Annotated in this window: 226 protein-coding genes, 5 tRNA genes, 3 rRNA genes, 1 other RNA gene and 1 pseudogene (2 of these 236 cut by a window edge); 132 read left to right on the forward strand and 104 right to left on the reverse strand. The window is 53.2% G+C overall.

Annotated elements, in window-relative coordinates:
- The 4 genes from AAEY27_RS02310 to rrf (AAEY27_RS02325) form a co-directional block, all read left to right on the forward strand.
- A 23S ribosomal RNA gene (locus AAEY27_RS02310) occupies window positions 1-2,035 on the forward strand; it begins 871 nt to the left of the window's first position.
- Window positions 2,036-2,137: 102 nt separating this feature from the next.
- Window positions 2,138-2,253 (forward strand): 5S ribosomal RNA (rrf, locus tag AAEY27_RS02315).
- 14 nt (window positions 2,254-2,267) lie between these two features.
- Window positions 2,268-2,343, forward strand: a tRNA-Thr gene (locus AAEY27_RS02320).
- A gap of 39 nt (window positions 2,344-2,382) precedes the next feature.
- A 5S ribosomal RNA gene (gene rrf / locus AAEY27_RS02325) occupies window positions 2,383-2,498 on the forward strand.
- A gap of 148 nt (window positions 2,499-2,646) precedes the next feature.
- Here the strand turns inward: rrf (AAEY27_RS02325) and AAEY27_RS02330 are convergent.
- The 18 genes from AAEY27_RS02330 to msrP form a co-directional block, all read right to left on the reverse strand.
- On the reverse strand, window positions 2,647-3,405 hold the full coding sequence (locus AAEY27_RS02330; RefSeq protein WP_342323325.1) for an amino acid ABC transporter ATP-binding protein: 759 nt from the start codon (window positions 3,403-3,405) through the stop codon (window positions 2,647-2,649).
- Window positions 3,406-3,413: 8 nt separating this feature from the next.
- Window positions 3,414-4,517, reverse strand: a complete 1,104-nt coding sequence (locus AAEY27_RS02335; protein WP_342323326.1) for an amino acid ABC transporter permease — start codon at window positions 4,515-4,517, stop codon at window positions 3,414-3,416.
- A gap of 9 nt (window positions 4,518-4,526) precedes the next feature.
- Window positions 4,527-5,708 (reverse strand): amino acid ABC transporter permease, encoded by a 1,182-nt coding sequence (locus AAEY27_RS02340; protein ID WP_342323327.1) that lies wholly within the window; start codon window positions 5,706-5,708, stop codon window positions 4,527-4,529.
- A gap of 73 nt (window positions 5,709-5,781) precedes the next feature.
- Window positions 5,782-6,807 (reverse strand): amino acid ABC transporter substrate-binding protein, encoded by a 1,026-nt coding sequence (locus AAEY27_RS02345; RefSeq protein WP_342323328.1) that lies wholly within the window; start codon window positions 6,805-6,807, stop codon window positions 5,782-5,784.
- Between the two features lie 473 nt (window positions 6,808-7,280).
- The gene (locus AAEY27_RS02350) at window positions 7,281-7,502 is read right to left on the reverse strand and encodes a lipoprotein (protein ID WP_342323329.1); all 222 of its coding nucleotides are present in this window, start codon (window positions 7,500-7,502) and stop codon (window positions 7,281-7,283) included.
- 342 nt (window positions 7,503-7,844) lie between these two features.
- Complete coding sequence (locus AAEY27_RS02355; protein ID WP_342323330.1) at window positions 7,845-9,926, reverse strand: putative bifunctional diguanylate cyclase/phosphodiesterase; 2,082 nt, start codon at window positions 9,924-9,926, stop codon at window positions 7,845-7,847.
- A 180-nt stretch (window positions 9,927-10,106) separates the two neighbouring features.
- Window positions 10,107-10,268, reverse strand: a complete 162-nt coding sequence (locus AAEY27_RS02360) for a DUF2556 family protein (protein WP_342323331.1) — start codon at window positions 10,266-10,268, stop codon at window positions 10,107-10,109.
- Between the two features lie 163 nt (window positions 10,269-10,431).
- On the reverse strand, window positions 10,432-10,728 hold the full coding sequence (gene fis / locus AAEY27_RS02365) for a DNA-binding transcriptional regulator Fis (protein WP_000462905.1): 297 nt from the start codon (window positions 10,726-10,728) through the stop codon (window positions 10,432-10,434).
- Between the two features lie 25 nt (window positions 10,729-10,753).
- The gene (gene dusB, locus AAEY27_RS02370; RefSeq protein ID WP_342323332.1) at window positions 10,754-11,719 is read right to left on the reverse strand and encodes a tRNA dihydrouridine synthase DusB; all 966 of its coding nucleotides are present in this window, start codon (window positions 11,717-11,719) and stop codon (window positions 10,754-10,756) included.
- A gap of 310 nt (window positions 11,720-12,029) precedes the next feature.
- On the reverse strand, window positions 12,030-12,767 hold the full coding sequence (locus tag AAEY27_RS02375) for a carbonic anhydrase (protein ID WP_342323333.1): 738 nt from the start codon (window positions 12,765-12,767) through the stop codon (window positions 12,030-12,032).
- A gap of 138 nt (window positions 12,768-12,905) precedes the next feature.
- Window positions 12,906-13,787, reverse strand: coding sequence for a 50S ribosomal protein L11 methyltransferase (prmA, locus tag AAEY27_RS02380; protein WP_342323334.1), 882 nt, complete (start codon window positions 13,785-13,787; stop codon window positions 12,906-12,908).
- Window positions 13,788-13,798: 11 nt separating this feature from the next.
- Complete coding sequence (panF, locus tag AAEY27_RS02385; protein WP_342323335.1) at window positions 13,799-15,250, reverse strand: sodium/pantothenate symporter; 1,452 nt, start codon at window positions 15,248-15,250, stop codon at window positions 13,799-13,801.
- Window positions 15,240-15,482 carry a YhdT family protein gene (locus AAEY27_RS02390; RefSeq protein ID WP_342323336.1) on the reverse strand — a complete coding sequence of 81 codons (243 nt, stop codon included), beginning with the start codon at window positions 15,480-15,482 and terminating at the stop codon, window positions 15,240-15,242. The genes panF and AAEY27_RS02390 overlap by 11 nt, the downstream gene beginning before the upstream one ends.
- Window positions 15,483-15,590: 108 nt before the next feature.
- Entirely contained in the window at window positions 15,591-16,940 is a 1,350-nt protein-coding gene (gene accC, locus AAEY27_RS02395) for an acetyl-CoA carboxylase biotin carboxylase subunit (RefSeq protein ID WP_342323337.1), read from the reverse strand.
- Between the two features lie 10 nt (window positions 16,941-16,950).
- Window positions 16,951-17,418: an acetyl-CoA carboxylase biotin carboxyl carrier protein gene (gene accB, locus AAEY27_RS02400; protein WP_342323338.1), complete on the reverse strand. Its 468-nt coding sequence runs from the start codon at window positions 17,416-17,418 to the stop codon at window positions 16,951-16,953.
- Window positions 17,419-17,439: 21 nt separating this feature from the next.
- Window positions 17,440-17,892 carry a type II 3-dehydroquinate dehydratase gene (gene aroQ / locus AAEY27_RS02405; protein WP_342323339.1) on the reverse strand — a complete coding sequence of 151 codons (453 nt, stop codon included), beginning with the start codon at window positions 17,890-17,892 and terminating at the stop codon, window positions 17,440-17,442.
- A gap of 235 nt (window positions 17,893-18,127) precedes the next feature.
- Window positions 18,128-18,727 carry a protein-methionine-sulfoxide reductase heme-binding subunit MsrQ gene (msrQ, locus tag AAEY27_RS02410; RefSeq protein ID WP_342323340.1) on the reverse strand — a complete coding sequence of 200 codons (600 nt, stop codon included), beginning with the start codon at window positions 18,725-18,727 and terminating at the stop codon, window positions 18,128-18,130.
- A complete protein-coding gene (gene msrP / locus AAEY27_RS02415) occupies window positions 18,728-19,726 on the reverse strand; it encodes a protein-methionine-sulfoxide reductase catalytic subunit MsrP (protein ID WP_342323341.1) in 999 nt (332 codons plus the stop codon).
- Window positions 19,727-20,019: 293 nt separating this feature from the next.
- Here msrP and csrD point away from each other — a divergent pair, with 293 nt between their 5' ends.
- The 8 genes from csrD to tldD all read left to right on the forward strand — a co-directional run bounded on the left by csrD (window position 20,020) and on the right by tldD (window position 32,298).
- A complete protein-coding gene (gene csrD / locus AAEY27_RS02420) occupies window positions 20,020-21,951 on the forward strand; it encodes an RNase E specificity factor CsrD (RefSeq protein WP_342323342.1) in 1,932 nt (643 codons plus the stop codon).
- 306 nt (window positions 21,952-22,257) lie between these two features.
- Complete coding sequence (gene mreB, locus AAEY27_RS02425; RefSeq protein WP_006818047.1) at window positions 22,258-23,301, forward strand: rod shape-determining protein MreB; 1,044 nt, start codon at window positions 22,258-22,260, stop codon at window positions 23,299-23,301.
- A gap of 63 nt (window positions 23,302-23,364) precedes the next feature.
- Window positions 23,365-24,363, forward strand: a complete 999-nt coding sequence (mreC, locus tag AAEY27_RS02430; protein WP_342323343.1) for a rod shape-determining protein MreC — start codon at window positions 23,365-23,367, stop codon at window positions 24,361-24,363.
- Complete coding sequence (gene mreD / locus AAEY27_RS02435; RefSeq protein WP_187800282.1) at window positions 24,363-24,851, forward strand: rod shape-determining protein MreD; 489 nt, start codon at window positions 24,363-24,365, stop codon at window positions 24,849-24,851. Before mreC ends, mreD begins: the two co-directional genes overlap by 1 nt.
- 7 nt (window positions 24,852-24,858) lie before the next feature.
- A complete protein-coding gene (locus AAEY27_RS02440; protein WP_342323344.1) occupies window positions 24,859-25,452 on the forward strand; it encodes a Maf family protein in 594 nt (197 codons plus the stop codon).
- The gene (gene rng / locus AAEY27_RS02445; RefSeq protein ID WP_342323345.1) at window positions 25,442-26,911 is read left to right on the forward strand and encodes a ribonuclease G; all 1,470 of its coding nucleotides are present in this window, start codon (window positions 25,442-25,444) and stop codon (window positions 26,909-26,911) included. Before AAEY27_RS02440 ends, rng begins: the two co-directional genes overlap by 11 nt.
- Before the next feature lie 47 nt (window positions 26,912-26,958).
- Window positions 26,959-30,768 (forward strand): AsmA2 domain-containing protein YhdP, encoded by a 3,810-nt coding sequence (gene yhdP / locus AAEY27_RS02450; protein ID WP_342323346.1) that lies wholly within the window; start codon window positions 26,959-26,961, stop codon window positions 30,766-30,768.
- 84 nt (window positions 30,769-30,852) lie between these two features.
- The gene (gene tldD / locus AAEY27_RS02455) at window positions 30,853-32,298 is read left to right on the forward strand and encodes a metalloprotease TldD (protein ID WP_342325441.1); all 1,446 of its coding nucleotides are present in this window, start codon (window positions 30,853-30,855) and stop codon (window positions 32,296-32,298) included.
- A gap of 41 nt (window positions 32,299-32,339) precedes the next feature.
- On the opposite strand, the gene aaeR is transcribed toward tldD, so the two are convergent.
- Complete coding sequence (gene aaeR, locus AAEY27_RS02460; RefSeq protein WP_342323347.1) at window positions 32,340-33,263, reverse strand: HTH-type transcriptional activator AaeR; 924 nt, start codon at window positions 33,261-33,263, stop codon at window positions 32,340-32,342.
- A 173-nt stretch (window positions 33,264-33,436) separates the two neighbouring features.
- On the opposite strand from aaeR, the gene aaeX reads away from it, so the two are divergent.
- From aaeX to AAEY27_RS02495, 7 genes are all read left to right on the forward strand, one after another.
- Complete coding sequence (gene aaeX, locus AAEY27_RS02465; protein ID WP_206163214.1) at window positions 33,437-33,640, forward strand: p-hydroxybenzoic acid efflux pump operon protein AaeX; 204 nt, start codon at window positions 33,437-33,439, stop codon at window positions 33,638-33,640.
- Between the two features lie 7 nt (window positions 33,641-33,647).
- Entirely contained in the window at window positions 33,648-34,580 is a 933-nt protein-coding gene (gene aaeA, locus AAEY27_RS02470; RefSeq protein WP_342323348.1) for a p-hydroxybenzoic acid efflux pump subunit AaeA, read from the forward strand.
- Window positions 34,581-34,585: 5 nt separating this feature from the next.
- Window positions 34,586-36,553, forward strand: a complete 1,968-nt coding sequence (gene aaeB, locus AAEY27_RS02475) for a p-hydroxybenzoic acid efflux pump subunit AaeB (protein WP_342323349.1) — start codon at window positions 34,586-34,588, stop codon at window positions 36,551-36,553.
- 82 nt (window positions 36,554-36,635) lie between these two features.
- On the forward strand, window positions 36,636-38,090 hold the full coding sequence (locus AAEY27_RS02480) for an NAD-dependent succinate-semialdehyde dehydrogenase (protein WP_342323350.1): 1,455 nt from the start codon (window positions 36,636-36,638) through the stop codon (window positions 38,088-38,090).
- 45 nt (window positions 38,091-38,135) lie between these two features.
- Window positions 38,136-38,405, forward strand: a complete 270-nt coding sequence (locus tag AAEY27_RS02485; RefSeq protein ID WP_342323351.1) for a barstar family protein — start codon at window positions 38,136-38,138, stop codon at window positions 38,403-38,405.
- Window positions 38,406-38,559: 154 nt separating this feature from the next.
- Window positions 38,560-42,411: a S6 family peptidase gene (locus AAEY27_RS02490; RefSeq protein WP_342323352.1), complete on the forward strand. Its 3,852-nt coding sequence runs from the start codon at window positions 38,560-38,562 to the stop codon at window positions 42,409-42,411.
- Window positions 42,412-42,645: 234 nt separating this feature from the next.
- The gene (locus tag AAEY27_RS02495; protein ID WP_342323353.1) at window positions 42,646-46,719 is read left to right on the forward strand and encodes a S6 family peptidase; all 4,074 of its coding nucleotides are present in this window, start codon (window positions 42,646-42,648) and stop codon (window positions 46,717-46,719) included.
- Between the two features lie 69 nt (window positions 46,720-46,788).
- Here AAEY27_RS02495 and yhcN (AAEY27_RS02500) read toward each other — a convergent pair whose 3' ends face one another.
- The 3 genes from yhcN (AAEY27_RS02500) to argR form a co-directional block, all read right to left on the reverse strand.
- A complete protein-coding gene (yhcN, locus tag AAEY27_RS02500) occupies window positions 46,789-47,052 on the reverse strand; it encodes a peroxide/acid stress response protein YhcN (protein ID WP_342323354.1) in 264 nt (87 codons plus the stop codon).
- Window positions 47,053-47,152: 100 nt separating this feature from the next.
- Window positions 47,153-47,416, reverse strand: a complete 264-nt coding sequence (gene yhcN, locus AAEY27_RS02505) for a peroxide/acid stress response protein YhcN (protein WP_342323355.1) — start codon at window positions 47,414-47,416, stop codon at window positions 47,153-47,155.
- Window positions 47,417-47,796: 380 nt separating this feature from the next.
- Window positions 47,797-48,267, reverse strand: coding sequence for a transcriptional regulator ArgR (gene argR / locus AAEY27_RS02510; RefSeq protein WP_342323356.1), 471 nt, complete (start codon window positions 48,265-48,267; stop codon window positions 47,797-47,799).
- A 409-nt stretch (window positions 48,268-48,676) separates the two neighbouring features.
- Here argR and mdh point away from each other — a divergent pair, with 409 nt between their 5' ends.
- Window positions 48,677-49,615 (forward strand): malate dehydrogenase, encoded by a 939-nt coding sequence (gene mdh / locus AAEY27_RS02515; protein WP_342323357.1) that lies wholly within the window; start codon window positions 48,677-48,679, stop codon window positions 49,613-49,615.
- A gap of 55 nt (window positions 49,616-49,670) precedes the next feature.
- On the opposite strand, the gene degS is transcribed toward mdh, so the two are convergent.
- From degS to zapG, 3 genes are all read right to left on the reverse strand, one after another.
- Window positions 49,671-50,741 (reverse strand): outer membrane-stress sensor serine endopeptidase DegS, encoded by a 1,071-nt coding sequence (degS, locus tag AAEY27_RS02520; RefSeq protein ID WP_342325443.1) that lies wholly within the window; start codon window positions 50,739-50,741, stop codon window positions 49,671-49,673.
- A 91-nt stretch (window positions 50,742-50,832) separates the two neighbouring features.
- Entirely contained in the window at window positions 50,833-52,206 is a 1,374-nt protein-coding gene (gene degQ, locus AAEY27_RS02525) for a serine endoprotease DegQ (RefSeq protein WP_342323358.1), read from the reverse strand.
- Window positions 52,207-52,377: 171 nt separating this feature from the next.
- Window positions 52,378-52,776 (reverse strand): Z-ring associated protein ZapG, encoded by a 399-nt coding sequence (zapG, locus tag AAEY27_RS02530; RefSeq protein WP_342323359.1) that lies wholly within the window; start codon window positions 52,774-52,776, stop codon window positions 52,378-52,380.
- A gap of 189 nt (window positions 52,777-52,965) precedes the next feature.
- Here zapG and zapE point away from each other — a divergent pair, with 189 nt between their 5' ends.
- From zapE to AAEY27_RS02570, 8 genes are all read left to right on the forward strand, one after another.
- Window positions 52,966-54,093 (forward strand): cell division protein ZapE, encoded by a 1,128-nt coding sequence (gene zapE / locus AAEY27_RS02535; RefSeq protein ID WP_342323360.1) that lies wholly within the window; start codon window positions 52,966-52,968, stop codon window positions 54,091-54,093.
- 239 nt (window positions 54,094-54,332) lie between these two features.
- Window positions 54,333-54,761, forward strand: coding sequence for a 50S ribosomal protein L13 (gene rplM, locus AAEY27_RS02540; RefSeq protein ID WP_342323361.1), 429 nt, complete (start codon window positions 54,333-54,335; stop codon window positions 54,759-54,761).
- Between the two features lie 15 nt (window positions 54,762-54,776).
- Entirely contained in the window at window positions 54,777-55,169 is a 393-nt protein-coding gene (gene rpsI / locus AAEY27_RS02545) for a 30S ribosomal protein S9 (protein WP_000829818.1), read from the forward strand.
- A 311-nt stretch (window positions 55,170-55,480) separates the two neighbouring features.
- Complete coding sequence (sspA, locus tag AAEY27_RS02550) at window positions 55,481-56,119, forward strand: stringent starvation protein SspA (RefSeq protein ID WP_007369885.1); 639 nt, start codon at window positions 55,481-55,483, stop codon at window positions 56,117-56,119.
- 4 nt (window positions 56,120-56,123) lie between these two features.
- Entirely contained in the window at window positions 56,124-56,627 is a 504-nt protein-coding gene (gene sspB / locus AAEY27_RS02555) for a ClpXP protease specificity-enhancing factor (protein WP_342323362.1), read from the forward strand.
- Window positions 56,628-56,725: 98 nt separating this feature from the next.
- On the forward strand, window positions 56,726-57,508 hold the full coding sequence (gene nanR / locus AAEY27_RS02560; protein ID WP_342323363.1) for a transcriptional regulator NanR: 783 nt from the start codon (window positions 56,726-56,728) through the stop codon (window positions 57,506-57,508).
- Window positions 57,509-57,643: 135 nt separating this feature from the next.
- Window positions 57,644-58,549, forward strand: a complete 906-nt coding sequence (nanA, locus tag AAEY27_RS02565; protein ID WP_342323364.1) for an N-acetylneuraminate lyase — start codon at window positions 57,644-57,646, stop codon at window positions 58,547-58,549.
- A 79-nt stretch (window positions 58,550-58,628) separates the two neighbouring features.
- Window positions 58,629-60,119, forward strand: a complete 1,491-nt coding sequence (locus AAEY27_RS02570; RefSeq protein ID WP_342323365.1) for an MFS transporter — start codon at window positions 58,629-58,631, stop codon at window positions 60,117-60,119.
- 49 nt (window positions 60,120-60,168) lie between these two features.
- On the opposite strand, the gene AAEY27_RS02575 is transcribed toward AAEY27_RS02570, so the two are convergent.
- Entirely contained in the window at window positions 60,169-61,587 is a 1,419-nt protein-coding gene (locus AAEY27_RS02575; RefSeq protein ID WP_342323366.1) for a glutamate synthase small subunit, read from the reverse strand.
- Window positions 61,588-61,596: 9 nt separating this feature from the next.
- Entirely contained in the window at window positions 61,597-66,057 is a 4,461-nt protein-coding gene (gltB, locus tag AAEY27_RS02580) for a glutamate synthase large subunit (RefSeq protein ID WP_342323367.1), read from the reverse strand.
- 670 nt (window positions 66,058-66,727) lie between these two features.
- On the opposite strand from gltB, the gene AAEY27_RS02585 reads away from it, so the two are divergent.
- The 4 genes from AAEY27_RS02585 (at window position 66,728) to mtgA (ending at window position 71,707) form a co-directional block, all read left to right on the forward strand.
- Window positions 66,728-67,654 carry a TIGR01212 family radical SAM protein gene (locus tag AAEY27_RS02585; RefSeq protein WP_342323368.1) on the forward strand — a complete coding sequence of 309 codons (927 nt, stop codon included), beginning with the start codon at window positions 66,728-66,730 and terminating at the stop codon, window positions 67,652-67,654.
- A 101-nt stretch (window positions 67,655-67,755) separates the two neighbouring features.
- Complete coding sequence (arcB, locus tag AAEY27_RS02590) at window positions 67,756-70,095, forward strand: aerobic respiration two-component sensor histidine kinase ArcB (RefSeq protein WP_342323369.1); 2,340 nt, start codon at window positions 67,756-67,758, stop codon at window positions 70,093-70,095.
- 230 nt (window positions 70,096-70,325) lie between these two features.
- Window positions 70,326-70,979, forward strand: coding sequence for an isoprenoid biosynthesis glyoxalase ElbB (elbB, locus tag AAEY27_RS02595; RefSeq protein ID WP_342323370.1), 654 nt, complete (start codon window positions 70,326-70,328; stop codon window positions 70,977-70,979).
- A complete protein-coding gene (gene mtgA, locus AAEY27_RS02600) occupies window positions 70,976-71,707 on the forward strand; it encodes a monofunctional biosynthetic peptidoglycan transglycosylase (RefSeq protein WP_342323371.1) in 732 nt (243 codons plus the stop codon). Before elbB ends, mtgA begins: the two co-directional genes overlap by 4 nt.
- Here mtgA and npr read toward each other — a convergent pair whose 3' ends face one another.
- The 11 genes from npr to AAEY27_RS02655 form a co-directional block, all read right to left on the reverse strand.
- Window positions 71,708-71,980, reverse strand: a complete 273-nt coding sequence (gene npr, locus AAEY27_RS02605) for a PTS phosphocarrier protein NPr (RefSeq protein ID WP_342323372.1) — start codon at window positions 71,978-71,980, stop codon at window positions 71,708-71,710.
- Entirely contained in the window at window positions 71,977-72,831 is an 855-nt protein-coding gene (gene rapZ / locus AAEY27_RS02610) for an RNase adapter RapZ (RefSeq protein ID WP_342323373.1), read from the reverse strand. Before rapZ ends, npr begins: the two co-directional genes overlap by 4 nt.
- 45 nt (window positions 72,832-72,876) lie before the next feature.
- Complete coding sequence (gene ptsN, locus AAEY27_RS02615) at window positions 72,877-73,368, reverse strand: PTS IIA-like nitrogen regulatory protein PtsN (protein WP_342323374.1); 492 nt, start codon at window positions 73,366-73,368, stop codon at window positions 72,877-72,879.
- An 80-nt stretch (window positions 73,369-73,448) separates the two neighbouring features.
- On the reverse strand, window positions 73,449-73,736 hold the full coding sequence (hpf, locus tag AAEY27_RS02620) for a ribosome hibernation promoting factor (protein ID WP_342323375.1): 288 nt from the start codon (window positions 73,734-73,736) through the stop codon (window positions 73,449-73,451).
- 22 nt (window positions 73,737-73,758) lie between these two features.
- Window positions 73,759-75,192 (reverse strand): RNA polymerase factor sigma-54, encoded by a 1,434-nt coding sequence (rpoN, locus tag AAEY27_RS02625; RefSeq protein ID WP_342323376.1) that lies wholly within the window; start codon window positions 75,190-75,192, stop codon window positions 73,759-73,761.
- A 48-nt stretch (window positions 75,193-75,240) separates the two neighbouring features.
- A complete protein-coding gene (lptB, locus tag AAEY27_RS02630) occupies window positions 75,241-75,966 on the reverse strand; it encodes an LPS export ABC transporter ATP-binding protein (protein ID WP_342323377.1) in 726 nt (241 codons plus the stop codon).
- A gap of 6 nt (window positions 75,967-75,972) precedes the next feature.
- Window positions 75,973-76,533: a lipopolysaccharide ABC transporter substrate-binding protein LptA gene (lptA, locus tag AAEY27_RS02635; protein WP_342323378.1), complete on the reverse strand. Its 561-nt coding sequence runs from the start codon at window positions 76,531-76,533 to the stop codon at window positions 75,973-75,975.
- Window positions 76,502-77,077 (reverse strand): LPS export ABC transporter periplasmic protein LptC, encoded by a 576-nt coding sequence (gene lptC / locus AAEY27_RS02640; protein ID WP_342323379.1) that lies wholly within the window; start codon window positions 77,075-77,077, stop codon window positions 76,502-76,504. Before lptC ends, lptA begins: the two co-directional genes overlap by 32 nt.
- Entirely contained in the window at window positions 77,074-77,640 is a 567-nt protein-coding gene (gene kdsC, locus AAEY27_RS02645) for a 3-deoxy-manno-octulosonate-8-phosphatase KdsC (RefSeq protein WP_342323380.1), read from the reverse strand. Before kdsC ends, lptC begins: the two co-directional genes overlap by 4 nt.
- Window positions 77,641-77,654: 14 nt before the next feature.
- Window positions 77,655-78,641, reverse strand: coding sequence for an arabinose-5-phosphate isomerase KdsD (kdsD, locus tag AAEY27_RS02650; RefSeq protein ID WP_342323381.1), 987 nt, complete (start codon window positions 78,639-78,641; stop codon window positions 77,655-77,657).
- A 13-nt stretch (window positions 78,642-78,654) separates the two neighbouring features.
- Complete coding sequence (locus tag AAEY27_RS02655) at window positions 78,655-79,629, reverse strand: calcium/sodium antiporter (protein WP_342323382.1); 975 nt, start codon at window positions 79,627-79,629, stop codon at window positions 78,655-78,657.
- 230 nt (window positions 79,630-79,859) lie between these two features.
- Here AAEY27_RS02655 and mlaF point away from each other — a divergent pair, with 230 nt between their 5' ends.
- The 7 genes from mlaF to murA all read left to right on the forward strand — a co-directional run bounded on the left by mlaF (window position 79,860) and on the right by murA (window position 84,659).
- Complete coding sequence (gene mlaF / locus AAEY27_RS02660) at window positions 79,860-80,672, forward strand: phospholipid ABC transporter ATP-binding protein MlaF (RefSeq protein WP_342323383.1); 813 nt, start codon at window positions 79,860-79,862, stop codon at window positions 80,670-80,672.
- Between the two features lie 7 nt (window positions 80,673-80,679).
- Window positions 80,680-81,462 (forward strand): lipid asymmetry maintenance ABC transporter permease subunit MlaE, encoded by a 783-nt coding sequence (mlaE, locus tag AAEY27_RS02665; RefSeq protein ID WP_342323384.1) that lies wholly within the window; start codon window positions 80,680-80,682, stop codon window positions 81,460-81,462.
- A gap of 4 nt (window positions 81,463-81,466) precedes the next feature.
- On the forward strand, window positions 81,467-82,018 hold the full coding sequence (gene mlaD, locus AAEY27_RS02670; protein ID WP_342323385.1) for an outer membrane lipid asymmetry maintenance protein MlaD: 552 nt from the start codon (window positions 81,467-81,469) through the stop codon (window positions 82,016-82,018).
- A gap of 16 nt (window positions 82,019-82,034) precedes the next feature.
- A complete protein-coding gene (gene mlaC, locus AAEY27_RS02675) occupies window positions 82,035-82,673 on the forward strand; it encodes a phospholipid-binding protein MlaC (RefSeq protein ID WP_342323386.1) in 639 nt (212 codons plus the stop codon).
- Window positions 82,670-82,963, forward strand: a complete 294-nt coding sequence (gene mlaB, locus AAEY27_RS02680) for a lipid asymmetry maintenance protein MlaB (RefSeq protein ID WP_342323387.1) — start codon at window positions 82,670-82,672, stop codon at window positions 82,961-82,963. Before mlaC ends, mlaB begins: the two co-directional genes overlap by 4 nt.
- A gap of 126 nt (window positions 82,964-83,089) precedes the next feature.
- Window positions 83,090-83,344 carry a BolA family iron metabolism protein IbaG gene (gene ibaG, locus AAEY27_RS02685; protein ID WP_342323388.1) on the forward strand — a complete coding sequence of 85 codons (255 nt, stop codon included), beginning with the start codon at window positions 83,090-83,092 and terminating at the stop codon, window positions 83,342-83,344.
- A 55-nt stretch (window positions 83,345-83,399) separates the two neighbouring features.
- Entirely contained in the window at window positions 83,400-84,659 is a 1,260-nt protein-coding gene (gene murA / locus AAEY27_RS02690) for a UDP-N-acetylglucosamine 1-carboxyvinyltransferase (protein ID WP_342323389.1), read from the forward strand.
- A gap of 55 nt (window positions 84,660-84,714) precedes the next feature.
- Here murA and sfsB read toward each other — a convergent pair whose 3' ends face one another.
- Complete coding sequence (gene sfsB / locus AAEY27_RS02695; protein WP_342323390.1) at window positions 84,715-84,990, reverse strand: DNA-binding transcriptional regulator SfsB; 276 nt, start codon at window positions 84,988-84,990, stop codon at window positions 84,715-84,717.
- Window positions 84,991-85,213: 223 nt separating this feature from the next.
- Window positions 85,214-86,185, reverse strand: a complete 972-nt coding sequence (gene ispB, locus AAEY27_RS02700) for an octaprenyl diphosphate synthase (RefSeq protein WP_342323391.1) — start codon at window positions 86,183-86,185, stop codon at window positions 85,214-85,216.
- A gap of 259 nt (window positions 86,186-86,444) precedes the next feature.
- Between ispB and rplU the strand changes: the two genes are divergently transcribed.
- The 4 genes from rplU (at window position 86,445) to cgtA (ending at window position 89,288) form a co-directional block, all read left to right on the forward strand.
- Window positions 86,445-86,756 (forward strand): 50S ribosomal protein L21, encoded by a 312-nt coding sequence (gene rplU, locus AAEY27_RS02705; protein WP_003025032.1) that lies wholly within the window; start codon window positions 86,445-86,447, stop codon window positions 86,754-86,756.
- A 19-nt stretch (window positions 86,757-86,775) separates the two neighbouring features.
- The gene (gene rpmA / locus AAEY27_RS02710) at window positions 86,776-87,033 is read left to right on the forward strand and encodes a 50S ribosomal protein L27 (protein WP_017457338.1); all 258 of its coding nucleotides are present in this window, start codon (window positions 86,776-86,778) and stop codon (window positions 87,031-87,033) included.
- 95 nt (window positions 87,034-87,128) lie between these two features.
- Complete coding sequence (locus tag AAEY27_RS02715; protein ID WP_342323392.1) at window positions 87,129-88,094, forward strand: DMT family transporter; 966 nt, start codon at window positions 87,129-87,131, stop codon at window positions 88,092-88,094.
- 15 nt (window positions 88,095-88,109) lie between these two features.
- Window positions 88,110-89,288, forward strand: coding sequence for an Obg family GTPase CgtA (gene cgtA, locus AAEY27_RS02720; RefSeq protein ID WP_342323394.1), 1,179 nt, complete (start codon window positions 88,110-88,112; stop codon window positions 89,286-89,288).
- 76 nt (window positions 89,289-89,364) lie between these two features.
- On the opposite strand, the gene dacB is transcribed toward cgtA, so the two are convergent.
- Entirely contained in the window at window positions 89,365-90,798 is a 1,434-nt protein-coding gene (gene dacB / locus AAEY27_RS02725; protein ID WP_342323396.1) for a serine-type D-Ala-D-Ala carboxypeptidase, read from the reverse strand.
- A gap of 248 nt (window positions 90,799-91,046) precedes the next feature.
- On the opposite strand from dacB, the gene greA reads away from it, so the two are divergent.
- Complete coding sequence (gene greA, locus AAEY27_RS02730; protein ID WP_342323397.1) at window positions 91,047-91,523, forward strand: transcription elongation factor GreA; 477 nt, start codon at window positions 91,047-91,049, stop codon at window positions 91,521-91,523.
- 152 nt (window positions 91,524-91,675) lie between these two features.
- Here greA and yhbY read toward each other — a convergent pair whose 3' ends face one another.
- Complete coding sequence (gene yhbY / locus AAEY27_RS02735) at window positions 91,676-91,969, reverse strand: ribosome assembly RNA-binding protein YhbY (RefSeq protein WP_342323398.1); 294 nt, start codon at window positions 91,967-91,969, stop codon at window positions 91,676-91,678.
- Between the two features lie 118 nt (window positions 91,970-92,087).
- On the opposite strand from yhbY, the gene rlmE reads away from it, so the two are divergent.
- From rlmE to AAEY27_RS02765, 6 genes are all read left to right on the forward strand, one after another.
- Window positions 92,088-92,714, forward strand: a complete 627-nt coding sequence (rlmE, locus tag AAEY27_RS02740) for a 23S rRNA (uridine(2552)-2'-O)-methyltransferase RlmE (protein WP_342323399.1) — start codon at window positions 92,088-92,090, stop codon at window positions 92,712-92,714.
- A 102-nt stretch (window positions 92,715-92,816) separates the two neighbouring features.
- A complete protein-coding gene (gene ftsH, locus AAEY27_RS02745; RefSeq protein WP_342323400.1) occupies window positions 92,817-94,748 on the forward strand; it encodes an ATP-dependent zinc metalloprotease FtsH in 1,932 nt (643 codons plus the stop codon).
- 97 nt (window positions 94,749-94,845) lie between these two features.
- Window positions 94,846-95,694: a dihydropteroate synthase gene (folP, locus tag AAEY27_RS02750; protein WP_342323401.1), complete on the forward strand. Its 849-nt coding sequence runs from the start codon at window positions 94,846-94,848 to the stop codon at window positions 95,692-95,694.
- Window positions 95,687-97,024 (forward strand): phosphoglucosamine mutase, encoded by a 1,338-nt coding sequence (gene glmM / locus AAEY27_RS02755; RefSeq protein WP_342323402.1) that lies wholly within the window; start codon window positions 95,687-95,689, stop codon window positions 97,022-97,024. The genes folP and glmM overlap by 8 nt, the downstream gene beginning before the upstream one ends.
- A 227-nt stretch (window positions 97,025-97,251) precedes the next feature.
- On the forward strand, window positions 97,252-97,581 hold the full coding sequence (gene secG / locus AAEY27_RS02760; protein ID WP_342323403.1) for a preprotein translocase subunit SecG: 330 nt from the start codon (window positions 97,252-97,254) through the stop codon (window positions 97,579-97,581).
- A gap of 9 nt (window positions 97,582-97,590) precedes the next feature.
- Window positions 97,591-97,677: transfer RNA gene (locus AAEY27_RS02765), tRNA-Leu, on the forward strand.
- 128 nt (window positions 97,678-97,805) lie between these two features.
- Here the strand turns inward: AAEY27_RS02765 and argG are convergent.
- Window positions 97,806-99,152, reverse strand: a complete 1,347-nt coding sequence (argG, locus tag AAEY27_RS02770; RefSeq protein ID WP_342323404.1) for an argininosuccinate synthase — start codon at window positions 99,150-99,152, stop codon at window positions 97,806-97,808.
- Window positions 99,153-99,526: 374 nt separating this feature from the next.
- On the opposite strand from argG, the gene AAEY27_RS02775 reads away from it, so the two are divergent.
- From AAEY27_RS02775 to mtr, 12 genes are all read left to right on the forward strand, one after another.
- A tRNA-Met gene (locus AAEY27_RS02775) sits at window positions 99,527-99,603 on the forward strand.
- A gap of 208 nt (window positions 99,604-99,811) precedes the next feature.
- Complete coding sequence (rimP, locus tag AAEY27_RS02780; protein WP_017457352.1) at window positions 99,812-100,264, forward strand: ribosome maturation factor RimP; 453 nt, start codon at window positions 99,812-99,814, stop codon at window positions 100,262-100,264.
- 28 nt (window positions 100,265-100,292) lie between these two features.
- On the forward strand, window positions 100,293-101,780 hold the full coding sequence (gene nusA, locus AAEY27_RS02785) for a transcription termination factor NusA (RefSeq protein WP_342323405.1): 1,488 nt from the start codon (window positions 100,293-100,295) through the stop codon (window positions 101,778-101,780).
- 24 nt (window positions 101,781-101,804) lie between these two features.
- A complete protein-coding gene (infB, locus tag AAEY27_RS02790; protein ID WP_342323406.1) occupies window positions 101,805-104,519 on the forward strand; it encodes a translation initiation factor IF-2 in 2,715 nt (904 codons plus the stop codon).
- Between the two features lie 97 nt (window positions 104,520-104,616).
- Window positions 104,617-105,018 (forward strand): 30S ribosome-binding factor RbfA, encoded by a 402-nt coding sequence (gene rbfA, locus AAEY27_RS02795; protein WP_342323407.1) that lies wholly within the window; start codon window positions 104,617-104,619, stop codon window positions 105,016-105,018.
- The gene (gene truB / locus AAEY27_RS02800; protein ID WP_342323408.1) at window positions 105,018-105,965 is read left to right on the forward strand and encodes a tRNA pseudouridine(55) synthase TruB; all 948 of its coding nucleotides are present in this window, start codon (window positions 105,018-105,020) and stop codon (window positions 105,963-105,965) included. Before rbfA ends, truB begins: the two co-directional genes overlap by 1 nt.
- A 146-nt stretch (window positions 105,966-106,111) precedes the next feature.
- Window positions 106,112-106,381 carry a 30S ribosomal protein S15 gene (gene rpsO, locus AAEY27_RS02805; RefSeq protein ID WP_017457357.1) on the forward strand — a complete coding sequence of 90 codons (270 nt, stop codon included), beginning with the start codon at window positions 106,112-106,114 and terminating at the stop codon, window positions 106,379-106,381.
- 244 nt (window positions 106,382-106,625) lie between these two features.
- The gene (pnp, locus tag AAEY27_RS02810) at window positions 106,626-108,761 is read left to right on the forward strand and encodes a polyribonucleotide nucleotidyltransferase (protein ID WP_342323409.1); all 2,136 of its coding nucleotides are present in this window, start codon (window positions 106,626-106,628) and stop codon (window positions 108,759-108,761) included.
- A gap of 108 nt (window positions 108,762-108,869) precedes the next feature.
- The gene (nlpI, locus tag AAEY27_RS02815; protein ID WP_342323410.1) at window positions 108,870-109,754 is read left to right on the forward strand and encodes a lipoprotein NlpI; all 885 of its coding nucleotides are present in this window, start codon (window positions 108,870-108,872) and stop codon (window positions 109,752-109,754) included.
- Between the two features lie 108 nt (window positions 109,755-109,862).
- Complete coding sequence (gene yrbN / locus AAEY27_RS22375) at window positions 109,863-109,943, forward strand: protein YrbN (protein WP_425294667.1); 81 nt, start codon at window positions 109,863-109,865, stop codon at window positions 109,941-109,943.
- Window positions 109,936-111,846 carry a DEAD/DEAH family ATP-dependent RNA helicase gene (locus AAEY27_RS02820; protein WP_342323411.1) on the forward strand — a complete coding sequence of 637 codons (1,911 nt, stop codon included), beginning with the start codon at window positions 109,936-109,938 and terminating at the stop codon, window positions 111,844-111,846. The genes yrbN and AAEY27_RS02820 overlap by 8 nt, the downstream gene beginning before the upstream one ends.
- 155 nt (window positions 111,847-112,001) lie before the next feature.
- Complete coding sequence (gene mtr / locus AAEY27_RS02825; protein ID WP_342323412.1) at window positions 112,002-113,246, forward strand: tryptophan permease; 1,245 nt, start codon at window positions 112,002-112,004, stop codon at window positions 113,244-113,246.
- Window positions 113,247-113,314: 68 nt separating this feature from the next.
- Here the strand turns inward: mtr and AAEY27_RS02830 are convergent, their stop codons facing one another.
- From AAEY27_RS02830 to ubiU, 3 genes are all read right to left on the reverse strand, one after another.
- Window positions 113,315-114,322 (reverse strand): luciferase-like monooxygenase, encoded by a 1,008-nt coding sequence (locus AAEY27_RS02830; RefSeq protein WP_342323413.1) that lies wholly within the window; start codon window positions 114,320-114,322, stop codon window positions 113,315-113,317.
- 141 nt (window positions 114,323-114,463) lie between these two features.
- Window positions 114,464-115,342: a U32 family peptidase gene (locus tag AAEY27_RS02835; protein ID WP_342323414.1), complete on the reverse strand. Its 879-nt coding sequence runs from the start codon at window positions 115,340-115,342 to the stop codon at window positions 114,464-114,466.
- Window positions 115,343-115,349: 7 nt separating this feature from the next.
- The gene (ubiU, locus tag AAEY27_RS02840) at window positions 115,350-116,345 is read right to left on the reverse strand and encodes a ubiquinone anaerobic biosynthesis protein UbiU (RefSeq protein ID WP_342323415.1); all 996 of its coding nucleotides are present in this window, start codon (window positions 116,343-116,345) and stop codon (window positions 115,350-115,352) included.
- Window positions 116,346-116,585: 240 nt separating this feature from the next.
- Here ubiU and ubiT point away from each other — a divergent pair, with 240 nt between their 5' ends.
- Window positions 116,586-117,110 carry a ubiquinone anaerobic biosynthesis accessory factor UbiT gene (gene ubiT, locus AAEY27_RS02845; protein WP_342323416.1) on the forward strand — a complete coding sequence of 175 codons (525 nt, stop codon included), beginning with the start codon at window positions 116,586-116,588 and terminating at the stop codon, window positions 117,108-117,110.
- Complete coding sequence (locus AAEY27_RS02850; RefSeq protein WP_342323417.1) at window positions 117,104-117,607, forward strand: GNAT family N-acetyltransferase; 504 nt, start codon at window positions 117,104-117,106, stop codon at window positions 117,605-117,607. The genes ubiT and AAEY27_RS02850 overlap by 7 nt, the downstream gene beginning before the upstream one ends.
- Here the strand turns inward: AAEY27_RS02850 and AAEY27_RS02855 are convergent.
- Entirely contained in the window at window positions 117,594-117,935 is a 342-nt protein-coding gene (locus tag AAEY27_RS02855) for a GIY-YIG nuclease family protein (protein WP_342323418.1), read from the reverse strand. The genes AAEY27_RS02850 and AAEY27_RS02855 overlap by 14 nt on opposite strands.
- Before the next feature lie 14 nt (window positions 117,936-117,949).
- Between AAEY27_RS02855 and AAEY27_RS02860 the strand changes: the two genes are divergently transcribed.
- Entirely contained in the window at window positions 117,950-118,387 is a 438-nt protein-coding gene (locus AAEY27_RS02860; RefSeq protein WP_342323419.1) for a YhbP family protein, read from the forward strand.
- On the opposite strand, the gene AAEY27_RS02865 is transcribed toward AAEY27_RS02860, so the two are convergent.
- Window positions 118,373-118,891 carry a type 1 glutamine amidotransferase domain-containing protein gene (locus AAEY27_RS02865; protein WP_342323420.1) on the reverse strand — a complete coding sequence of 173 codons (519 nt, stop codon included), beginning with the start codon at window positions 118,889-118,891 and terminating at the stop codon, window positions 118,373-118,375. The two genes, AAEY27_RS02860 and AAEY27_RS02865, sit on opposite strands and share 15 nt — an antisense overlap.
- Window positions 118,892-119,009: 118 nt before the next feature.
- On the opposite strand from AAEY27_RS02865, the gene AAEY27_RS02870 reads away from it, so the two are divergent.
- Window positions 119,010-119,663 carry an NAD(P)H-binding protein gene (locus AAEY27_RS02870; RefSeq protein ID WP_342323421.1) on the forward strand — a complete coding sequence of 218 codons (654 nt, stop codon included), beginning with the start codon at window positions 119,010-119,012 and terminating at the stop codon, window positions 119,661-119,663.
- 54 nt (window positions 119,664-119,717) lie between these two features.
- Window positions 119,718-120,755 (forward strand): permease, encoded by a 1,038-nt coding sequence (locus AAEY27_RS02875; RefSeq protein ID WP_342323422.1) that lies wholly within the window; start codon window positions 119,718-119,720, stop codon window positions 120,753-120,755.
- A 57-nt stretch (window positions 120,756-120,812) separates the two neighbouring features.
- On the opposite strand, the gene dolP is transcribed toward AAEY27_RS02875, so the two are convergent.
- The 4 genes from dolP to AAEY27_RS02895 are packed head-to-tail and all read right to left on the reverse strand — an operon-like array spanning window position 120,813 to window position 124,511.
- The gene (gene dolP, locus AAEY27_RS02880) at window positions 120,813-121,388 is read right to left on the reverse strand and encodes a division/outer membrane stress-associated lipid-binding lipoprotein (RefSeq protein WP_342323423.1); all 576 of its coding nucleotides are present in this window, start codon (window positions 121,386-121,388) and stop codon (window positions 120,813-120,815) included.
- 9 nt (window positions 121,389-121,397) lie between these two features.
- Window positions 121,398-121,988 (reverse strand): DnaA initiator-associating protein DiaA, encoded by a 591-nt coding sequence (gene diaA / locus AAEY27_RS02885; protein ID WP_040016590.1) that lies wholly within the window; start codon window positions 121,986-121,988, stop codon window positions 121,398-121,400.
- 22 nt (window positions 121,989-122,010) lie between these two features.
- Entirely contained in the window at window positions 122,011-122,406 is a 396-nt protein-coding gene (locus AAEY27_RS02890) for a YraN family protein (RefSeq protein ID WP_342323424.1), read from the reverse strand.
- Window positions 122,364-124,511 carry a penicillin-binding protein activator gene (locus AAEY27_RS02895; protein WP_342323425.1) on the reverse strand — a complete coding sequence of 716 codons (2,148 nt, stop codon included), beginning with the start codon at window positions 124,509-124,511 and terminating at the stop codon, window positions 122,364-122,366. The genes AAEY27_RS02890 and AAEY27_RS02895 overlap by 43 nt, the downstream gene beginning before the upstream one ends.
- A gap of 62 nt (window positions 124,512-124,573) precedes the next feature.
- Here AAEY27_RS02895 and rsmI point away from each other — a divergent pair, with 62 nt between their 5' ends.
- Entirely contained in the window at window positions 124,574-125,434 is an 861-nt protein-coding gene (gene rsmI / locus AAEY27_RS02900) for a 16S rRNA (cytidine(1402)-2'-O)-methyltransferase (protein WP_342323426.1), read from the forward strand.
- Window positions 125,435-125,478: 44 nt separating this feature from the next.
- On the opposite strand, the gene agaD is transcribed toward rsmI, so the two are convergent.
- From agaD to kbaZ, 10 genes are all read right to left on the reverse strand, one after another.
- Window positions 125,479-126,270 (reverse strand): PTS galactosamine transporter subunit IID, encoded by a 792-nt coding sequence (agaD, locus tag AAEY27_RS02905; RefSeq protein WP_342323427.1) that lies wholly within the window; start codon window positions 126,268-126,270, stop codon window positions 125,479-125,481.
- Entirely contained in the window at window positions 126,260-127,063 is an 804-nt protein-coding gene (gene agaC, locus AAEY27_RS02910; protein ID WP_342323428.1) for a PTS galactosamine transporter subunit IIC, read from the reverse strand. The genes agaD and agaC overlap by 11 nt, the downstream gene beginning before the upstream one ends.
- Window positions 127,064-127,115: 52 nt before the next feature.
- Entirely contained in the window at window positions 127,116-127,592 is a 477-nt protein-coding gene (gene agaB, locus AAEY27_RS02915) for a PTS galactosamine transporter subunit IIB (protein WP_342323429.1), read from the reverse strand.
- 107 nt (window positions 127,593-127,699) lie between these two features.
- On the reverse strand, window positions 127,700-128,560 hold the full coding sequence (kbaY, locus tag AAEY27_RS02920; RefSeq protein WP_342323430.1) for a tagatose-bisphosphate aldolase subunit KbaY: 861 nt from the start codon (window positions 128,558-128,560) through the stop codon (window positions 127,700-127,702).
- Window positions 128,560-129,714, reverse strand: a complete 1,155-nt coding sequence (locus tag AAEY27_RS02925) for an SIS domain-containing protein (RefSeq protein ID WP_342323431.1) — start codon at window positions 129,712-129,714, stop codon at window positions 128,560-128,562. The genes kbaY and AAEY27_RS02925 overlap by 1 nt, the downstream gene beginning before the upstream one ends.
- 308 nt (window positions 129,715-130,022) lie before the next feature.
- Entirely contained in the window at window positions 130,023-130,457 is a 435-nt protein-coding gene (gene agaF / locus AAEY27_RS02930) for a PTS galactosamine/N-acetylgalactosamine transporter subunit IIA (protein WP_342323432.1), read from the reverse strand.
- A gap of 14 nt (window positions 130,458-130,471) precedes the next feature.
- Window positions 130,472-131,350: a PTS N-acetylgalactosamine transporter subunit IID gene (agaE, locus tag AAEY27_RS02935; protein WP_342323433.1), complete on the reverse strand. Its 879-nt coding sequence runs from the start codon at window positions 131,348-131,350 to the stop codon at window positions 130,472-130,474.
- Window positions 131,340-132,119 carry a PTS N-acetylgalactosamine transporter subunit IIC gene (agaW, locus tag AAEY27_RS02940; protein WP_342323434.1) on the reverse strand — a complete coding sequence of 260 codons (780 nt, stop codon included), beginning with the start codon at window positions 132,117-132,119 and terminating at the stop codon, window positions 131,340-131,342. The genes agaE and agaW overlap by 11 nt, the downstream gene beginning before the upstream one ends.
- Before the next feature lie 9 nt (window positions 132,120-132,128).
- Window positions 132,129-132,602 (reverse strand): PTS N-acetylgalactosamine transporter subunit IIB, encoded by a 474-nt coding sequence (gene agaV, locus AAEY27_RS02945; RefSeq protein ID WP_342323435.1) that lies wholly within the window; start codon window positions 132,600-132,602, stop codon window positions 132,129-132,131.
- Window positions 132,603-132,624: 22 nt separating this feature from the next.
- Window positions 132,625-133,908, reverse strand: a complete 1,284-nt coding sequence (gene kbaZ / locus AAEY27_RS02950; protein ID WP_342323436.1) for a tagatose-bisphosphate aldolase subunit KbaZ — start codon at window positions 133,906-133,908, stop codon at window positions 132,625-132,627.
- A gap of 247 nt (window positions 133,909-134,155) precedes the next feature.
- Here kbaZ and AAEY27_RS02955 point away from each other — a divergent pair, with 247 nt between their 5' ends.
- Window positions 134,156-134,965, forward strand: coding sequence for a DeoR family transcriptional regulator (locus tag AAEY27_RS02955; RefSeq protein WP_342323437.1), 810 nt, complete (start codon window positions 134,156-134,158; stop codon window positions 134,963-134,965).
- Between the two features lie 55 nt (window positions 134,966-135,020).
- On the opposite strand, the gene garD is transcribed toward AAEY27_RS02955, so the two are convergent.
- The gene (garD, locus tag AAEY27_RS02960) at window positions 135,021-136,592 is read right to left on the reverse strand and encodes a galactarate dehydratase (protein WP_342323438.1); all 1,572 of its coding nucleotides are present in this window, start codon (window positions 136,590-136,592) and stop codon (window positions 135,021-135,023) included.
- A gap of 422 nt (window positions 136,593-137,014) precedes the next feature.
- Here garD and AAEY27_RS02965 point away from each other — a divergent pair, with 422 nt between their 5' ends.
- The 6 genes from AAEY27_RS02965 (at window position 137,015) to AAEY27_RS02990 (ending at window position 143,008) form a co-directional block, all read left to right on the forward strand.
- Window positions 137,015-138,349, forward strand: coding sequence for an MFS transporter (locus AAEY27_RS02965; protein ID WP_342323439.1), 1,335 nt, complete (start codon window positions 137,015-137,017; stop codon window positions 138,347-138,349).
- A gap of 25 nt (window positions 138,350-138,374) precedes the next feature.
- The gene (gene garL, locus AAEY27_RS02970; RefSeq protein ID WP_322554768.1) at window positions 138,375-139,145 is read left to right on the forward strand and encodes a 2-dehydro-3-deoxyglucarate aldolase; all 771 of its coding nucleotides are present in this window, start codon (window positions 138,375-138,377) and stop codon (window positions 139,143-139,145) included.
- 31 nt (window positions 139,146-139,176) lie between these two features.
- A complete protein-coding gene (gene garR, locus AAEY27_RS02975; protein ID WP_342323440.1) occupies window positions 139,177-140,067 on the forward strand; it encodes a 2-hydroxy-3-oxopropionate reductase in 891 nt (296 codons plus the stop codon).
- A gap of 99 nt (window positions 140,068-140,166) precedes the next feature.
- Window positions 140,167-141,312, forward strand: coding sequence for a glycerate 2-kinase (gene garK, locus AAEY27_RS02980; protein ID WP_342323441.1), 1,146 nt, complete (start codon window positions 140,167-140,169; stop codon window positions 141,310-141,312).
- A gap of 32 nt (window positions 141,313-141,344) precedes the next feature.
- Window positions 141,345-141,723, forward strand: an RNA gene (rnpB, locus tag AAEY27_RS02985) — RNase P RNA component class A.
- A 532-nt stretch (window positions 141,724-142,255) separates the two neighbouring features.
- Window positions 142,256-143,008 carry a glutamine amidotransferase gene (locus tag AAEY27_RS02990; RefSeq protein WP_342323442.1) on the forward strand — a complete coding sequence of 251 codons (753 nt, stop codon included), beginning with the start codon at window positions 142,256-142,258 and terminating at the stop codon, window positions 143,006-143,008.
- Here the strand turns inward: AAEY27_RS02990 and AAEY27_RS02995 are convergent.
- Window positions 142,991-143,383, reverse strand: coding sequence for a nuclear transport factor 2 family protein (locus tag AAEY27_RS02995; protein WP_342323443.1), 393 nt, complete (start codon window positions 143,381-143,383; stop codon window positions 142,991-142,993). The genes AAEY27_RS02990 and AAEY27_RS02995 overlap by 18 nt on opposite strands.
- A 92-nt stretch (window positions 143,384-143,475) precedes the next feature.
- On the opposite strand from AAEY27_RS02995, the gene AAEY27_RS03000 reads away from it, so the two are divergent.
- Window positions 143,476-144,216 carry an AraC family transcriptional regulator gene (locus AAEY27_RS03000; protein WP_342323444.1) on the forward strand — a complete coding sequence of 247 codons (741 nt, stop codon included), beginning with the start codon at window positions 143,476-143,478 and terminating at the stop codon, window positions 144,214-144,216.
- A gap of 27 nt (window positions 144,217-144,243) precedes the next feature.
- On the opposite strand, the gene AAEY27_RS22380 is transcribed toward AAEY27_RS03000, so the two are convergent.
- Window positions 144,244-144,408, reverse strand: a complete 165-nt coding sequence (locus tag AAEY27_RS22380) for a hypothetical protein (RefSeq protein WP_425294653.1) — start codon at window positions 144,406-144,408, stop codon at window positions 144,244-144,246.
- Between the two features lie 25 nt (window positions 144,409-144,433).
- Complete coding sequence (locus tag AAEY27_RS03010; RefSeq protein ID WP_342323445.1) at window positions 144,434-145,135, reverse strand: pirin family protein; 702 nt, start codon at window positions 145,133-145,135, stop codon at window positions 144,434-144,436.
- 105 nt (window positions 145,136-145,240) lie between these two features.
- On the opposite strand from AAEY27_RS03010, the gene AAEY27_RS03015 reads away from it, so the two are divergent.
- Window positions 145,241-146,137 carry a LysR family transcriptional regulator gene (locus AAEY27_RS03015; protein WP_342323446.1) on the forward strand — a complete coding sequence of 299 codons (897 nt, stop codon included), beginning with the start codon at window positions 145,241-145,243 and terminating at the stop codon, window positions 146,135-146,137.
- A gap of 14 nt (window positions 146,138-146,151) precedes the next feature.
- On the opposite strand, the gene AAEY27_RS03020 is transcribed toward AAEY27_RS03015, so the two are convergent.
- The 11 genes from AAEY27_RS03020 to AAEY27_RS03070 form a co-directional block, all read right to left on the reverse strand.
- Entirely contained in the window at window positions 146,152-146,499 is a 348-nt protein-coding gene (locus tag AAEY27_RS03020) for a DUF805 domain-containing protein (RefSeq protein WP_342323447.1), read from the reverse strand.
- Between the two features lie 124 nt (window positions 146,500-146,623).
- Window positions 146,624-147,610: a glutathione S-transferase family protein gene (locus AAEY27_RS03025; RefSeq protein WP_342323448.1), complete on the reverse strand. Its 987-nt coding sequence runs from the start codon at window positions 147,608-147,610 to the stop codon at window positions 146,624-146,626.
- Between the two features lie 75 nt (window positions 147,611-147,685).
- A complete protein-coding gene (locus AAEY27_RS03030; RefSeq protein ID WP_342323449.1) occupies window positions 147,686-148,078 on the reverse strand; it encodes a DoxX family protein in 393 nt (130 codons plus the stop codon).
- A gap of 214 nt (window positions 148,079-148,292) precedes the next feature.
- Complete coding sequence (locus tag AAEY27_RS03035; protein ID WP_342323450.1) at window positions 148,293-148,583, reverse strand: YqjK-like family protein; 291 nt, start codon at window positions 148,581-148,583, stop codon at window positions 148,293-148,295.
- Complete coding sequence (locus tag AAEY27_RS03040) at window positions 148,580-148,978, reverse strand: phage holin family protein (protein WP_342323451.1); 399 nt, start codon at window positions 148,976-148,978, stop codon at window positions 148,580-148,582. Before AAEY27_RS03040 ends, AAEY27_RS03035 begins: the two co-directional genes overlap by 4 nt.
- 1 nt (window position 148,979) lies before the next feature.
- Window positions 148,980-149,282, reverse strand: a complete 303-nt coding sequence (locus tag AAEY27_RS03045; protein WP_342323452.1) for a DUF883 family protein — start codon at window positions 149,280-149,282, stop codon at window positions 148,980-148,982.
- Window positions 149,283-149,319: 37 nt separating this feature from the next.
- On the reverse strand, window positions 149,320-149,688 hold the full coding sequence (locus tag AAEY27_RS03050) for a DUF1090 domain-containing protein (protein WP_342325445.1): 369 nt from the start codon (window positions 149,686-149,688) through the stop codon (window positions 149,320-149,322).
- 148 nt (window positions 149,689-149,836) lie between these two features.
- Window positions 149,837-150,172, reverse strand: coding sequence for an EnvZ/OmpR regulon moderator MzrA (gene mzrA, locus AAEY27_RS03055; RefSeq protein ID WP_342325447.1), 336 nt, complete (start codon window positions 150,170-150,172; stop codon window positions 149,837-149,839).
- 55 nt (window positions 150,173-150,227) lie between these two features.
- On the reverse strand, window positions 150,228-150,890 hold the full coding sequence (yqjA, locus tag AAEY27_RS03060) for a DedA family general envelope maintenance protein YqjA (protein ID WP_342323453.1): 663 nt from the start codon (window positions 150,888-150,890) through the stop codon (window positions 150,228-150,230).
- 336 nt (window positions 150,891-151,226) lie between these two features.
- Complete coding sequence (exuR, locus tag AAEY27_RS03065) at window positions 151,227-152,003, reverse strand: transcriptional regulator ExuR (protein ID WP_342323454.1); 777 nt, start codon at window positions 152,001-152,003, stop codon at window positions 151,227-151,229.
- A gap of 123 nt (window positions 152,004-152,126) precedes the next feature.
- Window positions 152,127-153,425, reverse strand: coding sequence for an MFS transporter (locus tag AAEY27_RS03070; RefSeq protein ID WP_342323455.1), 1,299 nt, complete (start codon window positions 153,423-153,425; stop codon window positions 152,127-152,129).
- 465 nt (window positions 153,426-153,890) lie between these two features.
- Between AAEY27_RS03070 and uxaC the strand changes: the two genes are divergently transcribed.
- The 3 genes from uxaC (at window position 153,891) to AAEY27_RS03085 (ending at window position 157,546) form a co-directional block, all read left to right on the forward strand.
- Window positions 153,891-155,303, forward strand: coding sequence for a glucuronate isomerase (gene uxaC / locus AAEY27_RS03075; protein WP_342323456.1), 1,413 nt, complete (start codon window positions 153,891-153,893; stop codon window positions 155,301-155,303).
- Window positions 155,304-155,320: 17 nt separating this feature from the next.
- Window positions 155,321-156,808, forward strand: a complete 1,488-nt coding sequence (locus tag AAEY27_RS03080; protein WP_342323457.1) for a UxaA family hydrolase — start codon at window positions 155,321-155,323, stop codon at window positions 156,806-156,808.
- A gap of 183 nt (window positions 156,809-156,991) precedes the next feature.
- Window positions 156,992-157,546, forward strand: coding sequence for a YgjV family protein (locus AAEY27_RS03085; protein WP_342323458.1), 555 nt, complete (start codon window positions 156,992-156,994; stop codon window positions 157,544-157,546).
- 14 nt (window positions 157,547-157,560) lie between these two features.
- Here the strand turns inward: AAEY27_RS03085 and AAEY27_RS03090 are convergent, their stop codons facing one another.
- From AAEY27_RS03090 to AAEY27_RS03100, 3 genes are all read right to left on the reverse strand, one after another.
- The gene (locus tag AAEY27_RS03090) at window positions 157,561-158,529 is read right to left on the reverse strand and encodes a TerC family protein (RefSeq protein WP_342323459.1); all 969 of its coding nucleotides are present in this window, start codon (window positions 158,527-158,529) and stop codon (window positions 157,561-157,563) included.
- Between the two features lie 244 nt (window positions 158,530-158,773).
- The gene (locus AAEY27_RS03095; protein ID WP_342323460.1) at window positions 158,774-159,772 is read right to left on the reverse strand and encodes a Gfo/Idh/MocA family protein; all 999 of its coding nucleotides are present in this window, start codon (window positions 159,770-159,772) and stop codon (window positions 158,774-158,776) included.
- A gap of 194 nt (window positions 159,773-159,966) precedes the next feature.
- Complete coding sequence (locus tag AAEY27_RS03100) at window positions 159,967-160,458, reverse strand: M48 family metallopeptidase (RefSeq protein WP_342323461.1); 492 nt, start codon at window positions 160,456-160,458, stop codon at window positions 159,967-159,969.
- A 70-nt stretch (window positions 160,459-160,528) separates the two neighbouring features.
- Here AAEY27_RS03100 and rlmG point away from each other — a divergent pair, with 70 nt between their 5' ends.
- Window positions 160,529-161,659, forward strand: a complete 1,131-nt coding sequence (gene rlmG, locus AAEY27_RS03105; protein WP_342323462.1) for a 23S rRNA (guanine(1835)-N(2))-methyltransferase RlmG — start codon at window positions 160,529-160,531, stop codon at window positions 161,657-161,659.
- 116 nt (window positions 161,660-161,775) lie between these two features.
- Here the strand turns inward: rlmG and AAEY27_RS03110 are convergent, their stop codons facing one another.
- On the reverse strand, window positions 161,776-163,797 hold the full coding sequence (locus AAEY27_RS03110) for an NADPH-dependent 2,4-dienoyl-CoA reductase (protein ID WP_342323463.1): 2,022 nt from the start codon (window positions 163,795-163,797) through the stop codon (window positions 161,776-161,778).
- A gap of 141 nt (window positions 163,798-163,938) precedes the next feature.
- A complete protein-coding gene (gene lsrK, locus AAEY27_RS03115) occupies window positions 163,939-165,513 on the reverse strand; it encodes an autoinducer-2 kinase (RefSeq protein ID WP_342323464.1) in 1,575 nt (524 codons plus the stop codon).
- A gap of 138 nt (window positions 165,514-165,651) precedes the next feature.
- Here lsrK and lsrF point away from each other — a divergent pair, with 138 nt between their 5' ends.
- Entirely contained in the window at window positions 165,652-166,539 is an 888-nt protein-coding gene (lsrF, locus tag AAEY27_RS03120) for a 3-hydroxy-5-phosphonooxypentane-2,4-dione thiolase (RefSeq protein WP_342323465.1), read from the forward strand.
- Complete coding sequence (gene lsrG / locus AAEY27_RS03125) at window positions 166,536-166,832, forward strand: (4S)-4-hydroxy-5-phosphonooxypentane-2,3-dione isomerase (RefSeq protein ID WP_342323466.1); 297 nt, start codon at window positions 166,536-166,538, stop codon at window positions 166,830-166,832. The genes lsrF and lsrG overlap by 4 nt, the downstream gene beginning before the upstream one ends.
- Window positions 166,833-166,911: 79 nt before the next feature.
- Here the strand turns inward: lsrG and ygjG are convergent, their stop codons facing one another.
- Window positions 166,912-168,291 (reverse strand): putrescine aminotransferase, encoded by a 1,380-nt coding sequence (gene ygjG, locus AAEY27_RS03130; protein ID WP_342323467.1) that lies wholly within the window; start codon window positions 168,289-168,291, stop codon window positions 166,912-166,914.
- 433 nt (window positions 168,292-168,724) lie between these two features.
- Here ygjG and AAEY27_RS03135 point away from each other — a divergent pair, with 433 nt between their 5' ends.
- Window positions 168,725-170,245 (forward strand): methyl-accepting chemotaxis protein, encoded by a 1,521-nt coding sequence (locus tag AAEY27_RS03135; protein WP_342323468.1) that lies wholly within the window; start codon window positions 168,725-168,727, stop codon window positions 170,243-170,245.
- A 443-nt stretch (window positions 170,246-170,688) separates the two neighbouring features.
- Window positions 170,689-172,251, forward strand: coding sequence for a methyl-accepting chemotaxis protein (locus AAEY27_RS03140; protein WP_342323469.1), 1,563 nt, complete (start codon window positions 170,689-170,691; stop codon window positions 172,249-172,251).
- Here the strand turns inward: AAEY27_RS03140 and AAEY27_RS03145 are convergent.
- On the reverse strand, window positions 172,248-172,766 hold the full coding sequence (locus AAEY27_RS03145; RefSeq protein ID WP_342323470.1) for a PadR family transcriptional regulator: 519 nt from the start codon (window positions 172,764-172,766) through the stop codon (window positions 172,248-172,250). The genes AAEY27_RS03140 and AAEY27_RS03145 overlap by 4 nt on opposite strands.
- 239 nt (window positions 172,767-173,005) lie before the next feature.
- Here AAEY27_RS03145 and AAEY27_RS03150 point away from each other — a divergent pair, with 239 nt between their 5' ends.
- Window positions 173,006-173,776 carry a siderophore-interacting protein gene (locus AAEY27_RS03150; protein ID WP_342323471.1) on the forward strand — a complete coding sequence of 257 codons (771 nt, stop codon included), beginning with the start codon at window positions 173,006-173,008 and terminating at the stop codon, window positions 173,774-173,776.
- A 36-nt stretch (window positions 173,777-173,812) separates the two neighbouring features.
- On the opposite strand, the gene AAEY27_RS03155 is transcribed toward AAEY27_RS03150, so the two are convergent.
- From AAEY27_RS03155 to hisD, 3 genes and pseudogenes are all read right to left on the reverse strand, one after another.
- Window positions 173,813-174,982, reverse strand: a complete 1,170-nt coding sequence (locus tag AAEY27_RS03155) for a DNA repair protein (protein WP_342323472.1) — start codon at window positions 174,980-174,982, stop codon at window positions 173,813-173,815.
- A 1,270-nt stretch (window positions 174,983-176,252) separates the two neighbouring features.
- Window positions 176,253-176,618, reverse strand: a pseudogene (locus AAEY27_RS22385) (GntP family permease); the annotation flags it as partial.
- A gap of 100 nt (window positions 176,619-176,718) precedes the next feature.
- Complete coding sequence (gene hisD, locus AAEY27_RS03165; RefSeq protein WP_342323473.1) at window positions 176,719-178,026, reverse strand: histidinol dehydrogenase; 1,308 nt, start codon at window positions 178,024-178,026, stop codon at window positions 176,719-176,721.
- A 180-nt stretch (window positions 178,027-178,206) separates the two neighbouring features.
- Here hisD and AAEY27_RS03170 point away from each other — a divergent pair, with 180 nt between their 5' ends.
- Window positions 178,207-179,226, forward strand: coding sequence for a LacI family DNA-binding transcriptional regulator (locus AAEY27_RS03170; RefSeq protein ID WP_342323474.1), 1,020 nt, complete (start codon window positions 178,207-178,209; stop codon window positions 179,224-179,226).
- Window positions 179,227-179,252: 26 nt separating this feature from the next.
- Here the strand turns inward: AAEY27_RS03170 and AAEY27_RS03175 are convergent, their stop codons facing one another.
- The 5 genes from AAEY27_RS03175 to AAEY27_RS03195 all read right to left on the reverse strand — a co-directional run bounded on the left by AAEY27_RS03175 (window position 179,253) and on the right by AAEY27_RS03195 (window position 182,752).
- Window positions 179,253-179,798, reverse strand: coding sequence for a serine acetyltransferase (locus AAEY27_RS03175; RefSeq protein WP_342323475.1), 546 nt, complete (start codon window positions 179,796-179,798; stop codon window positions 179,253-179,255).
- A gap of 322 nt (window positions 179,799-180,120) precedes the next feature.
- Window positions 180,121-180,268: transfer RNA gene (locus AAEY27_RS03180), tRNA-OTHER, on the reverse strand.
- A gap of 53 nt (window positions 180,269-180,321) precedes the next feature.
- Complete coding sequence (locus AAEY27_RS03185) at window positions 180,322-181,128, reverse strand: HNH endonuclease signature motif containing protein (protein ID WP_342323476.1); 807 nt, start codon at window positions 181,126-181,128, stop codon at window positions 180,322-180,324.
- A gap of 35 nt (window positions 181,129-181,163) precedes the next feature.
- Window positions 181,164-182,165, reverse strand: coding sequence for a phage integrase (locus AAEY27_RS03190; RefSeq protein WP_342323477.1), 1,002 nt, complete (start codon window positions 182,163-182,165; stop codon window positions 181,164-181,166).
- Window positions 182,165-182,752, reverse strand: a complete 588-nt coding sequence (locus AAEY27_RS03195; RefSeq protein ID WP_342323478.1) for a phage repressor protein CI — start codon at window positions 182,750-182,752, stop codon at window positions 182,165-182,167. The genes AAEY27_RS03190 and AAEY27_RS03195 overlap by 1 nt, the downstream gene beginning before the upstream one ends.
- 115 nt (window positions 182,753-182,867) lie before the next feature.
- Here AAEY27_RS03195 and AAEY27_RS03200 point away from each other — a divergent pair, with 115 nt between their 5' ends.
- The 9 genes from AAEY27_RS03200 to AAEY27_RS03240 all read left to right on the forward strand — a co-directional run bounded on the left by AAEY27_RS03200 (window position 182,868) and on the right by AAEY27_RS03240 (window position 187,704).
- On the forward strand, window positions 182,868-183,131 hold the full coding sequence (locus tag AAEY27_RS03200; RefSeq protein WP_342323479.1) for a hypothetical protein: 264 nt from the start codon (window positions 182,868-182,870) through the stop codon (window positions 183,129-183,131).
- Between the two features lie 30 nt (window positions 183,132-183,161).
- The gene (locus tag AAEY27_RS03205; RefSeq protein WP_342323480.1) at window positions 183,162-183,671 is read left to right on the forward strand and encodes a phage regulatory CII family protein; all 510 of its coding nucleotides are present in this window, start codon (window positions 183,162-183,164) and stop codon (window positions 183,669-183,671) included.
- A 4-nt stretch (window positions 183,672-183,675) separates the two neighbouring features.
- A complete protein-coding gene (locus AAEY27_RS03210; RefSeq protein ID WP_342323481.1) occupies window positions 183,676-183,879 on the forward strand; it encodes a phage filamentation protein Fil family protein in 204 nt (67 codons plus the stop codon).
- Window positions 183,876-184,250, forward strand: coding sequence for a hypothetical protein (locus AAEY27_RS03215; RefSeq protein ID WP_342323482.1), 375 nt, complete (start codon window positions 183,876-183,878; stop codon window positions 184,248-184,250). The genes AAEY27_RS03210 and AAEY27_RS03215 overlap by 4 nt, the downstream gene beginning before the upstream one ends.
- 87 nt (window positions 184,251-184,337) lie before the next feature.
- A complete protein-coding gene (locus tag AAEY27_RS03220; protein WP_425294668.1) occupies window positions 184,338-184,544 on the forward strand; it encodes a DUF2732 family protein in 207 nt (68 codons plus the stop codon).
- A complete protein-coding gene (locus tag AAEY27_RS03225; protein ID WP_342323484.1) occupies window positions 184,544-184,765 on the forward strand; it encodes a TraR/DksA family transcriptional regulator in 222 nt (73 codons plus the stop codon). The genes AAEY27_RS03220 and AAEY27_RS03225 overlap by 1 nt, the downstream gene beginning before the upstream one ends.
- Window positions 184,766-186,982 (forward strand): replication endonuclease, encoded by a 2,217-nt coding sequence (locus AAEY27_RS03230; protein WP_342323485.1) that lies wholly within the window; start codon window positions 184,766-184,768, stop codon window positions 186,980-186,982.
- A 120-nt stretch (window positions 186,983-187,102) separates the two neighbouring features.
- A complete protein-coding gene (locus AAEY27_RS03235) occupies window positions 187,103-187,297 on the forward strand; it encodes a hypothetical protein (protein ID WP_342323486.1) in 195 nt (64 codons plus the stop codon).
- Between the two features lie 134 nt (window positions 187,298-187,431).
- Window positions 187,432-187,704 (forward strand): hypothetical protein, encoded by a 273-nt coding sequence (locus AAEY27_RS03240; RefSeq protein ID WP_342323487.1) that lies wholly within the window; start codon window positions 187,432-187,434, stop codon window positions 187,702-187,704.
- Between the two features lie 217 nt (window positions 187,705-187,921).
- On the opposite strand, the gene AAEY27_RS03245 is transcribed toward AAEY27_RS03240, so the two are convergent.
- Window positions 187,922-188,632, reverse strand: a complete 711-nt coding sequence (locus AAEY27_RS03245) for a hypothetical protein (protein WP_342323488.1) — start codon at window positions 188,630-188,632, stop codon at window positions 187,922-187,924.
- Between the two features lie 70 nt (window positions 188,633-188,702).
- On the opposite strand from AAEY27_RS03245, the gene AAEY27_RS03250 reads away from it, so the two are divergent.
- The 3 genes from AAEY27_RS03250 (at window position 188,703) to AAEY27_RS03260 (ending at window position 191,374) form a co-directional block, all read left to right on the forward strand.
- On the forward strand, window positions 188,703-188,960 hold the full coding sequence (locus tag AAEY27_RS03250; RefSeq protein WP_342323489.1) for a hypothetical protein: 258 nt from the start codon (window positions 188,703-188,705) through the stop codon (window positions 188,958-188,960).
- An 84-nt stretch (window positions 188,961-189,044) separates the two neighbouring features.
- Complete coding sequence (locus tag AAEY27_RS03255) at window positions 189,045-189,689, forward strand: hypothetical protein (protein ID WP_342323490.1); 645 nt, start codon at window positions 189,045-189,047, stop codon at window positions 189,687-189,689.
- Between the two features lie 299 nt (window positions 189,690-189,988).
- Entirely contained in the window at window positions 189,989-191,374 is a 1,386-nt protein-coding gene (locus tag AAEY27_RS03260; RefSeq protein ID WP_342323491.1) for a HEPN domain-containing protein, read from the forward strand.
- A 44-nt stretch (window positions 191,375-191,418) separates the two neighbouring features.
- Here AAEY27_RS03260 and AAEY27_RS03265 read toward each other — a convergent pair whose 3' ends face one another.
- Both AAEY27_RS03265 and AAEY27_RS03270 read right to left on the reverse strand, forming a co-directional pair.
- Entirely contained in the window at window positions 191,419-192,444 is a 1,026-nt protein-coding gene (locus AAEY27_RS03265) for a phage portal protein (RefSeq protein WP_342323492.1), read from the reverse strand.
- The gene (locus AAEY27_RS03270) at window positions 192,444-194,213 is read right to left on the reverse strand and encodes a terminase ATPase subunit family protein (protein WP_342323493.1); all 1,770 of its coding nucleotides are present in this window, start codon (window positions 194,211-194,213) and stop codon (window positions 192,444-192,446) included. The genes AAEY27_RS03265 and AAEY27_RS03270 overlap by 1 nt, the downstream gene beginning before the upstream one ends.
- A 176-nt stretch (window positions 194,214-194,389) precedes the next feature.
- Here AAEY27_RS03270 and AAEY27_RS03275 point away from each other — a divergent pair, with 176 nt between their 5' ends.
- The 18 genes from AAEY27_RS03275 to AAEY27_RS03360 all read left to right on the forward strand — a co-directional run bounded on the left by AAEY27_RS03275 (window position 194,390) and on the right by AAEY27_RS03360 (window position 205,667).
- Window positions 194,390-195,247, forward strand: a complete 858-nt coding sequence (locus tag AAEY27_RS03275) for a GPO family capsid scaffolding protein (RefSeq protein WP_342323494.1) — start codon at window positions 194,390-194,392, stop codon at window positions 195,245-195,247.
- Window positions 195,248-195,281: 34 nt separating this feature from the next.
- Window positions 195,282-196,424, forward strand: a complete 1,143-nt coding sequence (locus AAEY27_RS03280) for a phage major capsid protein, P2 family (protein WP_342323495.1) — start codon at window positions 195,282-195,284, stop codon at window positions 196,422-196,424.
- Window positions 196,425-196,427: 3 nt separating this feature from the next.
- Window positions 196,428-197,174, forward strand: a complete 747-nt coding sequence (locus AAEY27_RS03285) for a terminase endonuclease subunit (RefSeq protein ID WP_342323496.1) — start codon at window positions 196,428-196,430, stop codon at window positions 197,172-197,174.
- 97 nt (window positions 197,175-197,271) lie between these two features.
- Window positions 197,272-197,778, forward strand: coding sequence for a head completion/stabilization protein (locus AAEY27_RS03290; RefSeq protein ID WP_342323497.1), 507 nt, complete (start codon window positions 197,272-197,274; stop codon window positions 197,776-197,778).
- Window positions 197,778-197,981: a tail protein X gene (locus AAEY27_RS03295; protein WP_342323498.1), complete on the forward strand. Its 204-nt coding sequence runs from the start codon at window positions 197,778-197,780 to the stop codon at window positions 197,979-197,981. The genes AAEY27_RS03290 and AAEY27_RS03295 overlap by 1 nt, the downstream gene beginning before the upstream one ends.
- Complete coding sequence (locus AAEY27_RS03300) at window positions 197,972-198,208, forward strand: HP1 family phage holin (RefSeq protein ID WP_342323499.1); 237 nt, start codon at window positions 197,972-197,974, stop codon at window positions 198,206-198,208. Before AAEY27_RS03295 ends, AAEY27_RS03300 begins: the two co-directional genes overlap by 10 nt.
- Entirely contained in the window at window positions 198,192-198,701 is a 510-nt protein-coding gene (locus AAEY27_RS03305; RefSeq protein WP_342323500.1) for a lysozyme, read from the forward strand. The genes AAEY27_RS03300 and AAEY27_RS03305 overlap by 17 nt, the downstream gene beginning before the upstream one ends.
- The gene (lysB, locus tag AAEY27_RS03310; protein WP_342323501.1) at window positions 198,698-199,111 is read left to right on the forward strand and encodes an Rz-like lysis system protein LysB; all 414 of its coding nucleotides are present in this window, start codon (window positions 198,698-198,700) and stop codon (window positions 199,109-199,111) included. Before AAEY27_RS03305 ends, lysB begins: the two co-directional genes overlap by 4 nt.
- A complete protein-coding gene (gene lysC, locus AAEY27_RS03315) occupies window positions 199,011-199,256 on the forward strand; it encodes an Rz1-like lysis system protein LysC (protein WP_342323502.1) in 246 nt (81 codons plus the stop codon). Before lysB ends, lysC begins: the two co-directional genes overlap by 101 nt.
- Window positions 199,219-199,686: a phage tail protein gene (locus AAEY27_RS03320; RefSeq protein WP_342323503.1), complete on the forward strand. Its 468-nt coding sequence runs from the start codon at window positions 199,219-199,221 to the stop codon at window positions 199,684-199,686. Before lysC ends, AAEY27_RS03320 begins: the two co-directional genes overlap by 38 nt.
- The gene (locus tag AAEY27_RS03325; RefSeq protein WP_342323504.1) at window positions 199,679-200,137 is read left to right on the forward strand and encodes a phage virion morphogenesis protein; all 459 of its coding nucleotides are present in this window, start codon (window positions 199,679-199,681) and stop codon (window positions 200,135-200,137) included. The genes AAEY27_RS03320 and AAEY27_RS03325 overlap by 8 nt, the downstream gene beginning before the upstream one ends.
- 11 nt (window positions 200,138-200,148) lie before the next feature.
- Window positions 200,149-200,904, forward strand: coding sequence for a hypothetical protein (locus AAEY27_RS03330; protein ID WP_342323505.1), 756 nt, complete (start codon window positions 200,149-200,151; stop codon window positions 200,902-200,904).
- A gap of 68 nt (window positions 200,905-200,972) precedes the next feature.
- A complete protein-coding gene (locus AAEY27_RS03335; protein WP_342323506.1) occupies window positions 200,973-201,608 on the forward strand; it encodes a phage baseplate assembly protein V in 636 nt (211 codons plus the stop codon).
- Complete coding sequence (locus tag AAEY27_RS03340; protein WP_342323507.1) at window positions 201,605-201,952, forward strand: GPW/gp25 family protein; 348 nt, start codon at window positions 201,605-201,607, stop codon at window positions 201,950-201,952. The genes AAEY27_RS03335 and AAEY27_RS03340 overlap by 4 nt, the downstream gene beginning before the upstream one ends.
- A gap of 4 nt (window positions 201,953-201,956) precedes the next feature.
- Window positions 201,957-202,865, forward strand: a complete 909-nt coding sequence (locus AAEY27_RS03345) for a baseplate assembly protein (protein ID WP_342323508.1) — start codon at window positions 201,957-201,959, stop codon at window positions 202,863-202,865.
- On the forward strand, window positions 202,858-203,388 hold the full coding sequence (locus tag AAEY27_RS03350; RefSeq protein ID WP_342323509.1) for a phage tail protein I: 531 nt from the start codon (window positions 202,858-202,860) through the stop codon (window positions 203,386-203,388). Before AAEY27_RS03345 ends, AAEY27_RS03350 begins: the two co-directional genes overlap by 8 nt.
- An 11-nt stretch (window positions 203,389-203,399) precedes the next feature.
- Entirely contained in the window at window positions 203,400-205,148 is a 1,749-nt protein-coding gene (locus AAEY27_RS03355) for a phage tail protein (protein WP_342323510.1), read from the forward strand.
- Window positions 205,149-205,157: 9 nt separating this feature from the next.
- Window positions 205,158-205,667, forward strand: a complete 510-nt coding sequence (locus tag AAEY27_RS03360; RefSeq protein ID WP_342323511.1) for a tail fiber assembly protein — start codon at window positions 205,158-205,160, stop codon at window positions 205,665-205,667.
- Between the two features lie 13 nt (window positions 205,668-205,680).
- Here AAEY27_RS03360 and AAEY27_RS03365 read toward each other — a convergent pair whose 3' ends face one another.
- Window positions 205,681-206,235: a serine acetyltransferase gene (locus tag AAEY27_RS03365; protein ID WP_342323512.1), complete on the reverse strand. Its 555-nt coding sequence runs from the start codon at window positions 206,233-206,235 to the stop codon at window positions 205,681-205,683.
- A gap of 329 nt (window positions 206,236-206,564) precedes the next feature.
- Between AAEY27_RS03365 and AAEY27_RS03370 the strand changes: the two genes are divergently transcribed.
- The 7 genes from AAEY27_RS03370 to AAEY27_RS03400 all read left to right on the forward strand — a co-directional run bounded on the left by AAEY27_RS03370 (window position 206,565) and on the right by AAEY27_RS03400 (window position 212,877).
- Window positions 206,565-207,755 carry a phage tail sheath protein gene (locus AAEY27_RS03370; RefSeq protein WP_342323513.1) on the forward strand — a complete coding sequence of 397 codons (1,191 nt, stop codon included), beginning with the start codon at window positions 206,565-206,567 and terminating at the stop codon, window positions 207,753-207,755.
- Window positions 207,756-207,768: 13 nt separating this feature from the next.
- A complete protein-coding gene (locus tag AAEY27_RS03375; protein WP_342323514.1) occupies window positions 207,769-208,287 on the forward strand; it encodes a phage major tail tube protein in 519 nt (172 codons plus the stop codon).
- Between the two features lie 61 nt (window positions 208,288-208,348).
- Window positions 208,349-208,624, forward strand: a complete 276-nt coding sequence (locus AAEY27_RS03380) for a phage tail assembly protein (protein ID WP_342323515.1) — start codon at window positions 208,349-208,351, stop codon at window positions 208,622-208,624.
- 32 nt (window positions 208,625-208,656) lie between these two features.
- Window positions 208,657-208,776, forward strand: a complete 120-nt coding sequence (locus AAEY27_RS03385; protein WP_071845836.1) for a GpE family phage tail protein — start codon at window positions 208,657-208,659, stop codon at window positions 208,774-208,776.
- A complete protein-coding gene (locus AAEY27_RS03390; protein WP_342323516.1) occupies window positions 208,769-211,237 on the forward strand; it encodes a phage tail tape measure protein in 2,469 nt (822 codons plus the stop codon). The genes AAEY27_RS03385 and AAEY27_RS03390 overlap by 8 nt, the downstream gene beginning before the upstream one ends.
- Window positions 211,238-211,252: 15 nt before the next feature.
- Window positions 211,253-211,729, forward strand: a complete 477-nt coding sequence (locus AAEY27_RS03395) for a phage tail protein (RefSeq protein WP_342323517.1) — start codon at window positions 211,253-211,255, stop codon at window positions 211,727-211,729.
- A complete protein-coding gene (locus AAEY27_RS03400) occupies window positions 211,729-212,877 on the forward strand; it encodes a phage late control D family protein (protein WP_342323518.1) in 1,149 nt (382 codons plus the stop codon). Before AAEY27_RS03395 ends, AAEY27_RS03400 begins: the two co-directional genes overlap by 1 nt.
- Window positions 212,878-213,169: 292 nt before the next feature.
- Here AAEY27_RS03400 and AAEY27_RS03405 read toward each other — a convergent pair whose 3' ends face one another.
- Window positions 213,170-214,111, reverse strand: coding sequence for a hypothetical protein (locus AAEY27_RS03405; RefSeq protein ID WP_342323519.1), 942 nt, complete (start codon window positions 214,109-214,111; stop codon window positions 213,170-213,172).
- Window positions 214,112-214,986: 875 nt separating this feature from the next.
- Here AAEY27_RS03405 and AAEY27_RS03410 point away from each other — a divergent pair.
- Together AAEY27_RS03410 and AAEY27_RS03415 are read left to right on the forward strand one after the other, a co-directional pair.
- Window positions 214,987-215,439 carry a toll/interleukin-1 receptor domain-containing protein gene (locus tag AAEY27_RS03410; protein WP_342325451.1) on the forward strand — a complete coding sequence of 151 codons (453 nt, stop codon included), beginning with the start codon at window positions 214,987-214,989 and terminating at the stop codon, window positions 215,437-215,439.
- Between the two features lie 297 nt (window positions 215,440-215,736).
- Window positions 215,737-215,955, forward strand: coding sequence for a DNA-binding transcriptional regulator (locus tag AAEY27_RS03415; RefSeq protein ID WP_342323520.1), 219 nt, complete (start codon window positions 215,737-215,739; stop codon window positions 215,953-215,955).
- Between the two features lie 143 nt (window positions 215,956-216,098).
- On the opposite strand, the gene AAEY27_RS03420 is transcribed toward AAEY27_RS03415, so the two are convergent.
- Window positions 216,099-216,174, reverse strand: a tRNA-Ile gene (locus AAEY27_RS03420).
- A gap of 126 nt (window positions 216,175-216,300) precedes the next feature.
- On the opposite strand from AAEY27_RS03420, the gene mug reads away from it, so the two are divergent.
- On the forward strand, window positions 216,301-216,807 hold the full coding sequence (gene mug / locus AAEY27_RS03425; protein ID WP_342323521.1) for a G/U mismatch-specific DNA glycosylase: 507 nt from the start codon (window positions 216,301-216,303) through the stop codon (window positions 216,805-216,807).
- Between the two features lie 60 nt (window positions 216,808-216,867).
- On the opposite strand, the gene rpoD is transcribed toward mug, so the two are convergent.
- The 3 genes from rpoD to rpsU all read right to left on the reverse strand — a co-directional run bounded on the left by rpoD (window position 216,868) and on the right by rpsU (window position 221,002).
- Complete coding sequence (gene rpoD, locus AAEY27_RS03430; protein WP_342323522.1) at window positions 216,868-218,712, reverse strand: RNA polymerase sigma factor RpoD; 1,845 nt, start codon at window positions 218,710-218,712, stop codon at window positions 216,868-216,870.
- Window positions 218,713-218,869: 157 nt separating this feature from the next.
- Entirely contained in the window at window positions 218,870-220,615 is a 1,746-nt protein-coding gene (dnaG, locus tag AAEY27_RS03435) for a DNA primase (RefSeq protein ID WP_342323523.1), read from the reverse strand.
- Between the two features lie 171 nt (window positions 220,616-220,786).
- A complete protein-coding gene (rpsU, locus tag AAEY27_RS03440; RefSeq protein ID WP_001144069.1) occupies window positions 220,787-221,002 on the reverse strand; it encodes a 30S ribosomal protein S21 in 216 nt (71 codons plus the stop codon).
- Between the two features lie 238 nt (window positions 221,003-221,240).
- On the opposite strand from rpsU, the gene tsaD reads away from it, so the two are divergent.
- A complete protein-coding gene (gene tsaD / locus AAEY27_RS03445) occupies window positions 221,241-222,254 on the forward strand; it encodes a tRNA (adenosine(37)-N6)-threonylcarbamoyltransferase complex transferase subunit TsaD (protein ID WP_342323524.1) in 1,014 nt (337 codons plus the stop codon).
- Window positions 222,255-222,294: 40 nt separating this feature from the next.
- On the opposite strand, the gene plsY is transcribed toward tsaD, so the two are convergent.
- Window positions 222,295-222,912 (reverse strand): glycerol-3-phosphate 1-O-acyltransferase PlsY, encoded by a 618-nt coding sequence (gene plsY, locus AAEY27_RS03450; protein ID WP_342323525.1) that lies wholly within the window; start codon window positions 222,910-222,912, stop codon window positions 222,295-222,297.
- 163 nt (window positions 222,913-223,075) lie between these two features.
- Between plsY and folB the strand changes: the two genes are divergently transcribed.
- Together folB and bacA are read left to right on the forward strand one after the other, a co-directional pair.
- The gene (gene folB / locus AAEY27_RS03455; protein ID WP_342323526.1) at window positions 223,076-223,444 is read left to right on the forward strand and encodes a bifunctional dihydroneopterin aldolase/7,8-dihydroneopterin epimerase; all 369 of its coding nucleotides are present in this window, start codon (window positions 223,076-223,078) and stop codon (window positions 223,442-223,444) included.
- Window positions 223,445-223,554: 110 nt separating this feature from the next.
- Window positions 223,555-224,373, forward strand: coding sequence for an undecaprenyl-diphosphate phosphatase (bacA, locus tag AAEY27_RS03460; protein ID WP_342323527.1), 819 nt, complete (start codon window positions 223,555-223,557; stop codon window positions 224,371-224,373).
- 11 nt (window positions 224,374-224,384) lie between these two features.
- Here bacA and AAEY27_RS03465 read toward each other — a convergent pair whose 3' ends face one another.
- Window positions 224,385-225,626, reverse strand: a complete 1,242-nt coding sequence (locus AAEY27_RS03465) for a multifunctional CCA addition/repair protein (RefSeq protein WP_342323528.1) — start codon at window positions 225,624-225,626, stop codon at window positions 224,385-224,387.
- A 67-nt stretch (window positions 225,627-225,693) separates the two neighbouring features.
- Window positions 225,694-226,308, reverse strand: coding sequence for a TIGR04211 family SH3 domain-containing protein (locus AAEY27_RS03470; protein WP_342323529.1), 615 nt, complete (start codon window positions 226,306-226,308; stop codon window positions 225,694-225,696).
- Window positions 226,309-226,547: 239 nt separating this feature from the next.
- Between AAEY27_RS03470 and AAEY27_RS03475 the strand changes: the two genes are divergently transcribed.
- Both AAEY27_RS03475 and glnE read left to right on the forward strand, forming a co-directional pair.
- Entirely contained in the window at window positions 226,548-227,849 is a 1,302-nt protein-coding gene (locus AAEY27_RS03475) for an inorganic triphosphatase (protein WP_342323530.1), read from the forward strand.
- A 15-nt stretch (window positions 227,850-227,864) separates the two neighbouring features.
- On the forward strand, window positions 227,865-229,058 hold the beginning of the coding sequence (gene glnE, locus AAEY27_RS03480) for a bifunctional [glutamate--ammonia ligase]-adenylyl-L-tyrosine phosphorylase/[glutamate--ammonia-ligase] adenylyltransferase (protein WP_342323531.1). The gene runs 1,656 nt beyond the window's last position; the window shows 1,194 of its 2,850 coding nt (coding positions 1-1,194); the start codon lies at window positions 227,865-227,867; its stop codon lies beyond the right edge, outside the window.

A 229,058-nucleotide genomic window follows, 5' to 3' on the forward strand; every position in this document is an offset into this window, starting at 1 on the left:
TCGGCTAGGGGGCCATCCCGGCTTACCAACCCGATGCAAACTACGAATACCGGAGAATGTTATCACGGGAGACACACGGCGGGTGCTAACGTCCGTCGTGAAGAGGGAAACAACCCAGACCGCCAGCTAAGGTCCCAAAGTCATGGTTAAGTGGGAAACGATGTGGGAAGGCCCAGACAGCCAGGATGTTGGCTTAGAAGCAGCCATCATTTAAAGAAAGCGTAATAGCTCACTGGTCGAGTCGGCCTGCGCGGAAGATGTAACGGGGCTAAACCATGCACCGAAGCTGCGGCAGCGACGCTTATGCGTTGTTGGGTAGGGGAGCGTTCTGTAAGCCGTTGAAGGTGTGCTGTGAGGCATGCTGGAGGTATCAGAAGTGCGAATGCTGACATAAGTAACGATAAAGCGGGTGAAAAGCCCGCTCGCCGGAAGACCAAGGGTTCCTGTCCAACGTTAATCGGGGCAGGGTGAGTCGACCCCTAAGGCGAGGCCGAAAGGCGTAGTCGATGGGAAACAGGTTAATATTCCTGTACTTGGTGTTACTGCGAAGGGGGGACGGAGAAGGCTATGTCGGCCGGGCGACGGTTGTCCCGGTTTAAGCGTGCAGGTGGAACGACCAGGCAAATCCGGTTGTTTTTAACACTGAGGCGTGATGACGAGGCACCACGGTGCTGAAGTGACAAATGCCCTGCTTCCAGGAAAAGCCTCTAAGCATCAGGTAACACGAAATCGTACCCCAAACCGACACAGGTGGTCAGGTAGAGAATACCAAGGCGCTTGAGAGAACTCGGGTGAAGGAACTAGGCAAAATGGTGCCGTAACTTCGGGAGAAGGCACGCTGGTGCGTAGGTGAAGTGACTTGCTCACGGAGCTGAAACCAGTCGAAGATACCAGCTGGCTGCAACTGTTTATTAAAAACACAGCACTGTGCAAACACGAAAGTGGACGTATACGGTGTGACGCCTGCCCGGTGCCGGAAGGTTAATTGATGGGGTCAGCGCAAGCGAAGCTCCTGATCGAAGCCCCGGTAAACGGCGGCCGTAACTATAACGGTCCTAAGGTAGCGAAATTCCTTGTCGGGTAAGTTCCGACCTGCACGAATGGCGTAATGATGGCCAGGCTGTCTCCACCCGAGACTCAGTGAAATTGAACTCGCTGTGAAGATGCAGTGTACCCGCGGCAAGACGGAAAGACCCCGTGAACCTTTACTATAGCTTGACACTGAACACTGAGCCTTGATGTGTAGGATAGGTGGGAGGCTTTGAAGCGTGGACGCCAGTCTGCGTGGAGCCGACCTTGAAATACCACCCTTTAATGTTTGATGTTCTAACGTGGACCCGTGAACCGGGTTGCGGACAGTGTCTGGTGGGTAGTTTGACTGGGGCGGTCTCCTCCTAAAGCGTAACGGAGGAGCACGAAGGTCAGCTAATCCTGGTCGGACATCAGGAGGTTAGTGCAATGGCATAAGCTGGCTTGACTGCGAGCGTGACGGCGCGAGCAGGTGCGAAAGCAGGTCATAGTGATCCGGTGGTTCTGAATGGAAGGGCCATCGCTCAACGGATAAAAGGTACTCCGGGGATAACAGGCTGATACCGCCCAAGAGTTCATATCGACGGCGGTGTTTGGCACCTCGATGTCGGCTCATCACATCCTGGGGCTGAAGTAGGTCCCAAGGGTATGGCTGTTCGCCATTTAAAGTGGTACGCGAGCTGGGTTTAGAACGTCGTGAGACAGTTCGGTCCCTATCTGCCGTGGGCGCTGGAGAACTGAGGGGGGCTGCTCCTAGTACGAGAGGACCGGAGTGGACGCATCACTGGTGTTCGGGTTGTCATGCCAATGGCACTGCCCGGTAGCTAAATGCGGAAGAGATAAGTGCTGAAAGCATCTAAGCACGAAACTTGCCCCGAGATGAGTTCTCCCTGAGACTTAAAGTCTCCTGAAGGAACGTTGAAGACGACGACGTTGATAGGCCGGGTGTGTAAGCGCAGCGATGCGTTGAGCTAACCGGTACTAATGAACCGTGAGGCTTAACCTTACAACGCCGAAGATGTTTTGGTGTGAGAGAGAGAAGATTTTCAGCCTGATACAGATAAAGCCGGGTGCGGAGGAGAAGTCTGCATGCGGTAAACAGAATTTGCCTGGCGGCACTAGCGCGGTGGTCCCACCTGACCCCATGCCGAACTCAGAAGTGAAACGCCGTAGCGCCGATGGTAGTGTGGGGTCTCCCCATGCGAGAGTAGGGAACTGCCAGGCATCAAATTTAGTGTGCTGATATGGCTCAGTTGGTAGAGCGCACCCTTGGTAAGGGTGAGGTCCCCAGTTCGACTCTGGGTATCAGCACCAGTTATAGCGGTTAAAGTTCGGCACTTAGAAAAGAATTTGCCTGGCGGCAGTAGCGCGGTGGTCCCACCTGACCCCATGCCGAACTCAGAAGTGAAACGCCGTAGCGCCGATGGTAGTGTGGGGTCTCCCCATGCGAGAGTAGGGAACTGCCAGGCATCAAATAAAGCAGAAGGCCTTGTCGAAAGACGAGGCCTTTTGTCATTTCAGCGCATCATAAACTTTCCACTACGCAATAAATAAACCTCCCGCTACGCAACAAAAAGGCCACCCTGCAGGATGGCCTGTATGACAACGCCGTAACGATTAATGGATAACTTGTGACAGGAACGCGCGGGTACGTTCTGATTTCGGATTCGCGAAGAACTCATCCGGTGGAGCCTGCTCAACGATTTCACCGCGATCCATAAAGATCACACGATCAGCAACGGTGCGGGCAAATCCCATTTCATGCGTTACACACAACATGGTCATCCCTGATTCGGCAAGACCAATCATCGTATCCAGCACCTCTTTCACCATCTCCGGATCCAGCGCCGACGTGGGTTCGTCGAAGAGCATAATCTTCGGCTTCATACACAGTGAACGCGCAATTGCCACGCGCTGCTGCTGTCCACCGGAAATCTGCCCCGGAAACTTATGCGCATGCTCCGCAATCCTCACTCGCTCCAGGTAATGCATCGCCAATGCCTCCGCTTCTTTCTTCGGCATCTTGCGCACCCAAATCGGCGCCAGCGTGCAATTCTGCAATACAGTCAAATGCGGGAAGAGATTGAAGTGCTGAAACACCATGCCGACTTCCTGACGAATCTTTTCGATATTACGAATATCTTCGTTCAACTCGATACCATCAACCACAATACGGCCCTGCTGATGTTCTTCCAGATGATTGATGCAGCGAATCGTCGTCGATTTCCCCGAGCCAGAAGGGCCGCAGAGTACGATCCGCTCCCCCTGTTTCACATCCAGATTGATGTCTTTTAAAACATGAAACTGCCCGTACCATTTATTCACGTTCTCGAGCGTAATCATCGCGTCGCCAGATTGCATAGTTATATTACTCATTGTGATCCTCAGTGCGGTGTACGCCCGGTGTTAAAGCGCTTCTCCAGGTGCTGGCTATAGCGCGACATGCTAAAACAGAAAATCCAGTAAACTAACGCAGCAAAAACATAACCTTCGGTCGACATTCCCAACCAGGCGGGATCGACGGTCGCCTGCTGCACACTGCTAAACAGATCAAACAGACCGATGATGATCACCAAACTGGTGTCCTTAAACAGCGCGATAATGGTGTTCACCAGCCCCGGGATCACCAGCTTCAATGCCTGCGGCAGAATAACCAGCCCCTGTGTTTTCCAGTAACCGAGCGCCAAAGATTCAGCTGCTTCGTACTGGCCTTTCGGCAGCGCCTGCAAACCACCGCGTACCACTTCCGCAACATAGGCGGACTGGAACAAGACCACGCCAACCAGCGCGCGGATCAGCTTGTCGATACTGGTGCCTTCCGACATAAACAACGGCAGCATCACCGAGGACATAAACAGCACCGTAATCAGCGGAACGCCGCGCCAGAACTCGATAAACACCACCGATAGGATGCGAACCACCGGCATCTTCGAGCGGCGGCCCAGCGCCAGTAAAATCCCCAGCGGCAGCGCACCGGCGATACCGACAGAAGCGATAATCAGCGTCAGGGTTAAGCCACCCCACTGGCGGGTTTCGACACGTTCCAGCCCAAGGAAACCGCCAAACATCAGCCACCAAACAACAATCGGGTAGATTACCGCCCAGCAGGCAATGTAGCGGCCACGCCGCGGCAGTGATTTCCAGAACATCGGGGCAATAGAGAGCAGGCCAACTACCAAAGCCAGGTTAATGCGCCAACGCTGATCGTGCGGATAAAGACCATACATAAACTGGCCAAAACGTTCATGGATAAAAACCCAACAGGCACCCGCTTTGGTGCAATCGGCGCGGGTCGAGCCAATCCAATTCGCCTGAAACAATACCCAGTCCAGCAGCGGTGGGATCAGTTCCCACATCAGCCACAGGCTGAGCAGTGTCAGCAGCGAGTTCGACCAGCTAGAAAACAGATTTTTTCGTACCCACAACATCGCGCCATTGCTTCCTGCCGGAATCTGGCGCGTAGAGGGCGACACAATTGCTTTTGTCATCTTCGTTCCTCAGCGCTCAATCAAGGCAATACGGCGGTTATAGATATTCATCAGCAGCGAAATCGTCAGGCTGATAAGCAGATAAACCGACATCGTAATGGCGATGGTTTCAATGGCCTGGCCCGTCTGGTTCAGCACGGTACCGGCGAATAACGACACCATATCTGGGTAACCGATTGCCGCGGCCAGCGACGAGTTTTTCGCGATATTGAGATACTGGCTGGTTAACGGCGGAATAATGACGCGCAGCGCTTGTGGAATAATCACCTGGCGCAATGTCACCGGATGCGGGAGACCAAGCGAGCGGGCCGCTTCATGTTGCCCATGAGGAACCGACTGAATACCCGAGCGGATAATTTCGGCGATAAACGCGGAGGTATATACCGACAGCGCAATAGTCAGCGCCGCCAGTTCCGGGATCAGCACCATTCCACCCTGGAAGTTAAATCCGCGCAGATGCGGAACTTGCCAATGTAATGCCGCGCCAAACAGCCAGTGCGCCAGCAGCGGCAACATAATGATCAGCGCCAGCGCGATGGGCCACGTGCGACGCAGTTGCCCGGTCTTAATCTGATGGGCTTTATTAAAGCGAAACAGGCTGATGGTAATCATCACGGCGATCGCGATCGCGCCGACAAAAGCCAGCATCCCTTCGCCCATTTGCGGCGAAGGAATATAAAGGCCGCGATTACTCAGAAACACCAGTTCCATCGTGTTGACCGCTTGGCGCGGGCCGGGCAGGTTACGCAGTACCGCGAAGTACCAGAAGAAGATCTGCAATAGCGGCGGGATATTACGGAAAGTCTCGATATAAATCGTCGACAGTTTACGCAGCAGCCAGTTTTCCGACAGGCGCGCAAGACCAAGGAAAAAGCCGAGGAATGAGGCGAAAACAATGCATAACGCGGAGACCAGCAGCGTGTTCAGCAAGCCAACAAGGAACACCCGGCCATATGTATCGCCCTGCTCATAATCAATCAGGTGCTGAACAATCCCGAAACCGGCGGCGCGATCTAAAAATGCAAAGCCGGAGGTGATCCCGCGATTATTCAGGTTAGTAACAGTGTTATGTATCAAATAGATTGCGACAACGACCACGGCGACAATCGCAAGGATTTGAAACAGCCAGGCGCGAACCGCAGGGTTAGAAAGGGAAAGGGAACCTTTCACGGTTGGGCGGCGATGGGACATAGAGAAAACCTCAGTAACCATGACTCTGGGCTGGGCGTCACGCAGGGGTGACGCCCGTTACAGCACTTGCGAATTAGCGCACTGGCGGAGCGTACTGAATACCGCCGTTGTTCCAGAGGTTGTTCTGGCCACGTTTAATTTTCAGCGGGCTTTCTGAACCCACGTTACGTTCAAAGACTTCAGCGTAGTTCCCGACTTTCTTGATGATGTTGTAAGCCCACTTGTTATCCAGCTTCAGGTCTTTACCGAAGTCGCCTTCTTTACCCAGCAAGTGAGCCATATCCGGCGTTGCCGGGTTTGCCGCTTTCTCGTCGACGTTCTTCGAGTTCACACCCATCTCTTCCGCATTCAGCATAGCGAACAGCGTCCAGCGTACGATAGAGAACCAGTCATCATCACCACGGCGAACCACCGGACCCAGCGGTTCTTTGGAGATCACTTCCGGCAGAACGATCCACTCGCCCGGGGTGCTCAGTTTAATACGCAGCGCATACAACTGAGACTGGTCAGAAGCCAGCGTATCGCAACGGCCGGACTCCAGCGCTTTCGCGGATTCATCAGAGCGGTCGAATGTCACCGGGGTATATTGCATTTTGTTGGATTTGAAATAATCCGCCACGTTCAGCTCGGTGTCAGTACCTGCCTGAATACAAACGGTTGCGCCATCAAGCTCTTTCGCACTTTTCAGGCCCGCTTTGTTATGCGTGAGGAAGCCGATGCCATCGTAATACGTTACACCAGTGAAGGAGAGACCCATGCCGCCGTCGCGAGACGAAGTCCAGGTGGTATTGCGTGAGAGCATATCCACTTCGCCGGATTGCAGCGCGGTGAAACGCTCTTTAGCGGTCAGCGGCGTGTATTTTACTTTAGTGTCATCGCCGAACACGGCAGCAGCAACGCCACGGCAAACATCCACGTCGATACCGGTGAATTTACCGCTCGCATCCGCATAAGAGAAGCCGGGCAGGCCGTCACTGATACCGCATTGTACAAAGCCTTTCTTTTTTACGGCATCCAGCGTTGCGCCTGCGTGAGCCTGGTTTGCGACAGCAAACAGTGCACCGGCAGCGACCAGGCTGGCTATCATCATCTTTTTCATAATGCATCCTGTGTGGCTAAATTTATCGTTATATGAGGCGTCCGGGAAACGCCTGAACCTGTCTGTGGCGATGGCCATTTTTGGTAAAGCAAAGGTAATGCCAGTTTTTGCGGGCGGCGTAATTTGGGCACCAAGCCCGCAATATTGAGAGTGTAGACAGGAAAAAACAGAACGATTGCCCTGTGATGGTGCAAAAATACAACGCGCTCCACAAAATGGAGCAAAAAAGGGTCATTTTTTACGTTGTATTAACAGACAAGTTTCGCAGGTGAATATTAGCAATGAATAGGATGGCATTAATTTGTGAATTGAATCACGCAAGCGGGTGGAATATAACGCGTTGCAGACGAAGCGGGAGAGAATAACGGCAGAATTTGTTTCGCACTGCTCGTTTTTGAGGCCAAAAATTTACGACTAAAAAAGGGATTGCACCGTTATAAAGCAAAAGCGCGGCAAGCCGCGCTTTTGGACATTTATCGGGTGAGCGCCACGATGCCGAGCGTAAGGCCAGCAATCGCCGCCGCGCCGCCAGCAATCGCACCGGCGGTTTCCCAGTTATCCTGTGTCGTCCCTTTCATGCAGGTATTGGTATGTACCAGCCGACCCTGATCGTCGTAAACCGGTACGCAAGGAGAATCGTGGGCACAACCCGCAAGGAAGGTTGCCAGCAGTGCTACGGAAATGAATTTTTTCATCATGTTACCTCTAAATAATCACGATTCCCGACATCAATAACCGCGATATCTCTTCAGAATCGATACAGTGATTTTATCATTCGATAAAATAGATTCTCCAGCGTAATAATCTCAAAGTATGTGCATTGTAAACTTTATGAAGGTAACACCGGCTGTTAAGTGAAATAATGCAGAAAAGATGGAGCGCCGACGAAAATATATCGTTGCCCAACGTAAGGTATTGATTAATGACGAGCGCTACGAATTGTCAGGCTTATATTAGGGGCATAAGAATAATCTAAATCGCTCCCGACGTAAAATAAAAGTGCCCGCCGACGCTTTTATTTAAAAGCTTCTTTGTATTCAGATAACGGAATCCGACAGGGAAAATTTATTTCCCTGCGCGGTAATAGATTCAGCGCTTACCGGTTTACCCAATAAATAACCTTGTAAGGTGTTACAACCCAACTCGGTAAGAAATGCCTGCTGCGCTTCCGTTTCTACGCCTTCCGCGACCACCTTCAGGTTCAGTGTCTTGGCGAGCGCCACAATCGCCGAGACGATCGTCGCATCATCGCCTTCATTGCTCAGCTCACGCACAAACGCGCGATCGATTTTCAACTCACACGCCGGAAGGCGCTTCAAATACAACAAGCTGGAATAACCGGTACCGAAATCATCAATGGACGCCTTCACGCCTGACGCCGTCAATTCTGTCAGTACCCGTACGCTCTCATCCGGGTTACTCATTGCGGTGGTCTCGGTAACTTCCAGAATCAGCTTATCTGGCGGAACATCATGCTTTTTCAGCGTATCCATAATGGTTTGCACCAGCGCGCTCTGCTCAAACTGTAACGTGGAGAGATTGACGGCGATGGACCATTCCGTATGGCCTTGCTTGTGCCATTCGCTGAGCTGCCGGCAGGCTTCATCTACAACCCAGTTGCCAAGCGGAACAATCAGGCCGGTTTTCTCCGCCAGCGGCAGAAACACATCCGGGGAGAGAACGCCTTGATAAGGATGCTGCCAGCGCAGTAGCGCTTCGAAGCCAATCACCGGGCCGGAAGGGGCTTTGAATTTGGGCTGATAAACCAGGCGAAACTCTTCGCGCTCCAGCGCCATCCATAAATCATTCAGCAATTGCAGCTGCGTTTGCGCCAGCGTATTCATCGAAGGCTGGAAGAAATGGTATCCGTTACGCCCCACATGCTTGGTGTGATACATCGCCGCATCGGCGTTGAACATCAATTCACGTTCGTTTTTACCGTCGTGCGGATAAAGGGCGATACCGACGCTCAATGTCACCATCACATCATAAGGATCGATATTGAACGGTTTATCGATCACGCGCACCAGCGAGCTGGCCATAGCGGCCGCATCATCCGGCGCATCGACTTCCGCCAGCAACACAAATTCATCGCCGCCAATGCGCGCCAGCGTATATTGCCCTTTTAATTGCTGCGTCAGCCGATCGGTAACCGCGACCAGTAATTTATCGCCGACATCGTGGCCCCACGCATCATTGACGGTTTTGAAACCATCAAGATCCATAAACATCAGCGCGAAGAAAGAGCCTTCACGTTTGGCTTTATTCACCGCCTGTTCAAGGCGGTCTGCCAACAACACGCGGTTGGGCAAGCGCGTTAAGGTATCGTGAAGCGCCAGGCGTGCCAGTTCGCGGTTGGCGGCGGCCAGCGAGGTGGCCAGCAAAGAAGTTCTCGCCTGCAAACGGGCATCAAACATTGATACCAATAAGGTAATGCCCAGTACCGAGAAGGCCATCATGCTGACCAGGATCGCCAGCCAGTTGCTATTGAAACCATGATGACCAGCCATGCTGTGCTGCAGGGGAATTTGCGCCGCCGCCATGCCGGTGTAATGCATCCCGGCAATGGCAACGCCCATCAAAATGGCGGCACCAAAACGCATGAGCGCGACCTGCGCGCCTTCATGACGCAGGCGGAAAGTGAGCCACAGCGCGGCAAAGGAGGCGACTAAGGCAATGATCACCGACACGGCGACCCAGCCCATGCGCCAGATAATCGCCGGGGAAACCTGTAACGCCGCCATGCCGGTGTAATGCATCGCCGCAATGCCCAAACCCATAACGATGGAGCCAGGGAGCAGACGACGTAAATGCAGTTCGGGAACGCTGACAAGCCACAGCGCGAACAACGACGAACCGATGGCAATCACCATTGAGAGCACGGTCAGCAGCGGTTCATAGTGCATATTCATCGACATATTCATGGCCAGCATGCCGATAAAGTGCATGGCCCAGACGCCGATCCCCATTGCAACGCCGCCGCCACTTAACCAGACCCATGATGACGTACCGGTGCTGGTGGAGACGCGTCCGGCCATGTTCAGGGCGGTATAGGAGGCCAAAATGGCTACAACAAAAGAAACAACAACAAGGATATAGTCGTATTGGCTAACCAGCATGATGTCATCAACTCATTCACTAAGGGCGTTACGCATAACTACTGTCGTACAGGTGAAAATAGTACAGGCGAAAAGGGCTGAGACATTATCATCGTATGGTGATGACTCAAAACGATTTAAATCCCTGCGTAAACCAAGGCAATTGCTGCATTTTCACGAAATTTCGCTACAAGCAATTACTTACAGATTATCGCAGTTCACCAGTTTGAGCGGATTGACGGAATTCATATTGCGGCATTTATCGATGTCGGTGGTCATATACTCCACCCAGTGCATGATTAAGCCATCCAGCGCGAGGATCGAGAGAGCAAAAGCAATCAGCCACCCATATTTGCGAATCATTCCGTCTCTCCCTTTCTTGCAACCATTTTCAGGAAATATACCTTAATCCGCAGCCGCGAAACGCGCGGGAAAGCAGTGTTTTAGATGTCATTTCGAGCAATAAAAAAGGCGCATACCCATGCCGGTCAGCGCCTTTTTATCAATGCAACTCACTGATGATTAATCAGTTCATTCCATATTTTTTCAGTTTTTTACGCAGCGTGCCGCGGTTGATGCCCATCATCAGCGCCGCGCGGGTCTGATTACCACGGGTGTATTGCATCACCATGTCCAACAGTGGCTGTTCTACTTCAGCCAGTACCAGCTCATACAGATCATTAACATCTTGACCATTCAGTTGAGCAAAATAGTTCTTCAGTGCCTGTTTTACCGAGTCACGGAGCGGTTTTTGGGTTACCTGATCCTGAGAGTTAACGGTAGAAACGGTCAGTACGTCAGAATTTACGCGTTGTTCGAACATAGTTCTGTCAGCTCTTTATTTCTGTTTACGCAAAATTTTCGAAGTATGCCTCCAACGCCTCCAGCTGTTCGCTGGCGTCTTCAATGGCGTTGAATGTGCGCCGAAACTGGTCATTCGGAGCGTGCTCCTGGAGATACCAGGAGACGTGTTTACGTGCGATTCGGTAACCTTTTGCCTGACCATAAAAGTCATGCAGTTCCCGAACATGCGCGCAAAGCAAGCGCTTAACCTCTGCCAAAGGCAGTGGGGCCAGCAGCTCCCCAGTGTCCAGATAATGCTGGATTTCCCGAAAGATCCAGGGTCTTCCCTGAGCTGCGCGGCCTATCATCAGGGCATCTGCCCCCGTATAGTCGAGCACAGCTCTGGCTTTAAGCGGGTCAGTAATGTCGCCATTCGCGATAACCGGAATGGAAACTTTCTGCTTAACTGCCCGAATACTGTCGTACTCAGCATCTCCATTGAACAAACAGGCGCGGGTGCGTCCATGAATGGTCAGAGCCTGAATGCCACACTCTTCGGCCAGTTGGGCAATCTCTACGCAGTTACGGTGCTCCGGAGCCCAGCCCGTGCGAATCTTCAGCGTAACAGGGACATCCACTGCGCCAACTACCGCGGTCAGGATCGATTTCACCAAATCCGGGTACTGCAACAGGGCGGAACCTGCAAGCTTGCGATTCACCTTTTTAGCCGGACAGCCCATATTGATATCAATAATCTGAGCGCCACTTTCCACGTTGATACGTGCGGCTTCCGCCATCTCTTCCGGGTCGCTTCCCGCAATTTGCACGGTGCGAATACCGGGTTCATCAATGTGCACCATCCGTAGTCGGGATTTTTCGCTTTCCCACACTTGCGGGTTAGACGACATCATCTCGGATACGGTTAAACCGGCTCCCATCTCGTAGCACAACGTCCGGAATGGTCTGTCAGTAATGCCAGCCATTGGCGCTGCGATCAGGCGATTTCTGAGCTGGTGGTGTCCGATGCGCATGAGTTAAGAAATGACCATACTGTGACTGCAAGGCGGCGTATATTACGCATTTTTTGCATGAGATGAAAGGCCAAACTTTGAGCAATCCTCTGTTGTAGATCAAGGAATAGACAGTCCGCAATGATGTGGCAAGCATTAAATCATAGATTTCATTAGGTTATGCGAAAGGTAAAATTTTCATGTAACTGATAAATTCGCGCAGATTATAGGTTTTTACTGACTCATAAGCGGCGTAACTGCTGTTTTTTTGCACTAAAAAAAGCGGGTTTTGCGAACCCGCTCTCGTTTTTTATATGAACTTTTCAGCCTGTTACTCGACGACCAGCCGACCATGCAGCGGCTGTAATGGGCGATTATTATTGTGATGTATCACCGATGTGAACTGCGCAAGCTGTTCGGAAGAAATTGTCAGTGGATGTTTCATCACCAACCAGGTAACACCTTCGGAGCACGGCGGTGTAGTCAGTGAACCGCTGAAGCGCCAGTAGCTTTTATCGACCGGCAACAGCGCTGCCAAATCGATACGATGCTGTATCGGTTCAGAACTCTCCACTTTTATCGGCAACTTCTGCCACAACTCTGCCAGCTCTTGGTTCGCTGCACCGAGCTCAAACATCACGGCGATCACCGCGATGTCGCCGTTCGCAAAGGTATGCACCAGATGCATCTCCAGTGGGTAATGCTGACTGTGGATGGTATTTTCACTGGGCGCGTGGAAGTGGAATTGCTGTAGATGACTGGTTTCACCATCCAGTATCAGGGTGTTGGTGTTGTGAAGAAAGCTGGCCTGAATCGTATGGCCGTTATTGAGTAATAACGCAGGGCTTTCGCGGTAATGGTATTCAAAAGAGGTCAGGTGGGCGGTGAGGGTTTTGTCGATATTGATGGGGGATTGGTTTTTACCATTCTGGCAGGTTATGAATTCGCTACTCAGTTCACCCCAGTGTTCCGGGGACCCTTTACCTTCATAACCCCAGTGCGCAGACCATGCTAGCAAGGGAACCAGGCTTGCCATGGCAATCGCCGTTTTCGCTATGTGCAGTTTCATTTTATTCGTCCGATGAATGATTTTAAAATCAACGTGTTACCACAAGATCTTATGTGGCGACAGATTATAATCCCCCGCAAAAACAAATAGCAAAAAACAGGACATACAAAAACGTGGCCCGTAGGCCACGTTGTAAGATTACTTTTTCTGGCCGGTGATCCGACACCACTCTTCTTTCTCAACCACCGGGTCGAGCGCGAACAGATCGGCGTAGGCTTCGCAGACGCTTTCCGCCTGGCTGGCAAGGATCCCCGACAGCCCCAACAAGCCGCCTGAAACAGGCAGCACGCTGATAAGCGGCGCCAGCTCGCGTAACGGGCCTGCGAGGATGTTGGCCACCACAACATCGGCTTTCATCGCCTCTGGCTGGTCTTGCGGCAGATACAATTCAAGGCGCTCCGAGACGCCATTGCGCTCGGCATTATCGCGGCTTGCCTGAATCGCCTGCGGATCGATATCGATACCAATCGCTTTTGCTGCACCCAGTTTCAGCGCGGCGATTGCCAGAATGCCGGAACCGCAGCCAAAATCGATCACCGTTTTACCCGCCAGATCCAAACCGTCCAGCCATTGCAGGCACAGCGACGTGGTTGGATGCGTACCGGTGCCGAACGCCAGGCCCGGATCGAGCATCACATTTACCGCATTTTCATCCGGCACATCGCGCCAGCTCGGGCAAATCCACAGACGCTCGCCAAAACGCATTGGATGGAAGTTATCCATCCATTCACGTTCCCAGTCTTTATCCTCGAGCTGCTCGATTTTATGGTCAAAGCCTTCACCCAACAGCGGGTGGTAAGCGAGTTGAGCAACCACGTCTGCCATTTCAGTTTCGGCGTCGAACAGACCGATAACATCGGTATCGCCCCACAGGCGGGTTTCACCCGGCAATGGCTCAAAAACCGGCGTGTCGTGCGTGTCCTGAAAAGTGACGGACACGGCCCCCGCTTCCATCAGAGCATCGCTCAGATCTTCAGCATGTGCGCCGGTGGTGTTCAGTTTCAATTGGATCCATGGCATGGCTTAACTCTTTATTCATTAACAGAAATAGTCGGAGCCTGCGGCGCGGGTTGACCAAAACGGTTCCCGACGACGAAGGCCAGCAAACTTAACAGCAGCGAGGGCACAATCGGATGGAAGCCCAGGTACTGAATATTAAAAGTGGCGAGCACGGCATACAGCACGCCACCGACGATCATGGCGCTTAGCGCACCCGCCGCGTTGGCGCGTTCCCAATAAAGCCCCAACACCAGCGGCCACAGGAACACGGCTTCCAGCCCGCCGAATGCCAGCAGGTTCAACCAAATGATCATTTCAGGCGGACGCCAGGCCGCCAGCATCATCAACACGCCGAGGATTAATGTCGTCGCGGTCGAAATGCGTTTCAAACGCTGCTCATGACGAATTTTAGTCGGCTGCGCGCTCAGCCACAGATCTTTGACGATCGTTGCGGAGGCCTGCAACAGATGGGCGTTAACATTCGACATGATCGCCGCCATTGGCGCGGCCAAAAACAGACCGGCTGCCCACGGTGGCAGTACTTCGACCATCAATGTCGGGATCACCTGATCCGGCACCGACAAATGCGGCAACACGGCGCGGCCTAAGGCACCCGCCAGATGCATACCGAGCATTAACAGCGCGATGACGATGGTGCCGATAATAATGCCGCGATGTACGGATTTACTGTCTTTGTAGGAGATACAACGCACAGCGGTATGCGGTAGGCCGATCACGCCAAAACACACCAGCACCCAGAAAGAGGTCATAAACGCCGGGGAAAGAATATCGCTCGCGCCGTGCGGGCTCACCAGTTTCGGATCGATTTGCTGGAGCGTGTCGACCGCGTGATGCAAACCGCCCGCCGCGTGGATCACGCCAGCCAGCAGCACCAGCGTACCGATCAGCATCACCATGCCCTGCATGGTGTCGTTGAGCACGCTGGCACGAAAACCGCCGAACGCGGTATAGAGTGCAATGGTGATGCCGAAAATCAGCAGGCCGGATTCATATTTGATACCCGCAGCGGTTTCCAGCAAACGTGCGCCGCCGATAAATTGCACGGCAATCGCGCCGACAAACGCAACGAGCAAACTGATGCTGGCAAGCCAGACGACAGCGCGGCTCTGATAGCGCGCCATCAGCATGTCATTGAGGGTGATCGCGTTGTAGCGGCGGGCGAGAATGGCGAATTTTTTGCCGAGAATGCCAAGCGAAAGCCAGATGGTCGGCACCTGGATCATCGCCAGCAGTACCCAACCCAGCCCGAACTTATAGGCTGCGCCCGGCCCGCCAATAAAGGAACTGGCGCTGACATAGGTTGCGGTCAGCGTCATCGCCAGCACAAACCCGCCCATCGAACGGCTACCGAGGAAATACTCGCTCAGAAACGTGCCGCTGCTGCGTTGACGCATGGCATAAAAGGAGAGGCCAAAGACCACAATCAGGTAGATAACCAGAACGGCAATAATTTCAGTTTGCATCGTCATCCTCCAGCGGGATATCACGGAAGATAAAACGCACCATCGCCCAGCAAAGCAAAACAAATACCAGCGGCGTTAACAGGCAGGCCATTTCAAACCAGCGCGGTAAGCCAGTGAAACTCTGCTCCGAACCCGGTAGGTAAGCGCACACTAACCACGCTGCAAGATAAAGAAGGGTCAGCCACAGTGCCCAGCGGGCTTCTTTGTGGGCCTGAACAAAACGGTTGTCCATTTTTTTCCCTTGGAAATGAAGAAAGCGGGGATTGTACCCTAAGGAAAAGATGAGGGGAGAGAAAAAGAAAAAAGGCCGGAAGATCCGGCCTTTTGCGCGCAATGCAGATTATTTTTCCTGCAAACCGAGTTTTTTCTCCAGGTAGTGGATGTTAGTGCCACCATGCTGGAAATTCTCGTCGCTCATAATACGCATCTGCAAATCAACGTTGGTTTTAATACCGTCGATGATCAGCTCTTGCAGCGCATTCTTCATACGTGCAATCGCCACATCTCGGCTCTCGCCGTAGCAGATAAGCTTGCCGATCATGGAATCGTAATACGGTGGGACGGTGTAACCAGCGTAAATATGCGATTCCCAACGCACGCCAAACCCGCCAGGCGCATGGAAGCGCGTGATTTTTCCCGGGCTCGGCAGGAAGGTGTTCGGGTCTTCGGCGTTGATGCGGCATTCCACCGCATGGCCTTTTACCGTCACTTCTTCTTGCTTGATGGACAGCGGCTGACCGGCTGCAATGCGCAGCTGCTCTTTGATCAGGTCAACGCCGGTGATCATTTCGGTCACCGGGTGTTCAACCTGAATACGGGTGTTCATCTCAATAAAGTAGAACTCGCCGTTTTCGAACAGGAACTCAAAAGTACCCGCCCCGCGATAACCGATATCCACACAGGCTTTGGCGCAGCGTTCGCCGATGTAGCGACGCAGTTCCGGAGTAATGCCCGGTGCCGGCGCTTCTTCGACCACTTTCTGGTGGCGGCGCTGCATGGAGCAGTCGCGCTCTGCCAGATAGATAGCGTTGCCCTGACCGTCGGCCAGCACCTGGATCTCGATGTGACGAGGATTTTCCAGGTATTTTTCCATGTACACCATGTCGTTACTGAAAGCGGCTTTCGCTTCCGCACGGGTCATGCTGATGGACTGTGCCAGGTCGGCGTCTTTGCGCACAACGCGCATACCACGACCACCGCCGCCGCCGGACGCTTTGATGATGACCGGGTAACCGATGCGTTTAGCATGGGCGCGGTTTACATCCATATCGTCGCCCAGCGGGCCGTCGGAACCGGGTACGGTTGGTACGCCTGCTTTCTTCATAGCGGTAATCGCGGACACTTTATCGCCCATCAGGCGAATGGTATCGGCTTTCGGGCCAATGAAGATAAAGCCGGAACGCTCAACCTGTTCGGCGAAGTTGGCGTTCTCAGAAAGGAAGCCATAGCCCGGGTGAATCGCCACTGCGCCAGTGATCTCAGCCGCAGAAATGATTGCCGGGATGTTCAGGTAACTTTTAACGGACGGTGCCGGACCGATACAGACCGTTTCGTCCGCCAGTAATACGTGTTTTAAATCGCGATCCGCCGTCGAGTGCACAGCGACCGTCTTGATGCCCAGCTCTTTACAGGCACGAAGAATACGCAGTGCGATCTCGCCGCGGTTGGCGATAACAATTTTATCCAGCATGTGCGCCTCGTTACTCGATGACGACCAGCGGCTCGTCAAATTCAACCGGTTGGCCACTTTCAACCAGAATGGCTTTCACCACGCCTGCTTTATCGGCTTCGATCTGGTTCATCATTTTCATCGCTTCAACGATGCAGAGGGTGTCGCCCACGTTAACTTTCTGGCCGATTTCGATGAACGCTTTAGCGTCCGGGCTCGGGGTGCGATAGAAGGTTCCGACCATCGGGGAACGTACGATGTGACCACTGATTTCTGCTGCTGCAGGGGCTTCCTGCGCTGCGGCAGGCGCGACAGCGGTAGCCAGTGCAGGCTGTTGTTGCATCATCGGCGCGGCATAAGCCTGCTGCATAACCGGGAAACCTGCATTAGGCGCGCTGCGGCTGATGCGAACAGACTCTTCGCCTTCAGAAATTTCCAGTTCAGAGATGCCTGATTCTTCAACCAGCTCGATCAGTTTCTTAATCTTACGAATATCCATGAGTGGGTTCCGTACTCTTGTTTAGTGTGATTGTGACAGGCGTTTAACCGCCGTCTGTAAAGCGTATGAATAACCGTCCGCACCCAACCCGCAGATAATGCCTGCGGCAATATCCGAAAGATAGGAGTGGTGGCGAAACGGCTCCCGCGCATGCACATTGCTCAGGTGGATCTCAATAAACGGGATGCTCACCGCCAGCAATGCGTCGCGGATAGCAACACTGGTGTGCGTAAACGCGGCCGGATTGATCAGGATGAAGTCCACATTGTCTTTAGCCTGATGAATACGGTCGATGATTGCGTACTCCGCGTTTGACTGAAAATGCGCCAGTTCCACATCAAGCGACGCTGCTTCCGTGCTCAAACGGTTAACAATCTCATCGAGCGTGAGCGTGCCATACTTCTCAGGTTCACGGGTGCCGAGCATGTTAAGGTTCGGTCCGTTTAACACTAAAATGTGAAACTTATCAGCCATTATGCCGCTATCTCCTGCGATTCTCCGGTAAAAAACAAAATATACCTTCGATCCACGATTGTCACCTTTCCAGGGTGGAAAAAAACCTGAAAATGAAAACCGAAGTCGCGCATTATAACGATTTCGTAGCAATTGGCAGCTAAATACTGGTCTTATCAGGGAAGATTATCAACCACGCCACCGGATATGGCGAAGAATGATAGCCTTTCTGCGGGGAACTGCACAGAATGAAAAGCTAATGCCACCATTGGCGGAACTTCTTGTAACGCCACGCTAACAGGGCGATAGCAGCGGCTGCGTAAAGGATTGGTTGCGGGGAAAGCACCTTCACCGACCAGAGATAGTGAATCGGCGCGAGGATCGCCACCAGATAGACAAAGTTGTGCAGTTTTTGCCAGCGCTTGCCTAATTTTCGCTGCGCCCACTGCGTTGACGTGGCGGCCAGTGCCAACAAGATCAGCCAACTGATCGCCCCAAGCATCAAATAAGGACGCGTGGTCAGTTCCTGCCCCAGCAACACCAGGTTGTTAATACCCAATTCCAGCAGCGCGTAGCTGGTGAGATGCAAGGTCGCCCAGGCGAAACACCACAGTCCGAGCAGGCGTCTGGTGCGAATCAATAAAGGTTGTTTTGCATAACGCGCGAGCGGGGCGACCAACAGGCCCGCCAGCAGGAATTTCAGCGCCATCCTGCCGGTAAAATGCTGAATATCTTTCGCCGGATCGGCACTGAAATAGCCCTGGTTAGCCGCCCAGAACAGCCAGATAAACGGCAGCAGACCGGCCAAATGCAGCGCAACTTTCAGCCAGGTTACCTGTTTTGCTGTTAAACGCACTTAGAAGTTCTCCTTAAGATCCAGCCCGTGATAGAGCGACGCCACTTCATCCGCGTAACCGTTAAACAATAATGTCGGCTGACGTTTTACATCCAATGCCCCGCCCGCGCCAATAAACCGCTCGGTGGCCTGCGACCAACGCGGGTGATCGACATGCGGGTTCACATTGGCATAAAAACCATACTCTTGCGGCGAGGAGAGGTTCCACGTCGTTGGCGGTCGTTTGCTGGTCAGCTTAATGCTGACAATGGATTTAATATTCTTAAACCCGTATTTCCACGGCACTGTCAGGCGAATGGGCGCGCCATTTTGCGGCGGCAGCGCTTTGCCGTACACCCCAACGGTCAGCAATGTGAGGGGGTGCATCGCTTCATCTATCCGTAACGCTTCTACATAGGGATAGGCCAGCCCGCCGCCGATAAAACGGTCTTTCTGCCCAGGCATCTCATCGGGCGAATAGCGCGTCTGGAAAGCGACATACTTTGCGTTGCTGGTGGGTTCAACCAGCGCCAGCAGTTTATGCAGTGGAAAACCAATCCACGGCACTACCATCGACCAAGCCTCCACACAGCGCAGGCGGTAAATTCGCTCTTCCAACGGGAAGCGCGAGGTGAGCTCCGCATGATCGAGCGTGAGCGGCTTCGCCACTTCGCCATCAATCGTTAATGTCCAGGGATCGGTTTTCATCCCGCCCGCATTGGCGGCAGGGTCGGCTTTATCCAGCCCAAACTCATAAAAGTTGTTGTAGCCGGTGACTTTTTCTTCCGGGGTCAGCGGAAGCGGATTTTGCCATTGCGCGGGTTTGCTAAAATCGAGCGGTTTGCCGGCCGGGGCTTTCGGCCGATCGTGGCCTTTAAACCAATCCAACAGATCGGCATGGGCTGCCGACGAGAGCGTGGCGGCCGTTGCGCCAATACCCAACATTTTCAGTACTTGGCGGCGCTGCATCATAAAGACGGATTCAGCAGTCACATCAGCTTCGGTCAGTTTTTTCTTCATTACATCCTCCGTCAGTGTGGCACCTAAGCATGGTGCAAGAGACGCACAAGCGCGAGCGGCAGTGTGTTACCAAACATTGAATATTGCCCGTAAAATCCATTCTTTAGGCCTATTGATTATTGGCAAATAATTTCTGAAGACTATACTCGCAGGTGTGAAAAACGGTGCCTCACTATTCTTAAAGCCTGCGGGCCCTTTCTGGACACGATTACGCATAAAAGTTAGTACTTACTATTTTTGCTTTAACCGGGTCGGTACCGTTTCGTTCTTTATATAACGGAGTTAACACAAGGATGCGATTAACGACGAAATTTTCTGCTTTTGTGACCCTGCTAACGGGGCTGGCGATTTTTGTCACCCTCATTGGCTGTTCACTCAGCTTTTATACCGCCATTCAGAGCAAAGTGGCCAACCGCGTGCAAGCCGTGGCCGCCGTCGTCGACACCCGTTTGATTTCAACGCCGGTTGCCAGACTTGCGACACAACTTGATGAGTTGATGGTGCCGGTCGATATTACCGCCATCGAAATCAAACAAGGCAGGCGCACGGTGCTGAGCTATACGCGTAACGAAAGTTACCGCCCGGCGGGCAGTAACTACCAAACCCGTGAATTGCACATCCCTTCGCTCAAAAATCCCGGTTTAACGTTTACGCTGGTCTATCAGGATCCGATGGCGAACTACTTTCGTTCGCTGTTGACCACCGCGCCGTTGACGGTGGCGATCGGTTTTATGCTGGTCATTGTTTCTCTCGCCGTGCGCTGGCTGCGCCGCCAGCTTTCTGGCCAGGAGTTGCTGGAGACGCGGGCGACGCGGATCCTCAATGGCGAGCGCGGCCCGCAGGTGCGCGGCAGCATTTATGAGTGGCCATCACGCACTAGTAGCGCGCTGGACGTGCTGCTGACCGACATCCAGTTTGCCAGCGATCAACGCAGCCGCATGGACACGCTGATCCGCTCTTACGCGGCGCAAGACACGCGCACCGGCCTGAATAACCGCCTGTTTTTTGATAACCAACTGGCGACGCTGTTGGAAGATCAGGAAAAAGTTGGTTCGCACGGCGTGGTGATGATGATTCGTCTGCCGGATTTTGACCTCATGCGCGAGGCGACAGCGGCGGAAGAGTATCTCTTTACGCTCATCAATCTGCTTTCCACCTTTATTATGCGTTACCCTGGTGCGCTGCTGGCGCGCTATCACCGCAGCGATTTCGCCGTACTGTTGCCGCACCGCACATTAAAGGAAGCGGAAAGCATCGCCGGGCAGATCCTCAAAGCGGTTGATGGCTTGCCGCCAACCAAAATGTTGACCCGCGAAGACATTATGCATATTGGTATCTGCGGCTGGCGCGGCGGGCAGCCCACCGAACAGGTAATGGAACACGCGGAAGCCGCGGCGCGCAACGCGATGCTGCAAGGCGCGAATAGCTGGTCGGTCTATGACGACACCTTGCCAGAGCAAGGGCGCGGCAATGTCCGCTGGCGAACGCTTATCGAACAGATGCTGAGCCGTGGCGGGCCGCGTGTTTATCAAAAACCGGCGGTTAACCGCGACGGGCAAGTGCATCACCGGGAGTTGATGTGCCGCATTTTCGACAGCGAGCAAGAGGTGATTGCCGAAGAATATATGCCGATGGTGTTGCAGTTTGGTCTCTCCGAAGAGTACGACCGTTTGCAGGTGACGCGCTTGATGCCGTTCCTCGGTTTCTGGCCGGAAGAAAACCTGGCGATGCAGGTCACCGTTGAGTCATTGATTCGCCCGCGTTTTCAGCGCTGGCTGCGCGATACATTGATGCAATGCGAAAAATCGCAACGCAAACGGATTATTTTTGAACTTGCGGAGGCTGATGTCTGTCAACACATCAGCCGGTTACAGTCGGTTGTGCGTTTAATCAACGCGTTGGGCGCGCGCGTCGCCGTGATTCAGGCGGGCCTGACGTTGGTGAGCACCAGTTGGATTAAAGCGTTGGATGTTGAGTTATTAAAGCTGCATCCGGGGTTGGTCAGGAACATTGAAAAACGCACCGAAAATCAGCTGCTGGTGCAAAGCCTTGTGGAGGCGTGTAAAGGCACGCGAACGCGAGTTTTTGCAACCGGTGTTCGTTCGCGCGGCGAATGGCAGATGCTGGTGGAACGGGGTATTGCGGGTGGACAAGGCGATTTCTTCGCGTCTTCCCAACCGCTCGATACCAATGTGAAAAAATATTCGCAAAGATATTCGGTTTGAACTGCTGTTTGAATCGTTTTCACGTAGAATAATGTGCGCTGTCGTATTTGGGGGCGTGCGTGCCTGCCCGCCGGATTATCGCAGTACAAAAAAGCCGGTTTGACCTTTGACAGGTTGTAAATGCAACGTGCTGGAACAGGTGGTTTTTTTCGCTTCCGGACGAAGTCATGTCGTTTTGCAACAAAGGAAACAAACTGCACTAATTTTCACCGTAGCAGATACTTCTTACGCCTTGTCGCTGCTGCGTGTGGTTGGTAAAGTAAGCGGATTTTGTTTCCGCCCCAGCTTTCAGGATTATCCCTTAGTATGTTGAAAAAATTTCGTGGCATGTTTTCTAATGACCTGTCCATTGACCTGGGTACCGCGAATACCCTGATTTATGTAAAAGGACAAGGCATCGTACTGAATGAGCCTTCCGTGGTAGCCATTCGCCAGGATCGTGCAGGTTCACCGAAAAGTGTGGCCGCGGTCGGTCATGAAGCGAAGCAGATGCTTGGGCGTACTCCGGGCAATATCGCGGCTATCCGCCCGATGAAAGATGGCGTTATCGCCGACTTCTTCGTCACCGAAAAAATGTTGCAGCACTTCATCAAGCAAGTGCACAGCAACAGTTTTATGCGTCCAAGCCCGCGTGTTCTGGTTTGTGTCCCGGTTGGCGCAACCCAGGTTGAACGCCGCGCTATCCGTGAATCCGCACAGGGTGCTGGCGCTCGTGAAGTCTTTCTGATTGAAGAACCGATGGCCGCGGCAATTGGCGCAGGCTTACCGGTTTCTGAAGCAACCGGTTCTATGGTTGTTGATATCGGTGGTGGTACCACCGAAGTCGCCGTTATCTCCCTGAACGGCGTTGTTTACTCTTCCTCTGTGCGCATTGGTGGTGACCGTTTCGATGAAGCGATCATTAATTATGTGCGTCGTAACTACGGTTCCCTGATCGGTGAAGCCACCGCAGAACGTATCAAACACGAAATCGGCTCCGCTTATCCGGGCGACGAAGTGCGTGAAATCGAAGTCCGTGGTCGTAACCTGGCTGAAGGTGTGCCGCGCGGTTTCACCCTGAACTCTAACGAGATCCTCGAAGCGTTGCAGGAACCGCTGACCGGTATTGTGAGCGCAGTAATGGTTGCTCTGGAACAGTGCCCGCCAGAACTGGCTTCTGATATCTCCGAGCGCGGTATGGTGCTGACCGGTGGTGGCGCGCTGCTGCGTAACCTTGATCGCCTGTTAATGGAAGAGACGGGCATTCCCGTTGTAGTTGCAGAAGATCCACTGACTTGCGTAGCGCGTGGCGGTGGCAAGGCGCTGGAAATGATCGATATGCACGGCGGCGACTTGTTCAGCGAAGAGTAGTCCGCGCCAGATACGGAGCAACTGTTGCTCCGTATCTGTCTGGCCTGAGAATACGCAAAGCCTATGAAGCCAATTTTTAGCCGTGGCCCGTCACTGCAGATTCGCCTTTTTCTGGCGGTTTTGGTGGCGCTTGGAGTCATTATTGCCGACAGCCGCCTCGGTACGTTCAGCCAAATCCGAACGTACATGGATACTGCCGTCAGCCCTTTCTATTTTATTTCCAATGGTCCCCGCGAATTATTAGACAGCGTGTCGCAAACGCTGGCTTCGCGCGATCAGCTTGAGCTTGAAAACCGGGCGTTGCGTCAGGAATTGCTGCTGAAAAACAGCGAACTGTTGATGTTAGGACAGTACAAGCAAGAGAACGCGCGCCTGCGTGAACTGCTCGGTTCGCCGCTGCGTCAGGACGAGCAAAAAATGGTCACCCAGGTGATCTCCACGGTGAACGATCCCTACAGCGATCAAGTCGTTATCGATAAAGGCAGCGTCAACGGCGTTTACGAAGGCCAACCGGTCATTAGCGACAAAGGCGTGGTCGGTCAGGTTATCGCGGTTGCGAAGATGACCAGCCGGGTGCTGCTGATTTGCGATGCCACCCACGCGCTGCCGATTCAGGTGCTGCGTAATGATATCCGCGTGATTGCCGCCGGTAACGGCTGTACCGATGATTTGCAACTGGAACATCTGCCCGCGAATACCGATATTCGCGTCGGCGATGTGCTGGTGACATCGGGTCTTGGTGGGCGCTTCCCGGAAGGTTACCCGGTTGCGGTGGTCTCGTCCGTTAAGCTGGATACGCAGCGCGCGTACACGGTGATTCAGGCTCGACCGACTGCCGGCCTGCAACGTTTGCGTTATCTGCTGCTGCTGTGGGGCGCCGATCGTAACGGTTTGAACCCGCGAACGCCGGAAGATGTGCACCGTGTTGCCAATGAACGTCTGCTACAGATGATGCCGCAGGTTTTACCGTCCCCGGATACCATGGGGCCGCCTGCGCCAATGCCAGCTCCGGCGACCGGTATTACACAACCGCCGCCGCAAGTCTCTCCGGGAGGGCAATAGTGGCAAGCTATCGTAGCCAGGGGCGCTGGGTCATCTGGCTCTCGTTTTTCATTGCGCTATTGCTTCAAATCATGCCCTGGCCGGATGACATCATCGTCTACCGGCCAAACTGGGTACTGCTGATTTTACTCTATTGGATCCTCGCCTTACCGCATCGCGTAAATGTTGGCACGGGTTTCGCGATGGGTGCCATACTGGATCTGATTAGCGGGTCCACCCTTGGCGTACGTGCGTTGTCCCTGAGCATCGTCGCCTACCTGGTCGCATTGAAATTTCAGTTATTCCGTAATCTGGCGCTCTGGCAACAAGCGCTGGTGGTGATGTTGTTGTCGCTGGCAACAGAAGTGATTGTCTTCTGGGCCGAATTTTTGGTGATTAACGTTTCGTTCAAGCCAGAAATTTTCTGGAGCAGCCTGGTGAATGGCGTGCTCTGGCCGTGGATCTTCTTACTCATGCGCAAGATTCGCCAGCAGTTTGCAGTGCAATAAGGTTGATATGACAGATATTTGGCTTGCTTCTGGTTCTCCCCGCCGTCAGGAACTGCTCACGCAGCTTGGGGTTTCATTCGAGCGCATTGTTCCGGGCATTGAGGAGCAGCGCCAGGCGCAGGAAAGCCCCCGACAGTATGTGCAGCGCCTCGCCCGTGAAAAGGCGCAGGCGGGTGTGGCGATGGTGTCTGGCGATCTGCCGGTGTTGGGCGCGGATACCATCGTTGTATTAAATGGCGAAGTGCTTGAAAAACCGAAAGACGCCTCGCATGCTGCCAGTATGTTGCGCCAACTTTCCGGGCAAACCCATCAGGTGATGACCGCAGTCGCGCTGGCGGATCGCCAGCAGGTGCTGGATTGTCTGGTGACAACCGAAGTGACCTTCAAAGTGTTATCGGAAAAGGAAATCGCCGACTACGTTGCCAGTGGTGAACCGCTGGATAAAGCCGGCGCGTATGGTATTCAGGGGCTGGGTGGCTGTTTCGTCAGAAAAATTAACGGTAGTTATCATGCCGTTGTGGGGTTACCGCTGGTGGAAACCTGTGAATTGCTGAGCAATTTTAACGCACTGCGTGAAGGAAGAGATAATCATGACGGCTGAATTACTGGTCAACGTTACACCCTCGGAAACACGTGTCGCTTATATCGATGGCGGCATCCTTCAGGAAATTCACATCGAGCGCGAAGCACGGCGCGGGATAGTAGGCAATATCTACAAAGGTCGGGTCAGCCGGGTACTGCCGGGCATGCAGGCGGCTTTTGTAGATATTGGTCTGGAAAAGGCGGCGTTCCTTCACGCCTCCGACATTATGCCGCATACCGAATGCGTCGCCGGGGAAGAGCAGAAAAACTTCACCGTTCGCGACATCTCCGAACTCGTCCGTCAGGGGCAGGATCTGATGGTACAAGTGGTGAAAGATCCGCTTGGCACCAAAGGCGCGCGCCTGACGACCGATATCACGCTGCCTTCCCGTTATCTGGTGTTTATGCCTGGTGCCGCGCATGTCGGGGTTTCTCAGCGTATCGAAAGCGAAGCCGAGCGTGATCGCCTCAAACACGTGGTCGCCAACTATTGCGACGAGCAGGGCGGCTTTATTATTCGTACTGCCGCTGAAGGGGTATGTGAAGAGGATCTCGCGTCCGACGCCGCTTACCTTAAGCGCGTGTGGACGAAGGTGATGGAGCGCAAAAAACGCCAGCAGACCCGCTATAAACTGTATGGCGAGCTGGCTTTGGCGCAGCGTGTTTTGCGTGATTTCGCCGATGCGCATCTGGATCGCATCCGCGTTGACTCACGCCTGACGTTTGAAGCGCTACTGGAGTTCACCGCCGAATACATCCCGGAGATGACCAGCAAGCTGGAGCACTACAGCGGGCGCCAGCCGATTTTCGACCTTTTCGATGTCGAGAACGAAATCCAGCGTGCGTTGGAGCGCAAAGTTGAACTGAAATCTGGCGGTTATCTGATAATTGATCAGACCGAAGCGATGACCACCGTCGACATCAATACCGGCGCCTTCGTGGGCCACCGCAATCTCGACGACACCATTTTCAACACCAACATCGAAGCCACGCAGGCCATTGCTCGCCAGCTACGATTGCGTAATCTTGGCGGCATTATCATTATTGATTTCATTGATATGAATAATGAAGATCACCGCCGCCGCGTACTGCACTCGCTGGAGCAGGCGCTGAGCAAAGATCGGGTGAAAACCAGCATCAATGGTTTCTCGCAGCTTGGCCTGGTGGAGATGACCCGCAAACGTACACGGGAAAGCGTGGAGCACGTGTTGTGTAACGAATGCCCCACCTGTCATGGCCGCGGCACGGTGAAAACGGTTGAAACCGTGTGCTATGAGATCATGCGCGAAATCGTTCGCGTGCATCATGCTTACGATTCGGATCGCTTCCTGGTCTATGCTTCCCCGGCGGTGGCGGAAGCGTTAAAAAGCGAAGAGTCGCACGCGCTGGCGGAAGTGGAAATCTTTGTCGGCAAGCAGGTCAAAGTGCAAATCGAGCCGCTCTATAATCAGGAGCAGTTTGACGTAGTCATGATGTAATTGCGAAGCTGTGCTGCGGATCGGGTTTAGTTGACAAGGAGAGAGGCGTGAGGCGACTGCCGGGGATATTGCTGCTTACAGGAGCGACGCTGATCGTTATCGCGGCGTTGCTGGTAAGTGGGCTGCGCCTTGTTTTACCGCATCTGGATAAGTGGCGTGCGCCGATCCTCGCGCAAATCACGGCGCAAACCGGTGTTCCGGTCAGCGCCAGCCAGCTACAGGCACGCTGGCAAACCTTCGGCCCTGAACTGGACGTGCGCGACATTAAAGCGACGCTCAATGACGGCGGCGATCTCTCCGTCAAACGCGTGACGCTGGCGCTGGATGTCTGGCAAAGCCTGATCCATCTGCGCTGGCAGTTCCGCAATCTCACCTTCTACCAGCTTGAAATGCACAGCAATACGCCGTTGCAACGAAACGACAACGGCGAAACCCTTGCGTCAGACCGCATCAGCGATCTGTTTTTACGGCAATTCGATCACTTCGATCTACGCGACAGCCACATCAGTTTCCTGACACTCTCCGGCCAGCGCGCCGAACTGGCGATCCCGCAATTAACCTGGCTTAACGGCAACGATCGCCACCGAGCGGAAGGGCAGGTAAGCCTCTCCAGTTTGACCGGGCAGCACGGCATTATGCAGGTACGTATGGATCTGCGTGATGATAACGGTCTGTTGAATAATGGGCGTGTCTGGTTGCAGGCCGACGATATCGACGTTAAACCCTGGCTTGGCAAATGGATGCAAGACAATGTCGCGCTGGATTCCGCGCGCTTTAGCCTTGAAGGCTGGCTGACGCTGAATAAAGGCGAGGTCGCAAGCGGTGACGTGTGGCTGAAAAAGGGCGGTGCCAGCTGGCAGGGCGATAACACGTTGCACCGCATGACGGTGGATAACCTCACCGCGCACGTTTCCCGCCAGCAACAAGGCTGGCAGTTTGACGTGCCGGTCACGCGAATCGCCATTGATGACAAACCCTGGCCGCAGGGCGCGCTGAGTTTTGCCTGGGTTCCGGCGCAGGAAGTGGGCGGCGCCAACAGCCAGCGCAGCGATGAACTTCGCGTTCGCGCCAACAATCTTGAGTTGGGCAGCCTGGAAGGGCTGCTGCCGATCGCGCAGAAAATTTCACCAGAGTTATTTAACATCTGGAACACCATGCAGCCCGGCGGCAAGCTGGAACAACTGGCGCTCGATATTCCCCTGCAAGCCACCGAGAAAACCCGTTTCCAGGCGCAGTGGAACGACATTAGCTGGAAGCAGTGGAAGCTGTTGCCAGGCGTTGAGCATCTGGCCGGTAAGCTGGAAGGCAGCGTCGAAGACGGGCGTCTAACCGCCGATATCACGCAGGCGAAAATGCCGTATCAGACCGTCTTTCGTGCGCCGCTGGAGATTGAAAAAGGCGTCGCCACGCTGAACTGGCAGAAGAACGCGCACGGTTTCCAGTTGGACGGTCGCCATATTGATGTGCAGGCCACTGGCCTTCACGCGCGCGGTGATTTCCGTTACCTCAAGCCGCAGGGCGATGAGCCCTGGCTTGGTATTCTGGCGGGGATCAACGTTTCCGATGCCGGTCAGGCGTGGCGCTACTTCCCGGAAAACCTGATGGGCAAAGCGCTGGTGGATTATCTGAGCGCGGCAATCAAAGGCGGGCAAACGCAAAACGCGACGCTGGTCTACGGCGGCAACCCGCATCTGTTCCCCTATAAACACAACGAAGGTCAGTTTGAAGTGCGTGTGCCGCTGCACAATGCGACGTTTGCCTTCCAGCCTGATTGGCCTGCGCTGCAAAACCTCGATATCGAACTGGACTTCCTTAACGACGGCCTGTGGATGAAAAGCGACAAGGTGGCGCTCGGCGGCGTGACGGCCAGCAACCTGACCGCGACCATACCGGATTACATCAAAGAGAAGCTGCTGATCGATGCCGATATCAACGGGCCGGGCAAAGCCGTTGGGCCATACTTCAAAGAGACGCCGCTGCACGACACGCTCGGCAGCGCGTTAGATGAACTGCAAATTGACGGCGATGTGAGCGCTCGCTTACATCTCGATATTCCGCTCGACGGCGAAATGACCCTCGCCAAAGGCGACGTGGCGCTCAACAACAACTCGCTGTTTATTAAGCCGCTCAACAGCACCCTGAAAAACCTCAGCGGTAAATTCAGTTTTGAGAACGGCAACCTGCAGAGTGAGCCGTTACAGGCCACCTGGTTTAACCAACCGCTGAACGTTGATTTCTCCACCACCGAGGGTGAAAAAGCCTACCAGGTGGCGGTGAATCTGAACGGTAACTGGCAACCCGCGCGTACCGGCGTGTTGCCCACGCGACTGAACGATGCGCTGAAAGGCAGCGTGGCGTGGAAGGGCAATGTGGGCATTGAGTTGCCCCATCGCGGCGGCACAACTTACAAGGTCAATATTGACGGTGATTTGAATAATCTCGCCAGTACGTTGCCGCCGCCGCTGGATAAACCCGCAGGCAAAGCGCTGCCGGTAAAAGTGAATGTCGAAGGGAACCTGCGCAGCTTCAACCTGACGGGCAACGCTGGGGGAAACCACCATTTCAACAGCCGTTGGTTGCTCAATAACAAACTGACGCTTGACCGCGGGATCTGGGCGTCGGACAGCCGCACCCTTCCGCCGCTGCCGGAACAAGCCGGGCTGGAGTTGAATTTACCGGCGATGAATGGCGCGCAATGGCTGGCGCTGTTTAAACAAGGCGTGGCGAATAACGTCAGCAGTTCGACGACCTTCCCGGAAAGCGTGACGCTGCGAACGCCTGCGCTGACGCTGGCCGGTCAACAGTGGAACAACCTGAGTATTGTCTCGCAGCCGCAAATTTCTGGTTCGACCATTGAAGTGCAGGCGCGCGAAATCAGCGGGGCGCTCACGGTACGTGATAATGCGCCGTGGCAGGCCGCCATTCGCTATCTCTATTACAATCCGACGAGCACGGCGCCAAATGATAATGACATTTCGTCGCCGTCCACGCTGCTGCGCGGGCAGACACGGGTGGATTTCACCGGCTGGCCGGATCTGCAACTTCGCTGCAAAGAGTGTTGGTTGTGGGGGCAGAAATATGGTCGCATCGACGGTGATTTCGCCATTAACGGCGACACACTCACACTGGCGAATGGCCTGATTGATAGCGGCACCGCGCGTTTAACCGCCGATGGCGAATGGGTTAACCGCGACGGCGCGGAACGTACATCGATCAAAGGCGCGTTGCGCGGTGAGAAGATCGATTCGGCGATGGGCTTCTTCGGTGTGCCGACACCGGTGCGCGATTCGTCGTTCAATATTAATTACGATCTGCACTGGCGCAGCCCGCCGTGGCAGCCGCAGGAAGAGTCGCTGAACGGCATCCTACGCACGCGCCTGGGTAAAGGACAAATCACCGATATCAGCACCGGGCATGCCGGGCAGTTGTTGCGTCTGTTTAGCGTCGATTCGCTGCTGCGCAAGCTGCGTTTTGATTTCAGCGATACCTTCAGCAGTGAAGGTTTCTGGTTCGATTCGATTCGCAGCACGGCGTGGATCAAAGATGGCGTCCTGCACAGCGACGATACGTTGGTCGATGGCCTGGAAGCCGATATCGCGATGAAAGGTTCTGTGAATCTGGTGCGCCGCGAGTTGGATGTGGAAGCCGTGGTCGCGCCGGAAATCTCCGCGACAGTCGGTGTGGCGGCGGCGTTTGCGGTTAACCCGATTGTTGGTGCGGCGGTGTTTGCGGCCAGTAAAGTGCTGGGTCCACTGTGGAATAAAGTCTCCATTTTGCGCTACCACATTACCGGTCCGGTGGACCAGCCGCAGATCAACGAAGTCCTGCGCCAGCCTCGCACCGACAAAAAGCAATGATTTGACGGCATCGGCGAATTGCCTCAAGCTCCTTGTATCACACTTTTTTATTGCCCGATGTGGCGGCAACGACGAGAAAAAATGATGAGTCTTAATCTGGTGAGTGAACAACTACTGGCAGCGAACGGCCTGAGTCATCAGGATCTGTTTGCCATTCTCGGTCAACTGACCGCACGTCGTCTTGACTACGGCGACCTCTATTTCCAGTCGAGCTATCACGAATCCTGGGTTTTAGAAGACAGCATCATCAAAGATGGTTCTTACAATATCGACCAGGGCGTGGGCGTGCGCGCCGTGAGCGGCGAGAAAACCGGTTTTGCCTATGCAGACCAAATCAGCCTGCTGGCGTTGGAACAAAGCGCCCAGGCCGCGCGCACTATCGTGCGTGAAGACGGCGACGGGAAAGTGAAAACGCTGGGCGCGGTTGAGCACCACAGCCTGTACACCAGCCTTGATCCGCTGCAAAGCATGAGTCGCGAAGAGAAGCTCGACATTCTGCGTCGCGTGGACAAAACCGCCCGCGCGGCGGATAAACGTGTACAGGAAGTGACCGCCAGCCTGACCGGTGTTTATGAGCTGATTCTGGTGGCGGCGACCGACGGTACGCTGGCGGCGGATGTGCGCCCGCTGGTGCGCCTGTCGGTCAGCGTTCAGGTTGAAGACGATGGCAAACGCGAGCGCGGCTCCAGCGGCGGTGGTGGACGTTTCGGGTATGACTGGTTCCTGCAAGATGTTGATGGCGATGTGCGTGCTGACGCCTGGGCGCGCGAAGCGGTGCGTATGGCGCTGGTGAATCTCTCTGCTGTTGCCGCGCCTGCGGGCACGTTGCCGGTGGTTTTGGGCGCGGGCTGGCCGGGCGTGCTGCTGCACGAAGCGGTTGGCCACGGCCTGGAAGGGGATTTCAACCGTCGCGGAACCTCAGTGTTCAGCGGCCAGATGGGCAAGCTGGTGGCATCGGAACTCTGTACGGTGGTGGATGACGGCACCATTGCCGATCGTCGCGGTTCGGTCTCGATTGATGATGAAGGCACGCCTGGGCAGTACAACGTGCTTATCGAAAACGGTGTGCTGAAAGGCTATATGCAGGACAAAATGAATGCGCGCCTGATGGGGATGAACCCAACGGGTAACGGGCGCCGTGAGTCTTACGCGCATCTGCCGATGCCGCGCATGACCAACACCTACATGCTGGCCGGTAAATCCACGCCGCAGGAAATTATCGAATCGGTCGATTACGGGATTTTCGCGCCGAACTTCGGCGGCGGCCAGGTCGATATCACCTCCGGTAAGTTCGTCTTCTCAACGTCTGAGGCCTACCTGATCGAAAAAGGGAAAGTCACCAAAGCGGTGAAAGGCGCGACCTTGATTGGCTCCGGCATCGAAGCAATGCAGCAGATTTCGATGGTTGGTAACGATCTGAAACTCGATAACGGCGTCGGCGTGTGCGGCAAAGAAGGCCAAAGCCTGCCGGTGGGCGTTGGTCAGCCGACGTTGAAAGTGGATAACCTGACCGTTGGCGGTACTGCGTAATCACCTTGCTTCACCCTCTTCCTGCGAAGAGGGTGAATGTTTCAAACGCTGCGTCCCTGCATGCTCTGATAGACCTTCGCCACTTCAATAAAGTAGTCCGTCAGGTAGTTAATACAGACCTGCACTTTGAGCGGCAGCTTATCTTTTTCGGTATAGAGCGCGTAAACCGGACGCGGATCCGACTGGTAGCGCGGCAGCAGGATCTCCAATTGCCCGCTGTTGATCTCCTCGATCACCCACATCAACGGCACAAACGCGATGCCCGCCCCGGCGGTGAGCCAGCGCGTTAAGGTCATTGGATCGTTGGTGACAAAGCGACCCTGCGGAATTAACCGCGTGGCGATCCCTTCCGGCGCGACCAGTTCGAACTCATTGTCCGGGCGCACGCTGTATTCCAGCCATGAATGATTCACCATATCGGCGGGCTTTTCCGGCGTACCGTATTGCGCGAGATAGCTTTTCGCCGCGCAAACCACCATTGGCATGGTGCCGAGGCGGCGCGAGAAGAGGCTCGAATCCTGCAACGCGCCCACGCGGATCACCACGTCCAGCCCGTCGGCAATCAAGTCCGGCGCGGGAATACCCGTCACCAGGTTAACCGACAAACCAGGATGCTCTTTCAGCATTTCGGCGGTCATTTTTGCCAGCACATTTTGCGCCATGGTTGAAGAACTGCCGATGCGCAGCGTGCCGATAGGCGTGTTGTTAAAAGCGTAGAGTTGTTCATGGACGTCCTGCACTTCGTGCAGCATCCGTCGGCAGCCCTGATAGTAAATTTTGCCCGCTTCGGTCAGCCCCAGGCTGCGCGTACTGCGGTTCAGCAGCTTGACCTGTAACTCATCTTCGAGTTTCGCCACCGTCTGGCTGATGGACGAAACGCTCATTTGTAACTGTCGGGCGGCGGCGGTAAACGAACCCAATTCCACCACTTTGGCGAACACCGACATGCGTTTTAGTCGTTCCATTATTCACTCTGACTTAAAAGTGATTTAGATCACATAATATAGATAACAGCATAACAGTTACGTTAATATACTATCTATCAATAATATTCACGTCACTCTCGCCTGGCTCTCCTTGCCCTTTCCTGCGGTGACGTAAGAACGTTTTTACCTGCACGTTTCTAACCAAGGTCAACATGAGTCTGTTTCCCGTCATCGTGGTGTTCGGTTTGTCGTTCCCACCGATTTTTTTCGAATTACTTTTGTCACTGGCGATCTTCTGGCTGGTGCGCCGGGTGTTGGTCCCCACCGGGATCTACGACTTCGTCTGGCACCCTGCGTTGTTTAATACCGCGCTCTATTGCTGCCTGTTTTACCTGCTGTCGCGCTTATTTGTTTGAGGTAGAAGTGAAAACACTTACAAGAAATATCTCCCGTACCGCAATCACGGTGGTGCTGGTTATCCTGGCGTTTATCGCGATTTTCCGCGCCTGGGTCTATTACACTGAATCACCGTGGACACGCGACGCGCGCTTTAGCGCTGACGTTGTGGCCATCGCCCCGGATGTCACCGGGCTTGTCACTACCGTCAATGTGCATGACAACCAACTGGTGAAACAGGGCCAGGTGCTGTTCACCATTGACCAGCCACGCTACCAAAAAGCGCTGGAACAAGACGAAGCGGATGTCGCTTACTACCAGGCATTGGTCAATGAGAAACGCCGTGAAGCGGGCCGCCGTAACCAGTTAGGCGTGCAGGCGATGTCGCGAGAGGAAATCGATCAGGCCAACAACACGCTGCAAACCGAGCTGCATCAGTTAGCCAAAGCGCAAGCGACGCGCGACCTGGCGAAACTGGATCTTGAGCGCACGATTATTCGCGCCCCGGCTGATGGCTGGGTCACCAACCTGAATGTTTACGCCGGTGAGTTTATTACCCGCGGCTCCACCGCCGTGGCGCTGGTGAAGCAGAATAGCTTCTACATTCTGGCCTATATGGAAGAGACCAAACTGGAAGGCGTTCGCGCCGGTTACCGCGCGGAAGTGACGCCGTTAGGCAGCAATCAGGTGCTGAAAGGCACAGTAGATAGCGTGGCGGCCGGGGTGACCAACGCCAGCAGCAGCAATGACAGCAAAGGCATGGCGACCATTGACTCGAACCTCGAATGGGTGCGCCTGGCGCAGCGCGTTCCGGTACGTATCCGTCTTGACCAGCAACAGGGGAACCTGTGGCCGGCCGGCACCACTGCCACTGTCGTGGTCACCGGAAAGGCCGATCGCGATGCCAGCCACGACTCTTTCTTTCGCAAAATGGCGCATCGCCTGCGTGAGTTGGGGTAATCGCTATGGGGCTGTTCTCGATTGCCAGCCAGCATCTGCGCTTTGCCTGCAAGCTGGCCTTCGCCATTGTTCTGGCGCTGTTTGTCGGTTTCCACTTTCAGCTTGAAACCCCGCGCTGGGCGGTGCTGACCGCCGCGATTGTCGCCGCTGGCCCGGCGTTTGCCGCCGGTGGTGAACCCTATTCCGGGGCGATTCGTTATCGTGGCATGTTGCGTATCGTCGGGACCTTTATCGGCTGTATCGCCGGTCTTACCATCATCATTATGTTGATCCGCGCACCGCTGCTGATGCTGGTAGTGTGCTGCCTGTGGGCGGGGTTTTGTACCTGGATCTCCTCGCTGGTGCGCGTCGAAAACTCCTATGCCTGGGGGCTGGCGGGGTATACGGCCTTAATCATCGTCATCACCATCCAGACGGAACCGCTGTTGGCACCGCAATATGCCGTGGAACGGTGCAGCGAGATTGTGATTGGCATTCTCTGCGCGATTGTCGCCGACTTGCTGTTTTCGCCGCGCTCGGTCAAACAAGAGATTGACCGCGAGTTGGACGGTTTGCTGGTGGCGCATTACCAGCTTATGCAGTTGTGCATCAAACATGGCGACGGCGAAGAAGTTGATAAAGCCTGGGCGGCACTGGTACGCCGCACCGCCGCGCTGGAGGGTATGCGCAGCAATTTGAAGATTGAGTCGTCGCGCTGGGGGCGTGCCAACCGCCGCCTGAAAGCAATCAACACGTTATCTCTGACGTTGATTACCCAGGCCTGCGAAACCTACCTTATTCAAAACACGCGCCCGGAGCTTATTACCAATACTTTCCGTGAACTGTTCGATGAACCGGTTGAAACGGTGCAGGATGCGCACAAGCAACTGAAAAGAATGCGTCGGGTGATTGCCTGGACCGGTGAGCGGGATACGCCCGTGTCCCTGTCCGGCTGGATTGGTTCGGCGACCCGTTACCTGTTGCTAAAACGCGGGGTGATTGGCAATACCAAAATTAGCGCCGTGGAAGAAGAGGTGTTGCAGGGCGAAGTGGTGGTGAAACCGGAATCCGCCGAGCGCCATCACGCGATGATTAACTTCTGGCGTACTACGCTTTCGTGCATTCTCGGCACGCTGTTTTGGCTGTGGACCGGCTGGACTTCCGGCAGCGGCGCGATGGTGATGATTGCGGTGGTGACATCGCTGGCGATGCGCCTGCCTAACCCAATCATGGTGGCGAAAGATTTTATCTACGGCATGTTGTGGGCCCTGCCCATTGGCGCGCTCTATTTCCTCGTTATCCTGCCATCGACGCAACAAAGTATGCTGCTGTTGTGCATCAGCCTGGCGGTGTTAGCCTTTTTCATCGGTATCGAAGTACAAAAACGGCGGCTCGGTTCGCTGGGTACGCTGGCGGGGACGATCAACATCCTGGTGCTCGATAACCCGATGACCTTCAAATTCAGCCAATTCCTGGATAACGCGCTGGGGCAGTTGGTTGGCGTGGTGCTGGCGATGGTCGTTATCCTGCTGGTGCGCGATAACTCGCAGGCGCGCACCGGGCGTGTGCTGCTGAACCAGTTTGTCTCTGCAGCGGTGTCAGCGATGACCACCAACACGGCGCGTCGCAAAGAGAATCACCTGCCGGCGCTCTATCAACAGTTGTTTTTACTGTTGAATAAATTCCCCGGCGATGTGGCGAAGTTCCGCCTGGCGTTAACGCTGATTATTGCGCACCAGCGTCTGCGCGATGCGCCGGTACCGATTAACGACGACTTGTCGGCCTTCCATCGCCAGTTGCGGCGCACCGCATCGCAGGTGATCTCGGCAAGCTCCGACACGAAACGGCGGCGCTATTTCACGCAGCTACTGGAGGAACTGGATGTCTACCAGGAGAAACTGCGCTACTGGCAAGCCCCGCCGCAGGTAACCGAACCGGTGCACAGGTTGACGGGCATGTTGCACAAATACCAACATGCGTTAACTCGCAGTTAATGACAAACCGACGCCATAAGCGTCGGTTTTTTTATGACTATACTTTGTGGGAGATTCGATAAACCCCAGATCAGGAGGACAAATGACCACGCAGGCACTGCAGGACAATGCGCTTTTCCAGACCGGCTATCTTGTCGATGGCGTCTGGAAATCGCTGGATACCACATTTGACGTTCTGAATCCGGCCACCGGTGAGACCATCGCTAAGGTCGCGAAAGCGGGCAAAAAAGAGACTGAAGAAGCCATCGCTGCCGCGACCCGTGCCTTTCCCGGCTGGCGGTCGAAAACCGCGAAAGAGCGTTCCACCATTCTCTATCGCTGGTATGAATTGATTATTGAGAACAAAAGCTGGCTGGGTAGGTTGATGACCACAGAGCAGGGCAAACCGTTGAAAGAAGCCGAGGGCGAAGTGGAATACGCCGCCAGCTTTATTCAGTGGTTTGCCGAGCAGGCCAAACGCGCCAACGGTGAAATCATTCCGCCGATCAAACCGGGTTCGCGCATTCTTGCCACCCGCGAACCGGTCGGGGTTGTCGCAGCCATCACGCCGTGGAACTTCCCGATGGCGATGCTCACCCGCAAGCTGGGGCCAGCGCTAGCCGCGGGCTGTACGGGGGTTATCAAACCGGCGAATAACACGCCGCTCAGCGCGTTTGCTCTGTTAGCTCTGGCGAAAAAAGCCGGCGTGCCGGATGGCGTGCTCAATGCTGTGGCCGGGAATACGCCGGAAATTAGCGATGCGATTATGGCGAGCCATGATGTGCGCAAAATTTCGTTTACCGGTTCGACAGCGGTGGGTAAAACGCTGGTGCGTAACGCCGCAGAAACCATGAAAAAAGTGTCCATGGAGTTGGGCGGCAATGCACCTTACATCGTGTTTGACGATGCCGACATTGATGCCGCAGTACAGGGTGCGATCGCCAATAAATTCCGTAACGCCGGGCAGGTGTGCGTCAGCGTTAACCGTTTCTATATTCAGGAGTCGGTGTATGACGCGTTTACGCAAAAACTCACCGATGCCGTCAATGCGCTGAAAGTGGGGAATGGCCTGGAAGACGGCGTGGTGGTTGGTCCGCTGATTGAATCGGCGGCCGTTGATAAAGTGCGTGAGCATGTTGAAGACGCCGTTGCCAAAGGCGCGAAAGTGCTGGCCGGTGGCAAAGCGCACAGCCTGGGCGGTAACTTCTGGCAGCCGACCGTGCTGGGCGATTGCAGCGACGGCATGAAACTCGCCCAGGAAGAGACGTTCGGCCCGGTTGCGGCTTGCTTCCGCTTCACCAGTGAAGAGGAGGTGGTGAAACGCGCCAATGCGACACCGTTTGGTCTGGCGGCCTATTTCTATACGCAAAATCTACAACGGGTATTCCGCGTTTCGCAGGCCATCGAAAGCGGCATGATCGGCATTAATGAGTGCGCGGTATCCACAGAATTGGGGCCGTTCGGCGGCGTGAAAGAGTCGGGGTTGGGCCGTGAAGGCTCGGTACTGGGGCTGGAAGAGTTCCTCGAAGTGAAAACCCTGCATCTGGGCGGATTGTAAACATTTAGGCGGCAGATGCCGCCTCTTCAGGCAGGTGACGGAACCATGAATACCTACACATTCGATTTTAATAACATTGCCGATCAAAGCGCTTTCTACCGTGAATTTACCCGCCAGTTCGCGCTTGAGCGTGAGAAAGTTCACGATCTGGATTCGCTGTGGGACACGGTTACCGATGGGGCGTTGCCTTTGCCGCTGGAGATTGAGTTTATTCATTTGCCGGAGATCCAGCGTCGCCGTTTTGGGGCGCTGATCCTGCTGTTCGATGAAGCCGAAGAGGAGCTGGAAGGGGAACTGCGTTTTAACGTGCGCTAAGTCTCCATTTTCAGAAAAGAGAGAATTAAAGCTGTGCTAAGTTTATTCGCAACAGGCTATAAAGCCTGAGGAAAGTCAATATTAGTTAGTTTTTATTACGCGTAGCAATGATGAGCAATCAGTAAATTCATCACTAAGCCATAGGATGGTTAGTATGAAAAAATCATATGCTCTCCAGTTAAATGTGTCCTTTTTTATTTTTACTGTATTAATTTCTTTTTATTCTTCTGCAAATCCGCGGCTGGCGCGTTCATTAGCCAGTGATGACATTCCCTATGTAACCTATCGTGATTTCGCGCTCAATAAAGGTGCTTTTTATCCAGGGGCGCGCGATGTGAATATTTATAATAAACGCGATGAGTTGGTTGGTGTGCTTAATAAAGCACCGATGCCTGATTTTAGTAGCGTTGATTGTTTGAGTGGTGTCGCCACCCTTATTCATCCTCAATATGCGGCGACCGTAACCCCTAATTCCTCATCGCTGTTATCTACGCTTAATTTTGGTCATCACACTTATCAGATGGTCGAAAGGGAGAGTGTTCCCGAAAAAGACTTCAATATCCTTCGGTTAAACAAGCTGGTGACGGATGTTGCCCCGGCTGAAACTTTATCAGCTGAGATGAATTTTGCCTCCCTCGATAATGAAGAGAGGTTTCCTGTTTTTTACCGCATTGGTTCAGGCCGGCAAAAAATCATGGATGAAACGGGGCAGGTAACGGATATTCAGTCTGCTTACCGATTTTTAACCGGCGGCACAATAGGGCGTCCTGTTTTTTCTTCACCTGATGAGTTGGTGACGAATTCCGGCAATGTATTTGACCCGGTAAATGGTCCTCTTGCCAACCATGGGGCGCAGGGCGACAGTGGTTCGCCGCTATTTACATGGGACTCGCATCGTAATCATTGGGTTATCGCCGGAGCATTGAATTTTATTTATGTAGATAAGCCAGAAAAAAGTGTTTATTCCATTGTGGCACCTGAATTAATCGAGGTCGCTATTCAGAAATACACCAGCGCTATTATTGGTAATACCAACAAAAACGATCTGTTTTTCTGGCGATATGATAAATCGTCGGGCATGGGGAATTTAATTCAGGGGGCATCGGGTTATTTGATGCAAGGCCTGGGAAATGCGCTTTCGCAGACGGGTAAAGACCTGGTTTTTAATGGCGCAGGGGGCGTTATTCTGCTTCAGGATAGCGTTAATCAGGGCGCGGGAAGTCTGACGTTTAATAATGACTATACGGTGTCATCACCGCTCGAGCATTACTGGGTTGGGGGGGGAGTAAATGTTGCGCCCGGTGCGACAGTGACCTGGCAAGTGAATGGCATCGCGGGCGATAACTTGCACAAAGTGGGTAAAGGTACGCTGAAAATTAATGGAACAGGTATTAATCCGGGGGGATTAAACGCGGGAGACGGAACGGTTTACCTGGCCCAGACGCCGGATAATCAAGGCAGGGTGCAGGCATTTAAATCGGTGCATCTTGCCAGCGGCAGGCCGTTGGTCGTTCTTTACGATGGTCAGCAAGTCGATCCGGATTCCATTTCGTGGGGATTTCGCGGTGGAAAGCTGGATGTTAATGGCAATAGCCTGACCTTTCACCGCCTCAATGCCGCAGATTACGGCGCTGAGCTTATCAATCGTGACGAAAAGAGGGCGGATATTACCTTGAGCGATCAGCGTTCAACTGACGGATTTATTTTCCATGGTCAATTGCAGGGAAATTTGAATTTTCACAACGAGGTGGCGATCGCCACCGAGGGCGCGCTGGTGCTGGACGGCGCGGTGAATATCGCGGGTGACGTTACACAGAAAAATGGGCGGCTGGTTTTCCAGGGGCATCCGGTGGTTCACGCCTTCAATCTTCCTGAAACGGTAGACAAATTAAAATCACTCAAAGACAACTCGTTAAGGACTGATCCGGTTTCTTTCGATCAAACGGATTGGCAGAAGCGTACCTTTCGGCTCAACAATCTGATACTCGAAAATACAGCATTCGACCTCGCCAGAAATGCCTCTCTCGTCGGGAATATCAATGCTAAAGGCGCGGTAATTACGTTGGGCAGCCCGTCACTGTATATTGATCTCAAGGAGGGTAATGGGGTTGAGAGTGCGCTACGGCAAGGGACGTCGATAGCCAGCCGTTATGATGAACTGAGTTGGTATCACGGGAATACTCGCCTGACGGCTGGCTCAGAACTGACAATCCGGGAAATATTTACCGGTCGCATTACCGGGCATGACAGCAAGGTCACGGTCGCGTCGCGTTATGCCACATTTAATGGTTATAGCGTCTTTAATAACACGCCATTGACCCTTGAATTAAACGCAAAACTTAAGGCATACGGAGGGTGGACCACCAATGCACCAGTGACAGTAGGGCCTACTGCGTCCCTTTTTCTCGCCGGGACGCCGGCAGAAGGCAATCAGTTCAGACCGGCAATTTACGCTATGAATAAAAAAGCCCGGTTTGAGTTGAAAGAAGGCAGCGATATCCACGTGTTACCGTTTGTTTTTCTCAAAAGCAATATTCATTCCGTGAATCCGGCAATGATTCGCTTTGGTGATGATGATAACAGCCGCCTGGCTGATGACCTCTCTCCTGCGCAGAAGCGATTGGCGGGTGAGCTTGCCGGGTTTAAGAATGCCTGGCGCGGGAGTATTCATGCTCCGCACGCACGGCTGAGCCTGAAGTCCACACGCTGGGAAGTGCGCGGGGATTCTCAGGTGAACAAAATGCGCGTTTCACGCTCGCTGGTGGGAATGTCCGGCGGCAAGTTCCATACCTTGACGGTGAGGAATTTACAGGCGGATAAGACCGGGTTTGTATTGCGCGCCGATCGTGAAAATAGCGATAAAATTGTGGTGCGCGACAGCGCGACTGGCCAGAACAATAGGCTATTTATCGACATCATTAAAAACCCCGTCGACGGGAAAATGGCTATCCCGCTCATTATTGCTCCCGCGAATACCAACGTCTCACTGTTCAAAATCAATGGCTCCGTAAGCGGTTTTAGCCAACTGCATCCAATCGTGAACGTTGTGCAAACCGCCGACAAAACCCAATGGATCCTCGAAGGGTTTAAATTTACCCCTAATGCTGCGGCAGTGGCGACCGCGAAACGGTTCCTGGACATGGGGTACAGGCAGCTCATTACCGAAGTCAACAACCTTGATAAAAGGCTGGAGGATTTGCGAGATATGCAAGCTCAGGACGGTGCCTGGGGTCACACAGAAAACGGTAGCGGGGCAGGAAGAGCCGGTTACGCAGACCGCTATACTGCTTTGCAGACAGGGTTTGATAAAAAACGCCGTTGGTCAGGTACAGATTTGTTTACCGGCGTATTGATGAGCCACACCCGTACCGACGCGAGCGGTGTGGGATTGCGTGGCAATACCCGCTCATTTGGCGCAGGGCTTTACGCTGAAGCTAAAATGGATTCCGGCGCGTATATCAATGCGATCGGAAAAGTCATTCACTCTTTCGATGTTTATCAAACGAGTCTAACCGGGCCAGCGCCGAGGAATCACACCTCACGTACCGTGATTGGAAGTGTGGGGAGTGGGTATCGCTATCATCTGAATGAAAATTTCTATATCGAACCGCAGGCCGGACTCGTCTTTAGCACGCTCTCTGCAACCCGTCTGAAATGGAACGATAATGGCATCACGGTTTCTCTGCGTCACCAGAACGCGACCCCGTTGATTGGCCGGACTGGTGTGACAACGGGAAAGCATTTCACTGGTCGAAGCTGGACTATTACGGCGCGAGCTGGCCTGAATTACCAGTTCGATCTGCTGCGCAAGGGCGAAACCGCGCTGCGAGATATTTCAGGAGAACACCGCTTTGCTGGAAAGCGGGATCAAAGAGTGCTCTACCATGCGGCTCTTGACGGGCAACTGAGCGAGAATTTGCGTTTCGGGCTTGAAATGGAGCGTTCTGTATTCGGCAATGACGGCGTGAACCATGCCATCAATGCGAATATGCACTACAGGTTTTGAGATTAAACTGACCAGCGTCCCGTTTCGGGACGCTGATCCTGCTGTCCGATGAGCCGAAGGGGCGCTGCGTTTTAATATGCGGTAAAAACCTGACTTTTTCAGAAAATAGAGAATTGAAGTTGTGCTAAGTTTATTCTCAACAGGCAGTGAAGTCTGAAAGCGTTAGATCCTGGTTTTATATTTGGCAATGCTGAGCGAAAAATTATTCCATCACTAAACCACAGGACGGTTGGTATGAATAAGATGTTTTCTCTTGTCTTAAAGTTGATGCTTTGTTTTCTTAATTTGTTCCATCCTTATTATTGCGCCGCAAATACGCGGTTGGTTCAGCGATCAATAGCGAATTATGAAATTCCTTATCAAACTTATCGTGATTTCGCGACAAATAAAGGGCAGTTTTATCCTGGCGCGAGAGATGTTCAAGTTTATAACAAATATGGCTACTTGGCCGGGATCCTTAATAAAGCACCGATGCCAGATTTTAGTAGTGTCGATAATATGAGTGGTATCTCCACGATGATCCTTCCACAATATGCTGTGAGCGTATACCACAATCCGGCCACGCATTTTGCTAATCTCAGTTTTGGTGACGAGATTTATCATATGGTAAGTAGAGGGAATATTAATGATAAGGATTTCAGTATCATTAGGTTAAATAAGCTGGTGACGAATGTGGTTCCCGCCGATATTGTCCCGGCTGATATGAATTCCGAGTCGTTTGCTGATGAAGACCGATTCCCTGTTTATTATCGATTAGGATCGGGAACGCAAAAAATTGCTGATATATGGGAAAGGGGGATCGATATTCAATCTGCCTACCGATATTTAACCGGCGGTACAATGGGACGGCCTTTTGTCGATTTCTCAGGACTATTGGTGATAACGTCCGGGGATGTTTTAAATCATAAGAATGGTCCTGTAAATAATCATCCAACCATGGGTGATAGTGGTTCCCCTTTATTCGCCTGGGACGCTTTTCTTAATAAATGGGTTGTTGCCGGGACACTAAGCTTGCTCCTTTTAGATAGGCCAGAGAAAAGTGCTTATACCGTTATACCGCATGATTTTGTTGATGAAACGGTTCGAAAGTACAGTAGTGATCCTATTCAAAATAGAAATGGCAACGTTCTTTTTTTATGGCGATACAGTAATGCGACAGGCGATGGGCATTTATTTGAGGGACGCAATGCTTTTGCAATGCAAGGGCAGAAACAGGGCGATGCGCATAATGGTAGAGATCTTCGTTTTATTGGCGCCGGGGGCGTCATTATGTTGCAGGATAATGTCAATCAGGGCGCGGGTAGCCTGACATTCAATAACAACTATGTCGTGGCACCCATACAGGCCCAGACTTGGGTGGGGGGCGGGGTGAATGTTGGCCCCGGTGTGACCGTGACCTGGAAGGTGAATGGTATACAGTCTGATAACTTGCATAAAATTGGTAAAGGCACATTGAAAGTGAACGGGACGGGGATTAATCCAGGCGGGTTAAAAGCCGGAGACGGAACCGTTTACCTGTCTCAGATACCGGATGACCAAGGCAGGGTGCAGGCCTTTAAGTCGGTGAATTTGGCCAGTGGCAGGCCGTTGGTCATGTTGCATGATAGTCGGCAGATCGATCCCGATGAGATTTCATGGGGGTTTCGTGGCGGCAGGCTGGACGTTAATGGCAACAACCTGACCTTTCACCGGCTCAATGCGCGAGATTATGGCGCTGCATTGGTCAATCGCGCCAAAAGACCTGCGGATATTACCCTGAGTTTTCAAAAAAAGCCTGGTGATGTTGTTGTTCAGCAGTGGTCAAATTCCCGGGTTGGGCAGGTTGGCGAATTGTATGGTTACCCTAATTCTAACGCCAGGACGATGGATTACTTCATCCTTAAAACGGTGCCCTACACGTGGTTTCCGGACAATCACCACAGCAGCCAGGAATGGGAATTCATCGGACACGATCGTGAGCAGGCTATTCGCACGTGGTATGAGCGACACAAAGCGTCGGTATATATTTTTCATGGCCAACTGAGGGGGAACCTCAATGTCAATAATCGTTTTGAGGCCGGAACCACAGGCGCGCTCATGTTGGACGGTTCTGTTGATATTGCTGGTAATTTCACGCAGAAAAATGGCCGCCTGGTTTTCCAGGGGCATCCGGTTATTCATGCTTACAATCTTCCCGAAACGGTAGAGAAAGTAAGACGTCTGGGGGATAACTCTTTACGGACCGAACCGGTCTCAATCTACCAAACAGATTGGCAAAAGCGAACATTCAAACTCAACACGCTGATACTCGATAAAGCCGCTTTAGACCTCGCCAGAAATGCTTCGTTGTACGCCAATATCAGCGCCAAAAATTCGGTGATTACCTTAGGAAGCCCGTCACTTTACATTGATGCCAGTGATGGTAAAGGCGTTATGAGTGACCCACGCCAGGGGGTCTCGATAGCCAGCCGCCAGGATGAGCTCAGCCGATATCAGGGGCAGGTTACGCTGATGGCGAGGTCAGAATTGCATATTCGGGAAGTCTTTACCGGGGTCGTTAGCGGGCATAACAGTAAGGTTAGTGTCGCTTCGCGTCATGCCATTTTTAATGGTTATAGTCAGTTCAACAACACGCCGTTGACACTAGAACCCAACGCACAACTGACGGCAAATGGGGGATGGACCACTAACTCAACCGTGACCGTCGGGCCTGCTGCAACACTCTCTTTCACCGGCGCACCCATGCGAGCAAAGCAGGTGGGCCCAATGATCTACACACTGAAAGACGCGGCAAAGTATGAACTGAAAGAGGGCAGCCTGGTCCGCGTTTTACCGTTTGTCTCTATACAGGGAGATATGCAATCTCAGGATCGTGCAGTGGTTCGCTTCAACGTTGATGACGACGCGCGCCTGGCGGATAACCTCTCTCCTGAACAGCGGCGGATGGCGGCAACGCTTGCCGGGTATGAAAACGCCTGGCAAGGCACTTTTACAGCGCCACGTGCGCAGATGAGCATGAAATTCACGCGTTGGGATATGCGCGGGGATTCCGAACTGGGCAATTTAAGCATTTCGCAATCGCTGGTGGGGATGTCCGGCGGCAAGTTCCGCATATTGAAGGTCATGGAGTTACGCGCGGATGATACCAGTTTTGTGCTGCGCACCAACCTTAAAGACAGTGACAAAATCGTGGTGCGCGACAGAGCGACCGGTCAGAACAACAAGCTGTTTCTCAATGTCGTTAAAAATCCGGGCTCTGAGCGAATAAATATCCCCCTGGTCATCGCGCCCAGGAGTGCCAACGCCGCGCTGTTCAATGTGAGCGGGCCTGTTACGGGTTTCAGCCAATTGCACCCATTGGTGCGTGTTGTGCGAGGCGTGGACAGAACACAGTGGATCCTTGAAGGGCTTAAATATGTTCCGAACCCTGAAGCGTTGGCTTCAGCCAGGCGGTTTATGGGAATGGGCTATAAGACGCTCATCACCGAAATAAACAATCTTAATAAAAGGACAGGTGAGTTACGGGACACTCGGGGGAAGAGCGGCATCTGGGCGCGTACTTATCGCGGCAACGGGGCGGGAAACGCCGGTTATGCCGATCGCTACACGACGACTGAGTCGGGTTTTGATACTCAACAGCGCCGTTCCAATGCTGACTTGTTCACCGGCGTGCTGATGAGCCACACTCAGCGCCAGGCCAGCGGGGAGCATTTGCAGGGCAATACTCGCGCATTCGGCGGTGGGATTTACGCCTCTTTGTTAGCGGATTCCGGTGCGTATATCGACGTGATCGGTAAGTACGTTCACTCTTTCAATCATTATCAAGTGGGCTTAAGCGGCCTGGGGGCGCGGGATTACCTCACGCGCACCTGGATTGGCGGCGTGCAAAGTGGTTATCGCTATCGTCTGGCAGAGGATCTTTACGTCGAGCCGCAGGCCGACGTTGTCTACAGCGCGCTCTCCGCGACCCGTTTCAAATGGAATGATAATGGCGTGAATGTATCGATGCGCCATCAAAACGCGACGCCATTGATTGGTCGCACAGGTGTGGCGGTAGGGAAAACATTTAGTGGTAAAAGCTGGACGATAAATACGCGCGCCGGCCTTGGGCATCAGTTTGATTTGATAGCCAATGGCGAAACGGTATTGCGCGATGCGTCAGGGGAAAAACGCCTGACCAGCAAGCGAGATAAAAGGATGTTGTACCACGCCACTGTGGATGGGCGGATCAGTAAAAATCTGCGTTTCGGGCTTGCAATGGAGCGCTCTGCGTTCGGCAACTACAATGTAAACCATGCCATCAATGCGAACGTTAGCTATCGGTTTTAAGGCTGTTTGACATAAAAAAAAGCCCCTGCCAAACAGGCAGGGGCAAGTCGTCGGACAGACGACGAGGGTTTATTTGTAAAGTTCCGCCGTGACGTGGGTCTGATCGCCCGTACGTGCTTCAACAATGCGGTAGCTGCTTGCGCCCGCTTTATCGGCTTTCGCGGAGAGTTCCTGGCGAATATCCATCGGTACACCGGCAACCTGTGAAACAGAGATGCTGCCCATTGGTTGCAAGTTGCTGGCTTGATCGTTGTTAACCAGCGTGGCGGCGCCTGCGCCGAAAGAGATCAGGGATGCAAGGCCAAGGGATGCGATGATGATATTACGTTTCATAGTCTTTTCTCCTTAAGAGAGACTCAACGGCGAGAAGGGTTGAACAGCTATTTTTATGCCTGGTGCCGTTGAGCGATCGATTTATAGGGTTTGGTAAAACTTATTTGTACAGTTCTGCAGTTGCATGCCAGCTGTCGCCGCTACGTGCTTCGATAACGCGATACGCGGAAGCACCTTGTTCTTCGGCTTTTTTGCTCAGTTGTTCATGCATATCCATTGGAGAGGACGCCGCCGCGCCAACGGAGATGGTACCCATTGACTGGCGCGATTGCGCCTGGTCTGCGCTGATGGAATCCGCCGCGAACGCGCCGAATGACAGTGCTGAAAGGATACCCATTGTTACTACTGTTGATTTGATATTCATGATTTCTACCTCGTCGTATTCTTGTCTTTTCAATTCTTACGGGGTCTTGTTTCGTGACCCTCATCACAAAATCAAGTATACACTAATCACGCGAATAATTAATAACAGGCTAATTATAACTATGGATTATAGGAATAATCTTTGCGTGTTCTTATCGCGGAAAAGCATAAGAATTTACCTTAGGGTGCAGAATTAACTAACGATAGTTAAGAAAATCATAAAGATATAGGTCTTTGATTTTTCGTGCGGTGGTATCGGCTGGCGGGGTGATATGAAACGGGAAATCGCACTAACTGTTAAATAAAATGAGGTGGAAAGTCGTACTTGAGAGGGAAATTACCGAACATTCCCCCTCAGCAAATGCCGAGGGGAATGCGCAATTACAGCTCTTGCTCGAACAGAACAAGGATCGCTTCGTAGAGATCTTTTACCGTGAAGCCTCTGGCTGGCGTAGTGAAAATCGTATCGTCACCGGCAATGGTACCGAGGATGCCTTCCGCTTTACCCAGGGAATCAAGCAGGCGGGCAATCAACTGCGCGGCGCCAGGGCTGGTATGAATAACCACGACGGCATCGTTGTAGTCGATATCCAGTACGAGGTTCTTCAGCGGGCTGGAGGTGGTTGGCACGCCCAGTTCAATCGGCAGGCAGTAAACCATCTCCATTTTCGCGTTACGCGTGCGTACTGCGCCAAATTTGGTCAGCATGCGTGAGACTTTGGACTGGTTGATATTGTCGAAGCCTTCATCTTGCAAGGCCTGTACAATTTCACCCTGAGAACTGAATTTCTCTTCTTTCAGTAGCGCTTTGAACGCTTTGATTAATTCTTCTTGTTTAGCCGAGCTTCGCATAAGTCACCCGTGATTTGGCTGTGAAAACACATGATTATGCATATATGTGAATTTTTATGCAAATAATCCGGAGCAGGAAATTCTGAAAAGTTGCTATGAAAAGCGCGGAGTTTAGCAAATCCTGTCGTGAAGCACAGCCACATGTGTCTTACGTCGCAAATAACATTAAAAAGTAAATTAAATGTTATAAAGTTGATGTTATTTTGGTGAATCCTGCAGCTATATTATAAACTCTCTGTGTTAGTTGCTTAGTTTGCCGATCTGACGGTCGTATCATCCTCATATAAAATCTTAACAGTGGGTTGTGCCGCACTATTTTGGCGCGCTTATTGTCATAATTACCAGGGTGAATTAAGGTCGCCGCAACGGAGTAACAAGATATTTAGCTAACCATAATAAGGAGTTTAGGATGAAAGTCGCAGTCCTCGGCGCGGCCGGCGGTATCGGCCAGGCGCTTGCCCTACTACTGAAAACGCAACTGCCTTCTGGTTCAGAACTCTCTCTCTATGACATTGCACCTGTCACGCCTGGGGTTGCCGTTGACCTCAGCCATATTCCTACCGATGTGAACATTAAAGGCTTCGCCGGCGAAGATGCGACTCCCGCGCTGGAAGGGGCCGATGTCGTGCTGATCTCCGCAGGTGTGGCGCGTAAACCGGGTATGGATCGCTCCGACCTGTTCAACGTCAACGCCGGTATTGTGAAAAACCTGGTGGCGCAAGTTGCGAAAACGGCACCGAAAGCGTGTATCGGTGTGATCACCAACCCAGTTAACACCACGGTCGCCATCGCGGCTGAAGTGTTGAAAAAAGCGGGTGTTTACGACAAGAACAAACTGTTTGGCGTAACGACGCTGGACATTATTCGCTCCAATACGTTTGTTGCTGAGCTGAAAGGCAAAAAGCCAGCCGATATTGAAGTGCCGGTGATTGGCGGGCACTCCGGCGTTACCATCCTGCCGCTGCTGTCGCAGGTGCCGGGTGTAACCTTTACCGAGCAAGAAGTTGCCGACCTGACGAAACGCATTCAAAACGCGGGCACCGAAGTGGTGGAAGCGAAAGCGGGTGGCGGGTCAGCGACGTTGTCGATGGGCCAGGCCGCTGCGCGCTTTGGTTTGTCGCTGGTACGTGCGCTGCAAGGCGAGAAAGGCGTGGTTGAATGCGCCTATGTTGAAGGTGACGGCGAGTTTGCCCGTTTCTTCTCGCAGCCGCTGTTGCTGGGGCCTAACGGTATTGAAGAGCGTCACGCGATTGGCAAGCTCAGCGCATTTGAGCAGCAATCGCTGGAAGGCATGCTGGACACGCTGAAAAAAGATATCCAGCTTGGCGTGGATTTCGTAAACCGCTAAGCACGGATCGAGAGAAAGCAAAACCGGAGCCTTGGCTCCGGTTTTTTTATGGCGGTTAGTTGGTCGCCGGGTATTCCTGAATGGTGACCTGCAAGGTGAGTTTCTTGTCATCGCGCATGACCTCGACCGGAATTTCTGAACCTGGGCGAATCTCTGCCACCTGGTCCATCGTTTCGAGCGCGGAAACGGCGGGCTTACCGTTTACTGAGGTGATCACATCATTCACATGAATGCCTGCGCGCGCAGCCGGGCCGTCCGGTGACACTTCGTTAACCACAATTCCCTGAATCGGATCGATACCGCCACCGCCCTGCGCGTGCAGTGGCGCAATTTCCCGACCGCCAATGCCAATGTAACCACGGATCACGCGGCCATCGCGGATAAGCTTATCCATAATCTTGGTGGCAAGCTGGAAAGGAATGGCAAAACCAATGCCTTCCGGCGTTTCCCCATCGTTGCTCTTATCAAAGGAAAGGGTGTTGATGCCCATTAATTCGCCCAGCGAGTTCACCAGCGCACCGCCGGAGTTACCGTGGTTGATGGACGCATCGGTCTGTAAAAAGTTTTGTCGACCGCTGGGGTTCAAACCAATACGCCCGGTGGCGCTGATGATCCCTTGCGTGATGGTTTGCCCGAGGTTGTAAGGGTTACCGATGGCCAGCACCACATCGCCAATGTGCGGCGTGCGTTTCGCGTTGATCGGAATCACCGGTAAGCCGCCTGTGGCGTTAACTTTAAGCACGGCCAAATCCGTCAGCGTATCTGACCCGACCAGCAACGCTTCAAACACCCGGCCATCTTGCAGCGCGACAATAATCTGGTCCGCATCGTTGATCACGTGCTTGTTGGTAATAATGTACCCGCGCTGGTCCATAATGACGCCGGAACCCAGTGTACGAATTTCAAGGCGATCATGGGTGGAGCTGTTCAGGCTACGGTTATAAACGTTCACCACTGCTGGCGCAGCGCGGCGCACCGCCTGGTTATAGCTGGTGGGCGTTTCATCGGCGCTGTCGAACTGATGCGTCGTAAGTGGGTTATTTTGGCGTAACGAAGGCATGGCGGCGATTATCAGGCCACCGACCACAACACCGATTGCAACCGAGCGTAAAAGCTTCACATACATGATGGGATAGTCGTTAAAAGAAGGTCGGCTGAAGCATAACATGAGTTATCCGGACATCACACGCAGCGGTGATGCCCGGAAGTGGAAATGCTTAACGCAGCAGGAGATAGATGCTGTCGTTACCTCGAACAATATGCAGCGCCATGACGGATGGTTTCGCTTCCAGCACTTTGCGCATTTCGGCAATCGACTGCACACGCTCGCGGTTGACGCCGATGATCACATCATCTTTGTGCAAACCCGCCTGCGCCGCCGCGCTGCCTTTTTCGACGTCGCCAACCGTGATGCCTTTGGTGCCATCTTTCAACTGACCATCGCTCAGCTCTGCGCCTTGCAACGACGGTGAAATCAGTTCAGCGCTGGCAGAAGACGAGGTGCTTTTATCCAGTGTCACTTCCACGTCGAGCGGTTTGCCGTCACGCAGCAGGCCCAGCTTCACTTTGGCTCCCGGTTCGGTGGTGGCAATCCGCGAACGCAATTCCGCAAAGCTGTTCAGCGATTTACCGTTCAGGCTGACGATCACGTCACCGGGTTTGATCCCGGCTTTTGCCGAGCCTGAATTCGGCAGAACTTCACTGACGAAAGCACCGCGTTGCACATTGAGGTTAAAGGCTTTTGCGATATCGGCACTCATTTCCGTGCCCTTAATGCCCAGCAGGCCGCGCTTAATCTCGCCGAACTGAATCAACTGCCTGGAGAGCGTTTGCGCCATATTGCTTGGGATGGCAAAACCAATCCCGACGCTGCCGCCGCCCGGTGCGAGGATCGCGGTGTTAATGCCGATAAGCTCGCCGTTAAGATTGAGCAGTGCGCCGCCGGAGTTACCGCGGTTGATTGAGGCGTCGGTCTGGATAAAGTTTTCCAGCCCTTCCAGATTCAGACCACTGCGCCCGAGCGCGGAAACAATCCCCGAAGTGGCGGTTTGCCCGAGGCCGAAGGGGTTGCCCACCGCGACGACAAAATCGCCAACGCGCAGTTTATCGGAGTCGGCAACGGCGATTTGTGTCAGGTTAGACGCGTTTTGCAGTTGCAGCAGCGCGATGTCGCTTTGATCATCGCCGCCGATCAGTTTGGCGTCGAATTCTCGTCCGTCGTTCAACTGCACGCTGATTTTTTGTGCCTGATTAATGACATGATTGTTGGTCAGCACATAGCCTTTGGCGGCATCAATAATCACCCCGGAGCCCAGGCCTTCAAAAGGCTGCGCTTGTTGCTGCTGGTCAGGCAACTCTTCGCCAAAGTACTTCTTCAACTCTTCCGGGACTTTCGGACCTTGCACTGCCGTCCCTTCAACTTGCACGCTCACCACCGCGGGCAGAACCTTTTCCAGAACCGGCGCAAGACTGGGTAACGCCCCCTGGCCAGGTATCTGCGACGGCATGGCCGCCATCGCCTGGAATGGTGCCGAGAGAGTTAACCCGACACTTAACGCGAATGCACTCAACAGCTGGGTTTGTTTCTTCATCGATGCTGGCTCTCGTAACCTGAAGTAAAAGGAATGACGCCCAAAAAACAATTTGATGTTATTGAAATTTCAACCGGCTAACAATGCGGTGAATGACTAAATAATAGCTGCGATGAACAAGAAGGGACGGACGCGAGAGGCGCGCCCGTAAAATGAGGAAGGTTTAACGCCTTATTTACGATCTGCGCGACCGCGCAGCAGACCGGATGCGCCATCCGAATAATCGCGCGGGATCTGCACCGGCGCCTGATCATTACTGGCTTCGGATTCTGCCAGACGGTTACGGAACGGGTTCTCTTCCGCAGACATTTCCGGCAGCAGGCTGGTTGAGCTTTTTGCCATATGTTGATAAAGCTGACGGTAATCGTCCGCCATGTTATCGAGAAGCTCTGCGCTGCGGGCAAAGTGGCTTACCAGCTCTTCGCGGTACTCTTCCAGTTCTGCTTTGTTTTTTTCCAGTTCGTACTGCAAGGCCTGCTGTTGGCGCAATTTGCGGTTTCCAAAACGCATACCCACGGCACCAATAATAATGCCGACAACCAACCCAATTAGCGCATATTCCCAGGTCATGAACTTCTCCCGTTGTTTTCTGTTTCCGTAGGGTGTGGGCGGCAAGCTCCTGCCTGCGCCTGTTAATGCCACTATAACCGCTAATTGTGCAGAAGTGGAATCCTGACGCAGCATCGCGTAGTGTAGAACGGCCTTTTTTTCGTTAACCCTGTGGGGGCGGAATGATTTTCAAGGAACAACAATAACATCATGCAAAGCCTTTCCCCGACATCGCGATATCGCAATGCCCTGAACGAGGGTAGCCATCAGCCGGATGATGTGCAAAAAGAAGCCGTCAACCGACTGGATTCGATTTACCAACAACTTATTGCCGAACGTGAAACCGCCGCGCCGCAGAGCGGTGGTTTGATGGCGAAGTTCAGCAAGTTACTGGGTAAACGCGAAACGCAGGAGCGTGCGCCCGTACGCGGCCTTTATATGTGGGGCGGCGTGGGACGTGGTAAAACCTGGCTGATGGACATGTTCTATCAAAGCCTGCCCGGCGAGCGTAAACAGCGCCTGCACTTTCACCGCTTTATGCTGCGCGTGCATGAAGAATTGACCACGCTGCAAGGGCAAAGCGACCCGCTGGAGATCGTGGCCGACCGTTTTAAAGCCGAAACCGATGTACTGTGTTTTGATGAATTTTTCGTTTCGGATATTACCGATGCGATGTTGCTCGGCGGTCTAATGAAAGCGCTGTTCGCGCGCGGTATCACGCTGGTTGCGACGTCGAACATTCCGCCGGATGAGCTTTATCGTAACGGGCTGCAACGCGCGCGTTTTCTGCCCGCTATCGACGCGATTAAGCAGTTTTGCGACATCATGAATGTCGACGCGGGGATTGATTACCGTTTGCGCACGTTGACGCAGGCGCATTTGTGGTTAACGCCACTTAATGCTGATACCGCCCAGCAGATGGATAAACTGTGGCTGGCACTGGCCGGTACCGCGCGGCAAAACGCGCCGGAACTGGAAATCAACCACCGTGCGCTACCGACATTGGGTGTTGAAAACCAAACGCTGGCGGTGTCGTTTGCCACATTATGTGTTGATGCACGCAGCCAGCATGATTACATCGCGCTTTCACGGCTGTTCCATACCGTAATGCTGTTTGATGTCCCGGTGCTGACGCCGCTAATGGAGAGCGAAGCCCGGCGGTTTATCGCGCTGGTGGATGAGTTTTACGAGCGCCACGTGAAGCTGGTGATCAGCGCGGCGGCAGCGTTGCATGAGATCTATCAAGGTGAACGGTTGAAGTTTGAGTTTCAGCGCTGCTTGTCTCGTTTACAGGAGATGCAAAGCGAGGAGTACCTGAAGTGCGTGCACATGCCGTGATGCAGTTAACAGGCCGCACAATTCCTTATTCAAATCACTAAAAGGGGTCGATCTTTGACCCCAACTTCTCTATAATCCTGCGACCCCACGTTACGGGAAAGTTTTTTTCCCAAAACTTTCTATGCGCCGGCATTGGCTATTCGAAGGGGTAGGTTTGCCGGACTTTGTCGTGTGAACCTCAACTGACTAAACGTTTGGGTGTTCACCAACGTGAAACTAATTATTTGGGTAAGCTTTTAATGAAAACTTTTACAGCTAAACCAGAAACCGTAAAACGCGACTGGTATGTTGTTGACGCGACCGGTAAAACTCTGGGCCGTCTGGCTTCCGAACTGGCTCGTCGCCTGCGCGGTAAGCACAAAGCGGAATACACTCCGCACGTTGATACCGGTGATTACATCATCGTTCTGAATGCAGAAAAAGTTGCTGTAACCGGCAACAAGCGTGAAGACAAAGTGTATTACCACCACACCGGCCACATCGGTGGTATCAAACAAGCGACCTTTGAAGAGATGATTGCCCGCCGTCCTGAGCGTGTGATTGAAATCGCGGTTAAAGGCATGCTGCCAAAAGGCCCGCTGGGTCGTGCTATGTACCGTAAACTGAAAGTTTACGCGGGTAACGAGCACAACCACGCGGCACAGCAACCGCAAGTTCTTGACATCTAACCGGGATTATAGGCAATGGCTGAAAATCAATACTACGGCACTGGTCGCCGCAAAAGTTCCGCCGCTCGTGTGTTTATCAAACCGGGCAACGGTAAAATCGTAATCAATCAGCGTTCGCTGGAACAGTACTTCGGTCGTGAAACTGCCCGCATGGTAGTTCGTCAGCCGCTGGAACTGGTCGACATGGTTGAGAAATTGGACCTGTACATCACTGTTAAAGGTGGTGGTATCTCCGGTCAGGCTGGTGCGATCCGTCACGGTATCACCCGCGCTCTGATGGAGTACGATGAGTCTCTGCGTTCCGAACTGCGTAAAGCTGGCTTCGTCACTCGTGACGCGCGTCAGGTTGAACGTAAAAAAGTCGGTCTGCGCAAAGCACGTCGTCGTCCGCAGTTCTCCAAACGTTAATTGTTTTCTGCTTCGGCAGAGCGATTGGCGAAAAACCCGGTGCAAGCCGGGTTTTTTTATGGATAAAAATCGTGTTATCCACAGCAATCAATCGATTATCTCTTCTTTTTCAGCATTTCCGGAATCCCCTCACCACAAAGCCTGCAAAATCTGGTAAACTATCATCCAATTTTCTGCCCAAATGGCTGGGATTGCTCATTTTTTGTTTGCTTTTTAAACGAGAATGACAGTACGCGCGGGTAGGTAACTAAACATCTGACCGGTCGAGTTTGTCCGGTAGCAGTAAAATCTGAATACACCTGGAGGTTTTCATGGCTGTCGCTGCCAACAAACGTTCGGTAATGACGCTGTTTTCTGGTCCTGTGGACATCTATAGCCATCAGGTCCGAATCGTGCTGGCCGAAAAAGGTGTCAGCTTCGAAATTGAGCACGTGGAAAAGGATAATCCTCCTCAGGATCTGATTGACCTCAACCCGAATCAAAGCGTACCGACACTTGTAGATCGTGAACTCACCCTGTGGGAATCGCGCATCATTATGGAATATCTGGATGAGCGTTTCCCGCATCCGCCGTTAATGCCGGTTTACCCGGTGGCGCGCGGCGAGAGCCGTCTGTACATGCACCGCATTGAGAAAGACTGGTATTCGCTGATGAATATCATCCAGAACAACAGCGGCGCGCAGGCTGACGCAGCGCGTAAGCAACTGCGTGAAGAACTGTTGGCGATTGGCCCATTGTTCACCCAGAAGCCATACTTCCTGAATGACGAGTTCAGCCTGGTTGATTGCTACCTTGCACCGCTGCTGTGGCGTCTGCCGGTATTGGGCATCGAACTGAGTGGCGCAGGTGCCAAAGAGCTGAAAGGGTATATGACGCGCGTCTTCGAACGCGATTCTTTCCTTGCCTCTCTGACAGAAGCCGAGCGCGAAATGCGCCTTGGCCGGGGTTAATTGAATGGATTTGTCGCAACTGTCTCCACGCCGCCCGTACTTGTTACGGGCATTTTACGAATGGCTGCTGGATAACCAGCTCACGCCGCATCTGGTTGTTGATGTGACGTTGCCGGGCGTACGCGTGCCGATGGAATATGCGCGTGACGGGCAAATCGTGTTGAACATCGCACCGCGTGCGGTTGGCAATCTGGAACTGGCCAATGACGAAGTGCGTTTTAACGCGCGTTTCGGCGGTGTGCCGCGCCAGGTCGCTGTACCGATGGCCGCTGTCCTGGCGGTTTATGCCCGTGAAAACGGTGCAGGTACCATGTTCGAACCGGAAGCCGCGTACGATGAAGAGGTCGTCAGTCAGAACGATGATGGCGATACTTCCGTGCAGGAAAGCGAGACGGTAATGTCGGTTATCGACGGTGATAAACCCGACCACGCAGAGGATCAAGATAACGATCCTGATGACGATCCGCCGCCGCGCGGTGGGCGTCCGTCGCTGCGAGTAGTGAAGTAATAGGATTAAGCAGGGCCAGTAGGCCCTGCTTTGTCATTTGAACACCCCGGCGACACTCTGCCGGATGACTTTACTTGCAACCAGCCAACCCAACATTTATGAGCGCATTTGATCCTCACGCTGAGCAACAACCGGAAACCATAGGTCGCGCACTGCGTCGCCGTCCTCTGGCGCGTAAAAAGCTGTCGGATATGGTGGAAGAAGAGTTGGAACAGATGATCCGCCGCCGCGAGTTCGCCGAAGGTGAACAGCTGCCGTCGGAGCGCGAATTGATGTCCTTTTTCAATGTGGGACGCCCCTCGGTGCGTGAAGCGCTGGCGGCGCTGAAACGCAAAGGGCTGGTACAAATCAATAACGGTGAGCGCGCCCGCGTTTCCCGTCCCTCCGCCGATACCATCATCAACGGGCTTTCCGGCATGGCGAAAGACTTTCTTTCCCGTCCCGGCGGCATCGCCCATTTTGAGCAGCTGCGCCTGTTTTTTGAATCCAGCCTCGTACGTCATGCAGCGGAGCACGCCACCGACGCGCAAGTTGAACGGCTGGCAACCGCGCTTGAGTTGAACAGCCAGTCGCTGGATGACAACGCGTCGTTTATCCGCTCTGATGTCGAGTTCCACCGTGTGTTGGCGGAAATTCCCGGCAACCCTATCTTTTTGACCATCCATGTCGCATTGCTCGACTGGCTGATTGCGGCTCGCCCGACGGTGCCGGAGCAGGAACTGCACGAGCATAACAATGTGAGCTATCAGCAACATATCGCCATTGTCGACGCCATTCGCCGTCGCGATCCAGATGCCGCCGAACGTGCGTTGAATACGCATCTCAACAGCGTTTTCGCTACCTGGCACGCTTTCGAGCAAAGCAAGAAAAAGCGCAAGTAACCTTCGCGATCCGCCCGATCGTTTAGTGAAGCCGATCCCATTCTGATCTTTCTCTTACCCATTCACATCGTCCCATTGTGGTATAACAGGTATAAAGGTATATAGTTAATTCAGTGCTCAAAACAGGAGATCGGTATGTCGACGAATTTACGCGGGGTGATGGCGGCGCTACTGACGCCCTTTGATGCCAAACAGAATCTGGATGTTGAAAGCCTGCGCCAACTGGTGCGCTTTAACATCAACCAGGGGCTCGATGGGCTGTATGTGGGCGGCTCAACTGGCGAAGCCTTTGTGCAAAGCCGCGCGGAGCGTGAACAGGTGCTGGAAATTGTGGCAGAAGAAGCGCGTGGCAAAATCACGTTAATCGCCCATGTTGGCGCTGTCAGCACCATGGAAAGTCAGCAATTGGCGCAGGCTGCCAGCCGTTATGGTTACGACGCTATTTCCGCCGTAACGCCATTTTATTACCCCTTTAGTTTTGATGAGCACTGCGCGCATTACCGCGCCGTTACCGATGCCGCCGATGGTCTGCCGATGGTGGTGTACAACATTCCGGCGCTGAGTGGCGTGAAGCTGACGCTTGAGCAGGTCGACACACTGGTGACATTACCGGGCGTCGGCGCGCTTAAACAAACCTCCGGCGATCTCTATCAAATGGAGCAAATCCGCCGCGCGCATCCGGATCTGGTGCTGTACAACGGCTATGACGAGATCTTCGCCGCCGGGTTACTGGCAGGTGCAAACGGCGGTATCGGTAGCACTTACAACATCATGGGTTGGCGTTATCTCGGCATCGCCAAAGCCTTGCAGGAAGGGGATGTGAAAACGGCGCAGGCGCTACAAAGCGAATGTAATCGCGTCATCGACTTACTGGTGAACGTGGGCGTTTTCCGCGGATTGAAAACCGTTTTGCATTATATGGACGTGCTTTCCGTGCCGCTGTGCCGTAAACCCTTCGCGCCCGTGGACGAGCAATATCTCCCGGCGCTGAAAGCACTGGCGGAAAAATTACAGCAAGAAAAAGAACAACGCTGCCCATAAAACAGGCGCCGGTTTTTCGGCCTTGCCTGACTGTACCCGACAAAAAGCGAATGGGCGCCGCCCGTCGCGGGAGACTCTTATGAGTACAACGCTGCAAAACGTCCCGTGGTACCGCCATCTTAATCGTGCGCAGTGGCGCGCTTTCTTCGCCGCCTGGTTGGGGTATCTGCTTGATGGCTTTGATTTTGTTTTGATCGCGCTGGTATTAACGGAAATCCAGAGCGAGTTTGGTTTAACCACCGTGCAGGCCGCCACTCTGATTTCCGCCGCGTTTATCTCGCGCTGGTTCGGTGGCCTGATGCTCGGCGCCATGGGCGATCGCTACGGCCGCCGCCTTTCCATGGTCACCAGTATTGTGCTGTTCTCGATGGGAACGCTGGCGTGCGGTTTCGCGCCGGGCTATACCACCATGTTTATCGCCCGTCTGGTGATCGGCATGGGGATGGCCGGGGAATATGGCTCCAGCGCAACCTATGTCATTGAAAGCTGGCCAAAACAGCTACGCAACAAAGCGAGCGGCTTTTTAATTTCCGGCTTCTCCGTTGGCGCAGTGGCGGCGGCTCAGGTTTACAGCCTTGTTGTGCCAACCTGGGGCTGGCGAGCGCTGTTTTTTATCGGCATCTTGCCGATTGTCTTCGCGCTGTGGTTGCGCAAAAACATCCCGGAAGCGGAAGACTGGCAACAAAGGCAGGCCGATAAAGCACCGGTGCGCACGATGGTCGATATTCTTTATCGCGGGCCGTATCGCATTCTGAACATTCTGCTGACTGCTGCTGCCGCGGTTGCGCTGTGGTTCTGCTTTGCCGGGCAACTGAATAACGCGGGCATCGTGACGCTGCTCGGCCTGCTGTGCGCCGGGATCTTTATCAGTTTTATGGTGCAAAGCAGCGGCAAACGTTGGCCGACCGGCGTGATGCTGATGGTGGTGGTGCTGTTTGCCTTCCTCTATTCGTGGCCGATTCAAGCATTATTGCCAACCTGGTTGAAGACCGAGCTGGCATACGATCCGGCGACGGTGGCGAAAGTGCTGTTCTTTAGCGGTTTCGGGGCGGCGGTGGGTTGCTGCGTCGGCGGTTTTCTCGGCGATTGGGTTGGCACCCGCAAAGCCTATGTCTACAGCCTGCTCGCGTCGCAACTGTTGATCATTCCGGTGTTTGCCATTGGTGGATCCAGCGTTTGGGTGCTGGGGATCCTGCTCTTTTTTCAGCAAATGATGGGGCAGGGGATCTCCGGTTTACTCCCAAAATTGATCGGCGGTTACTTCGATACCGATCAGCGTGCGGCGGGACTGGGTTTTACCTATAACGTCGGCGCGCTCGGCGGAGCGTTAGCGCCGATCCTCGGTGCGCTGATTGCGCAGCGTCTGGATCTGGGCAGCGCGCTGGGATCGCTCTCTTTCGGCCTGACCTTTGTCGTTATCTTGCTGATCGGCCTGGATATGCCGTCGCGGGTGCAACGCTGGCTGCGCCCGGAAGCCTTGCGAACGCATGACACGGTTGATGGCAAGCCCTTTAGCGGCGCGGTGGGCGCGGTTTCCGGTAAAAGCGGTTTGCTGAAAACCCGGCAATGAACCAATAAAAAAGGAGGCCGAAGCCTCCTTTTTGGTCGCTACAGGGATATTACGCTTCGAGGTAATTCATGATGCCATCCGCCGCTTTGCGGCCTTCGGCAATTGCGGTAACCACCAAATCGGAGCCACGGACGATATCGCCACCGGCAAAGATTTTTGGATTGCTGGTCTGGAACGCGTTTTCGCTGCCTTCCGGGGCGATAACGCGGCCCTGCGAATCCAGCTCAACGCTGTGCTTCGCCAGCCACTCCATGCTGTGCGGACGGAAACCAAACGCCATCACCACCGCATCAGCCGGAACCACATGTTCAGAACCGGCGACGATTTCCGCGCGACGGCGGCCTTTATCATCCGGCGCACCCATTTCGGTGCGCGCCATCTTCACGCCGCACACTTTACCGTTGGCATTCACTTCTACGCCCAGCGGCTGCACATTGAACTGAAACTCCACACCCTCTTCACGCGCGTTTTTCACTTCGCGTCTGGAGCCTGGCATGTTCTCTTCATCACGACGATAAGCACAGACAACGTGCGTCGCGCCCTGGCGTACTGAAGTCCGCACGCAGTCCATCGCGGTATCGCCACCGCCAAGCACCACCACGCGTTTACCTTCCATGCTGATATAAGGTTCGGACGGCGTTTCGCCGTAACCCATAATCTGCTTGGTATTGGCGATGAGGAACGGCAGCGCGTCGAACACGCCCTGCGCATCTTCATTCTCCAGGCCGCCACGCATCGACTGATAGGTCCCGACGCCGAGGAACACGGCATCGTAATCTTTCAGCAGATCCTCAACCTGAATATCACGGCCCACTTCGGTATTGAGTTTGAATTCAATACCCATGTCGGTGAAGATTTCACGGCGGCGGGTCATCACCTCTTTCTCCAGCTTGAAGGCCGGAATACCAAAGGTCAGCAGGCCGCCAATCTCCGGGTGACGATCGAAAACGACCGCTTTCACGCCGTTACGGGTCAGCACGTCGGCACACGCCAGGCCAGCCGGCCCAGCACCGATGATCGCCACGCGTTTGTCGGTCTGCACCACGCCCGTCAAATCCGGGCGCCAGCCCATCTCAAACGCTTTATCGTTGATATAGCGCTCAATATTACCGATGGTCACCGCGCCGAACTCGTCGTTTAAGGTACAGGAACCTTCACACAGACGGTCTTGCGGGCAGACGCGCCCGCACACTTCCGGCAGGGTGTTGGTTTGATGCGACAGCTCCGCCGCTTCAAAAATACGCCCTTCGTTGGCCAGCTTCAGCCAGTTCGGAATGTAGTTATGTACCGGACATTTCCACTCGCAGTAAGGGTTGCCGCAAGAGATGCAACGGTCGGCCTGCGCTTTGGCCTGCCCTTCAGAGAAGGGCTCATAGATTTCAACAAATTCAATTTTACGCAACTTCAGCGGTTTCTTGGCCGGATCAACGCGCTGTAAGTCGATAAACTGGTAAACATTTTGACTCATCTGAATTCCTTACTGCGCCTGCACACGCAACTCTGCGGCGCTACGACTACGGTGACCCAACAGCGCTTTCACATCGCTGGACTTCGGCTTAACCAGAGCGAACTTCGAGGAGAACGCCGGCCAGTTCGCCAGCATCTCTTCGCCGCGATGAGAACCGGTATGCTGCACATGCTCGGTGATCAAACCACGCAGATGCTCTTCATGGATGGCGAGGTCATCGACGCTCAGCACTTCCACCAGCTCCGGGTTCACGCGTTTACGGAACTCGCCGTCTTCATCCAGCACGTAAGCAAAGCCACCGGTCATCCCCGCGCCAAAGTTGACGCCGGTTTTACCCAGCACGCAGACAATGCCGCCGGTCATGTATTCACAGCCGTTATCGCCGATGCCTTCCACCACGGTGATGGCTCCGGAGTTACGCACGGCGAAACGTTCGCCAGCGCGGCCTGCGGCATACAGACGACCGCCGGTTGCGCCATACAGACAGGTGTTACCGATAATGCTCGCTTCGTGGCTGCGGAAAGCCGAACCGACCGGCGGGCGAACGGCCAACAGACCGCCAGCCATGCCTTTACCGACATAGTCGTTGGCATCGCCGGTCAGATACAGCTCGACACCGCCGGCGTTCCACACGCCGAAGCTCTGGCCTGCGGTGCCGCTGAAGTGGGCTTTAATCGGATCCGCTGCCAGACCCTGGTCGCCGTTAGATTGGGCGATATAGCCAGACAGCAGCGCCCCCACGGAACGGTCAGTGTTGCGGATATCGAACCAAAACGTTTTACTCTGTTTCGCATCAACAAACGGTTTCGCCTGTTGCAGCAACTGCGCGTTCAGCACGCCGTTATCAAACGGAGGGTTGTTTTCTGTGCAGTACAGTGCCTTACCGGCATGCGGTTCCGCGGTTTCCAGCAGTTTTGCCAGATCCAGTTTTTGCTGCTTGGCGGTGAAGCCTTCCAGCTCGGTGAGCAGGTCGGTGCGGCCAATCAGATCCACCAGGCGTTTCACGCCCAGCTGTGCCATCAGCTCGCGGGTTTCACGGGCGATAAATTCAAAGTAGTTGGTCACTTTGAACGGCAGGCCGTGATAGTGGTTCTTACGCAGTTTTTCATCTTGCGTTGCCACGCCGGTCGCGCAGTTATTCAGGTGACAAATTCGCAGGTATTTACAACCCAGCGCCACCATCGGGCCGGTGCCGAAGCCAAAGCTTTCCGCACCCAGAATCGCGGCTTTGATGATGTCCTGGCCGGTTTTCAGGCCGCCATCCACCTGCAAACGGATTTTGTGACGCAAGCCGTTCGCGACCAGCGCCTGCTGGGTTTCCACCAGGCCCAGTTCCCACGGGCAACCGGCATATTTCACCGAGGAGAGCGGGCTGGCGCCAGTACCGCCGTCGTAACCGGCGATGGTGATCAAGTCGGCATAGGCTTTCGCCACACCGGTCGCAATAGTGCCGACGCCGGGTTCGGAAACCAATTTCACGGAGATCATCGCTTTCGGGTTGACCTGTTTCAGGTCGAAAATCAGCTGCGCCAGATCCTCAATAGAGTAAATATCGTGGTGCGGCGGCGGGGAAATCAGCGTGACACCCGGCACGGAATAACGCAGTTTGGCGATGTACGGCGTGACTTTATCACCCGGTAACTGACCGCCTTCACCCGGCTTCGCGCCCTGCGCGACTTTAATCTGGATAACATCCGCATTCACCAGGTACGCCGGAGTGACGCCGAAGCGACCGGAAGCAACCTGTTTAATGCGCGAGACTTTGTTAGTGCCATAACGTGCCGGATCTTCGCCGCCTTCGCCGGAGTTAGAGAAACCGCCGAGGCTGTTCATCGCTTCTGCCAGCGCTTCGTGCGCTTCCGGGCTAAGTGCGCCGATGGACATGGCTGCGGTATCGAAGCGTTTGAACAGCTCCGCTGCCGGTTCCACATCTTTCAGGCTCACGGCATCGCCGTTCGGCGTGATAGCCAGCAGATCGCGCAGCGTTGCCGCCGGGCGCTCGTTCACCAGCTTCGCGTATTGCTGATAATCGCTGTACTCGCCGCTCTGCACCGCTTGTTGCAGCGTGCGCACAACGTCCGGGTTGTAAGCGTGATATTCGCCGCCGTGGACATATTTCAGCAGGCCGCCTTGCTCCAGCGGTTTACGTGCCAGCCACGCGCGTTTCGACAGGTTCAGCAAATCTTGCTGGAAGTCGGAGAAGCCCGCGCCGCCGATACGGCTAATCACGCCCTGGAAGCACAGTTCGGCGACATCATCATGCAGGCCGACCGCTTCAAACAATTTCGAGCAACGGTAAGAGGCGACAGTCGAGATGCCCATTTTGGACATGATCTTGTACAGCCCTTTGTTGATGCCGTTACGGTAGTTCAGCATCACCGCGCGGTAATTTTTCTCGATGGCTTTGCTGTCTACCAATTTCGCCAGCGTTTCATACGCCAGGTACGGGTAGATAGCCGTCGCGCCGAAGCCCAGCAGCACGGCGAAGTGGTGCGGGTCACGCGCGCTTGCTGTTTCAACAATAATGTTGGCGTCGCAGCGCAGGCTCTTATCGACCAGACGGGTTTGAATGGCACCCACCGCCATCGGCGCCGGAACCGGCAGACGATTTTTCGCGATATTACGATCCGACAGCACCAGCAGAACCGTGCCATCACGCACCATCTGTTCTGCTTTGTCGCACAGCGCTTTGACGGTCTCTTCCAGCGTGGTTTGCGTCACGTCGATCGTGATATCCAGCGTGTCGGCGCGGTAGTGCTCTTCTTTAATTGTCGTCAGTTGTTTGAAATCGGAATACAGCAGGATCGGCGATTTGAAACTCAAGCGGTGCGCCTGGCCTTCCGCTTCGCAGAAGACGTTCATTTCACGCCCGATGCTGGTAGCCAGCGACATAACGTGCGCTTCACGCAGCGGATCGATTGGCGGGTTGGTCACCTGCGCAAACTGCTGGCGGAAGTAGTCATAAATAATGCGTGGCTGGCTGGAGAGTACGGCGAACGGCGTGTCATCGCCCATCGACCCGACGGCTTCCTGGCCGTTTTCGCCCAACACGCGGATAACGGAATCCAGCTCTTCAAAGCTGTAGTTAAACTGTTTCTGGTAGCTCGCCAACAGGTCGTCATCCATTTCGCGGATGCCGACTTCTTCGTCCGGTAGATCTTCAAACGGCACCAGGCGGCGGACGTTTTTCTCCATCCACTCTTTATACGGGTGGCGGCTTTTCAGATCGTCATCGGTTTCCGCAGAGTGCAGAATGCGCCCTTCGCGTGTGTCGATCACCATCAGTTCGCCTGGGCCAACGCGGCCTTTTTCCATCACTTCATCCGGCTGATAATCCCAGATACCCACTTCGGAAGCGCAGGTGATCAGCTTGTCTTTCGTGATGACGTAGCGCGCCGGGCGCAAACCGTTACGGTCGAGGTTACAGGCGGCGAAACGACCATCGGACATGACGATGCCCGCCGGGCCGTCCCACGGCTCCATATGCATGGAGTTAAAGTCGAAGAAGCTGCGCAGATCGGGATCCATCTGCGGGTTTTGCTGCCAGGCTGGCGGCACCAGTAAACGCATGGCGCGCACAATATCCATCCCGCCTGCCAACAGCAGTTCCAGCATGTTATCGAGCGAGCTGGAATCAGAACCGGTTTCGTTGACGAACGGCGCGGCATCTTGCAGATCCGGGATCAGCGGGGTTTTGAATTTATAGGTACGCGCGCGCGCCCACTGGCGGTTACCGGTAATGGTGTTGATTTCACCGTTGTGCGCCAGATAGCGGAACGGCTGCGCCAGCGGCCAGCGCGGCACGGTATTGGTGGAGAAGCGCTGGTGGAACAGGCAAATGGCCGATTCCAGACGCAGATCCGCAAGATCCAGGTAGAAGCGCGGCAGATCAGCCGGCATACACAGACCTTTATAGATGTTCACCAGGTTAGAGAGGCTACAAACGTAGAACTCTTTATCTTCTTGCAAACGCTTTTCAATGCGGCGACGGGCGATAAACAGACGGCGCTCCATATCGCGCGGACGCCAGCCAGCCGGGGCGTTAACAAAAATTTGCTCAATACGAGGCAGAGAGGAGAGGGCGATTTCACCGAGCACCCCTTCGTTGGTTGGCACGTCGCGCCAGCCGACAAGAGAGAGGGTTTCTTGCTGAAGCTCTTCTTCAACAACACGGCGCGCCGCGCTGGCTTTTTCCGGATCCTGGTTCAGGAACAGCATGCCGACGGCGTAATTTTTGGCTAAACGCCAGCCGCGCTCTTCGGCAACAATACGGAAAAAGCGGTCAGGTTTTTGCAACAGCAGGCCACAACCGTCACCGGTTTTACCATCGGCGAGGATCGCGCCGCGGTGCTGCATTCGGGCCAGTGCGTGAATAGCGGTACGCACTACCTTGTGGCTAGGTTCGCCTTCTATGTGGGCGATCAGGCCGAAACCACAGTTATCTCTCTCAAGAGATTTATCGTACAACATATCAGTGAACCTCCCCAGGCTCTACGTGAGCCCTCCCGATCGTTACGCACAGGCGCAAAAAGAGCATGGCGACGGGGCAAATTGCCTCGCATGTCGCCCTCTTTAATTTCCTTTTCGCTTCGATACACAAGTGTTGAGGACTTGCTTAAGAGGGAATCTCAATTACTGCATAAATATGATGAGCAGACCGCTCATCCAGAAAGCTTCCAGCGGATTTCCAACTTATCGGGAATCTGTACACAGGTCAAATGCCGAGCTTATTTATCCAAAAATGTGCTAAATGTTAACTATCTAACTGATTTTAAAAGGTGTTTAATGATTTTTACATTCAAGGCCGACGGTGGGAAGCGGCAACGGAGTGTGATCTGACTCACTATCCAAAAGCGCTGTTTCCGATGTTCTATTCTAAGTGGGGTTTTAATGGCAGATGTTTATTCTGCTTTAGGCGATGGAGCCGCTTAAAGTCACTGTTTTTCACTCATGTCACTATTTCTGCAAATTAACGCCGGAACATAAGCAAAAGTAATCGACCCGGCGATGAATGAAATTGCGATTATAATGACTGATTATGCAATGGATGAAAGCCTTCCCGGGCGATTGATCCAGGTCATCGCCGATGAAAGCTAAAAGTGGCAGGCTACGCCCTCTCATTCGGGCGGCTTATCAGATTATGCAGTTACAAAAATTAGTCAATATGTTTGGTGGGGATCTTGCCCGCCGCTATGGCGAAAAAGTCCATAAATTGACATTGCATGGCGGCTTCAGTTGCCCAAACCGTGATGGCACGATTGGCCGTGGCGGTTGTACGTTTTGCAATGTCGCTTCCTTTGCCGACGAAACGCAACAGCACCAATCCATTGCCGCGCAGCTTGCCCATCAGGCGCAACTTGTGAATCGCGCCCGGCGTTACCTCGCGTATTTTCAGGCTTATACCAGTACCTGGGCGGAAGTGCAGGTGCTGCGTTCCATGTATCAGCAGGCAGTAAGCCAGGCCAATATCGTTGGATTATGTGTCGGTACTCGCCCGGATTGCGTGCCGGAAGCGGTGCTGGATTTACTGTGTGAATACCATCAACAAGGCTATGAAGTCTGGCTGGAGCTGGGCTTACAAACGGCGCACGATAAAACACTGCATCGCATTAATCGTGGGCACGATTTCGCCTGTTATCAAAAAACAACGCAACTGGCGCGTGAACGCGGTTTGAAAGTCTGTACGCACCTGATTGTCGGCTTGCCCGGAGAGCGCCAGTGGGATTGCCTGGAGACGATCGATCGCGTTGTCGAAACGGGCGTCGACGGCATCAAGCTGCATCCGCTGCATATTGTTAAAGGCAGCATCATGGCGAAGGCGTGGGAAGCGGGTCGCCTGAACGGTATTGGTCTTGAGGAATATACCGTTACCGCCGGGGAGATGATCCGCCATACGCCGCCGGAGGTGATTTATCACCGCGTTTCCGCCAGCGCTCGCCGCCCAACGCTGCTGGCGCCGCTGTGGTGTGAAAACCGCTGGACCGGCATGGTAGAACTGGATCGCTACTTAACTGAGCAGGGCGGGCAAGGTTCTGCGCTCGGTCGCTGCTGGCAATTACCTGCCTGATTGCGCCCATAAAGACATATTGTCGCCGCATTTTTCGCACAAGCTTCAACCCCTTGCTCAGAATTGAGTATTATTGAGCGGAATTGTCCGAGGAAATCTCTATGAAGCAAATCCGTTTACTGGCGCAATATTACGTCGATTTGATGATGAAGCTGGGGCTGGTGCGTTTTTCCATGCTGCTGGCGTTGGCCCTGGTGGTTCTGGCTATCGTTGTGCAGATGGCGGTCACCATGGTGTTGCAGGGGCAGGTTGAGAGCATCGATGTTATCCGCTCCATCTTTTTTGGTCTGTTGATTACGCCGTGGGCGGTCTACTTTTTATCGGTGGTGGTCGAGCAGCTTGAGGAGTCACGTCAGCGCTTATCGCGACTGGTTGAAAAGCTTGAAGAGATGCGCGACCGCGATCTGAAGCTCAATGTGCAGTTGAAAGACAACATCACGCAGCTCAACCAGGAAATCAGCGATCGTGAGAAGGCCGAAGCGGAGCGCCAGGCGACCTTTGAAAGGCTGAAAATAGAGATGCAGGAGCGTGAGCAGACGCAGATCCAGCTCGAACAACAATCCTCTTTCCTGCGATCATTCCTTGATGCTTCCCCGGATTTGGTTTTCTACCGTAACGAAGATAAAGAGTTCTCTGGCTGTAACCGGGCGATGGAGCTGCTGACCGGAAAGAGCGAGAAGCAACTGATTAACCTGAAACCGCAGGATGTGTATGCCCCGGAGGCGGCGCGCAAGGTTATCGAAACCGACGAAAAAGTCTTTCGCCATAACGTGTCGTTGACCTATGAACAGTGGCTCGATTACCCGGACGGGCGCAAAGCTTGCTTCGAAATCCGCAAAGTTCCCTATTATGACCGCGTGGGTAAACGTCACGGGTTAATGGGTTTTGGCCGCGATATTACCGAGCGTAAGCGCTATCAGGATGCGCTGGAGCGCGCCAGCCGGGATAAGACCACGTTTATCTCTACGATCAGCCACGAGCTGCGCACGCCGCTGAATGGCATCGTCGGGTTAAGCCGTATCTTGCTCGACACCGAACTGACGCAAGAGCAAGAGAAGTACCTGAAAACAATCCATGTTTCCGCCGTGACGCTGGGGAATATTTTCAACGATATTATCGACATGGATAAGATGGAGCGGCACAAAGTGCAGCTCGATAACCAGCCGCTCGACTTCACCAGTTTCCTGGCCGATTTGGAAAACCTCTCCGGCTTACAAGCGCACCAGAAAGGGCTGCGTTTTGAACTGGAACCGACATTGCCGCTACCGCACCAGGTGGTCACCGACGGTACGCGGTTGCGGCAAATTCTTTGGAACCTTATCAGCAACGCCGTCAAATTTACCCGCGAAGGTGGGCAGGTGACAGTTCGCGTTCGCTTCGATGAGGGCGACATGCTCCATTTTGAAGTGCAGGACTCTGGCATCGGCATTCCGCGCGACGAGCAGGACAAAATCTTCGCCATGTATTACCAGGTGAAAGATCGCCACGGCGGTAAACCGGCGACGGGCACCGGCATTGGCCTTGCGGTTTCACGTCGGTTGGCGAAAAGCATGGGCGGCGATATCACCGTCAGCAGCCAGCCAGGCAACGGTTCTCTTTTCACCTTGACCGTGCACGCGCCAGCGGTGGCCGAAGAAGTGGATGACGCGTTTAAAGAAGATGACATGCCGCTACCGGCGCTGCATGTGCTGCTGGTGGAAGATATCGAACTCAACGTGATTGTTGCCCGCTCGGTGCTGGAAAAACTCGGCAGCAGCGTGGATGTCGCAATGACCGGCACGGCCGCGCTGGAGATGTTTACCCCAGGTGAATACGACCTGGTGTTGCTGGATATTCAGTTGCCGGACATGACCGGGCTGGATATTTCGCGGGCGCTGACCAGCCGTTATCCGCGCGAAGATCTGCCGCCGCTGGTGGCGCTGACCGCTAACGTCCTGAAGGACAAACAGGAATACCTCGATGCGGGCATGGATGATGTCTTAAGCAAACCGCTGGCAGTCCCGGCATTAACTGCCATGATTAAAAAGTTTTGGGATGCCGGTGACGACGAGGAGGAACAAGTGGCAACCACGGATAACAGTAAGGCGCAAACGCTGCTGGACACCGCGATGCTGGAGCAATATCTCGAGCTGGTCGGGCCGAAGCTAATCACCGACGGGTTGGCGGTGTTTGAGAAAATGATGCCGGGCTACCTGAGTGTGCTGGAGTCGAACCTCACGGCGCGCGATCAAAAAGGGATCGTCGACGAGGGGCATAAGATCAAAGGTGCCGCCGGTTCAGTCGGTTTACGCCATATTCAGCAACTGGGCCAGCAGATCCAGTCGCCCGATCTTCCCGCCTGGTGGGATAACGTTGGCGAATGGTTCGAAGAGATGAAGCAGGAGTGGCGTAACGATGTTGCGGTATTGAAAGCCTGGGTAGACGATGCTGCAAAAAAATGACCCCGGATTAACCGGGGTGCGCGAATACTGCGCCAACACCAGGGAAACCGTGGCTGCGCCGTAATTTTTGGTTTTCTTTGCAATGGCGCAGTCTGAAAAAATTCGACCACACGCACATAAGATAGCAAATCTTAAATGATTTGTTACATCAATCAGTGAAATGTGTGAAGCAAGGCTCCCTTATCAAAATTTTTAATTATCGTCAGTAAGTTGCATAAAGGATTTAAAGCATGAAAAAAATCGGCGTTGTTCTCAGTGGCGCAGGGGTTTATGACGGTTCGGAGATCCACGAAGCAGTGATTACGCTGCTGGCGATCGCCCGTCACGGTGCGCAAGCCGTCTGTTTCGCGCCGGATAAATGGCAAAGCGATGTGGTGAATCACCTGACGGGTGAAACCATGACCGAAAGCCGTAATGTGCTGATTGAAGCGGCGCGTATTACCCGTGGGAATATCCAAACGCTGGCTCAGGCATCAGCAAACGATCTGGATGCGTTGATTGTGCCCGGTGGTTTTGGCGCGGCGAAAAACCTGAGTAATTTCGCCAGCCTCGGCAGTGATTGTGTGGTCAATGGCGAATTGAAAACGCTGGCGCTGGAGATGCACCAGGCCGGTAAACCGCTGGGTTTCATGTGCATCGCGCCCGCGATGTTGCCGAAAATCTTCGACTTTCCGCTGCGTTTAACGATTGGTACGGATATCGATACCGTCGAAGTGCTGGAAGAAATGGGCGCAGAACATGTGCCTTGTCCGGTGGGCGATATTGTTATTGATGAAGAGAACAAAGTGGTGACTACCCCGGCCTATATGCTGGCCGAGGACATTGCTCAGGCGGCAACGGGGATCGAAAAGCTGGTGGCTCGCGTGTTGGCGTTGACTGAATGAATAAGGGATTTCGCGGTTCGCTGAAAGCCACGCTTAAACGTCTTGCTCTGCGGGTTTTACTGGTTCTGGCCATCTTCTGGGGCGGGGGGATTGTGCTGTTCAGTTTTCTGCCGGTGCCGTTTTCAGCGGTGATGGTGGAGCGGCAAATCAGCGCCTGGCTGACCGGTAATTTCGGCTATGTGGCGCATTCTGATTGGGTCAGTATGGATGAGATCTCCCCGTGGATGGCGCTGGCGGTGGTTGCTGCGGAGGACCAACGTTTTCCTGATCACTGGGGATTGGATATTGCGGCGATTCAGAAGGCGCTTTCCCATAATGAACGCCATGAAAATCGTATTCGCGGCGCATCGACGTTATCTCAGCAAACCATTAAAAACCTGCTGTTGTGGGACGGTAAAAGCTGGGTGCGTAAGGGGTTGGAAGCGGGATTAACGCTCGGGATGGAAGCGGTGTGGACGAAAAGGCGCATCCTGACGGTTTACCTGAATATCGCCGAGTTTGGCGAAGGGGTATTTGGTGTGGAAGAGGCGTCGCAGCGCTATTTTCACAAACCGGCAAGCCGTCTGACCATGGCGGAAGCGGCGCTGTTGGCTGCGGTGTTACCCAACCCGATACGTTTCCAGGCTGCCGCGCCGTCCGGCTATGTGCGCACCCGGCAGGCGTGGATCCTGCGCCAGATGCGCCAGTTAGGCGGAGAAGAATTTTTGCAGCGTAACAAGCTGCATTAATCAGTCTTCGTCAAACCCGGCGACAAACAGTGCAATAACGGCGGCTAGCGCTTCGTTCTCCTGCGGGCCGCTGGCTTCCACTTCAATCTGCCGTCCTTTCGCGGAATCCAGCATCAGTAGCGCAATCACACTGCTGGCTTCCGCTTCAGTGCCTTCGTCGTTACGCAGCAGTACTTCCGCATCAAAGCCTTGCACCAGTTCAAACAGTTTCATCGCCGGGCGCGCGTGCATCCCCAGTTTATTGGTGATCTCAACGGTTTGTTTTACGGTCATGTTTTGCGTTTTTCCAGCGTGCGGTGACGGGACTGAACGTTCTTGCCACGCGAGCGGAAATAATCCGCCAGTTGTTCGGCGACGTAGACGGAACGGTGTTTACCACCGGTGCAACCGATAGCCACAGTCAAATAGCTGCGGTTGTTGGTTTCCAGCATTGGCAGCCACAGTTCGAGGTAGCTACGCGTCTGATAGATAAAGTTGTGCACTTCGGTGTGCCGATCGAGGAACGCCGCGACGGGTTTGTCGAGGCCGGTCATCGGGCGCAATTTCGGATCCCAGTGTGGGTTTGGCAGGAAACGAACGTCAAAGACATAATCGGCATCAATCGGAATACCGTGCTTGAAGCCAAAGGACTCAAAGACCATGGTCAGTTCGCGCTCGCGTTTGCCGAGCAAGCGCGTACGCAGCATTTCAGCCAGCTCATGCACTGACATTTCCGAGGTATCGACAATCAGGTCCGCGCGGGAACGCAGCGGCTCCAGCAAATTACTCTCTTCATCGATGGCGCTTTCCAGAGACAGATTTTTGCTGGAGAGCGGGTGCAGGCGTCGCGTATCGCTATAACGGCGGATCAACGTGTTACGGTCAGCATCAAGAAACAACAGTTGCGGAGAGAAGGCCTCCGGCAGATTGCTCATTGCCTGCTCAAAGATTTCCGGTGATTCCGGCATGTTACGCACGTCGATACTGACGGCGGCGGAAATCTGACGGTCGGCGAGCGTTTGCGCCAACTCAGGCAACAGCACCACCGGCAGGTTATCGACACAGTAGAAACCCATGTCTTCCAGTGCACGTAGCGCCACGGATTTCCCTGAACCCGAACGACCACTGACGATCATCAGGACCATGGGCCATTTCTCCTCAGAACGACTGATAAAAAGCGTGTTACCCCGTTACGCATCATCACTCTCGCCTTCCGTCTGCGTGATTATCTGATACAGCTCTTCATCAGTTTGCGCGCTGCGCAGGCGCCGACAGATGGTTTTATCCGCCAGTCGCTTGGCGACCAGCGAAAGCGTATGTAGATGCGTTTTGGTTTGATCGGCTGGTACTAACAACGCAAACAGCAGATCGACGGGTTGATTATCGATAGCGTCGAAAGCAATGGGCGTTTCGAGTTGCACAAAAACGCCAACGGCGCGCAGCGTGTCTTCCTCGAGCTTACCGTGTGGAATGGCGATACCGTTACCAATGCCGGTACTGCCCATTTTTTCACGCGTAAGGATCGCCTCGAAGACGACCTGCGGCGGCAGACCCAACTGTTTTGCCGCCAGTTCACTGATGATTTCCAGAGCACGTTTTTTACTCTGGCAGTGAACGCCGCTACGGGTACATTCCTGGTTAAGGACATTGCTCAGTTGAAGAGCGGAATCGTTATTCATCATAATTTCACCTAAGCGGCGTCGAAGCCAGCACCCAGCCGGGTTGCGGCGGGGTGCAACGCGCCAGACGGACGCCCGGACAATTAGTGTTGTTTCAGTTTATCTTTATGTTTGTTTAACTGCCGCGAAAGTTTATCAATTAAACCATCGATAGCAGCATACATGTCCTGCCCTTCCGCACTGGCATGCAATTCACCTCCGTTGACATGCAAGGTGGCATCCGAGATGTGAGTCACTTTCTCCACTTTCAACACAATATAGACCTGATTGATCCTTTCGAAATACTGCTCGAGCTTGGCGAATTTACTGTTCACAAATTCGCGCAGAGCATCGGTGATCTCGACGTTTTGTCCTGTGATGTTAAGCTGCATAGTGTCTTCCTTATCGGTTGGGTCAAACCAACTGTTTGCGCTGATTTGACGGCGGAATGGATAAAGATTCTCGATACTTCGCGACGGTGCGCCGCGCCACCATAATTCCCTGATCGGAAAGTATGGTCGTCAGCTTACTGTCGCTCAGTGGTTTTGCAGGGTTTTCTGCGGCGATCAATTTCTTCACCAGTGCGCGAATAGCCGTGGACGAAGCTTCGCCGCCGCCTTCGGTATTCACATGGCTGGAGAAGAAATACTTCAATTCAAAAATGCCGCGAGGGCTGTGCAGGTACTTCTGCGTCGTCACACGGGAAATGGTGGATTCGTGCATCTCGACGGCTTGGGCGATATCTGCCAGCACCATCGGCTTCATAAATTCTTCACCCTGCTCAAAGAACGCTTGTTGCTGCTCGACAATGCAGCGACTGACGCGTAACAGGGTGTCATTGCGGCTTTCCAGGCTTTTGATCAACCACTTCGCTTCCTGCAAGTTACTGCGAATGAACTGCGTGTCGGCGTCATTACGCGCGCCACTGCCCATTGCGGCATATTGCTGGTTGATTTGCAGACGCGGGATACTGTCGGAGTTTAACTCCACGGTCCAGCGCCCGTTATGCTTGCGCACCAGCACATCAGGAATGACATATTCCGGTTCGCCAGTTTGGATCGACTGACCAGGGCGCGGATCCAGAGATTGGATCAGATTGACCGCTTCTTTCAACACATCTTCTTTCAGGCGCGTGACGCGCATTAACGTGCGGAAATCGTGATTGGCGAGCAGATCCAGATGATCGCAGATGATAAGCCGGGCTTCTTCACACCACGGCGTGTCTTTCGCGAACTGGGAAAGTTGCACTAACAGGCAGTCGCGCAGATCCCGCGCCGCCACGCCGACCGGGTCGAAGCGTTGGATGCGCTTGAGCACCGCTTCCACTTCATCAAGACCGACGTCTTCGTTGCCCATACTTTCCAGCACCTCTTCCAGCGACACGGTGAGATAACCGGTATCGTCAACGGCATCAACAATGGAGGTCGCGATAGCGCGGTCAGTATCGGAAAACGGCGTCAGTTGCACCTGCCACATCAGATAATCTTGCAGAGATTGCGTGGTTTCGCCTTGGTAAATCGGCAGCTCGTCATCAATATAATCACTGCTGCTGCCGGAAGGGGTGCCTGCGGTGTAAATCTCATCCCAGCTGGCGTCCAGCGGCAGCTCGTCGGGCATCTCTTTCTGTTCGAGTGCGTCGACGGTGTCCAGGCCTTCGTTTTCCTGGGTTTGTTGGTTATCCACTTCTTCATGAAGGTCGGTTTGTTCCAGCAGCGGATTACTCTCCAGCGCTTGCTGAAGTTCCTGCTGAAGTTCCAACGTGGACAACTGCAACAGACGGATGGCCTGTTGCAGTTGTGGCGTCATGGCTAGCTGTTGGCTAAGCCTTAGTTGCAAACCTTGCTTCATATTCAGAGCAGCACTCTCCGACAAAAAACGTCAATAAACCCTACCCTATCAGAGTCTGAAGTCTTCCCCAAGATATACGCGCTTAACGTGTTCGTCTTCAAGGATTTGCTGCGGTGTGCCGTGCGCGATCAAATGCCCCTGACTGACGATATAAGCACGTTCACACACTGCCAGCGTTTCGCGAACATTGTGGTCAGTAATCAACACGCCCAGGCCGCTGTCGCGCAGGTGTTCAATGATACGTTTAATATCGATAACCGAAATTGGGTCAACGCCCGCAAATGGCTCATCGAGTAAAATAAATTTCGGGTTCGCCGCCAGCGCGCGAGCAATTTCCACACGTCGACGTTCGCCACCGGAAAGCGATTGGCCCATGCTGTCGCGCAGATGCTCGATATGGAACTCTTCCATCAGCTCATTGGCGCGATCTTCACGCTGTTCGGCGGTTAAATCATCACGAATTTGCAGCACCGCCATCAGGTTGTCGTAGACGCTCAGGCGGCGGAAAATCGACGCTTCCTGCGGCAAATAGCCGATGCCGCGACGCGCGCGCGCATGCAATGGCAGCAGGCTGATATCTTCATCATCAATGATGATGTTGCCCGCATCCCGCGACACAATCCCCACAACCATATAGAAAGTGGTGGTTTTACCTGCACCGTTAGGGCCAAGCAGCCCGACAATTTCGCCTGAGTTAACGCTCAGACTAACATCCTCAACCACGCGACGGCCTTTGTAAGCCTTGGCGAGATTTTTTGCAGTTAATGTTGCCATAACGAATTAGTTACTCTTTTTTTGCGCCGGAGCGGTGGCGGAGTTATTGCTCTTGTCCTGCAACTGCGACGGTACCAGTACCGTGGTCACGCGTTTGCCTTTTTCGCTGAACGCTTGCATTTTCTGCTCTTTCACCAGATAGGTGATTTTGTCGCCAGCAATGTTGCTGTCCAACTGCTCAAGGTAGGCGTTACCGGTCAGCACGACGAAATCTTTTTCCAGCTCGTAATGCATCTGCGAAGAGTGGCCTTTCACCGGTTTGCCGTTGTCCTGCATCTGGTAGAACGTTGCGGGATTGCCGTAACCGTCGATGATCTCTTTGCCTTGCTCGCCGCCAGGGCGCGTGACGACGACTTTATCGGCGTTGATTTTGATCGTCCCTTGCGTCACCACGACATTACCGGTGAAGGTGACAATGTTGCCTTGCATATCCAGCGACTGCTGATCGGAGTCGATATGGATAGGCTGGTCGGTATCCCCGGTCACGGCGAGTGCCGGAAGCGCGACGGCCAAAAGCGTACTGGCCAGGATAAGATTAAGGCTGCGTTTGTTTGTTTTGAATTTCATAGGAGCTTCTAACCTTTTCAATCAGCTCGGCGTTTTTGCTGCGTAAATTGCCGCGCATTTTCAGGCCGGTGGAATTAAATGTAGTTCCGTATAACGTGACCTGATCGTTGGAGGTAACATCCTGCGTTACCAGGTTAATCTGGGCGTTATCCGTGGTGATTTTTCGAAGTTGTGCATCTGCGGTCAGCGCGTTGACTTCAACATGTCCATAAAGATAAAGCATTCTGTCTTCGGTCAGCTTTGCCTTATCCGATTTGATAGACCAGGTCGGCACTTTGTCCTGATCGAACGTTGTTAATACCGGCTGGGCGAACCAGCTAATGCCCTCAGCGGAAAAATACTCGACGTTTTGCGCGATCAAGCGATAGTTCAGCGCGCCTTCTGGGCTGTAGACCACGGTATCCGTGTGTTTGCTCTTGTACGTCGGATCCGCGCTATTGGTGGCGGCTTGTTCCGGCTCATCCTGAGCGGTGAGGTTAATACCAATCAGTACCAGTGCGGCCAGTGCCAGCAAAATAATGACCCAACGTCTGGTTTTACTCATATTGATTGCCCTTTGGCCTCATCCAACTTGCCCTGCGCCAGCAGCAGTAAATCGCAAACTTCACGCACTGCGCCACGACCACCGTTGATACGCGTGACGTAATCCGCGCGTGGCAGCAGCAGCGGGTGCGCATCGGCCACAGCAACGCTTAAGCCAATTTCCGCCATCACCGGCCAGTCGATCAAATCGTCGCCGATGTAGGCCACTTGCTCGGGTGTCAGCGCCAGCTTGGTCAATAACTCCCGGTAAGCGAAAAGTTTATCCGACTGACCTTGATACAGATGCGCGATCCCCAGCGTCTCGCAGCGGTCTTCTACCAGTTTAGCTTTACGTCCGGTAATGATCGCAATATCAATGCCGGAAGTGAGCGCGCTGCGAATCCCGTAACCATCGCGAACGTTGAACGCTTTTAGCTCTTCGCCGTTGTTGCCCATATAGATGAGCCCATCGGATAAGACGCCATCGACATCCAGGATCAGCAGGCGAATTTTCTCCGCCTTTTCCATGACTTGCGTGCTTACCGGCCCATAACAGGTGGCAAGCGACGCGCCAGCATTACTCATTCTCATGTCCTTCTTTACACCACGCCAGCGCGCAGCAAATCATGCATATGTAACACACCCAGCAACTGGTCGCCATCGGCAACCATGACGGAGGTAATGTGTCGGGATTGCATTAAGTTCAGGGCATCGACCGCCAGGATATTCGGACGTACACGTATGCCGCCGGGCGTCATGACATCAGCAATCCCCAGACTGCGCACATCGCCACCCATATCAAACACGCGACGCAAGTCACCATCGGTGAAGACGCCTTCGATCTTCATCAGATCATCGCAGATAACCGTCATACCCAAATTTTTACGGGTGATCTCAAGCAACGCATCGCGCAGGCTGGCTTCTTTGCTGACATGAGGGATCTCATCGCCGGTATGCATAATGTCATTAACGCGCAACAGCAGTTTACGACCCAGTGCGCCGCCGGGGTGGGAGAGCGCAAAATCTTCGGCGGTGAAACCGCGCGCCTTCAGTAACGCCACGGCTAACGCATCACCCATGACCAGCGCGGCAGTGGTGCTTGACGTCGGCGCAAGACCCAGCGGGCAAGCTTCTTTCGGCACTTTTACGCACAGATGAATATCCGCCGCGCGCGCCATGCTGCTTTCCGGGCGGCTGGTAATGCAAATCAGGGAAACTTTCAGGCGTTTGAGCACCGGGATCAGCGCGAGGATCTCATTGGACTCGCCGGAGTTAGATAGCGCAATCACCACATCCTGGGGGCTGACCATCCCCAGATCGCCATGAGCGGCCTCGCCGGGATGCACGAAAAACGAGGGAGTGCCGGTGCTGGCGAAGGTCGCCGCCATTTTTCTGCCGATATGACCGGATTTGCCCATCCCCATTACGACGACTTTTCCGGCGCAGTAAAACATTTTTTCACATGCCTGGGTGAAGTCCTGATTGATGTATTGATCCAGCTGTGCGAGGCCTTCACGTTCAATCTCCAGGACATCTTTGCCTGCTTGTTGAAAGTCAAAACCCGGCTGCAAATCTATTTGCGACATAGTGCGTATCCGATTATCCAGTCAAAAGCGGCGACAGCCAGTAGAGCATCGCCAGCCATAAGATAAACCCGCCGAACAACAGCGCGCCAACGCCTTTGCTGATTTGCTTACGCCGCCAGCAGATAAGGGCGAAAAGGGCGCTGACCAGCAACATCACCCCATAATCACGCGTGAACGCCATCGGGTTGAAACTGCCTGGCGCTATCAATGCGGGCAAGCCCAGCACGATAGCGATGTTAAATATGTTGGAGCCAATGATATTGCCAATGGCGATATCGTCTTCACCTTTGCGGGCACCCGCAATGGCCGTTGCCAGCTCAGGAAGCCCAGTGCCGATAGCGATAACCGTCAGGCCGATGGTGAGTTCGCTGATGGCGAAGTAGTTTGCGACGACGGTGGCGTTGTCCACCACCATGCGCGTTGCCATCGGCATAATAATTAATGCGACGCCCAGCCACAGGCAGGCAACCGACAAACTGCCATCGCGCGGCAGTTCGGCTAACTGCTCACGTGTGAGGCTGTCGTTGCCCTGGCGTTCAGCCAGGCGGGCAATTTTAACAATGAACACCAGCCATAGCACGGCTAATAACAGTAAAAAGATGCCGTCAATGGGCGTGAGCTGACCATCATATAGCACAGCCCCCGCCAACAGGCTGGCTACTAAGGTTAGCGGCAATTCGCGACGCAGAATATCGGAATGGACAGTAAAAGGGTGCAACAGGGCGGCAACGCCGAGGATTAATAGGATATTGGTGATGTTTGAACCGATGGCGGTGCCGATAGCCAGATCCAACTGGCCATGCATCGCCGCAGCGACGGAAGTAATGATTTCTGGCAGCGACGTGCCGATGCTGACCACGGTCATGCCGATAATCAACGGCGGGACGCCTAATGCGCGGCAGAGAATCGACGCGGCAAACACCAGACGATCGGCACTGTAGACCACCAGAAGTAAACCAATTATCAATAGCGCCGTCGCTAAGAGCATCTAAAGTCCTTTCTTAAGGTATAATTTTGCCGGTCCGCAGGCTGCCATGCCGGGTAACACCGGGATTTCCGCGTAGCGTAATGATTCCTAATTTTGACTTTATGCGGCTCAAAAGTAAAACAAATGCCAGCTTTCGCTAACCTCAGCAGGTAATATTCTGTAAAAATGTTGGGTTCGTGATGTTATCAAGCGTCATGCTTGCAGCCGACAGGGCTTATAAGGAAGAGGAAATGAGCCAGACAGTGGCGGATTTGGTCGATGTTCGTGGCGTCAGCTTCTCTCGCGGCAGCCGCCCCATCTTCGACAACATTTCACTGACGGTACCGCGCGGTAAAATCACCGCCATCATGGGGCCGTCAGGGATCGGTAAAACCACATTGCTGCGCCTGATTGGCGGGCAAATCCCGCCTGACAGCGGCGAAATCTTATTCGATGGCGAAAACGTGCCGGCGATGACGCGTTCGCGTCTGTTCACCGTGCGCAAAAGAATGAGCATGCTCTTTCAATCCGGCGCGCTGTTCACCGATATGAACGTTTTCGACAACGTCGCCTATCCTTTGCGTGAGCACACCACGTTGCCACCGGCACTTCTGCACAGCACGGTGATGATGAAACTGGAAGCGGTCGGTTTGCGCGGCGCGGCAAAACTGATGCCCTCAGAGCTTTCAGGCGGTATGGCGCGACGGGCTGCGCTGGCGCGGGCAATCGCGCTGGAGCCGGATCTGATCATGTTTGATGAGCCCTTTGTGGGCCAGGATCCGATCACCATGGGCGTGCTGGTCAAATTGATTTCCGAACTGAACAGCGCGCTGGGGGTCACTTGTATCGTGGTCTCCCATGACGTGCCCGAAGTATTGAGCATCGCGGATCATGCCTATATTGTTGCGGACCGGAAAATTGTCGCCCACGGCAGCGCGCAAGGGTTACAGGAAAATAGCGATCCTCGCGTGCGTCAGTTCCTTGATGGCATTGCTGATGGTCCGGTGCCATTCCGCTATCCTGCTGGCGAGTACCAGCAAGATTTATTAGAAACAGGGAGTTAAGACGCTCATGCTGTTAAATGCACTGGCAGCGCTTGGACATCGCGGGATCAAAACGATCGCGACGTTCGGGCGCGCTGGTTTGATGCTCTTCAACGCGGTGGTTGGCAAGCCGGAGTTTCGCAAGCATGCGCCGCTACTGATACGCCAGCTCTATAATGTCGGCGTGCTGTCGATGCTCATCATTATCGTTTCCGGCGTGTTTATCGGTATGGTGCTCGGCCTCCAGGGTTACCTGGTGCTGACCACTTACAGCGCAGAAACGAGCCTCGGTATGCTGGTGGCGCTGTCGCTGTTGCGCGAGCTGGGGCCGGTGGTTGCCGCGCTGCTGTTTGCCGGACGCGCAGGTTCAGCGCTGACCGCCGAGATCGGTTTAATGCGTGCCACAGAGCAGCTTTCAAGCCTTGAAATGATGGCGGTCGATCCGCTGCGACGGGTTATTTCACCACGCTTTTGGGCCGGCGTTATCTCGTTGCCGCTGCTGACAATTATCTTTGTCGCGGTTGGCATTTGGGGTGGTTCACTGGTTGGCGTTAACTGGAAAGGCATTGATACAGGTTTCTTCTGGACCGCGATGCAGAACGCCGTCGACTTGCGTAGGGATCTGGCTAACTGCCTGATTAAAAGCGTGGTGTTCGCTATCACCGTGACCTGGATTGCGTTGTTTAACGGTTACGATGCGATCCCGACTTCGGCCGGGATCAGCCGGGCAACAACACGTACCGTTGTGCACTCCTCGCTGGCCGTGCTCGGCCTTGATTTTGTGCTCACCGCATTGATGTTTGGGAATTGAGTTCATGCAAACGAAAAAAAGTGAAATTTGGGTCGGCGTTTTCCTCCTGCTGGCGTTATTGGCCGCGCTCTTTATCTGCCTGAAAGCGGCAGATGTCGCCTCAATCCGTACAGAACCGACGTACCGTGTTTATGCGACGTTCGACAACATTGGCGGTTTGAAAGCGAACTCGCCGGTGCGCATCGGCGGGGTGGTGATTGGCCGCGTTGCTGATATTGCTCTTGATCCGAAAACCTATCTTCCACGTGTCACGATGGATATCGAAGATCGTTATAACCAAATCCCTGATACAAGCTCGTTGGCTATCCGAACTTCCGGTTTGCTGGGCGAGCAATACCTGGCGCTGAACGTCGGGTTTGACGATCCTGAGATGGGAACATCTATGCTTAAAGAAGGCAGCACAATCCAGGACACTAAGTCCGCGATGGTGCTTGAGGATCTGATTGGACAATTCCTTTACAACAGTAAAGGCGGTGACAATAAGAATTCAGGCGATGCGCCCGCGCAAGATGAAGGGAATACTCAAGCGGCACCGTCTGCTGGTCAGACAAATTAACGAGGAGAACAGACGCATGTTTAAACGTCTATTAATGGTTGCTCTACTGGTTGTTGCACCGCTTGGCACCACTTTCGCTGCCGACCAAAGTAACCCTTACGCCGCCATGCAAGATGCGGCAAAGAAAACGTTTGATCGACTTAAAAACGAGCAGCCGCAGATCCGGGCAAACCCGGATTATCTGCGTGAAGTTGTTGATCAAGAATTATTGCCGTATGTGCAGGTGAAATATGCTGGTGCGCTGGTTTTGGGACGCTATTACAAAGAAGCGACTCCGGCGCAGCGTGAAGCCTACTTCACTGCCTTTCGTGAGTACCTGAAACAGGCCTACGGCCAGGCGCTGGCGCTTTACCATGGTCAGACTTATCAAATTGCGCCTGAGCAACCGCTGGGCGACGCGACGATCGTGCCGATCCGCGTCACCATTGTCGATCCCAATGGCCGCCCGCCGGTACGCCTGGACTTCCAGTGGCGTAAAAATACCCAAAGCGGTAACTGGCAGGCTTACGACATGATCGCGGAAGGGGTGAGTATGATCACCACCAAGCAGAATGAGTGGAGCGATCTGCTGCGAACCAAAGGCATCGACGGTCTGACTGCTGAGCTGAAATCTATTTCCCGCCAGAAAATCACCCTGGACGAGAAAAAACAATGACCCAGCAGTTAAGCTGGTCGCGTGATGGCGAACGCCTGGCATTGCTGGGTGAGCTGGATCAGGATGTGTTAAATCCCTTATGGGATGCGCGTGAGGAAGCGATGAAGGGCGTGACCTGTATCGATTTGCACGGCGTAACGCGTGTTGATACCGCAGGCGTCGCGCTATTGGTTCATCTTGTTGCGCAGGGGAAAAAGCAGGGCGTTGACGTCATGCTTTCGGGCATGAGCGAAAATGTCATGACGCTCGCCGCGCTGTACAATCTGCCTCAGAATGTATTGCCTCGCTAACTTTTTCAACGCGTTACTAACCAAAGCCCCATTCATTCTGTTGATGGGGCTTTTTGCTTGTTTAAGACAACGTCACTTTCCTCTAAGATGTGTGACTGTTTTCACTATTAGATGATATTTACACCCATGGAAAATCATGAAATCCAGACCGTGCTGATGGAAGCACTCTCTCTCCAGGAAGCCCACGTCACTGGCGATGGCAGCCATTTTCAGGTTGTCGCTGTGGGTGAAATTTTTGATGGCATGAGCCGGGTCAAGAAACAACAAACGATTTATGGTCCGCTGATGGCATACATCGCAGACAACCGTATTCATGCCCTGTCGATCAAAGCCTATACGCCACAAGAATGGGCGCGCGATCGCAAACTCAACGGTTTTTGAGCGCAGATGGGGTTACCCCATCTGCGCGTGTGAATTCTTAACAGAGATCAGATGAATGGATAAGTTTCGTGTACAGGGGCCGACGCGTCTCCAGGGCGAAGTGACAATTTCAGGTGCAAAAAACGCTGCACTGCCGATTCTTTTTGCTGCCCTGCTGGCAGAAGAACCGGTCGAAATCCGTAACGTTCCGAAACTGAAAGATATCGATACCACCATGAAGTTGCTCAGCCAGCTGGGTACTAAAGTGGAACGTAACGGTTCCGTATGGATCGATGCAAGCCAGGTGAATGTGTTCTGTGCGCCTTACGATCTGGTAAAAACCATGCGCGCATCCATTTGGGCGCTGGGGCCGCTGGTAGCCCGTTTTGGTCAGGGTCAGGTTTCGCTGCCTGGCGGCTGCGCTATCGGTGCTCGCCCGGTTGATTTGCATATCACCGGCCTGGAGCAACTGGGCGCAGAGATCAAACTGGAAGAAGGTTATGTTAAGGCCTCCGTCAATGGCCGCCTGAAAGGCGCGCATATTGTGATGGATAAAGTGAGTGTTGGTGCGACGGTGACCATTATGTCCGCCGCGACGCTGGCCGAAGGCACTACTGTTATCGAAAACGCCGCGCGAGAGCCGGAAATTGTCGATACCGCCAACTTCCTTAACACCCTCGGTGCGAAAATCACCGGCATGGGTAGCGATCGCATCACTATTGAAGGTGTGAAACGTTTGGGCGGCGGTGTTTATCGCGTTCTGCCGGACCGTATCGAAACCGGTACTTTCTTGGTCGCTGCGGCAATTTCCGGCGGCAAAATTGTGTGTCGCAACGCACAGCCGGATACGCTGGATGCGGTGTTAGCTAAACTGCGTGATGCGGGTGCGGATATCGAAGTGGGCGAAGACTGGATCAGCCTGGATATGCACGGCAAGCGCCCTAAAGCGGTTAACGTACGTACTGCGCCGCATCCGGGGTTCCCGACCGATATGCAAGCCCAGTTCACGTTGCTGAACCTGGTTGCCGAAGGAACAGGTGTGATTACTGAAACCATCTTTGAAAACCGTTTCATGCACATTCCAGAACTGATTCGTATGGGTGCACATGCCGAAATTGAAAGCAACACGGCGATTTGCCACGGTGTAGAGAAACTTTCTGGCGCGCAGGTAATGGCAACCGACCTGCGTGCTTCTGCAAGCCTTGTGCTGGCGGGCTGTATCGCGGAAGGTACCACCTTCGTAGACCGCATTTATCATATCGATCGCGGTTATGAGCGCATTGAAGATAAGCTCAGCGCACTGGGTGCGAACATTGAGCGTGTGAAAGGCGAGTAAGTTTTTATCACCATGAAAAAGGGAGCTGAGGCTCCCTTTTTATTTGCGGCAAAATTTATGCTTCGTTTCTTTTCTTTCGAATGAGCTTGGTCTTATCGAGAAAAGCATGCGTAACAGGGTCATGATAACGAGATGGCCAGATAACCCAGGGTTCGGTTCCCAGCGCCTGTGCGATGATCAACTCTCCCTTCGGCCATGGACGAGTTAAAGCGTTGGCGAGGGTGGACGAACTTAACCCATTTTTACGTGATTCCGCTGCCAGCGACGTACCTTTCTTCCGCAGCCCGGCAATGATATCGGCCTGATGCCAGTCGATATATTTCGTTTCCATAACATCTCCCTGATAAAAAATAGGTGTCAATCATCATGCGCCAACAACACTAATCACTATACGCATATGGGAACATGTGTTCTAAAAAGTTCATGTAATGTTTTGCCTTTTCGGATTATGACAAGGGAAAGGTGTTCAGGAGAGGTAGCGTCAGGAAAAGGATAAGAGGATTATAAGAACATATATGAACATTCCCGCGATGGCTCGCGGGAAGCTGGGAAGATTAACGATCGCGCTGAACGGCGATGTGAGCTAAACCAATCAGGGCATCTCGCCATTGAGAACTTGGAAGAACCTGCAATGCTGCGATGGCTTTATCAGCCTCTTCTTCGGCACGGCGACGTGTCCACTCCAATGAACCGCACTGAGCCATGGCTTCCAGAACAGGTTCCAGTAGGTGTCGACCGTTACCTTGCTCAATCGCATCACGAATCATCTGCGCTTGCGCCGGTGTTCCGTGATGCATGGCATGCAATAAAGGCAACGTTGGTTTGCCTTCGTTCAGATCATCACCGGTATTTTTACCCAGCGTTTCACCGTCTGCACTGTAATCAAGTAGGTCATCAATCAGTTGGAAAGCGGTGCCCAGATAACGGCCATAATCCTGCAGGCCTTTTTCTTGAACATCGGAACACCCTGCGAGCAAACCGGAACATTGCGCCGCCGCTTCAAACAAACGCGCGGTTTTACTGTAGATAACACGCATGTAGTTTTCTTCGGTGATGTTTGGGTCGTTGACGTTCATTAATTGCAGTACTTCGCCTTCTGCAATGACGTTCACCGCTTCTGACATCACTTCCAACACCTTCAGCGAGCCAAGACTGGTCATCATTTGGAATGCGCGGGTGTAGATAAAATCCCCGACCAGCACGCTTGCGGCGTTACCAAACGCGGCGTTGGCCGTGGCTTTACCACGGCGCATATCCGACTCATCCACAACATCGTCGTGCAGGAGCGTTGCGGTATGGATAAATTCGATTAATGCAGCGATCGTGACATGCGAATTGCCTTCATAGCCAACGGCGCGTGCCGCCAGCACGGCAATCATCGGACGGATACGTTTTCCGCCACCGCTTACGATGTAATAACCCAACTGGTTGATTAACTGCACATCCGAGTTGAGTTGTTGCAGAATCGTCGCGTTCACACCCGCCATGTCCTGCGCGGTTAACTCATTGATTTTTTCTAAATTCATCGCAAAAGCCGGGCTTTCAGTCCTGTTTACCACATATCAAAATGGGATAACAAAGGGTTACGGGTTAGAAGAGTATTGTCGATTGTACTGAAAAAACGCGCCAGATAAACGTTACCTTACATGTTGTGTTTTTTTTCTGCGTGGTGTGTCGATCACACTTGTCAACGGCTCGCAATTTGCGTAATATTCGCGCCCTATTGTGAATATTTATAGCGCACTCTGAATCGATCAGAATATGTGCGCGGAAGCGGAGTTCTATATGTACGCGGTTTTCCAAAGTGGTGGTAAACAACACCGAGTAAGCGAAGGTCAGACCGTTCGCCTGGAAAAGCTGGACATCGCAACTGGCGAATCTGTTGAATTCGCTGAAGTTCTGATGATCGCAAACGGTGAAGAAGTCAAAATCGGCGTTCCTTTCGTTGATGGCGGCGTAATCAAAGCTGAAGTTGTTGCTCATGGTCGTGGCGAGAAAGTTAAAATCGTTAAGTTTCGTCGTCGTAAACACTACCGTAAGCAGCAAGGCCACCGTCAGTGGTTCACTGATGTGAAAATTACTGGCATCAGCGCCTAAGACCTGAGGAGAGATTTAAATGGCACATAAAAAGGCTGGCGGCTCAACTCGTAACGGTCGCGATTCAGAAGCTAAACGTCTGGGCGTAAAACGCTTCGGCGGTGAAGCAGTTTTGGCAGGTAGCATCATCGTTCGTCAACGTGGTACCAAATTCCACGCTGGTTCTAACGTAGGTTGCGGCCGTGACCACACTCTGTTCGCTTTGACTGACGGTAAAGTTAAGTTCGAAGTTAAAGGCCCGAAAAACCGTAAATTTATCAGCATCGTTGCTGAATAAGTTTTTCGCGTCCCGGTAACGGAAGAAAGCCCCGCAACACGTTGCGGGGCTTTTTACATTAGAAGTCCGGCAAAATTCTGGCAGGGAATACGGGCATGAAACAGCAGGCAGGCATCGGTATTGTCCTGGCGCTTACCACCGCAATGTGTTGGGGCGCGTTACCTATTGCGATGAAGCAGGTGCTGGAAGTGATGGAACCCCCAACGGTGGTGTTTTATCGCTTTTTAATGGCGGGAATCGGTCTTGGCCTGATTCTCACATGGAAGAAAAAACTTCCACCGCTGCATCTTTTTCGCAAGCCCCGCTGGTTAATTCTGCTGGCTATAGCCACGGGCGGGCTATTCGGGAACTTCATTCTGTTCAGTTCTTCCCTGCAGTATGTTAGCCCGACGGCTTCACAGGTCATTGGGCAACTCTCGCCTGTGGGCATGATGGTTGCTAGCGTCTTTATCCTGAAAGAGAAGATGCGTGGCACCCAGATCATCGGCGCGCTAATGCTCATTTGCGGTCTGGTGATGTTTTTTAATACCAGCTTGATGGAAATTTTTACCCGGCTGACGGATTACACTTGGGGTGTGATATTCGGCGTCGGTGCTGCAACGGTGTGGGTAAGCTATGGTGTTGCGCAAAAAGTATTATTGCGCCGCCTTGCGTCCCAGCAGATCCTCTTTTTGCTGTACACTTTATGTACAGTCGCATTGTTGCCGTTGGCGAAGCCTGCAGTGCTGCTCCAGTTGAGTGACTGGCAGCTGGCCTGCCTGATTTTTTGTGGGCTGAATACGCTGGTAGGATACGGTGCGCTGGCGGAAGCGATGGCGCGTTGGCAGGCGGCGCAGGTCAGTGCGTTGATCACGCTGACGCCGCTATTTACGCTGTTATTTTCAGATTTGTTATCAATGGCCTGGCCCGATGTTTTCGCCAGACCGATGTTAAACCTTGTCGGTTATCTCGGTGCGTTTGTCGTGGTTGCGGGCGCGATGTTTTCCGCTATTGGCCATCGTCTTTGGGGACGTTGGCGCAGTCGCGAAGTAATCGTCACTGTGCCCCGCTCAGGCGAATGAGTTACGGAGAGTAAAATGAAGTTTGTTGATGAAGCTACGATTCTGGTCGTGGCGGGTGATGGCGGTAACGGCTGTGTCAGCTTCCGTCGCGAAAAATATATTCCGAAAGGCGGCCCTGATGGCGGCGACGGTGGCGATGGTGGTGATGTCTGGCTGGAAGCGGACGAAAACCTTAACACCCTGATCGACTACCGTTTCGAAAAATCTTTCCGTGCTGAGCGTGGTCAGAATGGCCAGAGCCGTGATTGCACGGGTAAACGCGGAAAAGACATTACGGTAAAAGTCCCGGTCGGGACGCGTGTTATCGATCAGGGCACCGGTGAAACCATGGGGGATATGACCAAGCATGGTCAGCGCCTGATGGTAGCAAAAGGTGGTTGGCACGGCCTTGGTAATACCCGTTTTAAATCCTCGGTTAACCGTACTCCGCGTCAGAAAACGATGGGTACGCCAGGCGATAAACGCGATCTGCAGCTGGAACTGATGCTGTTGGCCGACGTTGGGATGCTGGGTATGCCGAACGCCGGCAAATCTACATTTATTCGTGCGGTATCGGCGGCAAAACCGAAAGTGGCGGATTACCCGTTCACCACTCTGGTACCGAGCCTTGGCGTTGTTCGTATGGATAACGAAAAGAGCTTCGTCGTTGCGGATATTCCAGGGCTGATCGAAGGTGCCGCCGATGGCGCAGGCCTTGGGATTCGGTTCCTGAAACACCTTGAACGCTGCCGCGTGCTGTTGCACCTGATCGATATCGATCCGATCGATGGTTCCGATCCGGCTGAAAATGCCCGCATTATTGTTGGCGAACTGGAAAAGTACAGCGAGAAGCTAGCTGCTAAACCGCGTTGGCTGGTGTTCAACAAGATTGACCTGATGGATAAAGCCGAAGCGGAAGCCAAAGCGAAAGCTATCGCCGAAGCGCTGGGTTGGGAAGATAAGTTCTACCTGATCTCCGCCGCTAGCCAGCAGGGTGTCAAAGATCTGTGTTGGGATGTGATGACCTTTATCATCGAAAACCCGATCACGCAGGCGCAGGAAGAGCAGCAGCCTGAGAAAGTCGAGTTTATGTGGGATGATTATCATCGCCAGCAGCTCGAAGAAGCGGAAGAGGCTGTTGAAGACGACGAAGAGTGGGATGACGACTGGGACGAAGACGACGAAGAAGGCGTCGAATTCATTTACAAACGTTAATTCCAGTAATTTCCCCGGTCAGTCGGGGAATGTCGTAAAAAAATGCCGGGTCAGCATATGCTCCCCGGCATTTTTGTTAGTTGTTCTGATAAATGTCTTTGTACAACCGGCTTTCAAAACGCACCAACGGAATGCGGCGATTGCGCTGATCCGCCGGTTCCACTGCATAGCCTGAAAGATACTGCACAAACGCCATTCGCTGGCCACTAGCGGTGGTGATAAACCCGGCAAGGTTGTAGACCCCTTGCAGCGAACCCGTCTTCGCCGACACTTTGCCGTCCACGCCCGCCTCATGCAAACCAGCCCGGTACTGCAACGAGCCGTCATAGCCCGCCAGTGGCAACATTGAGATGAAGTTCAGTTCAGTATCGTGTTGTGCAATGTATTGCAGCACCTGCATCATGGTTGCCGGTGCCAGCAGATTGTGGCGAGACAGACCTGAGCCATCGGCAATGATGGTGTTACCGAGATCGACGCCAGCTTGCTGGCGCAGGATTTGGCGTACCGCATCAGAACCCGCTCGCCAGGTGCCCGGTACGCCAAAGCGCACGTGACCAATCATGCGAAACACGGTATCCGCAATCATGTTATCTGATTTTTTCAGCATCTGTTTCAGCAAGTCATGCAATGGTGCAGATTGCTTGCTGGCAATCACTGTACCCGGCTGGTTTTCCTGCGTCTGGCGTAACAGCGTTCCGGTATAAGTGATCCCGGCGTCTTTAAGTTCATCTTTGATGATTGCGCCCGCGTAACTCGCGCCATCCTGAACGGCGAAGGCTAGCGGCAATGGGTCGGCACGCTGTGGCAGGCAGCCTGTCAGCGTGAAGCGGTTTAAATCTCCAGGAACAACATCCAGCTCGCAATACTGCGCCTCCGAGGAGCCGCGCGCGAGTGTGCGTACTTGGCTGAACATGTTCACCGGGTAATAAGACGCCACACGAATATAGGCTAAATCGCCCGCTTTCTGCGCGCTGTAGAGCGAAACCGAAAAACAGTTACGGTCGACAATGGCGGCGGCAGGTGGAGCGCTAAAGCACTGTGTCATATCGTTCCACGGCCAGCCGGGCGCTTTATCGTGGCTCGCAAAAATAGAGGTATCGACAAGCACATTTCCATCAATTTTCTGCACACCCGATTTTTTCAGCGCAGCGACCATATTGCGAATATCCTGACGTTTTAGCGTCGGATCGCCGCCAAAGCGCGCAATTAAATCGCCTTTTAATGTGCCGCCATCAACAGAACCTTTGCTTTCCAGCGTGGTTGTAAAGCGAAAGTCCGGTCCGAGTTGCAAAAGCGCCGCCAGCGCGGTTATCACTTTTTGCGTACTCGCAGGCAGCGCCATTTGCTTACCGTGGTAATCCACTTCAGGGGACTTGGCTCCCACTCTTTGCACCATCAGGGCTAAGTTGGCGCCATCCGGGAGCTGGTTGATGTATTCGTCGACATTCGCGGCCTGAACATTCAGGGCTATACTGGTGGTCAATCCGATGATAAAGCTGGGAAATCGCATAATCTCGCGCTAACAAGCTGGAAACAAGCCGTCATACTACGGCGCATCGACCCGGAAAGTAAACGATGACCCACGGTGAACTTCCGGGTAAAATACGTATCAAATTGAAAAATTGCTGCTGACCTGGGGCTTTGTCCCCGGGTCAGTTTTCTTTTGCTCCTGCCCGGCGGTTTACGCCTGAATGTGGGGAGATAAAGCTGACGGGGCAGGGTTCTGCTCCTTACAGGAATGTTTAAGAGGTATAACAAATGCAAGCTATTCCGATGACCTTACGTGGTGCCGAGAAATTGCGCGAAGAGCTGGAGTTTCTTAAAACCGTTCGTCGCCCAGAAATCATCGCCTCTATTGCGGAAGCCCGCGAGCATGGCGATCTTAAAGAAAACGCTGAGTATCACGCGGCGCGAGAGCAGCAAGGTTTCTGCGAAGGCCGCATTAAAGATATCGAAGCTAAACTGTCCAACGCGCAGGTTATCGACATTTCAAAGATGCCGAAAAACGGTCGCGTCATTTTTGGTTCCACTGTGACAGTGCTGAACCTGGATAGTGAAGAAGAGCAAACTTATCGTATTGTTGGTGACGATGAAGCTGACTTTAAACAGAATCTTATCTCAGTAAACTCGCCAATCGCGCGCGGTCTGGTGGGTAAAGAGCAGGATGATGTGGTTGTCATTCGCACGCCAGGCGGCGAAGTGGAATACGAAATCATCAAAGTGGAATATCTTTGATTGTTACGTTAGCTTCAATTGTTGACGTATTGTAAAGAAAAGAAAAAGGCCGCATTGCGGCCTTTTATGAACTCCGGGAGCGTGGCATTTTGCACGTCTGCTGGCGGAATCCCCTCGTTTTACACAGATTTTGTGTTCAATTCAGGATATCCTTAGCGTGGCAGCGAAATTTTACGCTCCGCGGTTGGGCGATAAAGCACCAGCGTTTTACCGATGACCTGTACGTTACTGGCACCGGTTTCGCGAACGATAGCTTCCACAATCAAGGACTTAGTGTCTCTGTCTTCAGAGGCGATCTTCACCTTGATAAGTTCATGGTGCTCTAGCGCTTGTTCAATCTCGGCCAGTACCCCTTCGGTCAAACCATTATTGCCAAGCATAACTACCGGCTTGAGCGGATGTGCCAGACCTTTCAGGTGCTGTTTTTGTTTAGTACTCAGATTCATCGTATATTTTGCTTACGTTGGGATTGAAAACGGGTCATTCTACCGCCATCTCCTCTGTATCGCCAAATTGCACGTCGAAATTTATCGGTGTCGATGATGAACCCGGATGGAAAGTTAAATGACAGGTAAAAAGCGTTCTGCCAGCTCGAGCCGCTGGCTTCAGGAACACTTTAGCGATAAATATGTTCAGCAGGCACAGAAAAAAGGGTTGCGTTCCCGAGCCTGGTTTAAACTTGATGAAATACAGCAAAGTGACAAGCTTTTTAAGCCGGGTATGACGATTGTGGACCTGGGTGCCGCACCCGGTGGATGGTCACAATACGCGGTCACGCAAATCGGTGGTAACGGTCGTATTATTGCTTGCGATCTTTTACCGATGGATCCAATCGTTGGCGTGGACTTCCTTCAGGGCGATTTTCGTGATGAATTAGTTCTGAAAGCCTTACTGGAACGAGTAGGTGACAGTAAAGTTCAAGTTGTCATGTCAGATATGGCGCCAAACATGAGCGGTACGCCAGCGGTCGATATCCCGCGTTCCATGTATCTGGTGGAACTGGCGCTGGAAATGTGTCGTGATGTGTTGGCACCAGGCGGTAGTTTTTTAGTGAAGGTGTTCCAGGGCGAAGGTTTCGATGAGTATCTCACGGAGATTCGCTCCCTGTTTACGAAGGTGAAAGTGCGTAAACCGGACTCTTCACGTGCTCGTTCACGTGAAGTGTATATTGTAGCGACCGGGCGAAAATGATACCCCGTTGACTTCGGCCTTTGGTTTGAATGAAGCGGGATATGTTGTATCCTGACGCTGTTTTTAACACAGTTGTAATATGAGGTTAATCCCTTGAGTGACATGGCGAAAAACCTAATACTCTGGCTGGTCATTGCCGTCGTGCTGATGTCAGTATTCCAGAGCTTTGGGCCCAGCGAGTCTAATGGCCGCAAGGTGGATTATTCTACCTTCCTGCAAGAGGTCAACCAGGACCAGGTTCGCGAAGCGCGTATCAACGGACGTGAGATCAACGTTACCAAGAAAGATAGTAACCGTTACACGACTTACATCCCGGTCAACGATCCTAAACTGCTCGACAACCTGCTGACCAAAAACGTCAAGGTTGTGGGTGAACCGCCTGAAGAGCCAAGCCTGCTGGCTAACATCTTCATTTCCTGGTTCCCTATGCTGTTGCTGATTGGGGTCTGGATTTTCTTCATGCGCCAAATGCAGGGCGGCGGTGGCAAAGGTGCCATGTCGTTCGGCAAGAGCAAGGCGCGTATGCTCACGGAAGATCAGATCAAAACGACTTTCGCTGACGTTGCTGGTTGCGACGAAGCTAAAGAAGAAGTAGGCGAACTGGTTGAGTATCTGCGTGAGCCGAGCCGTTTCCAGAAATTGGGCGGTAAAATCCCGAAAGGCGTCCTGATGGTCGGCCCTCCGGGTACGGGTAAAACGCTGCTGGCGAAAGCTATCGCCGGTGAAGCGAAAGTGCCGTTCTTTACAATTTCAGGTTCTGACTTTGTTGAAATGTTCGTCGGTGTGGGCGCATCTCGTGTGCGTGACATGTTTGAACAAGCCAAGAAGGCCGCACCGTGCATTATCTTCATCGATGAAATCGACGCCGTAGGTCGCCAGCGTGGCGCTGGTCTGGGCGGCGGTCATGATGAACGTGAACAAACGCTGAACCAGATGCTGGTAGAAATGGATGGCTTCGAAGGTAACGAAGGTATTATCGTTATCGCCGCAACCAACCGTCCGGACGTGCTTGACCCTGCGCTGCTGCGTCCAGGCCGTTTTGACCGTCAGGTCGTTGTTGGTCTGCCGGATGTTCGCGGTCGCGAGCAGATCCTGAAAGTTCATATGCGCCGTGTGCCGCTGTCGCCGGATATCGATGCTGCAATCATTGCACGCGGTACACCGGGTTTCTCCGGTGCCGATCTGGCGAACCTGGTCAACGAAGCTGCGCTGTTTGCTGCCCGTGGTAACAAACGTGTTGTTTCCATGGTCGAGTTCGAAAAAGCGAAAGACAAAATCATGATGGGTGCGGAACGTCGCTCCATGGTGATGACGGAAGCGCAGAAAGAGTCCACCGCTTATCACGAAGCGGGCCACGCTATTATTGGTCGACTGGTGCCGGAACACGATCCGGTGCACAAAGTGACGATCATTCCGCGCGGTCGTGCGCTGGGTGTGACGTTCTTCCTGCCGGAAGGTGATGCAATCAGCGCCAGCCGTCAGAAACTAGAGAGCCAGATTTCAACGCTGTACGGCGGCCGCCTGGCAGAAGAGATCATCTACGGTGTTGAGCATGTTTCCACCGGTGCGTCGAACGACATTAAAGTCGCGACAAACCTGGCGCGCAACATGGTTACGCAGTGGGGCTTCTCTGACAAACTCGGTCCGCTGCTGTATGCCGAAGAAGAGGGCGAAGTTTTCCTCGGCCGCTCCGTCGCGAAAGCAAAACATATGTCCGATGAGACTGCGCGTATCATCGACCAGGAAGTGAAAGCGCTGATTGAACGTAACTACAATCGTGCGCGTCAGATCCTGAACGACAACATGGATATTCTGCATGCGATGAAAGATGCTCTGATGAAATATGAGACCATCGACGCACCGCAGATTGATGACCTTATGTCCCGTCGCGACGTACGTCCGCCGGCTGGCTGGGAAGATCCAGGCGCGAACAATTCTGATAGCAATGGTACCCCGCGCGCGCCGCGTCCGGTTGATGAACCGCGTACGCCTAACCCGGGCAACACCATGTCAGAACAGCTGGGCGACAAGTAAGTTCTCCGCTGTTGATGATCAGTACTTAACGAAACCCTGGGGCTTGCTCCGGGGTTTTTCTTTATCGCATAACCGCAATATTTCAGGGACTTTCGTCATGAAACTTCATGCCCAGGGCTCCACGCTTGAGCTGTCTCATCCTCATGTCATGGGGATCCTTAACGTTACGCCAGACTCGTTTTCTGACGGCGGTACGCATAACACGCTGGTTGAGGCGGTCAAACACGCAAACTTGATGATCAACGCGGGTGCGACGATTGTGGACATCGGCGGAGAATCCACCCGTCCCGGTGCGGCAGATGTCAGCGTGGAAGAAGAGCTTGCTAGAGTGATTCCGGTCGTAGAAGCAATTGCGCAGCGCTTTGAGGTGTGGATTTCTGTTGATACCTCGAAGCCTGAAGTGATCCGCGAAGCCGCGCATGTTGGGGCGCATATCATCAATGATATTCGCTCGCTGACGGAACCCGGCGCGCTGGAGGCTGCCGCACAGACTGGCTTACCGGTCTGCCTGATGCATATGCAAGGGCAGCCGAAAACTATGCAGGAAGCCCCAAAATATGCTGATGTGTTTGCCGATGTGAACCATTTTTTCACCGAACATATTACGCGCTGCGAACGTGCGGGGATCGCAAAAGAGAAATTGTTGCTCGACCCTGGATTCGGTTTCGGTAAGAATCTCACCCACAATTATGCGCTGCTTGCCCGGTTATCTGAATTTCACCATTTCGGCTTACCGTTGCTGGTAGGAATGTCACGCAAATCGATGGTTGGGCAATTGCTGAATGTTGGGCCGTCCGAGCGCTTAAGTGGCAGCCTGGCGTGTGCGGTGATCGCCGCAATGCAAGGTGCGCAGATTATTCGTGTTCATGATGTAAAAGAAACGGTTGAAGCTATGCGGGTGGTGGAAGCCACACTGTCAGCGAAGGAAAATAAACGCTATGAGTAATCGTAAATATTTTGGCACTGATGGCATTCGTGGCCGAGTTGGCGACGCACCGATCACCCCTGATTTCGTACTGAAACTGGGTTGGGCCGCAGGGAAAGTTCTGGCGCGCCACGGCTCGCGTAAAATCATTATCGGCAAAGATACCCGTATCTCTGGCTATATGCTGGAGTCCGCGCTGGAGGCAGGTCTTGCAGCCGCCGGGCTTTCCGCATCATTTACTGGCCCAATGCCAACCCCGGCGGTGGCCTATCTGACTCGCACATTCCGCGCCGAGGCGGGAATTGTGATTTCAGCTTCCCATAACCCGTTTTATGACAACGGCATCAAATTCTTCTCTATTGATGGCACTAAACTGCCGGATGCGGTTGAAGAAGCCATCGAAGCTGAGATGGAAAAAGAGCTGACCTGTGTGGATTCCGCCGAGCTTGGCAAAGCAAGCCGCATTGTCGACGCCGCAGGCCGTTACATTGAGTTTTGCAAAGCAACCTTCCCGAATGAACTCAGCCTCAATGGCCTAAAAATCGTTGTCGATTGTGCCAATGGCGCGACCTACCACATTGCGCCGAACGTTTTCCGTGAGCTGGGCGCAAAAGTGATTGCGATGGGATGCGAGCCGGACGGTGTAAACATCAATGAAAAATGCGGCGCGACTGATGTAAACGCGTTGCAGCAGCGAGTGCAGGCAGAGAAAGCGGATTTGGGCATCGCTTTTGATGGTGATGGCGACCGCGTCATCATGGTTGACCACGAAGGTAATAAGGTCGATGGCGATCAGATCATGTACATCATCGCACGCGAAGGGTTACGTCAGGGGCAACTGCGCGGTGGTGCTGTGGGCACATTGATGAGCAACATGGGTCTGGAACTGGCGCTTAAGCAGTTGGGAATTCCGTTCGCGCGCGCGAAAGTGGGTGACCGCTACGTGCTCGAAAAAATGCAGGAAAAAGGCTGGCGCATCGGCGCCGAAAACTCAGGCCACGTGATTCTGCTGGATAAAACCACTACCGGTGATGGCATTGTCGCAGGCTTGCAGGTTGTGGCGGCGATGGTGCGTAACCATATGACTTTGCATGATCTGTGCAGTGGTATGAAAATGTTCCCGCAGGTGCTGGTCAATGTGCGTTTCACGGCAGGCAAGGGCGATCCGCTCGAAGATGAAACAGTAAAAGTGGTAACAGCAGACGTTGAAGCGACGCTCGGTAACCGTGGGCGTGTGCTATTGCGTAAGTCTGGCACAGAGCCATTAATTCGCGTCATGGTCGAAGGTGAAGATGAGACGCAAGTGATAGCGCTGGCAAATCGCATCGCGGACGCAGTCAAAGCCGTATAATTGCGTGATAAGTGACTAAAAAGGCAGCTGTTGCTGTCTTTTTGTTAGCCGGACTTCGCAGTTTTGCTGTTTTTTTCCGCACTTGATAAAATGCACTGAAATTGCCCTTGCGAAGGTCATTCGCTTTGGTTAGTATTCACACCCGCTTCAGTGGGAAAGCAAGAAACATCCCACTTTTATTGGTTTGAAGCATTGGCTGCGGCAACCCCGCAAGGAACAGGTTGATTATGTACGAAGCTCTTTTAGTAGTTTTCCTTATTGTGGCGCTGGCTCTTGTAGGCCTGATCATGCTGCAGCAAGGTAAAGGCGCTGACATGGGAGCCTCCTTTGGCGCTGGTGCGTCAGGTACGCTGTTCGGTTCAAGTGGTTCTGGTAACTTCATGACTCGTGCAACTGCTGTGCTGGCAACTCTGTTCTTTATTATTAGCCTTGTGTTGGGCAACATTAACAGCAACAAAACCAATAAAGGAAGCGAGTGGGAAAATCTGAGCGCACCGGCGAAGACTGAGCAAACTCAGCCAGCTCCGGCGCAGCCGACCAGCGATATCCCGCAATAAGTAAGTCGTGCCGAGGTGGTGGAATTGGTAGACACGCTACCTTGAGGTGGTAGTGCCCGATTGGGCTTACGGGTTCAAGTCCCGTCCTCGGTACCAACATTCCGAAAAAAAGACATCGTAAGATGTCTTTTTTTTCGTCTGTACTTTCTGTCTGCGGCATAAATACCTACGCTTCGCAGCCAATAAAAAAGCGCCCCGAGGCGCTTTTTGCATGTCTGGAGCGATTACTTCTTATCGATATTTTCCAGGTTCTCAACCTGTGGCAGACCATTACCGGAAGTGTTCGACAGTAAACCCGTCTGAGCATAATTGAACAGCTTTGCGCGGGTATCCGTAATATCCAGATTACGCATGGTCAGCTGGCCGATACGATCGTCAGGTGAGAACACCGAGTCGCCTTTTTCCATGGTCAGACGTTCTGCCTGGTAGGTCAGATTGTCGGAAACGGTGTTGAGGATCGAATAGTCATTACCACGGCGCAATTCCAACGTTACTTCACCGGTAATTGCACTCGCTACCCAACGTTGGAGGGAATCACGCAGCATCAGCGCTTGCGGATCAAACCAACGGCCCTGATACAGCAAACGCCCAAGCTGGCGGCCATGCGCATGATATTGTTCGATGGTGTCTTCGTTATGAATACCGGTTAACAGACGTTCGTAAGCAATATGCAGCAGTGCCATCCCCGGCGCTTCATAGATGCCACGGCTTTTTGCTTCGATAATACGGTTTTCGATCTGATCGCTCATGCCCAGACCGTGACGTCCACCGATACGGTTTGCTTCCAGCATTAGTTCCACGTCATCAGCGAAGGTTTTGCCATTCAGGGCAACCGGGTGACCACGTTCAAAACGGACCGTCACTTCTTCGACCTGGATTTTAACGCTCTCATCCCAGAACTTAACGCCCATTATCGGGTTAACGATTTTCACGCTAGAGTTAAGGAATTCGAGATCTTTCGCTTCGTGCGTTGCGCCCAGCATGTTGGAGTCGGTTGAGTAGGCTTTCTCGGCCGACATCTTGTAATCGAAACCCGATGCGGTCATAAATTCGGACATTTCCTGACGACCGCCCAACTCATCAATAAAGTCGGTATCAAGCCACGGTTTGTAGATTTTCAGCTCGGCATTGGTCAACAGGCCGTAACGATAGAAACGTTCAATATCGTTTCCTTTATAGGTGCTGCCGTCACCCCAGATATTCACGCCATCTTCTTTCATCGCCGCAACCAGCATTGTGCCGGTGACTGCACGGCCCAGCGGCGTGGTATTGAAGTAGGTCAAACCACCGGTGGTGTTGTGGAATGCGCCGCACTGAATGGCGGCGATGCCTTCAGCGACTAACTGTTTGCGGCAGTCGATCAGGCGAGCATTTTCCGCACCGTATTCTTTAGCGCGACGGGGAATCGCCTCATAGTCATCCTCATCAGGCTGGCCCAGGTTCGCAGTATATGCATAAGGAACCGCGCCTTTCTGGCGCATCCACAGCAGCGCTGCGCTGGTGTCCAGACCGCCAGAGAAAGCGATACCAATACGTTGACCTACGGGAAGATGCTTGAGAATCGTTGTCATAAAAAATCCCTGCTTGATAGACCGATGGTGAGAGACTTAACAGCCACGCCATGCTATTTGTGCCATTCGACCAAGATGAACAGTGAATGGTTATGCAAAATAAATGAGTTTTCATTTAATCATCTTTTGGTAGAGACCGAAAGAGAAGAGTGCAATTTTCATTACGATATTGAAGGAAAACGCGCATCGCTTGCTTAAAAACTATTCCAATAAAATGCATACCCGCGGCGCACGGGATGCTAAGTGTAGACGGTTGACAGATCGTTATGTTTATCAATATACTGCAAGCCGGTTTTACGTCCCGTCTTCGGTACCAAATCCCAGCATTATTTGCAAATTCACGCTCAACCGGGTAGAATTTGCCACGTTTCAGGCGCGGGGTGGAGCAGCCTGGTAGCTCGTCGGGCTCATAACCCGAAGGTCGTCGGTTCAAATCCGGCCCCCGCAACCACTTTCCCTAAGTGTTCTTTTTCAAATATACTATGAAGACTTAACGCCTTCGTCGCTGGATTTGAAAAAAATACTCATGGAAGGTTCTCCAGGCCGCAGTTGCGGCTATAGGGTTCAGTTATTTAAAGCCCCGATTTATCGGGGTTTTTTGTTATCTGAGTACGAAATAACTGGGCTATACGCCCTTTTTTTATGTCTTGGGGGTGGACTTGTCCACATTAGAGCAAAAATTAACAGAGATGATTACGGCACCGGTTGAAGCACTGGGCTATGAGCTGGTCGGTATCGAATTTGTGCGCGGTCGCACATCTACGCTGCGCATCTATATTGATAGTGAAGATGGCATCAATGTTGATGATTGCGCTGATGTCAGCCACCAGGTCAGTGCGGTACTGGATGTAGAAGATCCGATTACCGTAGCTTACAACCTGGAGGTTTCCTCACCAGGTCTTGAGCGTCCTTTGTTTACGGCTGAGCACTATGCGCGCTTTAAGGGCGACGAAGTCTCGCTGGTTCTGCGTATGGCGGTTCAGAATCGCCGTAAATGGCAGGGCATCATTAAAGATGTCGATGGCGAGATGATCACCGTTACGGTCGAAGGTAAAGATGAAGTGTTCGCATTGAGCAATATCCAGAAAGCGAACCTGGTCCCCCACTTTTAACAGTCTGGATTGAGGTGAAAGGCCCCCAATGAACAAAGAAATTTTGGCTGTTGTTGAAGCTGTTTCTAACGAAAAGTCGCTTCCGCGTGAAAAAATCTTTGAAGCGCTGGAAAGTGCTCTGGCTACAGCAACCAAGAAAAAATACGAACAAGAGATTGATGTGCGCGTAAGCATCGATCGTAAAAGTGGTGATTTTGACACCTTCCGTCGTTGGCTCATTGTTGAAGAAGTTACTCAGCCAACGCGTGAAATCACCCTCGAGGCGGCACGTTATGAAGATGAAAGCCTGAATCTTGACGATTACGTTGAAGATCAGATCGAATCTGTGACGTTTGACCGCATCACCACTCAAACCGCTAAGCAAGTTATCGTACAAAAAGTACGTGAAGCTGAGCGCGCAATGGTTGTCGATCAGTTCCGTGAACACGAAGGTGAAATCATCACCGGCGTGGTCAAAAAAGTGAACCGCGACAACATTACACTCGACCTCGGCAACAATGCCGAAGCCGTGATTTTGCGCGAAGATATGCTGCCACGCGAAAACTTCCGTCCGGGCGACCGTATTCGCGGTGTGTTGTATGCCGTGCGTCCAGAAGCACGCGGTGCGCAGCTGTTCGTGACGCGTTCCAAACCGGAAATGCTGATCGAACTGTTCCGCATTGAAGTACCGGAAATCGGCGAAGAAGTCATCGAAATTAAAGCCGCTGCCCGCGATCCGGGTTCACGCGCCAAAATCGCAGTGAAGACCAACGATAAACGTATCGATCCGGTCGGTGCATGCGTTGGTATGCGCGGTGCTCGCGTTCAGGCGGTTTCGACTGAGCTCGGCGGTGAGCGTATTGATATCGTGCTGTGGGACGACAATCCTGCTCAGTTCGTTATCAATGCAATGGCACCGGCTGATGTCGCTTCTATCGTAGTGGATGAAGACAAACACACGATGGATATCGCGGTTGAAGCGGGCAACCTGGCGCAGGCGATTGGCCGTAACGGCCAGAACGTGCGCCTCGCGTCTCAGCTGAGCGGCTGGGAACTCAACGTAATGACCGTTGAGGACCTGCAGTCCAAGCATCAGGCTGAGGCTCATGCAGCGATTGATACCTTTACTCGCTACCTGGATATCGACGAAGATTTCGCCACTGTCTTGGTTGAAGAAGGTTTCTCAACGCTGGAAGAACTGGCCTATGTGCCAATCAAAGAGCTGCTGGAAATCGATGGTCTGGACGAAGATACCGTCGAAGCCCTGCGTGATCGTGCGAAAAATGCATTGACCACCCTGGCGCTGGCGCAGGAAGAAAGTTTGGGTAATAAAGAACCCGCTGAAGACCTGCTTAACCTGGAAGGTCTGGATCGTGCATTGGCTTTCAAACTGGCTGCTCGTGGTGTTTGTACGCTGGAAGACCTCGCCGAGCAAGGTGTAGATGACCTGAGCGATATCGAAGGGTTAACCACCGAGAAAGCAGGTGAGCTCATCATGGCCGCACGTAATATTTGCTGGTTTGGTGACGAAGCGTAATAAACTGTAGCAGGAAGGAACAGCATGACAGATGTAACCGTAAAAACGCTGGCCGCTGAGATTCAAACCTCTGTGGACCGCCTGGTACAGCAATTTGCTGATGCAGGGATCCGCAAGTCCGCTGAAGATTCAGTGACGGCACAAGAAAAGCAGACGCTATTAGCGCATTTGAACCGTGAACACGGCTCCTCGCCTGATAAGCTGACGCTGCAGCGCAAAACGCGCAGCACATTAAATATTCAGGGCACCGGCGGTAAAAGTAAATCGGTGCAGATCGAAGTCCGTAAAAAGCGCACCTTTGTAAAACGCGATCCACAAGAGGCTGAACGTCTCGCTGCGGAAGAAGAGGCGATGCGTGAAGCGGAAGAGAAGGCCCGTCGTGAAGCAGAGGATGCCGCTGAGCGAGAAGCCGAGGAAAAAGCCAAGCGTGAGGCCGAAAGTCGCCTGAAACGTGAGGCTGAAGAAAAAGCTAAACGCGATAATGCTGAAAATGCAAAACGCGAGGCTGCGGAAAATAGCAAAGTGAGCAACCAACAATCTGACGAAATGACCAGAGCAGCCCAGACGGATAAAGCCCGTCGTGAAGCCGAAGCGCAAGAACTCAAGCGCAAAGCGGAAGAAGAGGCTCGTCGTAAACTGGAAGAAAACGCACGTCGCGTAGCGGAAGAAGCTCGTCGTATGGCAGAACAAAATGAAAATGGCTGGGTTGCTGCCAGCACTGAAGAAGAAGAGACAACTGGCGATTATCATGTAACCACTTCCCAGCATGCGCGTCAGGCGGAAGATGATAACGATCGCGAAGTTGAAGGTGGTCGTAGTCGTACCCGTACCGCTAAAGCGCCGCGTCCGAAGAAAGGTAACAAGCACTCGGAAAGCAAAGCTGACCGTGAAGAAGCGCGTGCAGCGGTTCGCGGTGGTAAAGGCGGCCGTCAGCGTAAAGGCTCTTCTCTGCAACAGGGCTTCCAGAAACCGGCTCAGGCTGTTAACCGTGACGTTGTAATCGGCGAAACCCTGACCGTTGGCGAGCTGGCTAACAAAATGGCAGTCAAAGGCTCTCAGGTCATCAAAGCGATGATGAAACTGGGTGCAATGGCCACCATCAACCAGGTTATCGACCAGGAAACCGCGCAGCTGGTTGCGGAAGAAATGGGTCACAAAGTTATCCTGCGTCGTGAAAACGAGCTGGAAGAAGCGGTAATGAGCGACCGTGACACAGGTGCAGCGGTAGAATCGCGCGCGCCGGTTGTGACCATCATGGGGCACGTTGACCACGGTAAAACCTCTCTGCTGGACTACATTCGTTCAACGAAAGTGGCTTCCGGTGAAGCGGGTGGCATTACTCAGCACATCGGTGCTTACCATGTTGAAACCGACAACGGTATGATCACCTTCCTGGATACCCCAGGCCACGCCGCGTTTACCGCAATGCGTGCTCGTGGTGCTCAGGCAACGGATATCGTTGTACTGGTTGTTGCTGCAGATGATGGCGTGATGCCGCAGACCATCGAAGCTATCCAGCACGCGAAAGCGGCGCAGGTGCCGGTTGTAGTTGCAGTCAACAAAATTGATAAACCGGAAGCCGATCCGGATCGCGTTAAGAACGAACTCTCTCAGTACGGCATCATCCCGGAAGAGTGGGGCGGCGAAAGCCAGTTCGTACACGTATCTGCGAAAGCCGGTACCGGTATCGACGAGCTGCTGGATGCTATCCTGCTGCAGGCCGAAGTCCTGGAACTGAAAGCCGTACGTAAAGGTATGGCGAGTGGTGTGGTCATCGAATCCTTCTTGGATAAAGGTCGTGGTCCGGTTGCTTCCGTACTGGTTCGTGAAGGTACGCTGCATAAAGGCGACATTGTTCTGTGTGGCTTCGAGTATGGGCGTGTCCGTGCGATGCGTGACGAACTTGGTCGCGAAGTGACTGAAGCGGGTCCGTCTATTCCGGTGGAAATTCTCGGTCTGTCCGGCGTTCCGGCAGCAGGTGACGAAGCGACAGTGGTACGTGACGAGAAGAAAGCGCGTGAAGTGGCTCTGTATCGTCAGGGTAAATTCCGCGAAGTCAAACTGGCGCGTCAGCAGAAATCCAAACTGGAAAACATGTTTGCCAACATGACCGAAGGCGAAGTTCACGAAGTGAACATCGTACTGAAGGCCGATGTTCAGGGTTCTGTGGAAGCGATTTCCGACTCGTTGCTGAAACTGTCTACTGACGAAGTGAAAGTGAAGATCGTGGGTTCCGGCGTAGGTGGTATCACCGAAACAGACGCGACTCTTGCTGCTGCGTCCAACGCGATTCTGGTTGGCTTCAACGTGCGTGCCGATGCCTCTGCGCGTCGCGTGATCGAAGCGGAAGGTCTGGATCTGCGTTACTACTCCGTCATCTATAACCTGATCGACGAAGTGAAAGCGGCGATGAGCGGTATGCTCTCTCCGGAACTGAAACAGCAGATCATCGGCCTGGCCGAAGTTCGCGATGTGTTCAAATCACCGAAGTTCGGTGCGATCGCAGGCTGTATGGTTACCGAAGGTGTCGTCAAACGTCACAACCCAATCCGCGTTCTGCGTGACAACGTGGTTATCTATGAAGGTGAGCTGGAATCTCTGCGCCGCTTCAAAGATGACGTTAACGAAGTCCGTAACGGTATGGAATGTGGTATCGGCGTGAAGAACTACAATGACGTACGCACTGGCGATATGATCGAAGTATTCGAAATTATCGAAATCCAGCGCACCATCGAATAATCAACGCGATAACGCAACGTAGGCCGGGTAAGCGAAGCGCCATCCGGCAAGCAATATCAAAAGGGGCTACGGCCCCTTTTTAGTCTGGAGAATTATTATGGCGAAAGAATTTGGTCGCCCGCAGCGCGTATCTCAGGAATTGCAAAAAGAGATCGCAATTATCCTGCAGCGTGAAATCAAAGATCCGCGTCTGGGTATGATGACTACCGTTTCCGGGGTCGAAGTTTCTCGCGATCTGGCTTATGCCAAAGTGTTTGTTACCTTCCTCAACGACAAAGATGAAGCGTCTGTAAAAGCAGGCATCAAGGCGTTGCAGGATGCATCTGGTTTTATCCGCACCTTGCTGGGTAAAGCGATGCGTTTGCGTATCGTGCCTGAACTGACGTTCTTCTACGACAACTCCTTGGTCGAAGGGATGCGCATGTCCAACCTGGTGACCAGCGTGGTGAAACACGATGATGAACGTCGTGTTAACCCGGACGACAGCAAGGAGGACTGATGAGTCGTCCTCGTCGTCGCGGTCGCGACGTGCATGGCGTGCTGTTGCTGGATAAACAGCAGGGCGCTTCCAGCAATGATGTTCTGCAGAAAGTAAAACGTCTCTACAATGCCAACCGCGCCGGGCATACCGGTGCGCTGGATCCGCTAGCAACCGGCATGCTGCCAATTTGCCTGGGCGAGGCGACGAAGTTTTCCCAATATCTGCTGGACTCCGACAAACGCTATCGCGTGATTGCTCGCCTTGGGCAGCGTACCGATACGTCCGATGCAGATGGGCAGATTGTCGAAGAACGTCCCGTTACGTTCAGCGCCGATCAGCTGGCCGCTGCGCTGGAAAGTTTTCGCGGTGATACGCAACAAGTGCCGTCGATGTATTCAGCCCTGAAATATCAGGGAAAGAAGCTCTACGAATATGCGCGCCAGGGCATTGATGTCCCGCGCGAAGCACGGCCAATCACTGTTTACGAACTGCTGTTTATTCGCCACGAAGGCAACGAACTAGAATTGGAAATCCATTGTTCGAAAGGCACGTACATTCGCACTATCATTGATGATCTCGGCGAGAAGTTGGGTTGCGGTGCGCATGTTATCTACCTGCGTCGGCTGGCGGTAAGTAAATATCCGGTTGAACGCATGGTCACGCTTGAACACTTGCGTGAATTGGTTGAGCAGGCTGAGCAGCAGGAGATTCCGGCGGCTCAGTTGCTGGATCCCTTACTGATGCCAATGGACAGCCCGGCATCGGATTTCCCGCTGGTGAATATTCCGTCTATGGTTGCCGCGTATTTCAAAAATGGCCAACCAGTGCGTGCGTCTGGCGTGCCAGTTGAAGGGCTGGTGCGCGTGACGGAAGGTGATGATGCGAAGTTCATCGGGATGGGCGAAATAGATGATGATGGGCGTATTGCGCCGCGTCGTCTGGTGGTTGAGTATCCTGCCGTATAACGGGCTTACCTTGCGGGAAACCCTGACTACGAGTAGAATATTGCCGCTTAACGCCGGGCTATGTATTTAACATCGTCCGGCGTTATACCTGGGGGCGCTGAATTAGAGATTGGCACCCTTTCATTTTTTTATTATTGGAGTTCAAAATGTCTCTAAGCGTTGAAGCTAAAGCAAAAATCGTTTCCGAGTTTGGTCGTGGTTCTAACGACAGCGGTTCTACCGAAGTTCAGGTTGCACTGCTGACTGCTCAGATCAACCACCTGCAGGGTCACTTTGCAGAGCACAAAAAAGATCACCACAGCCGTCGTGGTCTGCTGCGCATGGTTTCTCAGCGTCGTAAACTGCTCGACTACCTGAAACGTAAAGACGTTGCACGCTACACCGCGCTGATCGAGCGTCTGGGTCTGCGTCGCTAAGTCTGGCGAGTTTCAAGAAGGGGCCTTTAAGGCCCCTTTTTTCAACCAGGCGGCAGCAATTGGCAGTAAACTAATGTATTGTTGCCAAGTATGATCTTCATTGCAGAGGTTCGCGCGGCTAATGAGAGGCTTTATCCGCAATGGGCGGGTTAGGGTTGTCATTAGTCGCGAGGATGCAAGAAGGTCCGGTTTAATTGTCAGCACGCCTTGGGTGTGCTGATGTTCATTAAGAAAGGATAGAATTTTGCTGAATCCGATCGTTCGTAAATTCCAATATGGTCAACATACCGTCACGCTGGAAACCGGCATGATGGCACGTCAGGCCACTGCTGCCGTTATGGTTAGCATGGATGACACCGCGGTATTCGTCACTGTTGTTGGCCAGAAAAAAGCAAAACCAGGTCAGGATTTTTTCCCTCTGACCGTTAACTATCAAGAGCGTACCTACGCTGCTGGTAAAATCCCAGGTGGTTTCTTCCGTCGCGAAGGCCGTCCGAGCGAAGGCGAAACTCTGATCGCGCGTCTGATTGACCGCCCGGTTCGCCCGCTGTTCCCGGAAGGCTTCGTTAACGAAGTTCAGGTTATCGCCACTGTTGTTTCCGTTAACCCGCAGGTTAACCCGGATATCGTTGCGATGATCGGTGCTTCTGCTGCGCTGTCTCTGTCTGGTATCCCGTTCAACGGCCCGATTGGCGCCGCTCGCGTGGGTTACATCAACGACCAATATGTGCTGAACCCAACTCAGGAAGAGCTGAAAGAAAGTAAGCTGGACTTGGTGGTTGCCGGTACTGAAGCCGCTGTGCTGATGGTTGAATCCGAAGCAGAACTGCTGAGCGAAGACCAGATGCTGGGCGCGGTAGTATATGGCCACGAACAGCAGCAGGTTGTTATACAGAACATTAACGATCTGGTGAAAGAAGCAGGTAAACCGCGTTGGGATTGGCAGCCAGAAGTAGTAAACGAAGCGCTGAACGCGCGCGTAGCGGCACTGGCTGAATCGCGTCTGAGCGATGCCTACCGCATCACCGACAAACAGGAGCGTTACGCTCAGGTTGACGTGATCAAATCCGAAACCATCGCTACGCTGGTTGCTGAAGATGAAACCCTTGACGCTAACGAGCTGGGTGAAATCCTGCACGCTATCGAGAAAAACGTTGTTCGTAGCCGCGTTCTGGCTGGCGAACCGCGCATTGATGGTCGTGAAAAAGATATGATCCGTGGTCTGGACGTTCGTACCGGTGTTCTGCCGCGTACTCACGGTTCCGCTCTGTTCACCCGTGGTGAAACCCAGGCGCTGGTTACTGCGACGCTGGGTACGGCGCGTGATGCGCAGAACATCGACGAACTGATGGGCGAGCGCACTGACAGTTTCCTGTTCCATTACAACTTCCCTCCGTACTCCGTTGGTGAAACCGGGATGGTAGGTTCGCCGAAACGTCGTGAAATTGGTCACGGTCGTCTGGCGAAACGCGGTGTGCTGGCAGTTATGCCGGAAGCAGATAAATTCCCGTACACCGTACGTGTGGTATCTGAAATCACCGAATCTAACGGTTCCTCTTCCATGGCTTCCGTTTGTGGCGCATCTCTGGCGCTGATGGATGCGGGTGTGCCGGTGAAAGCCGCTGTTGCGGGTATCGCGATGGGGCTGGTGAAAGAAGGCGACAACTTTGTTGTTCTGTCTGACATCCTGGGCGACGAAGATCACCTGGGCGATATGGACTTCAAAGTTGCGGGCTCCCGCGACGGTATCTCTGCACTGCAGATGGATATCAAAATTGAAGGTATCACCAAAGAGATCATGCAGGTTGCGCTGAACCAGGCGAAAGGCGCTCGTCTGCATATTCTGGGTGTTATGGAACAGGCGATTAACGCGCCGCGTGGCGATATCTCTGAATTCGCACCGCGCATCCATACCATCAAGATCAACCCGGACAAAATTAAAGACGTTATCGGTAAAGGCGGCTCCGTTATTCGTGCCCTGACCGAAGAAACCGGCACGACCATTGAAATCGAAGACGATGGTACCGTGAAAATCGCGGCAACCGACGGTGAGAAAGCGAAATTCGCAATTCGCCGTATCGAAGAGATCACTGCTGAGATCGAAGTAGGACGTATCTACAACGGTAAAGTGACTCGTATCGTTGATTTTGGTGCGTTTGTTGCCATCGGTGGTGGCAAAGAAGGCTTGGTACACATTTCTCAGATCGCTGATAAGCGCGTTGAGAAAGTGACTGATTACCTGCAAATGGGCCAGGAAGTACCGGTGAAAGTTCTGGAAGTTGACCGCCAGGGCCGTATTCGTCTAAGCATTAAAGAAGCGACTGAACAAACTCAGCCTGCTGAAGCGTCAGAAGCGCCGCAAGCAGATCAGGGCGAGTAAGGTTGCCTTTGCCCTCCGTTACGGCGGAGGGCTTATTCGCAGGCAGGACGCCATGTTTGCAGCCGGGGGACAGGACGTTCATCCAATTGTTGTCTTCGGGAGTGGGAAATGAAGCCTTTTTTGCGCTGGTGTTTCGTTGCGACAGCTTTAACGCTGGCAGGATGCAGCAACTCTGCCTGGCGTAAGAGCGAAGTCCTCGCGGTGCCATTGCAACCGACTTTGCAGCAAGAAGTGATTCTGGCACGCATGGAACAAATTCTTGCCAGTCGGGCTTTATCCGATGACGAGCGCGCACAGCTTTTATATGAGCGCGGAGTATTGTATGATAGCCTCGGTTTGAGAGCTTTAGCGCGAAATGATTTCTCACAAGCGCTGGCAATCCGACCCGATATGCCGGAAGTATTCAATTACTTAGGCATTTATTTAACGCAGGCAGGCAATTTTGATGCTGCCTATGAAGCGTTTGATTCTGTACTTGAGCTTGATCCAACTTACAACTACGCGCACTTAAATCGCGGCATCGCCCTGCATTACGGCGGTCGTGACAAGTTAGCGCAAGATGATCTGCTGGCGTTTTATCAAGACGATCCTAATGATCCTTTCCGTAGCCTGTGGCTTTACATCGTTGAGCGGAAGCTCGATGAGAACAAGGCGAAAGAAGCCCTGAAACAGCGCTTCGAGAAATCGGACAAGGAACAATGGGGATGGAATATTGTCGAGTTCTACCTCGGTGACATTAGCGAACCAACGCTGATGGATCGCCTGAAGGCGGACGCAACGGATAACACCTCGCTCGCTGAGCATCTCAGTGAAACCAACTTCTATTTAGGTAAGTACTACCTAAGTCTGGGGGACAAGGACAGCGCTACGGCACTGTTCAAACTAGCGGTTGCCAACAACGTCCATAATTTTGTTGAGCATCGTTACGCATTGTTGGAATTAGCGCTCTTGGGCCAGGAGCAAGACGACCTGGCAGAATCGGACCAGCAATAGCTGACGAACATATATCAGCCCGTAATCTCTTTTGATTGCCATCACCTTCGCGGGTGAGGGCTTTATTGTTCGTCAATCAACCTACTTTGAGCCGGTTCACACTTTTCAATGAAAATTGCTAATCTTTTTCACGATGAGTTATGTAGACTGGCCGCCAATGACATAGAGGCACTTGTACTACATGGCTGAATTCGAAACCACTTTTGCAGATCTGGGCCTGAAGGCTCCTATCCTTGAAGCCCTTAACGATCTCGGTTACGAAAAACCATCTCCGATCCAGGCTGAGTGCATTCCGCACCTGCTGAGCGGTCGTGACGTGCTGGGTATGGCCCAGACTGGTAGCGGTAAAACGGCAGCGTTTTCTCTGCCGCTACTCAATAACATCGATCCGGACCTGCGTGCGCCGCAGATCCTCGTGCTTGCTCCGACCCGCGAACTGGCGGTTCAGGTAGCTGAAGCAATGACCGATTTCTCTAAACATATGCGCGGCGTAAACGTGGTTGCCCTGTACGGCGGCCAGCGTTATGACGTGCAGTTACGCGCCCTGCGCCAGGGCCCGCAGATCGTGGTCGGTACGCCGGGTCGTCTGCTGGATCACCTGAAACGCGGCACGCTGGATCTCTCTCGCCTGAGCGGTCTGGTGCTGGATGAAGCCGACGAAATGCTGCGCATGGGCTTTATCGAAGACGTTGAAACCATCATGGCGCAGATCCCGGAGGGTCATCAGACCGCTCTGTTCTCTGCAACCATGCCGGAAGCTATCCGTCGCATTACCCGTCGCTTTATGAAAGACCCGCAGGAAGTGCGCATTCAGTCCAGCGTGACTACTCGTCCGGACATCAGCCAGAGCTACTGGACTGTGTACGGCATGCGTAAAAACGAAGCACTGGTTCGCTTCCTGGAAGCTGAAGATTTCGACGCGGCGATCATTTTCGTGCGTACCAAAAACGCAACGCTGGAAGTCGCCGAAGCGCTGGAGCGCAATGGTTACAACAGCGCCGCGCTGAACGGTGACATGAACCAGGCGCTGCGTGAGCAGACTCTGGAGCGCCTGAAAGACGGTCGTCTGGATATCCTGATCGCGACCGACGTTGCGGCCCGTGGTCTGGACGTTGAGCGTATCAGCCTGGTTGTTAACTACGACATCCCGATGGATTCCGAATCCTACGTTCACCGTATCGGCCGTACCGGTCGTGCGGGTCGTGCTGGGCGCGCGCTGCTGTTCGTTGAGAACCGCGAGCGTCGTCTGCTGCGCAACATCGAACGTACAATGAAGCTGACCATTCCGGAAGTAGAACTGCCGAACGCAGAACTGCTGGGCAAACGCCGTCTGGAAAAATTCGCAGCCAAAGTTCAGCTGCAACTGGAAAGCAGCGATCTGGATCAGTACCGTGCGCTGCTGGCGAAAATCCAGCCTTCTTCTGAAGAAGAGATGGACATCGAAACGCTGGCCGCTGCACTGCTGAAAATGGCACAGGGCGAACGTCCGCTGATTCTGCCGCCGGATGCGCCGATGCGTCCGCGTCGTGAATTCCGCGAACGTGATGAGCGTTTCGAACGTCGTGGCGATCGTAACGATCGTGCCCCGCGTGGCGAACGTGCTGAGCGTGGCGGTGAAGATCGTCCGCGTCGCGAACGTCGTGATGTTGGCGAAATGGAACTGTACCGCATTGAAGTGGGTCGTGATGACGGTGTTGAAGTTCGTCATATCGTTGGCGCAATTGCTAACGAAGGTGATATCAGCAGCCGTTACATCGGTAACATCAAGCTGTTCGGTACTCACTCCACTATCGAGCTGCCGAAAGGCATGCCGGGCGAAGTCCTGCAACACTTCACTCGCACGCGTATTCTGAACAAGCCGATGAATATGCAGCTGCTGGGCGATGCACAACCGCGTGAGCGCAGCGAACGTCGTCCTGCCGGTGGCGGTGAACGTCGCGGTGGTTTCGGTGGCGAACGTCGTGAAGGCGGTCGCGGTGGTGAAGGTCGCCGTTTCAGCGGTGAACGTCAGGAAGGTCGTGGTTTTGGTGGCGAACGCCGCGCACCGCGCCGTGACGACAGCACCACCAGCCGTCGTCGTAACGACGCGTAATTAACGTCGATTATTCTGCGTTATACGCCGTAAAGAAATAGATACAGCCCCAGTCGAACCGATTGGGGCTTTTTTTATCTGTTTTGTACTCCTGTACTGGTACAATGCAGCGGCTTCGCATTCCGGCATTGGACCATCACAGGAGAATCATTTAGATGTCGACACTGACAACCACTCAGGCTTCCCCTTCGCTGTTCGGCGGGGTGGTGATTATCGGCGGCACCATCATTGGCGCAGGCATGTTTTCCCTGCCGGTGGTGATGTCCGGCGCGTGGTTCTTCTGGTCACTTCTGGCGTTATTGTTTACCTGGTTTTGCATGCTGCATTCAGGCTTGATGATCCTGGAGGCCAACCTCAATTATCACAGCGGCGCAAGCTTCGACACCATCACCAAAGACCTGCTCGGTAAAGGCTGGAATCTGGTGAATGGTCTCTCTATCGCCTTCGTGCTTTATATCCTGACGTACGCTTACATCTCCGCGAGCGGGTCTATTCTGCACCACACCTTTGCAGAGATGTCATTGAACGTGCCGCCGCGCCTGGCAGGGCTGGTTTTTGCACTGGCGGTGGCGTTTATCGTTTGGCTCTCCACCCATGCCGTCAGCCGTATGACGGCGATTGTGCTGGGCGCGAAAGTAATTACTTTCTTTCTCACTTTTGGCAGCCTGCTGGGGCATGTTGAACCCACGACGCTGCTGAATGTCGCGCAGGGCAATACGTCTTACACACCGTATTTGCTGATGACGCTACCGTTCTGTTTGGCCTCGTTTGGTTACCACGGTAATGTTCCCAGCCTGATGAAATATTATGGCAAAGACCCGCGCACCATTATTCGCTGCCTGGTGTACGGTACGCTGCTGGCGCTGGGGCTTTATGTCATCTGGTTGCTGGTCACCATGGGGAATATTCCGCGCCCGGCGTTTATCGATATCGCGGCCAAAGGCGGTAATATTGATGTGCTGGTGCAGGCATTGAGCGGTGTGCTTAATAGCCGCAGCCTGGATCTGCTGCTGGTGATTTTTTCGAACTTTGCCGTTGCCAGTTCCTTCCTCGGCGTGACGCTAGGGTTGTTTGATTACCTGGCAGACTTGTTCAAATTTGATGATTCCCCGCTGGGGCGCTTTAAGACAGCACTACTGACATTTGTGCCGCCGATTGTCGGAGGCTTACTGTGGCCGAATGGCTTTTTGTATGCCATTGGGTATGCGGGTTTAGCGGCGACAGTTTGGGCTGCGATTGTCCCGGCTTTGCTGGCGAACGCATCCCGCAAACGCTTTGGTAGCCCGACATTCCGCGTCTGGGGTGGCAAACCGATGATCATCCTGATCCTGCTGTTTGGTGCTGGCAACGCGGTGGTCCACTTGTTATCCAGCTTTAATGTATTGCCGGTGTATCAGTAGATTTATGCGGGTGGCGGCGACGCGAACGTATAGGCCGGGTAAGCGAAGCGCCACCCGGCAAAACAAAACTACCCAAGCAACTCCTCTTTCACCTGCATCGCCAGTTCAAAGGAGTAGAGCCGCGCCTGGTGATCGAAAATCTGCCCGTTAACCATAATCTCATCCGCCTCTGTTTCACGCAGAATCGACTCCAGCCCGTGGCGCACTTTCGCTTTATCACCCACCAGCGACATGCTCAGCGCCTGCTGCACACCGTACTGCTCGGACGGCGACCAGAACTGATCCATATTTGGAATGGGCGGCGGCAACTGTGCCGTCTCGCCACGGCGCAGCTTCACAAAGGCCTGCTGCATAGAGGTGAAGAGGAATTCCGCATCGCGGTTGCTATCGGCGGCAACAATATTGATGCACACCATTGCGTACGGTTTTTCCAGGCGAGCAGATGGTTTGAAGTTGGTGCGATAAAGATGCAGCGCCTGGAACAGCATATCCGGGGCGAAATGCGAGGCAAAGGCAAACGGCAGGCCAAGTTGGGCAGCCAGTTGCGCGCTGTACAAGCTGGAGCCAAGCAGCCAGACCGGAATTTTTTCGCCATAACCCGGCACCGGGCGCACATGCGGGTTCGGATCGACGGCGTCAAACCAGTCCACCAGTTCCGCCACATCACGAGGGAAATTATCAATATCGCCGCTCATATGGCGACGCAGCGCCATCATGGTGCGTTGATCGCTGCCCGGCGCACGGCCAAGGCCAAGATCGATTCGTCCAGGATAGAGCGTGTTCAGCGTGCCGAACTGCTCGGCAATCACCAGCGGTGAATGGTTTGGCAACATAACGCCGCCAGAACCAAGGTGCAGGGCTTGCGTATTCGCCGCCAAATACCCAATCAGCACCGACGTCGCCGCGCTGGCAATACCGGTCATGTTGTGATGTTCTGCCAGCCAGAAGCGGTGATAACCGCGTTTTTCGGCAAGCTTCGCCAGATCCAGTGAATGGGCAAACGCCTCGCGAGCGCTGGAATCTTGCGGAATCGGTGCCAGGTCCAGCACCGAAAAAGGAATGGTTTTATCAGACATATAAACTCACTTTGCCACAGCATCGTCATCAGATTGAAGGTCTTCTTCCAGCCTGGCGCAATGTGCCGCGTCAGGCCAGAAAAGCTGCAACTTTCATACTGCATTAACTTATGACAATTTCTGTTAACAAAGTGAGCTTTTTTAGCACTGTAGCTGCAACCCTGGCAGCCTGCGCCAGTAGCCATTGCAATCGCTGTTCGACGCCAGCGGCAGCGGTGCGTTGCCCGCTTCGTTGGCTTTAAATGCCTCCAGCATGGCAAACGTTTCTGTGCCCATCGGCGACAGACGCACGATATCGACAATCCCTTTCATCGACGCCAGTTCATTGCCAAGGTTATAAACATAACCGCTCATGGTCTGGATGCCATTGAGCACAAACACCTGCTGGTTTTCCTGTGACAGCACGCTGCGCCCGTTCGGGTATTTAATGCAGCACGTTTCGCACTCATCTTTTGGCCGGTCTTCCGAACGCGCGGTAAAGCAGCGCGCGGAATAAGCCAGTGGCAGATGACCGTAGCTCAGCACTTCCACTTCAAATTGTTGGCGAATGCCGAGCGTTTCGCACTGATCGAGCAGGTTAATCAGCCAGTCGCGAGAGAGTTCCACCGGCATGCACCAACGCACCATGCCTTGCCTAAGCAGCAGGCGCAACGTGACCGCGTTATAACAGTTCAACGCATGCCCGGCGATGAACGGCAGCTTGCGCTCGGCGCACAGATTCACCACCCCCAAATCGCTGGCTTCCAGCAGGAATTCGCCGTTATCCACATAACGCTTAAGTTCGTTTAACTCGGACGAGGCCTGCACCAGCGCCAGCGTGGAAAGCACCACTTGCTTGCCGCTGCTCGCCAGTGTTTTCGCCATCTCCAGCCAGTCGCCCACTTTGGTGGCGCGTCGCTTACTGCACACCGCTTCGCCAAGATAAATCACATCGGCCTGGCTTGCGGCAGCCTGGTGGTAAAAATCTTCCAGCGTCTCTTTTGGCCAGTAATAAAGCACCGGCCCTAATGAATATTTCATCTTCTACCTACTGCCATTTGCGGTGATATGCGCCGAGGGTGGTTTGTGTGCCTTCTGACATGGCGCCTAACGTCTCCATCCACGCGGCTTGCGGCACAAAGTCTTGCGGCGAAGCCATGCAGCGATCGATCGCCTGACGCCACACTTTCGCCACCTGGCTCACATATGCCGGGCTGCGCTGGCGGCCTTCGATTTTCACAGACGCGATATTCGCCGCCAGCAATTCCGGCAGCAGTTCCAGCGTATTCAGGCTGGTCGGCTCTTCCAGCGCGTGATAACGCTCGCCATCAACCAAATAACGGCCTTTACACAACGTCGGATAACCGGCGTTTTCGCCATCCTGATAGCGGTCAATCAACACTTCATTCAGGCGCGATTCCAGCCCCTGTGGGGTTTGCTGCCAGCGTACAAAACGCGCTGGAGAACAGGCACCCACGGTGTTGGGCGATTCGCCAGTCAGGTAAGAGGAGAGGTAACAACGGCCTTCGGCCATGATGCACAGGCTGCCAAAAGCGAACACTTCCAGCGGCACCGGCGTCACGCGGGCAAGTTGCTTGACCTGATGAATGGACAACACACGCGGCAACACCACGCGCGCAACGTCAAAGTGGCGATGATAAAAACGGATCGCTTCTTCGTTGGTGGCAGACGCCTGCACGGAAACGTGGCGTTCAATCTGCGGATAGCGCTCGGCGGCATATTCCAGCATCGCCAGATCCGCCAGAATCAACGCATCGGCACCGATCTGCGCTGCCATATCAATGGCATGCTCCCAGCGTTGGTAACCGTCAGGATGCGCAAACGTGTTGATGGCGATATGCAACTTACGGCGGTGCTGGTGCACAAAACGCTCCGCTTCCTGGAGTTTTTTCTCCGTAAAGTTGAGTCCGGCGAAATGGCGGGCGTTGGTGTCATCTTTCAGGCCGATATACACAGCATCGGCGCCGTTTTCGATGGCCGCCTTCAGTGCCGGAAGGTTTCCGGCAGGGCAGAGCAACTCCATAGTGTATCCTGCAATCAAGGGCGCTACGGCCCGGACGTACCCCGTGGGGTCGCTAAATTGTTAATGAACTGGGATTTTAGTTAACCTGTCAGCGACAATTTTTGATTTGAGGCAGCTAAATGCTTATTGATGATGCTAATAATCGACACCCATTTATTACGTAATTGTTGATGTGTGCCGCTATGCCATTTCATGATTGTGGCAAAATAGCCGTCATTATCATTTCAGGGAGTAAAGCTCGTGTTGGAGAAATTGCGCTCGCGTCTTGTTCATTTTGGCCCGTCGTTACTGAGTGTGCCGGTTAAGCTGACGCCGTTTGCCATCAAACGTCAGGTGCTGGAGCAGGTACTGCGCTGGCAATTCCAACAGGCGCTGGCGGACGGAGAACTTGAGTTTCTCGAAGGGCGCTGGTTAAGTATTCAGGTGAGTGATATTGGCCTGACGTGGTATACCTCTGTTGAGGATGGGCAGATGATCGTTCGCGAATCTGCCGACGCGGATGTCAGCTTTAGTGCGAGCGCCAGTGATTTACTGATGATTGCTGCACGTAAACAGGATCCGGATACACTTTTCTTCCAGCGTCGCCTGGTCATTGAAGGGGATACGGAACTGGGGCTGTATGTGAAAAACCTGATGGATGCCATTGAACTGGAGCAGATGCCAAAACCCCTGCGGGTGGTGCTGCTACAGCTGGCGGAATTTGTTGAGGCTGGCCTGCAAGCGCCGCCTGCAACGACACAACCTTCTGTAGGTGAGCCATGCTGATTAGAGTTGAAATTCCCATTGATGCACCCGGTATTGACGCCTTGCTGCGCCGCAGCTTTGGCGGTGAGGCTGAAGCCACACTGGTGCACGATCTGCGCGAAGACGGTTTGATCACGCTGGGATTTGTCGCGACCGATGATGAAGGGCAAGTGATTGGTTATGTCGCTTTCAGTCCGGTAACGGTCGCCGGGGAAGAGTTGCAATGGGTCGGGCTTGCGCCGCTGGCCGTCGATGAGCAGTATCGTGGCCAGGGCATCGCGCGCCAACTGGTCTATGAAGGGCTGGATTCGCTAAATGAATTTGGCTATGCCGCAGCGGTGACGCTGGGCGATCCGGCGTTTTATAGCCGTCTCGGTTTTAAAAAGGCCGCGCAGTGTGATTTGCGCTGCCGCTGGCCGCAAACCGAAGAGGCGTTTTTAATTCACCCTCTCGCGGATGACGCCCTAAATGGCGTAAGCGGTCTGGTGGAATACAGCGACCATTTCAATCGTCTTTAACCACGGGCGTTAACAGACTCTCCCGCAGCGCTTCGAATGAGCCATCTCCGGCGACGAGGCGCTCTTTCTGGCGCTTGGTTAACTGCTTAATCCGGTATTCCAGCCGTAGCGCCAGCGATCTCTCACCAATCTGCGCGGTAAAAACCAGTTCCAGCGCGCCTTTTCCTCGCAGGGCTTTTGCCCCTTTTCCATTTTGATGTTGCGTAAAACGACGCGGCACATCGGTTGTAATACCGGTGTACAGCATGTTGTCGTGCGTGCGAATAAGATAAAGAAACCAGGGCGTCATGGCGTTGTTCAGTGTGTTAATGTGAACGAAAAATAACATGAGGGAGAGAAAAAATGGAGACTCTTGCAGCCATTAACCGCTGGCTGGCGAAACAGCATGTTGTCACCTGGTGTGTGGCGAATCGGGGAGAGTTATGGTGCGCTAACGCCTTTTATTTTTATGACCCTCAAGCCGTCGCCTTTTATGTGCTCAGCGAAGATCAAACGCGCCACGCGCAAATGACTGGCCTGAAAGCGCAGGTCGCAGGCACGGTAAACGGCCAACCAAAAACCGTCGCGCTGATTCGCGGCGTGCAATTTGCCGGGGAAATTCGTCGCTTAGACGGGGAGGAAAGCGCGGCGCTGCGGGCGCAGTACAACCGACGCTTTCCGGTGGCCCGTATGTTGTCAGCCCCGATGTGGGAGATTCGCCTGAGCGAACTGAAGTTCACCGACAACACGCTGGGATTTGGCAAAAAACTTCACTGGATCCGCGAATCAAGCACCCAGTAAGCGCAGCGCCTCGCGGTTAAACGCCGGTAAATCATCGGGGGTACGGCTGGTGACCAACTGATCTTTATCGACCACCACTTCCTGGTCATAGAACTCGCCCCCGGCATTCTTCACATCTATCACGATTGGTTTCACCGCCGTCAGCTTGCGGCCGCGAATCACATCCGCGCTGATCAATAGCTGCGGACCGTGGCAGATGGCGAAAACTGGTTTACCGGAATTGATAAAATCGCGGGTAAACGTGACAAAGCGATCGTCACCGCGTAGCGAATCCGGCGAATGCCCGCCCGGCAGCAGCAGCGCGTCAAAGTCCGCCGGACGCACTTCATCAATGGCTTTATCAATCGGCACTTCCGCCTCACCTTTTTTACCTTTCACCGTTTTTCCGGCTTGCTTCTCAATGGTGATCACTTCGTGCCCCGCTTTGCGGAACGCCTGCGCCGGAGAGGTGAATTCTGAATCTTCAAACTCGTCGGTGATCAAGACCGCAATTTTCTTGCTCATACTTCCTCCGTTGTTTTGGCTTCAGAAAGGGAGTTATGCATACTTTAACTCATCAGAACTGTAAGCCTGGTTCAACAGGCTGACATTACAAGACGGATTCGTCTGCAAAGGAGACGATATGCAACGTGTATTAATCACCGGCGCGACCGGTTTAGTGGGTGGGCATTTACTGCGGTTGCTGATTAATGAACCGCGCATTACCGCCATTGCCGCGCCAACGCGCCGCCCTTTGCAGGGGTTCCCTGGTGTAGAAAATCCCCACGATCCGCAACTGAGCGATGCGCTGGCGTTGGTTAGCGAACCGGTGGATACGGTCTTTTGCTGCCTGGGCACAACGCGGCGGGAAGCGGGCAGCAAAGAAGCGTTTGTGCATGCGGATTTCACGCTGGTGGTGGATACCGCGCTGACCGGGCTACGGCTGGGGGCAAAACGGATGTTGGTGGTGAGTTCGATGGGCGCCAATGCGCGTTCACCATTTTTCTACAACCGGGTAAAAGGGGAAATGGAAAATGCGCTGATTGCGCAGGATTGGCCGTCACTGACGATTGTTCGCCCATCGATGCTTTTGGGCGATCGGGAAAAACAGCGGGTCAGTGAGTCACTGTTTGCACCGCTTTTTCGCCTGTTACCGGGCAACTGGAAGTCGATTTCCGCGCAGGATGTCGCGCGTGCGCTGCTGGCCCTGGCATTTTCTACCGATAACAACGGGGTACAAGTGATTGAATCAGCACAACTGCGTGCGATTGCCGCTGCCAGCCCATTTGCAAAATGACAATTCAGGCGTACTATTCGCTGGCTTAAAACCACATAATCCCCGGGGAATGCTATGACTGGTCAGTCTTCACCTCAGGCGGCAACACCCATTCAGTGGTGGAAACCCGCACTGTTCTTTCTTGTTGTTATCGTTGGTCTTTGGTACGTGAAATGGCAGCCGTATTACGGCAAAGCCTTTACCGCGGCCGAGACGCACAGCATCGGTAAATCGATTCTTTCCCAGGCCGACGCCAGCCCGTTTCAGGCGGCACTGGATTACGCCATGGTCTATTTTCTCGCTGTCTGGAAAGCGGCCGTACTCGGCGTATTGCTTGGCTCGCTGATTCAGGTACTCATCCCGCGCGACTGGCTGTTACGCACGCTTGGGCAAAAACGCTTTAGCGGCACGTTGTTCGGCACGCTGTTCTCGTTGCCGGGCATGATGTGCTCCTGCTGTGCGGCGCCAGTGGCGGCCGGAATGCGGCGCCAGCGCGTGTCGATGGGCGGCGCACTCGCATTCTGGATGGGCAACCCCTTGTTAAACCCGGCAACGCTGGTGTTTATGGGCTTTGTGCTCGGCTGGCATTTTGCCATCATTCGTCTGGTCGCCGGTCTGGTGACTGTGCTGGGCGTGGCGATGCTGGTGCAAACGCTGGTAAAAGAGAGCCCGCAGCAGGCTGAAGCGGTAGATATCACGCTGCCAGAGCCGCAGGGCAGTTTTATGGCGCGTTGGGGCAAAGCGCTGTGGCAACTCTTCTGGAGCACTATTCCGGTTTATATTCTTGCCGTTCTGGTGCTGGGCGCCGCGCGCGTCTGGTTGTTCCCGCATGCGGATGGCGCGGTCGATAACACCGTGCTGTGGGTTATCGCAATGGCGATTGTCGGCTGTTTGTTTGTGATTCCAACGGCGGCAGAGATCCCCATCGTGCAGACCATGATGCTGGCGGGAATGGGCATGGCGCCCGCGCTGGCGCTGTTGATCACACTGCCGGCGGTGAGCCTGCCTTCGCTGATTATGCTGCGTAAGTCATTTCCGGCAAAAGCACTGTGGATGACCGGCGGGCTGGTGGCGCTGTGCGGAATGATTACCGGGTTTGTCGCGCTGGTGTAAGGTTTGCCGAAGAGTACAACGAAGAAAAAAGCCCGGTTGTGAAACCGGGCTTTTTCATTACTTGAGGAAGGTAAACGCGGTAGTGACGTGTTTCACCCCGCTGACGCGGCTCGCCATATCCGCCGCCGCCTTGCCTTCACGGTCGGTGACCAGGCCCATCAAGAACACTTCGCCATTTTCCGTGGTTACTTTGACGTTTGACGATTTCACCTGGTCGCTGCCCAGCAACTGCGAGCGAACTTTGGTGGTGATCCAGGTATCGGAAGAGGCGGTACCCAGACCAATCGGCTGACCCTGACGGATCTCGTTATAGACTTCAGTTGCGCCTTCAACGCCAACGGCAATCTGTTTCGCGCGGGAAGAGAGATCGGTCGTCGGCGCCTGACCGGTCAACAGCACTTTCCCCTGATATGCCGTGACATTGATGCGCGCGTCTTTCTTAAGCTGTTCATCTTTCGACAGAGCACTATTCACGCGCAGTTCCAGCGTGCTGTCATCCACCTGGGTGCCGACGGTTCGCGGATCCGTCGCGGCCTTGGTACCTACGGCGGCAGAACCGACCACCACTGCGCCAACACAACCCTGTAACAGCAGTGCGGAAATAAGGACTGCGAGGGGCGTAAATGCCTTCATGTGTACTCCTTAATCATCCTGGTGAGGAAAAAGCGTGTTATCAATCAGATCGCATAAGCAATTCACCGTCAGCATGTGCATTTCCTGAATGCGTGCGCTGCGGTGGGAAGGAATACGGATTTCCACATCTTGCGGCCCCAACAAACCTGCCAGCTCGCCGCCGTCATAGCCGGTGAGTGCAATGATCGACATATCGCGCGTAACGGCCGCTTCCACGGCTTTCACGATATCGCGACTGTTACCCCGCGTAGAAATTGCCAACAAAATATCGCCGGTATGACCGAGTGCACGAACCTGCTTCGCGTAGATTTCATCGTGCAGACGGTCGTTTGCTATCGCGGTTAAGACCACATTATCGGTATTAAGTGCAATGGCAGGTAAACTGGGTCGTTCGGTTTCAAAACGGTTGATCATGCTGGCAGCAAAATGCTGTGCGTTGGCGGCTGACGTGCCGTTGCCACAACAGAGGATTTTGTTGCCGTTAAGCAGGGAGTGAACCATCGTCATGGCTGCGCGGGAAATAGCATCTGGCAGCGCTTCCGCCGCCGCAATTTGGGTTTGAATGCTTTCCGTAAAGCAGACTTTAATTCGTTCGAGCACGGTAATCCCTATAATTCAGCAATTATGAGTGGTCGTTAAACGCGTTTTGTATCCACTCAACATCATTTCCGGTGAAGGCTACCACATCAAACCGGCAATCCACAGTATCAAAACTCCCATTGTGACGGGCGAGCCACAAACGGGCGGTATGCAGCAGTTTGCGCTGTTTCGCGGCGGTGACACTGCTCGCCGCGCCGCCAAAGTGTGCCGATTTGCGATAGCGGACTTCGATAAATACGGTGGTGCTGCCGTGCCGCATTATCAGGTCTATTTCGCCGCCGCGCTCGCGCACATTGGCGGCGATAAACCGCAGTCCTTTGCCTTCCAGCCAGCGACGCGCTTGCGCTTCCCACGCGTCGCCGGTCTGTTTGCGAGTTAACTCGCCGGGACGATTTGCCCCTGTTGGTATTTGAGCCATGACAACTTCCTGTTGATCACGCAGTCCTGAGTGGCGGTCAAATCGCCGGTATTGCCGTTCAATTCAAAACCCGGCACCTGGCGCATTTGCGAGAAATTGTTCGCCAGCGACCAGGCATCCGCACCCATTGCATACAGGCGCGCCAGTGAATAGTCGTTATTCACGCTTCTCAGCGCCTGTTGCATCAGCGACGGGTTTGCGCCAGCCAGCATGGGGATTTCGTTAAACTGCAAGCCTTCCATTTCGAGGCGGAAGTCCGGGCCTGCGCCGCCCTGGGCGCTGCGAGAGCTGGCGTACAACATGACGCCGCTCTGGCTGCCGGTACGTAGCGTGATCATCGGTTTAAGCAGCGCGATTTCATCCTGAGTCGCCACGATATAAACCGCATCAACACTGCCGCTGCCGCTGATTTGCGCATCGGTCGGCGGCGCCGGAATGTTCAGGCCGCCAATGGTCACGCCCTGTTGTTCCGGCAAACTTGAAGTCACCGGACTGCCGGTCATGGCGATGCCGGAGCCGCCATTCAGGTTCATGCGCAATTCCGCGGTAGAACCGAATTTCTGCGCCAGCACCACGCCGCCGCCGAGCTTTTTCCACTCATCAGCAAATGCGGTACTCACACGCTCGCCGAGCGCGCTGCGCGGAACCAGCAGCAGCGGCGCATGGCGGCCCTGATCGTGAATATGGCGCGCGGCGTCATGGGCTTCATCTTCAGGTGACAGCGCGAAATAACAGATATTGGCGCGGTTTTCGACATGCTCAGGCTGGTTGAGGGCTAACACGTTCAGCGTGGTATTGCTGCGCATCAGCTCTTCAACATTGTTTTTCAGCAGAGGGCCGACCACGATGCTGGCACCGTCTTGCTGAACTTGATTGAGGATCTGATCCATCGGCTGGGCGCTGGTATCGTAGATTTTCAGTTCGGCGCCAGGGTTAGCCGGTGTTCCGGTTGCGGCGGGCGCGGCTACCGGTTGTGTCACATTGGCGTCTGCAGGCGGCGCAGCGGTGGTCGCCGCAGGATCTTGCTCGCTGTTGTCAGCGGCGGCGGCTTCGTTGGACGTGTCCGTTGCACTTTGCGCCGCGCTGTCCGGGGCTTGCGCTTGCTGAGCATCCGGCGCGGCGACATCCTGCTGCGCCTGGGCGTCTGTCAGATCGCTGACATTTGCCTGCGAAGGGCTGACCACATCTGTTGTGGCGGCCTGCGCGACTTGCTGAGGAACCGCCGGGCCGGAAACCGGAGAAGCGCCGTTTTTCGCCGCTTCAAAACCTTGCTGAATGGCGCGGCTAAACACCGATGCCTGGCCATTTAACGGCAGCAGCAGGGCGATTTTACTGGTTGAGGCGGGCTGAAAATTTTGCATATTCGACAACTGGCTCGGCAGCATTTTCGCCGCCGGGTTTTGCGGGTAGCGCGTTTTCCAGTCGGTAATGCCCGCTTTCAGCATATTGGGATCGTTACGGTTATCGAACCACATGCGTTGCAGGTCGAGCCAGCCTTGCAGGGTGACTTCATCGGCGTTGATCACTAACGCGCGTGCTTGATCCTGGGTCATCGACGCAAGGGCTTGCCACGTTGCATCAATATTTTTCTGTTGATCTTCCGGCTTGGTTAACAGCGGTTGTTGGGCGATCAAGGCACGCAGCAGCGTTAATGAGGGTTTGCCCTGCGCGGCAGTAATGCCAATCTGCCAGTAACGCGCCTGCTGGTTTTGCTCAAGTTTGCTGGGGTCGATTTTATCGAACAGCGCTTGGGCGCCGGCGAAATCCCGCTGCGCGAGTTTCATTTCGGCGGCGAGCAAATCATATTCTTTGCGCTGGTTGTCGTTCAAATCCTGCGGTAGCTGACCATACAACTCGCTTGCCTGCTGGGTTTTGCCTTCTTTCAGCAGTGCACGAATGGCGAGTAATTGCCAGTTGGTCTTGCTATCATCTGAGCTTTGCTGCATTTGATGCAGGTAGTAGCCAGAATCAGCCTGCGCCGAACCCTCCATATGCGGAGTGCTCTGGTCTGTAGACTGCGTGCCGCAGCCCGCGAATAGCAGGGCAGCCAGCACCACAGGCAGGCAGCGCGTGGCTTTCGAACGTAGTAATCTTGACGGTAGCATACTGTATCCAGTGATATTTTTTACGCAATGCTCAATATTAAATCGGCAATACGGATGAAACAATGAAACAACACGAATCGGCGGAGAATTCTCAAGGTCAGCTTTTTATTGTACCTACTCCCATCGGGAATTTGGCTGATATTACTCAACGCGCATTAACCGTGTTGCAAGCCGTTGATTTAATTGCTGCTGAGGATACCCGCCACACCGGTTTATTGCTTCAGCATTTCGCGATTAACGCCCGCATGTTTGCGCTGCACGATCATAACGAGCAGCAAAAAGCGCAAATGCTGGTGGCGAAGCTAAAAGAGGGGCAGAACATTGCGCTGGTGTCCGATGCCGGCACACCGTTAATCAACGATCCGGGTTATCACCTTGTCCGCATTTGTCGCGAAGCCGGCATCCGCGTCGTGCCACTGCCTGGCCCGTGTGCAGCCATCGCAGCGCTGAGCGCGGCGGGCTTACCTTCCGATCGTTTCTGTTATGAAGGTTTTCTCCCCGCCAAATCCAAAGGGCGGCGCGACGCGCTGAAAGCGCTGGAAACAGAAAGCCGCACGCTCATTTTCTATGAATCCACTCATCGCCTGCTGGAAAGCCTGGAAGACATGGTCGCGGTATGGGGCGAATCCCGCTATGTTGTGCTGGCGCGCGAGCTGACCAAAACCTGGGAGACCATTCAGGGCGCACCGGTCGGCGAGTTGCTGGCATGGGTCAAAGAAGATGAAAACCGCCGCAAAGGCGAAATGGTGTTGATCGTCGAAGGCCACAAAGCGCAAGAAGACGATCTGCCCGCCGACGCGCTGCGCACGCTGGCGCTGCTGCAAGCCGAGTTACCGTTGAAGAAAGCCGCCGCGCTGGCAGCGGAAATTCACGGTGTGAAGAAAAATGCGCTTTATAAATACGCGTTGGAACAGCAAGGGTAAGCCGCATTATAACCAGAGCGCAGCAACTCTGCGCTCTGGCTCTGTCAGAGAATACCCAGCGCTGATGCGAGAATTGACAGTACAAATGTCACCGCTATCAGCATAACCGGGTGGGCTTTTTTCACACGTAGCAGGTAATACATCAGTAGCGTGTAACCCATTGGCAAAATGTTTGGGAACACTTTGTCAAAGAAGTCTTTTTGTAACGCCACGCTGTGTGTGTCATCGATGGGAAAAGTGGTGATCACATTGATATGAACATACGAAGCAATCAGGCCGCCGATAACGGTAATCCCCAGGATCGTCGCCGATTTCGCGATCATTTGCGAATTCTCACGCACTTTATCAATCGCTTTGACACCCACTGAATAACCAACATGTGTCCAGCCTACGCGCAAAAAGAAAATCGCCAGATACACCGCGAAGAAAAGTATCGGACCAAGCAAGTTTCCCTGGCTGGCGAAGGAGGAACAGATACCAGCCATAATCGGTAACAGGGTAAACCAGAAGATGGCATCGCCAATCCCCGCAATAGGACCAAACAGCGCCACCTTTAGCCCTTTAATCGTGCTGCGGTTTTCCCCTTTCTCTTCCATTGAGATAAGTAATCCCATTAAAAAACCAACAAGATTGGGATGGGTGTTAATGAACTCCAGATGGTCTTTCATTGCGGCACTTAAGCCATCTTTATCGTCCTTATAGATCTTTTTCAGAAGCGGCAGCATCGCCCAGGTAAAACCGCCAGCCTGCATCCTTTCATAGTTAAAACTGGCCTGCAGCACGGATGAACGGAAACCTAAACGGGTGATATCTTTCTTACTGATTTCAGATGCCATTGCTGTAATCCTCTTTATCGCTGGGGGTGCCTTCAACCTGCGGCTGAGACTGGCTTTTCGCCCTCGCATTGAAGAATTCATAAACTGCGAAACCGGCACCTAAAACAGCAACCGGCAGCAGGTTGCTAACCTGGATATAACAGACGAACAGAAACCCGGCGATCAGGTATGGAATGTATTGCGCTTTGAACATGACACGTAATAACAAGCCGAAACCAACCGCCGGTAAAATGCCGCCCGCAACTTCAAATCCGTGCGTCAGCCAGGCAGGCATCGCTTTCACTAGCGCCTGCATAGCGCCCTGCGCCATGTAGGTACACAGAAACGCGATAATGGCGTATGAACTGGCAACAATCAGCGTAGTAAGCCAGTTAAGACGTGCAAAGGCATGGGTATCGCCCGTTTTGGCGTAATTGTCCGCTTTCGACATAAATAACGAGAAGGCGGAGTAGAAAAACAGAATGATGTACTGCATTAACAGGCTAAACGGCAGACCAAGGCCGATTGCCGTTTTGGCATCGACGCCGGTAGACCAGGCGATGACCGTGGTCATGACGCCCGCCATAATTGGGTTTGGGGGTTGCACACCGCCCGCAGGGGTTAAGCCTGCAAAGGCGAGTTCGGTTAAGCCGCCGGTAATCAACCCAATATGAATGTCCCCGAGAATCGCACCTGTCAGGGTACAAACAATAATGGGTCTGAACAGGAATAATGCTTCCAGCCAGAAATCAATACCGAGGAAAAAAACCAGAGCTGCCAGGGATAACCCCTGTACTAGCGTTATTTCATGCATTTTTCAGCCTCTTCAGTGAGCGTTGCTTATCATCATTTGCCGGGCAAAAGGCTCAGCCGGGTATATAGGATTTTGCATCGCCGGGAACATCCTGAATAAAAACGTGTGCCCCGTGATGTTTAATAAAATGCAAATCGTCCAGGTCCTGCTCATTGACATAGACTTTGCTACTTATCTGTTTTTTCCCCGCAGAAAAATGCATATTGCCGACGTTCACCTCGCCAAGTTCAATGCCACCTTCAATCAGTTTCCGTACTGTTTCTGGTGTACGGCAAATAAGGAATATTTTTTGGTGAGGCGCAGCTTTACCGAGAATATTTATCGTTTTTTCCAGAGAAAAGAAGCGGATACCAAACCCATAGGTCTCTGCTGTTATGCCCATCAATTTCTGCTGTAATGTGTCTTTCTCCACTTCATCGTCGACAACGACCAGCAAATTGGCACCGATAGCAGACGTCCAGGTCACGCCCACCTGCCCATGGACGAGACGGTTATCGATACGCGTTAATAAAATATTGGGTGAGCTCATGTTATTGTCCTGTCATTAACTATTACGGGTATGTTCCTTTTTAATATTTATTCCAGTTATATCTTGAGATTAATTGTTTAATGGAACGGTCACTGCCTCATAGCTTTTCATTTCTCCAGCCTGTTGGCCGAACCGCAGACCGTAATCTTACTTCTCACAACCTCTTTCATGGCATCCATCCCGACCCGCATGTAGTACCGCGGATCGTTGCCGTCGGGGTTTTCGCCAAACCACTTTCTCACCGCCGCGGCGAATGCGATTTTCAGTTCCGTCGCGACGTTGACCTTGCAGATGCCCAGTTCAATCGCCCGACGGACAAATTCATCGGGGACATCGCTGGCACCGTGCAGAACCAAAGGGATATCCACCACGTTACGGATCCCGGCAAGCCGCTGGAAGTCGAGCTTTGGTGGTTTCGTATACAGACCGTGCGCTGTACCAATAGCGACGGCGAGACTGTCGATGCCGGTTAATTCAATAAAGCGACGGGCATCCTGTGGGGATGTCAGAAATGCGCTTTCCTCATCAACGTCCATATCGTCTTCTACGCCACCAAGCCGCCCGAGTTCAGCTTCGACGCTGCAATCCTGGCTATGGCAGAAATTAACCACGGATTTGACCAGCCGGACGTTTTCGTCGAAAGGGAGATGGCTACCATCGATCATGGCGCTGCGTACGCCGACACTGACCTTCCGGCGGATATCTTCCAGCGATTCATGATGATCCAGATGAAGCGCCACAGGCATGTGGTAACTGGCAGAGTAAGCGTCACAGAGTGCGTAGATCTCTTCAATGGCGATGTGTTTGTAAGTGCCCGGTGTACCGGCAAGGATCACCGGCGAGTGCATCTCCTGACAGACTTCCAGGATGGCCTGGATAGTTTCTGCATTATGGATATTGAACGCTGGTATAGCGTAGCCTTTGGCCTGCGCATCCTGCAGAAGGTATTTAGTCGAGATAATGCTCATTACGCCTCCTGCCACGGATGGATGATGACGCCTTGTACTACCCGATTGACCGTACCGCTCTGGGATGGCGTATCCGGGGTTATCCCGGCTTTTATCGATTGGGTGAGCGCGAACACTTGCGCGTACACCAGAAAACAAAACGCCTGCTCCACATCAAGAAAATCGCGGGCGGGTGGCAACGTAATATGCGTTCCGGCGGTAATGGCGTGCTCCTTTGATGCGGAGACAGAGACAACACGCAGTGCCTGGTTTTCGCGGTGAAGTTCTGCCAGCAGATCGAGATCGTACAAACGCGTGTAAGGGTGGCTCGAAATGAACACGACAACCAGCGTTTCGTTATTAATCAGCGATTTTGGGCCGTGGCGAAAGCCAACAGAGGAGTCGTAGAAGGCGGCCAGATTCCCAGCGGTCAGTTCCAGCACTTTGAGCGCCGATTCCCTTGCCACGCCCTGTAAGCCACCGCTCCCAAGATAGACAATGCGTTTGAAGGGGAAATCACCGAATACGCTGCCGGAGAAATCCCCGAGCGAGTGGATGATTTGCTGGCAGCGTAAGGCAACATCGCGAAACCGTGCTGTGTTCATTATGTCGGGGGCGAACAAGGCAAGGCAGCTTGCCATCATGGTGGTGATGCTGCTGGTCATGGCGAAGCCACGATCGTGCGTTTCGGCAGGCATCAGCATGGCCCAGGCGTGGCTGCAGGCTGCGGCATTCTGGTACAGCGCACCGGCTTCGTTGCAGGTGATCACGAGGTGAAAACACTCTTTGACAAACTGGTCAGCCAGCTTAACAGCCGCGACGCTTTCCGGGCTGTTGCCGGAGCGGCCGAAAGAGACCAGCAGGGTCGGTTGCGTTTCCTGCAGGTAGTCTGCGGGATTCGTTACCAGGTCAGTGGTTGGTACTGCAGTTATGTTTTTCCCGGTGTGGCGCGCAAGCCAGGGACCAATAATGTCGCCAATAAAGGCGGAAGTCCCTGCGCCAGTAAGAATGATTTTTAGGTTTTTTATTGATAAAACGGGCTGCAAAAAGGCATCAATCTCATCACGTTGGCGATCGATATTTCCAAGCGAAGCAATCCAGCACGCTGGCTGTTGACGTATTTCTTGTTCGGTCCAGGTGGACGTGTTTGATTGCCCGGAAAGCATTTCACTCATAGCATATTCCTTAGTCATGCACGGTCACAAAAGTGAGTAGAAAGGAAACCTTTCATTTCGTTTCATTAAACTGTTTTTTGCGTTAAAAGAAATTTAACGAAAGAAAAATGAAATATCAATGCAATATTGGTAATAAATCGAAAAGTGTGATCGTTAAAACAAAGGAAGTGAAATTTATTTATCGAAAGGGCGGAGTACTGTGAAAGCAAAAAGAAAGGCATGGCGTAAGAACAGCGCCATGCCTCAATAACACAACGTAAGGACTACAGGGGGGAGCCAGGTTATTGCCGTCAAACGGCATACATCTGTCAGATTCCTTCTTCGATCTGTTTTTCATCGCGGCAGCGCCCCAGCTCATCGGCAAGGCTTGTCAGACCGCGATGGCCGCACTCAAGCGCCTGCGAGCGAAACGCTTCACAGCTTAATTCATCCCGATCAAGTGCCATTTCCACCAGCAACTGCAGGTTGGTACCGGTAATGACCTCACAGTTCGGCTGCTGCATCGCTAAGGTGGAAGCAACACGAAATGGCGTACCGCCCAGCAGATCCGTGAGAAACACCAGCCCCTCGTTGTCACTCAGCGTGTTAACCGCCCTTTCTAGTTGTTCTGTCAGTAAGGCCGTAGTTGAGGTTTCCGGAAAGTCGATAGCGATAAATTGCGACTGTTTACCCAGAATTTGCGTCATTGCTCTTGCCATTCCACTGGCGAAACCACCATGTCCACAAAGAATAATTCCTAGCATCGTAACTCCTGAATTCAGAGGAAATGTGCAAATTTACCGACGATACCCAACACTACGGTTACGCCTATCAGACGTAACGGACTCCATCCCCGCCGCACAAGCCAGAACATCCCCAACGTATACAGCAGCGGCAGAAAGGCCGGCATGAGCTTATCGAAAACGTCACTTTGCAGTTTGACCACCGCATCGCCCGCTTTTATCTCGAGCGTAGTGGAAAATCGCACATAGGTAGCCACCAGCGCACCGATTACCGTCATACCGACAATTGAAGCGGCGTGACCGACTTTTTTAGTATTGGCCTTGATAAGCGGGATTGTGGCGACTCCCATGCGGTAAGCATAGTGCGCCAGGCCAAAGCGCAGGCCTAAATGAACAACGTTAAACAGCAGCAGAAAGATAACGGCGCCCAGTATCGATCCCTGCAACGCCAAACTGGCACCAATGCCGCCGCAAATGGGCAGCAGCGTAAGCCAGAACATGGCGTCGCCGATACCGCCAAGCGGCGCACCAACGGCGATCTTGGTGTTCTGAATACTGCTAACGTCCTGTTTAGAACGTTCCATTGCCAGGATGATGCCGATGACAAAGGTGACCAGGAAAGGGTGGGTATTAAAAAAACCCATATGACCTTTCATGGCTCGCGCCAAATCACGCTTGTTGGTATGGATCTTCTTCAGCGCGGGTAACAGACCGTAGAGCCAGCCGGAAGCCTGCATGCGTTCATAGTTAAACGATGCCTGAAGTAGCATCGAACGCCAGGCAACACGGTTGATATCCTGTCTGGTCAATTCTGTACCCATCGTCTGGTCTTCATAGCGATTGTCGTTGCTGCCAGACAGCACCGTTTCCTGGGGTTTTTCCACGTCAGGCAGAGCAGTTTGGTTAGATGCCATCTTCAGACTCCTTTTGCTGAGCATTGGACACACTCTCTGTCGAAGGTTTACGCAATAGATCGATCAAAGCCATCGCCAGTGCGGCGGCGGCGATCGCCAGTACCGGGAGCTTCAGCCAGGCGGCGGCAACGAAACCGATAATGAAGTAGGGGATGTAAGCGTTCTTCATCATTATCTTCAACAGCACAGCGAAACCGATAGCAGGCATGATCCCCCCCGCTACGCCGAGTCCATCAATAAGCCGTGTCGGTAGCACATCAATGGCGGCTTTGGCGTGCTCGGCGCCAAAGAAAATCGGCAGGAATGCACAGAGAAAATAGAACACGCCCAGAACCAGCATCGCCAGGTAATTCACGCGCTCGATTCCTTTGGTGTCGGCATTCGCCGCCATGCGGTCACAGCGCGACATGACGCCGGACATCACTGAAAACAGAAAGGTGATTCCCATCTGCACCGCGACGGCAAAAGGCACTGCGACGCCGACGGCCACATCAGGTTTCACACCGGTGGTAATGGCAAATGTGGTTCCCACAATGGTACCGATAATGACGTTAGGAGGTTGAGCGCCAGCCAGCGGGGCCAGGCCCATCCACACCAGTTCCAGGGTCCCGCCAGTAAGAATGCCGGTGTGCAAATCGCCAAGAATGAACCCGACCAACGGGCCGAGCACCACCGGGCGGTGTAGGTGTGTCAGGCCGTTAAACATATCCAGGCCAGCGATAAAGGCGAGAATGCCCAGCGCGGTGGCCTGCAGGAAGCTGATTTCCATAAGCGTGCCTCAAAGTAGTTTGAAGATGTCCAGTGCGGGCTCTGTTGGCACACCTTGTACTACGCACTCCACGCCGTTGGCTTTCAGCGCGTTGAACGCAGCAATATCGTGGGCGTTGACAGAGACAGTTTTGGCGATCTGCTTTTTGCCATCGGTATAGTGCATATTCCCGACGTTGATACGGCTAACCGGGACGCCGCCTTTTACCAGGGTCAAAAAGTCAGCGGGGGTTTTACACACGAGTAGGATCTTTTGCCGATCAGCCGCGCGATGGATGTTATCGATCGCTTTTTGCAGCGACCAGAAACGCACGGCGATCCCTTCCGCCAGCACCATTTCCATCAGATTTTGTTGTACCGGGTCGTTGGCAACTTCATCGTTGGCCACCAGCACCAGGTTCGCTCCGGCGAATCCAACCCATTGCACGCCCACCTGACCATGGATTAAGCGTTCATCAATACGGCTTAACACAATGTTTGGCATAACGTTTTCCTTTTAATTTTTATCAGACAACGCCCTGACAGGCTGAGTGATACTGACGCAGCACGTCCTGAATGTGGTCTATGATCAGCGCGTTGGGTGTTGCGCTCAGCCCCTGTTCACGCACTCTGGCGTACTGAAGCGGCAGATACTGGCTGATGAGCGGCAGAGGAATGGGCTGTTCTGCCAGGTTGCTTACCAGCCGTGTGTAGGATTCATCAATGTGGCGATCCGGCCAGTAATAACGCACGCGATCGGAATAGCTAAAGTCGCGCGCCAGGCGGCGGGCATGACTGTCTCCGTGATAATGGCTTTGCCAGTACTCAGGGTGATCGAGCATGGCATTTTCTAGCACATGGCGCAGGTCGGAACAGGCACGGGCGGGGAGCAGTTCCTCTTCGATCGCCGCCAGGGCAAACAATGCCTCACGCAGGGCGAAGGTAAGTGCCGGGCCGACTTTCAAAATAGCAAAATGATCGTGAACCAATTGCCGCAGAGCCTGAGGTGTCTGGTAATCCGTTGAGTGGGCTTCAAATACCAGTGTCGGCTGGTCTTCAACCATTCTGCTCAGTTCGCTGGCTTTTGACGCCTGGTAATCCACGACTTGCGTGTGATCGAATTCCACTCCGGGTTGGACCACCAGCGCGATGATGCGCGGCCAGATGCTGCTTAGCCCTTGTTGTTCAAATGCGGCGCGATGCGCCTGCAATGTGGCGTGCGCGGCAGCGGGAGAGGTAACGGCAAGCTCGGCCAGTGTTTCATGCGCGCCGCCTGGCACAGGGACTTCTGTACCGATGACATAGACCAGATCGGCTTCACCCCATTGTTCCATGCAGGTGACTTCTGCCATATGCGCCAGTCTTGCGGCGCGTGCTGCCACGATCTCATCGGTGAGCGGTGTGGGATCGTCGGCGCATGACATGCTGCAATCAAGATGGATTTTTTTGAAACCCGCTGCGACGTAATGCTTAATCAACTCTTCTGCATGCGACATTGCTTCGAAAGCGGGTAACGTTTGCCACCGATTGGGGCCAAGATGATCGCCGCCTAAAATCAACTGCGATCGCGGGAAGCCCAGTTTATCGGCAAGCTGACAAACGAAAGCGTGGAATTGCGCCGGTGTCATGCCAGTGTAACCGCCGAATTGATCAACCTGATTCGATGTGGCCTCAATGAGTAAGGGGTGTTGATGGGTGGCGGCAAACCGTATTGCGGCTTCAAGCACAAGAGGATGGGCAGAACAAACGGCGTAGATCCCTTTCCGGTCGCCCTCTTTGTGGTGCTTTATTAGCGCAGTCAGATGTTTCACTTTCCTCTCCCTCTATAGCTTTATTGGCATAATGTCTTTCGTTTTGTTTCCTTTATCTTGGTGCATGCTCTCGTAAAAATAAAATGAAAGATAATGCTTTTCCGATCTGTTTCACAAAACAAATATAACGAAAGTTGCTTATGTGAAGTTTATGCGAGCAGCTTCCCATCTGGTGCTTGCATTCCTTATGGAGTCAGGTTTAATAAGTAAATCGAAATGAAACGAAAGTTAAGTTAAAGGATTTCTTATGGCCAGCACGAGTTCCTCACCCGAAAAGCGCACCATCGGCACGAGCGAAAGGCGTGAGCAGATTATCCAGCGGCTACGGCAGCAGGGAAGCGTCCAGGTTAATGATTTATCTGCTCTTTTTGGTGTATCCACAGTAACTATCCGCAACGACCTCGCCTTCCTGGAAAAACAGGGCATTGCCGTGCGTGCCTATGGCGGGGCGCTTATTTGTGACGGCAACACACCGGCGACCGAACATTCAGTTGAAGACAAAAGTGCGCTCAATACGGGCCTGAAACGGGGGATTGCGCTGGCGGCGGCTGAAATGATTAAACCGGGGCACCGCGTTATTCTCGATTCGGGAACCACGACATATGAAATTGCGCGCATGATGAAGCATCACCAGGAGGTGATCGCCATGACGAATGGTATGAATGTCGCGAATGCTTTGTTTGACGCCGAAGGGGTCGAGTTACTGATGACCGGGGGGCATCTGCGCCGTCAATCACAGTCCTTCTATGGCGATCAGGCGGAGCAGTCGCTGCAGAATTACCATTTCGACATTCTCTTTCTCGGCGTTGATGCCATCGATCTTGAACGCGGTGTCAGTACGCATAACGAAGACGAGGCGCGGCTGAATCGACGCATGTGTGAAGTGGCAGAGCGCATTATTGTCGTGACAGATTCCAGCAAATTTAACCGGTTGAGTTTGCACAAAATCATCGACACGCAGCGTATCGATATGATCATCACGGATGAAGGTATCCCGGCGGAAAGCCTGCACGGATTGCAGAAAAGCGGTATCGATGTACTGCTGGTGAAGCAATAAAAAAAAGCATGGCCGGAGCCATGCTTAACGTGAGGTTTACACTTTTTTATTAAAATCAGGTCACTGGAGCCGGGTTGAACACAGCCAGTTGGTTGTGCAAACCCCATTGATCCGAGAAGGTTTTCTTGCGACCACTGGCAACATCAAGAATGAAGTGGAACAGCTTCCAGCCCACATCCTCGATAGTCTCTTCGCCGGTTGCGATGGTGCCCGCGTTGATATCCATTAAGTCATACCAGCGGTTTGCCAGCTCAGTGCGCGTCGCCATTTTGATAACCGGCACGGCGACCAGGCCATACGGCGTACCGCGACCGGTGGTGAACACCTGAACGGTGATGCCGGAAGCGACCTGCTGTGTGCCACACACGAAGTCGCTTGCGGGTGTCGCCGCGTAAATCAGTCCGCGTTTTGTCGGGCGTTGTCCCGGCGAAAGCACTTCGGAAATGGCGCTTTTACCGGATTTCGCAATTGAGCCCAGCGCTTTTTCGACCACGTTGGCCAGGCCGCCTTTTTTGTTCCCCGGAGACGGATTGGCGCTGCGGTCGGTTTTGCCCATGTCCAAATAATTATCGTACCAGGCCATCTCTTCCAGCAGGCGTTTGCCGACTTCTTCGTTGATTGCGCGCGGCGTCAACAGATGAATGGCATCGCGCACTTCGGTCACTTCCGAGAACATCACCGTGCCGCCGCAGCGGATCAGCAGGTCAGAGGCATAACCCACTGCCGGGTTGGCCGTCACGCCGGAGAACGCATCGCTGCCGCCGCACTGCATGCCGACCACCAGTTCAGACGCCGGGCAGGTTTCGCGTTTACGCTGGTTCAGCTTCGCCAGGTGACGCTCCGCGACTTGCAGAATATCATCCACCATTGAGCGGAAACCGACATGCTGTTCATCCTGCAAACGCACGATACTGGCGCTGTCCACCGGAATGGCTTGTACATCGTCGGTGCCTTGCAACAGGCGTTCCGGTTGCAGTTTTTCACAGCCGAGACCGATCACCATCACTTCACCGCCGAAGTTCGGGTTCAGCGAAATGTTGTGAATAGTCCTAATCGGGATAACTGCGGCCGGTGCGTTAATCGCCACGCCGCAACCATATAAGTGGTTCAGACCGACTACGCCGTCTACGTTCGGGTATTTCGGCAGCAGGTCGCGCTCGATAATCTTCACCACATAATCCACTACGCCCGCCACGCAGTGCACGCTGGTGGTCAGGCCGAGCAGGTTTTTGGTGCCGACGCTGCCGTCCGCGTTACGGTAGCCTTCGAAGGTGTAGCCTTCCAGCGGCGGCAACGGTTCAGGCACTTTCGTCGCCAGCGGAAGGGTGTTCAGCGGCGGCGCTTTTGGCAGCTCGACGGTAGATTCATCAATCCAGCTACCGCGTGGGATATCGCGAACGGCGTAGCCAATGACTTCGCCATAACGCACGATTTCGCCATGATGAGGAATATCCACCAGCGCAACTTTGTGGCCCTGCGGAATATGCTCAATCAGCTCGAGACCGTCCGGGAAACGCGTTCCCGCTTTTAAGCCATTGTCGTTAACGATAATCGCGACATTATCAGTGTCGTGAACTTTAATATAAAACGCCCCAGGCGATTGCTGTCTTATTTTGATGTCGGACATTGTCAAGTAATCTCCAGCTAACTGTACGATGCATTACTCAAAAAAGAGGAACTATTCTTTATTCTGTAATTAATATCAGAAAGAAAAATCTTGGTTGTTGGAAATAAGAATGTCAGGAGTTCAAATATTAAAATGTGATCTAAATCACTTATTATTGTGATGCCCCGTCTGGCGGGGCCGTGTAATGCAAGATCTGTGCATCAGCGCCCAGGCTTATGTGCATATGCTCAAAATAATCTTTCCCGATAATGTGAAAATTGAGCAAGCCAACAGTGTATGACTTCTTCGTGCTGATTATACTGAGGGCTAATAAAATCGAAGTATCCATTATCTGAATTGAGTTCCGAGTGCTTAAATAAAATCAGATAATAACCATCACAATAATTATATTTTAAAGTTAGCGGTGCCTGAGGAAATTAAAAATGGCTATTGAACAAACCGTCGAAACAAAACGGGCTTTACCCACCCGTTATTTAATTCTGCTCATTATATTTATTGTAACCGCAGTTAACTACGCAGACCGGGCAACGCTTTCTATTGCCGGGACCGATGTCGCGAAAGAGCTGCAACTTGATTCTGTATCAATGGGTTACATCTTTTCGGCATTCGGCTGGGCTTACCTGCTGATGCAAATCCCTGGCGGTTGGTTGCTCGACCGTTTCGGATCGAAAAAAGTGTACACCTACAGCCTGTTTTTCTGGTCGCTCTTTACCTTTTTGCAAGGTTTTGTCGACTTCTTCCCGATAGCATATGCCGGGATTTCAATGTTTTTCATGCGCTTTATGTTGGGCTTCTCTGAAGCGCCTTCATTTCCGGCGAACGCCCGCATTGTGGCGGCGTGGTTCCCGGCGAAAGAGCGCGGTACCGCGTCAGCGATTTTTAACTCTGCGCAGTACTTCTCACTGGCGCTGTTCTCGCCGCTGCTGGGCTGGTTGACTTACGCTTGGGGCTGGGAGCATGTGTTTACCGTCATGGGCGTAATCGGTTTTGTGCTGACCTTCGCCTGGGTGAAATTCGTCCACAACCCAACCGATCATCCTCGTATGACCCGCGAAGAGCTGGAGTACATTGAGAAGAACGGCGCGGTTGTCGATATGGACCACAAAAAAACCGACGACGGCAAAAAAGCCGGTCCGAAAATGGATTACATCAAGCAGTTGCTGTGCAACCGCATGATGCTCGGCGTGTTCTTCGGTCAGTACTTCCTGAACACCATTACCTGGTTCTTCCTGACATGGTTCCCGATTTATCTGGTGCAGGAAAAGGGCATGTCGATATTGAAAGTGGGCTTTGTCGCCTCGATCCCGGCGCTGTGCGGTTTTGCCGGTGGGGTGCTGGGCGGTCTGTTCTCTGATTATCTGATTCAACGTGGCTCAACCCTGACCGTTGCGCGTAAAGTGCCGATCGTCGTCGGGATGTTACTGGCTTCCAGCATCATCCTGTGTAACTACACCGACAGCACCGTCCTGGTTGTCGCGCTGATGGCGTTGGCGTTCTTTGGTAAAGGTTTTGGCGCACTGGGTTGGCCAGTTATCTCCGACGTAGCGCCAAAAGAGATCGTTGGCCTGTGCGGCGGTGTATTCAACGTATTTGGTAACGTGGCTTCTATCGTGACGCCGCTGGTCATCGGATACATGGTTAAAGAGTTGCATTCTTTCAACGGTGCGTTGGTGTTCGTCGGCTGTTCAGCGCTCATGATGATGGTCTGCTACCTGTTCGTGGTTGGCGACATCAAACGTATGGAACTGAAGAAATAAGCAACAACACATTAAGGTACAAAAGATGAATAACGATATCTTCCCAAACAAATTCAAGGCCGCGCTGGCGGCCCAACAGATTCAAATCGGTTGTTGGTCTGCGCTGGGTAGTCATATCAGCACTGAAGTTCTGGGCCTGGCAGGCTTTGACTGGCTGCTTCTTGATGGCGAACACGCCCCTAACGACGTGCTCACTTTTGTACCGCAATTAATGGCGTTAAAAGGCAGCGTCAGTGCGCCGGTTGTGCGCGTGCCGACCAATGATCCGGTTGTGATCAAACGCCTGCTGGACATCGGTTTCTATAACTTCCTGATTCCGTTTGTCGAAACCGAAGAAGAAGCGGTAAACGCCGTTGCGGCGACCCGTTATCCGCCGGAAGGTATTCGCGGTGTTTCTGTTTCTCACCGCGCCAATATGTTCGGCACCGTGCCGGATTACTTCCGCCAGTCCAACGCCAATATCTCCATTTTGGTGCAGATCGAAAGCCAGGCCGGTGTCGATAACCTCGACGCTATTCTGGCGACCGATGGCGTCGACGGCGTGTTTGTCGGCCCGAGCGATCTGGCGGCCACGCTGGGTTATATCGGCAATGCGGCGCACCCGGAAGTTCAGCGCACCATTCAGCACATTTTTGCGCGCGCCAAAGCGCACAACAAACCGAGCGGCATCCTGGCGCCGGTTGAAGCTGACGCCCGTCGCTATCTGGAATGGGGCGCGACGGTCGTTGCGGTTGGCAGCGATTTGGGCGTGTTCCGTTCGGCGACGCAGAAACTGGCCGACACCTTTAAGAAATAATCAAACCACCATTTAAAGAGAGAGACGCATTATGACGATGAAAGTTGGTTTCATTGGCCTGGGTATCATGGGTAAACCAATGAGTAAAAACCTCATTAAAGCCGGTTACTCACTGGTGGTCGTGGACCGTAATCTGGACGCGGTTGCCGAAGTGATCGCCGCAGGCGCGGAAACCGCGACCAGCGCGAAAGCCGTTGCCGAGCAGTGCGATGTCATCATCACCATGCTGCCAAACTCCCCGCACGTGAAAGAAGTGGCGCTGGGCGAAGGCGGCATTATTGAAGGCGCGAAAGCCGGTACTGTGCTGATCGACATGAGCTCCATCGCCCCGCTGGCAAGCCGTGAAATCAGCGAAGCGCTGAAAGCGAAAGGCGTTGAAATGCTGGATGCGCCGGTAAGCGGCGGCGAACCGAAAGCGATCGACGGCACGCTGTCAGTGATGGTTGGCGGCGACAAAGCGACTTTCGACAAATACTACGACCTGATGAAAGCTATGGCCGGTTCTGTTGTTCACACCGGTGATATCGGCGCGGGCAACGTGACCAAACTGGCAAACCAGGTGATTGTGGCGCTGAACATTGCCGCCATGTCTGAAGCGTTGACGCTGGCAACCAAAGCGGGCGTAAACCCGGATCTGGTGTTCCAGGCGATCCGTGGCGGTCTTGCGGGTAGCACCGTGTTGGAAGCGAAAGCGCCGATGGTGATGGATCGCAACTTCAAACCGGGTTTCCGCATCGACCTGCATATCAAAGATCTCGCTAACGCGCTGGATACTTCGCATGGTGTGGGCGCTCAATTGCCGCTGACCGCCGCCGTGATGGAAATGATGCAAGCGCTGCGTGCTGACGGTCTGGGTAACGCCGACCACAGCGCCATTGCGTGCTACTACGAGAAACTGACGAAAATCGAAGTTACTCGTTAATAGAAAGGGCGTGAACGCGCCCTGGTTTTTAGACGTCCACCTCTTCAGGCCGCAGTGGGTCTGAAGGGTGAAGTGCGCGGCTTGGTCAGGCTCACAACTATGAAAATCGTAATCGCCCCAGACTCTTACAAAGAAAGCCTGTCTGCTACGGAAGTAGCGCAGGCGATAGAAAAAGGATTTCGGGAAATTTTTCCCGATGCTCAATACGTGTCAGTTCCGGTCGCGGACGGCGGTGAAGGTACAGTTGAAGCCATGGTAGCCGCCACGAAAGGGACTGTGCAGACCGCCAGCGTCACTGGCCCGCTGGGCGAGGACGTTGATGCCTGCTGGGGAATGTCTGGCGATGGGGCAACCGCATTTATTGAAATGGCGGCGGCCAGCGGGCTGGCGCTCGTCCCACCTGAATTACGCAACCCTTTGATTACCACTTCGCGCGGCACCGGGGAACTTATTCTGCACGCGCTGGAACAAGGGGCAACGAACATCATTATTGGTATCGGCGGCAGTGCGACCAACGACGGCGGCGCGGGTATGGTTCAAGCGCTGGGCGCTAAATTGACCGATGCCAACGGTACGGAAATTGGCTACGGCGGCGGCAGCCTGATGAGCCTGAACAGCATTGATATTTCCGGGCTGGATCCGCGTTTGAAAAACTGCGCCATTCGCGTTGCTTGCGATGTTACCAACCCGCTCATTGGTGAGCAGGGCGCATCACGTATTTTTGGCCCGCAGAAGGGCGCGACCGAAGCGTTGATTGTCGAACTGGATCGCAACCTCGGGCATTTCGCGGACGTGATCAAAAAAGATCTGCGCGTCGATGTGAAAAACGTGCCGGGATCCGGTGCGGCAGGCGGCATGGGCGCGGCGTTAATGGCATTTCTCGGCGCGGAATTGCGCAGCGGCATTGAGATTGTCACGCAGGCGCTGAACCTCGAAGAGCATATTCACGATTGTACGTTGGTGGTGACCGGCGAAGGCCGCATCGACAGCCAGAGTATTCACGGCAAAGTGCCGGTTGGCGTGGCGCATGTCGCCAAGAAATATCACAAGCCGGTGATTGGGATTGCGGGCAGTTTGACCAGTGATGTCGGTGTGGTGCATCAGTATGGTATTGACGCGGTATTCAGCGTGTTGACCAGTATCAGCACGCTGGAAGAGGCGTTTCGCGGGGCGTTCGATAATATTTATCGCGCTTCGCGAAATATTGCCGCGACATTGCAAGTTGGAATGTTGACGGAAGGGTGACAGGCGCAAGCAAACCCTCTATACTGCGCGCCGAAGCTGACCAGACAGTCGCCGCTTCGTCGTCGTCCCCTTCGGGGGAGACAGGCGGAGGGGAGGAAAGTCCGGGCTCCATAGGGCAGGGTGCCAGGTAACGCCTGGGAGGCGCAAGCCTACGACCAGTGCAACAGAGAGCAAACCGCCGATGGCCCGCGCAAGTGGGATCAGGTAAGGGTGAAAGGGTGCGGTAAGAGCGCACCGCGCGTCTGGCAACAGTTCGCGGCACGGTAAACTCCACCCGGAGCAAGGCCAAATAGGGGTTCACAAGGTACGGCCCGTACTGAACCCGGGTAGGCTGCTTGAGCCAGTGAGCGATTGCTGGCCTAGATGAATGACTGTCCACGACAGAACCCGGCTTATCGGTCAGTTTCGACTCTTAAAGACGTCCGCAGGAGAAATCCTGCGGGCGTTTTGCTTTTATGCTGGGTTGAATGCCTGTCCACTCCTCTTTCTATGAAAAGAACGCGGCTTATCGGTCAGTTTCGACTCTTAAAGACGCCTGCAGGAGAAATCCTGCGGGCGTTTTGCTTTTGTAGGCCTGTGAACCTGTAGGCCGGATAAGGCGTAGCCGCCATCCGGCAAAACAGCCAGCCGCAAAACCGCCTGATGGCGCTACGCTTATCAGGCCTACGCGGAGCCTGCAAACCTGCCGCCACCAGTCGCTAAGCCGCCTGATGACGCTACGCTTATCAGGCCTACGCGGAGCCTGCAAACCTGCCGCCGCCAGTCGTTAAGCCGCCTGATGGCGCTGCGCTTATCAGGCCTACGGCGAAACCTACAAACCTTCGCGGCGAATCCCTCATTTCTGTTTTGTCTAATTTATAAACAAATATCCCCTTTATCGGCGGGCGAAAAGCGCTACCCTGTTAAACAGGTTGCCATCATCGCTACGGGAGTTGTTGCCGTTATGCATCAAAAATCAATCATCATTGTCCAGGTGGGGAATGCCCCGGAACCTTTACGCGAGGCGCACGGCGACGTTCCGCTCTGGTTTTGCCAGGTGATCGGATGCGAACTGGACGAAGTTGAAGTGGTTCGCGTCTTCGAAGGGGAAACGCTGCCCGCGCCGGATGCCCGCCGGGCCGCCATCATTACTGGTTCCTGGGCCATGGTTTCTGACCGGCTGCCGTGGAGTGAGAAAACCGCAGAATGGATCCGCGAGGCAATGACGATTGAGATGCCGCTGTTTGGCGTTTGCTACGGCCATCAACTGATGTCCTGGGCGCTGGGCGGCGATGTGCAATACCACGAAAAAGGGCGCGAAGCTGGCACCAAAACCGTCTATCTCAACGCCGCAGCCGCCAGCGATCCGTTGCTTACGCATCTGGAAGAAAGCTTCCCGGCGCATCTGACCCACCGGCAAACTGTCACCCGCTTGCCCATCGGCGCCACCGTGCTGGCCGCGTCAGTGCACGATCCTCACCAGATTGTACGCTATGGGCCTAAGGCCGTTTCCGTGCAGTTCCACCCGGAAATGACGCCGGAAATCGCCTCAGATTTGTTAAGACTCAATCGCCCGCACATTGAAAAAGAAGGCACCGACACCGACAGCCTGGTCGCTGGCGTACTGCCCGCGCCTGGCGCGGCGGAAATCCTGCGGCGTTTCATCCAACACGTTTTCGCCCAAGAGCCGGTCGCCGTTTCATCTGACGCTACCTAGCGAGTGATCTTCTGCTGCGCCATCGATCAGCCTGGTGAGTTCTTGGCAGCGGATAATTACCCCTTCCCGCAGCGTAAAATGGGCAAAAACCTCAATATGCGATTGCGCGCCATCCTTCTTTTCAACTGACACGTGATGACGCGTCAGCACCTCGTTGTGCTGGCTGGCGATCGCCACCACCGTAATGTCAATCGACCGGGTAAGCTGTTTAAGCTTCGCCATATGGCTGACAAAACCCGCAAAATCCAGCGCTTCGCCGTTGACTTGTTGCTGATAGTCCGGCGAAAAGTAGCCGCGGATCCGCGCTTCGTCATGATCCGGTTGGCAAACAATGTTGTGTAACGCTTGCGTGACCAATTTGGCTGCATTCGACATTTCTTTTTCCTCATTGCGTGGTTCACTGAGGATATCGTCGAAAGGCGGCGGTATATTAACCGTAACTGGACATTAAATACGGTGAATCAGCCATGATCACACAAAGCCAAAAACTGTCGCACCAAAGCAAACACAAAACCGAATGGCATCAGCATGTTACGGGTCAGCTATTCTGTATCCGCCGGGGAATGATGATGGTGCAAACCGAGCAGACGCAATGGGCGCTGACGCCCGCGACGATCGGTTGGTTTCCGCCGCAGTTACGCCACTGCGCCTGGACGGTGGGGAAAGTAGAAGGTCACAGCGTGCAGCTTAGCGTATGCGGCAGCGACGCTTTGCCGCAGCAGCCGGGCGTGTGGCCCGCCGACCCGTTTTTATTGTTGCTGATGGAGAGGATCAGCCAGCTTGATCCGCAAGTGGAAACGGCCCAACGCGAGCAGCATTTATTGGCGGTGATGATGGATGAAATCCGCCTTGCGCCGCCAGCCCCGTTACAACTGATGTTGCCGCATGATCGGCGGGCGCGACGCATCGCGGAGCAGTTGTTATTGCAACCGCAGAACACACTTCGCCAGCAAGAACTGGCAGCGGAAAACGGGTTGAGCATCAGGACGTTAAGCCGCTTGTTTAGCGAACAAACGGGCCTCAGTTTTAGCCGATGGCGTCAGCAGGCGCGGATCCTCGCGTCAATCACTTGGTTATTACGTGGCGGACCGATCAGCGAAACCGCCATGCAGTGCGGGTATGAAAACGTCAGTGCTTTTATCGCCGCGTTCAAACTGCGTTTTGGTATGACACCGGGCGCGTTTCGTGTGTTAAACAGCAAGGCGTGATGCCCCGGCCAGCACCGGGGCGGTTGGTCAGGCGGTGGCTTCTTCTTCCGCCAGACGAATGACAGCTTCAGCGACGATAACTTCCAGTTCCGTCAGCATCTCTTCAAACCCGAACGTCGGCGCGGGAGCGTCGGGTAATTGATCGCCAGAGGTTACGCGATCAAACGGGCTATTTATTGTGCGGATACTCATTGACTCACCTAAAAATATTGACCCATCACACCGGTAAATCTATCAGCAAAGCACGCAGCGGCGTGTCGGCGACCAGTGTTATGTTAGCTTCATCACGAATAAAAGCGCCGTCACCGCAGGTGAGTGCCTCTTTCCCTTCGCAATGTGTGACGGCATGCACCGTCCCGTGAATAGACTGCAAATAGGCGCGCGGGCCATGTAACTGAATTTTCAGCTCTTCGCCTTTTTTCAGCTCGACATGGTGCAGCCAAACCTGCTGGCGCAACTGCAAACTGTTTTCGCTGCCATCCGGCGAGGCCAGCAGTTGTTGCGAGGCATCGGCAATCGTGACTTTTTGCACCGGCGGGTTTTCACGCTCCGGGCAGGCATCAAGCCATAACTGCATACGCGTCAACGACTTGTCTTTACTCAGATTATGTTCGCTGTAGCTGATACCAGGCTGGGTGGCGATTAACAACGCTTCGCCCGCTTTCGCCTGAACATGGTTACCTTCGCTATCGCGGTATTCCGCTTCGCCTTCCAGAATCACATTCAAAATATCCACTTTCGGGTAGGTACGCGGCTGGAATGAAGCCGCAGGGGCAAGCACTTCCTGGTTCAATACGCGCAGTGAGGCATAGCCCAAAAGCTTCGGGTCGAAGTAATGTCCAAAGGAAAAAGTGTAGCGGGCCTGAAGCCAGCCGAAGTCAGCTTGTCCGCATTGTTTCGCAGTACGGGTAGTAATCATAATTATTGACCTCTCTTTACTTAAAACAATGTTAAAGGGATGGACGATGCATTGTTAGCCAGATATTCTGCCTGGTATGTTCAAATTTCCTGAATGAGAACAATCATGGCCAAAGAAAGAGCATTAACGCTGGAAGCGTTACGCGTGATGGATGCGATTGACCGGCGTGGCAGCTTTGCCGCCGCCGCAGATGAGCTGGGGCGCGTGCCTTCCGCGCTCAGTTACACCATGCAAAAACTGGAAGAAGAGCTGGATGTGGTGCTGTTTGACCGCTCCGGGCATCGAACGAAATTCACCAATGTCGGGCGCATGTTGCTGGAACGCGGCCGCGTTTTGCTGGAAGCCGCAGATAAACTGACAACCGATGCCGAAGCGCTGGCGCGCGGTTGGGAAACGCATTTAACGCTGGTCACCGAAGCGCTGGTTCCCTCGGTGGCACTGTTTCCGCTGGTGGAAAGGCTGGCGGCGAAAGCCACCACGCAATTGTCGATTATTACCGAAGTGCTGGCGGGAGCCTGGGAGCGCCTCGAGCAGGGGCGGGCGGATATTGTTATCGCGCCGGATATGCATTTTCGCTCCTCGTCGGAAATTAACTCCCGCAAACTTTATTCGGTGATGAATGTGTATGTCGCCGCGCCGGAGCACCCGATTCACCACGAAGCGGAGCCGCTGTCGGAAGTTACGCGCGTGAAATATCGCGGCGTGGCGGTTGCCGATACCGCGCGAGAACGCCCGGTGTTAACGGTGCAGTTGCTGGATAAGCAGCCGAGGCTGACGGTGAGCACCATTGAAGATAAACGCCAGGCGTTGCTGGCAGGGTTGGGCGTCGCCACCATGCCTTATCCGCTGGTTGAGCAGGATATTGCCGAAGGCCGCTTGCGCGTGGTTAGCCCGGAATACGCTGGCCAGGTTGATATTATTATGGCCTGGCGCCGCGATAGCATGGGCGAAGGGAAAGCCTGGTGCCTGCGCGAAATCCCCAAGCTTTTCGCCGGGAGATAAGCTAGCCGTCAGTTTCAGAGGAAGGCTTTCGGCTGCGGGCCGAAAAGGTTCTCTTCAGATGTGCCGTGTTGGCTGTAAAAAGCCAGTAACGCCAACCAGCCAATCACCGGAAATAACAACAGCAACAGCCAGCGCCAACTGCGATTCGTATCGTGCAAGCGGCGCACCTGTACTGCCAGTGTTGGCACCAGCACCAGCAACTCATACGCCAGGCTGAGCACATGCCAGCCGATTATCTTGTCCACTACACTCAATACGCCGAAGAGAATGATGTTGACCAGAGTGAACATCCAGAACTCGCGGCGGTGCGCGCGCCCATGAAAGACGGCGTAATTGCGAAGCACCCTAAAATACCAGTCCATTCTCAACCTCGATCAACGGTCAATTCGTTGTTTTCTAAACGATCACAGTAAGAATAGACGGCAAATTTACAAAGCGATAAATCGGCGGGAAATTATTTGGGCGCGTTGTGACGCGCCCGAAAGATCAGGCAAAACGGCTGTCGCGCCCGTGAGGTTCATCAAGATCCTGCCACGGCCCGATGGAAATAATTCCGGTCGGGTTGATGGTTTTGTGGCTGCGATAGTAGTGATTGCGGATATGCGCAAAATCGACGGTTTCCGCAATGCCGGGCAGCTGGTAGATGTCGCGCAGGAAGCCATGCAGGTTGAGATAGTCACTGATGCGGTGTTTATCGCATTTGAAATGCGTAACGTACACCGGATCAAAACGCACCAGCGTGGTCCACAAACGGATATCCGCTTCGGTCAGGCGGTCGCCGGTCAGATAACGGTGCTGGCCGAGGATCTGCTCAAGCCGTTCCAGCGCGGTAAACACATTAACGACCGCTTCGTCATAAGCGTCTTGGCTGGTGGCAAAACCGGTTTTATAAACGCCGTTATTTACGTTGTCGTAAATCCAGCTATTCAGCTCATCGATCTGCGTGCGCAGTTCCGGCGGATAGTAATCCCCGGCTTTTGCGCCCAGCCCGTCAAAAGCGGTATTGAACATGCGGATGATTTCCGCCGATTCGTTGCTCACTATAGTGTGGTTCTTTTTGTCCCACAGCACAGGCACCGTTACGCGGCCGGTATAGTTTGGGTCGGCATGCAGATAAAGCTGGTAGAGGAATTCGTGTTGATACAGCGTGTCGCCGGTCGCAGCGGGGAAATCATCGGCAAACGTCCAGCCGTTTTCCAGCATCAGCGGGTTGACCACGGAAACGGAGATAAACGGCTCCAGGCCTTTTAATTTTCGCAGGATCAGCGTGCGATGCGCCCACGGACAGGCCAGCGAAACATACAGGTGGTAGCGGTCTTTTTCGGCGGCAAAACCGCCTTCGCCAGAAGGACCGGGTGCGCCATCGGCGGTGAGCCAGTTGCGATACGCGGAATTTGAGCGTTTGAAGCGCCCACCGGTGGATTTGGTGTCGTACCAGGTGTCATGCCAGACACCATCAATCAGTTGTCCCATTTTTGCTTTCTCCTTCTGATAGCAAAAGCGAGGAGTGAACTCCTCGCTTTGGTGTCTTCAGTCAGTATAGAGCGCTTACCACTTTTTATTCAGTACGCGGTCGATGCTGATTGCGCCAGGACCGGTGATACCCAGCAGCAGGTAGCCGCCAGCGATAGTCATGTTTTTCATGAACATCAGGGAGTTCACGCCTTCGGCAAAGTTGCTGTGGAACAGGAACGCGGTCAGCAGCGTGAAACCGGCGGTGAAGAATGCCGTGGTGCGAGTCAGGAAACCGAACAGGATTGCCAGACCGCCGCCGAACTCAAGAAGAATGGTCAGTGGCAGCAGGAAGCCCGGCACGCCCATCGCTTCCATATATTGTTGAGTGCCCGCATAACCGGTGATTTTGCCCCAGCCCGCCACGATAAACAGAATTGGCATCAGGATACGTGCAACCAGGAAACCAACATCTTCTAATTTTTTCATCTTTCTCTCCAGAGAACCATATGAGCGGTATGCAGTAAATAGGTTGCAATTACGGGCGCTTGCCGCGTATTTGCTGTCGATGGAGAGGATAGTAATCGTGACGGGTTAGGATTGTTAGCAAGGAATACTGTCGAATTTTTTCAAAAAAACTGAGTAAGAAAAACAGAAACGGGCGATCGGTAATGATCGCCCGTAGAAGCAAGCAGGTGACGTTTTAGCGTGGAGAATTAAGCGTTGATTTGACCAGCCGCCAAAGACTCCAGACGCCAAGCCCGCGTTTGGCCCAGCGCACCAGCATATTGGGATGACGAACTGACCAAATTGCCATCGCGCTGCTGCCTACCAGCGCCCACGAGCGCAGACTTAAAAGAGTATTCCAGCCGCGATCGTATGCGCCGGTCGCTTCAAGCCAGTCACGGCGTCCGGCAGTGAGATCCAGCCGTTGCTGCTGGATCTCGCTGAGCAAAAGCGCTTTACGCTTTAGACGTTCCGCTTTGCTACTCACGATTTATCGTCCTCCAGCAAAGCGCGGTCATTCGCCAGCTCCTGGCGTGTGTGTCGCAGCAGCGTTGACGCCCGCGCTTTACGCAGTGTCGAAATGCCGCCTATCAGCGCCAGCACCAGCAACACCACGGTGGTTGCAATCATCGCGTTCAGGCGATATTGCGGATCGATGGCCCAGATTATCAGCACCATCAGGCTCATCAGGCCAAATGCGGCAAAAAGCATGGTCAGCCCCACCATCAGGAGCAACTGGAACAAGTTGGCTTTCTCTTCTTCCAGCTCAACAACCGCCAGCCGCAGGCGGGTCTCAACCATTTCAACAAGGACGGTCAGAATGCGTTGACCAATCCCCAGCGCGCTTTTGCCAGGCCCCTGCGCGTGTCGTGAATCCGCCATCTTAGCGACGCGTCAGCAGCACGCCCAACACCACGCCGACTGCGGCACCGATGCCAACGCTGGCCCACGGGTTATCGCGCACGTATTCGTCGGTACGGGCTGCCGCTTCGCGGGTTTGACGGGCAATCACATCGCCGGTTTCGCCAAGGCGATGACGGCTTTCGCGCAGCGCTTTTTCCGCTTTGGTGCGTAACTTGCCCAGCTCTTCTTTCGATTTTTCACCGGAATTACCCAGCACTTCTTCCAGGGTGTCCGCAAGGGATTTCAACTCAGCGCGCAGATGGTCAGCATTATCTTTCGACATAATTCTCTCCAGGTGAGTGAGTGGTCATTTCCATTAATCAGTAGTCACGAGCTTCCAGCGTTTTCAGCTCTTGCTGTGCTTCTTTCAGCTTGTGTTCACGCTTGCTTATCTTGTCCGCATCGCCTTTTTGCTTCGCTTCGGCCAGGTCGTGACGACGCTCGGCAATCTCTTCTTTCTGCTTCGCGATTTTCTTCTGATGCTCGGCGCGCAGCTTGTCATCAGAGCAGTTAGCGCGCACTTCGCGCAGGGCTTTATTCAGGCCCGTAATGCGGCTCTGATTGTTATGCTTTTCGGCATAGCTAATCTCCCGCTGGATCTCATGCTCTTTTTCCTGACAAAGCGTAGCAGCCTGAGAAGCAGCGCTGAGAGAAAAAAGAGCCAGCGCCAGTGCGATGCGGTTTTTCATGGTCGATAACCTTCCATTGTTGGCCAGCGAAACGGTGGTCACGCCAGCATCCAGTGACATAAAGTGAACCCTGGTTCCGTTTACTCAAGCATAGTTAAGTAACGGATAAACACCAAAGTAAGTGAAAAGATTCAGAATCCTGGAAGGATTATCCGAATCGATGCGTGCTGTTACGCAGGCGGGTCAGCCACGCGGAGGTTTGGCTGTCATCATCGTCCTGTGCGGCAATGATATAACCATGAGGTAAAGTGCGATCCAGCACGGCTTTTGCCGCTGCGCTCTGCGCGCTGGATTCGAACTTAATTAAAAGGGTGTCGTTTTTAGGCGTAATGCTTTTGAAGTGGATGCCGTTAGCATCCAGATGGTGCCAGACGGAAAAACCATCCGGCACGCTGATGTTTTGTGTGGTAGGGCGAATGGCCAGCGTGGATTCGCGGTTTTGCAGCGCCGTCCAGGTAAAAATCATGACGCCGAAAAAAGCCATCGCAGTGATGCCTGTCAGTAACCAGCGCAGATAAGGACGTCGCAATTCCATGGTCTTAACCCCGATTGCTCTGTTTTTTCTTCCACAGCACTACCAGTGAGCCAATCAGGCCAATCACCAGCAATACCACCGGAAGCAACATCAGGCATGACATCAGCGCGTCTTCATATTTCAGAAACACCGGCGTCTTGCCCAGTAGATAGCCCAGCGTGGTCAGAATCAACACCCACAGCAGGCCGCTCATCCAGTTAAAGAACTGAAAACGCGCATTGCTCAGACCCGAAAGCCCGGCAATGGTAGGTAACAACGTACGGACAAAAGCAATAAAACGACCAATCAACAGCGCAGAAAGCCCATGTTTATGAAACAGATGGTGCGCGCGTTGGTGATAATGTGCGGGCAGATGCGACAGCCATTTTTGCACCAGCCGCGTGTTACCCAGCCATCGGCCTTGAATGTAACTCAGCCAACAGCCCGTGCTGGCCGCGACGGTCAGCAAAAGAAGGGTCTGCGGATAGCCCAGCGCGCCTTTGGCAATCAATACGCCAACCAGCACCAGAAGGCTATCGCCGGGGAGAAAAGCCGCCGGAAGCAGGCCGTTTTCCAGAAATAAGATGACAAATAAAACAAAATAAAGCATGCCGATCATGCCGGGGTGAGCCAGCGTCTCGAAGTCCTGGCTCCAGAGGGCATGAAGTAATTGGCTTAAAAGTTCCATTCGGTGTTCCTGGTACATCGGTTTACGTCACGTCTGCTACCTATAGAGAACAGCACGGCGATATTTCTCATAGATTATGGTCGCTCGTGGCACATCCGGGTGCAGTGGTAATCCTGGTAAGAGACGCAGTGAGCAAGCGCTAACTCACACAGTGGTGAAATGCATCTAATTGTAACAAAGGCTGAGGTTATACGTCAGTCAGAAAAACGCTCAGAAGTGATTTTGCTTGCCGAACGAGGGGGTGGCGAGGGTATTTACACAGGCTGACACTCTATACTGTTCACTTACCCAGAATTGGGACAGGCGCAACGTAAGTGTGCGCCTTACGTGACATTTTTACTTGGTGCCGGTCGCTGCGGTATCGAGATGGACTACCGGGTTTTCCGCGAACAAATAACGGTCAGCGTTGAACTCAAAGTCGTCACTGGTTTCGTTGAACAGCATCTGCTTGGTGTTTTCCAGGTGTTGCCACATGGCCACTTTAGCCGCGTGTGGATCTTTGCGAATCAACGCCCTGAGAATTTGGTCATGATCGTCACACCAGTTATCGACGGTGCGCAAATCAATATGGTCATGCAGTTTTTTCCAGTACGGGTTATGCACACGCTGCGTCCACATCTTCTCAACAATGGCCGCCAGCGCGGTGTTTTGCGTTGCCAGCGCCACTTGCACGTGGAACTGCAAATCCCATTCCGAATCGCGGAAGCACTTCTCTTTGCGGGCGTTATCCTGGATTTCCATCAGCTTCATAATGTCCTGCTTCGTCACCTGGGTGGCGGCGAATTCGGCGATATTACTTTCGATAAGCTGACGCGCCTGCAACAGTTCAAACGGGCCGTAATTAGCGAACTCAAGATTTTCGTCCGGCGCCTGCGTGTGGCGCGCCTGGTTGGAAATCACATGAATACCGGAACCTTTGCGAACTTCTACGTAGCCTTCCACCTCGAGCATGATAATGGCTTCACGAACCACGGTCCGGCTGACGCTTTTTTCATCGGCGATGAAGCGCTCGGCGGGCAGTTTGTCACCCACAAGATAGACGCCTTGCTCAATACGGCTTTTAAGCTCGGCGGCAAGCTGCTGGTACAAACGTCGTGACTCGGCGATTTCCATATATGAGCTCCAGGAAGAGAAGGGCAATATTAGATTTGTTATACCACTTTTACCACGATCCCACCATCTTCGGGTATGAAAAAGCCGCCCTGAGGCGGCTTTTAATAGTTTTAAAATCGAGGTCTAACTTTGTTCCGCTGGGCCGCCGACAGAGTGACTAACAACTTCTTCGGCGGTCTGGTTTTTCAGCACAGTCCAAATCAGCAGCGCACCCAACAGGTCAAACAGCGCCAGTACAGCGAACAGCGGGCTAAAGCCGATGGTATCCGCCAGCGCACCCACCACCAGAGCAAACATGGTACTGGCCATCCACGCGGCCATACCGGTCAAGCCGTTTGCCGTTGCCACTTCGTTACGACCAAATACGTCAGAAGAGAGTGTAATTAGCGCGCCAGACAGTGACTGGTGAGCAAAACCACCGATACACAGCAGGCCGATTGCAATATACGGGCTGGTGAACAGGCCGATCATGCCAGGGCCGATCATCAGCAGCGCACCCATTGTCACCACCATTTTACGGGAGACAATCAGGTTAACACCGAAGACGCGCTGGAACAGCGGCGGCAGGTAACCCCCCACGATACAGCCCAGGTCAGCAAACAGCATTGGCATCCAGGCGAACATGGCGATTTCTTTCAGGTTAAAGCCGTAAACTTTAAACATGAACAGCGGGATCCAGGCGTTAAACGTACCCCAGGCTGGTTCTGCCAGGAAACGCGGCAGCGCGATACCCCAGAACTGACGGGTGCCCAGAATCTGCCAAACTGTCATTTTCTTGCCGTTGTTGGTCTGGTGCTGTGCTTCCTGACCACCAATGATGTACTCGCGTTCTTCTTCGCTTAATTTTTTCTGATCGCGCGGGTGCTTATAGAAGTACAGCCATGCCATCGCCCAAATAAAGCTCAGCACACCGGAAATGATAAATGCCATTTCCCAGCTGTGCATCACGATAGCCCACACCACCAATGGCGGCGCGATCATCGCACCAATAGAGGAACCCACGTTGAAATAGCCAACAGCGATAGAACGTTCTTTCGCCGGGAACCATTCGGAAGCGGCTTTCAGGCCCGCCGGAATCATTGCAGCTTCAGCCGCACCGACCGCACCACGTGCCAGTGCCAGGCCACCCCAGCTGCCTGCCAGCGCAGTCGCGCCGCAGAACACCGCCCAGGTAATGGCGAAGAAAGCGTAGCCAATTTTAGTACCCAGGATGTCCAGAACGTAGCCTGCAACAGGCTGCATTATGGTATAAGCCGCGGAATAAGCCGCAATGATGTACGAATATTGCTGAGTGGAGATGTGCAGCTCTTCCATCAACGTTGGAGCGGCTGCCGCTACGGTGTTACGTGTCAGGTACCCAAGCACGGTGCCGACCGTCACCAGTGCTATCATGTACCAACGTAATCCTTTGATTTTACGCATGTAAACCTCATCGTTATGTTATTCCGCTAGCGCGGTCATCCTTCGAAGCGTCCGAAAGATGAAACGGGGAGGACGTAACCGGGAGGGGTGTCCCGATACGGCCCAAACCTTGCCATCAGTAAACGTTTTTTTAAGTCGGCATCCGTACCGCTAAGTCCGATCAACGTGATATCGGGAATGCATTCCGTCGGCTTATGTATTCGACGGCAGCAAGATAACTTGTCATACAACTTGAAAAGGTGAGTGACATCACAAAAGTGTTTTTCTTTGTGTGGTCTTTAACTTTGGTGAGGCGAGCCAGATACGGCGCGGGCTGGCGGGGTGTTTACTCAAATAAACTGTAAATTTTTGTCTGCTTTTATTGATCCAACTCACGAAAATATCTTCGGTCTATGGAAATTGGTGTGATAACTTTGTCAGCATTAAGGTAAGACATCAGACGCACTCGTTTAGAGGAAGACGATAATGACCCCGTTTATGACTGAAGATTTTCTGCTCGATACCGAATTTGCTCGCCGTCTGTACCACGACTACGCAAAAGACCAACCGATTTTTGACTATCACTGCCACTTGCCGCCGCAGCAGATCGCGGAAAACTACCGCTTTAAAAACCTGTATGACATCTGGTTAAAAGGTGATCACTACAAATGGCGCGCGATGCGCACCAACGGTGTGCCAGAGCGCCTGTGTACTGGCGACGCTTCTGACCGCGAAAAGTTTGACGCCTGGGCAGCGACCGTACCGCACACGATTGGCAACCCGTTATACCACTGGACCCATCTGGAGCTTCGTCGTCCATTTGGTATTACAGGTAAGCTGTTTTCTCCTGCTACTGCTGATGAAATCTGGCATCAGGGTAATGAGCTGCTGGCGCAGGACAAATTCTCCGCGCGCGGCATCATGCAGCAGATGAACGTGAAAATGGTCGGCACTACCGACGATCCGATTGATTCTCTGGAACACCACGCGGCCGTTGCCAAAGACACCTCTTTCCGCGTGAAAGTGCTGCCGAGCTGGCGCCCGGATAAAGCGTTCAATATTGAACAAGCAACGTTTAACGACTACATGGCGAAACTGGGCGAAGTGTCTGATACCGACATTCGTCGTTTTGCTGATCTGCAAACTGCGTTAAGTAAACGTCTGGACCACTTCGCCGCGCACGGCTGTAAAGTTTCCGACCACGCGCTGGACGTCGTGCTGTTCGCTGAAGCCAGCGAAGCCGAGCTGGATAGCATCCTCGCTCGCCGCCTGGCCGGTGAAACCCTGAATGAAAAAGACGTCGCGCAGTTCAAAACTGCCGTATTGGTTTGGCTGGGTGCGGAATACGCCCGTCGCGGTTGGGTGCAGCAGTACCACATCGGCGCGCTGCGTAATAACAACCTGCGCCAGTTCAAATTGCTGGGGCCAGACGTTGGCTTCGATTCCATCAACGACCGTCCGCTGGCGGAAGAGCTCTCCAAACTGCTGAGCAAGCAGAATGAAGAGAACCTGCTGCCGAAAACCATCCTGTACTGCCTGAACCCGCGCGACAACGAAGTGCTGGGCACCATGGTCGGTAACTTCCAGGGTGAAGGTATGCCGGGCAAAATGCAGTTCGGTTCCGGCTGGTGGTTTAACGATCAGAAAGATGGCATGGAACGTCAAATGACCCAGCTTGCGCAGCTTGGCCTGCTGAGCCGTTTCGTCGGCATGCTGACCGACAGCCGCAGCTTCCTGTCATACACCCGTCATGAATATTTCCGCCGCATCCTGTGCCAGATGATTGGCCGCTGGGTCGAAGCGGGCGAAGCCCCGGCTGATATCCAGTTGCTGGGCGAAATGGTGAAAAACATCTGCTTTAACAATGCGCGTGATTACTTCGCGATTGAACTGAACTAAGGCCGTTTGAGGTTGATATGCAATACATCAAGATCCATTCGCTGGATAACGTTGCGGTAGCACTGGCTGATCTTGCCGAAGGCGCGGAAGTCGTTGTCGACAACCAAACCGTTCGGCTGCGCCAGGCGGTGGTGCGCGGGCATAAATTTGCTCTGCAAGCCATTGCCGAAGGTGAAAATGTTGTCAAGTATGGACTGCCAATTGGTCATGCGACATCAGATATCGCGCCGGGGGAGCACATCCATTCCCATAACGCGCGCACCAATCTGAGTGATTTGGACGAGTATAGCTATCAACCTGATTTTCAGGATGAAGGCAGCCAGGCGGTCGATCGGGATATCCAGATCTACCGCCGTGCTAACGGCGAAGTCGGGATCCGCAACGAACTGTGGATCCTGCCGACGGTCGGCTGTGTAAACGGGATTGCCCGTCAGATCCAGAACCGTTTCCTGAAAGAGACGCAGGACGCCGAAGGCATTGATGGCGTTCATTTATTCAGCCACACCTACGGTTGCTCGCAACTGGGCGACGACCACATCAACACCCGCACTATGCTGCAAAACATGGTGCGTCACCCGAACGCTGGTGCGGTGCTGGTGATTGGCCTGGGCTGTGAAAACAACCAGGTTGACGCTTTCCGCCAGACGCTGGGTGAGTTCGACCCGCAACGCGTCCACTTCATGGTCTGCCAACACCAGGATGACGAAGTGGAAGCGGGGCTTGAGCATTTGCATGAGCTGTATCAGGCAATGCGCAACGATAAGCGCGAGCCGGGTAAACTGAGCGAGCTGAAATTCGGTCTGGAATGCGGCGGTTCGGACGGCCTGTCCGGGATCACCGCGAACCCGATGCTCGGCCGTTTCTCTGACTATGTGATCGGTAACGGTGGGACAACCGTGCTGACAGAAGTGCCGGAAATGTTCGGTGCAGAGCGCATCCTGATGAGCCACTGCCGCGACGAAAGCACGTTTGAGAAGACCGTGACCATGGTCAACGATTTCAAACAGTACTTTATCGCGCACAACCAGCCGATTTACGAAAACCCATCACCGGGTAACAAAGCGGGCGGTATCACGACGCTGGAAGAGAAATCGCTGGGTTGTACGCAAAAAGCGGGTGCCAGCCAGGTGGTGGATGTTCTGCGCTACGGCGAACGCCTGAAAACTCACGGTCTGAATCTGCTGAGCGCACCGGGTAACGATGCGGTCGCCACCAGTGCGTTAGCCGGTTCCGGCTGCCATATGGTGCTGTTCAGCACCGGTCGCGGTACACCGTATGGCGGTTTTGTGCCGACAGTTAAAATCGCCACCAACAGCGAACTGGCGGCGAAGAAAAAACACTGGATCGACTTTGATGCCGGCCAGTTGATTCACGGTAAAGCGATGCCGCAACTGCTGAACGAGTTTGTCGATGTGATTGTTGATATCGCCAACGGCACGAAGACCTGTAACGAGAAAAACGATTTCCGTGAGTTAGCGATATTTAAAAGCGGCGTAACGCTCTAATTTACCTTCATCTTTCGCGCCATAGCTGTGTTGGCTGCGCTCATTCCCCCCGGTCACTTACTTGCGTAAGCTCCCGGGGATTTGTGAGCTTGCCGCCTTGCCCTGGCGCGAAATCTATTGGTAAATAACTGTGCAAGTATTAAATGATGTGCTGTTCTATTCCAAATCCTACAAGGAATTTCCATGACTGCGTATTGGCTTGCCCAGGGCGTTGGGGTGATTGCCTTTCTGATTGGTATTACAACCTTCATCAACCGCGATGAACGTCGCTTCAAAAAACAGCTTTCGTTGTATAGCGCCATCATTGGCGTGCACTTCTTCCTGATGGGTGCCTTTCCGGCTGGATCGAGCGCCTTACTCAATGCCATCCGCACATTGATCACGCTACGCACGCGAAACTTATGGGTGATGGCGCTGTTTATTGTGCTGACCGGCGGGCTTGGGCTGGCGAAATTCCATCATCCTGTTGAACTGTTGCCGGTCATTGGGACGATTGTCAGTACCTGGGCGCTGTTTCGCTTTAAAGGTTTACCGATGCGCTGCGTGATCTGGTGTTCCACCGGTTGCTGGGTGATCCACAACTTCTGGCTCGGATCGATCGGCGGCACGCTGATCGAAAGCAGTTTTCTGGTGATGAATGGCCTGAACATCATCCGCTTCTGGCGCATGCAAAAACGCGGCATCGACCCGTTTAAAGTCGAAACCGCGCAGCAAGATGAAACGCCTGCCGCCCGCTAACGGCAGGTGAGGGCTTATTGCAGCTGATTTTTCTTGTCGTGCTGATGGTTAACCCAGGTGTTGATCAACAGCGTCAACACCAGGATACCTCCCACCACGCCAAGAGAAATCGCGATCGGGATATGGAAGAAATCGACAATCAGCATCTTAATACCGATAAACACCAGGATCACCGACAAGCCATATTTCAGCATTGAGAAGCGTTCCGCGACGCCCGCCAGCAGGAAGTACATCGCGCGCAGGCCCAAAATCGCGAACAGGTTAGAGGTCAGCACAATAAACGGATCGGTGGTCACCGCGAAGATCGCCGGAATGCTATCGACCGCGAAAATGACATCGCTCAGTTCCACCAGGATCAGCACCAGCAACAGCGGCGTGGCGAACAGCAGACCCTTTTTACGCACAAAAAAGTGCTCGTTCTCAATGGTGTCCGTCATCCGCAAATGCCCGCGCAGCCAACGCACTAACGGCTTGTCGCCGATCCCCGTTTCGTCCTCTTTCGCCAGCGCCATCTTCACACCCGTAAACAGCAGGAACGCGCCGAAAACATACAGCAGCCACGAGAACTGCGTAATCAGCCAACTGCCGGCGAAAATCATGATGGTACGCAGCACAATCGCGCCGAGCACACCGTAAATCAGCACGCGGCGTTGCAGCGCAGGCGGAATGGCGAAGTAGCTAAAAAGCATCAGCCAGACAAATACGTTGTCCACTGCCAGGGCTTTTTCAATCAAATAACCGGTCAGAAATGCCAGCGCTTGCGTGTCCGCGACGGTACGCCCTTCGGTTTGCGTCAAATACCACCAGAATGCGGCATTGAAGAGTAACGACAAGCTAACCCACACCACGGACCAGACGGCCGCCTGCTTCATGGTCATCGTATGGACGCCGCGACGCCCCTGAAGCAGAAGGTCGATGGCCAGCATTATCGCCACGACAACCGCGAAAACGCCCCATAACATCGGTGTACCAACAGTATTCATCGGGAATTCCTCACCTAAAAACAAAAACGGCCAACATCAGAAGACGTCAGCCGCTTGCTTTAGATGCAGGGAGTCTCGCCTTCCGGCAAGGTCTCACTTACGTCGATAATGACGCCCGGCGACCGGATGCGCTTACGCATCGTAATGACGATCCACCGGCAATGAAGTTACTCCCCTTTGCAGGTAACAAAATATGTCAACATATTGATTGCGTCAATGTTACTCAATCCGCGCTTACCTACCTTTACGCAGTGAGTTCCTGTCCGACATCATCCGCCGGGAAAACCACACCGATTTGGCGACGAATTTCCGTTTGCAGTTTCGCCGTAGTACGGCTGACTGCCAGTCCCGGATGATTAATTTCGTTATCTTCCACCAGCCGCGCAAAGGTCTCCGCTTCATACAGCATAGTATTGATGTGTTGGGGCTGCGTCAGCTCCTGCGCTTTCCCGCCGCGCGGCACAAACGAGACTTTCTGGCATTCGGAGATTTTTTCGATAACCAGCGATCCGGCCTCGCCCTGAATTTCGCTTGGCAGCACGGAATCACTGACTTTCGAGTGTTGCAGCGTGACGCTGAAATCACCGTAATTCATCACTACTACGCCGTGCGCATCTACGCCGCTGGCCAGTAAACTGGCGGACGCCTGCACGCTGTGCGGTTCGCCCCACAGCGCCACCGCAGACGCCAGGCAGTAAAAACCGATATCCATAATCGAACCGTTAGAGAACGCCGGATTAAAGGTGTTCGGGTTTTCACCGTCCAGATAACACTGGTAACGCGACGAGTACTGGCAGTAGTTGATAAAGGCTTTGCGCACTTTCCCCGCCTTCGCCAGCGACTGTTTTAGCAGCACGAAGTTAGGCAGGCTGGCAGTTTTAAAGGCTTCAAACAGCACCACCTGGTTTTCACGCGCGCAGGCAATGGCGGCTTCCACCTCCCGCAGGTTTGAGGCCAGCGGTTTTTCGCAGATAACGTGCTTTTTATTACGCAGAAACAGTTGGGTTTGCGGAAAGTGCAGGGAATTGGGGCTGGCGATATACACCGCGTCAATCGCATCGCTTTTCGCCATACCCTCAAGCGAGGTAAAGAGGTGTTCGACGGGGTAGTCGTTGGCGAAGCTTTGCGCCTGTTCAAGGCTGCGAGAATAAACGGCAGTGAGGGTATATTTGCCCGTTTCATGGGCGGCATCGACAAACTGGCGCGTGATCCAGTTCGTGCCTATGACAGCGAAACGTATCATAAAGACGTGACTTCTCCGTAAATGGGATCTGTTGCCACTCTACCACGTCGAAATGACAAAACCAGTGCACTGCCGCGCAGAAGCATAAATGGTTTATTACACCGCGTAGCGCCCCGGCCGGTGATTCATCGCAATGATTAAATTGAGGATTGTCGCGCTGACAACCGATACCCTTATCTATCATTGTGCAGAAATCATTTCAGTGCCAAATGCGTCAGCCACAACCGGGTATCAAACTCCAACTGGTGGTATTGCGGCTCCATATGGCAGCACAACTGGTAAAACGCTTTGTTGTGGTCTTTCTCTTTTAGATGCGCCAGTTCGTGAACCACAATCATGCGCAGAAATGCTTCCGGCGCATCGCGAAAGATTGTCGCCACGCGGATTTCGGCTTTGGCTTTCAGTTTGCCGCCCTGGACGCGAGACACTGCGGTGTGCAGTCCGAGCGCGTTATTTAGCACGTGAATTTTGCTGTCATACATCACCTTATTCACCGGCGAGGCATTACGCAGAAATTGGTTTTTGAGATCCTGCGTGTATTGATACAGCGCTTTATCGGTGGTGATGTCGTGGCTGACCGGATAGCGTTTCGCCAGCACCTCGCCCAGGCGGTCTTGTTCAATCAACGTGGTAACCTGCGCCAGCAGGGATTCAGGATAGCCCTGAAGGTAGGTGAGCGTCTTCATGGTGAAATGTGTTTACTTCCTCACTCAATTAAGCGATAAAACGCGCGAATTTTAGCATTGCGGAGGGGCGATGAGCCAGGTTGAGTTAAACGGACAATCATTCACTTTAGACAGATTTCCTGTCGGCGTGGAAGAGGCGTCGCTACAGGCGTGGGACGCGGCGGATGAATATTTGCTGCAACAGGTGAATGAGGTCGATGGCCCGGTTCTGATCTTTAACGATAGCTTCGGCGCGCTGGCTTGTGCGCTGGCGCAGCATCGCCCGGTATCCGTTAACGACTCCTACATTGCCGAGTTGGCAACGCAGCACAACCTGCGCATCAACGACCTCGACGAAAGCGCCGTGACGCTACAGGACAGCCTGAGCGAACTTCCGGCAAACCCGGCGCTGGTGCTGATCAAAGTGCCGAAACAACAGGCTTTACTTGAGCAGCAACTGCGCGCCCTGCGTGACGTGGTGACGCCGCAAACGCGCATTATTGCCGGTGCAAAAGCGCGCGATGTGCACAATTCAACGCTCGCGCTGTTCGAGAAGATCCTCGGCCCAACCACAACAACCCTGGCATGGAAAAAGGCGCGGTTGATTAACTGTACCTTTACCGCGCCTGCGCTTAACGACGGTTTACAGCTTGCAAGCTGGAAGCTGGACGGCACTCACTGGACCATCCATAACCATGCGAATGTGTTTTCACGCAGCGGGCTGGATATCGGCGCGCGCTTTTTCCTGCAACATCTGCCGGAAAACATCGAAGGGGAGATGGTCGATCTTGGCTGCGGAAACGGGGTAATTGGTCTGCAACTGCTGGCGCAAAACCCGCAAAGCCGCGTGCTGTTTGTCGATGAATCAGCGATGGCGGTTGCCTCGTCGCGCCTTAATGTCGAAAGCAATTTGCCGGACGCGGTCGCGCGCAGTGAATTTATGATCAATAACGCGCTGTCTGGCGTGGAGCCGGATCGTTTTGACGCGGTGCTATGTAACCCGCCATTCCATCAACAGAGCGCGATCACCGATCATATTGCCTGGCAGATGTTTAATGATGCGCGCCGAAGCCTGAAATACGGCGGCGAGTTGCGCATTGTAGGCAACCGCCACCTCGATTATTTCCGCAAGCTTAAGCGCGTGTTTGGCAACTGCGAAACCGTGGCGACCAACAATAAGTTCGTCATCCTCAAGGCGGTAAAAGTCCGCAAAAAGCGTTAAACAGTTTGCCGTACCCGTAGGCGTAGGCCTGATAAGCGAAGCCGCCATCAGGCAATTTCGCCGGATGGCGGCTTCGCCTTATCCGGCCTACGGGGAGATACATTCCGAATGTGGCATCAAATCTCCAGCGCCAGCTTGGTTCCTTGCGCAATTGCGCGGCGCGCATCCAGCTCTAACGCCACATCGCAACCGCCAATCAAATGCACGGTTTTGCCCATTTCATGCAGCGGTTCCGCCAGCTCGCGTCGTGGTTCCTGGCCCGCGCAAACAATCACGTGATCGACCGCTAACAGTTGCGGTTCGCCGTTGATCAACAGATGCAAACCGGCATCGTCGATCTTCTGGTAACTCACCGCCGGGATCATTTTTACCCCGCGCGACTGCAACGTCGCGCGATGGATCCAACCGGTGGTTTTCCCCAAACCTTCCCCTGGTTTACTGGCTTTGCGCTGCAACATCACGATCTTCCGCGGGCTTTTCGGCAACTGCGGCCCTTCCGGGCGCAGGCCACCCACTTCATTGAGGCTGGTATCGATGCCCCATTCCACGCAAAACTCGGCGATATTCTGGCTGGTCGGTTCGCCCGGCTGGCTTAAATACATCGCGGTATCAAAGCCGATCCCGCCGCAGCCGATAATCGCCACGCTTTCCCCGACCGGTGCTTTATCGCGTAGCACATCAAGGTAACTCAGCACTTTGGGGTGATCGATACCCACAATCGGCGGAATGCGCGGCTCAATGCCGCATGCCAGGATCACCTCGTCAAACAGCGACAGCATCGATGCCTCAACATGCTGATTCAGGCACAGCGCGACGCCGGTCAACTCGATCATCCGCCGGTAATAGCGCAACGTTTCATAGAATTCTTCTTTGCCAGGGATCTGTTTGGCGACATTAAACTGCCCGCCGATCTCTGCCAGCGAATCAAACAGCGTCACGCTGTGCCCGCGCGCTGCGGCATTCACCGCAAAAGCCAGCCCGGCCGGGCCAGCGCCGACCACGGCGAGGTTTTTCTTGCGCAGGGCAGGGATAATCGGCATTTGTGTTTCGTGGCAGGCTCGCGGGTTTACCAGGCAGGACGTCACTTTGCCAACGAAAATCTGATCCAGGCAGGCCTGGTTGCAGCCAATACAGGTGTTGATCTCATCCGCGCGGCCGCTTTGCGCTTTCGACAATAACTCCGCATCGGCGAGAAACGGGCGCGCCATCGACACCATATCCGCATCGCCACGGGCGAGGATCTCCTCGGCAACCTGCGGATCGTTAATGCGGTTGGTCGTGATCAGCGGCACGCGCACTTTGCCTTTCAGCTTGCGTGTGACCCAACTGAACGCACCGCGCGGAACGGGCGTGGCGATGGTGGGAATGCGCGCTTCGTGCCAGCCAATGCCGGTGTTGATAATGCTGGCTCCCGCCGCTTCCACCGCCTGCGCCAGTTCGATGGTCTCTTCCAGCGTGCCGCCGCCGTCCACCAGGTCGAGCATCGACAGACGGTAGATGATGATAAAGTCGCGGCCCACGCGCTCGCGCACTTCGCGCACCACGTCGAGCGCAAAACGCATGCGACGGCGGTAATCGCCGCCCCATTCATCGGTGCGCTGATTGGTACGCGCGGCGAGAAATTCGTTAATCAAATAGCCTTCCGACCCCATCACTTCCACACCGTCATAACCGGCCAACTGAGCCAGTTGCGCACAGCGGGCGAAATCATCGATCAGGGTGAGAATTTCATCATGGCCTAGCTCATGGGGCGTAAAACGGTTGATTGGCGCCTGCAACGCCGACGGCGCGACGAGATGCGGCTGGTAGCTATATCGCCCGGTGTGCAGGATTTGCAGCGCGATTTTACCGCCTTCCTGGTGTACCGCATCGGTGATTCGCCGGTGATGGGGAAGTTGGCTGACATCCCGCAACACCGCGCCGCCTTCCATCGTCACGCCGGAAAGCGCAGGCGCGACGCCGCCGGTCACAATCAGCGCCACACCGTGGCGCGCGCGTTCGGCGTAGAATGCCGCCAGCCGCTCTGCGCCATCCGGGCGCTCTTCCAGCCCGGTGTGCATCGAACCCATCAGCACACGGTTTTTCAAGGTGGTAAAACCCAAATCGAGCGGGGTAAATAGCGACGGGTAATGGCTCATGCTCTCTTCCAATGTAAAATAATTGTTATGTGGTCGGATGAGTTCTACTGTAGCTGCCGTACCCTGAGAAGGGAAAAGCGGCAGCGAATGATTGTGATGGGATTCAAATAACCCTTTGTGGCGAAGAGCAGGAGCGGCCGTTTATGTGCGGGCGGTCAGGCCTGGCGCTTGCCACATCGAGGTGGTTAACCCATTGTCGACCAGCGTTAACTGATCGGCGTACACCGCCTGCCATTTCAACATCATGGCGTCATACAGCTCGCGGTGCTGCGGATTGGGCGTGAACTCGCGGCTCCAGCGCACCAGCCGCTCGCCGGTTGCCGCCATGTCGTCATACAACCCCGCGCCAAAACCGGCGGCAATCGCGCAGCCCAGCGCGGTGGCCTCTTTGACTTCCGGCACACGCACCGGCAAACCGGTGACATCGCTTAAAATCTGGCTCCACAACGCGCCTTTCGACGCACCGCCGGCAAACACCAGGCTATCAAACTGGACGGCGGAAAATTGCGAGATCTGCGTCAGGTTGCAGGCCGAGACAATGGCGGCATTCTCTTCCAGCGCGCGAAACAGCGTGGCTTTGTTGCACTTTTCCGGGTCGATGGAGAGGTTAATAAACGACGGCGCGGCGTGATACCACTGCTTGAAGTGCATGGCATCCGAGAAGATCGGCATCACGCCCCATGAACCCGCCGGCACGCGGCTCGCCATCTCTTCCAGAAGAGTGTAAGCGTCGGTACCCAGGCGTTCGGCAACCAGCTTCTCTTCCGCGCAAAACGCATCGCGGAACCAGCGCATGGTTAAGCCAGTGAAAAAGCTAATGGATTCAGCCTGCGCCATCCCGGGAATCACGTGGGGATTAACGCGAATATTCATTTGTGGATCGGTGCGTACCTGCGGCAGGTTCACCACCTGCTGCCAGAATGTGCCGCCGAGTACGGCGCTCTGCCCGGCGCGCACGACGCCAAGCCCGAGGCAGCCCAGTTGCACATCGCCGCCGCCCATCACCACCGGCGTTCCTGCCCGCAGCCCGCATTCTTGCGCCGCCTGGTGCGTGACTTCGCCGAGCAGGCTGCCGGTCTCTTTCACCGGCGAGAGAATGTCTGCGCGCAACCCAGCCATATCCAGCAATTCTGGTCGCCAGTCGCGGGTGAACAGATCGAGCATGCCGGTGGTTCCGGCGTTGGATGGATCAACCGCTAACCACCCGGAGAGATGCGAGGCCAGCCAGTCGCTGATCATGGTGATGGTTGCCGCTTTGCGATAAATATCGGGGCGATGGTGCGCCAGCCACAGCAAACGCGGCATCGCGCTCAGCGCTAGGGTTTGCCCGGAGACGCTATAGACTTCGGCTTCGAACTGCCAGTCATGGATCTCTTTGAGTTCTGCCACTTCGCGGCTGGCGCGGGCATCGACATTGGCGCAGGCCCAAATCGCCTCGCCGTTGCGGTCATACAGCACAATGCCTTCGCGCATTGAGCAACAGGCGACGGCGTGAATATCCGCGCCGCGCAAGTTTGCGCTTTCCAGCGCCTGGCGGATGCACTGGCAGGCGAGGCGCCAGTTGGTTTTGAGGTCGAATTCCATCGAACCGGGCACGTTGTCCACGCTGAGGTGTTTCCACTCGGCCTGGCCCACGGCGATTTGCCGCCCGGATAAGTCGAAGATCACCGCCCGAATGCTGCCGGTTCCTGCATCTAACGCTAAAAGGTAACGCATTGGTTTGCCTCCTCGCCCGGCATCATCGATAAAACTGTGATCCTTGTTTGGTCGTAAATATAGTTCACCGCCTACGCTTTTGAACATTCTTTAATCACAAAACCAATTGTTCAGTCACAGCTTTTCGCAGGAGGAACGATGGCGGATTTAGATGGCATTACAGACGGTAAGGATTTTGGTTTTGCTACCCCGCAGCAAAACGTGCCCTTTGCCCTGAAAGGTTGCGGCGCGCTGGATTGGGGCATGCAGGCGCGGCTGGCGCGCATCTTCAACCCCGCGAGCAACCGCACGGTGATGCTGGCGTTTGATCATGGCTATTTTCAGGGACCAACCACCGGGCTTGAGCGCATTGATTTGTCTATCGCGCCGCTGTTTCCCGAAACGGATGTGCTGATGTGTACGCGCGGTATTTTGCGAAGCGTCGTGCCGCCCGCGACCAACAAACCGGTGGTGCTGCGCGCTTCGGGCGGGAATTCGATTCTGGCGGAGCTTTCTAACGAGTGTATTGCCGTGGCGATGGAAGACGCGCTGCGCCTGAACGTCTGCGCAGTCGCGGCGCAGATCTACATCGGCAGCGAGTTCGAGCATCAGTCGATCAACAACATTATCAAGCTGGTGGACGCGGGAAACCGCTACGGCATGCCAACCCTGGCGGTAACCGGCGTGGGCAAAGAGATGACGCGCGACGCCCGCTATTTTTCCCTCGCCAGCCGAATTGCCGCCGAAATGGGCGCGCAATTTGTGAAGACCTATTTTGTCGAAGAGGGGTTTGAGAAAGTCACCGCCAGTTGTCCGGTGCCGATTGTGATTGCCGGTGGCAAAAAATTGCCCGAGCAGGAGGCTTTGGAGATGTGCTATCGCGCGATTGATCAGGGTGCGTCCGGCGTGGATATGGGGCGCAATATCTTTCAGTCCAGCGCGCCGCTCGCCATGCTGAAAGCGGTGAAAAAAGTGGTACATGAAAATATGCACGCCCGCGAGGCGTATCAATTCTGGCTGGACGAAAAACAAGGAGTGCAACCATGAATGTGACGCTGGTGGAGATCAACATTAAGCCGGATCGCGTGGATGAGTTTTTGCAGGTGTTTCGCGCCAACCATGAAGGGGCGATCCGCGAGCCGGGCAACCTGCGTTTTGATGTGTTGCAGGATCCAAAGGTGAAAACCCGTTTTTTTATTTATGAGGCGTATCAGGACGATGCCGCCGTGCAGGCGCACAAAGAAACACCACATTACCTGGCTTGCGTGGAGAAGTTGGAGGATTTGATGTCGGAACCGCGTAAGAAGCGCAGTTTTATTGGGTTAATGCCGGAGTCGTGAGGAAAGATGCCGGATGGCGTCGTGTCATCCGGCATCTTCCTCTGCAAGCCCGGTAAGCGTCGCGCCACCGGGCATCTTGTTACATCTGTTCTGCGGTGACCCGCAATGCCGCCAGCCCATTCGCTGCGGCTTTCAACACCTGCTCGCACTGCTCAATGGTCAACGTCAATGGCGGTTCGATACGGATGGTTTTCGCGTTATTGAGCGTTCCGGCAACCAATACGCGCTGGCGGAACATCTCACTGGCAAAGTTGTAGCCCGTTTCGTTATCCACAAACTCTATCGCCATCAGCATCCCGCGACCGCGCGCGTCCTGCACCAGATCCGGATACTCACGTGCCAGGGCACGAAAGCCATCCAGCAGCATGTCGCCTTTCTGCTCCGCCTGCGCGGGCAGGTTTTCTTCCAGCAGCACATTGATGGTCGCCAGCGCCGCCGCACAGGCCAGCGGGTTGCCACCAAACGTCGTGGTGTGCAGGAACGGGTTATCAAACAGCACAGAAAACACTTCTTCGGTGGCGATGGTCGCGCCAATCGGCATTACGCCGCCGCCGAGCGCTTTCGCCAGACACATAATGTCCGGCTGCACATTTTCATGTTCGCAGGCGAACATCTTGCCCGTGCGCCCCATACCGGTTTGCACTTCGTCGAAAATCAGCAGCGCGCCAAACTCATCGCACAGCTTACGTACGGCGGGCAAGTAGCCTTGCGGCGGCAGGATCACGCCGCCTTCGCCCTGAATCGGCTCCAGCAGCACGGCGGCCACATCGTCGCCGGTTTTTTGGCATTCGCTCAGCAGGGTTCGCATGGCGTCAATGTCACCAAACGGCACATGGCGAAAGCCCGGTAACAAGGGCATGAACGGTTTGCGGAAGGTCGATTTCGCCGTCGCCGACAGCGCGCCAAGGGACTTACCATGAAACGCACCACTGGTCGCGACAAAGGTGAATTTGCCACGCGGCGACTGGTAGGCTTTAGCCAGTTTCAGCGCGGCTTCGACGGATTCCGTCCCGCTATTGCTAAAGAAGCTGTATTTCAGTTTGCCGGGCGCGAGTGCCGCCAGCGTTTTTGCCAGCATCGCCCGTAAAGGGTCGAGAAGCTCCTGGCTGTGAAGGGGTTGTTTAGCGAGTTGATTCTGTACGGCGGAAACCACTACTGGATTACGGTGCCCCACATTAAATATTCCAAAACCACCCAGGCAATCTAAAAACTCCTGCCCCTGGGTGTCGACAAGCGTATTCAAACTGCCTGCTTGCCATTCTACGGCTCCGTAATCCCCGCCGGCGGTAACAGATTTGCGATACTCTAGAAACCCCGGATTAACATGCTCTTTGAAATAATCCACCACCTCTCGGTTTAATGCTTTCATCTCCTCATGATCAAGCGTTCGCTTCTCAATGAGATTCAGGGCGTGAGCGCTGCACGCTAAAGCCGATGCGCTGGAAGGTAACCTGTTCAAAATGTGCTCCGGGGGCTCGCGTATCACATGATACCGATTTAAGTATTGCAGGGATTACGCCACTTCGAAGCGCCTGCTTAAAATCAGGATAAACACCAGGGCAAAACGCAGGCATACAAGATTTAATCATGGCGTTAGGTTAATAAAATGTGTTCAACCTGGTGAAACGTTGTACAGGATTGGCTAAATTGTGGGCGGTATGCGCCAAAATGGTGCGCGAAATGCCCTGTTATGGCGCGTGAGGAATGAGTGCCATTGGGTTGTTTCATCATGAAACTATTAAAATCAGCAGGTTAAAAAACCCGGTAAATAGAGGGTTTTGTTGAGAATTGCGATCTAAATCAAATTTAACAACTAAAGATAAATTCGTTAGCGCCGAAATAACATTCGCAATAATTTTTTTACGGCAATATAACCTGCACAGGACGCAACCATGTCTTCTCCTCTTTATGTCAGCCAGCAGACGTTTTTGCTGGACGATGACACCACCCTCATGTCAACGACTGATCAGCAAAGTTACATCACCCATGCCAACGACGCTTTTGTTCACGCCAGCGGCTACCGGCTGGACGAATTACACGGCCAGCCTCACAACCTTGTTCGCCACCCGGATATGCCAAAAGCGGCGTTTGCCGATATGTGGTTCACCCTGAAACAGGGCGAGCCGTGGAGCGGTATCGTCAAGAACCGCCGCAAAAATGGCGATCATTACTGGGTTCGCGCCAATGCGATTCCAATGGTCCGTAACGGTCAGTTGACCGGCTATATGTCGATTCGCACCCAGGCGACAAAGGAGGAGATTGCGGCGGCGGAACCGCTGTATAACGCATTAAATGAAGGACGCAGTAAAAAACGCCTCTATAAAGGCCTGGTGATCGGCAAAGGCGGGTGGGGGAAACTGGCTTGCATACCGCTGCGCTGGCGTGCGCGCAGCGTGATGGCGCTGCTGTGGGCGGCGCAGTTGCTGGCGTTGTGGTCGACAGGTGGAAATGCGCAGGCGATGGCGGCGATTACGTTGGCAATGCTGGTGGGTTGCCTGGCCTTTGAATGGCAGATCGTTCGCCCGGTGGAAAATGTGGCGCGCCAGGCGCTGAGCGTGGCGACCGGCGAGCGCAACAGCGTAGAGATGCTGAACCGCAGCGACGAACTGGGGCTGACTTTGCGGGCTGTCGGGCAATTGGGGCTGATGTGCCGCTGGTTAATCAATGATGTTTCCGGCCAGGTGAACAGCGTGCGTAACGGCAGCGAAACGCTGGCGAAGGGCAACGATGACCTGAATGAACGCACCCGTCAGACGGTGGTCAATGTGCAGCAAACGGTGGCGACCATGAGCCAGATGGCGGCGTCGGTGCAAAGCAATTCGGAAACCGCGTCGGCGGCGGACAAGCTTTCCAGCTCGGCCAGCAGCGCGGCGGCGCATGGCGGCAAGGCGATGGAGACGGTGGTGAAAACCATGGATGAGATTGCCGACAGCACCCAGCGCATTGGATCGATCACCGCGCTGATTAATGACATCGCTTTCCAGACCAATATTCTTGCGCTGAACGCGGCGGTAGAAGCCGCGCGGGCAGGCGAGCAAGGCAAAGGTTTTGCGGTAGTCGCCGGTGAAGTTCGTCACCTGGCAAGCCGCAGCGCCAGTGCCGCTAACGATATCCGCAAACTGATTGACGCCAGCGCCAGCAAAGTGCAGTCCGGCTATGATCAGGTTCATGCTGCGGGACGTACAATGAACGACATTGTCAGCCAGGTGCAAAACGTTACCGCGCTGTTGGGGCAAATCAGCCAGTCCACTTCTGAGCAGGCGACCGGGCTGACAGACCTGACGCGCGCGGTCGCGGAGCTGGATGCCATCACGCAGAAAAACGCCGGTTTGGTCGAGCAAAGCGCGGAAGTGTCGGCGATGGTGAAACACCGCGCGGGCCGCCTGCAAGATGCCGTTTCCGTATTACATTAATTACCGTTAAACGTAAAAAAACCGCCTGAGAATTTCGGCGGTTTTTTTGTTGGCGGTTAAAAATTATCCCAGTAAAGATGTAATGATAATATTTATTTTTTGTTAATTTATTATTAATTGAAGCGAGAAATCCAGATGAGTAATATTTTTGTTGGCGCTAGAGTTAATTGATAATTAACTCTAGTTAAGTCTCAATAATATGTTTTTCGTAAAAATAAAATTCTGTACATATAACGATCGATTAAAGGTGATTAATAGTCGTTAACTATCGGATCTTACGGTAATGAAATAAAAAAACGATCAAAGTCATAAAGTTAGCGTTACGGTTACCGATAACGTCTATTGGTGGCAGGCTTTTAATTTGCGCCAGGGACTTAAGCAAGCCTTTAGGGTGAGGGGCTTGACACTTATGTCAGCAAGATAATCAAACCCATGGAGAATATATGTTTTTACATGACGTAAAAATTGGCACGAAACTATTTCTGGCATTCGGCTTCTTTATTGCGTTGATGGTAGTGAGTTCCTGTTTATCACTGCTTAGCCTGAATCGTGCAAATAATGGCATGCAAGATATCGTTCATAACGCTTATCCCACTACGGTTAAAGCCAATCAGCTTATCGATAATTTCCAGACCTTTGTCAGCACCCAGCAACTGATGCTGCTCGATAACGAAGGCAGATGGTCCGCGGAGTCGCAGAAGCAACTTTCAGAAATCAGCGCACAGATTAGCGCTCTGCTTGAAGATCTCTCGAAAAACCTGCACGACGAACCGTCGCAGAAAATCCTCGGCGACATCCGCGCGGTTCGGCAGCAGTACCTTGATTCCCGTTTCCGCATCCTTGAAGCCGTGAAAAACAACGATCGTGGCGCGGCGATTCAGGAAATGATGACCAACACGGTCAATATCCAGAATGCTTACAAACAGAAAGTGCTGGCGCTGATTGCCATTCAGGACGGGCAAATGCGCGCGGCGGGCGAGCAGGTGCAGACTGATTTTGGCGCTAACCGCCTGTTGTTAATTGTGCTGGCGTTTCTCAGCATCGGCCTCGGTAGCCTGATTGGCTGGTACATCGTGCGCATGATCACCCGCCCGCTGAGCGAAGCGGTGGAATTTGCCAAAGCCATTGCTGATGGCGATTTGACCCGCACCATCGATTCCCGTCACCGTGATGAAACCGGCGTGCTGCTGCGTGCTTTGATGGAGATGAAAAACCGCCTGGTGGAGATTGTTCATCAGGTACAGAACGGTTCGGAGAGCATTTCCAGCGCGGCGGCGCAAATTGTTGCCGGTAACCAGGATTTGGCGGCGCGAACCGAAGAGCAGGCCAGTTCGGTCGAGCAGACCGCGGCGTCGATGGAGCAGATTACCGCGACGGTCAAAAACACCGCGGAAAACACCTCCGAAGCGACGAACCTTTCTGCGGGAACGGCGACGGTGGTGAAAAACAACGGCGAGATGATGAAGCAGGTGACGGAGAAGATGCGCGTCATTAACGACACTTCCAACCGCATGTCCGACATTATCAACCTGATTGATTCCATCGCTTTCCAGACCAATATTCTGGCGCTGAACGCGGCGGTAGAAGCGGCGCGCGCCGGCGAACATGGCCGTGGCTTTGCGGTCGTCGCGGGGGAAGTGCGTCAACTGGCGCAGAAAAGTGCCTCGTCAGCGAACGATATTCGCCACCTGATTGAAAGCTCGACCAGCCAGACCCGCGAAGGCATGGCGCTGGTGGAAAAAGCCAGCGGTCTGATTAACGGCATGGTGAACAACGTCGAAGAGATGGATGTGATCCTGCGCGAGATTGGCCAGGCGAGCCGCGAGCAGACGGACGGCATTACGCAAATCAACAGCGCCATTGGCCTGATTGATTCGACCACGCAACAAAACTCCAGCCTGGTGGAGGAGTCCGTTGCGGCGGCAGCGGCGTTAAACGAACAGGCGCTGCACTTGCGCGAGCTGGTCAAAGTGTTCCGCTTGCGTGAAGCGCCGATGACCGCTTAATCCAGTTGTGAAATATCCAGCGCCGCGCGGTCGATAATGCCGATTATCTGTTTCAGTTGCGCGGCGCTGATCTCCTCCTGATTAACCCGTAAATCCAGCACCGCTTTGAAGTTCTCCAGCGCCCGTTTCATTTGTGGGTTCTTGCGCAACTGATACCCGACATTACGCGCTTTCACACGCGCCTGAATTTGCGCCAACTGCTGTTCGTTCTCTTCCAGCCACTGTTCGCCTTGCGCGGTTATCGCAATCATCCTGCGGCCATTTTCCTCATCGCTAATCGCAATAAGTTGCTGATCGCGCAGCAGATCGAGCGTTGGATAAATGACGCCAGGACTGGGTGTGTAGTTGCCCTGAGTCAGGGTTTCGATGGCTTTGATAATTTCGTAGCCGTGGCTGGCGTTATTGCGTAGCAGTTGCAGGATCACCAGACGCAGCTCGCCGTGCCCGAAAAAGCGCTGGCGTCGACCGCCGCCGTGGTGATGTTCGCGGTCGTGGCTATCGTGTGGCTGACGCATAATATTCTCCGGCTTAAATTTGATATATCTAATTTATATCTAAATCATGCTTATCGACAACTCAAAACTCGAATATGTATTTAATTTATTGATAAATATGTTTTTTGTTATATGGCTTAACAAGCTGTGCGCTTAACCGTGGCTATATCGTAAAAAGATCTTGCCTTCTTCATAAACAACAACCATTATCATTTGCACAACATTTAGATATATCGTATTCACTTTCACGAAGGCCGATTATGACCCCCCAATCTCAACGTTATCCTCAGCGCGTTCGTAATGAACTGCGCTTTCGCGAGCTAACTGTTTTGCGCGTAGAACGCGCGGGCAGCGGCTTCCAGCGTATTGTGCTCGGCGGCGAGCAGCTTGACGGCTTTACCTCGCGCGGGTTCGACGATCACAGCAAAGTTTTTTTCCCGGCGCCGGGCACGCATTTTGTGCCGCCCGTGGTCACGGATGAAGGCATCAACTGGGGCGACGGGCCGCGCCCGGCTTCCCGCGACTATACGCCGCTGTACGATGCCAGCCGCCATGAACTGGTGCTGGATTTCTACATTCACGACGGCGGTGTGGCGAGCAACTGGGCGGTCAACGCGCAGGCGGGCGATACACTGACGATTGGCGGGCCGCGCGGTTCGCTGGTGGTGCCAGAAGACTACGCCTGGCAGCTTTATGTCTGTGACGAGTCCGGGATGCCGGCGCTGCGTCGTCGCCTGGAAGGTTTAAGCCAACTGGCTGTGCGACCGAAAGTCACAGCGGTAGTGACCGTTGCGGATGCGGCGTATCAGGATTATTTCGCCCATTTAAGCGGGTTTGATATTCAGTGGGTTGTCGGGCATAACCCGCAGGCGGTGGCCGACAAACTGGCAACACTGGCTGTGCCGGATGAGGACTATTTTATCTGGCTGACCGGGGAAGGCGAGGGGGTGAAATCGCTGATGAAGCGTTTTGAAGCTGATGGCATCGACCCACAATTGGTGCGTGCGCAGGCGTACTGGCATAACAAATAAAACGCAGGCCCGGTGCGATCACCGGGCCTGTTTCGTTCAGGCAACTTCGTCGTATTCGGCTTCGCTGACCTGCTGTTCAAGCGTCTGGCGAATCTCTGCCAGCGCTTTCTCCTGCTGGCGGAAGTAGGTTTCCCGATCGCCGAGCGTAGAGACCAGCTGCCAGGACTCCTCTTTTTCAAGCGTCGCCAGCTCTTCAATCAGGCTGGCGATATGCTGCTTCACTTCAAGGATGCGCTGGCGCAGGCGCTGCAAATCGTTCAAACGATCGCTTGCCATCAACGGTTCCAGCCCTTTTTGTAAGCGAGTCAGAATCGAGCGAATTGCGCTGAGATCGCCGCGTTGGCGCGCCTGATTAAGCTGCACCATCATGCCGTGGGCGTCATTTTTCAAATCATTATCCACCAAGTCTGGGTGGCAGAGTTTGCTGGCCTGGCGCCACAATCGTTTGAGCTCATGACGCTCGTCTTCCGTCATTTTCTGCTCGAAGCTGAAGCGTTTTTCCGCATCGTGCTGCTGCTCTTGATAACTTTCATACTCATGACGCGCTTCGTCACGCGCCTGGCGTGCCGGTTCGTCTTCGCGCGTCAGACCGCGCTCCAGTTCCTGCGCTTCGGCGAGCAGGGAGGCAATCAAATCGCTTTGCTGTTGCAGATGTTTGCGCGCTTCCGCCGCCTGCATGGAGTGAGGCGGCATGCTTTGCCAGCGCTGCGTTAATGTCACCAGCACCTCTACCGCCTGCGAGAGGTATTTCTGGCAACGCAGATAATCGGCTTCGCGACGGCGGGCTTCTGCTTCCTGGCGGCGAACGGCGGCTTCGGCGAGGGTTTTACGCAAACGCAGGATTTGCGACATCAGCGGCCCGAGGCGGTTTAAATAGAGATCGTTAAATTCATCCAGCAACTGGATGCGCGCGTTGCGCTTGTCGATCAAATCCCGCATTTGCTCTTCCAGCGCTTTCAGTTCCAGCTTGCTGGCGGCAACCTGCGGATCCTGCCAGCTCACTATTGAGCGCTGATTTTGCAGCCAGGCGGTGATGGCGCGTATCGCATCGCTGTAGTTTTTCTCTTCAAGCGCGTGAACGATAAACGCTAACTCCGGGTCCGTGACTTCATTTTTAAGCGACGGAAGTTGGCTGAGGATGATGCTGTCATCCTCCAGTTCAATGGCGTATTTGATGATTTCAAGCCGTTTTATAGGTTTGTTCATGGCGTTTCGTCAAAGCGCTTAATGAGTCTGTTAAGGGGAGTAATTATTCATCAAATTTGGACCATGATTGCGAAACTCGCAACAGTCCGGCCTCATCTTACATGGGACATATTTCAATGCGTTAGTGTTTCTATGAAAATTGCGCTTATGGCGGCGCAATTCGGTGAAATGCCTGCATAATTGCGCGCTAAGAGGGGGCTAAGTATCAGTAAAGGGCCGCCTGCCATGCAGACGACCCGGCCTGCTAAACCAGGCCTGTTGTGTAGTAAACGCCGATAATGAAGAACGCACCGAGGACTTTAAACAGCGTGATACCGAGAATCGGTTTATACGCCTGGCGGTGAGTAAGCCCGGTGACGGCGAGCAGCGTAATGATCGCGCCATTGTGCGGCAAGGTATCCATCCCGCCCGCGGCCATTGACGCGACGCGGTGCATCACTTCCAGCGGGATCCCCGCCGCCTGTGCCGACTCGATAAAGCGATCGGCCATCGCGGCCAGCGCAATGCTCATCCCTCCCGACGAAGACCCGGTGATCCCGGAAAGAATATTGATCGTAATCGCCTGATTAAGCATCGGGTTTGGGATCACTTTCAGCGCGTCTGCCACTTGCACAAACCCCGGCAACGCGGCGATAACACCGCCAAAACCATATTCTGATGCGGTGTTCAGCGAGGCGAGCATCGCGCCGCCAACCGCCACTTTACTGCCGTCCGCCAGCTTGCCTTTCAGGTTACGCCAGGCAAACAGAAAGATCGTGACGATGCCGCACAGTAGCGCTGCCATGACTGCCCAGATGGCGACCATCTTTTGCACGTCGCTCTCCAGCGGCGCTTTCAACCCTGGCAGGTCAATCATAAAGTTCCCGCCGTAGGCTTGCGGGATAAACCAGGTGAAGAGCAGGTTGGCGACGCCGACGACAATCAGCGGCAGCAAAGCAATAAACGGATGCGGTAAATTCAAATCTTCTGGTGTTTCCGGTTCATTCACCAGATTAGTGCCGTAACCTTCGCCGTTACGCTGTGCCCGGCGGCGCAACACTTCAAGATAGAGCCAGCCGCCAATCCCCACAAACGCCGAACCGAGAATGCCCAGCCACGGCGCAGCCCAGGAGGTTGTGCCGTAAAACGTCGTTGGGATGATGTTCTGTATTTGTGGCGAACCTGGCAGCGCATCCATCGTAAATGTGAAAGCCCCGAGCGCGATGGTCGCGGGCATCAGCCGTTTTGGGATCTGGCTTTGACGAAACATCTCCGCCGCAAAGGGGTAAACGGCAAACACCACCACAAACAGCGAAACACCGCCGAAAGTCAGCAAGGCACAAACCAGAATAATCACCGGCATCGCTTTGTTATGGCCCATCAACCGGGTGACGGCACTGACAATCGAACGGGAGAAACCGGCAAATTCGATAAGTTTGCCAAACACCGCCCCGAGCAAAAATACCGGGAAATAGAGCTTCACAAATCCAACCAGCTTATCCATGAAGATATCGCTGAAGACGGGCGCGACTGCGGCGGGCTGCGTTAACAGCACCGCACCGAGCGCGACCAGCGGGGCAAAGAGAATCACGCTGTAGCCGCGATAGGCGGCTAACATCAGCAATCCCAACGCCAGTAAGGCAATCAAAACATCCATAGGGTTATCCATCAGCATGGCTGCCACTTTTCTCCTTGTTATAGGGCAGCCGATGTTATTCAGGGTTGCTTATCCTGCCCCCCGCAGCAATTCGTGGTGATTACTCAGGAATCCCCGCGTACGGCACATCTTTATGGCCGTAGCGGCGCACGCGGATGTTGGCCTGCTCCCCGTGTCCGGCGAAACCTTCCAGCGCGCACAGGCGAGAGCAGTATTCGCCAACCTGCGCGGAAGCGCTGTCGGTGAGGACTTTTTGGTAAGTACAGGTTTTGATGAACTTGCCGACCCACAGGCCGCCGGTGTAACGCGCCGCTTTGCGCGTTGGCAGGGTGTGGTTGGTGCCGATAACTTTGTCGCCGTAGGCCACATTGGTTCGCGGTCCGAGGAACAGCGCGCCGAAGTTCTGCATATTGGCGAGGAACCAGTCGGGATCGTCGGTCATCACCTGAACATGTTCGAAGGCCAGATCATTGGCGATATCCAGCAATTCCTGTTTATCTTGCGCGACGATTACTTCACCGAATTTTGCCCATGACTGGCGGGCGATTTCGGCGGTGGGCAGCACGTCCAGCAAACGATCGATTTCCGCCAGCGTTTCTCGCGCCAGCGATTCAGACGTGGTCAACAAAATCGCCGGGGAATCTGGGCCATGCTCCGCCTGGCCCAGCAGATCGGTGGCGCAGATTTCACCGTCCACGCTTTCATCGGCGATAACCAGCGTTTCAGTTGGGCCTGCGAATAGATCGATACCGACGCGGCCAAACAGTTGGCGCTTGGCTTCAGCAACAAAGGCATTTCCCGGCCCGACCAGCATGTCGACCGGCGCGATGCTTTCTGTTCCGACCGCCATCGCCGCAACAGCCTGGATGCCGCCCAGACAGTAAATTTCATCCGCGCCAGCCATATGCTGTGCCACCACAATCGCGGGCGCCGGTTTGCCATTAAACGGCGGTGCGCAGGTCACAATACGCGGCACACCCGCCACTTTCGCGGTGATAATCGACATATGCGCCGAGGCTAAGAGCGGGTATTTGCCGCCAGGAACGTAGCAACCCGCCGCGCTCACCGGAATGTGTTTATGACCGAGGATCACGCCCGGCAGGGTTTCCACCTCGATATTTTTCATGCTGTCGCGCTGATGTTGGGCAAAATTACGTACTTGTTCCTGCGCGAAGCGGATATCGGCAATATCACGCTCTGATAGCAGGGCATAGCAGTCATCGATCTCCTGCGGCGAGAGGCGAAAATCCTCTCTGTCGAGCTTGTCGAACTTCATCGACAATTCGCGAACGGCTGCATCACCACGTTCTTCGATATCCGCCAGGATTTTTTCAACTGTTTCACGAACGGAGCGATCGTGCGTTTTCACCGCTTCAGATTCCGCACCGCGCTTAAGCCAGATAGCCATAATTCGCCTCACTATTATGTTAATGAAATGATAATGCATTCGAATTCACTCGTATCCTGGCGTGAATGAAATGTTATGGAAAGTAGTAATGCATTCGAATGCAAAGCAGATCGCAAAATGAGTGACACCCGAGGATATTCCCGCATAATGACGAGGCATTCGTTAGGGGGAGACAAAGGAATGGCGGGTTCACACAAACGTGCGGTCACAAGTTACGACGTCGCGAAAGCGGCGGGCGTCTCGCAATCTGCGGTTTCCAGGGCTTTTACCGAAGGCGCAAAAATATCGCCAACCACCAAAGAGAAAGTGCGTAAAGTGGCTGCAGAACTGGGCTATCGCCCCAGTTTTATTGCCCAATCGCTGATTACCCGGCGCTCCACGCTGATTGGCATTGTGGTGCCGGGGCTGGTGAACCCTTTTTATGCCGCGATCCTTGATGAGCTTTCCCACAAGCTCAACGTGATGGGGTATCGCGTCTTGCTGTTTTCGATGTATCGCGACGACGACACCACGCCGATCATGGAAGAGATCCTGCGCCATCGCGTTGAAGCGTTGGTGCTGGTTTCCAGCAGCCTCTCCTCGCATTTTGCGCAGGAGTGCCAACAGATGGATTTGCCCGTTTTGTTGCTCAACCGCAAAGTCGACAGCCAGTCTGTTTCCAGTGTCACCAGCGATAACCTGGGTGGCGGGGCCGCCATCGCCGATTTCCTGCTGGATATTGGTCACCAGCAACTGGCGTTTATCGCTGGCCGGGATACTTCATCCACCAGTTTTGACCGTGAAATGGGTTTTCGACAGCGGCTGGAAGAACGCGGTGCGAGGCCGCCGCTGCGTGATAGCGGAATGTGGTCGATAGAAGAGGCAATGAATGCCACCCGGCGGCTGATGGCGCTCCCAACCCCGCCAGATGCGCTATTTTGTGCCAATGACATGATGGCTATCGCCGCACTCAACGTGGCGGTGGGCGAAATGGGGATGCAGGCAGGGCGCGATATTTCCGTGGTCGGCTTCGATGACATTGCAATGTCCAACTGGCCGCTTATTAATCTCACTACCTGGGTTCAGCCGTTAGCGGCGATGGTTGAATCCGCCATCGCCGTGTTGAAAACGCAACTGGAGAACCCGCAAGCGGCACCTGTGCAGCATGTGCTGAAAGGGGAATTGGTGGTTAGGGGAAGTACCAGGCCGCAGCGCTGTTGAAAAGTCTGGAAAGAAAAGAAAGGCGCTTAAAGCGCCTGATCTTTTGGGCGGATGCAAGGGACGATTTGATTCATGTAAATCGAGTTCGGGGGAACATCTTTAATCACTAATGAGTGCGCGCCAATTGTCACGTTATTGCCAACGGTGATTTTTCCGCCCAGTACTGATGAGTTACAACCAATATTCACATCATCACCGATAATGATTTGCGCATCTTCCGGCTTAGACCGCAAGCCTATCGTAACGCCTTGTTTAATATGAAGTCTCTCGCCGATTTTACAGTAACCAGTAATGATGATTCCGGACATATGAGCCAGGTCTAACCCCGCGCCAATCTGTACCGTGAGAGGGATTTCAATATCATAAAGTCGATGCAATTTGGCTTCGATACGGCGCGCAATGCGGCGTTTCATTCCTCCTTGTGCATAAAGGTAACAGGCTACTCGCCACCAAAACATAAAGTATTTGCGGCGATGCCTTCTGGTACGAGTAATGGCTTTGCGCCATGAAAATTCGTGATCGCGTCCAATCACTTCTACGCGAATGCATTCTTTTAAAAATTCAATATTCATTTGACCAGAGAAATAGTTTTTATAGATAAGCGATGGCAAGTATACCGGGTAAAAGATGGGCTTCAATCCCGAAATTAATGCTTAAAAAAATATATAACTTATTGTTTTTTATTTGTTATTTTTAATTTTGTTTTCTGGTCTTTTCTGTTAACTCAAATTATCAGTCGGAAACTCCATGGAAATAAAAATAGATTCCTTTTACGGTGGGATTGGACAGTGGCATCGGAACTCTTTGCCGCCATTTTAGCGACAGTATTTAAAAAGAAACAAAAAAGCCACTTCGCATGAAGTGGCTTAATTATATGATTTTAAAGCTGGAATCTGGTGGCCCCTGTTGGGTTTGAACCAACGACCAAGCGATTATGAGTTCCTACCGGAACAACCGAAAATCAATAAGTTGCGTTATTTATCATGGACATAGATTGCCATCGTTTGCCAATGATAACCCATTTTTAGCCACTTCCACCGCCACTTTATCGCCACTATCCAAAACTTTCGAACGCCATCTCACTTAACCAGTTGTTCAATAGTGAGTGAACACGGCAAAGCTTACCCCCTGAGGAATTGACACATTAGGAACTGATGCTGAATTCAAAATGCCCCATCCCCCAAAACCTGAGCTAGGCCATCGACAATTTCTAATGGTGCTCATAGAGTTGCCTGCACATATAGACTTCAGTGAACCATCTTGTACGCTGAATCCATCTAAGTTTTTGTCTATAAACATGCCCTTAACAATTTCAATTTTTTTATCAGATAGATTTAAATCTAAGATAACTTCTCCGAGGGCTGCTCTAATTTTGATATTTTCACCTTCGTATACATAATCCCAAGCTGCTGTTGATACGACTAACTCACCTTTTTTCACTGATAGAAGAATATTACCCTTTTCATCAGTAACGTCTATAGAAATGGTAAATTGGCCTTCATCACTATGGATTAACAAAAAACTCTTTCCATTTACCCAAACGGTATTGTGATCACTTTTCCCATCAGTATGCCAGCCTGTAATAACGTTGCTACCTAATTGGGTAATAAGTTCTCTCGATGGTTCGACCTTATAAACAGACGTGGATGCTCTTGAATTATTGAATGGATTAACTTTGGCTTCGCGAATACGCTCTTTTGATAGTTTTTTTGTTGTTTTTGCTGCATGGTGATTTGGACACAATAAAACAAGATTGCCTTCGTTATGTTCTTGTACATCTGCATATTCTTCAATGTGATCGTATTGAAAAAACGGCATTCCGCAAATAGCACAGCCAAAGCCGCATTGTTGTCTGACTTTTCTTTTAATGGGTTCTGGTATTGGGGGCCTGTTTTCTGACATTACCATCTCCTTAGAACTTTCAGTTAGTTTTTATTTCAACTGGATACTGCTAATGGATTAAGCTTAACTGCGTCTTCAAGATGATCCGGTGAAAAATGAGCATAACGCATCGTCATCTTGATGTCTGTATGCCCAAGCACACGCTGCAAAATTAAAATATTTCCACCATTCATCATAAAGTGACTGGCGAAGGTATGGCGCAAAACGTGGGTAAGTTGCCCTGCCGGTAATTCGATACCTGTTCTTTCCAGCGCTGATCGGAACGCGCCATAGCAATCACTGAATAACCGTCCTTTTCTATCATCAGGCAGGGCGTCATAAAGCTCTTTGCTTATGGGAACGGTGCGGTTTTTTCTGCCTTTAGTGTTGGTGTAGGTGATTTTGTATTTCGCGAGCTGGCTTTTTTTCAGGCTCTCAGCCTCAGACCATCGAGCGCCAGTGGCGAGACAGATTTTTACCACGGTTTCTAAGTCAGGGTGGTCATGTCGTTTGCACTCAGCGACCAATAGTGCAATCTGGTCTTGAGTTAGCCAGGCCATTTCCATTTCTTCCGTGCGGAAAGGACGCATATTTTTCAGCGGATTTTCGCCCTTCCATTCTCCAAGACGATTTAATTCATTGAACACCGCCCGGAAGTAGGCCAGTTCTAGATTAAGCGTTCGGGGTGATACCTCTTTTACCCTATTTGATCTGGCATAATCGCCTTTCAATCTTCTCTCTCTATATCGGGAAAATATTTGCGCATCGAAATCTCGTGCAAGTGGTTCGCCCATACACTCAAAAGCATGGTGCATCGCGAGCTGACGTTTGAGGCCATCTTTCAGCGTAATACCATGGGCGCTATACCATGCGTCAACTAACTCTTTTAACGTGCGCCTGTCTTCTTTTTCTTCCTGCCACGGAGTTTGTACGGTGTATTGTTCAAAGGCCAGCGCCTCGCCTTTGGTGGCGAATTTCTTTCTGATGCGTTTGCCTTTTGCCCCGTTCGGGTAGAGCTCACATATCCAGCCGCCAGCGGGGTTTTTACGGACAGTCATCAATTAACCTCGCTGTACACACCCACTACACGACCAATTGTTCTGATCTCATCAATTCCACACTCAAACGGTACTTTACCTCCAGCAACATGCAATCTTTTCCCGGGAAGAACCGTAAGTTCACGGAGGCTGATTGCACCCTCAACATCAACAATCCAGAGACCGTCAGCTAAAGGCGCATCTTTCTCAGTGATGTAACTTTTGCTCTCGCTTCTAATGCAGATAGCACTTTTTAAAGGTTTTTCGAAAAGCTCAAGGTCGATATTCAAAACACCATTTTCAGTAAGGCGACCCTCACTTAATGTGAATAATTGGAGTTCGTAAGATGATTTTGAGTGTTCTTCAGCTTTTTGTGATCCCTGCCCTGTCAGGATCCATTTAATGTTGGCGCCAGTTTCAAGAGCACAAAATGCAGCGAAATCGTAAGAGATATTACCGCGCGTATAGCGGTTTTGCAGCGTGCTAGCAGCGATATTGAAATGGTTTGCGAGCTGAATTTTCTGAGTGAACCCGTAGACCTGACAGATCCTATCTAAAACTTCCTCGTTTGAAATTTGGCTTTCAAAGTCCATAAATGGCATTCTCATATTGACCGATTCCATTATTGGAATTAGGATTCGGTTGTTGGTGGCAGTCGATGGCAAACGTCGGCAAAACTTTGGCAATCACTGTCTGAAATTTTCAAATAAGGAATCATGCAATATGGCTTCTGAAATCGCAATCATCAAAGTGCCTGCCCCTATTGTTACTCTGCAACAGTTTGCAGAGCTGGAAGGGATATCTGAGCGTACCGCTTACCGTTGGACGACCGGCGACAACCCATGTGTACCTATTGAGCCACGCTCTATCCGCAAAGGCTGTAAGAAAGCAAGTGGCCCGATTCGTATCTACTATGCCCGCTGGAAAGAAGATCAATTACGCAAGGCGTTGGGTCATTCTCGCTTTCAACTCGTATTTGGGGCGTGATTCACTTTAAGTGAATTCTAAGGATGCGACATGTTTGATTTTCAGGTTTCCAAACATCCCCATTTTGACGAAGCGTGTAAGGCATTTGCTCAGCGCCACAATATGGCGAAGCTAGCCGAACGCGCAGGTATGAATGTTCAGACACTGCGTAACAAGCTCAACCCGGAACAACCGCACCAGTTAACACCAGCCGAAATCTGGTTACTGACTGACCTGACTGAGGATTCAACCCTCGTTGATGGTTTTCTGGCGCAAATCCATTGTTTGCCCTGTGTGCCGGTTAACGAGCTGGCTAAGGATAAATTGCAGACATATGTCATGCGCGCGATGAATGAGCTAGGCACGCTGGCGGGTGGCGCGGCATCGACAGAACGTCTTACCCAGGCACTTAAGCACAACATGATTGAAAGCGTGAATTCTGGTATTCGCTTGCTTTCTTTGACCGCCCTGGCATTACAGGCGCGCCTCCAGGCTAACCCGGCAATGGCGAGTGCTATTGATACCGTGAGCGGTCTCGGCGCATCGTTCGGGCTAATGTGAGGTGATGATGAACAATGAACCATCGTTCGCGTCCCTGCTGGTTAAGCAAAGCCCGTCCATGCATTACGGTCACGGCTGGATAGCAGGAACCAATGGTAAGCGCTGGCATCCCTCGCATAACCAGTCAGAGCTGTTAAGTGATTTACAGACGAAGCGTAAACCTAAGACGGTTGAGCGTTTGCTGAAAATATTGCAGGGGTCAATATGAACGGAATGAATATCACCGCTCAGAATATTCCAGCGGCAAAGTTATTTAACAATTCTGATTGCCTTGCGGAACAACCGGAAACCATGTCCGGGGAAGAGTGTTTCGCCCGCTTTCATCAGAAATTAAAAATGACTGAAAATCGAGCGCTGCGTAATTTCAACAAGCTTGATGACAATTTTAAGTTTGTCGTGATGACGCTGGCTAACCGCACCAGCCCCGGCTCATTCCGTAGTGATGAAGTCGGTCAGCCTTTTGAATCTTTCGACGTGAATCGCCGGAAAATGATTATTCAGGCAATGAATGAAATTACTCGCTGGGGGAGTATTTTGCCCCGTCGATTTTCTGTTCATGAATGCATCTTAGCTAAATAAACAAACCCGCAATTAATGGCGTAAACCCGCCGGGCATTTCTTTGCCCGAAATCTGGAGAAAGAGTGATGCAACAGGAATTACCAAAGATGTTTATCGCTGACAAAGACCCGCTGTTTTTGATGCTCGATAAGGCAAAGCGAGAAGAACGCTGCGCCCGTGCCGCTGCTGTTTCATCGCGTCTTGAGGCTCTGGCCGTCTATATCACCCAGGAAGGCATGAACGGCAAAGAAGCCGCTGAATTGCTGCGCCGCGAGGCGACCCGTTTTGAGAACGAATCTCAGGAGCTGCACTGATGGCCGACGCAATGGATCTCATCCAACAACGTGAGCAGGAAGAACGCGAGCGCCATATCAACAATGCGCGCAGCCGTATAAGCGCGCCATCGCGTTTTACCTGTGAGGAGTGCGACGCATCTATCCCGGAAGCCCGCCGCATGGCAATTCACGGCGTGGCGCTTTGCGTCACCTGCCAACAAATCAGCGAGTTGAAGTCGAAACATTACAGGGGCGTTTGAGTGGCGATCTCGTATGCTTACCCGTGGAATGCTCCCCGGTCAGCAATAGCCAGCCCCTATCTTACTTATGCCGAACAGCATCGTCGCGATCATATGATTGCGGCGTTGCTGCATGCGCGCAAAGCGTTATCTCTCCAGCCTGAATGTGTGCGTTATGATGTGATTCGTACCGCTGCAACGCTGGAGCAACATCACGACAGTCAGCGAGCCAATGCCTTTTTGATCAGCTTCTGCAAAAAGGCATTGCCGCGCCTTGAACTGGTCGCCAAAAAATACCAGTCCACCGGCATTAACAGTGATGTGTCTGCCGCAGTTTTTAATGGTCACTTCGATACTCGGATCATGCAATATCTGGCGTCACGCATGGTCAATATGGTCGCCAGATATAACCGGCTCCCGGATATGTCGCGTGCCGATATTGACCTGCTGGCTGCTGATATCGCTAACTTTATCCGCTCGGAGCTGGCGGATAATGATGATAACGAAGCTGGTGAGCTGAAAACGCTTTATCGCTGGTACATGCGCGCCGGTATGATTGCCATGCAGTTCAACGTGACGCCGCCACACTGGGAGCGCGTGACAAATAAATATGTCGGTGAGGACGAAATCGCCCCGGCTGTTATGCGCATGTTTAATGAGACGTGGTGGCGTGGCCGGTTGCGGCGGGTTGCTTCTGCATGGCGCGAACATCTACAAATTGCGGTCGGCAACGTCAGCAAGAAAAAACACGTCTACGCCAGCAAGAATTGCGTAACCGACTGGCGCGAGCAGAAGCGCCGCACACGCGAATTTCTTAAGGGACTGGAGCTGGAAGACGACGACGGCAACCGATTCAGCCTGATTGAAAAATATGACGGCTCGGTCGCTAACCCGGCGATTCGTCGCTGTGAGCTGATGACCAGAATCCGCGGATTCGAAAATATCTGTAATGAGCTCGGTTACGTTGGTGAGTTCTACACGCTGACAGCGCCGTCGAAATATCACGCCACCACTAAAGCGGGCTACCGTAACCATAAATGGAACGGGGCGAGCCCGTCCGATACGCAGAATTATTTAACCTCACTCTGGGCGCGCATCCGCGCCAAACTTCACCGCGAAGAAATCCGCATATTTGGGATCCGCGTCGCCGAACCTCATCATGACGCAACCCCGCACTGGCATATGTTGATGTTTATGCTGCCGGAAGATGTCGAGCGCGTGCGCAAAGTTATCCGTGATTATGCGTGGCAGGAGGACGAAAGCGAGCTCAAAAGCGACAAGGCTCGAAAGGCGCGTTTCCATGCGGAGGCCATCGACCCGGATAAGGGAAGCGCAACGGGCTATGTCGCTAAATACATTTCAAAAAATATCGACGGTTACGCGCTCGATGATGAAACCGATGACGAAAGCGGCGAGTTGTTGAAAGAAACCGCTCCTGCCGTTTCAGCCTGGGCGGCTCGCTGGCACATCCGTCAGTTTCAGTTTATCGGCGGTGCGCCTGTGACTGTCTACAGGGAGCTGCGCAAAATGGCTGACCCAGAAACAGCCAGAGCGCTTAGTGTTGAATTCGCCGAAGTGCATGACGCGGCTCATTATGGGCGATGGGCTGACTATGTTAATGCTCAGGGTGGTCCTTTCGTGCGCCGGGACGATTTACAGGTGCGTACCCTTTATGAGCCGCGTACCGAGCTTAACCAGTATGGTGAGGAGACGGTCTGCATTAAGGGCGTGTACGACGCCACTGTCGGCGCAGATTCCCCAATTTTAACCCGTCTCACACAATGGAAGATTGTGCCGAAGCGTGCCGTTGATTTGGCCGTTGACGTTAAGGGCGCTTCTGCGCCCTCTCGGAGTTCTGTCAATAACTGTACGGGAAGCGAAAGTGATCCGCCGATGCTGGATTTATCTAAACCCCTGAGTCGCTATGAGCGACGGCAGTTAACTAACCGGTTAAGGGATAAAAAGCCGGTTGCCCGGCGTAAATTTATCCACGGAACGGCAGAGCAGGACGAAGCTATAGCCCGAACGATTGATGAGATCCAGTTATCGACCGGCATAACCTTAAGTCGCGGCGAAGCGCTGCATTTGATGGCGGGCGGTAAGAGTTTTATCGGTGGTAAATGGTGCACGGGGTCGGCGTCAGGGGAGATATTTCCAGCATCACCTTCACGTCAGGTCAGACGTAGGGAAATTCTTAAGCGCGTTGCGGACTTAGCTGAAATGGCTATGCATAGATGATCGTTAATTCATATTTATATCATGCACATACCATAATTAGTGGAGCGCTTTTTTTACTTCCCATTTCGCAATATTACATGTTACTGTATGTTTATACAGTATCTCGTCTGGGGAGGTCTTGTGGATAACGAGTTGAAGGAAGTGGTCATGCTGGAGCGGGTCGAATTGATTGCGCGTTTGACCACCGAAGGAATTTGTCGTGAAAGGGATCGCGAAATAGCTTTGGATTTGATTGCTGAATTGGCAAAAGGTAGTTCAATGAAAAATAATGAGTTTTCTGTCTCGTTTTCGGCGGTTCCATTGGAAAAACAATGAATAAAAACTGATTGCATATGAGCTCAATTATTGTGCTCAGTTTGGGTTTTAGTTAGCGGGAACGCCGCAATTCGATAATTGCTTATCGTGTTGCGGGGTTGGGCAACGAGTAAGGCGAGGCGGCAGGGTTTTGGATGGGTGTTAAAGACAGTAATTACCAGGTTGTTTATCGCGGGCAGGTATTACCGCGATTTATCAATGGTGGCTGGGTGTTCTTCCAGCGACTCAAAGAATATGGCGGCGGCTACTGGCTCGGGCAGACCTATCAGGATGCATTTATCTTCGGCATTGAGCGCCCTGTGTCGCTGAATGAAGGAATGGCTTTTTTAGTAGTTAAAAAGGCTGCTGAGGTCAGGTATTTGGAATCTTTAACGGCTGAGGACGATCCCAACTTATCGTTGTTTTAATGCCTCTAAAAAAATAACCAGACGATAGCCCTTTTACAGGGCTATCAGTACCAGCGATTATATTTAATGTAAAAATAGGAAACGATAATGAACCATAAAAAAGTAAGTCTCCCTGAATAGTCGGGGATGAATCGAATAAACAAAAAAGCCCCTGCCAGGATAAGTGCGATGGGGACTAAGTGGGAGTGGGCTCCCCACAGAAACATTAAAATCTTCTTCATCTTTTCAACATTTCATATAAAGCGTCGCCAATAACTTCCTCATTATTTCCGCCAGATTCCACTTGGTAAATCACTTTAGACATTTGCGGTTCGATAAGGAAATACAGCATTTCTATCCTTTCACGGAAAAGTAATTGATAATATGCAGCATCCTGAAATTTCAGTTTGTTTATTGCCAGTGATGCTATCTGCGCTCTCGAATACAACGTTGTCATGTTAACAAACCATGTAGACATAGCGTTAACCATGCGAATATGAGATTCCTGAAAATCTGCACTGCTTACAATCAGTTTCGCTATAGTCAAAGAAAGAGCGAGCTTACTTGATCTTTCAACAGCATCATTGGCTTTGTCACCAATTTTTTGCTTTATGTAAGATACTAGGTTAAGACTTTTTTCTTCCCCCAGTCGCTTAAGAGTTTTCCGAAAATACAGTTCGACCATGTCAAGTACGACATCATTTCGTTTGTAGACTTCTGTCAGAGAAAAAACTAGGCGCGTATCTTCCCGCCACTGCTCAGAGCAGGTTCTTCTGAAATATTCGTCAGATACAAAGCATGATCCATAGTTAATAAGCCGCTCTCCACCAAGTTTGACTTTCTCGATGGTATCCATCTGACCAGCGTGGATCTCCCTTAATGCTTTAGTTAAAACAATAGCCATCCTTCTATCTGACTGCGCTTTCATTTTAAGATAGTTTTCTGCCATTTCCATTTGCCTTGTTGTAACATTATTGGTTAATGATTGATCATGGTTGCTTATGGGGGCAAGGAAGAAGATGAAAAAAGCTAAAAAAATACTTATATATGTCACGGCTGTAATTATTTCCTTCCTAATAATTCCCGAGATTGTTTTAAGAACAGTATCGACTGACAATATGGGCAGGCTCAGTGAACTTACGAGTCTGGGGGGCTTATTTAGCCCTTTCCTTTCTTTGATGGTATTCTTTGCGCTTTCGTCCATATTTATCGCGATCATCGGCGTGTATGCTGTAGATAAAATTTACCGGGCTTTAACCCGTGTCAAGCGCGAATAAACTTAACAGTTAATTATTGCTCATCACCATCAGATGGGACGAATTTCGCGAGGAGTTAAACTATAATAATTTGAGGGAGATAAAATGCATTGGAAAATAATTACTTTCATAATGACTGGTGTTTTTATATTTGTTCTTGGTTTGTGGCTTGGTTCTTTTCAGACTGAATGGGCGAAACCAGAAAATAAAGATGCTGTCGCTTATTTGGCTATGATTGGGGGGTGGGTCTCAGGAATGGCAACCTTATTTGCGGTTATTATCTCTTTGTATGCATCATACCAAGCGTCGCAAAGTAATGTTGAACAAGTCCAACTTTCTCTAGAAGTAATTCCTGCGATTGATAAAAATGATATAGGCACAAACATTATTGTAAAGAACATGAAGCCGATTACGGTTCATATTTTAAAAATTTTTATTGCAATAGACGGCTCTAAAGCTAGTGCGGAGATAAGTGATCTTAAACGAGGAGGGGGCCCTATCCCCCATGCTCTATATCAGTTAGGAGAAAAATGGGAGTTTGCGTTTTATACACATTACAGTCCTCAGTGGGCTGCGATTTTTTCAAAACTTGAAAGTGGTGGTGGGCTGACATTCAAAAAAGGTTTTTTTATTATCGAGTCTGCCATGAGGCAATATAGGTTAAAAATGCCTAGTGATCTTCTGAATATGTTGCGCACGAAATATGAAACTTTCGAGGCGGAAAAAGAAGATAACAAACGCACTTTTTGAATGATTTTAGTGAGGTTTTCTCATTTTTTTGCTGTGCATGCATCAGGTGCATGGTTTTGCGTTCGCCAGAATTACCCGTTATGGCTGTGCGCTGCCAGATCTGGCGCGGATCCAGAGTGGTCATGCAACTGCATTAAAACCGACCCATAAAGCGGGCAGGCGAGGCGGGGAAAGCATTGCGCGCACTTATTAAAGCGGTTGCATAAAAAAACATACGGGCATCTTTTTTTACTTGCTTCTGCAGGGAAAAAGTAATAATTCGAATGTGAGTGACAGCCAACGTAGGATAGCTATAGCTGATGGTGGACGAGATTGACTATTATGCTGGTGAGATGATCAGTTGTCAGAAAGGTTCTGTAGAGCTTGATGGTGAATATTATGTTGCGGAAATGTTGATGACCGATGACAGCATAAAACTTAGAATATTCGACTTTAATGGAGAAATTAGGCGAGACTACATCGGTATGCTCTCAATAAATAAAGTGACTTTCATAAGTAGTTTTGGTAATTATTTGCTTTTTGGTCTTGATTTAAATGAAAACTCATTTATGAGGCTTGGCAATGATGGGGTATTCAAAGATTATTTATATTCTGCGCAAGGTTTTCTCAAGTCTAGAGGGGAATTGAGTACCGATGCTTCTTTTTCAAGTATTAGTGTTTTCGGAGAAAACCTTAAGAAATGGTCTGGTTGCACGCGAAAATTGAATCGTATCATACAGAGAGGGATAATTAACCAACGGCCTCTCGAAAACGATTGCACTGAGTTTGAAAAATCTATCAGAGGGTTGGGTGATATTGGTCTCTATTATTCGTTTCGTTTAGGTGGCTTAGATGGTTTGCATACTGTAGGCATGTCGGTAACTCCACATGTCACTATAACTTTTGATGAGGAAATTTCTTTGGATAACCTCATTAAAAGCTATGTTGATTTATACATGCTTTTGCGATTTTTGATTGGTGAGTCACTGAATATTTCGCAAGTGAAGGTGGATAGCGATTCTTGTTTAGGCCGTAATGGGGCAGTCTTCTACCTCGCAGAAAAAAAAACGGAAAAAAACAGAGGCAACGTTGGTGTTTTTATTCCTTATTCCACACCTTATTATGATGATTCTGAAGAAAAATTTCCGTCGATGGTATGGGATGCTTACTATAATCCTGATAATAATGATACAAAAGAACTCATAAAAAAATATGTCACATATACTATGGTGAATAGTAATGAGGAAAGGTTTTTAGGTTTCTACAGAATAATCGAAACGATGACAATTAAAAAATCATCCTATGTTGATGAAAATAGATTGTCGGAGCTGCTCAAAAGAAGTAGGCGTTTCTTTGCTAAAAATTTTCCTGAAGCATCAATTAGTGATTTTTTTCGCGCTGTGAAACGAGCTAATAAAAGCAAGCACAATACGGAAAGCTCTATTCATCACTTCATAAAAAGTTTTCCGCAATCAATGATAGATGCTTTAAATCTGGATGATGTGAAAATTGGTGATATCTGTAGTTCGAGAAATAAAATAATTCATCAGCCTTTGTTTTCTGAGTCGCCGGAGAAAGTGTATAAATTTATGAAAATTACAGAGGCTCTAACTGTTTTAGCTATAATGTCCCGGCTTGGTATTTCAGTTGAAAAAATTGAGAGTATTGCGTTGTCAAATGGGTTGCAACATACATTTAGATTGTAAGGGCAAACTCATTAAATAGTGAGTTTGCCTTCATTGTTGTTTGATTAAATAAAATCGTAAGGCCTGAAATTTATAATGTTTTGCCCCATGATATCGTTAATCTCTTTAATTCGTTCTTGGAGTGGGGTAAGTTCGTTTCTTACAAATACCTGTGCGGCCTTCACCACATCACCAAACCCTCCTGTATTATTTGGCATCATACCCATCATCTGAGGGGGAACACGATGAGCGCTCATAAGATCTTCAGCGCTTACCCTCTTAATATTAAAAAAATCATCTTTCGTAGCGACTTCGCTCAGCGGAACGATTTTAATTCCGTCGGCTTTTCCGTTCGGCGCGTAGAAAAACAGGTTTTTAAAATTTCCGAGCCCTTTCGAATCCCGCATCGCCTTGCGCAGCGCCTCGACATCGGTGCTGCTTTGCGCGGCATCAGTCACGTACATGATGTAACCGGCGTGCGCTCCGTTCTGGTAATACTTGCGGCGAAACAGCGTCGCGGATTCGTTCAGCCAGGCCGAATTAAGCGCGCTGAGATATTCCGGCATCCCATAAAGCTCCTGGTTGATGTCCGGCTCCAGAAGGTGAAACACAGAACCCGGCGCAAACTGATGCGCCTGCGTGTAGTTTTGAATGTACCAGTAGGTATTATCCTCCACTCCGCGCCGGGTGTATTTGGCCGGTGAGGTCTCAAGCTTCAGGGTTTTTCCTGAAACACTGAGACGTTTCTCTAAAAATGCGTTACCAAATACAAGAAAATCCAATACAAATCGGCTGAAGTCCTGTGGTGAAAGTAAAGGGTGAGGAATAAAAGTTGAGGCCAGAATATTTCGCTTCACGTAAATCGGTGAGCTGTGGTGAACGGCGGCGCGCATACTTTTCGCTAGGCCGGAAAAGCTGACCGGCGGCTCATACCACTGGCCGTTATCAATGCACTCCACATAATCGAGAATGTCGCGTTTATCGAGCACCGGCACCGGCTCGCCGAAGGTAAATGCCTCCATGCTCTGCGCGGGTGCGGCGGTGTGCTGGCGCGGTTTCGGGGTGAATTTTTGTTTTTTGTTTTTGCTCATCAGTTGAAGTCCAGAATGGAGGATGACGGCTGGCCGGTTGCGGCGGTCAGCGGTTCGTTAATCAGTACGTGCATGGTTGCCCAGGCGAGATCCGCGTGGCTGGCTTCCTCGGTGCGGCTGGCCTCATAAGTGGCGCTGCGACCGCTGCTGGTCATGGTTTTGCGGATGGACATGAAAGACTGCGTGATATCGGTCGCGCTGACGTCGTATTCGAGGCAACCGCGCGTGATGGTGTCTTTCGCTTTAAGCACCATTGCGGTTTTCATTTCCGGCGTATAGCGGATGTCGCGCGCTGCCGGGTAAAACGAGCGCACAAGCTGGAACACGCCCTGACCGAGGCCGGTTGAGTCGATGCCGATGTATTCCACGTTGTATTTTCGCGTGAGCGAGCGGATAGACTCGGCCTGAGTGGCAAAATCCATCCCTTTCCACTGGTGCCGCTCCAGAATGCGGAACTTGCCCCCGGCAACCACCGGCGGCGCGATCACCACACATCCGGCGCTGTCGCCACGGTGTGACGGGTCGTAACCAATCCACACCACGCGCTGGGCGAATGGCCGGTCGGCGAACGGCGAGTAGTCCTCCCATTCTTCCATGCTGTCGACCATGCAGCGTTGCAGCTCCTCGAACGGGAACACCGACGCCTTGTCGTCAACGAATTCACACATAAACAGGTTACGGAAGTCGTCTGCACTGTTTTCCCGCCTGAGCGCGTCGAGGTCGAACAGGGTACAGCCCCCGGCGAGCGCGTCCTCAATAGTGACAATCTGCCGCCACTGACCATCCGCACAGGCCACGCCCCGCGCTAACGCGGCGTGGCTGATATCAATTTCAACCCGCTCGCTGGCACTGGCGCGCCCACGGTTAAACAGGTCGCCAGACCAGAACGGGTAAGCGCCGTGACCGAGTGATGAGGGTGTCGAAAAATAGGTTGTGCGCAGGTGTTTTTGTGACGCCATGCCCGACGCCACTTTCCGTAATTTCTGGAAGTTGGGGATCCAGAAAATTTCATCAACATACAGGTCGCCGTTGTGGCTCTGCGCGGTGTTGGAGTTGGTGCCGAGAAACAACAGCTCAGCGCCATTGTTGCCGATGACAATCGGGTCGCCGCTCAGGTCAACATCCACCAGGCGGGCAAAGGCGATGATGTATTTTCGGAACACATACGCCTGTGTTTTCGATGCGGATAAAAATATCTGGTTCTGACCGGTCGCCAGGGCGCGCAACAGCGCCTCGCGGGCAAAATAAAATGTTGCGCCAATCTGACGCGATTTAAGGATGTGCCTGATACGGTGCTCAAGTCCGGCTTTATGCCAGCCGAGCTGATAGTCGAAAGACTGGTCGAAGAAAATCTCTCCCAGTTTTTCGATAGCTTCCTCGCTGAAAAAATTCTTTTTCGGCTTCCTGCGATCTCCCTTGTTGCGGTTTGCCACGTTCGGATTGAGATCCGCCTCGTTGCCGGTCTGGCCGTAACGGTTGATGCGTGCAAAACGCTCCATCTGGCGCGCCAGAAAATCAGCGACCTTGAAATCATGGGCGGTCATATCCGGCTTGGCGTAAAGCTGGATTAATCGCGCCTCCAGCGTATTTCCCACCCGGTCTAACGGCGCGGTGTCGTCCCATCTGTCGCGCTGTTTCCAGCTCTGAACCGTTGGCCGTTTGGTCTGCAACATCTCCGATATTTGCGGCACAGAAAACCCCTGCCAGTACAACAGCGCCGCCTGGCGTCGCGGGTCGTTAAGTAATGTCGTGTCTGTGGTGATGGTCATGAATGCCTCGCCGTAATTGATACAGGGCAAGGCTACTTAAGCGCGGTCTGCGATTCGCTAAAGTGCTGATGTGTAGAGAGTAAGCCATCCAGGATTGATAGCGGGGGACGTGCCGGGTAGGGAAACTAGCCCTGACAAAACCGTGAATCCTTCACACACAATCAGGACTCCTGACGATGGCAAAAAAAGTTTCAAAATTCTTTCGTATCGGCGTTGAGGGCGACACCTGCGACGGGCGCGAAATCAGTGCGGCGGATATTCAGGAAATGGCTGACGCGTTCGACCCTCGCGTCTACGGTTGCCGCATCAATCTCGAACATCTGCGCGGCATCCTGCCCGACGGTGCTTTCCAGCGTTATGGCGATGTGGTCGAGCTGAAAGCGGAAAAAATCGAAGACGATTCCGCGCTCAACGGCAAGCTGGCACTGTTTGGCAAAATCGCGCCGCTCGACACCCTGGTCGACATGGTTGGTAAAGGCCAGAAGGTTTACACCTCAATGGAAATTCACCCGAATTTCGCCAACAGCGGGAAATGCTACCTGACCGGCCTGGCGGTTACCGATGACCCGGCAAGCCTCGGCACGGAATATCTGGAATTCTGCCGCACCGCCAAACACAACCCGCTCCAGCGCTTCAAGGCCAGCCCCGAAACGCTGTTCTCGGTCGCCACGCTTGCCGAGCTGGAATTCGAGGACGTTCCCGAAACCCTGTTGAACAAACTGACCGACTCGGTCAAATCCATTTTCAGCCGCAAACAAACAAGCGATGACGCGCGATTCAGCGATGTACATGAAGCAGTGACCACCATCGCCGAGCGTGTGCAGACCATCCACGACAGCGCCGAAACGCGTTTCTCTGCGCTGGAAACGGAGCTCGCAACCCTTAAGCAAAGCGTGACCGAGCAGGCCACCACAACCAGCGAGCAGTTCAGCACGCTCACCGCCACCCTGGACAAGACCGAAAGCAAAGCGCAGCCGCGCCGCAAACTGAGCACCGGCGGCGACGGTGCGGATGCGACCCTGACCGACTGCTAATCAGCCCCTTTTTCAGAACAGGAAAACAGACACAATGCGTAAAGAAACCCGTTTTAAGTTTAATCAGTACCTGAGCCGCCTCGCCGAGCTGAACGGCGTCGGGGTTGAAGACCTGAGCAAGAAATTCAGCGTTGAACCGTCGGTGACGCAGACGCTGTTTGAAAAAATCCAGCAGTCCTCCTCGTTCCTGCAACAAATCAATATGGTCGTGGTGCGCGAGCTCACCGAGGAGAAAGTCGGTATTGATGTTAATGGCACGATTGCCAGCACTGCCGACACTGACAACGGTGTGAAGCGCCAGACCGCCGATTTTTCGAAAATGGATGCGTACCGCTATTTCTGTAAGCCGGTGAACTTCGATTACCACCTGAAATACAACAAGCTCGATTTGTGGGCGCGTTATCAGGATTTTCAGATTCGTATCCGTAACGCGATCATCAAGCGCCAGGCGCTGGACTACATCACCATTGGTTTTAACGGTGTGAAACGCGCGGCAACATCTGACCGTGACGCTAACCCGCTGTTGCAGGATGTGGCGGTCGGCTGGTTGCAGAAATACCGCAACGACGCGCCGGAACGCGTGATGAATAACGTGACGGATGAAGCCGGCAACATCGTTTCTGACAAAATCACTGTGGGTAAAAAGGGCTATTACAAAAACCTCGACGCGCTGGTTATGGATGCGCATGAGTCGCTGATTGCCGAAATCCACCGCGAAAACCCGGATATGGTGGTGATTTGTGGCCGCCGCATCCTGACCGACAAGTATTTCCCGATGATCAACAAATTCCAGCCGAACAGCGAACAGCTTGCCGGTGAGCTGATTGTCGGCCAGAAAACTATCGGCCAGCTCCAGTCCGTGCGCGCGCCGTTTTTCCCGGCCAACAGCATTTTCATTACCACGCTGGATAACATTTCCATCTATCTGTATGAGGACGGTCATCGCCGCCACATCACCGAAAATCCGCAACTCGACCAGGTGGAAAACTACGAACAGGTAAAAGTCGATTTCGTTATCGAGGATTACGAAGCCGGTTGCCTGATTGAAAACATCGAGATCCTTGAACCGGAAGAGAGCGACTCCCCGGAAGCGGAAATCGCGAAAGTGTTTGCCGCAGAGCTGGCCGACGCCATGAAAGTACTGGCGGCGGGTAACACCACCGGCGAAGGAGCGTAACCGATGGCGAGCCCCGCACAGCGTCACGCGATGCGGGTCTCGGCCATGCAGGCCGCGCAGCGGGAAAATGCCCCGCTGCGCCATGCCACCGCTTATGAGCAGATGCTCGTTAAGCTGGCCGCAGACCGCCGGACGCTAAAAGAAATCCACTCGAATGAACGCAAGGCCGAGAAAAAGCGCGATCTGTTACCGTTTTATCTGCCCTGGGTGACGGGCGTACTGGAAAACGGCACCGGCGCGCAGGATGACATTCTGGTGACGGTGATGCTGTGGCGTCTCGATGCCGGGGATATCACCGGTGCGCTGGAAATTGCCCGCTACGCCCTGCGCTACAAGCTGGCGATGCCGGAAAAACATTCCCGCACCGTGCCTTACATGCTCGCCGAAGAGGTGGCGCTGGCAGCGCTTCGCGCCCGCGATGCCGGTCAGCCGGTGAGTGCGGCAATTCTTCTCGATGCCATCAACCTGACCAGCCAGGCCGACATGCCCGATGAAGTGCGCGCCCGCCTGCACAAAGTGGCTGGCCTGACGCTGCGTGATGCCGGTCAGCTCCCTGACGCAATGACTCACCTCCAGCGGGCGAACCAGCTCGACCGTAACGCAGGCGTCAGGAAAGACATTGAGCGCCTTACGCGGGAGTTAAATCCAAAGCCTGTTGCCGTGAAAGCGCCCGCAAAAACCACGCAACAGAAAAAAACAGTGACACCGGCGAAACGTGGGCGGGGTCGCCCCCGCAAAGTCGCCGGTTAAAAGAATGCGCCCCGCGCCAGGGCGGCACGCCGGTCAATGAAGGTGTTTCACCTTAACGGCGACCGGCGTCCACCGCCCACCCTTTTCAGAGGTAGTCATGACGACGCTGATTATTAAAAAAAACGACGAACCGCAGCCGGGAAATACGGTTGTCATTCCACCGCCCGCGGGCGACGAACCGGTAATTAAAAACACCTTTTTCTTTCCCGACATCGACCCGAAACGGGTGCGCGAATCCATGCGTCTTGAGCAGACCATTGCCCCGGTGCGGCTTCGCGAAGCGATTAAAACAGGCATCGCCGAGACCAATGCGGAGCTGTACGACTGGCGCGCCAGCCAGATTAAGGCCGGTTTTGAGCGTCTCGCCGATGTGCCGTCGGACATGCTCGATGGTGAAAGCACCCGCGTTTTTTATTACCAGCGCGCCGTGTGCGCAATGGCGACCGCCACGCTTTATGAACGCTATCGCGGCGTGGATGCCAGCGCGCGAGGTGACAAGAAAGCCGACAGCATCGACACCACGATCGATGAGTTGTGGCGGGATATGCGCTGGTCAGTCGCCCGCATTCAGGACAAACCGCGCTGCATTGTGAGCCAGATCTGATGAAGGTTTATGCGCATCAGGGCGACACGCTTGATGTCATTTGCGTCCGGCATTACGGGCGCACTGTGGGCGTATTCGAGACCGTGCTCGCCGCGAATCCGGGGCTGGCTGAACTCGGCGCGGTGCTGCCGCATGGCACTGCCGTCGAACTACCGGAAACTGAAACCGCGCCTGTACAGGAAACGGTGAATTTATGGGACTGAGTATGGAAAAGATAACCTCCTCGCTCGCCTACTGGATTAGCGTCGCGCTGACCTTTTTCGGCGCAATGACACCGCAGGATTTTGCCGCCTATTTTGGCGCGCTGGGTGTCGTCCTCACCGTTGGCGTGAACTGGTATTACCGCCGCAAAAGCTACGCGCTGCTGGCGCTCCAGCTCGGACAAAGCCCCCTGAGCGGTAAGGAGATTGGCAATGTCATCAATCGTTAAGCGTTGCAGTGTGGCCGCTGTGCTGTTACTGGCGGCACTGGTGCCTGATTTTCGTTTGCTCCATATCTCGCAGGAAGGTCTTGCCCTGCTGGCTGACCTTGAGGGGTGCCGTCTGCGTCCTTACCAGTGCAGTGCGGGTGTATGGACATCAGGCATCGGCCACACTGCCGGGGTCACCCAAAAACGCGATATCACCGAGCGGGAAGCGGCTGAAAATCTGGTTGCTGACGTGCTTAACACTGAGCGCCGCCTTGCGGTGTGTGTGCCGGTGAAAATGCCGCAGCGGGTCTATGACGCACTGGTCAGTTTTTCTTTTAACGTCGGCACCGGCGCAGCCTGTAGGTCAACGCTGGTTTCGTATCTCAAACGTCACCAGTGGTGGCAGGCATGCGATCAGCTCACGCGCTGGGTTTATATCGATGGCGTCAAAAATACCGGGCTGGAAAACCGGCGCACGCGTGAGCGGGCTTACTGCCTTAAGGGGGCGGAATGAAAACGTTAATTATCCTGCTGGTTCTCGCCGTGACTGGCCTGCTGTGGATGCGCCATGAGAACGGCACGCTTCGCGAGTCTTTCGGTAAAGCAAACCGGGTCGCCAGCGAGCAGAAAACGACGATTGGTATGCTGAAAAACCAGCTCATTGTTGCCAGCGACCGGGCTGATAAAAACGAACGGGCGCAGGTGGGTTTACGCCAGAAACTGAATGCCGTCAGCGCACGGGAAGCGCAGCGGGAGCAAACCATAACGAGGTTACTCAATGAAAATGAAGCGTTTCGCCGCTGGTATAGCGCCGCTTTGCCTGATGCTGTGCGCCGGTTGCATCAGCGCGCCGCCTGCGCCAGTGCCGGTGATTGTTTACAACGGCTGCCCGAAAGTCAGCCTGTGTCCGATGCCGGGAAGTGATCCGCAAACGAACGGCGATTTAAGCGCCGATATCCGCAACCTCGAACGCGCATTAGAGAACTGCGCACTCCAGATTGAAACCGTCAAACAATGCCAGGATGAATTAGATGCTCAAACCCGACAGTCTGCGAAAAGCCCTGGCTGATGCCGTGCCGGTGCTTGCCGCTAACCCTGAAATGCTGCGCCTGTATGTGGACGGCGGTAATATCGCCGCCACGCTGGCGACATCACTGTCATTTGAAAAACAGTACAGCCTGAATGTAGTGGTAACTGATTTCACCGGCGATTTTGATTTGATCCTCGTACCGGTGCTGGCCTGGCTGCGCGAGTATCAGCCCGATATTCTGACCACCGACACCGGCCAGAAAAAGGGTTTCACCTTTGAGGCCGATATCAACAACGACAGTAGTTTCGATATCAGCATCAGTTTGCTTATCACCGAGCGCACGCTGGTCAAAGAAGTGGGCACCGCGCTGCATGTTGAGTGCATCCCCGAACCGCCACCGCCGGAGCCGGTGACCCGCCCGGTTGAGCTGTATGTTAACGGCGAACTGGTGAGTAAGTGGGATGAATGAATTTAAACCCTTCGATGACAGACTCGCGGGGCTGATTGCTGCGCTGTCGCCTGCTGGTCGTCGACGCCTGACTGCCGATATTGCGAAAAAGCTGCGCCGGAATCAGCAACAGCGGATTAAATCGCAGAAAGCACCCGACGGTACGGCATATGTGCCGCGCAAACGTCAGCCCGTCAGGGCAAAAAAAGGGCGAATAAAGCGGGAGATGTTCGCGAAACTGCACACCAACCGTTATCTGAAAGCCAGCGGCAACGACAGCGCGGCGGTGGTGGAATTTACCGGGAAGGTGCAGCGCATTGCGAGAGTTCATCAGTATGGGCTCAAAGATAGGCCAGGGCGGAACAGTTACGAAATTCAATATCCGGAGCGCCAGTTAGTTGGCTTTGATAAAGTTTCTATACAACTGGTTGAAGAAGAGATATTACTAAGGTTATCAAGTCTAAAAGTCTAGACGAGTAACTGATGGACAAAAAATTTGGGATTTTAAGAAATAAAATAAAACGCTCGCAGAGTTATGTGATGAATCACTTAACAAATAATCACCAAGCGAAGCTATGCGTTTTATGTGGTAGTGAGGCTGAGATAACGCGCGAGCATGTTATTCCTCAATGGGCATTTGAATCAGATCCAGATAAATTTTTAATAAGCACTACAAATAACCAATCTTCAAGTTACATTAAAACAACTATACCGGCATGCAGAACATGCAATTCTGAATTGCTTGGAGCATTCGAAGATTATTTGAAAAGGATGTTAACTGTAAAGCATCTAAATAACCTGAATGGTTATGATTATGACTGCATTATTTGGTGGTTGCAGTACTTAGGTTTTAAACTGCAAGTGATGGATCTACAAAATCGCTTCTTGAGATATAAGGGGAAACAATACATTCCTTTTTTGGCGCAAATACCTGTCGCTATGTTTTGGGGGGATGTCGATACTACGCCCAACCATACATATAGAATACTAAGAAAGGCCAGACGGAATCTCATGTCAAAATGGAAAGATGGTAAATATAACTCTTTGATGATTTTCAAAAGTAAAAATGAAAGCTTTACTTTTTTTCATAAAGTGGATGAGTTTATCTTTATCCAGATGCCTCAACTGAAGTTGGCTTTTTTCTTTTTCTTTAATAAAGAATTTGAAAAGCATCAACAGGCACATAAAGAAAGTATGGAGATAATAAAACGTATATGGGATAGCGAAGCTGAGACATAAGGTTGTTTCAGACTCTATCTAACCTACCTTAATTGCCGCTTCTTTCTCTTAGCGGCATTCTTCGTTGTATGAACACACTCGCAAACATTAATGAACTCGCCCGCGCTATCCGCAATATGGTGCGCACCGGTGTCGTTGTCGAAATCGATCTCAATGCCGGTCGCTGCCGTGTGCAAACTGGCGGTATGGTTACCGACTGGCTCCAGTGGCTGACGCAGCGCGCCGGACGTTCGCGCACATGGTGGGCTCCCTCCATCGGTGAGCAGGTTTTAATTCTCGCTGTTGGCGGTGAGCTCGATACCGCGTTTGTGCTGCCGGGTATTTATTCCGATGACAATCCCGCGCCGTCAGCCTCGGGGGATGCCTGGCATGTTGCTTTCCCGGATGGCGCGGTTATTGAGTACGAGCCTGAAACCAGTGCGCTGACTGTCACCGGCATTAAAACCGCGAACGTGGCCGCATCCGAATCCATCGCCGCCACTGTACCAGTGGTGACCGTCAAAGCGTCTTCCCGCATCACGCTCGATACGCCAGAAGTGGTGTGCACCAACAAGCTAATCACCGGCACGCTGGAAGTGCAGAAAGGCGGCACGATGAGCGGCAACATTGAGCATAGTGGCGGCTCGTTATCCTCGAACGGCAAAGTGTTGCATACCCATAAACACCCCGGCGATAGCGGCGGCACAACAGGAGCGCCACTATGACGGCAACCTATATCGGCATGAGCCGCAGCACCGGCGGCGCGATCACCGATGCGGAGCATATCAGCCAGAGCCTGAGCGACATCCTGCGAACGCCTGTTGGCTCGCGGGTGATGCGCCGGGATTATGGCTCGCTGTTGTCCTCCATGATTGACCAGCCGCAGACACCGGCGCTGGAGCTGCAAATCAAGGTGGCCTGTTATTTTTCGGTGCTGAAATGGGAGCCGCGCATCACGTTAAGCGCGGTGACGACTGAACGTCAGTTTGATGGCCGGATGGTTGTCAGCCTGACGGGCGAGATTGCCAGCACCGGCGAAACCCTTTCGTTAACCCTTCCTGTGAGTTGATACCATGCCGATTGTTGACCTGAGCCAGCTCCCCGCGCCGGATGTGGTCGAGGAGCTCGACTATGAGAGCATCCTGGCTGAGCGCAAAGCGACGCTGGTTTCCCTGTTCCCCGAGGAGCAACAGGACGCCGTCGCGCGCACGCTGGCGCTGGAGTCCGAACCGTTGACCAAATTTCTGGAGGAAAACGCCTACCGGGAGGTTATCTGGCGTCAGCGCGTAAACGAGGCAGCGCGCGCCAATATGCTGGCCTATGCGACTGAAAATGATCTCGATGTCATCGGAGCGAATTATGACGTTGAGCGCCTGGTGATCACCCCGGCTGACGAAACCGCATTACCGCCAGTCGAAGCCGTGATGGAAACCGACAGTGATTTTCGTCTGCGCATTCAGCAAGCGCTGGAAGGGCTGAGCGTTGCCGGGTCTACCGGTGCTTATGAGTTTCACGGCAGAAGCGCCGACGGGCGCGTCGCGGATATTTCCGTGATCAGCCCGGAGCCATCCTGTGTAACCGTTTCGGTTCTTTCGCGAGAAGGGGCTGGCGCGGCATCTCCTGAACTACTTGCCGTCGTGCTGAATGCACTCAATGACGAAGATGTCAGGCCGGTAGCTGACCGCGTGACGGTGCAAACTGCCAGTATTGTTGACTACCAGATTGACGCAACCCTTTACCTTTACCCTGGCCCGGAAAGTGAGCCGATTCGCAGCGCTGCCGAGGCAAAACTCAAAACCTATATCAGCGCACAGCATCGCCTCGGGCGCGACATCCGCAAATCTGCCATTTACGCGGCGCTGCATGTTGAAGGTGTGCAGCGCGTCGAGCTTGCCGCGCCGGTGGCTGACATTGTGCTTGATAAAACTCAGGCGTCTTACTGCTCTGATTATCAGATTGTGATCGGGGGTTCTGATGAGTGATTCGCGGTTGTTGCCGGTAGGCTCGTCACCGCTTGAGGTGGCAGCGGCGCGTGCCTGTGCTGAAATCGAAAACACCCCGATACCGCTGCGCCGCCTGTGGAACCCTGACACCTGCCCGGTGAATCTGTTGCCGTGGCTTGCTTGGGCGTTCTCGGTTGACCGGTGGGATGAGAACTGGCCGGAAGAAACCAAGCGCGATGTTATCCGCAGCGCTTATTTCATTCATTGCCACAAAGGCACCATCGGCGCGGTGCGTCGCGTGGTGGAACCGCTCGGTTATGTCATCAATGTTACTGAATGGTGGGAGACCAACGACCCGGCGGGTACTTTTCGTCTCGATATCGGCGTGCTGGAAACCGGCATCACTGAGGAGATGTATATCGAGATGGAGCGACTTATCGCTGATGCCAAACCCGCCAGTCGCCATCTTATCGGGCTGAACATCATTCAGGATATTGCGGGTTATCTCTACGCCGGTGGACTGAATTACGACGGCGATATCATTACTGTTTATCCGGGCTAAGCGAGAAGAGAATGACAACCAAATTTAAAACAGTCGTTACCACCGCCGGGGCGGCAAAATTTGCCGCTGCACTCACGTCCGGCGGTAAAAAAGTCAATATTACCTCGATGGCCGTTGGTGATGGTGGCGGCAAGCTACCCGAGCCGAATGCCAGCCAGACGAAGCTGCTTAACGAGGTATGGCGTCATGCGCTGAATAAAATCAGCCAGGACAACAAGCACAAAAATTATGTGGTAGCTGAGCTGGTTATTCCGCCGGAAACGGGCGGGTTCTGGTTGCGCGAGATGGGGCTCTATGATGACACCGGCACGCTTGTCGCTGTCGGCAACATGGCAGAAAGCTATAAGCCGAAGCTGGAGGAAGGTTCCGGGCGTGCGCAGACGCTTCGTATGGTGATCATCCTGTCGGATGTGGCGTCGATTGACCTGTCAATTGATGCCACGATGGTTATGGCGACGCAGGATTACGTTGATGACAAACTGCTGGAGCATGAGCAATCGCGCCGCCATCCTGACGCATCTTTAACTGAAAAGGGATTCGCTCAACTCAGTAACGCAACGAACAGCGCGTCTGAGGTGCTCGCGGCGACGCCGAAAGCCGTTAAGGCGGCGTATGACCTGGCTACTGCAAAATACACAGCTCAGGACGCAACCACGGCGCAGAAAGGTCTTGTTCAGTTGAGCAGCGCCACTAACAGCACGTCTGAAGTGCTCGCAGCAACGCCGAAAGCCGTTAAAGAAACGTATGACCTGGCTAATGCAAAATACACCGCACAGGATGCGAGCACGGCAAGAAAAGGCCTGGTGCAATTGAGCAGCTCAACGGATAGTGATTCGGAGTTGCTTGCGGCGACACCAAAAGCCGTGAAGGCTGCGAATGATAATGCCAATGGGCGTGTGCCTGTCGGGCGTAAAGTGAATGGCCGGGCGCTGAGTGGCGACATCGTTATTACTTACGATGATGTCGGGGCGTTATCCTCAGGTGGCGGAATATTAACAGGGATGCTCAATATCAAAACCCTGATCCCTTATCTCGCTTTAACAGGGACGGGCACGGATACCCGAAATTATATTATGGGGTTCAAGAGTAACGGCACGGCCTCATGGTATGTCGGGAAGGGCAATGCCAACAGCGAATCATGTATGTTATGGAACTACACGGCCAGCAATGGAGTAGAGCTGGCGACTGATGGTTCGATTAGCGCAAAACTTACCAGTAATAAACCGTTTAGCGCTAACACATATTTTGAGGTGGATTCATCTCAGGGTGCCGGGTCATATCTAAATCAATATACGGCTTTTGCACCCTATTATAATGAATTTAGTTCTGTCTCGGGTTCTGAATACCATCCGTTGTGGAAGCAGAAAGACCTGTATAACGGGATGGCATGGTCTGGCGGGATGTTGATTAATAGCGGTACTTTCGTTATTCAATATATCAACTCTGCCGGGACGCAAGTGTTTTTCAATTTCGGGAAGGATGGGACATTTAGTCCATCAAGTTATGACAATTTCGATGCGCGTTATCAGGCTAAGGGAAGTTATACCCCCGCCGGGCAAGCCTATACCAAGGCAGAATCGGATGCGCGCTACGTTCAGAACATCCGGCTCGGTGCCAGAACCACAACGCCAGTAGCAAATAACAACTGGTCAGCGGCAAGCGGTGGCGTTATTACGGAATACAATACCACTGGTTCAGGTATTTACAGGCTATTGCAGCGCAATATCAACGGTACGTGGGTCACTGTTTCGGTGCTTTAAGGGGGCAAGGTGGAATTAGTAAAACTAAAGCAATATATGCCTGAGCAGATGATTTATGGCGATGATGTTCAGTATTTTATTGATGAGAATGGCAACGACTGGTATGCATCTTTGAGCAAATTCAAAAAGCCATACACAATAGCCTATGACAGTGAAACGGACATTATTCATTCGTACAGCGCAGATGCGTCAGCAATCTACCCGGCTGGTTTGAATGTCGTTGATATTGATTTGATTCCTGATGGTTTTGATATTGCGGATAGCTGGTTTTATAAAGATGGGGTTATTTTAAAAGATTATGCGAGTCAGGCGATAAATGACCGTATTCGCTTGCTGGAAACCGCAAATACAATAACCAACGACTGGCGCATTGAATTGCAGTTAGGCATTATCAGCGACGAAGATAAAGAGGTGTTGACGAACTGGATGGTGTATATCAAGTCTCTTAAATCACTGGATTTAACTGAAATTAAAAACAGGGAAACGTACCAGTCTATAAAATGGCCGACCCAACCATAAGAATAAGGGAGGTTTACACCTCCCTGATAACCAGCTCGTTTGTTCTTTTGGTATAGCAAACACAATCATCTGGAATGTCTTTATTAACGAAGGACATTGCGCCGAGTTGCACGTTATTACCTATGTGAAGAACGTCAGCGATGATACAGCTATTAGCACCGATTGAGACGTTGTTACCGATGGTGATTTTATACTCATCATCCTTCTTACCGAAAATTTTAATCCCGATAGTGGTGTTTTGTCTGATGAGAAAGTTGTTGCCGATTTCACAATAGGAAGAAACAACAATGCCATTGTAATGTGCTATGCACAGGCCAGGCATAATCTTGGCACCGAGACCAATCTCCGTATTATATTTTCTGATTAAGCGCCTGTTGATAATGGTGGCGACTCGTTTACCTCTTTTGCCGCTGGTCTCAAAGATGTATGAGGCAATGCGCCACCAGAAAAGAAAACGCCGCTTCGGTTGACGCCATGCATGGCGCAGAGTCCTCGCCCAAGAAAATTGTTTGTTTTTTCCGCCGATCACTTCTACCCGCAGGCATTCTTTTAAAAAATCTTTGCTCATTTGTTAACTCTCGGTATCAGCGTCAATCTTATATGTTTTATTTAATACGGTTAGTAATTCATCATTACTTAATACAAATTCAGAGACCAAAATAATAAGGCTGTGTGTGGAAATTGCTCACGACGAATCGCCGCCAATGCGCTTTCGCTATTGACTATTACTGGCAACCATATCGAGATCCGCAATCTTATATTCCATTATTCGGCATTTGTAAATATTGTATTTTTCTGTGCTCCTGCTGTGCCAGACGTTAGCCATCCTGGATAAATAGCATCCCCTGAATACCGAATAGAAAATAACACTCACCCCAATACCACGGAGTTAAACGGATGAGTGATTATCATCACGGCGTGCAGGTCGTCGAAATCAACGACGGCACGCGCGTCATTTCCACCGTCTCGACCGCCATCGTCGGCATGGTTTGTACCGCCAGTGATGCCGATGCCGCGACATTTCCCCTCAATGAGCCGGTGCTGATTACCAGCGTGCAAAGCGCTATCGCAAAAGCCGGGAAAAAAGGCACGCTGGCGAGCTCGTTACAGGCTATCGCTGACCAGGCGAAACCGGTCATTGTCGTTGTGCGCGTCGAAGAAGGCACGGGAGACGATGCAGAGGAGGCGCTGGCGCAGACCATTTCCAACATCATCGGCACCACCGACGAGAACGGCAAATATACCGGTTTGAAAGCGCTGTTAACTGCCGAGGCGGTCACTGGCGTTAAACCCCGCATTCTCGGCGTACCGGGATTCGATACCCTCGAAGTGGCGACGGCACTTGCGCCCATTTGCCAGAAGTTGCGCGCCTTTGGCTATGTCAGCGCGTGGGGCTGTAAGACCGTTTCCGACGCCATCAAGTATCGCGACAATTTCAGCCAGCGCGAGCTGATGGTTATCTGGCCGGACTTTCTCGCCTGGGATACCGTCACCAGTGCCACCGCAACGGCATACGCCACCGCCCGCGCGCTCGGTCTGCGCGCTTACATTGACCAGTCAACCGGCTGGCATAAAACCCTGTCGAACGTCGGCGTGAATGGCGTCACCGGTATCAGCGCGTCCGTATTCTGGGATTTGCAGGAACCGGGCACCGATGCCGACCTGCTTAACGAGGCCGGGGTCACGACGCTGATCCGCAAAGATGGTTTTCGCTTCTGGGGTAACCGCACCTGTTCGGATGACCCGCTTTTCCTGTTTGAGAACTACACCCGCACCGCACAGGTTATCGCTGACACGATGGCCGAGGCGCATATGTGGGCGGTCGACAAGCCGATCACCGCGACGCTTATCCGCGACATTGTCGATGGCATCAATGCCAAATTCCGCGAGCTGAAAACCAACGGCTATATCGTGGATGCGACCTGCTGGTTCGACGAAGAAGCCAACGACAAAGAAACCCTCAAAGCCGGAAAACTGTATATCGATTATGACTATACGCCGGTTCCCCCTCTGGAAAATCTGACCCTGCGCCAGCGCATCACCGATAAATATCTGGCGACGCTGGTCTCTGCCGTCAACAGCAATTAAGGAGCCTGACTAAATGGCAATGCCGCGCAAGCTCAAATTTATGAATGTCTTTCTGAATGGCTACAGCTATCAGGGGGTCGCCAAATCCATCACGCTGCCGAAGCTGACCCGCAAGCTGGAGAACTATCGCGGGGCAGGGATGAACGGCGTCGCGCCGGTCGATATGGGGCTCGATGATGATGCCCTGTCGATGGAATGGTCGCTCGGCGGCTTTCCCGATTCGGCTATCTGGGAGCTGTACGGCGCAACCGGTGTCGATGCTGTGCCGGTGCGTTTTGCCGGTTCTTATCAGCGCGATGACACCGGCGAAACGGTCGCCGTTGAAGTGGTCATGCGTGGACGCCAGAAAGAAATCGACACCGGCGAGGGCAAACAGGGTGAAGACACCGAATCGAAAATCTCGGTCGTCTGCACCTATTTCCGCCTGACGATGGACGGCAAAGAGCTCGTTGAAATCGACACCCTCAACATGGTTGAGAAGGTGAATGGCACCGACCGCCTGGAGCAGCACCGCCGCAATATCGGCCTGTAATTTTCACCCGGTCAGCGGCGCTGGCCGGTTAACCCCGAAACCCGATTAAGAAGAGAACACCATGAACAAAGAAAACGTGATCACCTTGGAAACCCCCGTCAAACGCGGCGAGCAGGTTATCGACCAGATTACGCTGATGAAACCCAACGCCGGTACGCTGCGCGGTGTCAGCCTGGCGGCGGTGGCAAATTCAGACGTTGATGCGCTGATTAAAGTGCTGCCCCGCGTGACCGCGCCGTCACTGACCGAGCAGGAAGTCGCCGCGCTGGAACTGCCTGACCTTGTCGCGCTGGCCGGTAAGGTGATCGGTTTTTTGTCGCCGAGTTCGGCGCAGTAACCTTCCCGAAAAATCTGTCGGTTGATGACCTGATGGCGGATATCGCAGTGATTTTCCACTGGCCGCCATCCGAGTTATTTCCCATGAGCCTGACCGAGCTCATCACATGGCGCGAAAAAGCGCTCCAGCGAAGCGGAAACACGAATGAGTGATGTGAAATTACAGGTATTGCTCAAGGCTGTTGACCAGGCGACCCGCCCGTTAAAATCCATCGACAAGGCCAGCAAGGCGCTGGCCGGAGATATCCGGGCGACGCAAACCACATTACGTGAGCTCAACAGTCAGGCATCAAAAATTGATGGCTTTCGCAAGACCAGCGCGCAGCTTGCCGTTACCAGTCAGTCGCTGGAGAAAGCCAGGCGGGAGGCCGAAGCGCTTGCGACACAATTTCTGAATACGGAACGGCCAACCCGTGCTCAGGCTAAGGTGCTGGAATCCGCGAAACGCGCAGCGGAAGCGTTACAGATAAAAACCAACAGCCTCACCGAGTCAGTGCGCCGCCAGCAACGTGAGCTGGCGGCTGTGGGGATCAATACGCGTAATCTGGCGAATGATGAGCGCGGTTTAAAATCCCGCATCGGTGAAACAACCTCACAGCTTAACCGTCAACGTGAGGCGCTGGCGAAGGTCAGTGCGCAACAGGCAAAACTGAGCGCCGTTAAGCAACGCTATCAGGCTGGAAAAGAGCTTGCCGGTAAATCAGCGGCGGTCGGTGCTGCCGGTGTCGGTATTGCGACAACCGCCACGCTGGCCGGAACGGCGTTGTTAAAGCCGGGGTACGACTTTGCGCAGAAAAACTCTGAGCTTCAGGCGGTTCTCGGCGTTAAAAAAGACTCAGCTGAAATGGCCGCCCTGCGCAAACAGGCTCGCCAGCTCGGCGACAACACTGCTGCCTCGGCGGATGATGCCGCCGCCGCGCAAATCATCATTGCCAAAGGTGGCGGGGATGTGGCCGCCATTCAGGCAACCACGCCGGTGACGCTGAACATGGCGCTGGCAAACAGGCGCACGATGGAAGAAAACGCCGGTTTGCTGATGGGGATGAAATCCGCGTTCCAGCTTTCAAACGATAAGGTCGCGCACATCGGGGATGTTCTCTCGATGACGATGAACAAAACCGCCGCCGACTTTGACGGCCTGAGTGATGCGCTGACCTACGCCGCGCCGGTGGCAAAAAATGCCGGGGTGAGCATCGAGCAGACCGCCGCCATGATTGGCGCGCTGCATGATGCCAAAATCACCGGTTCGATGGCGGGTACGGGGAGCCGTGCGGTGCTCAGCCGCTTACAGGCACCCACGGGGCAGGCCTACGCCGCGATTAAAGAACTCGGCGTTAAAACGGCTGACAGCAAGGGTAACACCCGCCCGATATTCACCATCCTCAAAGAGATACAGGCGAGCTTTGAGAAAAACAAACTCGGCACCGGCCAGCGCGCCGAGTACATGAAAACCATCTTCGGTGAGGAAGCCAGCTCGGCGGCGCAGGTGCTGATGACCGCTGCATCGACCGGCAAGCTCGACCAGCTAACCGCCGCGTTTAAAGCGTCCGACGGCAAAACTCAGGAGCTCGTCGACGTTATGCAGGACAACCTCGGCGGCGACTTCAAAGAATTCCAGTCGGCTTATGAGGCGGTCGGAACCGACCTGTTCGATCAGCAGGAGTCCTCCCTTCGCAAACTAGTGCAGACCGCCACCGGCTATGTGCTGAAGCTCGACGGCTGGATCCAGAAAAATAAAGGGCTGGCACAGACGCTAACCTCTGTCGGTGCGGTTGCCGTGGGGGTTATTGGTCTGGTTGGCGCGATTGGCTTAGTCGCTTTCCCGGTTATCAGCGGTATCAATGCCATCATCGCCATTGCCGGTGTACTCGGAACGGTATTCAGCGTGGTCGGCGGTGCGATCATGACGGTACTCGGTGCGCTTACCTGGCCGATTGTCGCTATCGGTGTGGCCATCGTCGCCGGGGCGTTGCTCATCCGCAAATACTGGGAGCCGATCTCCGTATTTTTCGGCGGAGTGATTGAAGGGCTCAAAGCGGCCTTTGCTCCTGTCGGGGAAATGTTCGCACCGCTGAAACCGATGTTCGACTGGCTGGGGCAAAAGCTTAAGGCCGCGTGGGACTGGTTCAGCAACCTGCTTAAGCCGGTGAAATCCTCTCAGGAGCAACTCAACTCATGCCGTGATGCCGGGGTCAGGTTCGGTCAGGCGCTTGCTGATTCCCTGATGTTGCCGCTTAAGGCGTTCAACAAGCTGAAAGCGGGGATTGACTGGGTACTGGAAAAGCTCGGTGTCATCAATAAAGAGTCCAGCGACCTTGACCAGACCGCCGCGAAAGCCAGCGCGGCAAAAGACGGGGCGACAAATACCTCAGTGTCTGGCGGTGGCGCTTATATTCCGGCAACCAGTACTTACGGTGGTTATAACGCTTACCAGCCGGTCACCGCTCCGGGCGGTAAATCCTATGTCGATAACCGGCAGAGCAATTACAACATCACGCTGAACAACGGCGGCGCGCCGGGTGGCGACCTCGGGCGCCAGTTGCAGGATGCCGTTGAAAAAGCAGACCGGGAAAAGCGCGCCCGTGACCGCGCCAGCATGCGACACGACGGATAAGGAGAAATAAAAGAGATGATGCTCGCACTCGGGTTTTTCGTTTTCATGCGCCAGACGCTGCCGTTTCAGAGTATGCAGCGCGACGCGGAATACCGCTGGCCGTCAAATAACCGCGTCGGCAAGCGTGACGCCTTTCAGTTTCTCGGCGTCGGCGAGGAGAAAATCACCCTCAGCGGTGAGCTTTACCCGGAATTGACCGGCGGGCGGCTGACCCTGACGGCGGTCAGGCAGATGGCGGAGGAGGGGCGCGCCTGGCCGTTGCTTGCCGGTAACGGGCTGATTTACGGGATGTACGTTATCAACAGTATCAGCGAGACCGGCGCGGAATTTTTCTCGGATGGCTCCCCGCGAAAAATCAGTTTCACCCTGGCACTTACGCGCGTGGATGAATCGCTCGCCGCTGTTTATGGCGACCTGAACAAACAGGCCGAATCTCTTGTCGGGAAGGCGAAAGACGCCGCCACGAAATTAACGTCCACTCTGGGGTTCTGATGTCCGAAATACTCTACAGCGAAGCGGGGAGCACGCTCACCCCGGCCTTTATGCTGAAACTCGAAAGCAAAGATATCACTGGCAATATCAGCGCCCGTCTCATCAGCCTGACGATGACCGATAACCGGGGTTTTCAAGCCGACCAGCTCGACCTTGAGCTCAATGACGCCGACGGGCTGGTCGTGCTGCCGGTGCGCGGGGCAGTGCTTACGCTCTGGCTGGGGTGGAAAGGTTCGGCGCTCATCAACAAAGGGCGTTTCACGGTCGATGAGGTGGAGCACCGGGGCGCGCCGGATACAGTAACCATCCGCGCCCGTAGTGCTGATTTTCGTGGCACGCTGAATTCCCGCCGGGAAGAGTCCTGGCATGATAAAACCCTCGGCATGATTATCGAGGCGATAGCAGCGCGTAACAAACTTGAGTCGGCTGTCGCGCCGGAACTTGCCCGGATTGTTATTCCGCATATCGACCAGTCGCAGGAGTCCGACGCCAAATTCCTGACGCGGCTGGCTGACAGGAACGGCGGCGAGGTATCCGTCAAGGCGGGTAAGTTGCTGTTTCTCCAGGCCGGTAAAGGGCTCACTGCCAGCGGTAAGCCCATCCCGCAGGTCACGATCACCCGTGCTGACGGCGACCGGCATCAATTTGCGATTGCTGACCGTGGGGCTTACACCGGCGTTACGGCGCAATGGCTGCATACCAAAGACCCGAAGCCAAAAAAGGTGAAGGTAAAGCGTAAGCCAAAGGTTCAGCACCTGCGCGCATTGCAACACCCGAAAGCCAAAGCGAAAAAGAAAGAGGCTAAAGTACCGGAAGCCCGCGAGGGTGAGTACATGGTCGGTGAGGCTGATAACGTATTCGCTCTTACCACGGTTTACGCCACAAAAGCCCAGGCAATGCGGGCGGCTAAAGCGAAATGGGACAAGTTGCAGCGCGGCGTAGCTGAGTTTTCAATCAGCCTGGCGCTGGGGCGGGCTGACCTCTACCCCGAAACGCCAGTCGCGGTGTCTGGGTTTAAAAGCATTATTGACGAGCAGACGTGGATCATCACTAAAGTGACTCATGCGTTAAGTAATAATGGCTATACGACGGGATTAGAGCTTGAGGTGAGGCTTATTGATGTCGAATATGAGGCCGGAGATGATTAGAATTACATTCATGATGCGAATTGTTTATTTCTCAACATGGCATATTGGGCTATACCACACGTTCATTTGAGGTATTTTATCAGGTGTGGCTCTTGCCAGCTATGTGCCAGATATAGTCATTCACACCCTGATAGTTACACTTTTAAGTGATTCAGGGTATGCGCTTATTGGTTACGAATATTGTGTTAGCCAACTGGGAGCTGTTCAGCGTTAACGGGAGTCGTGATAGATATTACTTCAACTATCAATGCACATTCTAGAGCCTTGCTTTGACAAGGCTCCTTCAAATAACTCATATGGATTTATGAGTCTTTAGGATAAAGTCATCATATTTTTTAGGTAGAATGGCGACCTCCCCCCAGCATAGGTCAGTCGGAGTCCAATAACCTGTTCCAACACTTCGGATGATTGAGTAGAAGACAATTACTCTTCCAACTATTCTTTCTTTGGTCCACCCCCTATCCGCAGCAACTTCATTCTTAACTTTTACTCGGAAATCCTGTAGGTTGGATTTATTAGTAATGTGTAGCCAAATGGTATTATGACTTGCCCAAACGTTTACATCAGTAATTATACCAAAATAGAATGATGGCGTGCTTACTTCATCTTTTATAAGATTGACATCTTTTAGAGCATCGCAAAAGAGAAATCTTGAAACTGTATTGTCGTCTTTTACCAAAACTATTTCTCTATGATAATTTTTCAGAAAATTAACAACTAAGGCTTGAACACTGGAAACTTTACTTGGAAGTCTAAATTCCTGACCCTTGTGCCTTGCTACAGGTAGATCAACTGGCCTTCCGTTAGCATCTTCAAAATGCGTTTCTGCCGGATCTTCTTCACCATCCCAATCTGCTCTAGGATTATTTTCTGGCTTTGCCTGCATGAATCCAGTTAATACTATAAACTCTTCATCTTCAATCGCTTTTTTAGCGTCCTCTTCAGTAGCATAGGCTCTTCCAACAACTGGACCACTACGTAAATTGCAAGGAGGATGATTGTCATTTAAAACATGACGAAAATAAGCTTCTGTTCCATTACTTAGAGTGGTTCTGTTTTCATCGCAGGGGACTCTAATTATACTTTCATAGCATTGAGGGCAGTATAATTTGTTCATCATGAGATCTTCATACTCCAATGCAGTAACAGGAGTTTGTACTAGCAAAGGTATAGGGTCTCTTTCTCTAACCCAATGAGGATCGTAAAATGCAAAAACAAGCCTTCTTGAAGACATAGAAATCCCTCCTATATTTTCGAGTAATTAAAGGTGGTTTGACTTAAGTTACTGAATAGCTAATCAGGATAGTGCTCCTCTTTTGACTATATCTTGTGGGACAAAGCGTTGAGGGTGTTTCCTCTTTCTGCCCGCGTTACATTGGACTTACGATGTGTTGGCTTACACAATTGCCAAATATTAATAAATGACAAGTGTAGCGGCATAGAGTGCAGCTATCTAGGATGACTGCGCCCTCAGCACGCAAATGAGATATAATCCACGCAGTTGCTTGATCTTTCGTAACAACACTACACTATACCCAATAAACTTCAAGATGCAGGATGAAGATGCTCAAACAAGTTATAGCTACTGTGAACTTGCATTTATCCAATTAAATTTCTAACTCTATTATTAGTCATGCCCGCTTTTCGCTCAAGGCTGCCTGTTGGCATTCGTTAGATTAATTTGTGCCAGAAGCGGATTGTGACTCTTGATCATATTGAATTTAAACAACTAAAACAGGATAGAAGGCATTCCTCACATTTTATAGAAAGTTTTTTCCTTATTATTCGCCTTGTCAGAATACGCCAGTTGTTTAACCTTTTCTTTGAAAATGCCATTTAAAACGGGAGAATGAATTTATGGCTAGATGTACAGCGCCAGTACGCGGGCATAGCTCCGAAGCAGCAGCAGCAGCCTGTCCGGCATGCCGACATCGCAGTAGTTACCGCAGCAACTACCGCTATGGTAGTTATGACTCGTCCTACTCTTCGTCGGGCAATACTGGGGGAGGCTATGGAGCTAGTGGCGGTAGGTCTAGCAGCAGTTCAAGACCACGTTGGTCGAAAGCTGGTTCGACTGTGTCTTACACACCCGCCCAAGTACAATCCCTCATGCCAATCCGACAAACTGTGGAGACTCGAGCAGCGGAGCAGCCCGATCTTCGTGACGTTTTCCTATGCCACGCGTGGGATGACCGGCAGGGGGTAGCCAAAGAATTACACGATTTACTCGAGGCTGCTGGCGTCAAAGTCTGGTTTAGCGAGAAAGATCTTGGGCTTGGAGTTCCTATGATGCGTGCCATAGACAAAGGCTTAGCGAACTCGCGAATCGGATTAGTATTGGTGACCCCTGCGCTACTTAACCGCCTCCCTAAAGAAGGCGTAGCTGATAAGGAGCTTTCAGCGTTATTGGCGGGTAACCAGCTAGTTCCAATTGTACATAATACGACGTATGGCGCTCTACGTAATGTTAGCCCTTTACTCGCTTCACGAAGCGGTTTAGACACTGGCGAAGATTCAATGGAAGTTGTCGCGACAAAGATCGCTGAGCTTGTCGCCGTTTAACTCAGTTATCAGGGTAGTCATAAGATTCTTTGGCAGTGGTCTGAAGAATGTACGCTTACACTTGTTAAGGGGATTGTTTAAGGCAGTCCCTATTCGCTAATTGATAGTCCGCTTCGCTAATAACCGGTGAATGCTTCTGCACTGTTAACCATTAAAAACAGTCCGGCTAGATAATCATATCAAGCATCTTAGGTGGTACGCCTAGAATGCCATTCTATCTAAGTGCATAAATTTATATTTTCAATAAGTGAATAAAAAGATATCATAAATTCACATTTAGTGAAAATCGGGTGAGCTATGTTTCATTGTCCAAAATGCAAGCATGCGGCGCATGCGCGTACCAGTCGCTACCTAAGCGAGAACACCAAAGAACGCTATCACCAATGCACTAACATCAATTGCAGTTGTACCTTTGTGACGATGGAGTCGATAGAGCGTTATATCGTGACACCCGGAAAAATTGACCCTGCGCCACCGCACCCAACCCAGACCGGACAGCGCCAGTTATGGATGTAAAATTACCCGCCTTGAGCGGGTTTTTTATGGCCTTTTCTGGTGTGAGCTAAAAATCCACCGCCATTTTATCGCCACTCTGAAAATTAGAAACAAAAAAGCCACCGCGAACGGTGGCATAACTTGATGATACTACAAAGGAAATCTGGTGGCCCCTGTTGGGTTTGAACCAACGACCAAGCGATTATGAGTCGCCTGCTCTAACCACTGAGCTAAGGGGCCGTGGCCGGGAATTATAAAGTAACTTACCCCTGCAATCCAGCATGAATCGCCCGGCTGTTGTTTTTATAAACAACGCATTTTCAATCTCTTATACTTGAGTTTATCGCTATCGATCGGGAGTTAAACATGATCCACGATATTCTGGCACCGGGCTTGCGAGTGGTGTTTTGTGGTATCAATCCGGGGAAATCTTCTGCTCACACGGGGTTTCACTTTGCTCATCCGGGTAACCGTTTCTGGAAAGTGATTCATCAGGCTGGCTTTACTGATCAACAACTGCGCCCGGAAGATGAGCGTCATCTGCTGGATACGCGCTGTGGCATCACCATGCTGGTGGAGCGTCCAACGGTGCAGGCGGCAGAAGTCGGGTTGCATGAGTTACGTTCCGGGGGCAGGGAACTCATTAAAAAGATAGAAGAGCACCAGCCTGCTGCGCTGGCGATCCTCGGCAAGCAAGCATTTGAACAGGCTTTCAGCGTACGGGGCGTGAAGTGGGGCAAACAGCATATGGCCATCGGCGTGACGCAGATTTGGGTGCTGCCCAACCCCAGCGGCTTAAACCGCGCGACGCTGGATAAGCTGGTTGAAGCTTACCGGGAACTGGATGAGGCGCTGGTATCGCGCGGTCTGTAGATAAACAGCGGCCAAAAAAAAGCTCCCAAGAGGGAGCTTTTCGTTTTAATGGCGTGACGATTAATCGTCGAGGAAGCTACGCAGCACTTCAGAACGGCTCGGATGGCGCAGTTTACGCAGCGCCTTCGCTTCGATCTGACGGATACGTTCGCGAGTAACATCGAACTGTTTACCCACTTCTTCCAGTGTGTGATCGGTGTTCATATCAATACCGAAACGCATACGCAGGACTTTCGCTTCACGCGCGGTCAGGCCGGCCAGAACGTCGTGCGTTGCTGCTCGCAGGCTCTCGGTGGTTGCAGAGTCCAGCGGCAGTTCGAGGGTGGTATCCTCGATAAAATCGCCCAGATGTGAATCTTCATCATCACCAATCGGTGTTTCCATGGAGATTGGCTCTTTGGCGATTTTCAGCACTTTACGAATCTTATCTTCCGGCATCAGCATACGCTCAGCCAGCTCTTCCGGCGTCGGCTCACGCCCCATTTCCTGCAGCATCTGGCGAGAAATACGGTTGAGCTTGTTGATTGTCTCAATCATATGCACCGGAATACGGATGGTGCGCGCCTGATCCGCGATGGAGCGGGTGATCGCCTGACGGATCCACCAGGTTGCGTAGGTGGAGAATTTGTAACCACGGCGGTATTCGAACTTATCTACCGCTTTCATCAGACCGATGTTGCCTTCCTGAATCAGATCGAGGAATTGCAGACCACGGTTGGTGTATTTCTTGGCGATAGAAATAACCAGACGCAAGTTCGCTTCCACCATCTCTTTCTTCGCACGACGCGCTTTCGCTTCGCCGATAGACATACGACGGTTTATATCTTTAACCTGCTCAATGGTCAGGCCGGTTTCTTCTTCGATCTGCTGCAACTTCATCAGGCCGCGTTTAACTTCTTCCGCTACATCGTTCAGCTTTTCAGACCATGGTTTGTTCATGGCCAGCGCGGCGTTGAACCAGGTTTCGCTGGTTTCATTGCCGGTAAACAGCGTAATGAAGTTTTTCTTCGGCATTTTGCACTGTTCAACGCACAGTTTCATGATGATGCGTTCTTGGGTACGCACACGGTCCATCATGACGCGCATGCTGTTAACCAGGTAATCGAACTGCTTCGGTACCAGACGGAATTGCTTGAAGACTTCAGACAGCTTGAGGATCTCTTCCTGCGCGGCAGCGTGGCTGCGTCCTTTGGCTTTGATCGTGTCGCGAGTCAATTCGTACTGCGTACGCAGTTCGCCGAATTTTTCACGCGCCAGCTCAGGATCGATGCTGTTGTCATCGTCGCTGTCATCATCGCTGTCGTCTTCTTCTTCATCTTCCTCATCGTCCATCTCTTCGCTGGAGAGTTCAGAACCGACGTGGGTGGCCGTCGGTGCCATATCTTCTTCAGCGTTAGGATCTACAAAGCCGGTGATCAAATCGGACAGGCGAGCTTGTTCAGCTTCAACGCGGTCATATTGTTCCAGCAAATAGGTGATCGCTTCCGGGTACTCGGCGACAGAGCACTGAACCTGGTTAATCCCGTCTTCAATACGTTTGGCGATGTCGATTTCGCCTTCACGGGTCAGCAGTTCAACGGTGCCCATTTCGCGCATGTACATGCGCACCGGGTCGGTAGTACGTCCGATTTCAGACTCAACGCTGGAAAGCACCTGCGCAGCAGCTTCTTCCGCGTCTTCGTCTGTGTTGTTGGAGTTTTCAGCCAGCAACAGATCATCGGCATCGGGTGCTTCTTCCATCACCTGGATGCCCATGTCGTTGATCATTTGGATGATGTCTTCGATCTGATCGGAGTCGACGATATCTTCCGGCAGATGGTCATTGACCTCGGCATAGGTCAGATAGCCTTGCTCCTTACCACGGGTGACAAGTAGCTTCAGCTGTGACTGCGGGTTTTGCTCCATAAGACGGTATCCACACTTAAATTCATGAGGGTTGGTGTCGGTTAGCGAAATAAACCGCCAACATTTAACGCGAGGGTATATTTATATTTTTGCCGCTGACCCTCATCGCGGCTGTCGGGATCTACCCGATCGGTTATCGGCACTTAAGCCGTTGAATTTACTTTTTCGCCAGTTCCTGGTTTAACTGCCAGAGCTCCCGGCGTTCTTCGCTGCTTAAACCGTGTGTGCGATCACGAGCTATCAACTCTTCTTGTCGCCGTTCAAGCATCGAATCAAACATATGATTGAGCGCGTCGGTAAACGTTTTTTCAGCGATGTCCTTATCTGCTATATCGTCCCATGTCGACAGTTTTTCAAGGGTTGCGGCCTCATTTGTGCCGCGATAATGTTCCAAAAGTTGCCCAGTTGTCAGACCTGGCTGTGCCAAACAAGTGTTGACCAGTTCTGCAAATAAGCCAAGCCCGGCTAATCTGGATTGATCTAACCCTGCAAGCGGCGGAACCTTTGGCGCCAGTTCCGGGTTTTGGATCAATAACCCTATCAGTATACGCATGGTTGTGCGTTTTAGCTGGGGCGCGGGGCGCGTCGAGGCGCTTTCCACCTGCTTTGGCATTAAACGATCAAGTTGTGCATCGTCGAAAATGCCAATTTTGTTCCCCAACAACTGTCGTAACTGGATACGTAGTGTCTCACCCGGCACCTGGTTGATTAATGGCAACGCCAGCGCGGCAAGCTGTGTTGTCCCATCCGGGGTGGTTAAGTCCGCCTGCGGCAAAAGGCTGTTAAACAAAAACGTGGAGAGCGGCTGAGCCTGCTCCATCCGCGCTTCGAACGCCTCTTTACCCTCTTTACGCACTAGCGTATCGGGATCTTCACCATCCGGCAGGAACATAAAGCGCAGCTGGCGACCATCGCTCATATAAGGCAGCGCCGTTTCCAGTGCTCGCCATGCGGCTTCACGGCCTGCACGGTCGCCGTCATAACAACAGATGACGTTTTTCGTCACCCTGAATAGCAGCTGAATGTGATCCGCCGTGGTTGATGTGCCCAGCGACGCGACCGCATAGTTGATGCCGTATTGCGCCAGCGCCACCACGTCCATATAACCTTCGACGACAAGCAACCGCTGCGGCTCATCGTTGTCCTGCTGTGCTTCATAAAGGCCATACAACTGGCGGCCTTTATGAAAAATATCGGTTTCCGGGGAGTTCAGGTATTTGGGGGTATCGTTGCCCAGCACGCGCCCACCAAAACCAATCACCCGGCCACGCTTGTCGCGAATAGGGAACATAACCCGCTCGCGGAAGCGATCGTAACTGCGTCCTTGATCGTTTGTGACCAGCATGCCTGCATCGATCAGTGACTTGCGGTTTTCGCTGTTGTTGCCAAAACGTTTTAACACGTTGTCCCAGCCGGGAGGGGCATAACCAATCGCGAATCGCGTGATAATGTCACTGCTCAAACCGCGCCTGGAGAGGTACTCTCTTGCAGGTTCTGCGGCTGAATTTTTCAGAGATTGCTGATAAAAAGCGTTCAGCCCGTCCATCAATTGATAGAGTGTTTGCCGTTGGTGGCGCTCTATCAGGCTGGGTCCGCTGCCTGCTTCGAACGGCACTTCCAGGTTATGCATCGCCGCTAACTCTTCGACGCTTTCCACGAACTCGAGCTTGTCGTAGTTCATTAAAAAGTCGAGAGCGTTACCGTGCGCGCCACAACCAAAGCAGTGGTAAAACTGTTTTTCACCATTCACGGTGAAAGAGGGGGTTTTTTCGTTATGGAATGGACAGCACGCGTGGTAGTTCTTGCCCTGCTTTTTCAGCTTTACACGCGCGTCGATGAGATCGACGATGTCGGTGCGCGCCAGCAGGTCATTGATAAAAACACGTGGGATTCGTCCAGCCATAGGCCCCGTTTTGATCTTTTATAACTGTTGTTTTCCAGGCCAGCGCAATGCGGCTTAAAATCCAAAAGTTATATCAGGTTATAAACGAAAATAAGCCGCGCATTCCTTTCGGAAGCACGGCCTTACAACTACAACTCGGTCTACACATGAGGGCGCGTTGCCCTCAATGGATTAGTACAGACGAGTACGGCGTGCGTTTTCGCGAGCCAGTTTCTTCGCGTGACGTTTCACAGCCGATGCTTTAGCGCGTTTACGTTCTGTAGTCGGTTTTTCATAGAACTCACGACGACGAACTTCCGCCAGAACACCTGCTTTTTCGCAGGAACGCTTGAAGCGACGCAGAGCTACGTCGAACGGCTCGTTTTCACGTACTTTAATTACCGGCATGTGCCTCTCACCTTTGATTAATTCGGTTTGCCGCTGGCGTTCACGCCAGCTTATTTCAAAATGGTGCGGAATTTTACTGCAAGTGCTGTTGCTTTGTAAAGCACCGCCGCCCTTTTTGAAAGGGGACTTTTGTAAGGGTGAGGAGTATACACGAACTCCGCTGCAAGAGTGAGCAAAGTTTTACATCGCCCCGCATTCGCCCTACACTGCGCGCTATTGCAAAGAGGTAAACAGAGCCATGCGCGTACTGGGCATTGAAACATCCTGCGATGAAACCGGCATCGCCATTTATGACGATCAAAACGGGCTTCTCGCCAACCAATTGTATAGTCAAGTAAAACTGCACGCTGATTACGGCGGAGTGGTGCCGGAACTGGCATCTCGTGACCACGTGCGTAAAACCGTGCCGCTGATTCAGGCCGCGCTGAAAGAAGCCGGGCTGTCGGCAAAAGATATCGATGCGGTGGCTTACACCGCCGGGCCGGGTTTAGTCGGCGCGCTGCTGGTCGGCGCAACCGTTGGGCGTTCGCTGGCGTTTGCCTGGGATGTCCCGGCCATTCCAGTTCACCATATGGAAGGGCATTTACTGGCTCCGATGCTGGAAGATAACCCACCTGAATTTCCGTTTGTCGCGCTGCTGGTTTCCGGTGGGCACACACAGCTGATTAGCGTCACCGGTATCGGTCATTATGAACTGCTGGGCGAGTCGATTGACGATGCCGCCGGCGAAGCTTTTGACAAGACCGCCAAACTGCTGGGCCTTGATTATCCAGGCGGCCCGATGTTGTCGAAACTGGCCGCGCAAGGTACCGAAGGCCGTTTTGTTTTCCCGCGTCCCATGACCGATCGCCCAGGGCTTGATTTCAGTTTCTCCGGCCTAAAAACCTTCGCGGCAAACACGATTCGTAATAATGGTGATGACGAGCAAACGCGCGCCGACATCGCACGTGCTTTTGAAGATGCGGTGGTCGATACGCTGATGATCAAATGCAAACGCGCACTGGATCAGACCGGGTTTACACGTTTGGTGATGGCCGGAGGCGTGAGCGCTAACCGTACACTGCGGGAAAAACTGGCGCAGATGATGCAAAAACGCCGTGGCGAAGTGTTCTACGCGCGTCCGGAATTTTGTACCGATAACGGCGCGATGATTGCCTATGCGGGAATGGTGCGTCTGAAAGCAGGAAATGATGCCGGGCTCGGCGTTACAGTTCGTCCGCGCTGGCCGCTGTCCGAGTTGCCTGCGGCGTAAATGTATTTGCCCGGTGGAGACGTTTCACCGGGCAACATGATTACGCATTATCTTTCTCTTTTTTCTTCTTCAGCTTCGACCAGATTTTGGTTTCCTGGTGTCGCCATAAGCGTTGAATATTGTCGTGATGACGCAGCAAGATCAGGCACGACAACATGGCGACCGGGAAAGTGAACTGCGGTTTGAACCACCAGACATAAAACGGCGCAATCAATGCGCTGACGATCGCGCCCAGCGAGGAATAACCACTTAGCAGCACCGTCAAAAGCCAGGTTCCCGCCATCACGCCCGTTAGATCCCAGCCGATTGGCGCAATCGCACCAAATGCGGTCGCCACGCCTTTACCGCCCTGAAATTTAAAGAAAACCGGCCAGATATGGCCAAGACAGGCGGCAATAGCAATCAGACCCAGCCAGAACGGTGTTACGCCAAGCGCGTACGCACCCCAAACCGGCAGCATGCCTTTCAAAACATCAAAAATCAGTACCGTTACGGCTGCGCCCTTGCCGCCAATGCGTAAAACGTTAGTGGCACCGGGATTGCCGGAACCACTCTCTCGCGGGTCGGGGAGACTGGCGAGGCGGCAGACCAGAATGGCGCTGGAGATTGAGCCACAAAGGTACGCAAGGAGAATCATTCCAGGCGCGATTGCACTCATAACGCTGTTCCGTTTTGAAAATGTCGTTTTATTCTCTGCATCTGTGGATAATACGCATAAATTATGGAAAGTGGTATCCAGGTTTTGCGCAAAATCTGACGGGTAACCAACAAAGATGCGGCCTGGCAGCAATGGCTCAGGCGCAATCAGCAGGCGGGGTGTAATGGATATTGTATTTATCGAGCAACTTTCAGTCATCACCACCATTGGTGTTTATGATTGGGAACAGACCATCGAGCAGAAATTAGTGTTCGATATCGAAATGGCGTGGGATAACCGCCTGGCGGCAAAAAGTGACGACGTGAAAGATTGTCTGAGTTATGCGGATATCGCCGAGGCGATTGTCAGCCATGTGGAAGGCGGCCGTTTCGCACTGGTGGAGCGCGTGGCGGAAGAGGTGGCCGATCTATTGTTGGCCCGCTTTAACTCCCCGTGGGTACGCATCAAACTCAGCAAACCTGGCGCGGTCGCGCGGGCGCTCAATGTTGGTGTCATCATTGAGCGTGGCCTAAATCCGAAAAAAAGTTTTTAAATTCATCATCGTTAAACCAAACGCTAGTATTCAGGTCTTAGATTACGAATTTCACGGCTTTTCCAGTGAGTGGATTAGCCGTTTTTTATATCTTTTTAGGGGTTTAATTGATGGGTGATATGCATTCACTGTTGGTGGCAGCCATCTTGGGTGTCGTTGAAGGTCTCACCGAGTTTCTACCCGTTTCCAGTACGGGCCACATGATCATTGTCGGGCATTTGCTGGGGTTCGAAGGTGATACGGCAAAAACGTTCGAAGTGGTGATCCAGTTAGGATCGATTCTGGCGGTGGTTGTGATGTTCTGGCGGCGCCTGTTTGGTTTGATCGGCATTCATTTCGGTAAACCTCGTCATGAAGGCACTGGCACCGGCCGTTTGTCACTGATTCATATCTTGTTAGGTATGATTCCGGCGGTTGTTATTGGGCTGGTGTTCCACGACACCATCAAATCACTGTTTAATCCCCGCAATGTGGCATATGCGCTGGTGGTCGGCGGTTTTCTGCTGATTGCCGCAGAAGTGCTGAAGCCAAAAGTTCCGCGCGCGCAGGGCGTCGATGATATGACTTATCGTCAGGCGTTTATGATTGGCTGCTTCCAGTGCCTGGCGCTGTGGCCGGGCTTCTCCCGCGCCGGAGCGACCATTTCGGGTGGGATGTTGATGGGGGTTAGCCGCTACGCGGCGTCAGAGTTCTCGTTCCTGCTGGCGGTGCCGATGATGATGGGCGCAACGGCGCTGGATCTCTATAAAAGCATCGGCTTCCTGACCACCGGTGACATTCCGATGTTCGCCGTCGGCTTTGTGACCGCGTTTATTGTGGCGCTGATCGCCATCAAAACCTTCCTGGAGCTGATTAAGCACATCTCCTTTATCCCGTTCGCAATCTATCGTTTTATTGTTGCAGCCGCGGTCTACGTCGTCTTCTTCTAAGCCTTGCGCCCTCAGTCTTTCGGCTGAGGGCAGCGTTGTTCTTTCCATTGCATCACCGCTGCGATCCGCCGACGAGTCAACTCTTCACGCACTTCCACGCCTTTAAATCCCGCATCAATCACCGCTTTGGTTGGCACAGATCGCGCAATCTCCCAGGCTTCACGCAGTAAACGCCCTTGCGGATAATCGCAGCTTTCAAACCCGGTACGCCCACGCACATCGGCTTCACTGGTAAGGGCGATTTGCTCAACCCGCTGTGGTTTGCGCCAGGCGTCAATGGAATCGAACAGTTTGACGATGGTTTTTGGCTGCAAAATCGGGAAGGTGTGGATCAGATCGTGAAATTCCGCCACCAGTTTCGCCAAATCGCGGATCTCATTCTGCACGCGCAGGCGCTGGCATAAGCTTTCCACCAGTTTTACACCTGCCGGGCCATGGCCATGATGGCGCGGCCAAAGTTCTTTTGGCGTCAAGCCTTTGCCCAGGTCATGGCAGAGTGTCGCAAAACGCACATCCACTTCCGGGCTGAGCATCGCCGCCATGGAAAGTGTCATTAATGTGTGCACGCCGGTGTCGATTTCCGGGTGCCATTTCGCCGGAGCGGGAACGCCAAACAGCGCGTCGATCTCCGGGAACAGCACTTTCAACGCGCCGCAATCGCGTAAGACCTGGAAGTAAACCTGGGGATTACGGGTTCGCAAAGCGTTTTCCGTCTCTTTCCACACGCGTTCGGTGGTCAGATGCGCTAACTCACCGGCTTCGGTCATCTCGCGCATCAGCGACATGGTTTCGTCGGCAATACGGAAACTAAGATGAGCATAACGGGCAGCGAACCGCGCAACGCGCAATACGCGCAGCGGATCTTCATTGAAAGCGGGGGAGACATGACGCAGGAGGCGATTACGCAGATCCTGCTGACCGTTGAATGGGTCGATGATATGGCCGTTTTCATCCTGCGCCAGCGCATTAACGGTTAAGTCGCGGCGAAGCAGGTCTTGTTCCAGCGTAACATCGGGTGCGGCATAGCAGGTAAAACCGGTGTAGCCGGAGCCGGATTTGCGTTCGGTACGCGCCAATGCATATTCTTCGCGGCTTTGCGGATGAAGGAAAACCGGGAAATCGCGGCCTACCTGCTGGTAACCCGCGTCGAGCATCTCTTGCGGCGTTGCACCGACCACAACCCAATCTTTGTCTTTGACCGGCAGGCCCAACAACGTATCACGTACTGCACCACCGACCAGATAACTCTTCACGCCGCCACTCTCCTCTACACGTTTGCCGACAGATAATACGTAAGTGTAGAGAAGATGGCGAATATGCTTAGTTCATCCAGCGATCTTTGCGTTTGCGGCTGGGGATCATGTGCGGCAATAACAGGCCGAGGATCAGGCCTGCGCCCAGCACGCCGCCGCCATACATAAACCACTGCATAATGATGGTGCGCTGCTTGTCATCCAGTTGCAGATTCGCGGCGCTGACTTTTTTCTGCGCCACGATTAACTCATTCTTGAGCTTTTGATTCTCATCTTTCAGGCCGTTGATCACCCCGTCACTTTGGGCGACTTTCTGCTGCATCTCGGCGGTACGCTGGTTCCAGGTATTATCGATATTGGTGAGTTTATCGGTCAGCGTTTTCACCTGGTTTTCCAGTTCCGGCACGCGCGTGCGCAGGCTTGGCTGGCTGTTCAACTGTTTCAACGGGATCCACGCGGTACGGCCGCTGCTGTCGCGCACCTGGCCGTAATCGCTGTTTTCCTGCAACAGGGAGACTTCTTCGCCGGCATTTACCGTACCGACAAGGCGATAATTATCACCCGGGCCACTACGTACCCAGGTATTCAGTTCGTCGGAGACATAACGTTTTTCTTCAGCGTGGGTTCCGACAGACACGCTAAGCGCAAAAAGGGTCAATCCAATCAGGCGTAATTTTGGCATCAGGCAATCATTATTTTCATTGAACGTGAATGGTAAACAGTGGCAACAGTCTGACGACACCCGGCAGGTAGCATCAATCGGAATCTTCCAGGTCAAACTGCACACATACGCGAACTTTTGCACCTGCCAGATTGCGCATTGCATGGCAATTTGGCACAAAATACTATCTACTGACAAACATCGGGCGCGTTAGTTCGTCGAAATTTTCACTGATGTGACATAACCATAAGTGCGAAGCCATGGCTCAGGAAATTGAATTAAAGTTTATCGTGAAGAACGACAGCGTGGAAACGCTTCGTCAACATCTCCATACGCTGACCGAAGAACATATCGCGTCCAGCCAATTACTCAACATCTACTACGAGACGCCGGATAACTGGCTACGCAGCCACGATATGGGGCTGCGTATCCGCGGATTTAACGGCCAGTATGAGATGACAATGAAAATCGCCGGTCGCGTGATTGGCGGTTTACATCAGCGCCCGGAATACAATATTCCGCTCGAAAACCCCGAACTTGACCTTTCGCGCTTTCCAAACGAAGTGTGGCCGGAAGGCGTGTTAGCGGCGGATTTACAGTCGCGCGCTCGCCCGCTGTTCAGCACCGATTTCTACCGTGAAAAATGGCTGATCACTGTCGGCGACAGCCGTATTGAGATTGCCCTTGATTTAGGTGAAGTGAAAGCGGGGGAGTTTGTTGAGCCGATTTGTGAACTGGAGCTGGAGCTGTTAAGCGGCGATCCGGCGGATATCCTCAAGCTCGCGCGTCAATTGCTCACCCTTTCCGGGCTGCGTCAGGGAAGCCTGAGCAAAGCGGCGCGCGGCTACCATCTGGCACAGGGCAATGCGCTGCGTGAACCTCGCCCGACCACCTTTTTGCAACTCGCGCCCAAAGCGACGGTTGAACAGGCGTTCACCGCCGCGCTCGAGCTGGCGCTTTCGCAATGGCAATACCATGAAGAGTTATGGGTACGCGGTAACGACGCGGCGAGGCTTGATGTACTGCGTGCCATTGCGTTACTGCGCCATACGCTGACGCTATTCGGCGGGATTGTACCGCGCAAAGCGAGCGCTCACTTACGCGATCTGCTAACCCAAGCCGAAGCGACCATGACGTCGGCGGTTTCCGCTTCGACTGCCCTGTGGAGCACGCAATCGGCGATGGCGAAACTGGTGCTGACCGAGTGGTTAATCACCCACGGTTGGCGCGCGTTTCTGGATGAAAAAGCGCAGGCGAAATTCGCCGACTCCTTTAAGCGCTTCGCCGATGTGCATCTCTCGCGCTGCGCGTCCGAACTGAAAAAAACCTTCGCTCAACCGCTTGGCGACAGCTACCGCGATCAGTTGCCGCGTTTGGCGCGGGATATCGACTGCACACTTCTGCTGGGCGGCTATTACGATCGCGCACTGGCGACAGCGTGGCTGGATAACTGGCAAGGGCTGCATTACGCCATTGAAACTCGCCAGCGAGTCGAGATTGAGCACTTTCGTAATACCGCAATCACCCAAGAGCCGTTCTGGCTGCACAGCGGGAAACGCTAACTAAAGGATCTTGCAATGCCGAACGCTTCGCCGTTATCGCAGCACTGGCAAACTGTACTTTCCCGCCTGCCGGAAGCGCTAACCGCGCAGCCGCTGAGTTCGCAGGCGCAGTCAGTGCTCACTTTTAGTGATTTTGTTCAGGACAGCATCGTTGCCAACCCTGAGTGGCTGGGCGAACTGGAAAGTGCGCCGCCCACGTCTGGTGAGTGGCAGCACTACGCGATATGGCTACAAATCGCGCTGCAAGCGGTAACGGATGAAGTGTCTTTGATGCGCACGCTCAGGCAGTTTCGCCGTAGGGTGATGGTGCGCATCGCTTGGGCGCAGGCGCTTGGGTTAGTGGAAGAAGAGGATATCCTGCAACAGTTGAGTGTGCTGGCGGAAACGTTGATTGTCGCCGCGCGGGACTGGTTGTATGACGCCTGCTGTCGCGAATGGGGAACGCCGTGCAACCCGGATGGCGTGGCCCAGCCAATGCTGGTACTCGGTATGGGCAAGCTGGGCGGCGGCGAGCTCAATTTCTCCTCCGACATCGATTTGATCTTCGCCTGGCCGGAAAACGGCGTGACCCGTGGCGGGCGACGCGAGCTGGATAACGCGCAGTTTTTCACTCGCCTGGGACAGCGGTTAATTAAAGTGCTGGATCAGCCGACGCAGGATGGCTTCGTTTACCGTGTCGATATGCGCTTGCGCCCGTTTGGCGACAGCGGCCCACTGGTACTGAGTTTTGCCGCGCTGGAGGATTATTACCAGGAGCAGGGGCGCGACTGGGAGCGTTACGCGATGGTGAAAGCGCGCATTATGGGCGATAACGACAGCGCGCATGCCAGGGAGTTGCGAGCGATGCTGCGGCCGTTCATTTTCCGCCGTTACATTGATTTCAGCGTTATCCAGTCACTGCGCAATATGAAAGGCATGATTGCCCGCGAAGTGCGCCGCCGTGGTCTGAAAGACAACATCAAACTGGGCGCGGGCGGTATTCGCGAAATCGAATTTATCGTGCAGGTTTTCCAGTTGATTCGCGGCGGGCGTGAACCGGCGCTGCAATCCCGCTCGCTGTTGCCCACGTTAGCGGCCATCGACCAGCTTCATCTGTTACCCGAAGGGGATGCCAGCACGCTTCGTGAAGCCTATCTCTGGCTGCGACGGCTGGAAAACTTACTGCAAAGCATTAATGACGAACAAACACAGACGCTGCCGGGCGATGAG

It is taken from the genome of Kosakonia sp. BYX6 (genome assembly GCF_038449125.1).
Lineage (GTDB): Bacteria > Pseudomonadota > Gammaproteobacteria > Enterobacterales > Enterobacteriaceae > Kosakonia > Kosakonia calanthes.

Coding starts and splice junctions, on each gene's coding strand:
- AAEY27_RS02330 (WP_342323325.1), bottom strand. CDS start 3,405: ATGAGTAATATAACTATGCAATCTGGCGACGCGATGATTACGCTCGAG.
- AAEY27_RS02335 (WP_342323326.1), bottom strand. CDS start 4,517: ATGACAAAAGCAATTGTGTCGCCCTCTACGCGCCAGATTCCGGCAGGA.
- AAEY27_RS02340 (WP_342323327.1), bottom strand. CDS start 5,708: ATGTCCCATCGCCGCCCAACCGTGAAAGGTTCCCTTTCCCTTTCTAAC.
- AAEY27_RS02345 (WP_342323328.1), bottom strand. CDS start 6,807: ATGAAAAAGATGATGATAGCCAGCCTGGTCGCTGCCGGTGCACTGTTT.
- AAEY27_RS02350 (WP_342323329.1), bottom strand. CDS start 7,502: ATGAAAAAATTCATTTCCGTAGCACTGCTGGCAACCTTCCTTGCGGGT.
- AAEY27_RS02355 (WP_342323330.1), bottom strand. CDS start 9,926: ATGCTGGTTAGCCAATACGACTATATCCTTGTTGTTGTTTCTTTTGTT.
- AAEY27_RS02360 (WP_342323331.1), bottom strand. CDS start 10,268: ATGATTCGCAAATATGGGTGGCTGATTGCTTTTGCTCTCTCGATCCTC.
- fis (WP_000462905.1), bottom strand. CDS start 10,728: ATGTTCGAACAACGCGTAAATTCTGACGTACTGACCGTTTCTACCGTT.
- dusB (WP_342323332.1), bottom strand. CDS start 11,719: ATGCGCATCGGACACCACCAGCTCAGAAATCGCCTGATCGCAGCGCCA.
- AAEY27_RS02375 (WP_342323333.1), bottom strand. CDS start 12,767: ATGAAACTGCACATAGCGAAAACGGCGATTGCCATGGCAAGCCTGGTT.
- prmA (WP_342323334.1), bottom strand. CDS start 13,787: ATGCCATGGATCCAATTGAAACTGAACACCACCGGCGCACATGCTGAA.
- panF (WP_342323335.1), bottom strand. CDS start 15,250: ATGCAAACTGAAATTATTGCCGTTCTGGTTATCTACCTGATTGTGGTC.
- AAEY27_RS02390 (WP_342323336.1), bottom strand. CDS start 15,482: ATGGACAACCGTTTTGTTCAGGCCCACAAAGAAGCCCGCTGGGCACTG.
- accC (WP_342323337.1), bottom strand. CDS start 16,940: ATGCTGGATAAAATTGTTATCGCCAACCGCGGCGAGATCGCACTGCGT.
- accB (WP_342323338.1), bottom strand. CDS start 17,418: ATGGATATTCGTAAGATTAAGAAACTGATCGAGCTGGTTGAAGAATCA.
- aroQ (WP_342323339.1), bottom strand. CDS start 17,892: ATGGCTGATAAGTTTCACATTTTAGTGTTAAACGGACCGAACCTTAAC.
- msrP (WP_342323341.1), bottom strand. CDS start 19,726: ATGAAGAAAAAACTGACCGAAGCTGATGTGACTGCTGAATCCGTCTTT.
- csrD (WP_342323342.1), top strand. CDS start 20,020: ATGCGATTAACGACGAAATTTTCTGCTTTTGTGACCCTGCTAACGGGG.
- mreB (WP_006818047.1), top strand. CDS start 22,258: ATGTTGAAAAAATTTCGTGGCATGTTTTCTAATGACCTGTCCATTGAC.
- mreC (WP_342323343.1), top strand. CDS start 23,365: ATGAAGCCAATTTTTAGCCGTGGCCCGTCACTGCAGATTCGCCTTTTT.
- AAEY27_RS02440 (WP_342323344.1), top strand. CDS start 24,859: ATGACAGATATTTGGCTTGCTTCTGGTTCTCCCCGCCGTCAGGAACTG.
- rng (WP_342323345.1), top strand. CDS start 25,442: ATGACGGCTGAATTACTGGTCAACGTTACACCCTCGGAAACACGTGTC.
- tldD (WP_342325441.1), top strand. CDS start 30,853: ATGAGTCTTAATCTGGTGAGTGAACAACTACTGGCAGCGAACGGCCTG.
- aaeR (WP_342323347.1), bottom strand. CDS start 33,263: ATGGAACGACTAAAACGCATGTCGGTGTTCGCCAAAGTGGTGGAATTG.
- aaeX (WP_206163214.1), top strand. CDS start 33,437: ATGAGTCTGTTTCCCGTCATCGTGGTGTTCGGTTTGTCGTTCCCACCG.
- aaeB (WP_342323349.1), top strand. CDS start 34,586: ATGGGGCTGTTCTCGATTGCCAGCCAGCATCTGCGCTTTGCCTGCAAG.
- AAEY27_RS02480 (WP_342323350.1), top strand. CDS start 36,636: ATGACCACGCAGGCACTGCAGGACAATGCGCTTTTCCAGACCGGCTAT.
- AAEY27_RS02485 (WP_342323351.1), top strand. CDS start 38,136: ATGAATACCTACACATTCGATTTTAATAACATTGCCGATCAAAGCGCT.
- AAEY27_RS02490 (WP_342323352.1), top strand. CDS start 38,560: ATGAAAAAATCATATGCTCTCCAGTTAAATGTGTCCTTTTTTATTTTT.
- AAEY27_RS02495 (WP_342323353.1), top strand. CDS start 42,646: ATGAATAAGATGTTTTCTCTTGTCTTAAAGTTGATGCTTTGTTTTCTT.
- yhcN (WP_342323354.1), bottom strand. CDS start 47,052: ATGAAACGTAATATCATCATCGCATCCCTTGGCCTTGCATCCCTGATC.
- yhcN (WP_342323355.1), bottom strand. CDS start 47,416: ATGAATATCAAATCAACAGTAGTAACAATGGGTATCCTTTCAGCACTG.
- argR (WP_342323356.1), bottom strand. CDS start 48,267: ATGCGAAGCTCGGCTAAACAAGAAGAATTAATCAAAGCGTTCAAAGCG.
- mdh (WP_342323357.1), top strand. CDS start 48,677: ATGAAAGTCGCAGTCCTCGGCGCGGCCGGCGGTATCGGCCAGGCGCTT.
- degS (WP_342325443.1), bottom strand. CDS start 50,741: ATGTATGTGAAGCTTTTACGCTCGGTTGCAATCGGTGTTGTGGTCGGT.
- degQ (WP_342323358.1), bottom strand. CDS start 52,206: ATGAAGAAACAAACCCAGCTGTTGAGTGCATTCGCGTTAAGTGTCGGG.
- zapG (WP_342323359.1), bottom strand. CDS start 52,776: ATGACCTGGGAATATGCGCTAATTGGGTTGGTTGTCGGCATTATTATT.
- zapE (WP_342323360.1), top strand. CDS start 52,966: ATGCAAAGCCTTTCCCCGACATCGCGATATCGCAATGCCCTGAACGAG.
- rplM (WP_342323361.1), top strand. CDS start 54,333: ATGAAAACTTTTACAGCTAAACCAGAAACCGTAAAACGCGACTGGTAT.
- rpsI (WP_000829818.1), top strand. CDS start 54,777: ATGGCTGAAAATCAATACTACGGCACTGGTCGCCGCAAAAGTTCCGCC.
- sspA (WP_007369885.1), top strand. CDS start 55,481: ATGGCTGTCGCTGCCAACAAACGTTCGGTAATGACGCTGTTTTCTGGT.
- sspB (WP_342323362.1), top strand. CDS start 56,124: ATGGATTTGTCGCAACTGTCTCCACGCCGCCCGTACTTGTTACGGGCA.
- nanR (WP_342323363.1), top strand. CDS start 56,726: ATGAGCGCATTTGATCCTCACGCTGAGCAACAACCGGAAACCATAGGT.
- nanA (WP_342323364.1), top strand. CDS start 57,644: ATGTCGACGAATTTACGCGGGGTGATGGCGGCGCTACTGACGCCCTTT.
- AAEY27_RS02570 (WP_342323365.1), top strand. CDS start 58,629: ATGAGTACAACGCTGCAAAACGTCCCGTGGTACCGCCATCTTAATCGT.
- AAEY27_RS02575 (WP_342323366.1), bottom strand. CDS start 61,587: ATGAGTCAAAATGTTTACCAGTTTATCGACTTACAGCGCGTTGATCCG.
- gltB (WP_342323367.1), bottom strand. CDS start 66,057: ATGTTGTACGATAAATCTCTTGAGAGAGATAACTGTGGTTTCGGCCTG.
- AAEY27_RS02585 (WP_342323368.1), top strand. CDS start 66,728: ATGCAGTTACAAAAATTAGTCAATATGTTTGGTGGGGATCTTGCCCGC.
- arcB (WP_342323369.1), top strand. CDS start 67,756: ATGAAGCAAATCCGTTTACTGGCGCAATATTACGTCGATTTGATGATG.
- elbB (WP_342323370.1), top strand. CDS start 70,326: ATGAAAAAAATCGGCGTTGTTCTCAGTGGCGCAGGGGTTTATGACGGT.
- mtgA (WP_342323371.1), top strand. CDS start 70,976: ATGAATAAGGGATTTCGCGGTTCGCTGAAAGCCACGCTTAAACGTCTT.
- npr (WP_342323372.1), bottom strand. CDS start 71,980: ATGACCGTAAAACAAACCGTTGAGATCACCAATAAACTGGGGATGCAC.
- rapZ (WP_342323373.1), bottom strand. CDS start 72,831: ATGGTCCTGATGATCGTCAGTGGTCGTTCGGGTTCAGGGAAATCCGTG.
- ptsN (WP_342323374.1), bottom strand. CDS start 73,368: ATGATGAATAACGATTCCGCTCTTCAACTGAGCAATGTCCTTAACCAG.
- hpf (WP_342323375.1), bottom strand. CDS start 73,736: ATGCAGCTTAACATCACAGGACAAAACGTCGAGATCACCGATGCTCTG.
- rpoN (WP_342323376.1), bottom strand. CDS start 75,192: ATGAAGCAAGGTTTGCAACTAAGGCTTAGCCAACAGCTAGCCATGACG.
- lptB (WP_342323377.1), bottom strand. CDS start 75,966: ATGGCAACATTAACTGCAAAAAATCTCGCCAAGGCTTACAAAGGCCGT.
- lptA (WP_342323378.1), bottom strand. CDS start 76,533: ATGAAATTCAAAACAAACAAACGCAGCCTTAATCTTATCCTGGCCAGT.
- lptC (WP_342323379.1), bottom strand. CDS start 77,077: ATGAGTAAAACCAGACGTTGGGTCATTATTTTGCTGGCACTGGCCGCA.
- kdsC (WP_342323380.1), bottom strand. CDS start 77,640: ATGAGTAATGCTGGCGCGTCGCTTGCCACCTGTTATGGGCCGGTAAGC.
- kdsD (WP_342323381.1), bottom strand. CDS start 78,641: ATGTCGCAAATAGATTTGCAGCCGGGTTTTGACTTTCAACAAGCAGGC.
- AAEY27_RS02655 (WP_342323382.1), bottom strand. CDS start 79,629: ATGCTCTTAGCGACGGCGCTATTGATAATTGGTTTACTTCTGGTGGTC.
- mlaF (WP_342323383.1), top strand. CDS start 79,860: ATGAGCCAGACAGTGGCGGATTTGGTCGATGTTCGTGGCGTCAGCTTC.
- mlaE (WP_342323384.1), top strand. CDS start 80,680: ATGCTGTTAAATGCACTGGCAGCGCTTGGACATCGCGGGATCAAAACG.
- mlaD (WP_342323385.1), top strand. CDS start 81,467: ATGCAAACGAAAAAAAGTGAAATTTGGGTCGGCGTTTTCCTCCTGCTG.
- mlaC (WP_342323386.1), top strand. CDS start 82,035: ATGTTTAAACGTCTATTAATGGTTGCTCTACTGGTTGTTGCACCGCTT.
- mlaB (WP_342323387.1), top strand. CDS start 82,670: ATGACCCAGCAGTTAAGCTGGTCGCGTGATGGCGAACGCCTGGCATTG.
- ibaG (WP_342323388.1), top strand. CDS start 83,090: ATGGAAAATCATGAAATCCAGACCGTGCTGATGGAAGCACTCTCTCTC.
- murA (WP_342323389.1), top strand. CDS start 83,400: ATGGATAAGTTTCGTGTACAGGGGCCGACGCGTCTCCAGGGCGAAGTG.
- sfsB (WP_342323390.1), bottom strand. CDS start 84,990: ATGGAAACGAAATATATCGACTGGCATCAGGCCGATATCATTGCCGGG.
- ispB (WP_342323391.1), bottom strand. CDS start 86,185: ATGAATTTAGAAAAAATCAATGAGTTAACCGCGCAGGACATGGCGGGT.
- rplU (WP_003025032.1), top strand. CDS start 86,445: ATGTACGCGGTTTTCCAAAGTGGTGGTAAACAACACCGAGTAAGCGAA.
- rpmA (WP_017457338.1), top strand. CDS start 86,776: ATGGCACATAAAAAGGCTGGCGGCTCAACTCGTAACGGTCGCGATTCA.
- AAEY27_RS02715 (WP_342323392.1), top strand. CDS start 87,129: ATGAAACAGCAGGCAGGCATCGGTATTGTCCTGGCGCTTACCACCGCA.
- cgtA (WP_342323394.1), top strand. CDS start 88,110: ATGAAGTTTGTTGATGAAGCTACGATTCTGGTCGTGGCGGGTGATGGC.
- dacB (WP_342323396.1), bottom strand. CDS start 90,798: ATGCGATTTCCCAGCTTTATCATCGGATTGACCACCAGTATAGCCCTG.
- greA (WP_342323397.1), top strand. CDS start 91,047: ATGCAAGCTATTCCGATGACCTTACGTGGTGCCGAGAAATTGCGCGAA.
- yhbY (WP_342323398.1), bottom strand. CDS start 91,969: ATGAATCTGAGTACTAAACAAAAACAGCACCTGAAAGGTCTGGCACAT.
- rlmE (WP_342323399.1), top strand. CDS start 92,088: ATGACAGGTAAAAAGCGTTCTGCCAGCTCGAGCCGCTGGCTTCAGGAA.
- ftsH (WP_342323400.1), top strand. CDS start 92,817: ATGGCGAAAAACCTAATACTCTGGCTGGTCATTGCCGTCGTGCTGATG.
- folP (WP_342323401.1), top strand. CDS start 94,846: ATGAAACTTCATGCCCAGGGCTCCACGCTTGAGCTGTCTCATCCTCAT.
- glmM (WP_342323402.1), top strand. CDS start 95,687: ATGAGTAATCGTAAATATTTTGGCACTGATGGCATTCGTGGCCGAGTT.
- secG (WP_342323403.1), top strand. CDS start 97,252: ATGTACGAAGCTCTTTTAGTAGTTTTCCTTATTGTGGCGCTGGCTCTT.
- argG (WP_342323404.1), bottom strand. CDS start 99,152: ATGACAACGATTCTCAAGCATCTTCCCGTAGGTCAACGTATTGGTATC.
- nusA (WP_342323405.1), top strand. CDS start 100,293: ATGAACAAAGAAATTTTGGCTGTTGTTGAAGCTGTTTCTAACGAAAAG.
- infB (WP_342323406.1), top strand. CDS start 101,805: ATGACAGATGTAACCGTAAAAACGCTGGCCGCTGAGATTCAAACCTCT.
- rbfA (WP_342323407.1), top strand. CDS start 104,617: ATGGCGAAAGAATTTGGTCGCCCGCAGCGCGTATCTCAGGAATTGCAA.
- truB (WP_342323408.1), top strand. CDS start 105,018: ATGAGTCGTCCTCGTCGTCGCGGTCGCGACGTGCATGGCGTGCTGTTG.
- rpsO (WP_017457357.1), top strand. CDS start 106,112: ATGTCTCTAAGCGTTGAAGCTAAAGCAAAAATCGTTTCCGAGTTTGGT.
- nlpI (WP_342323410.1), top strand. CDS start 108,870: ATGAAGCCTTTTTTGCGCTGGTGTTTCGTTGCGACAGCTTTAACGCTG.
- yrbN (WP_425294667.1), top strand. CDS start 109,863: ATGAAAATTGCTAATCTTTTTCACGATGAGTTATGTAGACTGGCCGCC.
- AAEY27_RS02820 (WP_342323411.1), top strand. CDS start 109,936: ATGGCTGAATTCGAAACCACTTTTGCAGATCTGGGCCTGAAGGCTCCT.
- mtr (WP_342323412.1), top strand. CDS start 112,002: ATGTCGACACTGACAACCACTCAGGCTTCCCCTTCGCTGTTCGGCGGG.
- AAEY27_RS02830 (WP_342323413.1), bottom strand. CDS start 114,322: ATGTCTGATAAAACCATTCCTTTTTCGGTGCTGGACCTGGCACCGATT.
- AAEY27_RS02835 (WP_342323414.1), bottom strand. CDS start 115,342: ATGAAATATTCATTAGGGCCGGTGCTTTATTACTGGCCAAAAGAGACG.
- ubiU (WP_342323415.1), bottom strand. CDS start 116,345: ATGGAGTTGCTCTGCCCTGCCGGAAACCTTCCGGCACTGAAGGCGGCC.
- AAEY27_RS02850 (WP_342323417.1), top strand. CDS start 117,104: ATGCTGATTAGAGTTGAAATTCCCATTGATGCACCCGGTATTGACGCC.
- AAEY27_RS02855 (WP_342323418.1), bottom strand. CDS start 117,935: ATGTTATTTTTCGTTCACATTAACACACTGAACAACGCCATGACGCCC.
- AAEY27_RS02860 (WP_342323419.1), top strand. CDS start 117,950: ATGGAGACTCTTGCAGCCATTAACCGCTGGCTGGCGAAACAGCATGTT.
- AAEY27_RS02865 (WP_342323420.1), bottom strand. CDS start 118,891: ATGAGCAAGAAAATTGCGGTCTTGATCACCGACGAGTTTGAAGATTCA.
- AAEY27_RS02870 (WP_342323421.1), top strand. CDS start 119,010: ATGCAACGTGTATTAATCACCGGCGCGACCGGTTTAGTGGGTGGGCAT.
- AAEY27_RS02875 (WP_342323422.1), top strand. CDS start 119,718: ATGACTGGTCAGTCTTCACCTCAGGCGGCAACACCCATTCAGTGGTGG.
- dolP (WP_342323423.1), bottom strand. CDS start 121,388: ATGAAGGCATTTACGCCCCTCGCAGTCCTTATTTCCGCACTGCTGTTA.
- AAEY27_RS02890 (WP_342323424.1), bottom strand. CDS start 122,406: ATGGCTCAAATACCAACAGGGGCAAATCGTCCCGGCGAGTTAACTCGC.
- AAEY27_RS02895 (WP_342323425.1), bottom strand. CDS start 124,511: ATGCTACCGTCAAGATTACTACGTTCGAAAGCCACGCGCTGCCTGCCT.
- rsmI (WP_342323426.1), top strand. CDS start 124,574: ATGAAACAACACGAATCGGCGGAGAATTCTCAAGGTCAGCTTTTTATT.
- agaD (WP_342323427.1), bottom strand. CDS start 126,270: ATGGCATCTGAAATCAGTAAGAAAGATATCACCCGTTTAGGTTTCCGT.
- agaC (WP_342323428.1), bottom strand. CDS start 127,063: ATGCATGAAATAACGCTAGTACAGGGGTTATCCCTGGCAGCTCTGGTT.
- agaB (WP_342323429.1), bottom strand. CDS start 127,592: ATGAGCTCACCCAATATTTTATTAACGCGTATCGATAACCGTCTCGTC.
- kbaY (WP_342323430.1), bottom strand. CDS start 128,560: ATGAGCATTATCTCGACTAAATACCTTCTGCAGGATGCGCAGGCCAAA.
- AAEY27_RS02925 (WP_342323431.1), bottom strand. CDS start 129,714: ATGAGTGAAATGCTTTCCGGGCAATCAAACACGTCCACCTGGACCGAA.
- agaF (WP_342323432.1), bottom strand. CDS start 130,457: ATGCTAGGAATTATTCTTTGTGGACATGGTGGTTTCGCCAGTGGAATG.
- agaE (WP_342323433.1), bottom strand. CDS start 131,350: ATGGCATCTAACCAAACTGCTCTGCCTGACGTGGAAAAACCCCAGGAA.
- agaW (WP_342323434.1), bottom strand. CDS start 132,119: ATGGAAATCAGCTTCCTGCAGGCCACCGCGCTGGGCATTCTCGCCTTT.
- agaV (WP_342323435.1), bottom strand. CDS start 132,602: ATGCCAAACATTGTGTTAAGCCGTATTGATGAACGCTTAATCCATGGT.
- AAEY27_RS02955 (WP_342323437.1), top strand. CDS start 134,156: ATGGCCAGCACGAGTTCCTCACCCGAAAAGCGCACCATCGGCACGAGC.
- garD (WP_342323438.1), bottom strand. CDS start 136,592: ATGTCCGACATCAAAATAAGACAGCAATCGCCTGGGGCGTTTTATATT.
- AAEY27_RS02965 (WP_342323439.1), top strand. CDS start 137,015: ATGGCTATTGAACAAACCGTCGAAACAAAACGGGCTTTACCCACCCGT.
- garL (WP_322554768.1), top strand. CDS start 138,375: ATGAATAACGATATCTTCCCAAACAAATTCAAGGCCGCGCTGGCGGCC.
- garR (WP_342323440.1), top strand. CDS start 139,177: ATGACGATGAAAGTTGGTTTCATTGGCCTGGGTATCATGGGTAAACCA.
- garK (WP_342323441.1), top strand. CDS start 140,167: ATGAAAATCGTAATCGCCCCAGACTCTTACAAAGAAAGCCTGTCTGCT.
- AAEY27_RS02990 (WP_342323442.1), top strand. CDS start 142,256: ATGCATCAAAAATCAATCATCATTGTCCAGGTGGGGAATGCCCCGGAA.
- AAEY27_RS02995 (WP_342323443.1), bottom strand. CDS start 143,383: ATGTCGAATGCAGCCAAATTGGTCACGCAAGCGTTACACAACATTGTT.
- AAEY27_RS03000 (WP_342323444.1), top strand. CDS start 143,476: ATGATCACACAAAGCCAAAAACTGTCGCACCAAAGCAAACACAAAACC.
- AAEY27_RS22380 (WP_425294653.1), bottom strand. CDS start 144,408: ATGAGTATCCGCACAATAAATAGCCCGTTTGATCGCGTAACCTCTGGC.
- AAEY27_RS03010 (WP_342323445.1), bottom strand. CDS start 145,135: ATGATTACTACCCGTACTGCGAAACAATGCGGACAAGCTGACTTCGGC.
- AAEY27_RS03015 (WP_342323446.1), top strand. CDS start 145,241: ATGGCCAAAGAAAGAGCATTAACGCTGGAAGCGTTACGCGTGATGGAT.
- AAEY27_RS03020 (WP_342323447.1), bottom strand. CDS start 146,499: ATGGACTGGTATTTTAGGGTGCTTCGCAATTACGCCGTCTTTCATGGG.
- AAEY27_RS03025 (WP_342323448.1), bottom strand. CDS start 147,610: ATGGGACAACTGATTGATGGTGTCTGGCATGACACCTGGTACGACACC.
- AAEY27_RS03030 (WP_342323449.1), bottom strand. CDS start 148,078: ATGAAAAAATTAGAAGATGTTGGTTTCCTGGTTGCACGTATCCTGATG.
- AAEY27_RS03040 (WP_342323451.1), bottom strand. CDS start 148,978: ATGGCGGATTCACGACACGCGCAGGGGCCTGGCAAAAGCGCGCTGGGG.
- AAEY27_RS03045 (WP_342323452.1), bottom strand. CDS start 149,282: ATGTCGAAAGATAATGCTGACCATCTGCGCGCTGAGTTGAAATCCCTT.
- AAEY27_RS03050 (WP_342325445.1), bottom strand. CDS start 149,688: ATGAAAAACCGCATCGCACTGGCGCTGGCTCTTTTTTCTCTCAGCGCT.
- mzrA (WP_342325447.1), bottom strand. CDS start 150,172: ATGGCTTTTTTCGGCGTCATGATTTTTACCTGGACGGCGCTGCAAAAC.
- yqjA (WP_342323453.1), bottom strand. CDS start 150,890: ATGGAACTTTTAAGCCAATTACTTCATGCCCTCTGGAGCCAGGACTTC.
- exuR (WP_342323454.1), bottom strand. CDS start 152,003: ATGGAAATCGCCGAGTCACGACGTTTGTACCAGCAGCTTGCCGCCGAG.
- AAEY27_RS03070 (WP_342323455.1), bottom strand. CDS start 153,425: ATGCGTAAAATCAAAGGATTACGTTGGTACATGATAGCACTGGTGACG.
- uxaC (WP_342323456.1), top strand. CDS start 153,891: ATGACCCCGTTTATGACTGAAGATTTTCTGCTCGATACCGAATTTGCT.
- AAEY27_RS03080 (WP_342323457.1), top strand. CDS start 155,321: ATGCAATACATCAAGATCCATTCGCTGGATAACGTTGCGGTAGCACTG.
- AAEY27_RS03085 (WP_342323458.1), top strand. CDS start 156,992: ATGACTGCGTATTGGCTTGCCCAGGGCGTTGGGGTGATTGCCTTTCTG.
- AAEY27_RS03090 (WP_342323459.1), bottom strand. CDS start 158,529: ATGAATACTGTTGGTACACCGATGTTATGGGGCGTTTTCGCGGTTGTC.
- AAEY27_RS03095 (WP_342323460.1), bottom strand. CDS start 159,772: ATGATACGTTTCGCTGTCATAGGCACGAACTGGATCACGCGCCAGTTT.
- AAEY27_RS03100 (WP_342323461.1), bottom strand. CDS start 160,458: ATGAAGACGCTCACCTACCTTCAGGGCTATCCTGAATCCCTGCTGGCG.
- rlmG (WP_342323462.1), top strand. CDS start 160,529: ATGAGCCAGGTTGAGTTAAACGGACAATCATTCACTTTAGACAGATTT.
- AAEY27_RS03110 (WP_342323463.1), bottom strand. CDS start 163,797: ATGAGCCATTACCCGTCGCTATTTACCCCGCTCGATTTGGGTTTTACC.
- lsrK (WP_342323464.1), bottom strand. CDS start 165,513: ATGCGTTACCTTTTAGCGTTAGATGCAGGAACCGGCAGCATTCGGGCG.
- lsrF (WP_342323465.1), top strand. CDS start 165,652: ATGGCGGATTTAGATGGCATTACAGACGGTAAGGATTTTGGTTTTGCT.
- lsrG (WP_342323466.1), top strand. CDS start 166,536: ATGAATGTGACGCTGGTGGAGATCAACATTAAGCCGGATCGCGTGGAT.
- AAEY27_RS03135 (WP_342323468.1), top strand. CDS start 168,725: ATGTCTTCTCCTCTTTATGTCAGCCAGCAGACGTTTTTGCTGGACGAT.
- AAEY27_RS03140 (WP_342323469.1), top strand. CDS start 170,689: ATGTTTTTACATGACGTAAAAATTGGCACGAAACTATTTCTGGCATTC.
- AAEY27_RS03145 (WP_342323470.1), bottom strand. CDS start 172,766: ATGCGTCAGCCACACGATAGCCACGACCGCGAACATCACCACGGCGGC.
- AAEY27_RS03150 (WP_342323471.1), top strand. CDS start 173,006: ATGACCCCCCAATCTCAACGTTATCCTCAGCGCGTTCGTAATGAACTG.
- AAEY27_RS03155 (WP_342323472.1), bottom strand. CDS start 174,982: ATGAACAAACCTATAAAACGGCTTGAAATCATCAAATACGCCATTGAA.
- hisD (WP_342323473.1), bottom strand. CDS start 178,026: ATGGCTATCTGGCTTAAGCGCGGTGCGGAATCTGAAGCGGTGAAAACG.
- AAEY27_RS03170 (WP_342323474.1), top strand. CDS start 178,207: ATGGCGGGTTCACACAAACGTGCGGTCACAAGTTACGACGTCGCGAAA.
- AAEY27_RS03175 (WP_342323475.1), bottom strand. CDS start 179,798: ATGAATATTGAATTTTTAAAAGAATGCATTCGCGTAGAAGTGATTGGA.
- AAEY27_RS03185 (WP_342323476.1), bottom strand. CDS start 181,128: ATGTCAGAAAACAGGCCCCCAATACCAGAACCCATTAAAAGAAAAGTC.
- AAEY27_RS03190 (WP_342323477.1), bottom strand. CDS start 182,165: ATGACTGTCCGTAAAAACCCCGCTGGCGGCTGGATATGTGAGCTCTAC.
- AAEY27_RS03195 (WP_342323478.1), bottom strand. CDS start 182,752: ATGAGAATGCCATTTATGGACTTTGAAAGCCAAATTTCAAACGAGGAA.
- AAEY27_RS03200 (WP_342323479.1), top strand. CDS start 182,868: ATGGCTTCTGAAATCGCAATCATCAAAGTGCCTGCCCCTATTGTTACT.
- AAEY27_RS03205 (WP_342323480.1), top strand. CDS start 183,162: ATGTTTGATTTTCAGGTTTCCAAACATCCCCATTTTGACGAAGCGTGT.
- AAEY27_RS03210 (WP_342323481.1), top strand. CDS start 183,676: ATGATGAACAATGAACCATCGTTCGCGTCCCTGCTGGTTAAGCAAAGC.
- AAEY27_RS03215 (WP_342323482.1), top strand. CDS start 183,876: ATGAACGGAATGAATATCACCGCTCAGAATATTCCAGCGGCAAAGTTA.
- AAEY27_RS03220 (WP_425294668.1), top strand. CDS start 184,338: ATGTTTATCGCTGACAAAGACCCGCTGTTTTTGATGCTCGATAAGGCA.
- AAEY27_RS03225 (WP_342323484.1), top strand. CDS start 184,544: ATGGCCGACGCAATGGATCTCATCCAACAACGTGAGCAGGAAGAACGC.
- AAEY27_RS03240 (WP_342323487.1), top strand. CDS start 187,432: ATGGGTGTTAAAGACAGTAATTACCAGGTTGTTTATCGCGGGCAGGTA.
- AAEY27_RS03245 (WP_342323488.1), bottom strand. CDS start 188,632: ATGGCAGAAAACTATCTTAAAATGAAAGCGCAGTCAGATAGAAGGATG.
- AAEY27_RS03250 (WP_342323489.1), top strand. CDS start 188,703: ATGAAAAAAGCTAAAAAAATACTTATATATGTCACGGCTGTAATTATT.
- AAEY27_RS03255 (WP_342323490.1), top strand. CDS start 189,045: ATGCATTGGAAAATAATTACTTTCATAATGACTGGTGTTTTTATATTT.
- AAEY27_RS03260 (WP_342323491.1), top strand. CDS start 189,989: ATGGTGGACGAGATTGACTATTATGCTGGTGAGATGATCAGTTGTCAG.
- AAEY27_RS03265 (WP_342323492.1), bottom strand. CDS start 192,444: ATGAGCAAAAACAAAAAACAAAAATTCACCCCGAAACCGCGCCAGCAC.
- AAEY27_RS03270 (WP_342323493.1), bottom strand. CDS start 194,213: ATGACCATCACCACAGACACGACATTACTTAACGACCCGCGACGCCAG.
- AAEY27_RS03275 (WP_342323494.1), top strand. CDS start 194,390: ATGGCAAAAAAAGTTTCAAAATTCTTTCGTATCGGCGTTGAGGGCGAC.
- AAEY27_RS03280 (WP_342323495.1), top strand. CDS start 195,282: ATGCGTAAAGAAACCCGTTTTAAGTTTAATCAGTACCTGAGCCGCCTC.
- AAEY27_RS03285 (WP_342323496.1), top strand. CDS start 196,428: ATGGCGAGCCCCGCACAGCGTCACGCGATGCGGGTCTCGGCCATGCAG.
- AAEY27_RS03290 (WP_342323497.1), top strand. CDS start 197,272: ATGACGACGCTGATTATTAAAAAAAACGACGAACCGCAGCCGGGAAAT.
- AAEY27_RS03295 (WP_342323498.1), top strand. CDS start 197,778: ATGAAGGTTTATGCGCATCAGGGCGACACGCTTGATGTCATTTGCGTC.
- AAEY27_RS03300 (WP_342323499.1), top strand. CDS start 197,972: ATGGGACTGAGTATGGAAAAGATAACCTCCTCGCTCGCCTACTGGATT.
- AAEY27_RS03305 (WP_342323500.1), top strand. CDS start 198,192: ATGTCATCAATCGTTAAGCGTTGCAGTGTGGCCGCTGTGCTGTTACTG.
- lysB (WP_342323501.1), top strand. CDS start 198,698: ATGAAAACGTTAATTATCCTGCTGGTTCTCGCCGTGACTGGCCTGCTG.
- lysC (WP_342323502.1), top strand. CDS start 199,011: ATGCTGTGCGCCGGTTGCATCAGCGCGCCGCCTGCGCCAGTGCCGGTG.
- AAEY27_RS03320 (WP_342323503.1), top strand. CDS start 199,219: ATGCTCAAACCCGACAGTCTGCGAAAAGCCCTGGCTGATGCCGTGCCG.
- AAEY27_RS03325 (WP_342323504.1), top strand. CDS start 199,679: ATGAATGAATTTAAACCCTTCGATGACAGACTCGCGGGGCTGATTGCT.
- AAEY27_RS03330 (WP_342323505.1), top strand. CDS start 200,149: ATGGACAAAAAATTTGGGATTTTAAGAAATAAAATAAAACGCTCGCAG.
- AAEY27_RS03335 (WP_342323506.1), top strand. CDS start 200,973: ATGAACACACTCGCAAACATTAATGAACTCGCCCGCGCTATCCGCAAT.
- AAEY27_RS03340 (WP_342323507.1), top strand. CDS start 201,605: ATGACGGCAACCTATATCGGCATGAGCCGCAGCACCGGCGGCGCGATC.
- AAEY27_RS03345 (WP_342323508.1), top strand. CDS start 201,957: ATGCCGATTGTTGACCTGAGCCAGCTCCCCGCGCCGGATGTGGTCGAG.
- AAEY27_RS03350 (WP_342323509.1), top strand. CDS start 202,858: ATGAGTGATTCGCGGTTGTTGCCGGTAGGCTCGTCACCGCTTGAGGTG.
- AAEY27_RS03355 (WP_342323510.1), top strand. CDS start 203,400: ATGACAACCAAATTTAAAACAGTCGTTACCACCGCCGGGGCGGCAAAA.
- AAEY27_RS03365 (WP_342323512.1), bottom strand. CDS start 206,235: ATGAGCAAAGATTTTTTAAAAGAATGCCTGCGGGTAGAAGTGATCGGC.
- AAEY27_RS03370 (WP_342323513.1), top strand. CDS start 206,565: ATGAGTGATTATCATCACGGCGTGCAGGTCGTCGAAATCAACGACGGC.
- AAEY27_RS03375 (WP_342323514.1), top strand. CDS start 207,769: ATGGCAATGCCGCGCAAGCTCAAATTTATGAATGTCTTTCTGAATGGC.
- AAEY27_RS03380 (WP_342323515.1), top strand. CDS start 208,349: ATGAACAAAGAAAACGTGATCACCTTGGAAACCCCCGTCAAACGCGGC.
- AAEY27_RS03385 (WP_071845836.1), top strand. CDS start 208,657: ATGGCGGATATCGCAGTGATTTTCCACTGGCCGCCATCCGAGTTATTT.
- AAEY27_RS03390 (WP_342323516.1), top strand. CDS start 208,769: ATGAGTGATGTGAAATTACAGGTATTGCTCAAGGCTGTTGACCAGGCG.
- AAEY27_RS03395 (WP_342323517.1), top strand. CDS start 211,253: ATGATGCTCGCACTCGGGTTTTTCGTTTTCATGCGCCAGACGCTGCCG.
- AAEY27_RS03400 (WP_342323518.1), top strand. CDS start 211,729: ATGTCCGAAATACTCTACAGCGAAGCGGGGAGCACGCTCACCCCGGCC.
- AAEY27_RS03405 (WP_342323519.1), bottom strand. CDS start 214,111: ATGTCTTCAAGAAGGCTTGTTTTTGCATTTTACGATCCTCATTGGGTT.
- AAEY27_RS03410 (WP_342325451.1), top strand. CDS start 214,987: ATGCCAATCCGACAAACTGTGGAGACTCGAGCAGCGGAGCAGCCCGAT.
- AAEY27_RS03415 (WP_342323520.1), top strand. CDS start 215,737: ATGTTTCATTGTCCAAAATGCAAGCATGCGGCGCATGCGCGTACCAGT.
- mug (WP_342323521.1), top strand. CDS start 216,301: ATGATCCACGATATTCTGGCACCGGGCTTGCGAGTGGTGTTTTGTGGT.
- rpoD (WP_342323522.1), bottom strand. CDS start 218,712: ATGGAGCAAAACCCGCAGTCACAGCTGAAGCTACTTGTCACCCGTGGT.
- dnaG (WP_342323523.1), bottom strand. CDS start 220,615: ATGGCTGGACGAATCCCACGTGTTTTTATCAATGACCTGCTGGCGCGC.
- rpsU (WP_001144069.1), bottom strand. CDS start 221,002: ATGCCGGTAATTAAAGTACGTGAAAACGAGCCGTTCGACGTAGCTCTG.
- tsaD (WP_342323524.1), top strand. CDS start 221,241: ATGCGCGTACTGGGCATTGAAACATCCTGCGATGAAACCGGCATCGCC.
- plsY (WP_342323525.1), bottom strand. CDS start 222,912: ATGAGTGCAATCGCGCCTGGAATGATTCTCCTTGCGTACCTTTGTGGC.
- folB (WP_342323526.1), top strand. CDS start 223,076: ATGGATATTGTATTTATCGAGCAACTTTCAGTCATCACCACCATTGGT.
- bacA (WP_342323527.1), top strand. CDS start 223,555: ATGGGTGATATGCATTCACTGTTGGTGGCAGCCATCTTGGGTGTCGTT.
- AAEY27_RS03470 (WP_342323529.1), bottom strand. CDS start 226,308: ATGCCAAAATTACGCCTGATTGGATTGACCCTTTTTGCGCTTAGCGTG.
- AAEY27_RS03475 (WP_342323530.1), top strand. CDS start 226,548: ATGGCTCAGGAAATTGAATTAAAGTTTATCGTGAAGAACGACAGCGTG.